The sequence below is a fragment of the Collinsella sp. Sow4_D11 genome, assembly GCF_052116465.1.
In the GTDB taxonomy this organism is placed as follows: Bacteria; Actinomycetota; Coriobacteriia; order Coriobacteriales; family Coriobacteriaceae; genus Collinsella.
Genome location: NZ_JBQKLA010000001.1, coordinates 57,672 through 288,357, shown reverse-complemented (window position 1 = coordinate 288,357; position 230,686 = coordinate 57,672). Strand labels below are relative to the sequence as shown.

Sequence of the window (230,686 nt, the reverse complement as noted above, 5' to 3'; positions counted from 1 at the left end):
CAACCAAGCTTGTTAAATCGTTTCAATTGAAAGTTCCGCGCTTCTCGTTACGAAAACTGCGCCGTTCGCCGAATATTCCGTGCATTTCGCGGTATTATAGGGGCTGCATGTCATGTCCCTTTCGAAGGGTCGCCCGGCAATCACCAGCCACGACCTCCAGATGGGACGCCAATACGATAGAGAGGAGAGGCATGCAGTACTCACAGGAAGTGGAGAACATGTGCCCCGTTGCCAAGGGTGCATACCACGGCCCCGCACCCATCCCCGAGGAGGGCAAGTGGGTCCAGGCTAAGGAGATTTCCGACATCTCCGGTCTTACGCACGGTGTGGGTTGGTGCGCACCTCAGCAGGGCGCCTGCAAGCTCACGCTGAACGTCAAGGACGGCATCATCGAGGAGGCCCTCGTTGAGACCATCGGCTGCTCGGGCATGACCCACTCTGCTGCCATGGCTTCCGAGATCCTTCCCGGCAAGACCATCCTCGAGGCCCTCAACACCGACCTCGTCTGCGACGCCATCAACGTTGCTATGCGCGAGATCTTCCTGCAGATCGTTTACGGCCGCAGCCAGACCGCGTTCTCCGAGGGCGGCCTGCCCGTGGGCGCCTCCCTCGACGACCTCGGCAAGGGCCTTCGCTCTCAGGTCGGCACCATGTTCGGCACCAAGGCCAAGGGCGCTCGTTACCTCGAGCTCGCTCAGGGCTACGTCACCCGCATGGCTCTCAACGACAAGAACGAGATTATCGCGTTCGAGTTCCTGAACCTCGGTAAGTTCACCGACGCCGTCAAGGCCGGCAAGACCCCCGAGGAGGCCATCGCTGGCGCCATGGGCCACTATGGTCAGTGGGAGAACGCTGCCAAGTACATCGACCCGCGCACCGACGAGGAGACTCATTCCGTCGCCAGCGTGTTCCCGGTTCACGAGTAGAAAGGGAGGGAAATAACTATGACTGTTACGTTCGAAGGTTACGAGCGCCGCGCTGACAAGATCAACAAGTGCCTCGCCGACAACGGCATCGCCTCCCTCGAGGAAGCTCTGCAGATCTGCACCGACAAGGGCTTCAACCCGCGTGAGATCGTCAACAACACCCAGTCCATCGCCTTCCAGAACGCCGAGTGGGCCTACACCCTCGGCTGCGCTCTCGCTGTCAAGCGTGGCGCCAAGAACGCTTCTGAGGCTGCCGCCATCATCGGCGAGGGCATCCAGGCCTTCACCGTTCCCGGCTCCGTCGCCGAGGACCGCAAGGTCGGTCTGGGCCACGGCAACCTGGGCGCTATGCTGCTCTCCGACGACACCGAGTGCTTCGCCTTCCTGGCCGGCCACGAGTCCTTCGCTGCCGCTGAGGGCGCTATCGGCCTGGCTCTGAACGCCAACAAGGCTCGTAAGAAGCCGCTGCGCGTTATCCTCAACGGTCTGGGCAAGGACGCCGCCCAGATCATCGCCCGCATCAACGGCTTCACCTACGTGAAGACCCAGTTCGACTACTACACGGGCGAGCTCAAGGTCGTCGAGACCATCCCCTACTCCGATGGTCCCCGCGCTGCCGTTAACTGCTACGGCTCCGACGACGTCCGCGAGGGCGTTGCCATCATGTGGCACGAGAACGTCGACATCTCGATCACCGGCAACTCCACCAACCCCACGCGCTTCCAGCACCCCGTCGCTGGCACCTACAAGAAGGAGCGCATCGAGGCTGGCAAGAAGTACTTCTCCGTCGCCTCTGGTGGCGGCACTGGCCGTACCCTGCACCCGGACAACATGGGCGCCGGCCCTGCCTCCTACGGCATGACCGACACCATGGGCCGTATGCACTCCGACGCCCAGTTCGCCGGTTCTTCCTCCGTGCCTGCGCACGTCGACATGATGGGTCTCATCGGCATGGGCAACAACCCCATGGTCGGTGCCACCGTCGCCTGCGCTGTCGCCGTCGAGGAGGCCCTCAAGGCCTAATCGCGCCCGCGCGATGCTCATATAGTTGAGCTTCGGAGCCGCTATCCACCCGGGTAGCGGCTCTTTTTTATTCCAAAACAGCCAATCGCTTTGGATTGCTCCACGAAAACGGCCCATCTACTACGTTTAACCCGCGCAGGTCGACCATAGCTGGGTTTCTTGAAAATCAATAAGCAGTCTACCTGCGGTTTTAATTTTGTGATTCTCGGTATGGTTGGGGGGTGACCGCTCAAACGTAGTAGATAGGCCCATTTCGTGGCGAGCGGATCGACCCGAGGCGCAGGACAGCTCGTAAAGCCCCGTCTCAAATTGACTAATCCAAAATAGATGTCCGATATATCAGTTGCAGCGAAATACGAGATGCCCGGAGACGAAGCCAGCGAATGCGTATGACGTCCACCTGCCATATTCGCCCTTTACCGAATAGCGCGGCCTTTGCATCGCATTAGTCGATCACCCATGCGAAAATGCGCCGGACGAGAAAGGAATCCCATGGAATCGACTGATGTACTGGTAATAGGATCTGGCATTGCGGGCCTTTGTGCCGCCATAGAAGCGGCACGCGCGGGCGCGACCGTTGCCGTCGCAAGCGCCGGCAAGACCATGAGCGGATCGAGCTTCTTCCCGGGCACCTGGGGCCTAGGTCTCATCGGTCCCGTTAACGAAGACGACGAACAGGATCTCATCGACACCATCCAAGCCGTCGGCGGCGGTGTCGCCGACCCTACGCTCGTCCAGACGTTCGTCCACGGCATTCCCCAGGCCATCCAATGGCTCGAGCAGGATCTAGGTGTTGAGCTCCAGCGTCCGCAAAGCGCCGAGAGCGCCCAGCAAAAGCAATTTATCCCCTGCTTTGACCATAAGACACGCAATTGGCGCGGCCTCACCCGCAAGCCCCTTGAGGACGCGTGTACGGCCCAGATCAAGTCTCTCGGCATTCGCCTACTCCCCCGCCACGAGCTTATCGACCTTGTTGAGGACACAACCGGAAAGATTATCGGCGCCGTACTCTACGACCGCACAAACGAGCATCTCGTGCCTATGGCAGCCAAGGCCACCATCATCGCTGCGGGCGGCACGGGTGGCCTGTTCGAGCGAAGCCTCACTTCCGCCGACGTGCTCAGCTCCTCGCAGGCCATCGCGCTGGCACACGGCGCAACGCTCACTAATATAGAGTTCATGCAGATGATACCGGGCTTCATCGAGCCCAAGCGCAACCTTGTCTTTAACGAGAAGACCTGGCGCTACGTACATGTAGACCAGCCGGTCGATATCGCCGACGACAAGCTGGACGATCTACTTGAGCAACGCTCCGGATATGGTCCCTTCACCTCGCGCTTGGCCTCCCGCGCCATCGATCTTGCCATCGATCAAGCGGGTGCTGAAGGTCTGGCGCTCCACTACGACTTCCCCCACGAGGACGTCCCCGAGTTTGTGCAGACCTTTGCCACCTGGCTACAAGACGAGCACGGCATCGCGCCGACCGACGAGATGCGTGTGGCGATGTATGCCCACGCCGCCAATGGCGGCATCAAAATCGACAAGACCGCATACACGGGCGTTGAGGGCCTCTATGCCTGCGGCGAGGCGACAGGCGGCATGCACGGGGCCGATCGCATTGGTGGCCTGTCAAGCGCCAACGGCATCGTGTTTGGGCGCATCGCGGGCGCCTCGGCAGCCCAAGCAGCACAGAATGCACCTGAGGTGGCCCCAAAGGCGGATGTCGCCCTCCCCCAGCATGGCATTGCCACAACAGACGCCGAGCGCCTGACCCGCGGCCTTAAGCACACGATGAGCACCTACTGCATGATCAACCGCACCGAAGGGGGCCTATCCAAGGCACTACACGAGCTTGAGGGCTTGAAGACGGAGGCAACGACCTTGAGCACACAGAAAGCTCAGGACAGCGAAATCGCAGCCCTCGCCCGCCTGCAATCGCAGATTCAACTAGCACAGGAAATGGTCAAAGCCATGCGCAAGCGAACCGAAAGCCTCGGATCGCACTATCGAGCGGACTAACTGGACACCCGTCTAAAGCAGAACACCACTAATCGATATCTATGGGCCCCGTGAGCTCGAGGTGGCACGGGGTCCATTCGTGTCCGCACGGCAGCGTATCCTTACTCTGAATACAGAGCAGGCAAAGCCCGCACAGACAATAGACCAGCGGGGAGGAGATGTGGACAGTCGTGATATCGAGAAGTGGCGTGTCAAACTTGATAGCTCCGCCAATGTGGAAGACGGCGTTGAGTATTGGCTCGCACGCGATTTAATGGAACCCATGGGGTACACTCGATGGGAGAACTTCGCCGAAGTTGTTAAGAGGGCAAAAGTCTCGTGCGAAACAAACAAAACTCCAGTTGATTCCCATTTTCGTGATACCACGAAAATGGTAACAGCCGGTGTCGCCGCTCGCGCGGTTAAAGACTACAAACTTACTCGCTATGCATGCTATTTAATCGCACAGAACGGAGATTCAAACAAGCCAGAGATCGCGCTCGCCCAGGCATACTTTGCCGTGCAGACGCGCCGCCAAGAGCTCATAGAACAGCGCTTCGCAGAGATTCAGCGCTTGCAGGCGCGCCACTCGCTATCCGATTCAGAGAAACAGCTCTCGGGTATTGCGTTCAAACGCGGCGTGGACTCCAAAGGATTCGCGAATATCAAGTCGAAGGGCGATGAAGCGTTATTCGGCGGTAGAAGCACGGCGGAAATGAAGCAGCAGCTCGGCGTACCCAAGAGGGCAGGCTCGACTTGTAAAGCGTCTGTGCCCTTTCGGGTTCGACCCCATGCGAGGTCAACAAAAAAGCGACCAGCCTAAGCCAGTCGCTTTAACATGCTTTGGTGGGCCGTCAGGGGGTCGAACCCTGGACCTTGGGATTAAGAGTCCCCTGCTCTACCAACTGAGCTAACGACCCAAAGCTAAAGTCCGTAGTAGCGGACTTTAGAGGAGATATCGTGTGGTGGGCCGTCAGGGGGTCGAACCCTGGACCTTGGGATTAAGAGTCCCCTGCTCTACCAACTGAGCTAACGACCCGATATCAACACGAAGCAAGAACTGGGGTGGGTAAAGGGACTCGAACCCTCGACCTACGGGACCACAACCCGTCGCTCTAGCCAACTGAGCTACACCCACCGTGTCCTGTGCGCTTCGCGCTCGACTATTATTGCAAGGAACGCCACGCGACGCAAGCCCCAATTTTCAAGAATTTTGAAAAGAGTTTTTCGGATCCATTTCGAGCAAATCCCACCGGTTCCATAGGAGTAAACTTGCCCCACCCCGATGTTCGAAAGGACAAGCATGAAAGAACTCTCCAATCGCACGGCAACCTTTACCGATTCGGTCATCCGCCGCATGACGCGCATCTCCGATATGTACGGCGCCGTCAACCTCTCGCAGGGCTTCCCCGACTTTGATCCCCCAGCGCAGCTGCTCAAGAGCCTGGGCACCATCGCCACCGATCCCAAACCGCTCTACCACCAGTACTCCATCACCTGGGGCTCCCAGGCCACGCGCGAGGCGCTTGCCGCCAAACAGGAGCACTTTATGGGCATACCGATCGACCCCAACCAGAACATCGTGGTCACTTGCGGCTCCACCGAGGCCATGATGGCTGCCATGATGACGGTCACCAACCCCGGCGACAAGGTCGTCATCTTCTCGCCCTTCTACGAGAACTACGGCGCCGACACAATCCTTTCGGGTGCCGAGCCCATCTACGTGCCGCTCAACCCGCCCACATTCGACTTTGACCGCGAGACACTCGAGGCGGCCTTCCGCGACAACGACCCCAAGGCCATCGTCCTGTGCAACCCTTCCAATCCCTGCGGCAAGGTCTTTACGCGCGAAGAGCTCACCTTTATCGCCGATCTCTGCAAAAAGTACGACGCCTACTGCATCACCGACGAGGTATACGAGCACATCGTCTACGCGCCCCACGAGCACGTCTATATGGCCACGCTGCCCGGCATGTTCGAGCGCACCATCAGCTGCAGTTCGCTATCCAAGACGTACTCCATCACCGGCTGGCGTCTGGGCTACACCATCGCCCCGGCCCAGATTACCGAGCGCATCAAGAAGGTCCACGACTTCCTCACCGTGGGTGCCGCCGCTCCCCTGCAGGAAGCCGTCGTCACCGCCCTCAACTTCGACGACAGCTATTACCAGGAGGTCCTCGATCTCTACACAGCCAAGCGCGATCTGTTCTGTCAGGGGCTCGATAGCATTGGTCTTGAGCATAACGTGCCGCAGGGCGCCTACTACGTCATGATGGACATCTCTGAGTTTGGCTATGACAGCGACCTCGACTTCTGCGAGGACCTCGCGTCTAAGGTGGGCGTGGGCGCCGTGCCCGGATCGAGCTTCTTCCGGGAGCCCGTCAACCATCTGATTCGCCTCCACTTTGCCAAACGAGACGAGACGATTAACGCGGCGCTGGAGAACCTCAAGTCGCTACGCGATAAAATCAAGCCGCGCGGGTAAGGACGGCCCGGCAACTAAAGCACCCAAAGAAGCCCCGCACTGCACGCGCGTTGTGGGGCTTCTTTTTATAGCGCTTTCTTAATTTGTTTAAAGCGCTATACTTTAGTCACGGAGCAACTCGTCCCAGGGGGAGGAATACTATGGCAGAGCAGCAGCTTATCGGAGCGCTCGAGGCCGGCGGCACCAAGATGGTCTGCGCCACGGGCTATGCAGACGGTACGGTTCTGGAGCGTGAGCAGATCGCAACCACGACCCCGCAGGAGACCGTTGAGGCCGTCAACGCATGGTTTGCAAACAAGGGCATCGCCGCGCTGGGCATCGGCGCCTTTGGCCCCACCGCAGTCAACCCTGCCTCGCCCCAATACGGCAAGATCTTGGAGACGCCCAAGACGGCATGGCGCTACTTTGACCTGCTGGGCACCATCCAAAACGAGCTCAATATTCCCTGTGGCTACGACACCGACGTCAACGTCGCCTGTCTGGGCGAGGTCACCTTTGGCTGCGCCCAGGGCCTCACCGACGTGGTGTATCTGACCATCGGCACCGGTGTGGGCGCCGGCGTGCTCTCGGGCGGCCAGCTCGTTCATGGCATGATGCATCCCGAGGCCGGGCACATCCTGGTCACACGCGATCCGCGCGACACCATCGGCGAGCACAGCGGCTGCCCTTTCCACGACAACTGCCTCGAGGGCCTCATCGCAGGCCCCGGCATTAAAAAGCGCTGGGATGGCAAAAGCGCCGGAGACATGGCCGATGACCCGGAGGCCATGGACCTGCTCGCTGGCTACCTGGCACAGGCACTCATGACCTACACGCTGTGCTATGCGCCGCAAAAGATCATCATCGGCGGCGGCGTGGCCGACCACACCCCCATCGTGCCGCTCGCCCGCAAAAAGTGCGCCGAGATGCTCAACGGCTATATCGTCACGCCCGAGGTCAACGACATCGATACCTACATTGTCAACAACAGCCTCGAGGGTAAGCAGGGCATCATGGGCTGTCTGGCCCTTGGCGCACAGGCGCTCCAGTAAAGGGTGCACCAACGACACACGGTATTGCCGGACTCGTATAACGCGCAGACAACGCTATCGCGTCCTGCAGGGCCCCCAAACGCACAAGGCCGTCTAGGACCAAGCCAAACGTCCTAGGCGGCCTTTTTGGTGCATACAAGCGATCGGAGGAGATATCGGAGCACGACGCCGGTAGCCGCTCCGCAGCAGTCAATCATCACGTCGGTGATCATGCCGGCGCGCCCCGGCACAAATAACTGAATCGTCTCGTCGATTGAGGGGACCAGCAACAGAAAAACCACCGTGGGAAGCAGTCTGTCAAAAGTGCGTCGACCCTCGATATCAAAGGCATGTGTCACCAAAACACCGAGCACCATATACTCGGTAAAGTGTGCGCACTTGCGGACGACAAAGTTGGTTACCCATTCATACGGCAGGCTCAAGCTATGCAAAAACCCGCGGACGTCCTCCATGATCGCCAGGCTCAGTGAGCCGGACCCCGTGCCGGGAACCAGTGAATTGCCCCAGATCAGCAACACCATGGCGCAGGCCGCAACCGCCCACTTACGATCGATCTTAATCATGCAGAACTAGGCCTCGGCACGAAGCGGCGTAAAACTGGCGGTACCGCCCTCGATAACACTCAAATAGGCACGGCCCGTACGCTTGGCGGTAGAGGACTGCAGGCGCTCGATCTCTTCCTCAAGGATCTGATTGACGCGCTCATGGCGACGATTTTCCATAACGCCGGCGGCGATAGCCTCGGCGCGCTCGATACTCTCGCGCGAGATACGCGCGGTATCCTCGGGAAACACGGAGCTGTGGCGGCCGACATAGACGGGAGCAACCGAGACAGGTGAGGCCGCAGGTGTGGGCACCGCCACGGGGGCGGGCTCGGCGACCTCGGCCATGATCGCCATGGCGGCGGCCCACATGTCCTCGTGGCCCGAATAATCGGCCATGGGGATATCTTCCTCGAGGGAGGCATCGGGGAGACTGTCGGTATCCACGCGATTCTGGGCATCGATAGAGGCAGTGATGGCGGCGGGCTCGTCCAAATCGGCGAGATCAACACCCTTGGCATCGGAAATGATGGGCATGCTGGCGAGCTTGGCGTTGTACGGCACCGCCTCCGCGGCCTGCATTTGGGCCGAAGCGCCCCAAAGCGAGCTTTCGGCAGCACGACGAGCGGCGATGGTCTCCTCGTCGACAACCAGGGGCTCATCGGCAAAGGGGTCGGCGACAGGAGCCGGCTGAGCTGCGCCCTGCTGGCCGGTCGAAGCGGCCGTCGCGGCAGAGGCGTACGCAGCCGAAGAAGCACCGTTATAGGCGGCATTGTTGGCAGCGTTGGCCACAAGCGCCACGAAAGCTGCAGTGCTGCCCGCAGGGGCGGCATGAGAGCCCGAGACGGCACGTGCGGCAGCAGCGATGTCGTCGCGGTTATAGGAGCCAGTCTTTTCACCGTTTGTGAGCTCGTCAATTGCGACCTGGTAGACATCGCGCGAGCGAGCGGGATCGCAGCTAACCGGCGAATCGTCGTCGAGCATGCTATCGATCATAGCCCAGGCATCGGCCTCGTCCATGGCGTTGGCGGCACGGGCGATAGTCGGAACGCCATCATCGGCATGACGGCGCTGAAACGCGCCGGTCAGACCGGAGAGAAGCGAAGAGGATTGACCCTGCTCGTCCAAAGTGACAGGAGCAGCAGCCCGGGGAGCGGCCTCCTCCTGCTGAACGGGAATAGAGGCGGTCTTGAACTCGTTGTAGGTCCGACTAAACTGAGCGGCGCCGCCCACGGCATCGGGCTCAAACAGGCGGCCATCGTGCTCCGCACGATACTCAGAGATACCCAGCGAGGCGGCATAGATACCCACGCCGGCCACTGCGCCCACGGCAAAGGGAACAGCACCCGCGACAACCGTCTCGTTGATTGACGAAAACGGCAGTGTAGCGGCATACACGACCACGGGTGCGGCAAGGCCGATCCCGCAGGAAAGTCCGGCAAGGACTGCTCGTTGTGTTGCATCAGAAGAAGCCATGAGCTCTCCCCATCTTCCAGCACCCAAATCGCATCATTCAGTTGGCTGCGCGAGAGAAGATGAAGCGGGGCTATGCCCCAAAGCAACGGTATATGGTTCGTTTCATCTGCGTTTTCCGTCGCGAAGCTTAACTGCTATTATGCGAAACCCCCTTGGGGATTGCAAGCGACGAAGCGGAATTGAAACGGGAAAATCGCTGCTTGCCGGTCGTGAGGTCAATAATCGTTGGCGAGCGGCTATACGAAAAGGGCCAGGATCTAAACCCCGGCCCTTCTGGCATGTCTATGGTTGCTGTCGCGTGCAGCGGACAAACTAGAACGTCTGCTCGTAGTCGCTGTGCTTTTTAGCCGAACGCACCAGGAACTCCTGGTTGGTATTGGTGCCCTTGAGGCCCTTGATAAACGACGCGGCCGCGCGCTCGGTATTGTTCATGCCGGCGAGGATGCGGCGCAGGCCAAAGACAAACGGGCGCATCTGCTCGTCGACCAACAGGTCCTCGTTGCGCGTGCCCGAGGCAACGGGGTCGATGGCCGGGAAGATGCGGCGGTCGGCCAGATCGCGATCGAGCTTGAGCTCCATGTTGCCGGTGCCCTTGAACTCCTCAAAGATGACCTCGTCCATCTTGGAGCCGGTATCGATAAGGGCGGAAGCAAGGATGGTGAGTGAGCCGCCGTTTTCGATATTGCGGGCAGCACCCAGGAAGCGTTTAGGCGGATACAGGGCCGCCGAATCGACGCCGCCCGAAAGGATGCGGCCCGAGGCGGGCGCCGCCAGGTTGTACGCACGGGCAAGACGCGTAATGGAGTCGAGAACCACCACGACGTCGCCGCCCAACTCCACGATGCGCTTGGCGCGCTCGATGACGAGCTCGGCCACGCGGGTATGGTTGTCGGCGGGCATATCGAAGGTGGAGGCCACGACCTCGCCCTCAATGGAGCGCTGCATATCGGTGACCTCTTCGGGGCGCTCGTCGACGAGCAGGCAGATGAGGTGCACTTCGGGGTTGTTGATCGAGATAGACTGGCAGATCTTCTTGAGAATCGTAGTCTTACCGGCCTTGGGCGGTGACACGATCAGGCCACGCTGGCCCTTGCCGATCGGCGACACGATATCGATGGCGCGACCGGTAATGGAATCCTTGCCATGCTCCATGCGCAGCGGCTCATTGGGGTAGACCGGCGTGAGATCGCCGAACTTGGGGCGGTTACGGGCCTGCTCAGGATCAAGACCGTTGACGGTCGTAATTTTGGCGAGACCGGCACGCTTGTCGCCGCCGCGCGAGGGACGAAGCGAACCCTCGATCACGTCGCCCGTGCGCAGACGCGCGGAGCGGATGAGGTAGGCGGGCACGAAGGCGTCGTCATTGGACTTCATGTAGCCGTGGGCATGGATGATGCCGGAGCTGTCCGGGCGAATCTGCAGGATGCCCTTAATATCGCGGAAGCCCTCGGCCTTCGCGGCTGTGGTGTAGATCTCTTCGACGAGCTCGGCCTTCTTCTTGCCGGTCGTCTCGATCTCGAACTCCTTGGCCTTCTCGCGCAGCTCGGCGACCTTCATGGCCGCGAGCTCCTCGCGCGAAAGCGTTGGCTCGGTCGGAGCTGCGTTGCGCTCCTTGTTGCGCTGTTTGCGGTCGCGCTGACGGCTGCGGCGGTCGTTGTTACGATCATCCTTGCGCTCGCTGCGCTCATCGTTACGCTTGTGCTGACGGCGGTTGGGGCGGGAACCCTCTTCGGCCTCAGCGCTCTCGACGGCAGGCGTCGTGGGCGCATCGGCGGTCGCCGGGGTCTCGCCGTCCGACTTAGCGTCGGACTCGGGCTGTTGCTCAGCATCCCCCTGCTGTTCGGCAGACTTGGTCTTGGAAGATTTCTTGCGCGTGCGCTTGGGCTTCTCGCCTGCCGACCGATCGGCGCCCTCCGTCTCGGGAGTCGTGTCGACACTCGCCTCGGTAGACTCAGCTACCGCAGATTCGGCGCCGGACTTCGCCTCTGCCTTAGCTGGGCGTTTGGCTGCGGTGTGACGGCTGCGCCCGGGACGAACGTCGGCAGGCTCGGCAGCGGCAGAAACAGCGACCTCAGGAACATCAGCGCCCTCGGCCGAAACCACGACAGCCGCTGTAGGCTCGACGAACGCCGGGGCATCTTGGACAGAAGCCGCGGCAGCGGCCGCCTTCTCCGCCTCGACAAATGCCTTGGGCTTGCGGCCGCGGCGATGCGGGCGCAAAGCAGGATCGACGACAAATGCACCGCCGACCTCGGCAGGCACGACAGACTCAGCAGAGGAAGCGTCCTCCTCCGCCGCAGAGCGAACCGGGGTCTCGGCGGCATCGGACGAAGCCTGCTCGGCAGCCTGCTGGACCTTGGCCGCCGTGCGACGGCGCGTGCGCGGAGCCGGCTTTTCTGCTACCTGCTCGGGAGCCGGAGCCGAAGGCGCCTCGGGGGCGGACGGAGCCGCGAGTTCGGTCAGAGCCGCGGCATCGCGCTCTGCGGCACGACGGCGAGCACGAACAACCTGGGCTTCGCTGATCTGCGCAAGCGCGCGAGCCTGCGCAACCTCATCTGAAAGCGGCGCCGAAACCTCGGCGGAAACCGGACGCTTGGCACGCGTCGTGCGCGTGGTGCGGCGTTTGGGCTTTGCAGCCTCATCGCCATCCGCAGCGGGCTTGGCCACACGACGCGTGCGCTTGGGCTTCACGGGCGCAGCCTCCTCCCCGGTAACAGGTGCGACGGGAACAGGGTTCTCACTCGAAGCCGAGGCAGCGTTCTGGTGTGTCTCGGGGACCGACGCCTGCGACGGTGCGGGTTTCGCGATTTGGTCCAACGCAACCGGTGCAGCGGGAGTGGTTTGTGCCGTGCTTATTTCATTTTCTTGCTGTTGATCAGACACAGTGTTTGCTCAACTTTCTTTTAAAGCCCTGTGATCACATGCTCCCTGCATAAACCTTCAGGGCGGCTAAACAGTCTAGCTCCGTTCAAAACACAACGGGCATCATTGATCTGTATCGAGATGATTGCGTCAAATACGCAGCGTTAGTGTAACACAACCGCCACCACCTGCAACTTAGTCATTGGACGTTCTTATACAACTGGTCAAAAGGGACACTCCCCCTCAAAAGCGCTTCCTCTGTCGCACCAGAGGAGTGAAGCCGTGTCATCCGGAATAGCCGCGCCACGAGACGCGCCTATCTACTACGTTTGACCCGCGATCCCTGACCATCCCCTCGATCTTCCTAAAATCGCAAGCCCGCTACCTGCGGTTTTAATATCGTACTTTTCGGCATGGTTCGGAGTATGCGACTAAACGTAGTAGATAAGCCCGATTCGTGGCGGACGGTTTCGCACCGCTCTCCCACCGGACAAAAATGATCCGTTTTCCTCCGTCCCCAAGGGGTCGTTTTCAAAACGATCGCGGATTACGGTGCAAGAACGGCGTAAGCCAACCATACCCTGCATTTTTAATATTCGGCAAGCCGTCTACCTGCGATTTTATTTTCGCTGCTGTTGCTATGGTCGCCAGTCAGCAATTCAGCCCCGTAAACCGGTATAGTTGCGTTTTTGTAGCATTTTTCAACACGCCAAAAAGCCCCGCCAAACGCAAAAAGCCCGACCTCCGCATGGAGATCGGGCTTATAGGGCTCAGCAAAGCCAAACCTACACGGTCAAACGACCCGTAGATTACATCTGCTCGGGTGCAGAAACGCCAACCAGAGTGAGCACCAGGGCGAGCGTCACGCGGACGGCGTCGCAAGCGGCCAGACGGGCGCGTGAAAGCTCGGGATCGACGGGACGGCCCTCGCTCGGAAGCACCTGGCAGGCAGCGTAGAAGCTGTGGAAGTCGCCGGCGAGCTCCTCGGCAAAGTGCGTCAGGCGGAACGGGGCGCGGTCGCGAGCGCAGCTGGCGATGAGGTCGGCGAGCTCGTTGAGCTTACGCGACAGGGCGAGCTCGGTGGGGTCGGTCAGCAGCGAGTAGTCGACGTTCTCGCCGATGGCCTTGGCGGCGACGGCCTTCATGCCCATCTCGTCAGCCTGCTCGGGCGTAACGTCGGCGGCACGGCGCAGAATGGAGCACACACGAGCGTGAGCGTACTGCACGTAGTAGACCGGGTTGGAGTTATCACGCTTCTTAACGGCCTCGATATCGAAGTCGACCATCTGGTTGGAGCTCTTGGAGATGAGCGTGTAACGGGCGGCGTCGGAACCGACCTCGTCAACAAGCTCCTGCAGGGTCACCATGGTGCCCTTGCGCTTGGACATACGGACGGGCTTGCCGTTGCGCAGCAGGTTGACGAGCTGGCCCAGCAGAACCTCGAACTTGCCGGGATAGCCAAGAGCGTCGCAGACACAGCGGACGCGGTCGATGTAGCCATGGTGGTCGGCGCCCCAGATGTCGATGACGTGGTCGACGCGCTGGAACTTGTCCCAGTGATAGGCGACGTCGGAGGCGAAGTAGGTGTACTCGCCGTCGGACTTGATCAGGACGCGGTCCTTGTCGTCGCCCAGGTCGGTGGAGCGGAACCACAGGGCTCCGTCCTTGGTGTAGAGGTAGCCCATCTTGTCGAGCTTCTCGAAAGCGCGGTCGACGGCGGAGGTGCCGGCGGTCTCGCCCTCGGTGTCCTTCACGTACAGCGAGCGCTCGGAGAACCAACGATCGAAGTCGCAGTTGACGGCGTGGCAGAGATTACGCATGTTGTCGACCATCTTTACGTAGCCGCGCTCGCGGAAGCTCTCCATACGCTCCTGCGGATCGGCGTCGACCCACTTGTCACCGTCGGTGCGCCAGAACTCGGCGGCCTCGTCGATGATGTAGTCGCCGCCGTAGGAGTCCTTGCCCAGAGTCTCGGCAAAGTTGTCCTGATACGGATGGGTCTCGGGATGCTCGTCGTTCTCGTCGGCAACAAAGGCATCGCGGTCGGCAATCAGCAGCTTGTGAGCCTCGTCGATATCCACGCCCTGCTTGGCGATGATGTCGGCAAGCTGCATATAGCGCGTGCTGATGGAGTTGCCGAAGGTGTTCATCTGAGAGCCGTGGTCGTTGATATAGAACTCACGCTGGATATCGTAACCGGCATGGTCCATAACACGGCAGAGGGAGTCGCCCAGAGCGGCCCAACGGCCATGGCCAATATGCATGGGGCCGACGGGGTTGGCGGAGACAAACTCGACCTGGGTCTTCAGGCCGCCGCCGACGTTGGACTTAGCGAAGTCCATACCCTTCTCGCGAGCCTCGCCGAAGATGGCGTTCTTGACGGCGACGGAGAGGTAGAAGTTGATGAAGCCAGGGCCGGCGATCTCGACCTTCTCGATCGCGGGATCCTCGGGCATATGGGCAACGACGGCCTCGGCGATCTTGCGCGGGGCGCAGTGAGCCAGCTTGGCGGACTTCAGGGCCATGGTGGAGGTCCACTCGCCATGAGAAGTGTCAGCCGGTCGCTCGATAGCGCAATCGTCAAGTTCAAATGCGGAAAGGTCGCCGGCCTCCTGGGCCGCAGCAAGCGCAGCGCGTACCAGCTCTTCAATCTTCTCGGGCATATATCCTCCTTGTGTTAAAGCCCCCGAGCTCTTGGTCACTCGTAGGGCAAAAGCCAGAGTTTGCAGCACTCTATCACAAGCGGTAACTACTGTCGCAGGGTAAAGTCAATCGATATTGCATATGCACAAAATTGACTACAGCTGTCGCAAGGCCATTCAAAGATGGCGGTCTGCCTGCTGGTTGTGCACCCGCCGAAAATGCATAAACATCTGCATGGGCAGCTCAGAATATCGAATACTCTTACCTATCGGATTTGTGTGCTTTTCCTGCATAAAGTAAGGGTTTGCGCACGTCAGCGTGGTATTCTAGACATACGTAAATTCGTATAAGTTGGAGGTAGCATGTTCTCAATCGGTCAACACGTCATTCATCCGGGTCAGGGAGTCTGCACCGTCGTCGGTTTTAGGGAAGACACACCGCAGCCCATGCTGTTGCTCGAGACCAAGCAGGGACATGCGCAGACGATCCTCATGTACCCCGTGGCGCAGGCCGACCGTCTGCATGCCGCCATCTCCCAGCAAGATGCCGAGCACCTACTGAGCCATTACGACGAGCTGGAGTGCGACACCTTTACCGAGCGCAACAGCTCGCTCGAGGAGACGCACTTTAAGCAGCAGCTCAAGCTGGGTGCGCCCGAGACGGTCCGCGTGGCAAAAACCATGATGCACCGTATTCGCCAGGCCGAGGAAGCAGATAAAAAGCCCAGCTCCTACTACATGCGCGTACTCAAGGAAGCCAAGCGCCGCTCCATCGAGGAGATTGCCGTGGCCCTGGGCGTCACCGAGGAGGACGCCGAAGCCCGCCTATCCCAAGCCGCCCTCAACTAACCTGCCAAAAAGGGACAGGTTTATTTTGGCAGGTTTTATCTGGGGAAACGTCAACAAACAATTGGTAAATGGTCGGGTGCTCCGTTTTGTTTGTAAGCCCCGGCCATTTTTCTATGGCCGCGAAAATGCGTGAAGCCCATTTGTGATGACATCACGCGAGGGCCGTCCAGATCGACGCAACCAACGCCCGTATCCGCAACAAGCGCACCCGTCTTGCTCAATTACCATTAAAAAGCATCAATTTGAAAACGCAATAACATTTCGGCAGGTAGCAGCTATAGTCGGTAAACTGAATCTCAACAACCGAAGCCTCCGAATGAGGTATCTTCAGCCCATCCAAGCTAAAGGAGGGGCCATGCCGAGAAAACCTCGTTCAAAGTCACCAACCGGTTATTTCCACGTCACGTTGCGTGGAAACGGAGGGCAATTGCTGTTTGACGATGCCGAGGACCGAATCGCCATGCTTCAGATCCTCGATGCAATCCTCCCCAAACACAATATCGAGCTTATCGCTTGGTGCCTTATGGGAAACCATATTCATTTGGCACGACAATCGTGCAGAGTGTCGCAGGATGCGCTCCGACGGAACTCAAATCTGTCTCCAAGCCACTTCGCAATGAGGCGATTCTCGCGCTTCGAAAACAAGGGCTAACCGTTAAGCAGGTTCAGCTGTTGACCGGACTCGGAACATGGATTATTAAGAACGCGTCCTAACGTCGCGTTTGCCGAGTTACGGGTACGGCGAAGCGCAGCCACCTGCCGCGAGGCGCCGCCATTCGCCAACGTCACCAGGTCAAACAGAAAACGCTTCCGCTGAATAACGTTCAACGGGAGCGTTTTCCCAGATAAAACCTACCAAAATAAACCTGTCCCTTTTTGGCAGGTTAAGCCTGGAAGGTGTCGCGGTCGGGCGCGAAGGACTGCATGGCCGCGATGGTGCGGTCGAAAAGCTCGGGGAGCTCCCAGCCCAGCATCTCGGCGCCCTGCGTAATCACGTCGCGCGAGCAGCCGGCGGCAAAGCGCTTGTCCTTGAACTTCTTCTTGAGCGACTTGGTCGTAAAGTCCATGACGCTCTTGCTCGGACGCATGATGACGGCAGCCCCGATCAGGCCGGTAAGTTCGTCGCAGGCAAACAGGATCTTTTCCATCTGCAGCTCGGGCTTGGGCAGCGAGGTATTGAAGTCCGAGGTATGCGTCTGGATGGCGCGGATGAGTTCGGGCGATGCGCCCTCGCTCTCGAGGATTTCGGCCGCATAGATGGTGTGGTTCACGGGGTCGTCCTCATGCTCCTCCCAATCCAAGTCGTGCAGCAGTCCGACGATGCCCCAAAACTCCTCGTTCTCGGGGTCGAACTCGCGCGCAAAGTAGCGCATGGTGCCCTCGACCGTCTCACCGTGGGTGATGTGGAACGGGTCCTTGTTGTGCTCGTTGAGCAATTCGAACGCACGGTCGCGGGTGATTCCGGCGGAAAGCGTCTGGGACATGGCAATACCTCCAGGTGAGTCGGTGCTAGGACACGGTGTCACTATCGTATATCGCCGCGGCTCAAGCCGAAAGGCAGAAAAGGCATACGGAGAAAAAAGCCGGGCGAACGCGTCGCCCGGCAAAACCGCAGATAAAACCTGCCAAAATAAACCTGTCCCTTTTTGGTAGGTTTAGGGGCGGACCTGGCCGGTGCCGCGGAGCTTGTATTTGTAGGTGGTGAGGGCCTCGGCGGCAAAGGGGCCGCGGGCGTGGAGCTTTTGGGTCGAGATGCCGATCTCGGCGCCCAGACCAAACTCGCCGCCGTCGGTAAAGCGCGTGCTGGCGTTGGCATACACGGCCGAGGCATCGATCTCATCCAAAAAGCGCTCGCAGGCGTCCGCGTCCTCGGCGATGATGGCCTCGGAATGCATGGTGCCATAGCGGTTGATGTGCGCGATGGCCTCGTCCTCGTTCGCCACGACCTTCACGCTCATCTCGAGCGCCAGGTACTCGCGGCCCCAGTCCTCCTCGGTCGCGGCCACGTAGTCGTCGCCCTCGGCAAGACCGGCGTCGGCGCATGCGGCACACGCGGCCTCGTCGCCGTGAATCAGCACGCCGTGGTCGTGCAGCACGGCCACGACCGCCGGCAAAAACGAATCTGCCACGGCGCGGTCCACAAGCAGCGACTCGGCGGCGTTGCACACGCCCACGCGCTGGGTCTTAGCATTGACGATAATGTTGAGCGCTTTATCAAAGTCGGCGGATTCATGCACGTAGATGTGGCAGTTTCCCGTGCCCGTCTCGATAACCGGCACAAGCGACTCGCGCACGCAGCGCTGGATCAGGCCCGCACCGCCACGCGGAATAAGCACGTCGACGATGCCGCGAAGCTTCATGAGCTCGCCGGTGGCCTCGCGGTCGGTGGACTCGATCATCGAGATAGCCTCGCGCGGGAAACCCTTGGCCTCGAGCGCATCGGCCAGCAGTTCGGCAATCATGGCGCACGAGTGATAGGCCAGCGAACCGCCGCGCAGAATGCAGGCGTTGCCGGTGCGGATGCAGATGCCCGCGGCATCGGCCGTCACGTTGGGACGCGCCTCATACACCATGGCGACCAGGCCCAGCGGCACGCTCACGCGGGTGAGGTCCACACCACTTGCAAGTACGCGGTGGTCGAGCACGCGGCCGACGGGATCGGGCAGCTCAGCCAGCTTCTCCAGGCCGGCGGCCATGCCCTCGACGCGCTCGGGCGTCAGCAGCAGACGGTCGAGGAGCCCCGCCGAGGTGCCCGCATCGCGCGCAGCGGACATATCGAGCTCGTTGGCGGCGACGATGGAATCGACGCCATCGCGCAGCGCCGCGGCCATGGCGCGCACGGCCTCCTGGCGCTGCTCGTCGCTCGCCGTGGCAAGCGAGGCCGACGCCGCCTTGGCGGCAACGGCAAGATCGTGGACATACGTGGCTATATCGACCGACATGGACGGCCCTTTCTCTTAGTAGTTTGCCAACCATGGTAGCCGATTTGTGCGCATCCTCGCTGGCGGCGGTAGAATTGGTCAACCCGAAACACCGCAACGAACGGAAGTACCGCATGGCCCTCATCACTTCGTACCACGTCCCCGGCCTCTATGTCGAGGACCACAGCATCGACGTCCCCTTGGATTGGCGCGGCCTGGAGCCAATGCTTTTGGCCTTCGGCAGCACCATGCGCCGCGGCGCCATGCCGGCGCCCATCGCCGGCGCACCCGAGAGCATCAAGCTTTTCTACCGCGTGGTTTGCGCTCCCGACCGTATCAACGAAGACCTGCCACTCCTCCTCTTTTTGCAGGGCGGCCCCGGCGGCGAGAGCCCGCGTCCGCTGTCGCCCACAAGCGACGGCTGGATCGAGGAGGCCGTCAAGCACTTCCGCGTCGTCCTGCCCGACCAGCGCGGTACCGGGCGCAGCAGCTGTGTAGACGGGCGCACGATTGCCGCACTGGGCGAGCGCGCCGAGGCGGCAGGCTCCGATGCGGCCCGCTCGCAGGCGGACTTCCTCAAGCGCCACCTCGCCAGCTCCATCGTGCGCGACTTTGAGTACCTGCGCCTGGTGGGCTTTGGCGGCGAGCCCTGGGTCACACTCGGCCAGAGCTACGGCGGCTTTTTGACGTTGAACTATCTGTCGCTCTTCCCCGAGGGCGTGGCGGCGAGCTTTACCTGCGGCGGCATTCCGCACGTACCGGCGAGTGCCAGCGAGGTCTACGCGCACACCTTCCCGCGTATGGCGGCCAAGACTCAGCAGTATTACGACCGCTACCCCGCCGACGTCGAGCGCGTGGCGGCCCTGGCAGATGCCCTCGAGGAGCAAAAGCCCGCGCTGCCCGACGGCTCGCCGATGACGGTCGAGCGCCTGCAGCTCATGGGCAGCGACTTTGGCATGAAGCCGAGCTTTGAGCGCATGCACTGGATTATCGACCACGCGTTTGTTAATGGCGACGGTACGCTGAACTGCGGCTCCTCGGTATCAGACAGCTTTTTGATGCGCGCCTTCGAGCGCACCAACACGCGCACGAATCCGCTGTACTGGACGCTGCAAGAGTTCATCTACGCCGATGGCGACACGATGCCTATTGGCTGGGCAGCCGCCGAGGAAAAGGCCCATCGTGCCGAGTTCGACACCCTCGCGCGCCCACTCATGTTTACCGGCGAGGCCATGTTCCCGTGGATGTTTGAGCAGATGCCCGAGCTCAAGCCCTTCAAGCCCGCCATGGACCTGCTGATGGAAGACACCAGCTGGGACAAGATCTACGACCCGCAGCGCCTGGCCTGCAACGAGGTGCCGCTCCAAGCCGCGGTGTATTTCGACGACATGTACGTGGATTCGGGCCTGCAGCTCGACACGCTCAGCCGCGTGGGCAACTCACATGCCTGGGTGACGAACGAGTTCGAGCACGACGGCCTGCACGGCAGCATGGTGTTCAAGCACCTCTTCGACGAGGCCCTCAACCGCGGAGACCTGCGTCGAATCTTCTAGCATAGGAGTGTCCCCCATCAGCCGGCACAAAAGGAACGTCCCCAAGTGCCGGCACGAGAAAGACAGCGCTGCGGGAAACGATCCGCAGCGCTGTCTTTCTTTATGCAAAGACGATCAAGTTGTCTCGGTGGATCGCGGGCTTCTCGGCCAAGTCTGCCAGCAAGCGGTTGCCGGCAATCTGGTCCTGGCGGCGTCCGGCTGCAAGCTCCAGCACGTCCGAATCGGCCTCGGCGATACCGCGGGCGACAACCATACCGCTCGGGTCGCACACGTCGAGCACATCGCCCTCGGCAAACGTGCCATCGACCTCGCGAATACCCACCGCAAGCAGGGAAGAACCGCGGCTGACCAGCGCCTTCGCGGCGCCGTCATCGACCGTCACCGAGCCATGCGCCTTGTCGCCCAGTGCAATCCACAGCTTGCGGGGCGCAATGTCCAGGCGCTCCGCCGGCGGATCGAACAGCGTACCCACGCTCTCGCCGCGGGCAAGGCGCACGAGCGCATCGGGCTCCTCGCCCGAGCAAATCACGCTCTGAATGCCTGCCGTCATCAGGATGCGGCTCGCGCGGATCTTGGTAATCATGCCGCCTGTGCCAACCGATGTGGAAGAATCGCCCGCCGAGGCAATGATCTTGGCATCGATCCTATGCACGACCGGAACGAACTCGGCCGTGGGGTCCTCGTGCGGATTGGCGGTATAGAGGCCATCGATGTCCGAGAGCGTCACGCACAGGTCGGCAGAAACCAGGCAGCCCACAAGCGCCGCCAGCGTGTCGTTGTCGCCAAACTTGATCTCGTCGACGGTAACGGTGTCGTTCTCGTTGACGACCGGCACCACGCCCAGTTCCACCAGACGCAGCAGCGCGTCGCGCGCGTGCAGATAGGACGTGCGACGGGCCGTGTCGTGACGCGTGAGCAGCACGAGCGAGGTGAGCAGGTCGCGCGCATGGAACTCCTCGTCGTAGGCCGACGAGATGATGCACTGACCGGCCGAGGCGCAGGCCTGCAGGCTCGGCAGGTCACCGACCGGTTTGCGGTCAAAGCCCAGCACGGGATAGCCACAGGCAATGGCGCCCGAACTCACCACGACCAGACGCCAGCCGAGTTTGCGCAGGGCAGCAGCCTGATCGGCAAGCCCGCCGATAAAGGCGCGGTTGACCTTGCCATCGGCGCCCACCACCGTGGACGAACCGATCTTTACCACCATCGTTTTATAAGAAGTCGTCATACGTCAAACCAATCAACTGTTGAGGGTTCGGGCGAGCTGACGGCCGAGGGAACGTAATTCCACCCTACACCCAACAAAATTAGCGAGCCCAGGGGAAGGCAGAAGCCGCGGCCATATTCTTGCGCACGAGCTCGTCGCGCACCTGCGCCAGGCCCTGCTCCATGCCCACCACATAGGTCTGCGGGTACAGGAAGCGCTTGTAGACCGGATCCAGATGGTCCAGCGCCCAAGCGCAACGCTCGCGTGCGGCCTCGATGCTCTCGCGCGGGGCAACAGCGCTGCCGTCGCGCACGATCGGCGCCAGCAGCTCGCGATACTCAAGCTCGGACACGTCGGTCACCAGGGCGGCATCGTTCACGGCCACGAGGGTATTGCCGCGCGCGGCGCCCTCCCCCGCCAGATGGTCCTCGTCATATATCATGTCGCAGACCGGGCCGCCAAAGCCGTCGTAATAGCGGCGCACGCGCTGCACGCCTGGAATCGTGCGCTTGTAGGGCTGCTCGGAGAGCTTGACCACCGGAGTCCACGGGTCCGCCTCGCTCGCACGGCGGGCGGAAAGCTTGTACACGCCGCCCAGTGCCGGTTGGTCGTAGCAGGTCGCGAGCTTGGTGCCCACGCCAAAGCTATCGATGGGCGCGCCCTGGTCGAGCAGCGACTGAATCGTGTATTCATCCAGATCGTTGGAAACCGAGATCCCCACATAGGGCAGGCCCTCGGCATCAAAACGGCCGCGGACATACTTGGACAGCTTGGCGAGGTCGCCGGAATCGATGCGAATGGCCGACAGACGCTCGCCCACCGCCTCCATCTCCTTGGCAACCGTAATGGCATGCTCGCACCCCTCGCGCACATCATAAGTGTCGATGAGCAGCGTGCAGTTCTTAGGGCTCGACTTGGCAAAGGCACGGAAAGCCTCGAGCTCGGAATCGAAGCTCATCACCCAGCTGTGCGCATGCGTGCCAAAGACGGGAATACCGTAGCGGCGACCGGCGAGCACATTGGACGTAGAGGAACAGCCGGCAACGTAGCTCGCGCGCGCGACGGCCAGACCGCCATCGGGACCCTGGGCGCGGCGAAGGCCAAACTCGGCCACGGGACGGCCGTCCGCCGCCAGCACCACGCGCGCCGTCTTGGTGGCGACAAGCGTCTGGAAGCCGACGATGTTGAGCAGCGCCGTCTCGAGCAGCTGGCACTCCAGCGCGGGGCCGGTGACGCGCACCATGGGCTCGCGCGGAAAGACGAGCTCGCCCTCGGGGACGGCGTCGATGTTTACATGCGCACGAAAATCGCGCAGGTAGTCGAGGAATTCGGGCTTGAACATCGCGCCGCCGGCCGGGGCCTGGAGCGATGCGAGGTAGTCGATATCCTCGGGCGTAAAGCGAAGGTTTTCGACCAGCTCGGGCAGCTCGGCGGTGCCGCACATGACGGCGTAGGCGCTGCCAAACGGATGGTCACGGTAAAACGCGGTAAAACAGCCCTGCTCATTGGCCTTGCCGCTCTCCCACAGGCCCTGGGCCATAGTGAGCTCGTACAGATCGGTGAGCATTGCGATGTCGGTGGGATGCGAGATGTCGGTCAAAGCCATGGGGCGACCTTTCGAATGCGTTGTGCAGAGGTTGAGGGTTGGACGAGAGCAGAGCATGCGGACATGACGCCCGATGCAAATCGGTTAGAGCAGGCCCATGCTGGTCATGATCGTGTAGCCCATAAAGACGACAAACGCGACCAAGGCGAGCGCGATGATGATCTTTTGAGCCGGGGCCATACCGGGGATCTCGCCCTCGGCCGTGGGCTCCTTGGAAGTGACCATGCGCTGGGCAAACGTCATCTCGTCACGGCTCGGCTTGGAATCGACGGGCTTGGGACGAGTGGCTTTCTTAGGCTGAGGCTTGGGTGCAGCAGGCGCAGGCTTCGCAGCAGCGGGCCTGGGCGCGGGCTTGCGCTCGGATGCGGCGCTCGCGGCAGCCTCCTCGGCCTTCGCATGCTCGGCACGCAGGGCGGCCAGCTCCTCACGCTCGCGACGGGCCTCTTCCTGGGCCTCGCGGCGGGCCTTCTCGGCGCGGAGCTCTTCCAACTCGGCGCGCTCCTCGTCGGACAATGGTTGGGAATCAAGCTCGGCCATGGTGCAGCCCTTTCTTTCAAAAAAAGCCGCCGACACAATGTCGACGGCTTATCAAATCCAAGGGTGGAGACGAAGGGAGTCGAACCCTCGGCCTCTGCCATGCGACGGCAGCGCTCTCCCAACTGAGCTACGTCCCCAGGACAAGTTGATATTTTACCTACGGCTCGCCAGCTGTCAACGCCCAATACCCAGTCTTTTTGGGACGGGGCTTTTTTGACTACTTTTCGGATGGTAGCTCGACCCCCACCGGGAGCAGTCTTTTTGGGACGGGGCTATTTTAGCTACCCAGGCAGATAGCGAAAACGATTTGGACGATTAACGGCAGGGGCAGCTAAAATAGCCCCGTCCCAAAAAGACTGCTCAAAAGAGCTACTTTGCGCTGGTGAGGACGCCAGTGGTGTCGAACGCTGGGGTAAAGCTCTCGTCTACCGCACCGCCCTCTTGCCAGAACATCGTCGTAAAGCCCAGGTCGTCGGCATGGTCGAGCACCCGCTCGTACTCCTCGCGCGTCACGGCTCGCGCCAAGTCGCCGCCCTGCTCGCGCATGAGCGCGTTGGGCGTGTACTGGTTCATGACCGAGATCGGCACATCACCCACCGTCTGCCACACCAGGTCCAGCACGCGACACGAATCGTCCGCATGCCCCGGCAACACCAGGTGACGCACGATCATGCCGCGCTTCATGAGCCCGTCCTCGTCCACCAGCTCTCCCCCACGGCGCTCAATCTCGCGCGCCATTTGCGCCAAACCCGACACGGCCACACGCGGGTAGTCCTTAATGTGGGAGAGCGACTGCGCAAGCCCCGCATCGGCATATTTAAAGTCGGTAAGCCACACATCGACCAGATCGCCGAGCGCCGCCACGGCACTCGCGCGCTCATAACCGCTTGTGTTGTAGACGATTGGGATGACCAGCCCGCGCGCCCGTGCCGCGGCAATCGCCGCCGGCAGCAGGTGCGCGTAGTGCGTCGCCGTCACCAGGTTAATATTGTTTGCACCCTGGTCCTGCAGCTCCAACATAATCTCGACCAGGCGCTCGGGCGAAATTTCAATCCCAAAATTGCCCGTCGAGATCTCGTGGTTCTGGCAATAGACGCATTTGAGCGAGCAGCCGCTAAAGAAAATCGTGCCCGAACCGGCCTCGCCCGAGATAGGCGGCTCCTCCCACATATGAAGCGCCGCACGGGCCACCTTGAGCGTGTCGTTAGCACCGCATACGCCGCGCGCACCCTCATCGCGCGCCGCACCGCAACGGCGCGGACACAAATGGCAAGCGGGAGAAAAAAGTTCGGTCAACGACGTCGGCATAAAAACTTGCTCCAAAACAACGATTCAGCAGGTCAAACGCAAAAGGACCAACCGCACAGAAAGCTCGAGCCCAAGGCGCCGTAATCGTCCGACACGATTTTTGTAATGTCAAGACTGGAATCGATAAAGTCCCGCTTTATGATGTAGGTATTCCGCCCCCCGCGGAGCAACTGGGTGAACCGTCGCGTTTATTTAGGGAGCCCACACAGTCGTACGTAGTACAGGTATCCTTCGTTGTTAAGGACGCTGGAACGGTCGATGAGGGCACCCACCTGTTTTAGGTGGGTTCATTTTCGTAACGTGGGGGGTGGTTTTCTTTTGCCGTTTTTGCCAAAAATAGCCATCGCAGATCCCGTATGACACCCAACGGCACTCGGCAGAACCCCCGCCACCATCCCAATATCTGGTAAGCGCGTGATTATCGATTGGCGCGATTCCCCGCACCCCCTTTGGTCGAGTATCATGGGTCAGCTATACCCTTTGCGGCATGGCATCCTTTGACCTTTTCCTTCGACGCTTGGCGGTTTTTGATACATGGCTTCATCCACAAGCTACATACCGTTCCTTTGCGTGGCAGCCGCGGCATATATCACGACCTTCCTCACGGTGCCCCTGGTTAAACGTCTGGCAATCAAGCTCGACGCCGTTGACTATCCTTCAAAACGCCGTATCAACACCGAGCCCATCCCGCGCTTGGGAGGTACGGCGGTCTTTTTGGGCCTGGTCGTCGCCTGCATCGTTCAGATTATGGGCACCTGGCATCTGGGTTGGCCGCCCGTCTTGGTCCCGCATCCGCGCCTGCATATTAGCTACCCCATGCTGGCGCTTTCTTTTACCGTCATTTTTGCGACCGGCGCGATCGACGACGTCTTCCAGCTTAGGCCCAAGCAAAAGCTCGCCGGCCAGGTCCTCGCCGCGCTCATCGCCTGCGTGGGTGGCCTAAAAATCGGCGTCATCGTCAACCCGGTTGCCCCCGGCGAAATCATGCTCGGCTGGCTTGCCTACCCCATCACCGTGGTCTACCTGGTGGCGTTCACCAATATCATCAACCTCATCGACGGCCTCGACGGCCTGGCCACAGGCATCTGCGGCATCGCATCGTTCACCATGTTTTCGGTCGCCGTGCTCTCGGGCCGCATCGACGCGGCAGCGCTTTCCATCGCGCTCTTTGGCTCGTGCCTCGCCTTCTTGCGCTATAACTTCAACCCCGCGAGCATCTTTCTGGGCGACTCGGGGTCGCTGCTGCTGGGCTTTGCGCTGGGCTCCATTTCGCTGCTTAATGTGAGTCGCACCGCCGCGCTCACCTCGCTTATCATTCCGCTCATCGTTGCCGGTGTGCCCATCATCGACACGTTTAGCGCCATCGTGCGCCGCAAGCGCGCCCACATTAGCATTGGGCAGGCCGACAAAGGCCACATCCACCATCGCCTCATTCAAGAGGGCTATAACCAAAAGCAGGCTGTGCTGCTTATCTATGCCTGGTGTGTCCTGCTTTCGGCCGGTGCGGCCGCCATCAACCAGGTCGAAGTCCCCATGCGCGTGCTCATCTTTACCGTCCTTGGCATTGGCTCGGCAGCCTTCGCCAAGCACCTGCACCTGTTTGAGCCCGTGCTACGCCACCATTACAACAAGCGCACGCACGAAGACGAGCTGATAACCCCCGACGACCCCGCCTTTAAGCAGGAGGAGCAAGCGGCCGAGGAGCGTAAGGAAGAGCGCCACCACAGGCATTAAGGTTTGCTGCAGAAGGTCGCTCTGCTTGCTGTCGGCCACTCGTGCCCGCGCCTCGACCACCACGCATGTCTCGCCTTACCACCCCCTTGCCCACTTTCGCCCGCCCCTCTCAATAAACGCGTTATTATCTTGACCCATGAACATACGTTAGGAGCAATCATGCCAAACGAGAACAGCTACGAAGTCGCGCTGCAAAAGAGCAACGCCATTCGCGAGGGCCTGGCCAAGACGCCCGAGAAGTTCACCATGCTTTCCGGCGACCGCCCCACCGGCCGTCTGCACCTAGGCCACTACTTTGGCACCCTCAAGGGCCGCGTGGAGTTGCAGAATATGGGCGCCAAGACCAACGTGCTCATTGCCGACTACCAGGTCATCACCGACCGCGACACCACCGAGCACATCCAGGACAACGTGTATAACATGGTCATGGACTACCTTGCCTGCGGTATCGACCCCGACAAGACCATGATCTACGCGCACTCCGCCGTGCCCGCCGCCAACCAGCTCATGCTGCCGTTCCTGTCGCTGGTCTCCGAGGCCGAGCTGGCGCGCAACCCCACCGTCAAGGCCGAGATGGAGGCCTCGGGCCACGAGCTCACCGGCCTTCTGCTCACCTATCCGGTACACCAGGCCTGCGACATCCTGTTCTGCAAGGGTAACGTTGTGCCCGTCGGTCGCGACCAGCTGCCGCACATCGAGCTCACCCGTACCATCGCCCGCCGCTTTAACAACCGCTACGGCAAGGTGTTCCCCGAGGTCGACGCGCTGCTGTCCGAGACCCCACTGCTGCCCGGCCTGGACGGCCGCAAGATGAGCAAGAGCTACGGCAACGCCATCAATATCTCGATGACCGCCGAGGAGACGGCCAAGCGCATCAAGAAGAGCCAGACCGACTCCGAGCGCATGATTACGTTCGATCCCGAGAACCGCCCCGGCGTGTCCGGCCTGCTTTCGACCGCCGCCATCTGCACCGGCCGTTCCGAGGTCGAGATTGCCGAGGAGATTGGCATGGGCGGCTCTGGCCAACTCAAGAAGTACGTGACCGAGGCCGTCAACGGGTACTTCGCACCGATCCGCGAGCGTCGCCAGCGCTACGAGAACGACCTGGACTATGTGAAGGACGTCCTGCACGAGGGCAACCGTCGTGCCAACGAGATCGCCGAGCAGACCCTGGCCGAGGTTCAGGACGCCATGGGCATGGTGTACTAGTCGAGAGCAATAAACAACACTCAAACTAAACCGCCGCGATTGGCACAATCCTCGTTGCGGCGGTTTTGTTTTCTTCAGAGGTCGGTCGCCGAGATATTCAGCCGCTTGGCAGAACCCCTAAGTCGCAAGCACCTTGAGGCTATATCCTGTTAAGCAATGACACCCTATTGTTTAACATGCGGCAGCTTTTACGGCAGACCCGACCGACCGGAAGGAGTCCCATGAGCTCAGTTGCGTTTTGTACCTGCAACGACCGGAAATGCCCATTTAACCCTGTCAACCACGAGAAGGGCTGCACACCGTGTATCGCTAAGAATCTGCACGAGCACGAGATTCCAACGTGCCTGTTCAACGCGATTTCTCCCGATCGGCTTGAGGCCGATAAAGACGAGTGGTCGTGGCAAGCGTTCGCGCGGCATGTAGAAGCATATCTGGGAAGCGACAGCCCAAGAATCCCCGCAGGCGAAGAAGCGCCGCAGGGATTTACCAAGATCGGTTGCTGTAAGCGGGACTAACAATCAAAGTTAGTGCCCCCCTAAAACCAAACGTCAGTACCTCATTATGGGATAACAGACCTGATGGGTTTGCCCCATGCCTACAGGAAAGCGCCCGCCGACCATGGCAGCCGACGGGCGCTTTCCTGAAGTACACCGTTGAATCGCACAGAGGGGAGGAATGCGAATCAAACTCAACAGGGCAGGCTTTTTCATCGCCTATTGCCTGCTCCGTTGTTGAATACAATATAGTTCGCCTTTGTTTACTTTACAGCGTCAAATCGTGCCGCCATACCTTCTGCATAAGTTAACCCCTTTAAACCTGCCAATTAGGGACAGGTTTATTTTGGCAGGTTTTATCTGGGGAAACATCAATGGAGCCAGCGTTCCACCACAAAGAGGACAGGCACCTTTGTGGTGGTCTTGGCCACGGCAGAGCCGCTAGAGCCCTGCTGGCCAACGACAGGCGGCCAAGTCGACGTGCATGGGGTCGACAAACGTCACGCCCTCCCCCAGCAGAAGTTCGCGCTGAGCATCGGGGCCGCCAAACGCAAAGCCCTCGCAAATGCTGCCATCGGCAAACACCACACGATGGCAGGGAATCTCGCCGGGGCGCGGATTGCTGTGCAGCGCATAGCCCACGTACCGCGCACTTCGTGGACGGCCGGCGAGCAGCGCCACCTGGCCGTACGTGGCAACCATTCCCTCAGGGATCTGCTCGACTACCTCGTACACCCGCTCAAAAAAGCCCTCAGACGCCATCGATGCTCCTTTCCGCCCGCAACAGCATAAATCAAATGATCCCTCGGGGACGGCAGGGTTGCTGATCATTTGCGGCCTCCGTGAGGCCGATGGTCCGCAACCCCGTCATCGCCGAGGGATCACATGGCATGGCAGGTAGCGTTTGCCCAGATAAAACCTGCCAAAATAAACCTGTCCCTTTTTGGCAGGTCGGTTAGTTGGCAGGCTGGAAGAAGGCTACGGCTACGGCACCGGGGCCTACATGGGTGCCGATGGTGGCGCCGATGGTGTGAACGGGCAGCTCGCCCTCGGTGTGGCCAGCCCACAGCGCGGCGCTGTCCTCGATATACTTCTTGAGCACCGCATCCGAAAGGCCCGTATAGCCCAGCGCCAGCGGCATGGAAAAGTCGACGCCGCCCGCCTTTTCGACCTTTTGGTTCAGCAGGTTGCGACCGTTCTTGGAACCGCGCGCCTTGCCCAGCTGCACGATCAGACCGTCCTCGGCAGCCACCACGGGCTTTACGTTGAGCAGCGTGCCCACGGCGCCGGCCGCAGCAGACAGGCGACCGCCGCGCACCAGGTACTCCAGCGTCTCGAGCAGGCCGATAACCACCACGCGGTCGCGCACGGCCTCAACCGCCGCCGCGATCTGGGCAGCGCCACGGCCCTCGTCCACCAAGCGCAGGGCATACTCGACCAGTACGCGCTCGCCCAGGGTGACGTTGTTGCTGTCTACCACGAACACATCGCCGCCCGGTGCCTCGGCAAGAGCGGTGCGCGCACTCTGATTGGTGCCGGAAAGCTTAGCGCCCACGGTAATAATCACGGCCTCATCGCCGGCTTCACGAACCTCGGCGATAGCCTGCGAAAACGCGTACGGGTTGACCTGACCGGTCTTGGGCAGCTCATCGCGCTCCACGAGCATCTCGTAAAAGCGCTGGTGATCGATGTCGACGCCATCCATGTACACATCGGTGCCAAAGGTAACGGACAGTGGCAAAACAGCCAGTGCCGGGTGCTCCGCCGGCGACATATCGCTTGCGGAATCGGTAATAATGCGGACGGACATAGCGAATCCTTTCTTGCGCAGGTCCCGCGCAGGGAATTTTGACAGCAATGCCCCGGCACGGTATACGCGCTCAAACGGGACGATGCAGTTGTTAATGGGAAGCAAATGCCTAGGCGGCCCTACAGCTCGCGCAGGGTGTCGAGAATCGTACGCAGCGACGCGTACATCTGCTCGCGCTGCTCCACGCCCATGGCCTTGCCGGTGGCGTCGAGCACCTCGCGAATAATGCGATCGGCCTCATTCATGCTCTCGCCGCCCAACGTGGTCAGGCGAACCGGGGCGCGATACTTAACGGCGGCATCGCCCGAATCGTCGACCTCGACGTAGCCACCCTCTTCCAGATGCGCCAGCGTGCGCGAGACGGCAGCGCGGGTCACGCCTGCCATGCGGGCGAGGTCGGCACCAGTCAGGCCGTCCTTGCTGCGCTCAAGATAGTACAGGCACATGATATCGGAACCCTTAAGGCCCAGCCTTGCGCCCTCAGATGCCTTAATGCGCTGGATCTCCTTGTAGAGCCCGCTAATCAGTCCGACAAAATCCTCAAAACGTGTCTCGTCGCTCTGCTGCATGGGAGACGACCGCCTTTCGCTTGCATAATGCTAACGGGTAAACATCTTAGCCGCATGCCCGAACCCCCGTACCCAAATATCCCAATTGTTAACTCATCAACATAAAAACCACCACAAAGGGGATAGCACCTTTGTGGTGGTTTGTGTGGTGGTTTGGCCCGAGCTAGAGTTCCACGCGCGGGTTATCGCGGGTCACAAGCGTCTTGACGACAACCGTCGCTCCCAGATAGCGCTCAAGCAGCTCGGCTAAGCGATCGATGGCGGCCTGGCAGTCCCCCATCCGCTCGGGTTCAACACACTCAATCGCCAGGAACGCATCGGCCGAATCGTCGGACAGGGCCGTTCGAACGCCGTCGCGCCAGTTCCAGCAGCGGCACACGGCACCCGCATCATCGATGTAGGCGAGCTCGCCGGGCAGCGTCGGATCATCCGCCTCCTCGCCAAGCGGCAAGAACGCATCGCCACCGTCAGTCACCTTCAAGCGAAGGTCTCCCTCAATCGCGTGCAAATCCTCGCCTCCCACGGGCAGCGCGTAGGTCAGCGACACCGTGTTGTAAATATCCACCGCCGGTGTGATATGACCGACCGGCTTGCCCTTGAGCACGCGCTTGAGCAAGTTCTCGATCGAGCAGCGGGCGCCCTTTTTAGTCTTGAACAGGCGATAGGCCTCGCGCCAAGCCTTGACCGGCGCGTTCTCGCTGATGGTATCGCTTGTCAGGTGGCGCTCCGCATCGATATTGGCGCGATCGAGCAGCGCCGCAATCGCGTCCACGTCCTCTTGAGGAATCTGAGCCGCGGGCTTCATGCCCTCCACGACCACAACACCGACCGCCGCCTGTGGAAATAGCTCCCAAAATGAATCCTCGGCAATAAAGCTCTTCATACGTGCTCCCTTCGCAATTCGCGCCAACGCGAGCGCCTAAACAAAAAGCGCCCCTACAACGGCCACCTTCAAAGTCCTACGGTGCCGTCACAAGAGCGCTTACGCTGTCCCCATCCGGAGAAGGGGACGATATGTCAGGCGCATTGTAACCCGAGTCATCCACACGAGCAAAACCACCACAAAGGCGCCTGCCTCTTTGTGGTGGATATGGACTCGAGGCGACGCTAGTGGCGGAGTCCCAGCAGGCCGCGGCCGCGATGACGGGCCTCGGCGGACACCTGAGCGTGCGGGCCGGCGGCCTTGACGGACTCGGGCAGGTGCGAGTACTTCTTCTCGAAGTTCTCCTCGAACATCACCGCCAGGTTGTGCGCGGCCTCGTCATAGCGCGCTGTGCTCCGCCAGTACTGGCGCGGCACCAGGATACCGTCCGGCACACCGTGGCACGTGGTGGGAATGTCGACATTAAAGATATCGTCGTGCAAGAACTCGCTGTCCTCGATGGTACCGTCGAGGGCGCGTGCGACCAGGGCGCGCGTGTAGGCAAGCTCGATGCGATGGCCCACGCCATAACCGCCGCCAATCCAGCCGGTGTTGAGCAGATAGACGCGGGTGCGACCGTCGGCGATACGCTCGCCGAGCATCTTGGCATAGACCATGGGGTCGAGCGGCATAAACGGCTCTCCGAACAGCGAGGAGAACGTAGGCGTGGGCTCGGTGACGCCGACCTCGGTACCGGGGATCTTGGCGGTGAAGCCCGTCACAAAGTGATACATGGCGGCATCGGCCGTCAGGCGCGAGATAGGCGGCAGCACGCCAAAGGCATCGCAGGTCAAAAACAGCACGACGCTCGGGGTGGTGCCCATGCCCTTGGTCCACGCGTTGGGGATATGCTCGACGGGATAGGCAACGCGCGTGTTGTGCGTGATCGAGACGTCATCGTAGTTGGGCTTGCGGTTCTCGTCGAGCACCACGTTTTCGCAGATCGCGCCAAAGCGAACGGCATTGAAGATCTCGGGCTCGTGAAACTCGTCCAGGCCCTCGCACTTGGCGTAGCAGCCGCCCTCGATGTTGAAGATGCCCATGTCGGACCAACCGTGCTCGTCGTCGCCGATCAGCAGGCGCGTGGGATTGGCCGAAAGCGTGGTCTTGCCGGTGCCGGACAAGCCAAAGAACACGGCGGTCTCGTGCGTGACGGGATCCATGCTGGCCGAGCAATGCATGGGCAGCACATCGTCCTCGACGGGCAGCAGGTAATTCATGACGCTAAAGATGGACTTTTTAATCTCACCGGAGTAGCCGGTGCCGGCAACCAGAATCACGCGCTCCTGGAAGTTGATGACCACGGCGGCGCTGGAGTTGAGGCCCTTGATGGCGGGGTCGCACTGGTACCCGGGTGCCGCGAGCACGCAAAAGTCCGGCTCGCCGGTGCGCGCAATTTCGCGAGCGAGTGGACGGGCGAGCATCTGCTTAATGAAGAGCGCCTGGCTCGCGCGCTCGCAGGCAACGAGCAGGCGACGCGTGTGGTTGCGGTCGGCACCCGCCATGCCGCGCGTGACGAACACGTCGCGCTCGTTGAGGTAGTCGACGATGCCGGCCTTGATGGCCTCGTAGCTCTCAATCGAAAGCGGGCGGTTGACGGCGCCCCAGGCGATCTTGTCGTGAACATCGGGGGTGTCAACGATAAAGCGGTCGTTGGGAGAACGGCCGGTGCGCTCCCCCGTCTCGATTACCAGCGCGCCGTTGGATGCCATGCGGCCCTCTTCACGGCGGATAGCGTGCTCGACGAGCTCCGCAGCAGGTAGATCGACCAGCAGACGCGGCTGATTCTCGGCGGGATCTTCGACCAGCGTAATACCAAAGTTGGACAGAACTTCTGCAGGGGTAACACCAGGCATGGGGCCTCCTTTAAAAGCGCGTCACGCGGGCGCGGCGCGCACTTTACTCACGTAAAGCCCGTTGTACCCGATATGCAAAAACGTTTTTGTGGCAAGGGGGGGCAAGCCCGCCCAACGGTCAAAAATCGCAGGCAAGCGGCCTAGTCATTGGGTAGTCATTGGGGACGTTCTTAAACGACGAGTCGTTGGGGACACTCTTGAACAGGCAACATTCAAGGAGTGTCCCCGGATGCCGGCACAAAAGGAGCATCCCTAAGTGCCAACTATAGCGGCAAGCCTTGGCCGAGCATGGCGATGGCGCTCATAAGGACCAGCATGCCGGCGGCGTAGGGCAGGACCGCGCCCAGGAGCTCGGCATCCTTGCCGCGCACGTGCACGGCGGCCAGGCCGATGGCAAGCGTCTGCGGCGAGATCATCTTGCCGGCGGCGACGCCAAGCGCGTTCAGCGCGACCATCCAGTAGTCGCTCACGCCCAGCGCGGTGGCAGCCTGGCTCTGGATGGGACCAAACAGCATGCCAGAAGACGTACCCGAACCGGTCACGAACGCACCGACCGCGCCGATCCACGGAGCCAGAATCGGGTACAGGCCACCGGCGACCGCAATGCAAAATGCGCTGATCGAAGAGATCATGCCCGCATAGCCCATAACCTTGGCACAGCCCAGAACCGAAAGCATGGTAATGACCGTCGGCATCATCTGCTTGACGGTCGCGGCCAGTACCTTGCCCATCATGCGCGGCGAAGCACCCTGAATGGCGCCGCCGACAAACGCCGCCAGGAAAATCCAGACGCCCGGCGTGTTGATCCACGAAAACGTGAGCGTGCCGGGGTTCTCGCCGCAATACACCTGCACCTGGCTCGCAAACGGTGCGAGCGCAGCATGCACGGCAGGCACCAGGTTAGACGTTCCCAACAGCAGCACAAAGATCAGGATGAAGCACGACCAAGCCGAAAGCGCCGACTTAGCGGTGAGCTGCTCGCCGGCCTCGATATTCATGTGGAAGCGTGCGTCCAGATGCCCCGACTTCTCGGCACGCATGGCAAGCGCAGCTGTCAGCGCGAGCGAAACGATGGAACCGACGACGACGGCAAGCTCGGGACCCACAAACATAGCAACGACAAGAGCCGCGCCGGCAAAGGACACGCCGGAGAGTACGGCGATGCCCGCCACGCCGTTCAGGCGCTCGACAACGCCCGCAGCATTACCCTGGTCATCGGCGACACGACCCGCAACCAGCACGATAAACAGCGGCATCATCACAAAGAAAGGCGTCAGCTGCACCATCTGAACGGTCGCCAAATGCAGCGGGTCCAGGCCCACCAGACCGGCAACGGACACCGTGGGAATGCCAATGGAGCCGTAGGGCGTGGGCACGCCGTTGGCCAGCAGACAGATGAGCACGGCGGGCACGGCCTCAAAGCCCAGGCCCGCGAGCATGCCGGCGGGAATAGCGACGGCGGTGCCAAAACCGGCCATGCCCTCCATAAAGCCACCAAAGCACCAGGCCACAAGCAGCGCCAGCAGACGGCGATCGCTGCTGATGGAGGTGATCATGCTGCCGATTACGTCCATGGCGCCCGTGCGAACGCACAGGTTATACGTGAACACCGCGGCGATGATTACCAAAACGATGGGCCACAGGGCCATCAAAAAGCCTTCGAGCGAGGCGGTCGCGATCTGCGCTGCCGGCAGGTGCCACCATGCGAAGGCAAGCACGCACGAAAGGACAAACGATCCGATGGCGGCTTTCCATGCTGGCCATTTAAAGCACAGCAGCATCACGACAAGCCAAATGATCGGCACAAGAGCCAGCAAGAATGCGGCGACGTCCATAGGTAGAAGCTCCTTGGTGCCGCGCGGGCGGCATCGTGGTATCACATAACTTCAACAGGATACCGCACGCTCACCGACAATTTACTGCCGCCCCCCGAAAATATTGAACAATCCGTTCAAAAACATGTGTGACACCGTCGCGTCTATACTAGAACGCAGCAATAGAAAGGACCCGCCTTGAGCATCTCGCCCCTCGATAGCATCCGCCGCGCCATCGCCCGCCGCAACGGCATCGCCAACCCCGCTGTATCGGGCGGGGCGCACGGACAGGGCGGACGCATCGAGAACGGCCTCTTCCCCGCCTCGCACACCGCCGAGGAGCTCGCGCGTATCCAGGAGCTGAGTCAGCGCAACGCCGGCGGTCCAAATAGCGGCCAAGCCACGCGTCGTCGGCACGAGCGCGATCGCGAGCCCGGTCCTGTCCGCCGTATGGTCAACGCCTGGTGGAACCGCCTGCTCGGCGCCGTCTACGGCGGCGGTTTCTCCACGCAAGAAGCCGAATACGAGGAGCACGCCACCAGCCGCGACTACCTTTGGAATACCCTGGGCACCGCCGTGTGGGGCATGGCGTTTCCACTGCTCACTATCGTGTCTACGCAGCTTGTAGGCGCCGAGGAAGCCGGTAAGTTCTCCATCGCCTTTGTCACCGGCACGCTCATCATGATCGCGTGCAACTACGGCGTACGCAATTTTCAGGTCTCGGACATCGACGAGAAGACGTCATTTGCCTCCTACCAGCTCAACCGCTGGCTTTGCGGAACGATCGCGCTGGCCTGCGGCCTCATGTACAGCAGCGCCCGCGGCTACGACGCGCACATGGCGACGATCGGCCTGGGCGTCTACCTCTATAAGGTGATCGACGGCATCGCCGACGTGTACGAGGGCCGCCTGCAGCAGGCCGACAAGCTCTACCTAGCCGGCATGAGCCAAACGCTGCGCTCCGCCGGCGTCATCGCGGTCTTTAGCGCGGCACTGTTCCTCACGCGCAGCATGCCCATCGCGGCCATGGCCATGGGTGTTACAGCGATCGCCTCGCTCGTGCTGGTCACCGCCCCGCTCGCCCTGCTCGAAACCGAAAAATCGCGTCGCGTGAGCATACGCGAAGTCGGCCGCCTTTTTGCGCAGTGTGCCCCGCTCTTTGGCGCGCTCTTTTTGTTCAACCTTATCGAGAGCATGCCCAAGTTTGTGATGGAAGGCACGCTGGCCTACAAATATCAGCTGTATTTTAATGCCCTGTTCTTTCCGGCGCAGGCCATTTTGCTGAGCGTTGGTTTTATCTATAAACCGCAGCTCTTGCGTTTGTCGAGCATTTGGGCTAACCCGCGCAAGCGTCGCCGCTTTGACTTAATTATTGTCGCCGTCATGGCGCTGATCTTGGGTTTCACTGGCGCATGCGCCGCGTTTATGGCAGGCCCCGGCATTCCCCTTATGAGCTTTATGTACGGCCTCAACTTTGAGCGCTACCGCACATTGGCGCTGCTGATGGTCGTCGCCGGCGGCATCACCGCAGCCATCGATTTTATCTACGCCATTATCACAGTGCTGCGCCACGCCGGCGATGTCACCAAGATCTACCTCATTTGCTTTGCCGTGAGCGTGGTGCTCCCGATGATCCTCATCAACCTACTGGGGCTGATGGGTGCCGTCGTGAGCTACCTGGCTATCATGGCCCTACTGCTGGTGCTGTTGATTGTCGAGTACGCCCACATTCGCCAGCGCATAGAACGAGCCCGCAACCCGTACGGTGTCTAATTAGCTGCCTCGGCCACCGGAATTTGCGATGGAATTACCCGGGCTGGGGTCTTGTTGCGGACAATATGCATCACGCAAAACTAAGTGAGTAGACTTTTACCGAACCCCCGACCACACCGACAAAGCACAAGTCTGTGACCTGCGGTTTTATTGAGGCAAACATGTTGGGTGCTCGGCATTTCCAAAAAAGTCTACTCACTTAGCCAGCGGGCAGCCAAATGATTATGTAATCCCCGTCCCAGAAAAATCATTTGATGGGCAGAAGGGCAAAAGTAGTCAAAAAAGCCCCGTCCCAAATTAGCTACCCTTTGCACCGATTATTCGCCGGGCAGAATGTTTGCATAGAACTCCGCCCCATCGTCCAGGCGCAGAATGCCGACGCGGCCGAACTCGGAGCCGGTGGCGGCGGCACAGTCGATGTCGATGCGGTCGGGAACACCGGCGGTATCCTCGCCGCCCAAGCGCACAATCTGTCCGCGGCCCGACTCCTCATCGAGCCCCGCCAGGCCGCCTACCTCGCAATAACGCCCCAGCGATACCGTTGGCGTGTGGCCGCTCACCACGACCGGACCCTTGCCCTCGGCAGATAGCAGCCCCGTCGGGGCATCCCAATAGCCATGGCGAATCCACAGCAAGTCATCGGACGACTGAACGGCGAGCATTTGCTGCAGCAGCTCGCTATCGGCATCGACGGCTCCCCTGCCGTCACCGCAATCGACACCATGCTCAAGCAAAAACGCACGCGCTGCCTCGGTCTGAATACCGGCGTGCACCAGCAGATACGGACGCTCGGCAGTCTCTGCCACCGCATAGAGTGGCAGGGCGGCAGCCCAGCGCACCAGCTCCTCGTATGCCTCAAACTCCATATCGTTGAGCTGCTGGCGCGTGGTCCATCCGCCGTTGATATCCCAGGTCTCGGCATCGAGCGGGTCCTGGCCAATGATCGCGTCGAGCATAATCTGCTCGTGGTTGCCCTTAAGCACGCGAGCGTTGGGCAGCGAGCGCACCAAGTTGATGACGCCGACCGGATCGGGACCGCGATCGATCATGTCACCCAACACGTACAGCGTGTCGTCGGACGTCAGCGAGATCTTGGAAAGGGCCTCGTCCAGCGCGCGCACGTGCCCGTGAGCATCGGATGTCACATAGATCGCCATGGAACGCCTTTCCCTGCATTACGGCCGAAGCCCGGAGCCACAACTAAAACTTCAAGTTGAACTTAAACGTTACCCATTGTACTCCGTTGCAATAAAGCTGGGAAGAGCCCCGCGTCGCCAACGGTCGTTAGCGGCCGCACGCCCGCGCGCGCAGTTCACGGTGCACCGCCGGCAGCTGCTCCCCGACCAACGTCGCACACGCCGCAGCCTCGTGTCGAAAATGCGCACTCCCGCAATCCACCTCCATAACCCACCATCTTTGGGTACAAATAACCGCAGATAACTGACCGTGCCACGCCAACCACCCAGGAGCGGACACTATCCATGAACCGGATACTTCTTTTTATTGGCCTCGTCATCATTTTGTGCCTGACCATCAAACCCGTCGGCAAAAAGCTCCCCTTCCCCACCCTGCTCATCTTTATCGCGCTGGGCATGCTGCTGGGCGTCAACGGTCCGGCGCACATTGACTTTAGCGACTATGCGCTCACCGAAACCGTCTGCAGCACGGCGCTGCTGTTCATCATGTTCTACGGCGGCTTTAACACCAACATCGACCGCGCCAAGCCTGTCGCCGCGCCCGCGGTACTGCTGAGCACGCTCGGCGTCGTCGTCACCGCCGGCATCACCGGCGCCTTTGCGCACTTCGCACTGGGCTTCGACTGGATCGGCGGTCTGCTGCTGGGCTCGGTCGTGGCGTCGACCGACGCGGCGAGCGTCTTTAGCGTGCTGCGCGAGCACAGCCTGTCGCTGAGGGGCGGCACCGACTCGCTGCTCGAGGTCGAATCGGGCTCCAACGACCCTGTCGCCTACATGCTCACCGCCGTGCTCGCCACGCTCGCGGCCGGCGGCGACATTAACATCCCCATGCTGCTGGCCAAGCAGATCATTCTGGGCGTGGGGCTGGGCCTTGTCATCGGCTGGGCATCGGGCCGCTTGATCGAGCGCGCACACGCAACGGCCGAGGGCGCGCAGACCATCTTTTTGTTCGCCGTGGCCATCGTCGCCTACGCGCTGCCGAGCTACCTAGGCGGCAACGGCTTTTTAGCCGTGTACCTTGCCGGCATTGTGCTAGGCGCCAGCGACATCACCGGTAAGGTCGAGCTGGCGCACTTCTTTGACACCCTTACCGAGATGGCCGAAATGACCATCTTCTTTTTGCTCGGCCTACTCGTGACGCCCGCACGCCTGCCGCAAATGCTGCTACCGGGCCTGGCACTCATGGCGTTTATGCTCTTTGTGAGTCGCCCCATCGCCGTCGGTCTGCTGTTGGCGCCCTATAAGACAAACCCCCGCCAGGTGGCGCTCGTAAGCTGGGCGGGCCTGCGTGGCGCGGCTTCGGTCGTGTTTAGCCTCTTTACCGTGGTGGCCGGCGTTCCCGGCGGGCATGACCTGTTTGACCTGGTATTTGTGATTGCCGTTTCGAGCATTGTGGTGCAGGGATCGCTGCTGCCTGCGGTGGCAAAGAAGCTCGACATGATCGATGCAGAAGGTGACGTACGCCGCACCTTTAACGATTACCGCGACGAAGAAGGTATGTCGTTCGTTAAGCTCAAGGTAGGCGCGGGCCATCCGTTTGCCGGTCGCTCGCTCGCGGACATCGGCAGTGCCACGGACATGCTCGTAGCCCTGGTGCTGCGCGACGGCGCGCACCCGGTGCTGCCCAACGGGGATACTGTGATCAAGGAAGGTGACCTGTTGGTGATGGCTGCCCCGACGTTTGAAGATCGTGCCGAGGTTACACTGCGCGAGGTCACCGTAACGCCCCACGGTCGCTTGGCAGGACAGCGTCTACGCGACGTGCCGCAAGGCAAGCACCCCTTTATCGTCGTGATGATCAAACGCGACGGCCAAACGATCATCTCCGACGGCAACACCCTCATATACGCCGGCGACGAAGCCGTCATCGCCACGCTGGCGTCGTAGCGGCAAGGGACAGCCATCCCGAATTGGCTACATTTGAGCATCAATCGCCCCGGCTGGGGTCTCGTTGCGGACAATTAGCGCCTCTCAAAACTAAGTGAGTAGACTTTTGTCGAATCGCCGACCACGTCACCAAAGCACAAGTCTGTGACCTGCGGGTTTGTTGAAGCAAATTAGTCGTGTGCTCAGGATTTCCAATAAAGCCTACTCACTTAGCCGGCGTGCGGTCAAAATAGAAGGGTCGCGACCTCATTAGGCTCCATTGGGACGGCTTATCATGCATTTTCGCGCAGCGGCGGGCGCAGACGACCATCCCAAATTAGCTATCCTTGTCACATTCCTAGTCATCGTCGACGGCAAAATCGCGGAGGTCGAGGCCTTCGCGTTCGGCTCGGTCTAGAAGCTCTTGAGGAGACTCATCCTCGATATCCATCACGTCGAGCATGGCGGCCGGAAAGCCCACGCCGGCTGCACTCCCCGCGCGATCGAGCAGACTCTCGCGCAGTTGGTCCACATCAACTTCGATCTTCATGGTGAAACCTCCTACCGGACAATCGCGACCGAACAAACCGTACGCTCCAAATGATGTGCAATAAATCCCAGATACGGCCATAATAAAACAATGAACATCAGGGAGGTTGCAGACGATGGATAAACTCGATGCCATGACGAAACAAGTCAGGGACTTTTGTGATGCACGCGACTGGCGCAAATATCACACGCCAAAAGAGCTTGCCATCGGCATGGCGACTGAGTCCTCCGAGCTCCTTCAGCTCTTTCGTTTTATGAGCGACGAGCGCATTGCAGAAATGTTCGAAGACACCGAGCAGCGCCAAGTCATCGAAGACGAAGTCGCCGACACGCTCCTTTTCCTTCTGCGTTTCGCAGATTTAAATGAAATCGACCTGCCAGCGGCGCTTTCGTCCAAGCTCAAGCGCAATGGCGAGCGCTATCCCGTCGACGCATCATCTAACGAATACAGAAAGGCGGACCATCATGAGTAATGAGTTCGCCCTTCGGCAATACACGCTTCCCCTGCCCCAGCCCTTTGAGACAAGCGAATCGCTTCAGGACTTTGGAACGCCAAAGCCTGGAGCCCATCATGACGAGAGTTGGCCCGTCCTTTACATTCTTACCAACAGCAGAAACAAGACGGCATACATCGGCCAAACAACCAACTACCAGCGCCGTATGAAACAACACGCTGCAAACGTGGACAAGGACTTCGACCGGACCCTTCTGATCGACAATCCCACCTTCAACCAATCCGCAACGTTCGAGTTCGAGAATCGACTTATTGAGCTGTTCTGTGCTGACGAAAAATACCAGGTAACCAATGCCAACAACGGCTATGCCCAATTCAATTATTTTGAGCGGCCTCAGTATCGCCAGAAGTTCCGAGACCTCTGGACAAAGCTTCGCGAAGAAAACTACGCGATTCATCCGATTGAAGAGCTCGAGAACTCCGATCTGTTCAAGTTCTCGCCTTTTAAGACGCTTACGCCCGACCAATATGAAACGATCGAGACGATTTATAAACGTCTCGAACAGGAGCATGAAGACGCAAAGCATGGCGGCTCAAAAAGAGAACGTATAACCGTCGTGAATGGCGCGCCGGGAACAGGTAAAACAATCCTCGCCATCAGTCTCATGTTCAAAATCAAAAATGAGCCCAACCTTTCCGGCCTGCGAGTCGGTTTTGTCACCCCGATGGATTCTCTGAAGAAGACCCTCAGGAAACTCACGCACTTCCTTCCAGGGCTAAAGCCTGGCGATATATTGAGCCCCAGTGACGTAACCAAAAATGATCGTTATGACATCCTACTTGTCGACGAAGCACATCGACTGGGTAATTATCTAAGCATGGGCGCCGGCATCGGAGCTTTTTACAGCACCTGCGATCGCCTCGGCCTTCCGCATACGAGCAACCAGGTGGACTGGATATTCAAATGCTGTGACAAGGCGTACCTGTTCTACGACCCCAAACAGCAGGTTCGCGCATCCGGCCTCAATCGAGACGGCCTTGAGCAGCGACTCAATCAGCTCGAGGAAGCAGGCATTGAAACTGAAGAGTTCAGCCTAAGCACACAAATGCGCGTACGCGGTGGTGACGAATACCTCGATTTTGTCTATGACTTACTCAACAACAAGGCGTTTATGCATACCGGCATGAAGTTCAACGAACTCTTTTCATCGGAGCCTTACGATTCGCGAGCCGGGGATCCGGACAGCGATATCCCCAGATACCAGTTTGGAATCGTCGACCGATTTGAGGATTTCTGTTCCCTGCAGCAAGCCAAGGAAGAAGAAGTTGGTCTATCCCGCATGACGGCAGGTTTTGCGTGGAAGTGGGAAACGAAGAAACACAAAGACGCTTTCGACATCGTCATCGAGGGCATTCCCAAACGTTGGAACTCAACCCAAAAGGATTGGGTTAATTCTGCCAACGCCGTCAACGAGGTTGGATGCATCCACACGGTGCAGGGCTACGACCTCAATTACGGATTCGTCATTCTGGGGCCAGACATTTACTACGACACCGATAAAGGAGCCGTCTGCGTTAACAAAGCGAACTTCAAAGATGCTGTCGCAAAGAAAAAGGCGAGCGAAGATGAGCTACGGAAGATTATCGTCAACGCCTACTATGTCCTCATGACGCGTGGCATGCTGGGAACGTATCTCTATGTGTGCGACCCCGCACTCAAGGAGTATTTGTCGCGGTATATCCCGGTGATATAGGCTGGCGCCCACACATGACATGAATAGCAACGAAAGCAGCAGCGAAGCTCCTAGGAAACAATCTCGGATTCACAAAGGGCGGTGGGGCGCGCCGGCGCCCTATCCAACCAATACTGCTCCCAGAACATTTGCGAGCTTCTTGGCGGGGCGCCTATTCGCTTTTTCACCCATCGCCACGAGCGCATGGTTGCAGTCATCCCCATTCATGTCGCAAACAATTCTAAGCTCATGCCGTGCCCTCGAAGCAGCCGTATAAAACAGAGTTCCAGGCTCAGGCATGTAGCTCATGGACGGCTGTTCCCATAAGGCTTGATCAACATCAATCATAATTACCGCAGCAGCCTCCATCCCCTTGAACTTCCTCACCGTATGGACGGGAACCTTCTGACCTTTCCATCTCTTTAAGCTCAGATCGCCAGTGAAACAACTCGACAGCTTAGAGTTTTCCAGTGTCTTGCATGTGATAACCACAATGTCATTAATACCAGCGTTCTTGAGTAGATCAATGTGCTTATCCACAAATGCCTCTTGCGCGGCGGCGTCACAATCAATCATAAGCAATGGAGGTTTTCCGAGCCTAGCCATAACCTGCATTCTAAAACCATGCGCCTCACCAAGAGCACTCAAGGAAGACCTCTCGATAGCCTCCGTATTCCGGCAGTTTACATAAAGCGTTAGCTTGCAATCGGCATCCATAAGGAAGCTGGGCATAGTTGAGCCTTGGACAAACTGCCTTTTGTCGTAGAAGAGGTACATCGTGCTTTCCGGCCTCGAGTCCACGATAGAACGCAAGGTTTCGAGCACCATCGCATCTTCAATGGGTTTGAGGCCAAAGTCTTGGCCTTCATCTATTACGATGTGCTGATAGGGAAACGAGTCAGGGTGCTCCATGAGTTCTTCGGTCAGGCTGGCGTAGTTTGGCTCGAGAGAATTGCAGACCTTGCAGGCGTAGCCCGGAATTGTATAGACGTCAATTTCCGGGACATCGTCGCACCTTCTAGTAATCTCTTCCTTCAAAAGCGAGTTAAAGCACAAAAAGAGAACCCTGCCCGTACAGGCGGCCTGCCTAGCTCTCTCAATTGCAATGAGAGTTTTGCCAGTTCCTGCCGCCCCGTTAATTACCGCTGTCTTCTGATCCTTTATGAAATTCAACACGCGAGCTTGCGAGTCCAGCAGCCTTGCGAACACGAAGTCGTTATATCGATAGTCCACCGAATTCGTCGGGACGATATCGAACTCCGGCAAGAGCACTTTATGCAAGACCTCTTGAGCCTCGGTCTTGGAGAGTCTCGTCTCCCTTCCCCCGACTTCCATACTCATGATGCGAACTATTTGAGCAGTTGGATCTCCAAGGTCTGTCTTGCACAGAGTAATATCGCGAGAAGCCTCGGGGGAGTAATCAATAAAGCCAAGTTCATGTGCCCCCAGGGACGGAAGCCAAACCGCATGAGCAACCTTGCACCTACCGCAAAGCTCTCCTAACCCTACATCCTCAAAGCGATTAATGAGCTTCCATTTGATGCTATCCGCCTGCCGATAAGGCCCTCCATGCCTCCTCATCGATATGCCGCTACCGTATAGCCACTCGCCGTTTTCGCAGCGAATCTTTCCCGCCTTCGCCTCGATGACAAGGATACCGAGCCTGCGATTAAACACGACGAAATCGGCTTCCCTCTGCTCAATAGCGTTTCCATCCACAACATCCAACATCTTGTATGAATGGATAACCGTAAAATCATCGGGAAGCTTGCTCAGCGCGTAATAAATCTCCCCCTCACGGCTCCGATCGTCGTATTCAGCCGGGCCAAGGCTCGGTATCATTCTTGCAGCCACAGCTACGCCTCTTTATAAATCTCGTCCATCACATCTTTGGCGGAGCACTCGCCAACGACAAACAGGCTCCAACCCGAAATGTTGCGCCAAGCAGGCCCAAATACATCTTTGAAATCGCTCGCCGCTTCTTCATCAAGAAGAATGACCTTGGACTTACGCCAAACAAACGTGGCGTAAGCGCTGTCGCCGCTAGCATTAGATAGATCCACGTCTTTGTCCGGAGTCTCCCAACGCAAATGCGGATCGTAGCTCGCCATCTCACAAACCAGCTCGGCCCATTCATCCGTAGAACCAGATTGGATTGACAGTTTCATCGCTTCGGCCAACGATAGCGCCTTGTTGTTTGCGCCATCATCAGAGGCATATAGCTCAAACCCAGCAACCGAGTCCGAGGCATCCGGCTCGCAATCGAGTTCTTTATCCTCATCGGCATTGCCGGCAGAACAAACGGAAGGCGATACAGCAAGAAGAGTCCCCAAAATTCGCTTTGCAGCGCCTCGAGAAAGATTCGCCTGCACAGCTTGGTTGTAATAATTTGCAATACAACCGTAGCAGCAAGTTTCTTCACCGCATCCGCAATGACCGTCTACGACCTTATATGCCTCTTCAATTAGTTCCGCCACCTCTTTGCTGAGCTGGCGCACATGACCGGCTCCTCCAGGCACGTCATCATAGATGAGTATTGAGAAGCTGCCTGCATCATTTTTGTATGTAGTCCCTCCGAGTTCGGTCTCGGGAACCTCAAGGATTTTAGCCGCAGCGGTAACCAGCGCCCACATCACAGCTTCCCAGTCGCCATCGCAGCAAACCGTCGCCGCATCAAAATCAAATACGAGCTCGAGAACGTCGCTCACAAATGCCGTACCCAGTGCGCTGAACCTATTAATCTTTGGAGCAGCGCCGCTCTTCTCGCACCAGTAGGCATGTTGAATCTTCTCTCCACCAACAGCAGCGCGATTGCAGTAAGAGCAGACTTGGAAGCCCTTAGCAGGGCTATTGAGCACACAAAGTTGCCCGTTCTCGGCATATTTTACTTTCACCGCACCGCCAGGAAAACAAAACTCTCCGGTCGCAGTCTCGTTAGGCCAGTGCTGGCTAAAGTGCACCGATGCATACCCCTTTGGCCTCGGCCTTCTAAGCCCGATGCCTTTTTTGTTTTCTGTGCCGACAAAACCATAGGAAGGTATGAGCATATTCTTTTCGAGAGCAAACTCGGTATGGCAAACGGGGCACTCGCCTTTATCACTGTAGTTTTCAATGGGCCATACAAATGTTTCGCAATTTGGGCACTTTCCATACCTGCGCTTTCGCAACTCTTGCCCTTTCGGCTTTCTGAGTCCGACGGACTTCCAAAGCGTCTTGCCGGCAACGATTTCCGCCCCCGGTGCATATTCCCTAATGGCTTGACGCATACCCCTAGAAAGCTCGAGCCTGTTCTCACCTACAGAATTCTCAATATCAAGAAGATGGAGCTCTACGAGATCAGTCGGAAACCCGTACTTAGGCAATACTCCGTTCTCGGCAAGAATTGCGATAGTTCTCTCCTTCTTGAGTGCATCCCTAGACTTTAAAAGCTTGGATGCGAGAATGTCGTTGACGCCCATATTCAGCTCAATACCATCCTGAACACGCTCAAAATCAGCATGCTTAAGGCTATGTGCAAGGAGAAGCCTGCCACCGCCTCCATTCTCAGCCGAATCGATTGGCCCAACGAGCTTTGCTATCCACCCCCACTCGTTTACGCCAACTTCTTCCGCCACAGGCATGCCTTGCGGAACAACGCGAACGAGCTGTTCATAGACACTCTTTGGCCGCGATGCAAGGAAGCGGCGAAGATCTTCGAGGCCTTCCGGCTCCGATTTAGAAAGATCCATAAAGTCGTTGTATCCATGAGAGTAGTCTTTGCCCAAGCTCCGGCTCGCGTAGCGAAAGAACTCAGACATAGCGACAGCGAAAACATGCCGTATCGCAATGGCATCGTTATTCAGATAACACATTGGCACTCTCGTGTTGCCGCCAATTATCTTGGCTGGGTCCTCAAAGTACGCGACATCATGGGGCCGCAAGCGAGCAAATGTGATGGCATATCCAGGCTTGCCAGCGCGGCGTCCAACGCGTCCAGCACGCTGTGTGTAGTTTGCAGTGCTGGGCGGAACATTTCTCATAAAGATTGCCCTCAAATCACCGACGTCTACACCCAGCTCAAATGTCGTTGTGCAACTCAAAACATTAACGTCGCCCTTAATAAAATCGCTCTGTATTTCCCTGGCCTTTTTAGAAGACAGCTGCGCCGTATGCTCTTCGATTTTGAGAGGAAGCGCCTCATCTTGATATACCGTTTTATAGTAGCGGTCTTTGCCTCTTGCCTCTGCGAAGCTCATTTTCACCATCGTGCCGTTGCATTTCGTTGTCATGCAAACACCATGCGTATCCAGGTGAGTCTCACATCCGCACGCATCACAACGATAGACAATATCATCGTTGGAATGCGGATACATAGTCCAAATATCTCTGCCAAGCCTAAAGTGTTCACGCGAATCGATCAGATATCCTTCGCCCCTAAATAGCTTGCAACTTAGATACTCCCCCATAAACTGGAATAGACTTTGCAGAATCGGGCGAACGTCCTCACGGGTCAGCTCGATACCGTGGACCCTTTTGACGTACTTGCGAATAAAGGCGCTGCGCTTATTTTCTGTACCACGTACCGCATCTCCCGCAAACTGAACAATATCCTTTGACGCAGAGCTGTCGCTCTCAAGCACGACAAGGTTGCCGCGCTTCTCATGATTGTTTCTTAGTTCAGGGACCCCTTCAGGAACCTCGATAACGTTTTTCTCTCGGAGCAGTTCAAGACAGGTCCTTGCAAACAAAATGTAGTCTTCGCATGAAAGCCAGGTGGCCCCATCGGCATTAAGTATATCCACTTGCCTTGCGACAAGCTTTTTCGCCCCAGGATGGGAAAACCCCTTGTTAAATTCAGTAGGCTCGATCCTTACAACGCCAAGGCCTTCAAGGCTGTTCCGCGAATCCTCGGCCGCAAGCTCATCGAGAACCCAGGCCGTCGCCTGGCCCCTCTTGTTGGAACCCAAGACCCCCGGATATCGCCTCTTTGCAACACTTGTTATCCAATCAATAACTGAGCTCGGCTTACAGCCTTCACCGTCGCGAGACAGAGCCTCCACCGCTTCTCTTATCAGCTGACGACGTGTGATGTTTCCATAAGTTCTGTCCAATGCGGGCGCGAAGAAAGCCGCGTCCTGGCGCTTGTCCGAGAAGCAAATAACACTTCCGGCCCTGCGTTCTTCATCGAGGTCTGCAAACAAATCATCCTCGTCAGCCTCCTCATCAAAAGGAGGAATATCCCTGACTAAGTCGTAGCAAACGACACTGCCCGCAGCTTCAGGCGAAACGCGCATAGGCTGAATTGCCACAACGGACTGATATCCACAATGGCGACAACGCGCTTCTGCCTCATCTGCTTGTTTTTTCTCGTTTTGGTTGAGCGCAATTGGGATGCGGGCGACAATCTCATGCTCGAAACGATGAGCACCACCCTCGGCTTCATGATACAAAGACCCGCATATCGGGCACAGCCATTGGATCTTCTCATCGGGATCTCTCTCCGATTCGTCAGAGAGAAGACGGTAATAGACCCTCGGAAGAAATTCGTCGTCGGAATCCGTTCCTTCATGTCGAGGACTAAGCCACGCAGTCTTCACCTCGGGATCGGAGCTCTCCTCACCAAGGATGTATGCCTGCCCACAGTGGCGACAGACCGACACCTCATATACAGGAGTATCGTTTACATCGTCATAATGCTCCGCAATCGTTTTGTGAGGAGTCAGCTTACGTGTATGCAGATTTAAATAGATGCCCTCAGGAGCACGCAAGAAGGAATGGTAGCGACTCGTAAGAATGGGGACATCCTTGGAGCGCTGCGCAGAGGAAAGCACCTCAACCATGGCAGTGAGGATTTCCACACCTCTCTTATCTCCCGTGAGCCCTTCGATCTCAAGCTCCTCAATGGTGTCAAGATCAGTGAGGTCGAAAAGACGCTCGCAGCGTCTCACCAGTTTTGCCGCAGACGATTCACCCAGAAGGATCTTTCCTAGTCCCATTAGGGGGGACTCGCCGTCTAGTCTCGCTACAACCTCTTCAGGAGCTCCACCAGATGCGAGTGTGCTGCGAATGTCTTCTACGTTTACGTTTTCAGGATCGGAAAGTTCCCTGCGAAGTTCCGCCCAAGTGTCTAGAGAAAGCGTGCCCCAAGGCTTTTCATCAAGAGCATCTTGGGGCTGATCTTTCTCGCTCGTGATGACATCGAGATCTGCGGGATCACCCGAGAAAGGCTCGCCAAAAAGATCCCGAGCAAATTTAGCCACCTTCGGCATATCTTCTTCCGAGCCGATTGTTGCGGAAGTTGCGTAACAATGAAGCTTGGGCAGCTCCCCCGTTTCCGATTCGATACGAGCCTTTACTCGACGCAGCAAATATGCGATTTCGGTGCCAAGCGCGCCCGAATAAACGTGCGCCTCATCGATGGCGATATGCCGCCAGTTTGCACCAAATGCCCCTTCGAACAGCGGCGCATCCTCCGGACGTAGAAGGAGATACTCAAGCATAGAGTAGTTTGTAAGCAAAATGTTGGGTGGGTTCTCACGTATTTTCTCGCGAGAGATGATTTCATTTGGCAGTCTAGTTTGATCCGGGTTTTCGTCTTTCCACTTACGGAGAGCCACGGACTCTTTCTCCTCAGTGTCGCCGGTATAACGCCCGAAGGTAATATCGGTCCCCTTCAGCAACTGGCGCAATCGTTTAAGCTGATCGTTTGCAAGGGCGTTCATCGGGTAAAGAATCATGGCACGGACGCCAGCGGAGCGCCCACTCTTTTCAAATTCTGAGAGGATGTCATTCAGAATCGGAAGCAAGAAGCACTCAGTCTTACCCGAACCCGTGCCCGTAACGACGGCGTAATTACACCCGGCAACGCTCTTTTCAATAGCCTTAACTTGATGCACATATAAGGGGCGATAGGGGTCAAAATTACGTGCCTCTCCGCCGCCTAAACTCATCATGCCCTTGCAGAGAAGCCCCTCGTCCACCAGGTCGGCCACAGTTTTATCCTTGCGGTACGGAGGCGCCGCCTCAAGAAACGGTCCCTTTGCAAGATATCCCGGCTCGCAGAGAATCGTCTCAAGCTGCTTCTGCAAATCCGCGTCATCAAAGTGAATAGTAGTGGCAATGTATTCACGATAAGAGTCCTCCACTTTGCGCGCAGTCTCAATGGGGTTGAATTCTTTTACATCCGTCATTATTTGCTCCCGCTATTTAAGAATGATACTGGTCGCGTATTCTCGCCGAGGGTCTCCAAAGAAGTCGCTCGGTGACATTTCAACTGCGACCTCTCTCTTGTTGCCCAGCTGCCTCACCACGCTTGATGGAAGGGCGACCTCCGCAGAGCCCTTTTCCGCAAAGGCCGTAGCAATCGGCTTTTCGCCTCTTTCCTTATACTTGGAAAGTCCAAAAAACCTGAAATGAATGTCGCATAAGGGCTTGCCTTCGAACCGAAGGACATACCCAAGAGAATCGGCCGGCAATAACTTCCAGCCGTTAATGCCGAGCCCTTCAGCGCAGTCAAGCATTTGAACATCAGTCCAGGCCGGCTTCAGTTCTCCCGTTGATACGTCATCGCCATACCACAGGGACAGCTTCAAGGGAAGGCGGATGGGCGCCTTATTATCAGCTTGTTGTAAGAGACTTGCATGCCTAAAAAGATTGAATCCGTATTCGCCAGGCTGCTTGAGTGCCTTGAAGAAAAGGGGTCTTGAACCGAGTAACGCCAGCACGGCCCTGTTATACCTCCAACCATAGGAGACAATCTTAAAGTTTGCCGCGCTAGGACCGAGCTCTAGCGCATCCGCCAAACAGATTGGACGCTCTTCGGATAGATTCGCTAGTCTATCTGGTATGTCAACATCTATTGCAGCAAGGGCCAGCTTGGCATCAGTTTCTTTGCCACTCCCTTTCGATCGGATGCGAACGCGCAAGAACTCATCCTTCAGGAGAGCCTTCGCTTCATACCGCTCCCACGCATTGAGAGAATCGGGACTGTCGCATTCGCCTGCCATATCAGCCTCTTCACGAATACGCACAACATCAATGGGAAGGCACGCCTGGAAACCATATTCAGCTACAGCACGCCCGTGATCAATGCTGATGGACAGAGGCCTAAATTCTTGTATGGGTACCACTGCGAATCGGTAGCGGAAAACAACCTTACCACCGGCAGATTTCTGCCTCGCCTCTAGGACGCATTCTTCAATATGCCAACTGAATAGACTCGTTTTTGAGAGATTGAGTTCTATTCTTGCAATACCTGAATTTTCAGTATCGTCCTCATATATGGCGCAACGAGGCATCGACACCAGCTCGCCATCGCAGCAGCACATGATGTCCAAGTCTTTTAGGGCGCTCGCGCCATCAAGCGCTTCAATGCTCACAGAGGGCAGGCCGTCGCTGGTATTGAGTTCGTTCGGAACGCACCCATACAAGTCAACGCCGTCGCTCGTTTCTCCGATAATGCGATGCTTATCAACCTTTGCGACATAACGTTCTTGCCAAACGGCAACTTCCTCGCCCGTAAGCTCGTCAACAACCGAACCTGCCGAACCGGGCTCAACGTCGTAGATATAAATCTGGTTATCGTTCCAATCGCCAGAAGCCTCATACTCCGAAACGGCTTTCATGCCTTGCCCGGGAACGATCTTGTATCCGTCTTTAACAATGTATGCGATACGACGCTTTTTCGTTAACCGCTCGTTCTTGCCACGCAAGCGATAGAAGCCCTTAGCGTCCTTTATAAATTCAAAACAACCGGGCTTGTTCCTACTGAACGACTGGCTCAAAGAGCTAAGCTCGATGTAGTCACCCGCTCGCTCATCTTTCTGCATGAGCTTCAATTCCACGTCGTAACGAGCCCGAGGGTTAACGGCAATACTGACGGCATTCAAAATGCATTTTCCGACACTCATATCGAATTCAGAGCTTGCCTTTAGCTCGCCGTCAACATAATAGTCAATCTTGTCACCAGCAAAATGCAGCGGGAACTGTTGGCGCGGCCAGCGCATGGTCACAACACCCTCAGATAAATCCAGCTGCAAACTGGCAATCGGAAGATAGATCAATCGGTGGGTGCCACTTCTCCGCTCTTGCGTCTCAGCAGCAGCCCTTCCTCCGGTCGCCAAGGGCTGCACACGCTCTTGATTGTCACGAAGGGCCTGCATTGCAGCTTCAGGCAGACCGAAACTAGATAGCATCGTGTAGCGGCTTCCAGCCCTATTCGTGTCAACAATTTGCGCCGCCACGCGCATGGACGCCTCAAATAATGGAGCAATGGTTGAATCGGGCGCTTTCTCAAGAATGTTAAGGACTGCCTTTTCGGGAGCATACCGACTCTCAGGGTTCTTTAGCTCCCTAAGAACGGAGCGCCCGTCCATCTCTCCGCCAAAACCTAAACTGCCTTTAGAAACTTCTTTCGCAAGCGGAAGTAATTTCTCCCACAGGTTTGACCAAGAATCTTCCGATAAGCCTCCGTGGAGGAGTGTGGTGTAGTAGTAGTAATTAACTTCCTCATCACGGCCGTACAAAGGCATTCCACGCTCTTCAACATGTTTCATAAAAATATGCTTTACAAGCCCCTGTACGTTACTGTCGAAAATGCCAAGACTCGCGAAGAAATTGCCCCATAAGTTATGATCGTTGAAAACCCTGCGCGCCTTGTCAGCAACATAAACCATAAAAGCGTTCGGCAAACACCTATCAATCAGCATCAGAACAATGCGAGGTTTTGTCGGGTAACGTTTTATGAGTTCTTCAAAAGCAGTGCTGAGCTCATCAAGGTCTGCCGAGAATTCCTCAAACGTCTGATAAACCATGACGTTTTCAGACCTTGAGTCAAGGTCGTCAAAGGCACCCCGAGCTCTTTCTTCAAATTCCTCCAACTTTGCCGAAAACAACCCATGCGAGCGTGTGAGCGGAAAATGGCTCAAGTCGTATTCATATTGCTCTATCGAGGACGCTGTCTCGGTATTTGACTCGCGAGGAGATTGGGTTTTCGGCAGGACTTTCACGTTCGTCGTATTCTCGACCATCTTGGGCTGAAGCATGGAGGCCGCGAAGTCGTCGGGGGCCGCACGGTATTTCTTTCGCATCCTTATGATTGAATCGGCATATCTGCTATCAAAACGAGCGTCTATTTCTTTATCGGCAAGAGACAAAAGATCGGGCAAGTAGCAGAAGCCAGCTTTCTGAATTGAACGCTTCAGCCGTACATCATCAAAACTAAGCTCCGAGATGGACGTTTTCTCCAACCTCTCCAAGTAGTTCGATTCGCTCATCAGCATCCCCTATGCCGCGATTGCATTTGATGCCGTCATTTCTGGCCTTTTATTAACACCGGTCTGGCATGACGTGCTTTTAATCATACCGTGAGACACATACGCAACCCAACGAACAAAGCTGTCCAATGGGCCGTTTCTGCAGACGGTCGTTATCATCCGGTGAACAGCGCTTGGAAGTACCTGCTATGGCTCAAGTGTCTTTTATTGCACAACAAAACCGCCGCCAAAATGATTCGATTGTGAACATAGATGCACGGATCTGCCGACCGGGAGTCTAGGTTTTCCCTACGGTCTGTCGCCTTGCCCCAATCCCGCAAGGTGCCCACACGCTATTATCGATATAAATTGAATGGGCAAGCATTACAGGAGGGGCTCTGCGTGCCAATTGAAAAGCAAGTTCCATACTTGCAAAACACTTCTGGCTCGGTAATTGACAACCACTACGAAGCTCATAGGGCTGTCCAGCAATCCATCGCCCGCGGCTACGATGACCTCGTCAACGGCCGCGTGCGTCCTTGGAAGCAGGCAAAAGCAGAGGCAGATCGGATGCGAGCCATCAGGTAAGGTCACCCCTCCCCCATGTAACCATCCTGTAAATCATAGCGGCGTGGTCGAGTTTTACCGTGATGCGGTCGCGCCTGGCGCTCCACTGTGCTAAAGTATCCCGAACGTTCAAACGACTACGAGGGGAACTAGAAGATGGCACGTGTGCACAACTTCTCAGCTGGCCCGGCCGCACTGCCCACAAGCGTGCTCGCCGAGATCGCCGACGAGATGATGGACTACCGCGGTTGCGGCATGTCCGTGCTCGAGATGAGCCATCGATCTAGCATGTACCAGCAGATTATCGACGACGCCGAGGCAACCCTGCGCCGCCTGCTGAGCATCCCCGACAACTACCGTGTCCTGTTTTTGCAGGGCGGCGCCACGCTGCAGTTTGCGGGTATCCCCATGAACCTCATGCGCCGCGGCCGCGCCGGCTACGTCGTCACCGGCAACTTCGCCAACAAGGCGTACAAGGAGGCCGCCAAGTACGGCGAGGCCGTGCTGCTCGCAAGCTCCGAGGACACCAATTTCGACCGCATTCCCACCATGGCCAATATCAACGCGCGCATTGCCGCCGAGGCCGCGGGCGACGGGCTCGACTACGTCTACATCTGCCAGAACAACACCATCTTTGGCACCATGTACCACGAGCTGCCCGCTTGCGGCGATGTGCCGCTGGTCGCCGATGTCTCGAGCTGCTTTTTGTCGCAGCCGCTCGACGTTGAGCGCTACGGGCTCATTTACGCCGGCGCACAGAAAAACGCCGGCGCCGCGGGCGTGACCGTGGTTATCGTGCGCGACGACCTCATCGCAGATGGCCCCGCCTTTGCGCAGACGCCGCAGTACATGGACCTTAAGACCCAAGCCGCCAAGGGCTCCATGCTCAACACGCCCAACACCTTTGGCATCTACGTGTGCGGCAAGGTATTCCGCTGGGTGGAGCAAACCGGCGGACTAGCTGCCATGGCCGAGCGCAACTGGGCCAAGGCCAACCTGCTCTACGACCTGCTCGAGCACAGCGAGCTGTTCCATGGCACCACGCAGGCCGGCAGCCGCTCCATCGCCAACGTCACTTTCCGCACCGGCGACGCCGATCTCGACGCGGCCTTTGTCGCAGGTGCGGCCGAGCACCAGATTCAAAACGTCAAGGGCCATCGCCTGGTGGGCGGCATGCGCGCCAGCGTCTACAACGCCGTAACCATGGAAGACGTGCAGGCACTGGCCTCGTACATGAAGGACTTCGAAGCGCAGCATAGTTTGAGTCCGCGATCTAACTAGCCCGCAACCCGCGGGCCGACCAGCCACTTCAAACCACTTGTTATAAACAAACCCGCTAAGGAGTTTTTCATGCGCAAGATCAAAACCATCGACGACATAACCAAAGACGGCAAGGTCGAGTTTGGCGAGGGCTACGAGTTTGTGGGCACCGCCGAGGAGGCCGACGCCATCCTGATGCGCTCCACCGACCTGCACGGCTACGAGCTGCCCGAGGGCATCCGCGCCATCGCCCGCTGCGGCGCCGGTGTCAACAACATCCCCATCGAGGAGTACGCCAAGAAGGGCGTCGTCGTCTTTAACTCCCCCGGTGCCAACAGCAACGCCGTCAAGGAGCTCGTCCTGGGCATGCTGGTGCTCTCGAGCCGCGGCGTGGTGCAGTCGATGAACTGGGTGCGCGACAACGCCGACGACCCCGAGATTCAGGTCGATGCCGAGAAGGCCAAGAAGGCCTTTGTGGGCCGTGAGCTCAAGGGCAAGCGCATCGGCGTCATCGGTCTGGGCAACGTGGGCTCCAAGGTCGCCAACGCCTGCGTCGACCTGGGCATGGACGTCTACGGCTACGATCCGTTCATTTCCGTCGAGCACGCGTGGGTGCTGAGCCGCGAGGTGCAGCGCGTGGGCACACTCGAGGACCTCTGCCGCGGCTGCGACTACCTCACCGTGCACGTGCCCAGCAAGGCCGACACCATCGGCATGATCAGCACCGAGCAGATCGACCTGCTGGCCCCGGGCGCCGTGCTCATCAACTATGCGCGCGAGACCATCATTGACGAGGACGCCGTCGACGCCGCCCTGCGCGCGGGCAAGCTGAGCTGGTTTAGCTGCGACTTTGCCACGCCCAAGACCGTCAAGATGCCCAATACGTTTATCACCACGCACTCGGGCGCCGGCACCGGCGAGGCCGAGGCCAACTGCGCCGATATGGCCATCAGCGAGCTCAAGGATTACCTGGAGAACGGCAACATCGCGCACAGCGTCAACTACCCCGCCTGCAGCATGGGCAAGGCGCGCGCCGCGAGCCGCATCGCCTGTCTGCACGCCAACGTGCCCAACATGATCGGCCAGATCACGGCCATCCTGGCCAAGGACAACGCCAACGTACAGCGCATGACCAACGAGTCTGCCGGCGAGAACGCCTACACCATGTTCGACACCGACGAGCACCTGGACAGCAGCACCATCGAGGCGCTCAAGCAGATTCCGTCGATGTATCGCGTACGCGTGATCAAGTAGCGTCGGCGCCAAGCCTGCCAGACAGGCAATGAAGCTCATTCGGCCCCCGTTTTCGCGAAACGGGGGCCGATTTCGTTGCTCCGGCTGGTTTTAAAAATGCTACCCAGAATAAGTTTTTTCGGATAATCGACAGTCATGCCTAAATCACTGAGCGCACCTGCTCTGATAAACAGCTTTATCAGGGACTTTAGTAGGTAAAAATCGATCTCTCTGTGCCGAATGTAAGTTGACTGTCTATTTTCCGAAACAACTTATTCTAGATAGCATTTTTAGGGCCCTCCAAAGGCGAAATTGAAGCCTTTTTGCGACCAAAACTCTAGTCCGCGCGACCGTTTTCCACCCGCACGGCTACATTCCCGCCCAATCGATAAAAATCTCCTCACGAAGCCGCCGTTCGAGCTCCTGCTGCCGCGGCGTCTTGTCTTTCAACGGCACATCGAGATAGGACATGATGAGTTCCATCACCACGCGGAAGGCATCGGAGTCGACCAGCTGACCATAGGTCATCAGAACGACAGGATATCCCATCGCTTGAAGGGCCGTCGTTCGATCGGAGTCCGAGATCTTGGATTCTATGGATCCGTGAATGGCTTTACCTTGACATTCAACCAGGCACTCTCTGCTGCCGTCCTTATTTGACAGCAGGATATCGGCGTAGCGCCTATCAAGCCCCGAAATCAGGCGGGCGCTGCGCGTCATGCGAATCTCAACGTTATTGGTAAGGCGCAGCCCTTCGCCGCCGCGCAACCTCGTAAGGCCAAACAGCATCGAAGCCTGGACCTCGAGCGGCGATGCCACAACCCCCGTAATGCACTTCGCGGCACGCGTAAACGATTTAGCACCGCGGAGCCCCTGGATCTTATTGGCGAATTCTGTAAGTTCAGAGAGCTCAATCAAGGGAGGTCGTTTCCACAGGTCCGTTGGATTCCCCGAGGTATCCTTTACGTTTTCCCAGCCCAACCGTGCGTCACCCCACCGGCTCCCATACGCCTGCTCAAGTGCCGACTTTACCTGAGGCGCAATCTTGCACACGGCAAAGGTGCCGCACATCTCATACATGCACATGATCAGACGCTCATTTGAGACCGAGGAAGCCAGGGTCAGCAGGGTAAAGAGCGGGGACGCAACATCAAGGCCAAACTCTGTCTGCCGCACGGAGCCAAACGGCCTCTCCCCGTTCCAGACATGCCTGACAATTCGACCGCCCTTGCGCCCGCAGACGCCCTGCGCCAACACGTGTAGCGGAGTGCCCAGGAAATGCTTGACGAGCGGGTGCTCACAAAGATGCTCCCTGCGCGGATCGTCCGCAGAATCAGGCAGGTCCGGCATTATTGCCAAGACCTGCGGAGGTATCCGGTGATACCGAAAGGCAGATATGTCGCACAGCATGTCGTCCATAAAGGCTACGTACCCACTGCGCCGTTTGTGAGCCTGCCCGGCCGCCAAACGCGATGGCTCGGCCTGTGAACGGTTAATACTGCTACGCACACGTCGCGAATCTTCCAGGTGGCTTACAATCGGTTTTTGAAGCAAACTGATTGTTAGGTTGCATATGGTTGATGAGAACTTTGCCTGGCGGCTTACGCAGGAGCTCGTGAAGATTGATAGCTCGGACCCGGGCGCCTACGAAGGCGAGATCGAACACTTCATTAAGAGGCTCATTGAACAGCAGCTGGCGCAGCTTGATAGTCCTGCGCTCGATGCCGTGCAGGTTGCAGAGCTCGAAGTACTCCCCGGGCGCCGCAACCTTATGGTCACCGTGCCGGGTGTGAGCGACGAGGCGCGACTCGTCTACATCTGCCATATGGATACCGTCACCCTAGGAGATGGCTGGAACGCGGACACACCGCCACTCGGGGCGACCGTGCGCAACGACAAACTCTATGGCCGCGGTGCCTGCGACATGAAGGGCGGCCTGGCCTGCGCCATTGCCGCACTGGTCCATACGCTCGAGCGCGTGGCGGCGAAGGGCGAGCTGCCCCACCGCGGCTTCTCGCTTATTTGCTCGGTCGACGAAGAGGACTTTATGCGCGGCTCCGAGGCCGCCATCGATGCCGGCTGGGTCGGCTCGCGCGAATGGGTGCTGGACACCGAGCCCACCGACGGACAGATTCAGGTGGCGCACAAGGGTCGCACGTGGTTCGAGATCGAGATGACCGGCGTCACGGCGCATGCGAGCCAGCCCTGGAAGGGCGCGGATGCCGTCGCCGCCATGGCCGAAGTCGTATGCTCGCTTCGTCGCGCGTTTGCGGCGCTGCCCGTGCATGAGGAGCTGGGGCCTTCGACCATCACGTTTGGACAGATCGAGGGCGGCTATCGCCCCTATGTCGTGCCCGACCGCGCCAAGGTCTGGGTCGATATGCGCCTGACGCCGCCGACCGATACGGCCGCCGCGACGCGCATGGTAGAGCAGGCCATCGCCGACGCCGAAGCCGCAGTCCCCGGTTGCCATGGAAGCTATACCGTGACAGGCGACCGCCCCGCCATCGAGCGCGATCCGGTCTCTCCCCTTCTAGCCGCGCTCAAGCGTGCCGCCGATGACGTGACAGGCGCGGACACGACCGTCGGCTTCTTTACCGGCTACACCGACACTGCCGTCATTGCCGGCAAGACGGGTAACCGCAACTGCATGAGCTATGGCCCAGGCTCGCTCGCGCTCGCCCATAAGCCCAACGAATATGTGCCCCACGCCGATATCGTTCGCTGCCAGAACGTGCTCATCGCGCTTACCGACAACACGCTCTGGGGCGCGAATAGCCAAGTTGGGGCATAATAAGCCGCGAACAAACCGACTCGCGCGTTAGGACTGTCCATGAAAGCTCTTCCGTTTCCCTGCATCCGCCCGGCTCAGGACCGTGCGCTCGAGGCGCTGCCTGCGATGGACAGCATTCTGAGTAACAACGAAGCCCTGCGCGGTGCGATTGCCGATGGGCTCATGCTCAAGGATCCGGGTGCGGCGTATTACGTGTACGAATGCTCCGGAGAGCCAGGGCGCGTGACGGGCGCTGTGGCGATCTGCCCGGTTAACGTGCTGACGGGTAACGACGAGGCTGCCGTCGAGAGCGCCGACGCACTCGCCGCCGCGCGCGCGATCACCGAGCTCAAGGTGCAGCCGCGCCCCGTGTCGCTCGCCTACGAGGCGTCGCCCGTCATGGATATCATCCTGGGCGCCGCCAAAGAGGGCGCGTCGCTCTACGCCGTCACCGACCCCGCCGGTATTACGCATCGCGTATGGGAAGTCAAGCGCGAGGACGCTGTTGCCGCCATCCGAGCCATGCTCGATCAGGCACCGGAGCCGGCGCCGGCAGACGACCCCGCCTACGCTGCCGCGCTGGCAGGGGCGGCGCAGCTCCTGGCAGACGAGGCCCGCGCAGCCGGCACCTACACGGGCAAAGAGCCGTTCAACTTTACCGTGGCCGTGCTGTTCCCCGCCGCGCAGGTCAGCGGCGGCGCGCCGCAGGTTCCGACGGGTCTGCTCACTCACCAGATCTCACGGTTCTAGCAAACTCAAACGCGAAGCAGGAAAACCCAGCATCCAAACAAACAAGGGGCGGAGATGCAATGCCCGTGCATGCATCCCCGCCCCTTTCGCATCAAACAATTACGCCGGCAAACCGCGCCGCAACGCCAGCGTCATCCACGCCGCGGGCCCGCTGCCGCCACGAGCGGCTCTAGCCCCAGCTCACGCGCGTAATCCTCCTGCGTAAAGACTTCGACCAGTTCAAACGTATCGGTTGCATCGTCAAACGCAAAATGCAGAACCGAGCAGTTGCCCGGCACGCGCTCGCGCTCGTCGGCCGCCGCTCCCCTAGAGTGATCCAAAAACTCCTTGATGGCCGAGGCATGGCTCACCGCGAGCACGCACGAATGGTCCGGGCGTCGCATAAGATCGGTCAACGTCGTCACCATGCGCTCACGTACCTGCATCTGGCCCTCACCGCCAAACTGACGATAAAAGTCACGCCACGGACGCTCGGGCATCAGCATCACGCGCTCGGCCTCAAAGTCGCCAAAGAACCACTCGCGCAGGCCATCCAGACGCTCGTAGGCAAGGCCCGGCCACAGGCTGGCGATAGTCTGCTCGGTGCGGTGCAGCGTCGAGGTGTAGGCGTGATCGGGCTCAACGCCACGCGCACGCAAGAACATGCCGGCACGCGCCGCCTGCTCGCAGCCCAACTGCGTGAGCGGCGAATCGCTCCATCCCTGAATAATGCGTTTAAGGTTGAATATTGTCTGTCCATGACGGACCAGATACAGATCTTTGTTCATAGGGGTCCCTTCGTTCGTTACCAATCAAGGAGCGAAAACGCCCCGTCGCAATAGCCAAAATGAAGCACGGCACCGTTGTCGGGCTGCTCTCCCCCGCCGGTCACGCATCTAAGAAACTCCTGGCAGGCAGAGCCATGAGAGATCGCAAGCACACGATCGTGCTGCGGTCGGGCCATAATACGGGACAGCGCCGCGACCATGCGCGCCCGAAGCTCGCCTTCCGACTCGCCACCAAAGGCCACCGGATAATCGCCCCAGGGCTGCGGCGGCATATCGCGATTTGATGTGCCCTCCAGCGTGCCCAGGCGCCACTCGCGCAAATCATCGACCGGCTCTATGGGAAGATCCTCGCCAACGATCAGCTCGGCCGTGTGGCGCGCCCGACCCAACGGAGACGAATACGCGTGGTCAAAGGAGATACCGCGCGCCTCAAACGCCGCGCGCGTCGCCAGTGCCTGCTCGCGCCCGCGCTCCGTGAGCGGCGAGTCTTGCCAGCCCTGCAAAATGTTCTGCACGTTAAGCTCGGTCTGCCCATGCCGAACCAAATACAGATCGGACACACGCCCTCCCCTCGCACCACCACAAAGGGGACAGGCACCTTTGTGGTGGTTTGCCGCCGGATCGCGCCGCAACGACGCAACTACACCAGCACGTCGGCAAGCGGACGCTTGGGCACGTGATGCACCTGCGCCTCGTCGCGCCAGTAATTAATAGAACCGTCGGGGTTGGAATCGATCGCGTCGATAACCTGGGTCTCGGCCGACACGCCAAAGGCCATGATCAGCTTGAGCTCGTACTTGTCGCCGTCGAGCCCCATCGCATCGATCGCGCGGGGCGTAAAGGCCTTGAACATGCAAGCCGCCACCTCGGGCGTTGCGCTGCGCGCGGCGAGCATCATCGTCTGAGCCGCGATGCCCGTGTCGACCTCGGTGATAGGCGCGGCGGGCTTGCCGGGAACGGTGCGCTCGGCAAGAATTGCAATGTAGCCGGTCGGACGCTCGCCCTCGGCAGGACCCGGCCAGTCCTTGAGCGCCCCGGCCCATGCGAGCTCGTCAAACACGCGAGCGCAGTCCTCGGCACCGCTCACCACATGAAAACGCAAGCGCTGAGCATTGGCGCCACAGGGGACCAGGTGCGCCAGCTCTGCCAGCTCGAGCAAAAACTCGCGCGGCACGCGCATGGACTCGTCAAAACGGCGGCATGTGCGGGCGCGACGGACCAGCGCATCAAACGCATCCAGGCCAAGCTTTTCGCAACCCTGCTTTGCCATCGACTCGGCGCTCGACGGCGCCGCGGGAACTGCTTCGTTCATAGGGACCCCCAAAAAGCCAATTGTTCTTAGGAAAATCTAACCTAAAACGCAGGCAATAACGAACAGAGCTGCAATGTTCTACACCTGTTGAATAGAAAATTGCAACGTGGGGAACAACGGAAACAAATCGGGGCCTTTGGGTTACGTTTCGCCCTGCCCAACCCATATACCAGTACCTTTAGGCGATACTGGTTGTAACGACCGCGGCTTACGCCGCACGGAAAGGAGGCCTCATGGGCATCTTTAAGAATGACGACCAGCAATCGAGTCTGTTTGGATTTGACGAGAAAAGCATGGCAGGCAAGGCGATTAAAGCCGTGCGCTGGATCTACGCCGCCACGGGTGTCATCGCACTCATCGCCGGCATCGCGCTGCTGTTTGCACCCGCTAAGACCCTCGTCTTTTTGACGACCGTACTGGGCTTCTACTTTGTGATCACGGCTGGCGTCAGGCTGTTCACCGCCATTTTTGAGCCGCTGCTGCCCGCCGGCTGGCGCGTCACGAGCATCCTCGCCAACCTGCTCATCATCTTGGGCGGCGTGGTGATCCTGCGCAACCAGGCGCTTTCGACCGCGACGCTCAGCACGCTTGTGGTGGTCGTGGCCGGCTTTGGCTGGATTGTCGAGGGCATCATGTCGATTCTGGAGTCCGAGCTTTCTTCCAACCGCGCCCTCGCCATCCTGAGCGGCGCGCTCTCCATCATCGCCGGCGTGTTCGTGTTCATCTATCCGTTGTGGTCGGCAAAGATGCTCGTCATCTTTACCGGCGCTGCACTCCTGGTGTTTGGCGTGACGCTGGTTATTCGCGCTATCCGCTTTGGCAAGCTGGTGCACTAGATGCCGCGAACGCTGTTTATTGATGCCGACGCCTGCCCGGTCACGCGTGAGTCGATCGACTGCGCGCGACGGGCGGGTGTTGCCGTGGTTGTTGCCGGCAACAGCACGCAAAACCTGGAGCGGCACATTCGCCGTGACGACCCGCGCGATGCCGAGCACGCGCGACGTGGCTTTTGGGTCACAACGCTCGACGTGAGCGTGGGCGCCGATAGCGCCGACTTTGCCATTATCGAGCGTCTGCAGGCAGGCGATGTGGTCGTGACACAGGACATTGGCCTGGCCAGCATGGTGCTCGGTCGCGATGCCGCCGCCATCGGCGTGCGCGGGCGCGTGTACGACAAAGCCACCATCGATATGCAGCTGTTTATTCGTCACGAAGAAAAGAAGGTGCGCCGCGCCGGCGGTCGCACCCGTGGACCGGCAGCCTTCACCAGCGAAGACCGCGCCCGCTTTAAGCGCAACCTCACCGACCTGCTGCGCTAACCAAGGTAGATTTTTGGGACATACCTAAAAATCTACCTTTTTGTTTTGGCGATTGGCGCGCATCCAACGCCGGTCATGGCGGTAGATGTTTGAGGCATGCCCCAGTTTTTACGGGATACCTCAAACATCCACTTAGAGGCCAAAGGCGGAAAGGATAAGGCCCCAGCCGGCGCCGATGACGTACATCATGACCAGGAACACCGCGTTTTCGCGAGCGCTGCGGTTGGTGCGGAACAGTACCAGGTAACCCACGCCGGCAGAAATGAGCGTGCCGGCGAGCATCGGTGCCAGCTGCAGCGCGCCTTCCAGATACAGCTGCGTAATGACCACGCTCGCCGAGCAGTTGGGAATGAGGCCGACAAGCGCCGAACCCAGGACGGCGAGCGTCTCGTTGCCGCGCAGGAACTGCTCGATCGCGGACTCGCCGAAGGTCTCGAGCACGGCGACCAGAATCAGCGTCACCAGGAAAATGAATACCGAAACCTGTACGGTGTGCGAGATCGCGCTGCGGATAATCGACAGGACGGGCGCGCCTTTGTGTGAGTGGGAGTGACCGTGGTGGTGTTCGTGCTCGCCCTCGTGTCCGTGGTCGTGGCCATGTCCGTGGTCACGCTCGTCCTCGTCTTCATCACAACCGCAATGGTCGCGCTCGCACAGCTCATGGATGTGGTCGGCGCTCACGCCCGCCTCGGCCACCTCGTCGATGATGTCACCGCCGCTGTGATCGTCATGTGCGCAGTTAACGTGCGCCGGATTGGCAGCGGTTCCCAACACGGTACGGCGGATCGCCGCATGAGCACGGGCGTTGCGACGCAGACCGCGAATGGCGGCATCTACGATAAAGCCCGTGACCAGCGCGATCAGCGCCTTCGAAGCCAAAAGCATCGCCATAGTCTGCACGGGAACCTGCTCGGCAAGCAGCAGTGGCAGCATCTCGTCGGAGGTCGAGAGAAACACCGCCACCAGCGTGCCCAACGTCACGACGCGACCGGCGTACAGCGTTGCCGCCATCGCCGAAAAGCCACACTGCGGCACCATGCCCAGCAACGAGCCAACCACGGGGCCAGCGGCGCCGGCACGCTTGATGGCGCCGTTGACGCGATCGCCCGCCACATGCTCCAGCGTCTCGAGGGCCAGATATGTCACCAACAAGAACGGCACCAGCGAGAGCGTGTCCTTGCCGGCGTCGAGCAAAATATCAATCAGCAAATCCATGACGGATGGAACCTTTCGTGTCTTTCGGCAGCATTGTAAAAGTCCTAGCGGTCAACTAGGGTATTGTAGTTGTCCTAGGCGTGATGCCAATAGTTGCCTGTGGTAAACTATCATCTCGCCACATCTCAATGACCCCGAGCCGCACGACGCGGCCCGTCCAAGGAGCAGTATATGAACGTTTCGCAAGCACTCGAATACGAGCGCCAGCCGTTTATCCCCATGTTCATCTATGGCGATCACGCCGCCATGGAATCCGAGCGTCAAAAAGGCGAAGAGGCCCTCAAGGTGCTCGAGACCGAGTACTTTACCGCCGAGGGCGACCCTGGCTTCGACTTTGCCACCGTGCGCGACCTGGCCGACCGCAACCGCGACCTATGCGACCAGATTGGCGAGGCACGCCTGCGCAACGTGACGCCCGTGACGCTTTCGCGCGGCCTGTCCGACGCCGATACCTGCGCCGCCATCGGCAAGATGCAAAAGCGCACCGCCGCGTCCGTCATGCGCGAGATCCGCGGCGACCGCGATGCGCTCGGCGTGGCGTACGCCCGCAAGCCCATCCAGGGCACGGTGCTCGGCATCGACATCGAGACCACCGGCCGTGCACCCGAGCGCGGCTACATCATCAACGTGGGCTGGGAGATCATGGAGCTCACCAGCGACGCCGTCCCGCACGACGCCGAGGCACACTATTGCGGCCTGCCCGATATCTACCGCGGCGAAGATGTGCCGCTGTCGAATATCCATCACATCACCTGGGACGACATCGACGGCAAAACGCCCTTCCGCGAGAACAAGGAGCTGCAAAAGCAGCTGCTCAAGCTCATGAAGAAATACCCGTACATGGCGCACAACGCCGCCTTTGAGGACAGCTGGTTCAAGATCCATCTGGACGGCTATGCCGAGGCGCGCCGAGCCGGCAAGATTATCGTCATCGACTCGCGCCAGATCTGCCGCAGTCTGGACGCCGACGTGCGCTCGCTCCCCCGCGAGTCCGCACCCGCCGCACTCGAGAACTGGGCACGCCGTCGCGGCACCCTCGCGCCCGACGCCAACGAGCAGCACCTGGGCCTCGACGACACCGACCTCATGCTCCGCACGGTGCAGGCCGAGTTCAACCTCAAGAACCTGTTTGCCAAGTAGATTGCCAAGCAGAGGCGCCATTCGCGAGCAATACTTGCCGGACCATAGCGCCCGGCGCAAAAGCGACACGCCGAGGCGCCCCCCTCAAGCGACGCAAAAACGGGCCGATGTCCAAGCGGATATCGGCCTGTTTTTCGCGCCGTACAACATGGCCCTCCAGCCCCCGATGTCTAGCCGCCGCATAACCAAGTACTTCATCTGCGTATGTTCAAGCCAAATTGCACATTTTTGTTGACGCCGCCTTTGCATCAAAACGATGCTGACCAGCATCAGTTGTGGAGGTCTGCGTAGCCAGCGAGCTGCGACAATGCTCCAAATAGCATCTTTCTCCATCATTGGCGTCAAGCGCTTGGACAGCTTTTGTTATGCCGCGACATTTTACCTTGGCATTCATTGCGAGCCCCGCTGCCTGGTCTGCCATGCTATCTGTATGAGTATCGTGCTTTCACATAACACGGCAAAAGCGGTCTACCAAGCCGCATACTCGGTATCCGCAATTGGCACCGAGCCCTGCAGCCCTGCCAAGATCTACGGGGCGCGCCCCAGCAAGGAGCTGCTCGACTCTGCCGCCGACTGGCTCGCCAGGCACAACGTCGCTCTGGATAACGATGCCCCGCTCGATACAACGGTGTTCGAGCGCGCAAACGTGCGCAGCATGACGGGCTGCAAGTGCCACGTATCATCCAAGCGATTCGCGGGCTCGCGCTTTATCAAGCTTGCCGACGACATCTATATTGTCGGCGTCGAACTCTGTGCGCTTCAGGCCGCAACCTATCTTCCCTTTCGAGAACTTGTGGAGTACTACTTCGAACTGTGTGGCGCCTATTCCCTTGGGCACGATGCCTCGACATCCTATACTGAGCGCTTCGCGCTCACCTCGACTTCGAGCCTTAAACATTTCTTTAACTCCCTCATCGACTGCAAGGGCCTCGAACTTGCCCGAAAAGCCATCCAATGCGTGCGGGACGGATGCCGATCGCCGATGGAAACGGCGTTTGTCATGATGCTCACGCTACCCAGGCGCGAGGGCGGTCTTGGCATTAGCGAGATCGAGACCGACTACGAAGTAAAGGTCACAGCTGCCGCAAAGAATCTCACGCGGCGCGAAAAGTTCTATATGGATGCATATCTCAAGCGGTCCCGAACCGACATCGAATACAACGGATTTCAGCACGATGCCGAAGAAGACCGCGCCATTGACGAAGAGCGCAAGAACGCGCTGGCGTCCATGGGCTGCGGAATCATTACCGTCAGTCGCTATTCCTTTATGCACGCCAGCGCCTTCGCCAGGGTTATGGAGGCAATCCAGCGAAAGGAGGGCATTCGCCCATCGCGCCTGCCCAAAGATTTCGCAATCAAGCAAGAAGAGCTACGACAATTTGTGCTCAGGAGATTTATCGAGGAAAAGAAGCGTATTGAGGAGCTCCTCCGTCAAGACGCAGCGCAGGGTAATGCACTTGAGCTCGAGCGCGCAGTGCTCGAGGGCATCTCGCTGGACGACCCGACGATCAACAATGTCCCGGCCATCGACGACATGCAAGTCATCGAGCTGGATTGTCCGGAGTTCGCCCAAACAAGCACCTCCACACCCGAAGGCAGGGTGTACGGGGCCAGAACAGAGGCGGACTGACAGGGTGGGTACCCCGGCGACGTGCAAAAACGGGAGTTTTCAGCAGAGCCGAGTATCCGAGGGCGGCCGAATTGCCCCATTTTGCACCGAAGCCGCTGTTTTCGATCTAATTTAGGCAACAGCTGGGGAATATCTATTGCCATTTGCACTCCAGTAAAGCCCTGTGGCGGCAAACGACGCCGTATCATGCAATAAATAACCCCGCGTCGATGCTGAAAACTCCCGTTTTTGCACGTCGCCGGGATACCCACGTTGGCATCGGCGGCCTTAACCGCGTCCACAATGCCCTTAGCCGCCTCTGGGGCCAATCGACAACAAAAAAAATCGCAAATTATATTGACATATGAACATGCGCTCATATACTCGGAAGTAAGTTATATGAGCACATGTTCATATGAAAGGATATTGCAATGAGCGAACACGCCGATGAAATAAGGACCGACATCGACACCACCATCGTGCCCGACATCCCCACCACTTGCTCGCCCGAGGACCTTCCCGACGAGGAGCTGCTGTACGACCTTGCCGACTTGTTCAAGGTTTTCAGCGACACCACGCGTATCAAGATCCTCTACGCTCTCATGGGCCGCGAACTCTGCGTGGCAGACATCGCCGAGGCGACTGCGACCTCGCAGTCCGCGGTGTCGCACCAGCTGCGCACGCTCAAACAGTCGCACCTGGTTAAATTCCGGCGCGACGGGCGCAACATCCTCTACTCGCTCGCCGACGATCATGTCTACACCATGCTCAACCAAGGCATGAGCCACATCTGCGAATAGCGACCAACCACGGTACCAGCGCGGTCTGCACCCAAGCCGCAAATACAGGGAAAGGAACCCATCATGAAAAAGCAGTTCAAGCTCGACGAGATCGACTGCGCCAACTGCGCGCGTAAGCTTCAGGACGAACTCGCCAAGCTCGAGGGCGTCAAATCCGTTTCGGTCAACTTTATGACTCAGAAGCTGACGCTCGAAGCCGACGACGCTGAGTTCGACGAGGTCCTTGATCGCGTCGTGGAGTTCACCGCCGACGCTGAGCCGGACTGCGAGATCATTCTCTAGCCTGCGCATACGCTGATACGCAAGGCCGCGCTTGTCGCGTCCTTTGTCGCGATGTTATATGAGCGGGTGTTCATACATTCAAATGGGAGGATACGAGTCATGGCCACCGCCGACCCCAAGAAGAAAAAGAAGAAGCGCAAGAAAAAAGAGTCACTCGAGCATAAACGCAACCGCATCCTGGTAGCGCTGGGTATTTTTGTCGTGGTGTACGCCCTCGATGAGCTCGGCACCCTCACCGCCGCATTCGGCACCCCAGGCAACATCTACGCCAGCTTTGTGCTGTTCCTCGTGCCGTTTTTGATTGCCGGCTACGACGTGCTCCAAAAGGCATTCAGCAACATCCGCCGCGGCAAGGCCTTCGACGAGAGTTTCCTCATGGCCGTCGCGACCATCGGCGCGTTTGCCACGGTGCTCTTCCCCGATACCGACCCGCACATGGCCGAAGGCGCCGCCGTTATGCTGTTCTACCAGGTCGGCGAGCTGTTCCAGGCATACGCCGTGGGCAAGAGCCGCAAATCGATCAGCGCCATGATGGACATCGCGCCCGATTACGCCAACGTTGAGCAGGCTGACGGCACGCTCGAGCAGGTCTTTCCCGATGACATCGCCGTCGGCACCGTCATTGTCATCAAGCCCGGCGAGCGCGTGCCCATCGACGGCGTTATCGTCGAGGGCGTAACCCAGCTCGACACCGCCGCCCTCACCGGCGAGTCAGTCCCCCGTACCGCCAAGACCGGCGACGATATCATCAGCGGCTGCATCAACATGACGGGTCTTATCCGCGTGCGCACCACCAAACCCTTTGGCGAGTCCACCGTCGCGCGCGTCCTGGAGCTCGTGGAAAACGCCAGCGAGAAGAAAGCACGCACCGAAAACTTCATCACACGGTTCGCCCGCGTCTACACGCCCGCCGTCACCGGCGCGGCAGCGGTGCTCGCGCTCGGCGGCGGCCTGGTGACCGGTGCTTGGTCCGATTGGATCCTGCGCGGCCTGACCTTCCTCGTCGTCAGCTGCCCGTGCGCACTCGTAATTAGCGTGCCACTGAGCTTCTTTGGCGGCATCGGCGGCGCGTCCAAGCTGGGAGTTCTCATCAAAGGCTCCAACTACCTCGAGGCGCTCGCCGATGTGGATACCGTCGTCTTCGACAAAACCGGCACACTCACCAACGGCACGTTCTCAGTCGTCGCGGTGCACCCCGAGGGCGGCTATACCGAGCAATCGCTGCTTGAAGTCGCAGCCCTCGCCGAGTCGTTCTCCGACCACCCCATCGCGCAGTCGGTGCGCGCCGCCTTCCAGGGCCAACTCGACCCCAAGCGTGTATGCGACTCCACCAACGACGCGGGCCACGGCGTGACGGCGAACATCGACGGCAAGCACGTCGTCGTCGGCAACGCCAAGATGCTCGCCGCGTCCGGTGTTGAAACACCGGACTGTGAGGTCGTCGGCACTATCCTCCATGTGCTGGTCGATGACGTCTATGCCGGTCACATCGTAATTGCCGACACCGTCAAGGCCGATGCCGAGCAAACGATTCGTGAGCTGCACGCCGCCGGCGTCAAGCGCACCGTCATGCTCACGGGAGACCGCGAGGAAGTGGCCGCCGCCGTGGCCAATCAGCTGGGAGTCGATGAGTTTCACGCGCAGCTTCTGCCAGGTGACAAGGTCGAGCGCGTCGAGGCATTGCTGGCGACCGAATCGGGCAAGGGCAAGCTCGCCTTTGTGGGCGACGGTATCAACGATGCGCCCGTGCTCACCCGTGCCGATGTGGGCATTGCCATGGGCGCCATGGGCTCCGACGCCGCGATCGAGGCAGCGGACGTTGTGCTGATGGACGACAAGCCGTCCAACATTTCCCGCGCGATCCGCGTGGCTCGCAAGACCATGACGATTGTTTGGCAGAACATCATCTTTGCACTGGGCATTAAGATGCTGATTCTGGTACTTGCGGCACTGGGCATTGCCAACATGTGGCTCGCCGTCTTTGGCGACGTGGGCGTGGCGATCATTGCCATCCTGAACGCCATGCGCGCGATGGGTGTCAAGAACCTGTAGCATGCGTGGCTGTCCGGCCGGGCGACGCGGCACACCACGCGCAAGGGGCGTCCCCAACTGCCGGCAGAAAAGGAACGTCCCCAAGTGCCGAGCCGCAGCTATAGCAGCCCAAAGTGCTTTGCGGCGTTGTAAATTCCGTCGTCGTCCACGGCGGTCGTCACGTAGCTCGCCGCAGCCTTTACCGTGTCTTGCGCGTTGCCCATGGCCACGCTCGTGCCCACGGCGGCAAACATCGACAGGTCGTTCTCGCCATCGCCAAAGGCGATCGCCTCGCTCGCGTCGATGCCCAGGCGCTCCAGCGTCGCCGCCACACCCAGGTCCTTGCCGCCGTTGGCCGGAATAATGTCGCAGAACAGGTCGCACCAGCGCGTGGTGAGCGAATGCGACACGGCATCGGTCACGATATGCTCGTCGGCCGGATCCACAAAGGCGCAGAACTGGTAAACCGGCGCATCGAAGGCGTGCTCAAACGGCTCCTCGTGGTAGACGATTCCCGCGTTGTTACCGGCCGTCACCACGCGCTCGGACAGGCGGTTCACAAACGAGTTCTCGCCCTGCATGCACAGTGAGTCATAGCGCCCCTGCGCCACCTGGTCCACAATCACCGCAACGTCGTCCGGATCAATCGGGCAGCTGCGGTAAACGCCCTCGGCATCAAAGCAGTGCTGGCCCGAAAGCGTAATGTACGCATCCCAACCAAGATCGAACAGCCAATCGGGCATCTGGTAGGTCGGACGGCCCGTGGCGATCACGCACGCAATCCCCTGCTCGTGAAAGCTGTCGAGCACTTGCTGCGCCGACGCCGGAATCCGGTGCGTCTTAAAGCTCAGTAGCGTGCCGTCGATATCGAAAAACGCGGCTTTGATCATCCTCGTCTACTCCTCGCCCTCGAGCTTCTCGCTCGCCTCGAGCCACGCCATCTCCAGCTCGTCCATAGCGGCGTGAGCCTCGTCGATCTTTGCCTGCTGCTCGCCCAGCGCCGTGTAGTTGGTGGGGTCGACCTGAGCCATCGCGGCCTCGGCCTCCTCCACGCGAGCGCGCTGCGTCTCCATCTTGCGCTCGAGCGAGCTCACCTCGCGGCGGAGCTTCTGGCGCTCGGCATTGGAAAGGCCATTGGGCTGACCGCTCGCCTTGGGCTTTTCGGCCGCAGCTGCCGCGGCACCGGTGTCAAACGTGCCGGTCTTGGCGCTCGGCGCACCCACGGGCTCGCCCTCGGCGGTGGCATTGCACAGGCGCAGGTACTGGTCGACGCCGCCGGGCATATGCGTCAGGTGACCATCGAGCAGCGCCCACTGCTGGTCGGTCACGCGCTCCATCAAAAAGCGATCATGCGTTACCAGAATCAACGTGCCGGGCCAACCATCGAGCAGGTCCTCGACAATCGCCAGCATGTCGGTATCCAGGTCGTTGCCGGGCTCGTCCAAGATGAGCACATTGGGCTCATCCAGAATCGTCAGCAGCAGCGACAGGCGACGGCGCTGTCCGCCCGAAAGATCGCCGATACGACTCCAGAGCTGCTGCGTCGTAAAGCCCAGACGCTCGCAGAGCTTCTCGGGCGAGGTCTCCTTGCCATCGATAACGTAGTACTTCTTGTAGTTGCTGAGCACCTCGCGGATTGTGTCGCCCATGTAGGGCTCGAGCTCCTCGAGCTGCTGCGACAGCACGCCAAAGCGCACCGTCTGGCCAATCTTCACGCGGCCGCGCAGGGGCGCGATCTTGCCCTGAATCACATCGAGCAGTGTGGACTTGCCGGCGCCGTTCTCGCCCAAAAGACCATAGCGGTCGCCCGCACCAATGAGCCAGGTCACGTCGGAGAGCACTTGCTTGGGCGAGCCGTCGGTATCGGCATAGCCGGCGTCCACATTGACCACGTCGATAACCTGCTTGCCCAGGCGACTCACCGCCAGGCGCTTGAGCTCCAGCTCGTCGCGCACGGGCGGCACGTCGGCAATGAGCTCGCGGGCGGCATCCACACGAAACTTGGGCTTGGTGGAGCGCGCCTGTGCGCCGCGGCTCAGCCACGCGAGCTCCTTGCGCGCCATGTTGCGACGGCGCTCCTCGGTAACGGCGGCCATGCGGTCGCGCTCTACGCGCTGAAGGATATACGCGGAGTAGCCGCCCTCGAAGGGATCGACCTGGCCGTCGTGGACCTCCCACATGCTGGTGCAGACCTCGTCCAAGAACCAACGGTCGTGCGTGACCACGAGCATGGCGCCCTGGCCGCGCTGCCAGCGGGCCTTTAAGTGGCGCGCGAGCCAGTTGATGGTGCGCATATCCAGATGGTTGGTGGGCTCGTCGAGCATGAGCACATCGTAGTCGCCGATCAGCAGGCGCGCGAGGTCCACGCGGCGGCGCTGACCGCCCGAAAGCTCGCCCACCGTGCCCTCCCAGGGCACATCGCTAATAAGGCCGGCCAGGATCTGGCGCGTACGCGGGCTCGAGGCCCATTCGTACTCGGGCGTGTCGCCGACGACGGCATGATGCACGGTGTCGGTATCGACCAGATCGTCCTTTTGGCCGAGCAAACCAATCGTCGTGTCGCGGCGATGCGTCACGCGGCCGTCGTCGGGCTCCAGTGTGCCGGCGAGCACGCTCAGCAGCGTCGACTTGCCGTCGCCGTTTTTACCGACGATGCCAATGCGGTCGCCCTCGTCCACGCCGAGCGTCACGCTATCGAAAATATGCTTGGTGGGAAACTCTAGGCTGACGGAATCGCATCCCAAAAGAATCGCCATATGCCCTGCTCCTTCGTAGAAATTCAACGTTGTCCATGATAGCAGCGAGCCCCACCCCAAACCACCACGAAGGTGCCTGTCCCCTTTGTGGTGGTCGTTTCGGTCGCAGAGCAAAAAGGCGGGCCATCTCCCGCAAGAGATGACCCGCCTCTCCAATCAGTCCCGCGGCAACCATGGCCGCCGCGGGCCTCAAGCATGTCCCGGACTAGGAGAACATGCCGGTGAGGTAATCATTCAGCCGCTTATCCTTGGGCCGTTGGAAAATCTCGTCGGTCTCGTCGTACTCGACCATATCGCCCATGTAGAAAAACGCCGTGCGGTTGGACACGCGCGACGCCTGCTCCATGTTGTGCGTCACGATGACGATGGCGCGATCGGCAACAATCGATGACATCAGGTCCTCGATTGCCAGCGTCGAGATGGGGTCGAGCGCCGAGCAGGGCTCGTCAAACAGAATCACATCGGGATTGAGCGCCAGCGTGCGCGCAATGCACAGGCGTTGCTGCTGGCCGCCCGAAAGCGCGTAGGCGCTCTTGTCGAGCTTGTCCTTGACCTCGTCCCACAGCGCCGCGCCGCGCAGGCTTTCCTCGACCATGCGATCGAGCTCGTCGCGGTCAGTAATGCCGTGGCGTTTGGGCGCAAACGTGATGTTGTCGCGAATGGACTTGCGAAAGGGGTTGGGCTGCTGAAACACCATGCCAATGGAGCGACGCAGCTCGTAGGTGTTCTCGGTCTTGGTGTTCACGTTGCGCCCGCGGTAGTTGATCTCGCCCTCCACGCGGCAGCCGCGAATCTCGCGATTCATAAGGTTGAGGCTGCGCAAAAAGGTCGACTTACCGCAGCCCGAAGGCCCGATGAGCGCCGTGATCTCGCCCTTGTGAAAGTCGAGCGACGTATCGTGCAGCGCATGGTGGTCGCCATAGTAAACGTTGACGTCCTTGGTGGAAAGCACGACCTCGTCGCTCACGGCTTTGCCGCTTACGCGCACGCGCTTCTCGCTCTCCCCCACGCTCGACAAAAAGTCCTGGGTCTCGGACGCGGCCGCTTCGGTTGCGGGCGATGCATTTATCTCGCTCATTCGGCCGTCATCCTCCTTGCCAGTTGCTTGCCCACGATACGGGCGACTACGTTAAACAGCAGCACGCAGATCATCAGCAGTGCCGCGGTGCCCCAAACAATCTGCTGTGCCTCGGGGCTGCCCTCGCCGTAGATCTTATAGATGTGCACGGCGAGCGACTCACCGGGGCGGAACACGTTCCAGGCGCAAGTGGGACTCGACAGGTTAAAGCTCAAGAAGTTCAGACGCACCGGCGAGCTCATGCCCGAGGTAAAGAGCAGCGCCGCGGCCTCGCCAAACACGCGGCCGGCCGAAAGCACGATACCGGTCACGATGGCGGGCATGGCCTCGGGGATCAGGATGTGCAGCGTGGCTTCCCAACGGGTGAGGCCCATGGCCAGGCACGCATCGCGCTGGGCCTGCGGCACGTCCTCGAGCGCCTGCTGGATCACGCGCACCAGGATGGGAATGTTGAACATGGTGAGCGCGACGGCGCCGGAGATGATGGAGTACTTCCAGCCCAGCTGCACCGAGAAGACCAGAAAGCCGAACATGCCGACGACGATGGAAGGCAGCGAGGACAGCGTCTCGATGGCGGTGGAGGCGATGTCGCGGATGGGGCCGTCCGGCGCGTACTCAACCAGGAAGACCGCGCCGCCCAAGCTGATGGGCACCGAGATACCTAGGGTGATCAACAGCAGATAGAACGAGTCGAACAGCTGGTAGAGCACGCCGCCCTGGGTTCCGTTGGCGCGCGCGGGCTGCGTGAGAAATCCCGGCTGGAACAGCGTCGAGATGCCCTCGAACAGAATATAGGCCACCATGGAGACGACGATGAGCATGACGATGGCGACAATTGCCGTCAGCACGCCCGTGGCGATGCGGTCCTGCTTTTGGGCGCGCCTGAGTCTCGCCTCGTCGATATGAATGCGCGTGCTAGCCACGAGCCTTCGCCCCCTTGCGGCCGATAAGGTGGATGATCAGGATAAAGATGAGGCTCATGCCCATCAGCAGCAGACCGAGCGCCCACAGGACGTCGTCTTGGGCCGAGCCCTCGGCATAGACCGCCATGGACGTGGTGAGCGTGGTGGTGATGGTGGACGCCGGCGACAGCAGCGACGTCGGCATGGCCTCGATACCGCCGATAACCATGCGCACGGCGAGCGTCTCGCCAAAGGCGCGGGTCATGCCAAGGATGACCGCGGTCATGAGCGACGGCATGGCGGATTTGAGTACCACGTGCCAGATGGTCTGCCAGCGGGTGTAGCCCAGCGCGAGCGAACCCTGACGGTAGCTATCGGGCACGGCACGCAGGCCATCGACCGAAAGGGTGGTCATCGTCGGCAAGATCATGACGGCCAGCACGATGGCGCCGGGCAAGATGCCCAGGCCCGTGCTCACGTGGAAAACGCTCTTCAGAAGACCGACGACCACGTGAAAGCCGACCAGGCCAAAGACGACCGAGGGAATGCCGGTCAAAAGCTCAATAAGCGGCTGAAACACCTTGGAGCCAAACTTAGGGCTAATCTCGACCGCAAAGATAGCAGAGCCGATGGCGATGGGCAGCGCGATAAGCGTGGAGAGCACCATGACCGCAAACGAGGTGACGATCAGGGGCAGGGCGCCGGTATAGGGCAGTCCGTTTTCGGCCGTGTTGGCCAGGTCCCACTTGGTGCCGGTAAAGAACTCGACGACCGAAACGCCGTCCTTGAGAAAAGCCGAGAGGCCCTTTTGGGCGACCATAAAGATGAGCGCGGCAACGACAAGCGTCACGAGCGCTACGCACGCGCCCGTGACGCCCAGGCCCACGTTCTCAAGGTCGCGCTTTGGCAGCTGTTTTGCCATTGCAAACCTTTCCGGGGCGATTACTTATTTAGCGGAGACCTTGCCGCTGGCGTCCTTGACGACCTTCATGGCAGAGACAGGGATAAAGCCCTGTTCCTCGACGAGTTTGCCCTGGACGTCGTCGGAAAGCATGAACTCCAGGAAGGCCTTGGTGGCCTCGTCGGCGTCCTTTGCGCAGTACATGTGCTCGGTCGCCCAGATCTTAAAGGAGTCGTCAGTGACGTTTGCGCTCTTGGGCTCCACGCCCTCGACCTTGATGGCGTTGAACTTGGAGTCGTCGAAGTGCGAGAAGTCGAGGTAGGAGATGGCGTTGTCGGTGCTGGCCATCTGAGTCTGGACGTCGCCGGACTTGTCGAGCTCGGCGTCGCCCTTAAAGTCGACGGCCTCGTCACCAAAGATGGCGGCCTCGAAGGTGGCGCGGGTGCCGGAGCCGGCCTTGCGGTTGAGGACGACGATGGTGGCGTCGTCGCCGCCGACCTCCTTCCAGTTGGTGATCTGGCCGGAGAAGATGCCCTTGAGCTGCTCGAGGGACAAGTCGTCGACCTTCACGTTCTTGGAGACGACGGGACCCATGCCCACGACGGCGACCTCGTGGTCGACGAGGTTCTTGACCTGGTCGGCCTCGAGCTTGGTCTCGGCGAAGACGTCGGAGTTACCGATGGTGACGGTACCGGCGGCAACGGCGGTCAGGCCCTTGCCCGAACCGTTGCCCGAGCCAGAGACGGAGACGTCCGGGTTGGCGTCCATGAACTTCTCGGCAGCGGCCTCGACGAGAGCCTGGAACGAGGAGGCGCCGTCGTAGGTCACCTCGCCGGAGACGGACTCGGCAGCGGCGCTGCCCTTGTCGGCGGCGTTGGAAGCGCCTGCGCCGCCGCAACCAACGAGGCCGAGGCCCACGAAGCTGGCAAGACCACCAGCGAGGCCGAGGAACTGACGACGAGAATAAGCCTGATCGAGCATAATCTTCCTTTCATACATGCGACTCGCGGGCACCCTGCCCGCTTTGCTGTTTGGAAAGATACGGCCTCGATCGGGCGGTGCCCGCTCCAACTGCGGTTTCTTACGGGCATTTGATAGACCATTACCTCAAGCGCGACTCGGCTTTACAAACGAATAACAAACCCGCCCCCAAGCATGGCCCGCCTTTTACACCAATAAAAACAAAGTTGCGGTGAAATAGTTCCTGCTTGGCCATCAAATGGCCCATTCTAGGAACTATTCCATCGCAACTTAGATTAGGAAACCGCGAAACCCTAAAGCTCTAATTCATTCAAACGGAGGATCGCCACGATGTAGATCTTGAGCGCCTGCTTGAGCTGTTCCTCGTTGGCGCACTCGTTGGGGCCGTGCATCTGGCCACCCCATGCGGGCAGCTCCAGGCCGGTTTCCTCGGGGCCAAACGACACGGCGCGGGCAAAGTTGCGCGCGTACGTGCCGCCGCCCATGGCAAAGGGCTCGGCATGCTTGCCCGTAAACTCGTTATAGGTATCAATAAGCGCCTTCACGGCCGGATCGTCGGCGGACACCGAGAACGGCACCTTTGCACGACCCACGCGGCACGTCACGCCAAAGCGGCCCACGAGCGGCTCGAGCTGCTCGCAGATGGTATCGGCGCTCGTGCTGTCGGGGAAACGTACGTCGATGACCTGCTCAATATGTCCATCCATCACACGGATAACACCGGGGTTGCACGTGAGCGGGCCAAACGCCGGGCTCGTCGCGTCGATACCCAGGCCGTGGCCATAGGCATCCGCATGTGCAAAGGTCAGAAACTTGACAAACTCGTGCTCGGCGGGCGTCAGCAGGCGCTCGTCGCGTGCACCAAACGCGTCCTCGGCCTCGCGCAGATACGCCACGATGAGGCCGACGGCATTGATCGTTCCCTCGGGCATCGAAGCGTGACCGCCAATACCGTGGGCGAAAATCTGCGCATGCCCGTTATCGAGCGCCGTGATCTCCAGGCGGTCGGCGTTCTCAACGGGCGCCGGCAGCGCATCGGCGGCAATCGCGAGCTCGCAGATAGACTGCGACGGAATGGCGTTGCTCGCCTCGGCACCGCTCCACGATACGATGCGCCCGTCGTCGATCTTGGAGCTCACAAACGTCGCCCCAAACTGGCCCTTCTCGGCATTGCAGACCGGGAACTCGGCATCGGGCGTAAACAAAAAGTCGGGGTCTGCGTAGTTCTCCAGATAATGGTGAACGTCGGACATGCCCACTTCCTCATCGCAGCCCAGTAGCGCGCGGAAGGTATAGCGCGGCACAATGCCGTGCTTGATCAGGTAGGCACCGGCGTAGAGCGACAACACGGCCGGGCCCTTGTCGTCGATCACGCCACGACCGAGCAGCCAGCCCTCGCGGCGCTCCATCGCAAACGGGTCGGTGTTCCAACCGGGACCGGCGGGCACCACATCCACATGGCAGATGGTCGCAAGCTGCTTATCGCCGCGGCCGGGAATGTCGGCGATGCCCACATAGCCCTCGTCGTCGCTCGTCTGGTAGCCGAGCTTTTGCGCAATGCCGAGCGCACAATCGAGCGCATCACGGACCGGGCGGCCAAACGGCGCACCGGGCTCCGCATGGGCAGCAACGGCCACGGACGGATAGCTCACCAGCTGCTCGATATCGGCAACGACATCTTCCCAGATCTCGTCGACATACTCGGTAACGCTCTGCTCCACCTGATTCATGGACGACCTCCTTACCAATGAGCGACGGCCACACCCGCCCCTCGCATAACGTCATTAGATGGCGAAAAGTTTAGCAAGCTCGGCCACCGAGTGCACCACTGCATCGGCGCCCGCCGCCTCGTGCTCGCCCGGCACCGCCGCGCCCGAATAGATGCCAATGCACGGCACGCCCCTTGCGTGCGCGCCCTCCACATCGTTAAAGCGATCGCCGATCATCACGGCATCGTCCGCCGTCGCGCCGAGCGCCGCCAGGGCATCGCGAACAGAATCGGCCTTGGTCTCGCGCCCCTGCGGCGGATTCATACCGACCACCGCCTCAAACTGCGAAAGCCCCAGCTCGCCCACCATGTCGATGCACTTTGCCTCCATGCGCGACGTCGCCACGGCCAAGTGATGCCCCTGGGCGGCCAAGCCATCGAGCAGTTCGGGAATTCCATCGAACACGGGGTACTCTTCCGGTCCCAGCTCATCAAAAAAGGCACGGTACTCGTCGGCCACCACAAGCGACTCCTCGCGCGAGAAGCCGTAAAAGTCGTGGAAGCTCTTCCACAACGGAGGCCCGATCATGCGGCGCAGGTCACCCATCTGCGCCTCAGAAAACCCGCGCGCAGCCAGCGTTTTACGCGTCGAGGTCATCACCGCCCGGCCCGTATCGGCCACCGTGCCGTCAAAATCAAACAGCACGACCGACCGCTTGCATATCTCCAGAGCCTCCATCGACATCCCTCTTCCCCAGTTGACGATTTCCACACCGACACTTCAAACTGTTGACTATTCAACAATTGAACCTAGCAATGTGGAGCGACTCTACTATACTTGTCGCACTTTGCTCTCAGAAGGCGGCGCGCAAGCGCCCCAACGAAAGGTGCAATTATGTCTTTTGCCATCATAACCGACTCCACGTCGGACATCTCCCCCGCCCGCGCCCAAGAGCTCGGCATTTACGTGATTCCACTTCATGTGATTATCGAAGGCGAAGACCTGCTCGACCAGGTGCAGATTACCGCCGAGGAATACGTCGCCCGCATGGCCGGATCCGAGCGGCTGCCGCACACCTCGCAGCCAAGCGCCGGCGAGTTCAAGGCACTCTTTGACCGCGTGCGCGCCGACGGCCACGATAGCGCCATCTTTATCTCACTGTGCAGTGAGTGGTCCGCCTGCTATGCCAACGCCAGCCTGACGGCCGAAGCGCACGAGCTCGACGTGCGCTGCATCGATTCGCGCACCGGCTCGGGTGCCGAGGGCCTGCTGGTGGAGTACGCGCTGGCCATGCGTGAGGACGGCCGCAGCCTGGACGAGACCGAAGCGCAGATCCGCGCGACGCTGCCCGACGCCCATCTGCTGCTGATTCCCCGCACGCTCGAGAACCTCGTTAAGAACGGCCGCGCGCCCAAGCTCGCCGGCCAGCTCACGCAGATGCTCAATATTCGCCTGGCCGTTTCGCCGGAGTGGAAATCGGGCGAGATCAAGGCGATCAAAAAGGGTCGTGGCGCCAAGCGCATCGTCACCAACACCATGGCAGATTGCCTCGCATTTTTGGCCGAGCACCCGGGCTCCAGCGTACGTGTGCTCACGACCGGCGCCGCCGAGGAGCAGGAGCTCGTCAACCAAGCGCTCGCAGGCCAGAACTACGTAGACGCCGGCACCGGCCCCATCGGCTGCACCATCGCCACCCACGTAGGCGTCGACGCCATCGCCATCAGCTACTGTCCCCGCTACCAACCTGCCAAATAGGGACAGGTTTATTTTGTCATGTTTTATCTGGGCAAACGTCCAGCGCCAACAAATACCAGCCTGACAAGATCGGGCAGGCAGGAGCTATCGAACAACCAAGGTACAACCAGCCGTAGCAAAGCCATCATGCCGGTGCACCCCAACTCAAGGCGCGCCGGCATCCCTTTAGGAATTGCGGCGGGAAAGGGGCCGAATAGTCGAAAGACAGCGAACCGCCGAATGCCGCTCACGGAGCGGCACCCCACTATCACCGAACCAAAATCAAAGTCGAGTATCTCATATAGCCGAAATGACGTACCCTCATCCCAATGAACGCTGACAAGAATGGCATTCAAATGAGCAACGCCGTGCATCAATACGCCCTTTTCGGGAACGCCTTATTCAAACTCAATAAAACGGTCGTCCACGCTTCGGATCCGCGTAAGCAAATCGTAATCTGTAGCAACGGTCCAGACATCCGTTACGCAACACTCGAAGAATGGGACAAAGCCGGCAAATCTTTCGACGAACGTGCACAGACCGAGGGCATCGTTACCAGCGCGAGCCCAGCGCGCGACAAACTCGAGCTCTTTCGCAATCTTTTTACCGGCCGCAAAGATGTGCACGCTCACGGGTATCGCAGAAAAGACGGGGGCATCGGCTATACACCTGCCTGTGCAAATGAGTGGAAGCCAGGCATTTGTCCCAAAGCAAGTCATCAGAGAATTAAATGCGCAGAATGTCGCAGCCGCACATTCCTTGAGCTGAACGATACCACCATTATCGCCCATTTCAAAGGCAGTGACGACAGGCTCCGGGACGTCATAGGTCAATATGTTCTCGACAAAGACTGCAACACAAATGTCCTTGTCATTGATTTTGACAAAGCCGATTGGAAAGAAGCGACAAATGCTATCAGGCTTGTCGTAAGAAGCCATGGAATTAACGCTGCGGTCGAGCGATCAAGGTCAGGCAACGGCGCGCATATCTGGTTTTTCTTCCTAGAACCTATGAACGCAAAGACAGCACGAGATTTCGGCAGCTGCCTTATCGCCGAAGCAGCGGCACTCAACAAGACAATCACCTTCGAAGCCTTTGACCGAATGATACCCGCGCAGTCCACCATTCCTGAGGGCGGCTTTGGAAATCTCATTGCGCTGCCCTTTCAGGGAAAAGCGCAGCGGGAAGGAAACAGCGTATTTGTTGACGAACGATTCGAGCCCTTTCCCGACCAATGGCTTTACCTTTCGCAAATCCAACTAATCTCGCGTGCGACGGTGGATCGTCTGATCGAGGACACCGAAAACAAACCGCTTGGAATAGCAACAGCTGCAGCGACAAACAAAACCAGGCGCAATGTCCAAAAGCCACGAAAGCGGCTCCCGCTCACGCCACGAGACTTCCCCTCGAACCTGCCCGTCACACAAGCCGATATGCTCTACATCCCCGAAAAGTCTCTGAGCCCGGCAGCTCAAATGGAAGTCCGCAGGCTTGCGACATTTGCCAACCCCGAGTTCTTCCGTGCGCAATCTATGCATCAATCTGTATTCGGCAAACCGCGACTCATAGACCTCAGCGAACTTAGAGATAGCCGCGTCGCGATTCCCAGAGGCTGCAAAGCCCAACTTGAGCAGCTGATTCAAGAAGCCCACGTTACTGTCCATTATTCAGACGAACGCAGCACGGGCAATCCAATTGAGATGGCATTCAAAGGGACCCTTCATCCCGAACAGCAAATTGCCGCCGACCAGATGCTTGAATACGAAGACGGAATCATGTCTGCACCAACGGGCTTCGGTAAAACCGTCATCGGAGCTTATCTTATTGCCGCCGTTGGTCTTCCGGCGCTCGTCATTGTTCCAAAGACCGCGCTCATAGCCCAATGGAAATCGCAGCTCGAACGATTTCTTGACATTACGGACACCAGAGAGCCGGTCCGAACGCCAAAAGGACGAATCAGCAAAAAGCAACCTCCCCTTATTGGGCAAATCGGAGGGGGCAAAACCGCCGTCAGCGGCCTTATCGACGTCGCTTCCTTTCAGTCGCTATCTGGCAAAGACTCCCAAACCGGGGAGCCGATAGTTAAGGACCTTGTTCGTAATTACGGCCTCATTATCTGCGACGAATGCCACCATGCTGCCGCGCCACAGCTCGAGCTCGTCCTCAAGTCCGCTCCAGCCAAATATATATATGGCCTTTCCGCGACACCTGAGCGCTCCGACGGACTCACTCGGGCGCTCTCGATGCTCTGCGGCCCGCTTCGCTATGCCATCGATCCAAAAACACAGGCAATTCAGCAGGGTATCCAGCGCATCGTGCGACCGAGATTTACCGGCATTCGGCTATCCGCCTACGAGCCGGGTGCAAGCTTCAATCAGATTCTTGATCTGCTGTGTGCACATGCGGCAAGAAACGAATTGATTGTCGATGACGCCCTCGAAGCAGCGTCAAACGGTCGGCATCCGCTCATACTATCCAAAAGGAAAAAGCATGCTGAGGAACTGTTCAGGCTGCTTAATGATCGCAGACACGAACCCATACTCTTAACCGGAGAAATCGGTGCCAAAGAAAGAAAAACGATACTGAACAGTCTTCCCGGCTTTGAGCATGAACATCGAATCATCGTCGCCACCGAAAGCCTTCTGAGCGAGGGCTTCGATCTGTCCTACCTTGACACCCTATTCATTGCCACGCCGATATCTTGGGACGGCAGTGTAACGCAGCAGGTGGGTCGGCTGCACAGAAGCCACGAGGGCAAGCAACAGATTGAGATATTCGACTACATTGACCTGTCGATACCCATGCTCGCTCGCATGTACCAGAAAAGACTCAAGACGTACGCCAAGCTGGGCTACGAAATTTATTCAGCAGAGGACAGTGAGCAACCCGATTACAACATTCTCATAGAGCCGGCAAACGCTATTGAGGCATTAATTAAAGACATCACCGGTGCCACAAAGAGCGCCTTCATAGCCGCATCCTACGCATCCGCCGCATGCCTCACGAAACTCACCGCCACACTCGTAGGCGCAGCCGCCCGTGGGATCACCCTTGAGGTTTATGTTGCCTCAACTCCGCGCGATGACGCGAAAGCAATTTTTGCCGAGATGAACGTCGGCTATTCCGTCAAGGCCAAAGGGCGGCTGTGCGCGGCCGTGATTGACGAGGAAACTGTCTGGTACGGAACTATCCCGCTGCTGGCATTCCCCAAGAAAGAAGACCGCAGCATCCGTTTCAAAAGCAACGAAGTCGCCGCTGAATTTTTGAGCGAAATCCAGCAACGAGGAGAACCGGGGACCGCAGCAACGAACGGGGCACCCCTATCAGTAGCGGTGAAATAAGGACTGTTTTTGGCTTATCAGCCGCCAATCAGTCCCTATTTCACCGCAACTTAGAAATCGGCGATCAGCCCAGCGGACCCTGAAAAAGCTCCTGATGAGTGCCCATTCGCACCAGCCTGATCACTGGGTTAGTCTTATGGGGAAGATAAAGAACGACCACATCGACCAAGCCATCGGATAGGTGGAAATCGATGTGGCCGTTGTAGTTTCCGCCCGGGTTTGAGAGCTCGTGGGCGCCATACTCCGCCGGAAGTGACCCATGAGCCACAAGCTCTGCAACCGCCGCTTTAAACTCACTTTTTAGCTGCGGATGCATGCGCATCGTTCGTTTGTAGTCCGCCTTAAATTGAGCCTCGACTTTAATCTCGAACATCGCTATTCCTCATCGAGGAATGACATAAGCTCATCAGCGTTATTAAATGACGGGCTATCGTCCGGCAAAATCCCCAACTCATGAGCCTCGGCGATCACCATGGCACGCCTCGTCGCCTCGTTGGGCGCCTCCGCCCTTCCTACAATCTCAAAAGGAATCTTTCGCTGATTTACCAGCTGCCGAACGGCAAGATTGAGATAGGAATTGAGGCTGAGGCCGACCGAATCCAAGAACTCAGTCGCCTGCTCCTTGAGCCCCTCTTCGATTCGAACCGTCGTAGGCTTAACTGTTGCTGTAGACATTTGCGACCTCCTCGCCCTCGTCTTTTACACCAGTATACCCAATATAAATGGCAATCTGATGTTAGATAACATCAGATTGCCATGCGTATTCATGTCGCGTGGGCACGATTGATCTACATCAGCCCGCTCAGGACAATATCGACGGCCTCGTTGAGGTCATCGGTGATGTGGACGAGGTCTGGATCGAGTGGGCTGATCATGCCGGCATCCATCACCGGGCCGTTGAGCCAGTCGAACAGGCCCTGCCAGTATTCGCTGCCCACCAAAACAAGCGGCATGCGCTTGACCTTGTGCGTCTGCACCAGCGTGAGCACCTCAAACATCTCGTCGAGCGTACCAAAACCACCGGGAAACACGATGGCGCCCGAGCTGTATTTGACAAACATGGTCTTGCGCACAAAGAAGTAACGGAAGTCCATGCCGAGGTTCACGTATTTGTTGAGCCCATGCTCGTGCGGAAGCTCAATACCCAAGCCGACCGACTTGCCGTTGGCGCTCGCCGCTCCCCTGTTGGCCGCCTCCATAATGCCAGGACCACCGCCGGTGATAACCGCCACGCCGCGCTGCGCGATCTTGCGGCCGACCGTGCGCGCCGCCTTGTAGAGCGGATCGGTCTTGGGCGTACGGGCACTGCCGAAGATGGTCACCGCGGGCCCGAGCTCGGCAAGCGCGCCGAAGCCATCGACAAACTCGGCCTGAATGCGCAGCACACGCCACGGGTCGGCGTGCAACCAGTCAGTCGAGTCCTCGGGCGCCAGCAGGTTGGCGTAGGTGTTGTCCTTAGGAATCATAGGGCCGCGCATAACCACGGGGCCGCGTCGGTACGTCTCGTCGTAGGCCGGCTCGCCCTCGACGTTCTCATTCTTAATCATGGGATACTCCTATCGAAAATAGAAACGGGCGGGGTCGACGCCATGCGTCAAACACCCGCCCGAACATCAACCATTCGGTATGGTACCCACGATGCATCAAGCGCTTGCAAGGCATCGGTCAGAGGTCGTGCAAGCGATGCCGACGCATGCGATGCCCGGCGCCGGCTACGCACGGTCGATTGGCACGTAGCCTCGACACCGCGCGAGCGCCCCCGTAAGCGCACCCGCAGCTCTTAGTAATCCACTGCCGCGGGGCTGTTCATCCAGTCGCTCACGAACGCACCGTAACGGCCCTCGATAATGGCCTGGCGGGCACGCTGCATAAGGTTGAGTAGGTAGTAGATGTTGTGCATCGAAAGCAAAATGCCGCCGAGCATCTCCTTCTGCGTGACCATGTGGCGAATGAGCGCACGGCTGTAGCCGCCCGTGCACACCGGGCAGGTGCAGGTGGGATCGATGGGGCCGTCGTCGTGCGCAAAGCGGGCATTGCGGAAGTTAAGGCGACCCTCGCTCGAAAACGCCGTCCCCATGCGGCCGGTGCGCGTCGGCAGCACGCAGTCGAACATGTCGATGCCCACGCCTACACCACGCACGAGCGTCGTCGGGTTGCCGACGCCCATCAGGTAGCGCGGCTTATGTTTGGGCATGTACTCGCTCGCGAGCGGTGCCAGCGTCTCAAACATGGTCTCGTGGTCCTCGCCCACCGAGTAGCCGCCAATGCCGTAACCGGGGAAGTCACCGCACTCCTCCAGATGGCGCAGCGAACGCAGGCGCAGGTCCAGATGCATGCCACCCTGAACGATGCCAAAGAGCGCCTGGTCGTCGCGGGTATGAGCTTTATAGCAGCGCTCGGCCCACATGCTCGACAGCTCAACGGCGCGCTCAACGTAGGCGCGCGTGGCGGGATAGCCCGGGCACTGATCGAGCTGCATGCAGATGTCGGAGCCGAGCTTCATGGCGATTTCCATGTTGTCCTCGGGCGTCCAGAACACGTGGCGGCCGTCGTAGTCGTTGACGATAAAGCGCACGCCCTCGTCGGTGAGCTTGACGGCGTCGTTGTGGCTGAACACCTGGAAACCGCCGGAATCAGTGAGGATGGGGCCATGCCAGTTCATAAACTTGTGCAGGCCACCCAACTCGGCGATGGTATCCTCGCCGGGACGCATGGACAGGTGATAGGTATTGGCAAGCACGATCTGGGCGCCGAGCTGCTTGACAGTCTCGGCAGGAATGCCCTTGACGTTTGCCTTGGTGCCCACGGGCATAAAGATCGGCGTCTCGATGTCGCCGTGCGGGGTGTGCAGCACGCCGGCACGCGCATGCGTCGTCGGATCCTCGGCGATCAGGTCGAATTTAAATAGGCTCTGGTCCATAAACTGGAACTCCTTGGTTGCGGTTCATACGCAAACCATTATAAAGACCGCGGCAGGTGAACGGCATAACGTCTTTCGGAGAAGGGAATGTCAAGCGCAAACTGAATAGAGCGGCCGATTATTTGCTATCCAAGCGAGCCATCGAACACGTTTTGAAACTTTGCTGCGACGCGCGGGATGCCGGCGCGAGACTATATCATAGGGTGACAATCAACGATGAGGAGCACATGCCTATGACAGACGAGCTGGACCCCCAGACTCAGCAGCATATTGATGATTCCGCAGACGTCGCCGACGACTGCAGCACTCCTACCTGCGTCGCCGCTTCCGTCGATGCATCCGCCGAAGATGCGCACGCCGGTGCGGATAAGGCAACAGACACAGGCGATACTGTCGAGCATGACGAAGGCGAGCAACCGGAGTCGAACGACGCCGAGCCCGACGCGGACCCCGCGTCACAGGCGGCAGGACCCATCGAGGTATCTTCGGAAGAAGAGCTCGATGCCGTCATGGACTCCATGATGGATGCCGTCAAAGCGATGAAAGACGCCGTGGCCGACGCCGATGTGGACGCCGAAGAAGAGAAGGCCGCCGAGGCCGCATCGACCTTCGTGCCTGGCGAGACCCCCGTTGCCGACCAAGGCAGCACCGTACCTTCGTTCTTACAGCTCGAGCACCCTACAATTGGCGCAGATGCAGTCGAACCGCACACTGCCGGATTTTCCGTGATCGAGGGCGGCACCGGCAATATCGCCACGTCGCAGGCGTCCGATGCGGGTACGGCCGACGCCGGTCACCCGACCGCTCCACACGCCCCTGCAGCCAGCCGCGATCTGGGAACCGCCGTCTCAAATACAGCAAACGCCGTAGGCACTTTTATCGCCCAGGGCGCCTCTGCCATGCGCGAGATGAACGCCGCAAAAAAGGCGCTCGCGGACGCTCGTGCCCACCTGGCCGAACTTGATCAGCGCATCGCCGATCAAGGCGAGGAGCTCGAGACGCGCCAGGATATCGCAGGGCGTTACGACCAGATTGTCGCCGACCAGCGCCAGGCAATCGCCACGGCTCAAAAGACCGCTGCGGCGGCAGAAATCGGCCGCGATACCCATGCCGCCAAGACAACAGAGCTCAAAGCGCAGCTCGAACAAATAAAAGAAGAGGACGACGCCACCGAGCGGCGTCTCAAAGCCGCACTCGATGCCGTCGAAGCGCGCGAAGCCAGCTCGCGCGAGACCGGTAACCGCCTCGTACGACGTCTCGAGGATTCCAAGCGCATCCGCGACAAGGTGAAGGCCGAGCGAGACGCCGGCATTGCGGCCGCACAACAAACCGTCAACGCCACGCGCGCCCAGCTCGAGACGCTGCGTCATGAGTATGCCGAGCTGCAACGCAATCCCTCGGCAAATCCCGCCAACTATACGGTGCGCACCAGCGAGCTTTCGATGCAGATCTCCGACACGGCTGATGCCCTGCGTAAAGCCGAGGAAGATGTCCCGCGCATCACCGCCGATCTTGAGCACTCGCTCGCAGCTGCCGAGCACGCCGTCGAGCAGGCGCAAGCCCCCATCGCCGACGCCAAGCGCGCCCATCAGGCCGTGACGGCCGAGGCCGATGCCGCGCGCGACGAGCTGCAGACCGCAAAGGCGGCCGCTGCAACGCGCCAGCGCGAATTACGCGAGAAGATCGTCACCGAGGACAAAGCGCGTCAAGAGCAAGAGCAGGCTATCGCCAATGCCCAGGCGGACATCGCGCATGCGCAGTCGATCATCGAGCAGGCGACCGAGGTGCACAACCATCCCGAGATCACCGAATCGCTCGCGGGCTCCCTGGCTCGCGATAAGGCCGAGCGCGCCGAAACCGAGCGCGAAGTGGCTCAGCTCGAAGCCGCCGAGAACGACGTGCGCGAGCGCACCCGCGACTCACGCGTCAAATTCACCGGCGCAATCGTCTGCATTGTCGCCGTAATCCTCGTGATCGTCCTAATCTGGCTGTTCGCGAGCAAGTAAACCAGCTGCCAAAAAACACTCACCGCAACGTTTTGATTGGTGCAAAGGGGCCAGGCTACTTTGCACCAACTTGGTGCATATAAAGCAGTCCCCATTGCACCAACAACGTTTGCCCAGATAAAACCTGCCAAAATAAACCTGTCCCTTTTTGGCAGGTTGAACCACGGCAACGCCAATGTTTTGGCGAAGTCAGCGAAAACGCCCCTAAGCGAGCAAGGTGACGTGAAAGAGGAGGGCATTGACCTTCTGGTCATGCCCGACGATTGAACGTCAGATTGCCGCTTAGGGGCGTTTGCAGCGTCGGCCGGTCCGCCGTTCGGCAGAACGGCGGAACCTACAAAATGAGCATGGCGTCGCCAAAGCTGAAGAAGCGGTAGCGCTGCTCGATAGCGGCGGCATAGGCATCCATGATCTGATCGCGGGTGGCAAGTGCGCTCACGAGCATCATGAGTGTGGAGCGCGGAACATGGAAGTTAGTGATCAGCGCGTCGACCACGTGATAGGTCGAGCCGGGCATGAGGTAGAGCTGCGTCGTCGCGTTCTCGCGCGCCACGATGTCACCACGGCCGAGCGTGTCGGCCCCGTCCTTACGGCCCTCAAAATAGCGCGCTGTCACAGCCGGATCGGACACCGGCGCGTCCGCGTCAAACGCACTCTCGAGCGAGCGGACTGCGGTGGTACCGACAGCAATCACGCGATGCCCCTCGGCCTTAGCCTTATGCACGGCGTCGACAACCTCCTGCGACACGTGATAGCGCTCGGTGTGCATCACGTGCTGCGTGGGGTCGTCCTCCTCCACCAGACGGAAGGTATCGATGCCCACCTCGAGCTCGACGGCGGCAAACTTCGCACCCTTGGCCTCGATAGCCGCCATGAGCTCGGGCGTGAAGTGCAGGCCCGCCGTGGGAGCGGCAGCTGAGTGCTCCTCCTTCATGGCGTAGACGGTCTGGTACTTCTCGGGATCGCCCTCGTAATCGGTAATGTAGGGCGGCAGCGGCACGTGGCCTGCAGCATGGATGGCCTCATCGAGCGTGCGCGGGTCGCCGGCGGCATTGCAACCGGCTGGCTCAAAACGCACCAGGCGGCCGCCGCGGCTATCGGTGACAAAGTCGACGACCTCGGCCGTCAGCACCACGGGCGCGCCCTCGGGCGCATGGGCGCCACCGGCGCGATACTCAATTTGAGCGCCGGGCTTTAGGCGCTTGCCCGGCTTGACCAGGCACTCCCAAACGTGACCCAGAGGATCCACGTCCTCGCGGCGCTTGAGCAGCAGCGTTTCGACCACGCCGCCCGAGCCGGCCTTGCGACCGATAAGACGGGCCGGCATCACGCGCGTCTGGTTGATGACGAGCACGTCACCCGGCTCGATATAGTCGATGATGTCGCGGAAGATGCGGTGCTCGACGGTGCCGCCATGCTCCAGCGGCGTTCCCGCCTGGGAGCCCTTGCGATCCACCACCAGCAGGCGGCAGGAGTCACGCGGCTCAGCAGGAGCCTGGGCAATCAGTTCCTCAGGAAGGTTGTAGTCAAAATCATCGGTACGCATAGACACGTCGAATACTCCTTATATAGCTAAAATCCGCTCTACATCCTAGCAGGCTACCAGCCCAAAAGAACTACTTTTTGGCGGCTTTGCGCTCGTCGCGGATGCGGGCGCGGTCCATGGCCGCCTCGACGGCCGAGAATCGGCAGCCGCAATAATTCTGCCGATACATACTCAGCTCGCGCGAACGACGCGTCGCCTCGGGATAATACGGGCGAAAATCGCGAATGACCGGGGTGAGACCATGTGCCGCCGCCAAGCGCTCAAGCACATCGTTGCAGGTTTCGAACAACTGATACGGCGAGACGGCGAGCGTCGTGCCCACAAACTCAAACCCGCGCTCCTGGGCCACACGGCATGCCTCGGCAAGACGCAGGGCATAGCACGCGCGACAGCGACGGGGTCGATCGGCGCCCAGCGGGGCCACGCCGGCCTCCCAGCGCTCGCGGTCCTCCCCCGCCTCGATGAGCTCGATGTCGCCATCGGCACACCACCGGCGAAGCTCGTCCAAGCGGCGCTGCCATTCATCGCGCGGCTGAATATTGGGGTTGGTCCAGCAAATCGTGGGCTCAAACCCCTCCTCACGCAGCAGACGAACCGGCTCCAGCGAGCACGGCGCACAGCACGCATGCAGCAGCAGCGGCTTCATGGACATCTCCTCCCAATCTTTGCCCAGGGTAGTCTTTTTGGGACGGGGCTATTTTGACTACTTTTAACGTCAAGCAGTCAAAAATACCCATCTCCAAAAAGTAGTCAAAATAGCCCCGTCCCAAAAAGACTAAAAATAGCCCCGTCCCAAAAAGACTACTGTCCAAAAAAGCGCACGCCAAAGGACGTGTCCTCGCAGGCGACAATGCGGCGGTCGCGCAAAATGGTCCGCACGTAATACCAGTCGCCCACACAGCCCGACAAATGCAAGCCGGCCGCCAGGTAGCACAGCAGCGGATAGCCCGAAAACGCAAACCCCAGGGTAAACGCTGTCGTCACGACAACCGTCGGCGCCAGACAAACTGCCACGTACCGCCGGCGCGAATACACCACGCCCTCGGCGCAGGCATAGATCATGCACGTCTCGAGGTTCGCCCCAAAGGTCACGTGCGCACCGGCGGGCGCAAACAGCTTAAAGAACACGCCGTGCACCAACTCGTGCACGGCAAATGACGCCGCCGAAACCGCAGCCAAGCCGACTATCCAGCCCAAGACGGCCGTCCAGCCACCCGCGTCAGCCGCATCCAAGTCCGCGGGCCCGCCCAGCAGCATAAACACCGGCACCAGGCACACGGCAAATGCGCCAAGCACGGCCATCCCCCACACAAAGCAAGCGTGCAGGAAATCCTCGTCTTCAAACGCATGTATGTTGGAAATCTCATTCATAGCATCTTAGGATAGCGCCCCTGCCACGTACCCGTCCGCATGTGCGATAATGTCGAACGATATGCACGAATTGACCACCGCGTCGCCGAGCCCCGCGTCCGGCCACGCTCTCACCATATGCGAAGGAGTCCCATGGCATCCAAATACTCCATGAACGACCGTCCCAGCTGGCCTCGCCGCGCCATCGTTACCGCCGGCGAGCCCTATGGCAACAAGGGTCTTCACTTTGGCCACGTTGGCGGCGTCTTTGTCCCGGCCGACTTCTTCGCCCGCTTCCTGCGCGACCGCCTGGGCCGCGAGAACGTCATCTTCACCTCGGGCACCGACTGCTACGGCTCGCCCATCATGGAGAGCTACCGCAAGCTCAAGGAGAACGAGGGCTACGATAAGTCCATTAGCGAGTATGTCGAGTCCAATCACTCCCGTCAGGCCGCGACCCTCAACAACTACAACATCAGCTGCGACATCTACGGCGGCTCGGGCCTTGAGCCGGCTGCGCAGATTCACAACAAGGTGACCGCCGAGATTATCGAGCGCCTACACGAGCAGGGCACCATCTCCAAGCGCTCTACCCTTCAGTTCTACGACGCCAAGGCCGGCACGTTCCTCAACGGTCGCCAGGTCATCGGCCGCTGCCCCATCCAAGGCTGCAAATCCGAGAAGGCTTATGCCGACGAGTGCGACCTGGGCCACCAGTTTGAGCCCGAGGAGCTCATCGCGCCCAAGAGCCAGCTCACCGGCGAGGTGCCCGAGCTGCGCCCGGTCGACAACCTCTACTTCGACCTGCCGGCCTACCTCGAATTTATGAAGACCTATACTGCCAAGCTCGCCCAGAACCCGCAGGTTCGCTCCGTGGTCTCCAAGACCATGGAGGAGTGGCTGCTGCCGGCACAGCTCTACATCCAGAACAAGTTCCGCGAAGCATTCGATGCCGTCGAGGATCAGCTTCCCGAGCACACCGTGCTGGAGCCCGAGGGCAACAAGAGCAGCTTTACCGTCACCTTCCCCAGCTGGAAGGAGCGCGACGATGCCCACGCGGTGCTCGCCAACGGCGGCGTGCGCTTCCGTAGCGGCAAGGCGCTCGTGCCCTTCCGCATCACCGGCAACATCGACTGGGGCGTTCCGGTGCCCCAGGTCGACGGCGTGACCGATGTCACCTGCTGGTGCTGGCCCGAGAGCCTGTGGGCGCCCATCAGCTACACCCGCACCGTGCTCGCCCGCGACGCCCGCGCCGCCGGCGTGACCGAAGGTGTCGCCGCCCAGGACGCCGCCCTCATGGGCGAGCCCGCCGCCGATTCCACCCAGGTCCCCGCACCCACCTACCAGCACAGCTCGCTCGACTGGCGCGACTGGTGGTGCTCGGACGACGCACAGATCTACCAGTTTATCGGTCAGGACAACATCTACTTCTACTGCATCGCGCAGACCGCCATGTGGGAGGCCCTGGGTTGGAACCTCACGCAGAGCACCGTCAGCGCCTGCTATCACCTGCTCTACATGGGCAAAAAGGCCAGCTCGTCCTCGCAGACGCCTCCCCCGCCGGCAGACGACCTGCTCAACCACTACACCTGCGAGCAGATGCGTGCGCATTGGCTGTCGCTCGGCCTGTCCGAGAAGCCGGTGAGCTTTAGCCCCAAGGCATATGACACACGCGTGACCGGCAAGGACAAGGACGGCAACGAGGTGCGCGCCTGCGACGACAAGCGCGTTATCGACCCGGCCCTTAAGGAGAGCGCGCTTTTGACCGGCGTGTTCAACCGCCTGGCCCGCAGCTGCTTCTACGGCGTCGCCGTCAAGGAGGGCGACGAGAGCCCGTACCGCAACGGCTGCATCCCCGCCGGTGCCGCCTCCGCCACCGTGGTCGAAGCCGCCGAGCAGGCAGCTCTCGCCTTTGAGCAGGCCATGTACAAGTTCGAGACGCACCGCGCGCTCGCCGTGTGCGACGACTACCTGCGTGCCGCCAACAAGCGCTGGAGCGACGCCTCCAAGGCCGCCAACAAGCTCGAGGGTAGCGAGGCAAACGCCGCAATGACGCAGGCCCTCGTCGACGCCTTTACCGAGCTGCGCATGGCGACCGTGCTCATGCACGGCATCGTCCCGGCCGGCTGCGAGCTCATCTGCGAGTACTTCGACGTTGACCCGGTCGCCTTCTTTAGCTGGGACAACATCTTTGCCTCCACGGACGAGTTTGTGGAGAGCCTGGGCGAGAAGCCCGGCGAGCACCGCGTAAAGCCGCTGCCCCCGCGCTTCGACTTCTTTAGCAAGCACGAGAGCCAGTACTAGACAAACGCCAAGGCAGACTAGTCAATTTGGGACGGGGCTATTTTAGCTACCCCGTCCCAAATTTAACTGCAACGCCTGCCGAAGCGGACGGGCAGCTAAAATAGCCCCGTCCCAAATTGACTACTTTTAATGGAATGGGAAGGAAAGACGGATGTCCAAGCCGCGTCGTCGTAAGCAGAAAAAGCAGGTTAAGCCCGAGCTCAAGCTTAGGCAGTTTGCCGCTACCGAGCTTTCCGACCAGCTTGCCGCCCAACACTCCGCCGCCGACCTGCCGCGCTTTCTGGTCGATACGGTCGCCGGCGCCTATGCGCCTGCCGATGCCGAGCTCATGATCGAGGGCTTTGGCGCCGCGGCGACACGCCCGGTCACGCTGCGCGCCAACACGCTCAAGGCAACCGCCGAGGACATCGCCGCCGCGCTCGACGCAGCCGGCATCGCCCACCAAACCGTTGCCTGGTACCCGGACGCTTTTATCCTGCCCGAGGCCCAGGTATCCGATCTGTGGGATCTCGACATCTACCGCAACGGCAAAATCTATCTGCAGAGCCTGTCGTCCATGATGCCTCCTTTGGTGCTGGGCGCTCAGGCCGGCGAGGATATCCTGGACATGTGCGCGGCCCCCGGCGGCAAGACGACGCAGATCGCCGCCCTTACCCGGGGACAGGCACACCTCACCGCCTGCGAGATGAGCATTCCCCGCGCCGAAAAGCTCGAGGCCAACTTGGACCGCCAGGGCGCCAAAAACGTGCCCGTCATGCGCATCGACGCACGCGAGCTCGACGAATTCTTCCGCTTTGACCGCATCCTGCTCGACGCCCCCTGTACCGGCACGGGCACCGTCATCAGCGGCAACGAGAACAGCCTGCGCGGCCTGACCGAGCAGCTGCTCTGCAAGTGCGCCCGCTCGCAGCGCGCGCTTCTGGACCGCGCCATGGGCGCCCTCAAGCCGGGTGGCACGCTCGTCTATTCCACTTGTTCGATCTTGCCGCAGGAAAACGAGGACGCCCTGCAAGAGGCCCTCGACAAACACATGGACTGCGAGCTCATCCCCCTCGACGGCACGCCGAGCGAAAGTGAAACGCGTCGCGCCCAGGAAGCTGGCGAAGAGCCACGCGTCGAGTTCAACGCCCTCACCGAGGCCATCGCCACCGGCCACGTCTCGACCGTCGCCAACGGCATGCCCGGCACGCTGACCATCCCGCCCAGCCGCGTCTTTGAGGGCTTCTACATCGCTCTGATCCGAAAACGCAGCTAGCGCACGGACCAACTCAACAAGCTATCTCCGTGCGCGCCTGTCCTGCTGGTCACGGTGCTGCTTAAGTGCCTCGCGTTCCTTGCGCTCGGCTCTTTTGCCCTTAATGGCCGTAACCACAAAGTAGATGACCGCGGCGGCTACGATTGCGCCCACGCATAGGCCAATCGAGCCCAATAATGTCGAGATTTCCATACCGCGTCACCTCTCTTTTGTATACGGGACATCCAAGATAGCACCTCAAAACCTGCCACCACAGCTCCTTCACGTTCGCCGGCCCTTCAGTCTAACGGATGGCGCGGCGGGGAATAATCAACTCGTCAAACGTTTTAGCAACGTAGCGCCGGTCGCACGCTGCCGACCGCACATTATAGAAACGGACCACAATGGATTCTCTCAACGATTTGAACGAGCGTGTTGACGCTTTTGTCGCCACCAGCTCCTTCGACACGCCCGCCGCGACGAACGACCAAGCCCCCATCGATGTTCCCGCCGAGGTTCACGAGGACATCGTCGCCTCGGTCGATTTCTCAGAGGTTGAGCTTGCGGACGAATTTACCGAGCCCCAGGTGGCTGTAACCCCCAGCGGCCTTTTGCCCATGGAGCCGCTGCCCATCGACGGGCGCCTGCGCAAGGCGGCCCTCCGCATGCCCGATGAGATCGAGGAGGCCAGCGGCTTTACGCTCTTTGGACGCCGCATCAAATCGCTCATCTACACCACCGACGTGGCGGTCATCCGCAACTCCAATGCCGACGCCGTGTTTGCCGTCTACCCCTTCACGCCGCAGCCTGCCATTACGCAGGCGCTGCTGACTGTTGCCGAGTGCCCGGTCTTTGTGGGCGTTGGCGGCGGTACCACCACCGGTAAGCGCTCCGTGCAGATGGCGGCCGTCTCCGAGATGCAAGGCGCGGCGGGCTGCGTGGTCAACTCCCCCGCTACCGCCGAGATGGTCGAGCACATCACCAACATCGCCGACATCCCCGTCATCGCCACGGTCGTTCGCTGCGATGACGATGCCCACGCCAAGGTGCGCGCCGGGGCCAAGATCCTCAACATCGCCGCCGGCAAAAACACACCCCAGGTCCTACGCGAGCTGCGAGAGCACTATCCCAGCCTGCCGCTCATCGCACCGGGTGGCAAGACGCCCGAGAGCATCCGCGAAACCATCGCCGCCGGCGCCAACGCTATCATCTGGACGCCGCCTTCGGCCCAGCAGCTGCAAACCGACATGATGGAGCGCTACCGCAAGATGAAGGAAGACGCCACGCCTGTCATCTCGCGCGACGATGTGCCCATTATCGACCAGGTCGCCGCCGCCGAGGTCAGCCAGGTCGAGAACATGAATCCCGACGTGCCGATTCCCGACGAGGTCATCGAACGCGTCGCCTCGATCCACGATCATATCGAGGAGCGTCGTGCCAACCGCGGACTCAAGCCCTCGCTACACGGTTTCTTCTTCCGCGGAAAGAAACGCTAGCAAAACATCTTGGCCCGCCCCGCAAACAACGGGACGGGCCTTTTTCTGTTATCAAATGTCAGGAGGACAGGCGTAGCCGTTAAAACCGTCAGCCAGCCCACAAACGTTAGTCCACGCGCTTGTCGCCCATAAAGAAGAGCGCCACCGTACCAGGTCCGGTATGCGAGCCAATCAGAGTACCGATGTCATTAATCTCAATCTTGCCTTTAAGCTGCGGAACCTGTTCCTCGATCAGCGCCGCAACTGCCTCGGCATCCCCGCGACACGCCGAGTGCGACATGATGCACTTACCCGAATAATCCGCACCGCCCTGCACGTGTGCCATCATGGTCTTAGCCATCTCGGAAATAGCACGCTTCTTGGTGCGAATCTTCTCACGCGGCGCCAGCTCACCTTCGCAATCGACCGTCATAAGCGGGCAAATCTTGAGCGCCGTGCCGATGATCGCGCTCGCGGCCGAAATGCGACCGCCGCGCAGGTAGCTCGACAGATCGGTCGAGAAGAACCAGTGGTGAAGGTTGAGTTTATGCTCCTCAATCCAAGCGGCCGTCTCGTCGAGCGAAGCGCCGCCATCGCGAACGTCGGCGGCACATTCCGCCAGCAGGCCAAGGCCCGAAGACGCCGCCAGCGAATCGATGACGCGCACCTTGCCGCCCTGGGGATAGCGATCCGCGAGCATCTGCGCCGCAACGCAGGCCGATCCATACGTGCCCGAAATACCCGACGACAACGTCAGGTGCAGCACGTCTTTACCCTCGGCAACAAACGGCTCCCAAAACTCCTCGTACTCACCCACGCTCACCTGAGACGTCTTGGGCATGGCGCCCGCGGCAATCTGAGCAAAAAACTTGTCCGGCGTAATCGACTGATACAGATCGTCCGTATAGACAACATCGTCGATCTCGTAATGAAAACACACGACAGGAATATTGCGCGACGCAAAGAACTCACGGGTTCGATCGGCGGCGGATTCACAGGTCAGGACAAAATCACTCATATGAGGCTCCTTACTCATTGCTGCGCAAATTATCGCACAGCATGCGTGAATACGGTACAAATGTCCGTTATTTACCAAATTGAACCAAAGGTAGTGAACATCTTTACCGTCATCATCTCTAGCGATCCCGGAGGTATGCGCCTGCAAAAATGACCCCATGTCTCCACTCAACCGCCATATCTACCTTGACTAAATCGATTTGGCAAACCGTTCGGCCAACAATTCAATCTCCACACCCCAATCGAAACAAAAGCAGCGCATACTGATAAACGTTTGACGCTGTTTATCAGTTTTACCAACCACATCGGAAGGTGTTTCATGGTCGCATTCGATCGCAATCCGCAAGACTTCAAGTATCTGCGCCTGCTGTCGAGACAGTTCCCCACCGAGCAATCCGCATTCACCGAGATCATCAACCTCTCGGCCATCCTCAACCTACCCAAGGGCACCGAGCATTTTATGAGCGATGTGCATGGCGAGTACGAAGCCTTTATGCACATCCTCAACAACTGCTCGGGCGTCGTGCGCGAGCATGTCGACGAAATCTTTGGCGACACGCTCTCCTTTAACGAAAAGGGCGAGCTGTGCACGCTCATCTACTACCCACGCGAGAAGATCGATCTGGTCCGCAGCCGGCACGAGGACTCGCCCACCTGGTACAAGACCATGCTCAACCAGCTCATTGTGGTTGCCCGCTCGCTTTCGAGCCGCTACACCCGCTCCAAGGTACGTAAGGCCATCCCGCGCGATTACGCCTACATCATCGACGAGCTGCTGCACACGCATCCGGACGAGAACAACTACCGCGTGCGTTATCACGAGCGCATTATCGAATCCATCTTGGAGACCGCCAGCGCCGACGACTTTATCGAGTCGCTCGCCTCACTCATCAAGCGCCTCGCCGTCGACCACCTGCACTTGGTGGGCGACATCTTCGACCGCGGCGGCGGCGCGGCCAAGATTATGGACCGCCTGCTCACCTATCATTCGCTCGATATTCAGTGGGGCAATCACGACCTGTTGTGGATGGGCGCCGCTGCCGGCGAGCCTGCCTGCATCGCCACGGTGCTACGCAACAACCTGCGCTACGACAACTACGAGATTCTCGAGAACGACTACGGCATCTCGCTGCGCGAGCTTGTCGCCTTTGCCAACGCTACCTATACCGCCGGCGAGCCCATCAGCCCGCTCATCAAAGCCATCAACGTTCTGCTCTTTAAGCTCGAGGGCCAGATTATCCAGCGCCACCCCGAGTTCGACATGGCCGACCGTCTACTGCTCGACAAGGTCGATCACGATGCCGGCACGGTCACCCTCGCCGACGGCAGCGTGTGGCCGCTCACGACCAACGACTTCCCCACCGTCGATCCGGCAGACCCCTACACGCTCACGCCCGAGGAGCAGCACATCATCGACAAGCTCGTGTCCGAGTTTGTCACCGCCGATCATCTGCATCGCCACATCGATTTCCTCTATACCCACGGCTCCATGTATAAGGTCGCCAACGGCAATCTGCTGTTCCACGGCTGCGTACCGCTCAACGAAGACGGCACCTTTAGCAGCATGAACTGCCTGGGTACCTGGCACGCCGGCCGCGATTATTTTGATTTTTGCGACTATATCGCCCGCCGCGCCTGGCGCGTCGGCGACCGCGATGCTCTCGACTGGATGTGGTACCTGTGGATCGGCTTTAACTCACCCGCCAGCGGACGCGTGGTGCGCACCTTCGAGCGCGCCTACATTGCCGACAAGAGCACGTGGGTCGAGCCGATGGACCCGTACTACACGCTCACCACGTCCTCGTCCGTTTGCGACGACATCATGCGGGAGTTTGGCGTCGCCCCCATGGCTTGCTCGCCGACGGGCCATATCATCAACGGCCATACGCCCGTCAAGACCACCAAGGGCGAGCAGCCCATCCGCGCCAACGGAAAGTTGCTGGTCATCGACGGCGGTTTCTGTCGCGCCTACCACCCCAAAACGGGCATCGCCGGTTACACGCTCATCTCGAGCTCGCGCGGATGCCGCCTCAAGTCGCACCAGGCCTTTACCAGCGTTGCCGAGGCGCTCACCCGCAACATCGATATCGAGAGCGAGACCAACCGCTTTGACGAGGCCGACCGGCGCCGCATGGTGAGCGACACCGATACCGGCGTCAAGATTCGCAGTCAGATCCAAGACCTGCGCCAGCTCCTCGATGCATATAGAAACGGTGCTATCGAGGAGCGCGCCTAGCCCCGCCTGCGGGGATTGGTTAAACTTGCTGGGTTTGTCATCCCCGCGGCGCCCCGGCGCCACCCTAAGGCAGGTACCATGCAAAAGCTCCTTGCGCAGATCATAAAGTTTGGCGTCGTCGGCGTCGTTGCCACCGTCATCGACTTTGGCATCATGAATCTGCTCCACTACGGCCTGGGCCTCAACATCTTGATCGCCAACACCAGCGGTTTTATCGTCTCGCTCATCTTTAACTACGTCGCGAGCATGAAGTACGTGTTTGCACACAAGGAAGGCATGAGCCGCCGCCGCGAGTTCATCATCTTTGTCGTGCTATCCGTTATTGGCCTGGCGCTCAACGACGGCATCGTGCTGACCCTCAACGCCGGCCTGGGACTCGAGGCCAATATCGCCAAGATTTGCGCTACCGCACTCGTCATGGTCTACAACTTTGTAACGCGAAAGATCTTCCTAGAGGGCGAGCAGGCCAAATAGCTCGGCCTCCTCGTTGCACCACGGGGACCTGCGGATGACGCGCGTCGAGCGCAGCGTTGCCTGAGCCTTGCTCGTTTACGGGCAAATTTGCAGCGTTTGCAGATTACCTCTTGAATATTTGGCGAGTTCGTATAGTTCTTGCCAAAGACCTTACGTTTGCCATGCAAAAGCTCTAAAGTATCTCGTTGCTCGATTCATCAACGCATTGGATGTGATTACGTGCGCAACGCGCTGGCACAACCTCATACCAAGCAGTTCCTCAAGTTCGCTGTCGTGGGCCTTATCTCCTTTGGAGTCGACTGGGGCATGCTTATTGCGCTCGTCGAGCTGTTCCACCTCGACTTTTTGATGAGCACGACGGTCTCGTTTACCACGTCCGTCGTGGTTAACTACTGGCTCAGCATGAAGTACGTGTTCGACCATCGCGAGGGCATGAGCCGTAAGCGCGAGTTCACGATCTTTACCATCCTGTCGGTGATCGGTCTGGGCCTCAACGACCTGTACATGTTTGTGGGCGTCACGTTTTTGAGCATCGGCTACCAGGCCATGAAGGCCATCGCCACGTTCCTGGTCACCTGGTACAACTACTTTAGCCGTCGCTTTTTCCTCGAGGGCGCACGGTCGTAGACGGCCCAACATACCCTTGCATTCGCAACCGGTTGGAATTCCCATTCCAGCCGGTTTTTGTTTGCAGAGTCTGCCGAGGAAGGCGGGCTACGGTGCATGAATGGGACGCAATTTCCCCATGAACGCCGTTCCGGAAAGTGTATCCCAGATTGCAGCCTCAGAATGGGATGCAGCTTCCGCAACGCCGTCCTAGCGGAAACTGTGTCCCGGAATTCACCTTCAGGGTGGGATGCAATTTCCGGTTGAGCCTCGATTGGGAAACGACGCCCCATTCGCATAAAAACGGACGGCTCGGATGTTTGTCCGAACCGCCCGTTTGGCGTGTTATGTCGAGGCATTTAGCCCGTTACGTAATACCAGACCACGCTGTCGCCATTGGAGAGAACGTAGTTGCTGCAAGCCGTGTTGGGCGTTACGCCGTTGACAGAGTACATCCAGCCGCTTGTACCACCGTGCTCCTTCTCGGCCAAACCGCCGATAGCGGCGACATACGTGCCGTACGATGAGCCGTGCGCATTGACGGAAAGGCCCAGGGCGCACAGGGCATCGTAGGGGGTAGCGCCCTCGTTGAAGGTGAACGTACCGCCAGAAGACACCGGGTTACCCACGGCACTCGACGTCACTGAGACCGTCACAGTAATGTAGCCAGGCTGCTGCGAGCCGCCCTGATTGCCAGCAGAGGCGCTGTCGCCGTTGGATACAGACCCACCGCCGGTCGCCGAGCCGCCGCCCGAAGAGGAGCCGTCAGAAGAACTCGATCCACCAGCGGATTCGGAGCCCTGTCCGGCAGACGCGTTGTTGGACTTCTTGCCGCCCTTGTCTTCGGACTTCTTCTCTTTCGAATCCTTGTCTGACTTCTCGTCCGAAGACTCGGAAGCGTCCTTGGAATCCGATTCATTCGAGTCCTTGGACTCGGAGTCCACAGCGTCGGAAGACGAGGAGCCCGCTGTCTCCGTCTTGCGAGAGGCGATAGAGCCAGAGTCGGCAACGCTCCTCCCCGCCACGGCCCGAGCGATCCAATCGATGGACCAGGCACCGCTGGCGGAAGGGTGAACAAAGCCCAGCGAGACGACAATCAGCGCGATGCAGACAGCCGTCAGAGAGCCAAGCAGCGCCTTGCGCCGAGAGGCGGACGCCGCCGAGGCGGCTCCCTTTTGCTTTCCATCGTCGAGCTGGATGAACGACGAGTCGGGTTGCTTGGAGTCGGCATCCTGAGGTTTATTGGACACAGCTCTCACCTACCGGTGCTTGGTAAACACGAACACGCCAATGACCGCAAGTCCGATCACGCCGGCCGCTACGCCGACAATGGCGAGCGGGTTGAAGCCAGACTGCTGTGCCGGAGCCTCAGCGGATTTCTTAGCGGTAGTCGCGGCAGCCGAGCCCGTATCGGACTTGGAGCTGGACTTGCCGGACTTCTTGTCAGACTTCTTGCTGTCCTTCTTGTCGCCCTTGCCGGAATCCTTCTTGGAATCCTTGCCGTCCTTGGTCTCGGTCGTGGTCGACGACACCGGCTTCTGCCCAGGCGAAACAGCGCCGCCGCTCTGCTGGCCGTTTGTGCCGTTACCGGAACCAGAACCAGCACCGGCATTACCCGAGCCGCCATTGGAGCCAGAGCCACCGTTACCGCCAGGGTTAACGGCATTCTTGGTCCACTTGGCGTAGAGCGTCATATCGGCCGTCACGACGTCTTTGGAGAAATTCCAAGCCTGATTACAATCGGCATCCTTATACCAGCCTGCAAAGGTGTAACCGGAGCGCTCGGGGTTCGCAGGGGCAATCATGGTCTTGTTTTGTGCGGTCATAGCGCTGGGAACCGTGCTGCCACCGCGCGTATCGAAGGCCACCGTATAACCCGGAGCAGCCTTGAGAGCAAATAGCGTACCGGAATCGTTGGTGTAGTAAAGGTTGCCCTGGACATCGGCGATCACGCTTGCAGTGCAATAGTTCGCATTGGAGCCAGACGGCGTATAGATCTCCACAGCCTCGCCAGTTGACTGGTTAAAGCAGTAGACAGCGCCCGGAGTCTTGTTGCAGGTAAAGTACACGTAGACATCGCTGCCCTGCACAGATGTAATCGGAGAGGCTTTGACCTCGGCCATTTTGCCCATATCGAGAGTTTTCTCGACCTTCATGGACGCAAGGTCGACAACCGTGAACTGGCCGTTATTCGAGGAGTCGCTTCCGCCAACATAGACCTTGCCGTTTGCCACGGCAGGCGTCGAAGTCGAGGTGTTCGCAAATGCGCAAGAGCCGACAATACGAAGCATGTCGCCCTCACGAACAATCTTATAGAGCGTTGCCGGCTGACGTCCAACAGCCAAAAAGGCCGGATTTCCGTCCTCGGTGCCAGCAGAAACGATCGTTGCACGAACGGGATTTCCAGACAGGCTCACAGAAGATTTGACCTTGCCGGATTTGCCGTCAATGAGCTTCACGCAACCGCTCTCGTCACCGATAACAAGATCGGAGCCGGAAACGGCGGCACCCGCCCAGTAGTAACCCTCGCCGGTCGAGGAACCGGTCTTTGTGGTGACATCCGACCAGACGATCTTGCCCGTCGCAATATCGATGCAAACCATGGCCCCGCCCGTTGCGGTACCGGAAGCGCCGGCACCCGTGACAAACTCGGCGTATACACAACCGTTCGCTACCGTCATGGTCGAATTCGCCTGATAGCGCCCGCCCGCGGCAGGAGCCTCGAGCGCAGAGGTCTTCCACACGCACTCAAGTGTCTCGGCAGAAAAGGCGTACACGGAACCATCGTCGTTTGCCGAGATAATCAGACCATCCGCGTACACAGGACGCGAGAAATAGTAAGTGGTCCCGCCCTTGGAAACGCGCGCAACAACCTTGCCCGCGTTGTCGATCTTGACGAGCTCGGAGTTCGTGGTAACGAAAACGTAGCCGCCCGCAATGATGGGGTCGCCCAGCGAAACCCACTTATTGGCAGCCGTGGCCAGATTGACCTTCCACAGCTCCGCGGCAGACTCGGTGGGCGTCGGCGTGTTCACGAGCGTCGTGCCGCCCGCATTGCCAAAGCCGTTCCAGCTTGCGGTCCAGTCCGGACGCGAAGCGAAGGGATTGACGATGAGGCCCTCGAGGGGCTTCTCTTTATCTGCAGCGTAAACCCACTGAACCTTGTCTCCCGGCTTGAGGGTAACCTGGCCCGCCATCTTTTGAGAATACTCGCCGTTGACATAGAGCTGCCAGTACCTGCCGGTCGACTGCTCCCAGCCGTAAGTCTTGCCATTGCGCGTGATGCTGGCAAGGTAGAACGAGGCACCGGACGTACCCTGGCTGTCATAGGTGAGACCTGCGGCCTTGAGCTCCTGCTCGGTAAGATCGGCAGCGGTGGATCCATCAGACATCTTGACGTCGCTGGCAAACGCCCATACGGAGTTGCCGCCATTCTCATCCGGTCCGATGAAGCTCACCGAGGCTTTGACGGTAGCCTTACTCGCATCGTCAAGGCTTGCGCCAAAGGCGGAGTAATACAGCACGACGCTATCGCCGGGGGCGAGGTGAACCTGGCCGGCGCCGACCTCAGACGCCTTCCCGTTAACAAAAAGCTGCCAGTACTTGCCCGTCGACGCATCCCAGCCCAGCTTGCGACCATCCGCCGAAGTGATATCACTCAGATAGTACCCTGCCGTGCCCACACCGGTCGCGGTATGGGTCATGCCCTTTAAGGCGTCTTCAATCACATCGCCGGCAGTCGAGCCGTAAACGACGCTCTTGGCGGAATCGGCCCAAACCTCGTCGTTGCCGTCGGCGTCGACGCCAACGAGCTTAAAGGCAACGGAAATCTTGGGGTCGGAATGATCGACCGTACCAACAACGCGATACGTCGCTTTAACGCTCTGGTTAATGAGGCTCTGCAGCTTAGCGTTCTCGGGATGCGCCTTCGCCAGAGATTCGTACTTGGCGTACGTCAGGTTGCTCTCGACCGTAACAAGGGTATCGGCCTTGGGGCGCGTCACCTTTAGATTTTCGTTCGAGATGACCGAGGTGTCGCTCGTACGATACGTGCGCCAGTCGTTCCCCGACATCGCGTCGTATCCAGGAAGGTCTGCTGCCACAACGCCGGACAGCTTGCTGTCCTTACCCTTGCGGTACTCGATGCCGCCGTCTGCCGTAGGCACCGCCTCGGCAAAGGTCGACAGATTCTCGGTAACCGCGTCAACCGAAGCGTTATCGCCGAGCAGAGACTTTGCGTAGGCATCCTTGACCTGCTGCATAAATGCCACAGCTTGGTCAATCTCGGAATCGTCGATGGGCTTAACCTTGATGACGATGTCGCGCGTTACGGTTATGCCGTCCTTGGCAAGCGTAGCCGTAATAACTACTTCATTCGAGACGCCTTTGATATCACGGGTAACAACCACGCGGTAGCCGTTGACCTTCGCAACAGCCTCATCGTTCGATGCATAGGAGAGCTTGGCGCCGGATGGAGCGTCGATACCAGAACGACGGAGCAGCTGGATGTCGCCCTCAACGGCATTGGCATCGATTACCTTGTTGGTAGCGAAATCCTTGAGCACAATGCGGTCAAGCGCAGCTGACAGCTCGGCCTTTTCGGCATCGATCTGCTCCTGAGTTTTCGCCTTGACGGTATAGGTGACAAGATAAGCCGTCCCGTTTGACGGGGCATTATTGTAGCCAGGAACCGCCAGCGAGAGCGTAGCCGTGAGCCAAGCAATCTGGTCGGTCATACCGTGGGTATACGTAACCGTCGGATCGCCGTAGCTGGAATTCACCTTGGCAACAGAGTCATCAAGACTCATCCAGTCAATAGAAGCAACCTTTATACCGTTGATGCTGATTGAGCTGGGAAGCGTTCCCTGCGTGACGCCCGCCTCAATCTCGTCGGGCGGACCCTCAGCATGAGCCCATGCCGCCTTAAGATAGGCGATGACCTTGCCGCCGTCCCATGCGAGCGTCGATGCGCGACCGGGCGTATACGACACACTCTCGGAGCCAAGCGTCAGCGTATACGTCGGCGTAAACTGGCGAAGCAGCGAGTAATCAAGCGCGGAGGTCTTATCTGCAGGAGACAGGAAGAAATAGGAGATCTTTCCATCATCCGCGATGCCGCCATCCTGCTTGGGATCGCGACCGCCATAGGTTACGCCCGCAAGCGAAACCTTGATATCCGAGTAGCCCAAGTTGGCAAGCTTCGCCGAAAGCATGGAGCAGATGTTGGTATCGGTTCCCTGGGATGGATTGGGATACCAGCCTGAATAGCCATCGGCTTTGAGCTTCGCAACCGCCTCGTCCAGCTTCTTCGCATCGTCAGACTTGGGGGCCTCGGGCTCGGCAGAAGCCTCTACGGGGTTCTTGAGGCTTGCCGTGAACTCGTAGTCACCGGCGCCGGCGCCATACGTAACACGGCATGCGACATACTTGCCGGCAAGATTGGAGGTCAGCTTGAGCTCACGAGCAGTTGCGCCTTCGATAGCGGAGTAGCCCGACGCCGTCGGAGCGTTAGACTGGCTATTGCCGACATACCACTGGTAACCCAGTTTCGCGTACTCGGTCTGGGAAATCTCGACGTTGTCCCATTCGTCGTCGTCCCAATAATAGGCTGCGACCTTAACGGTATCGCCAACCTTGGCGATACCGCTGCCATAGGCAAGCCCGTTGCCGTCAGCATCAACAATTTCAGCCGAGTCAACGGTTACGTATGCCGAACGCGCGGAAACGGCGACGGAGTCCGACGAATCACCCTGCTCGGAAGCGACAGATGCCGGGGCGGCCAAACCCTCTGTATCGGTAGCATCACCGGCCGTCGCGTTATCGCTGCCAGCGGCATTTTCGGCAGCATCATCGTCGGCGCCATCGGCAGCAGCGCTCGCCGCCGCGCTGTTCGCGCCCTCGTCGGCCGCCGCGCCCTCGCCGCCCGTCGCAGCCTGAGCCACAGACTCGGCAATGCCCTCGGCGCCCTCGGCCCAAAGTTGCGCCGGCGTGGTGCCAAAAGCCATGGCAAAAGCCAGGAACGCCACCAGACCGCGCTTGGCTATGCCGCGGGCAATCGCTCCATGACGACGCCACGAGGCGCGCTGGCACTCGTCCTCAAACATATCCATTTGTCTCCTACTGTCTGCACTTGGAGCATTGCCCAGCGGCTGCCCCACGTCATCGCGCACATTGCGCTCGAGTACCCCCATCGGGGTCCCCCTTCCCTCCAGAGCCCAACGCGTACCGGCGGCATGCGCCGCGGCCGCGTGCAAGATGGGAGGCGATCCGACTTAGCCTTACCGACCCGGGCGCGCCGTCCGATCTGCGGCGCGGCCATCCCGGGCCAAGAGGAATTACGGTTACTGGTACAGCCGGGGACTTGCACCCCGATTCTCCCAAACACGCAGGAAAACCGCGCATTCGTGCGTCTCCGCACCACCATCTAGGCCATCGATTATTACTGTCAGTATGGTAGCACGCAAAAGGGCCCCGCACGCAGGCGAAGCCCAAGGTAAAAGCTATTGTTTGCGATAGGAGAATGCGGTGACGGTCGCAGTCTCTACCGCTTGCCGCCGTGACTGTTACGCCAGATCTCGCGGCCCAGCATCAGCGCCAGCACCAGCGCACTCACGTAGCCCATAAAGCCAATGACCGGAATACCGAACACAACCGGCTCGATGCGCGCGTAGTACACAACCGACGAGCCGATAAACAGGCCGGCGATCACAATTGCCATCGACATGCGGTCGATAATTCCACCCAGCTGTCGCAGCGCCTTATCGCTGCTCATGATCTGCGTGTTCACCTTAAGCTGGCCGCGCGTGAGCATGCGCGACGCCAAGCCCAGATACTCGGCCGCCTCGAGCGAGCCTTTTGCCGCGCGATAGCTGCTCGCGGCAAGATCGCGCCCCATTTCGCGGACGCGCGCATAGGTGCTCTTCTCGTTTTTGATGTGCGTCTGGATAATCTGGATCATGTTGACGTCGGGCATGTACTCGGTCAGCAGACCCTCGAGCGTCACCATGCCGCGCGCGAACATCGTCACCACGCTCGGCAGCTCAACGTCGTTTTTGCGCGCCAGATTTAACAGCGAGGTCAAAAACTCACCGATATCCAGGTCCTTAAGGTCGAGCCCTGCAAAGTCGGCGACGATAAAGTCCAAGTCGGACAAAAAGGCCGAATGGTCGAGCTCGGCAGAGTCGCCGCGCGTCACGGCAAAGCGCATAAGCGAATCCTTGAGTTTGGGAACGTCACCTTCGGCCACGGCGAAAATCATGTCCTTGACGATACCGCGGTCGTGACTCGACATGCGCCCGACCATGCCCAGGTCGATAAAGTAGACGATGCCGTCCTTGAGGATGATGTTTCCCGCATGCGGGTCGGCATGGAAAAAGCCGTCGTCGAGCACCTGCGTCGAGTAGTCCTCGACGATCGCGGCGCCAATCTTTTCCAAGTCATAACCCTCGGCCTCAAGGAGCTTGGGATCGGCAATGGAGATGCCGTCGATGTAGTCCATGACCACGACGTGTTCGGTACAAAGGTCCAAGTAGGATTTGGGACACGAGACGCCATGCACGCTTTTGTGGAAGTCATAGAAATCGTTGAGGTTTTTGGCCTCGGCCAAAAAGTTGGTCTCCTCGCGAAACGAGGTCCACAGCTCTTCGACCACGCCATGCAGGTCCACAAACTGGTCGGTGTTGACGAACTTGGAAACGATGCGTACCACCGAGCGAATGATGTCGATGTCCTGAGCCATCACCTGCTGCGCGCCGGGGCGCTGCACCTTAACGGCCACGTCCTCGCCAGTCACCAGACGGGCGCGGTGCACCTGCGCGAGCGACGCGCTACCGAGCGGGTTGGGGTCAATCGCGTCGAATATCTGCCCCAGGCGCTGGCCGTATTCCTCTTCCAAACAGCGGAGCACTACCTCATACGGCACCGGCTCTACGTCGGAGCGCAGACGGCGCAGCTCGTCGCAAAACCGCTGCGGCAAAATCTCGGAGCGGTTGGCCAGAATCTGCCCCATCTTGACGAACATGGGACCGAGCTCTTCGAGCAGACGACGCAGGCGCACCGGCGTGAGGTTGTCCCATACGCGGTACTTTTTGATCAGGCGAACAATCTGCCCAATGCGCTCACGACGACCTGCCGGCGTGAGCTGGTATTCCTCGTCCGGCGCCATCGCGTCGGGCTCCTCAGGGACCATATCGACAGCGCGCGGCTTCTTGCGAGCGCCCGAGACGGCGGCCTCGACCTCGTCGACAACCGCCGCCTCGTCACCCAAGGGATCTTGATTGTTGTAATCGGTGGTGGAATCTGCCATCTGCGCTGCTACTCGGCCTCTTCGGCGTCCTCTGCATCGTCGGGCTCAACGGACTCGACGGGCACCGAGGTCACGTTGTCCTCGACCGAATCGACAATGTCGCGCACATGGGCCAAAAAGGCCGTGCGCTCGGGGGCGGTCATGACGCGCACGCGGGCGAGGATGAGCTCGTCGAGCACGCGCTGGGCCGCAGTCTCGCCCTGCATGCCCAAGCGCTCGGTAAGGTCGGAGATGGTACCGCCGGCCTGCTCGAACATGTCGGACACGCTGCGGGCGATATCGGGGGTGCCGGCGTCCTTGCGCACCTGCTCGCCCTTGGCATTGAGGTCGTCGAGGACCTTCTTGCCGCCCTCGACGGCAACGGCGGCGGCGCCGAAGCCCACGTTGATGGCACCGTTAACAAGCTGATCGAATTTCATAACCATGGTTGGCTCCAATCGTGAACAACTTCATTGGCCTACTTGTACCCAAGATTGGGCAAACGACACAAAATCGTTTGTCACCGGGATAGAAATCGAGCGAGGCAAAGCCTTTGACGGCGTTTGCCCCGCTCGTTCGCTGCAATGTGGCTTTTACCTAATGTTATCGTTCATCGCGAAGGAATTCTTCATGGCACAGCTCGTGGTGTAGAGCACCTTGCCCAACAGGGCATCGGTCTCCACGCGCACAAGCTCGGCAAAGGCCTCGTTGGCGCGGGCGAGCTCGGCAGACACCTCGACCTCGGGCAGTACGGCTACAACGGCGTCAACGTCGTGAATCTGCTTGTGGCCCATGCCGCCGACCTTCTCCTGGTAGTCCTCGACCGCGCGACCGCACTCATGGAAGCGGACATCGGCCAAGGCCCCGATCAGGCGATTCGCCCAATAGAAATTCTCGGACGTCACGCGAGCCTGCGTGTCGGCATAGTACTCGGGCATGGTCTCGACATTGGCGTACAGCGGCACAAGCGCGTTAAACGAGTTAGAGCCAAACGCCATCCACTGCACGGCGCGATACGCCGGCTGCGCATAGGGGCGCAGCTGCAGCACGGCGAGCTGGCTGTTGCGGTTGATGCCGATGGGACGATAGGCGCCGCGCGTGGCGGGCGTACCCTTGCTGCCGTAGCAGTCGTACTCCGTGCCCTGGTAGTGGCTCGAAAGCACGTACTTGATGTCCTCGAGGGTCACCTTGCGCTCGGGCACGCGACTCCAGGGAATGTCGTCGCTCTCGGGCGTGTAGTCAGCATCGGGACCGTCCCACACATCGCTGGGGTTGAGGCAGCGCTGCATGTACCAGGCGCGCGGTGTGTTGTAGACGTGGTCGCTGTCACTGTGCGAACCAAAGGCCTCGCGCGGGTTAAAGACCGCGGCGGGACCGTCGCCCTTAACGCCCAGCGTCAGGTCCAGATGCCACTCGGCCATCCAGGTGCGTAGGTCGGCCGAGCACATGTGGTCGACCTGCGCGCCCTCGGCGTCGTCCAAGTCAAAGCTGTCGATACCCAGCTGGTTGGGCATGGTCACATAGGCGTCGTCGGGTACGCGCTTGGCGATCCAGTGGTGGCCGCCGATGGTCTCGAGCCACCAGATCTCGTCAACGTCGCTAAAGGCGATGCCGTTGTTCTCGTAGGTGCCGTAGCGCTCGAGCAGGTCGCCCAGAATGCGCACACCGTCGCGGGCGGACTTGGCGTATGGCAGCACCAGGGTCACCATGTCCTCCTCGCCCAAACCGCCGGGCTGCGCCGGCACATAGCCTTCCTCGCCCTCGTTACCCTTGGCGGGCACGAAATCCACGAGTGGATCGGCGCCGCGGACGCGCTCGTTGGTGGTGAGCGTCTCGGTTGCGGACATACCAACATTGAGCTCGTTGAAACCGGCCTCGGCCCAAATGCCATGACCCGGGACAACGTCGGGGACGCTTGTGTAACGCATGGAATTGTCGGGCAGCTCAACGGTCAGGTGGCTCAGGACACTCGTGTAGACACGCGGCTGCTCGTCGGGATGCACTACGCGCATGCGCTTGGGCTCAAACACCCCATTGGGCGAGTCCTCGTTGCGGGCAACCAGCGTCGATCCGTCGTAGCTCGCGTTCTTACCGACCAAAATCGTTGTGCACGGCATGCGCATCCTCCTTGAGCGAAAAAATCAAACGGCAACAGTGTATCGCTTCGGTGCAAAAAGGGCGAAACCACAGCCTCGGCAGCCCCCGTGGTCAAAAGCCTATTTCGATGCGCGCTCGGCCGCTTCGATCACGTGTTTGGCGAGAATCGCGGTGGTCACAGCCCCCACGCCGCCCGGCACAGGCGTGATGGCGTCAACGATCGGCTCCGCAGCATCAAAATCGACGTCGCCGACCAGCTTGCCGGCGGCCTCGTCCCAGTTAATGCCCACATCGATGATCGTCTGGCCCACGCGAACCGCATCCGCGCCAATCGCGCGCGCGCGTCCAACGGCCGCAACCACAACATCAGCCGCACGACACTCGGCAGCAAGGTCGCGCGTATGCGTATGGCACGTCGTCACCGTGGCATTGCGATCCGTAAGCATGGCGGCAACGGGACGGCCAATCACCAGAGACCGACCGACGACCGCGACCTTGGCCCCATCCAGCTCAACACCGTAATGGTCCAGCAACGCCAACACGGCCTCAGCCGTGCAAGGAGCAAAGCCCTCGCCTCGCCCCGAAAGCGTGGTAAGCAGCGAGGCCGGCGTCATGGAGTCGACATCCTTGGCGGGATCGAGTGCCGCGGCAACCGCATCCTCGTCAAGCCCAGCGGGTAGCGGGCGAAACACTAGGCAGCCATGAACGGCGGGGTCGGCATTGATGTCCTTAATAGCCGCCAGCAGCTCATCCTGCGAAGCATCGGCGGGAAGCAAAACGCGGCGAGCCTCGATGCCAACCTTCTCGCAGCGCTTGAGGGCGCCGCGCTCGTATGATAGATCGTCCTCGCGCTCGCCCACACGAACGATGGCCAGCGTCGGCACAACGCCGCGTTCGCGCAGGACGGCGCAGCGAGCAGCGAGCTTCTCGGTCAAAGTACGGGCAACGGGAGCGCCTTTGAGCAGCTCTGCCATGGCTATCCCCTCTTCCTGGCTGCGTCGGCGGCACGGCGCGCCAGCGCATCGGCGCGCGGCAGCCACGTATCGAGCAGCTCATCGCACGCCGCCTCGAGCTCCTCGGCGCGTGCCCGGTCTTTCATAGATGTGGTGTTGGCAAAGAGTGTCAGACTCGCGCCCTGCATGGCGGCGCGGCAGAACACGGCGCCACAAGCCACGTCGGACAGCAGCTGGCGCGAACCCTTATCGGCCATGTCCTCGAGCAGCGCCAGCGCGCGCCCGCAGGCATCCATAATGCGATACGGTGGCATAGCCGCCACGTGCAGCGCATCCTGAATCGCAGCCGGTCGAGCCGGATCCTCGCGCGAAATACCGCACGCCGCGGACACCTGCCCGTAGGCACGAACGTCCTCGGCAACCAACTCGACAAGCTCATGGGCCAGCTCATCAGCCTGAGCAAACGCGCGCGTCAGGTCATCTGCACGATCAGCAAGCGCGGGATTCGTCGCTCCGTAGCGCGCGACCATCCCGCAAAGCGAGGCGCCCAGCGCGCCCACAAAGGCGCTCGCGCTGCCACCGCCGGGAACCGGCTCGCGCGCGGCAAGCGCCTCGGCAAACCCTCGGCAGGTCTTATCCATCATCTCTTGGCTCATGTGCATGCACCCTCAATGCTTGCCAAGCTAATCGGACAGTCGGCGCCGCCCGAACGCATCGTGTATTTCGTGGTGCCTAGTCTAGCCCATAAGAGCATTCGCGTCAGTGCGCCCAGTTATCGCACTTTCCTATGGCGGGCGATAGGCGCAACATCGCTGCGCTTATCGCCAAGCAATCAATCGCGACCCCCTGTCAAGGTCAGTCTTGCGCCCAGTCCATTGAGCCATAGACACGCCAAGTGCCATCGCGCAAACCACACCGGCAAAACGAATGCATCTTTGTTGCACAATCCGATGCAACAAAGACGCAGGTATGCGGAATAAATATGCAAGAAGCGCGAGAAAGATTGGCGTACCGATAAAGGCGCGAAATAGAGGTTTAGTAAAATGTCAGAAGTTCTATAATATTAACGCTGATTTAATACTTTTAGAGTCGAAGGAGTCTCAGCATGAAGTCGTTTTTGAAAACGGCCTCTCGTGCGGTCGCAGCGCTGTTTGCCGTTGCGCTCGTCACGATGGGCGTTGCATCGCCTGCTTTTGCAGACGACGGTACCGGCACGGTTACTACCGGATCGATTACCATTGAACACGACGGTCAACCCACCGGTGTAACCTACAATGATATTAAGACCGCTACCACCGCGGCGAAGAGCGGCGACACCATCAAGCTCGGCAAGGGCAACTACACGCTTTACGGTGTGGACTCTGCAGGCACCACGAAGGGCAAGGACCTTACCTTTGAGGGTCTGGGCACGGACAAGACCGCATGGAACATCGGTGCGGAGGTTCCCAACCCCGATAATTTTGGCACCGAGTACAACGGCGACTATTCCTTCGACGGTGCCAGCAGCGTCACCTTCGAGAACATGACGATGCGTTCCGGCAGTGCCGACTACCTCGGCTTCATTCGCGCCAACAAGACCGTGCTTAACGACTGCGTCGTCAACGGCAAGACGTTCTACTGGGGCTACGAGTCCGCCGAGTTCAACAACACCACGTTCAATGCGCCTGGTGAAGATTATTCCCTGTGGACTTACAGCTCCCCGACCATGACGTTTAACAAATGCACGTTCAATTGCGCCGGCAAGGCAATTAACGTCTATACCGATTACAGCGCTGGCACGCACGACATCATCGTTAACGTGAACAGCTGCACGTTCAATTCGACTGCACCCGCCATGACTGCCCTTAAGATCAATGACAAGAATATGGGCGGTTTCAAGTACGAGGTCAACATCGACAAGGTCATAATCGACAATGTCAAGACGACTGCAACGGGTCTTGAAACCGACCCTTACACCTGCTCCAAGGTGTTTGGCTTCGGCGGATACGTCGGGCTCTGGAAGGGCTATAACTCCGGTCGTACCGATGTCACCATCGAAGGCGCGAAGGTGTGGTCCGGCGGCAAGATGCTCACCCACGACTACACTGACGGCGAGCACGAGAAGGATGGCTTCAAGGTCACCTACACCGAGTGGGCCACTGACAATGCCGGTACTTGGACTCGCACGGGAACCCCTAAGTGCAAGTACTGCGGCTTCACCAAGCCTGAGTTCGAGGAGAAGGCCTACGATCTCTCCTACGACCTGAACGGTTCCGAGGACAAGCAGACCGGCGATTTCGCTAAAGTCGAGCACATTGCCAAGACTAAGGTCACGGCCGATAAGCCGGCACGCAAGGGCTATTCCTTCGCAGGCTGGAACACGGCCGCGGACGGCTCCGGCACGAGCTACGAAGCTGGCGCCGATATTGTGCTCGAAGCCCCGGTAACGCTCTACGCCCAGTGGAAGAAGGACGAGCCCGCGCCCAAGCCTTCCGACAACAAGCCTGCCGGCAAGCCTGCAAATAAGACCAAGGCAAACAAGCAGGATCTGCCCAACACGGGTGACGCCTCCGCCAACATCGTCGCTGCTATGGGCATCATGGCAATCGCCTGCTTTGTCGCCAGCGCTGTCGTGTCTAAGATCCGCAAGTAATCTCATCTTCGAAACACGCCGCAGCAACTTGTTGCAACGCAAAGGGGTCCGCACCGCAAAAGGTGCGGACCCCTTTTTGCACAAAAAGCTGCGGCAAGGCACCCACGATGACCAACCGGATGCGTCCGTCGTCAAGATCCGTACCCCCCGGCTACGCTCCGCCCCACCGCACCAAACATGGAACCAGTGGAAGGACGGAAAGGCCGGCCCTCCCCTCTTTTGCGCCCGGACATATTGCCACTTAACGGCGCAAATCCGGCCCTCAGAATGGGACACATGGCCCACCCTAGCGAGCCGCTCGCGCGTACAGTAAAGGCAGGTAATCCATGGGCGGTTACAGATGAGGAGACACGACCATGAAAAAGAAGGCCTTTGCGATTCTCACCCTCTGCATCAGTCTCTTTGCTGCAGTTGCCCTGGTGGGTTGCGGCGGAAGCGGTGGCGCTACCGGCAGTGGCGGTGGCGGCGGCGCGAAAAAGCCGGCCGTGGATATGAGGACCGACTTCATCTGGTTTAAGGTCGAGGTCCCCGAGGGCGTCGAGATCACCGACGTCGCAGGCGACACCGCCGATAGGGCCCAGTTTAAGTTCACCGAGAGCGAGCACGCCAGCGATCGCTTCATCCCCGTCTTCGACTCTGACAAGAACGCCGACGAGCTGTTCGACTACGAGGCAAAGTGGAAGGCCAACTCTGGATGGACCGAGAGCGATCCCGTTAAGTACAACGGCAAGACCTGGCGCAGCGCCTACTTCACGCACTCGGGCGGCGTGACGACCGAGTACTTCACCGACGTTGACGGTGGCAGCGTGTATGTGCGCATCGACAACGTAGAAGAGCACAAGGACGCTGTCGAGACCATGATGAAGTCCCTGGAGTTTGCCGATGACATCGCCAAGGCCAAGACCGAGGCCATGGACGTCAAGCTCGACGATATCGAGATCAAGCGCTAAAGCTCCAACGGCATGCAGCAGCGCCGTTTTAGCTCAGCCGGGATGCAAGGTGTGACTCCTTGCATCCCGGTTTTTTGTGTTCGAAAGCGCCCGGTCACATCACCATATTGAGCACGTTGACGAATTCCTGCGCCTGGGAGCGGCTGCTCAGGCCAAGGTGCAGGCGGTCAACAGCCGGTTACGTAGAAAAACGTCGCGGTCCTTGATCCTGTTGACCCTTTTCGCGGTCGCGCGCAGAACACCAAATCGTGTCCGCACGAGCAAATAAACTAATACCACAAGGAATATAAGCCGCCATCCAAGGATGGCGAAGTGAGACAAAGGGTTAGCAATAGCGAAGATTTAAGTCTAAAACCCTTAGGAAGTGCTAATATATAGTTATTGAAAGAGGCTAAGATGCAGAGACGCGAATTGATCCGCATCCTCGAAGAAGCCGGCTTCATCTCGAAAGGAGGCACTAATCACGAGAAGTTCGTCAAAGGAGATAAACTCGTGCTCGTGAAACGCCACCGAGAGATTGAGGATCAAATTACCAAAAGAATCTTAAGGCAGGCAGGACTTCGATAGCTCATCCTCATCACATTTCGCATCGAGTTTTAGAGGAGGTCTTACATGGTTTACATATGGGAATTCGAGTTCTTTGATTCGGACGGCGTTGTCGACGCTGTGCCATGTGGCTCGCTGGGCGGAGGTGGAACGTTCGGATCCGACCTAAACGACGCTGTCGAAAGCGCCGCTGATTTTCTCGTATGCATGGTCGATGACCACCTAATGGGCGGCGTCGATCTTCCCGCGCCGGACTTTGGACACCAGCCACAACACGGCGGCAGGATTATCGCCGTCGCCGTCAGCCGCGAACTCGGCGACATCCCCGCCGTCACCGCAGCGGATGCCGCGCGTATGCTCGGTGTTAGCTCAGCACGGGTATCGCAACTGATAAATGCAGGACTGTTGGATTCATGGAAGGATGGCACCAAGCGCATGGTGTCCAAAGCTTCCATCGAGGCACGACTCGCCGACGCACCAAAGGCAGGGCGCCCAAAAGAGGTCCCTATTGCTGTATAAAGCAATAGCGTTGCGGGTTTTTTCATTTGTCAGATTAGCTGACAAGCTCTCTCAATTCGGGACTCGCTGCGTCCCGAATTGAGCTGGACACACTGCCGCAGGTAGCCGCGCATCCTCAATCCAAAGTACGAGAGGTGTTCCCATGACAGACAGACCGAAAACAACGCTACGCGACTGTATTTACGGGCTTGCCGTCGGTGACGCGCTGGGCGTTCCCTACGAGTTCAGGCCCCGCAACACGTTCGAATGCACGGACATGATCGGCTACGGCACGCATGGGCAGCCCGCCGGCACCTGGAGCGACGACACATCTATGACGCTTGCTACCTGCGACTCGATTAGGGAGCTCGGGCATATCGACACCGCGGACATGCGCGACAAGTTCGTAGGCTGGATTGCCCGTGGCGAGTATACGATTGACGGCGTTTTCGATTGCGGCGGCACGACCGCTCGAGCCCTGCGCACCGGCAAAGGAGGCTCTGGCGAGCGCGACAACGGCAACGGATCGCTCATGCGCATCGCGCCCCTGGCGTTTGTCGACGCGACGGACGAAGAGATCCGTGAGGTCTCTGCAATCACCCACGCTCACAGAACATCGACCGAGTCATGCGTCACGTTCATCGAGCTGTTGAGGTCCGCGATGGACGGCGCGCTCCCCGAATGGGCACTCTGTCTGAAAGATGTACCCGAGCACGAAATCAGATCCGGCGGCTTCGTGCGCGACACGCTTAAGGCAGCCACCTGGTGCTTCGTCAACACCAGCAGCTACGAAGACTGCGTGCTTGCCGCCGTCAACCTGGGCGACGACACCGACACCACCGCAGCCGTCGCAGGCGCCCTCGCCGGCACGGCCTACGGTATCGACGCAATTCCGCAGGAATGGATCGATACCCTACGAGGGAAGGATCTGATTGAGAACTGCCTGTTTTAGGGCGCATCGGTAGCAGAAACAAGCCAGAAGGCATCGCGGAGAGGTCGATGTTGCGTGAGGCTGCGAGAGTCTTTGCGCGACTCCTTCAGCGCGTTCTCGTAGAGCGCCTTGTAGTCGGGCTCTTGACCGGCCTCTCCGCCCTGTGCAGGGTCGATCGGATCGGTCTCGGCGGGCGTGGTCTCCTGGGCCATGCTCCCTCCATTTCCGCCCCGCACGGGGCATCGTCTTGCCCCGTGCGGGGCGCTTTTCGACATGAAAAGGACCACCCGTGCGGATGGCCTGGTTCAACGTTTTGGTCGGGGCGGCGGGACTCGAACCCGCACGGGCGATGCCCACGTGCTCCTGAGGCACGCGCGTCTGCCGTTCCGCCACGCCCCGATGTGGGGTATAATCAAGTCGACCGGAGAAAGCTTGGGCTACGGGGCCCGGGCAGACCTCCGGTCATTTTTTTTAGCTCGTATATTCGGCCGTTTTTTACCACGAAGATCTTCGTTATATCCGGATCATCGAGAAGCTGTGCCATGCGGACAAGTGCCTCATCTTCCGTGATTCGGCTTTCCGTAATATACAGAAGAAACTCGGGGCCTTGCCTATCGAGCTTCGCGGTGATCTCCCCTACCGCCTTCTTGACCTTTGGGGAGCTGATTGTCTTGAAGTCGCAGGTGACGCCGTCGAGGAGGACGTCCGATGTGTTACCGTCCGTGCCTTTATGGTCGTTCGGGTTCCTGAATTTAATCTTATGGCCAGTTTTTGCCAGCCACATCGCCTCCTGAAGCTCCTTTCCGTCGAGTTTCGAGAAGTCCTCGATCTCGATTGGGTTTTCAGGAACCACGGAGCGGACAGCCTTTGCGTAGCATTCGCGATACGTAGTTTTTGTCGAACCGTTTTTTAGGTGAGCCGCCCACGCGTCGTCGAGGGCTCCTTGGAGCGCTTCGGCTTCCGCGCCCGCATCATCAGGATAATCTGGAATCTCCTTTTTCGATTTCTTGGCATCCTCGACGCGGTCGCTCCATCTCTGTGCGTCCTTCGGATCGTGCCCCTCGACGAGCACTTCGTACTTGTCACCCGAGAAGCTCGGCACGATCTTGCACGTGCAGTGCCTGTGCCAGTGGTCGAACTGTCCTGCCGTCTTCCGGCTATGGTAGACCGCCCCGCGCCCGGCGAGCATGAGGCAGAAGGGGCACGTGTTACGCCCACTCGTCACGCGGGCGAACTTCGCCCTTTCCCCCCTGTCGCGCTTCACGTTTCGCAGGATCGTCTTGGGATCATCCCCGCGCGTGCGGGGAGCAGTCGGCAATCATCGTCTGGTGGTGGTGCTGCACGGGATCATCCCCGCGCGTGCGGGGGGCAGCAAAGCCGTCCGTGCCGTCGGTTTCCTCGAAGGGGATCATCCCCGCGCGTGCGGGGAGCAGCGGCTAATATCCGTGGCTGTCTTGTCGCTGTCGGGATCATCCCCGCGCGTGCGGGGAGCAGTCGGTGTCGTTGACATGCTGAGTGATGTAACCGGGATCATCCCCGCGCGTGCGGGGAGCAGCTTCTTCTTCTGCTCCGGTAGCGTGCCCTCGCGGGATCATCCCCGCGCGTGCGGGGAGCAGAACAATGGGACGAAGAGCTATCTAGGCTTCTCGGGATCATCCCCGCGCGTGCGGGGAGCAGTCCAAGACGCTCAACCTCTGGCAGCGCAACATGGGATCATCCCCGCGCGTGCGGGGAGCAGTCTGCGGTCGCTGTCACACTGCCCCAGTTGACGGGATCATCCCCGCGCGTGCGGGGAGCAGGTTTCGAGCCTCCTATGATGACCGGCACCACCGGGATCATCCCCGCGCGTGCGGGGAGCAGGCTATCGCAAAGAAGTTCGACGAGACCGTCATGGGATCATCCCCGCGCGTGCGGGGAGCAGTCATACGCCGCACCCCTTCTTTAAGGTGTTGTGGGATCATCCCCGCGCGTGCGGGGAGCAGGACCGCATCGTGCTCGTGCCGTTCAAGGCGACGGGATCATCCCCGCGCGTGCGGGGAGCAGGGCGTGTCTTCGAAATAACCGAGGACGGGGTTGGGATCATCCCCGCGCGTGCGGGGAGCAGGTTATAAGTGACGAACGTTTTTATTGGTAGGGGGGATCATCCCCGCGCGTGCGGGGAGCAGATCACGTACGCCAACGGCATGAAGGTCTCGACGGGATCATCCCCGCGCGTGCGGGGAGCAGCGACCGGGCTCTCCGACAAACAGCTCGATGCGGGATCATCCCCGCGCGTGCGGGGAGCAGGTCGAAGCAGTTTTCGACATTGCCGAGGGCGAGGGATCATCCCCGCGCGTGCGGGGAGCAGGGGTTCGCCGCTATGACGAGCCCTATGTAGTAGGGATCATCCCCGCGCGTGCGGGGAGCAGCAGCCTGTGGCCTTCGGCTTCGAATAGACGGCGGGATCATCCCCGCGCGTGCGGGGAGCAGGGAAAGCCTTTGCCGTTCCGTGGTGGTGCTAAGGGATCATCCCCGCGCGTGCGGGGAGCAGGCTTTGTCCTGCTTCTTTGCATCGTCGGCTAGGGGATCATCCCCGCGCGTGCGGGGAGCAGTCCACGCCATGGGCTACCATCCATTTTTCTATGGGATCATCCCCGCGCGTGCGGGGAGCAGCAGCAATCATCGACTCGGCCATGTCGTGGTTCGGGATCATCCCCGCGCGTGCGGGGAGCAGGCCTAGTTGAACGGGATGGGGCCAGCGTAGACGGGATCATCCCCGCGCGTGCGGGGAGCAGGACCGCATCGTGCTCGTGCCGTTCAAGGCGACGGGATCATCCCCGCGCGTGCGGGGAGCAGCGTGAGATTGAAGATTTCACGCTCGACGTCGCGGGATCATCCCCGCGCGTGCGGGGAGCAGAGCCTATTTGCTACAACAAGAAGAGGTTCACAGGGATCATCCCCGCGCGTGCGGGGAGCAGAGTCGTATCTGCTCTTGCGAAAATAGGCGCATGGGATCATCCCCGCGCGTGCGGGGAGCAGCCACACACCGTGCCTACGATAGCGACAGTCTCGGGATCATCCCCGCGCGTGCGGGGAGCAGCCGTCCATTCTCCTCATCGCCAGCTTTCGACCGGGATCATCCCCGCGCGTGCGGGGAGCAGGAAGCAGCGGCAGCAGCGGTGAAAGACATTACGGGATCATCCCCGCGCGTGCGGGGAGCAGACTTAAAAATCCCAGCTCAAAACACCCTATCCCTTTGATGTGGACCCCATTTTAATCAGTTTGCTAAACAAGCTCAAGGTCGCCTCACAATCAGACTCGGCACGATGGGGTATTTGATTGTCAAGATTCAAAAGGCCGAGCAGGGTCTTCAAGCGATAGTTCGGCGCATCGGGCATCTTCTTCTTTGCCAGTGTAATGGTGTCGATGCACTCATTGTCAAAATCGTCTAGGTCGCATTCTTCGCACGCTGCCTGCACGAAGCCGGTATCGAACGAAGCATTATGCGCAACCACTATGCGGCTCCCGACAAAGGAAAGCAGGTCGCTCACCGCTCGCTCAAGCTCGATCCCCTTTTCGGCAAGCATTTCATCGGTAATGCCTGTTAGCTCGACTATCTTCTTTGGGATGCCTTTCTCGTATCGAATAAGCTCATGGAGCCTGCCCGCCTCAACACCCTGCTCAACTTTGATGGCGGCAATCTCGATAATCGCATCTTTGTCTGGGTCCAGCCCCGTGGTCTCAACATCAAGTACAACGTATTCGCGCGGCTCGTCCGTTTCGGCTGCCACGCTCCCGCGACGCGCCTTCAATCGCATCGCCGCGTAACTCCAACCCACTCTCTTCGTGCCAAGGGCCTTCATGCGCGAAGGCGAAGGCCGCATCATCAGCTTGATGCCATCAAAATCGATAGGTTCCCACGCGGTGTTGTGCACTCGATAGTTGAGGTGTTGCTCGTTGCGTGCAGAAAAAACCATCGTGGCACGACCTGTTTTGCATTCTTTGCAAATACGGCTCCAAAGCTCGTCCCTTACACGCGCGCTCACCCTGCCGACATACACGCCTAGGCTAATCTCCTGCAACCATTTCGTTAGGTCGCCGCGAAGTGCAAGAGGGCATTTTTCCAAAACAACAACAATCACCCGTTATCCTTCCACAAGCACTCCGTTATTCTCTTCGGTGGCATACACCTGAACGTCGTTTTCCTTGCCATAGGAAACTCCAAAAGCAACGGCAGGGCGCCTCTCATCCCAGAGGAACATCGTATCGATATCAGGCTCGTCCTCTGTCTCGAAGTCGCCCAGCAGCAGACCCCTGATATCGCGAGCACAGCGCTCCATTATCTTCCCGTCAAGAAACGCATCACGAGTGCACCGACGCGTTTCCGCCCCGATATCCTCTGGAGGATCGGAAGCCACTTCGAAAGCGATGGGAATCGTCACCTCTGCTTTATACAAATCGGCAATGTCATACACAAACGAGCGCTCATGGCCAACGTGGACAAATCCCAATGCCGGAGAGCACCCCAGCGCTACAATCACGCTGTGAACGACTCCGTAAAGGCATGCATGGGCAGCCGACAGCGCCTGATTGATTGGGCTTGCATCAAGAAAATCATCGGGGTTGTATTCCCTCCCCTCCCATGGGACGTCGTATTGCTTCGACAGCCGCCGATAGAGTGTTCGAATCCGAGCTCCCTCGCGGCCACGGAGCTGCTGCATCGTGTAATTCGATACGTCCTCGCCGGGAAAGCGCATGCCGTACATCGCTCGTGCCACGGCAAGACGCCTTCGAGTGTTCGACACGAGTTCAGCCTGCGCGACAACCAACCGAGAAGAATGGGTGAGCGGGCGGCCGTGCGCATAGTAGCGAACGCCGTGCTCGCCCACCCAAATCACGCTTGTCCCCGAATCGCCGAGCAACTCAACCGCGCGATGAGAGATATTGGTCCCAGGCCCCAGCATAAGCACCCCAAGAGAAGCCGCGGGGACATACGCCGTTCCGCGCGCATCGGTTATGCTCACTGCGCCATCTTGCCTGCTCACAAGACATCGCTCGACATAAAGAAACGTCATTCGCTCCTTTATCGTGGGCAGTGCGCGCAAATCAGGCTTGATCATGCCAGGATTATCGCCCATGCCGCTCACCTATCAAGTGGAACCAGCGTGAGAAGGCCGCATCCGAATCCTTTGGCATGCCCGATGCCACACACAAGCGCATGGCGCAAGGCATCAGCATCGGTCACGCGCAACACGCCATCGTACTGGGCGCGCGTAAAGGTGACTTTGTTTCCTTGGACACCCTTGGTAAACGAGATTCTGTTGGAATTACTAACAATCAAGCTTGGACAGCCCTCATCGTCGCTCAAAACCTCAAAACCATTCCTTTGGGCACGTGATCCCCGCTCGGGCGCAAAAATGCCTGGCACTTCCTTGTCGGCGCCCTTATATGCTTGAGCTCCAACGAGCCAGGCAGTTTGCTCCAGAATGGTCAGGTGGCCAATTCTATTTCTCTTAGGTTCGCCCTCGCTGTTTAGCAGGTCGCTTTTGCCGCCACGCGTGCTTCTGTTGAGCGACGGATTCGCTACCAAGCGAAACGAATAGGTCTGTCCGTTCGAGATGCGCCCCAAAAACGGATCGTATCCGCGCGTGCCCCACTGCGGTTCGCAGTCGGGCCACCCGATTTGTTCATCAAGCCCTACCAAGCTCGGCTTGCCGGGGCTCACGATATAAAGGCGAGAACCCCCATCAGGCATTCTATCCACGCGCCAAAGCACGCGGCCGTCCCCGCTCGTCTGAGAAAAGGGGAAGCTGCCTGCAATCGCCGCATGCATGCGATAGGGCGAGGCGAGCATCGCACGCGACTCCCTCCGCGTCATATTGATGGGAAACTGGGTAAAGAACATCGGCTATACCTCCTTTCCTAGAGCAGACCAAGGGTCATGGTCGGCCTGCGCGCCAACATATTTCGGGTTCCTAACCGTTGCTGTTGTATGGGCAACAGTACGAAAGCTGTATTGGCGATGCTCCTGCGAAAAGCTGATGGGCACGTCGCGCAGCGGAACATCGTAGCCCTCGCCTTCGTCAGAACCCTGCTTATCGTAGAGAATCTCCAGGTCAACGCTTTCTTTACCGCGGAACTTCCAGTTGCCCTGATATCTCTCGCTTGCTTCCCAGGGATGACTGCGCAAAGCTTGGAGCAACGTTACATTCTCAAACAGTCCAATAAGCACTCTGCACGCGGGCGGACAGGAACGGCGACCTAAAAACAGGGGAAACGCCGGAGCGTCAAGCGTCTCGGCGCACCTTTGCAAGAGTCCCAAATCGCCCTCAAGGGCCGCAACAAACACAGCATCGGCCAGATAATGCCGACGAGTTAAAGGCAGGGCATCGCCCGACACCCATCGAGCGCTCTGCGAGTCCCACTTTCGTTTGTGCTCGGTTTGAAAGTCACTTAGAAACGTTCCTGGCTGATCGATACGCACGCCAAAGCGTAGTGCCGCAAGGTCATCAACGGGATCTGTTCGGTAACGACCCAAGGCTGCGGCAAGCAGACCTACAACGCCGCTCTTCGTCGGCTCGTGCTCTGTTCCGCGCTCGGTGAACCTACTCGAAGACCCCCACGATTGTAGCGGACCCGCCAATTTGAGCAGCAGGACCGCCATAGCTAGTCCACCTCTTCGGTTTGGTGGCCATTTTCGGCCAGATAAGCAGCACACGCTTGCGAGATTTGCGCAATTGCGGCGTCAAGATCACATGCCCCTTCGACACCCATGGCACTGGGAAGAGACTGCGCATCCGGAGATGCAGTTATAACGAACGTCTTTTGCGGGGTCGTTCCAAACGCCTTGTCAACCGCCTCTTCCTGCTTGGCCAAACGCTCACAGCCAATTTCAATCTGGTTTTTCCCATGCGATGCCTCAACAGGTTTTTCAAAGGCATTCACCAAGCTCACTGGTTGCGTATCCCTCAGTTGAAGGACAACCGCTCCGGGGAGCGTGCGGTTTGCAAACGAATTCTGCTTTCCCGTGGGCATGGAAGTAATGAATGCCTTCAAAAACGCCTCGATGCCGCGGCAAGCAACCGCAGCCGAACCGAGATTTTTACACAGATGCAACACATCAATAGTTGCATAGCGATACATCGTCGATGACGTGAACTCTGTTGTCTCAATCATTGCTGCGCCCGCATTGTCTTCGGGCGAGCAATCGTCAAGAGCGGTGAAATAATCGAACTCTGGGTTCATCTTCCCAATGCCAATGGCATGGGCGACTTGAACAGAGGCATCGACGTTCAAATCAGGTGCATCCGCCACCATACGACCGAACATTGCCACATCGATGCTGTTAAGCGTCGGTTTCTTCTTGATATCAAGAATTTCCTTAGCAAGCCTCTTGTCGACATCCGCGCCCGCTTCAAAAGCCTGCGCCGCCAACGATGCAAGGGCTTTGATCTGCCCTGAAGAAAGAAACAGCAAGTAGCCCGTTTCGCCATCTTTGACTTTGACGCCCGTTGCCGCCAAAGCCTTCTCGGCAGCAACTTCGGCCTGATCGTCTTCAATGTCCGGCAAAATAGCGGTCACGGCTTCCGCGATCAAGTTTGCTGCGTGCTTCGTACGCCAACCAAGACCGAACTCATCCAACAAATAGGAAAAACTATCGCGCGTGGCCTTCTTCCAAGCCTGGCTTGAGACCCTCGAGCGCTTGACTCCGCCGAAATATGCCGTTTTTGGACTACCCGTGTCATCTCGATTGATGTTGCTCGGGGGGACGGTCTGAAGGATGTGGATATCGATGAACTGAGGCTTTTTCATAGCAGGTCCTTTCTTGGTCATTTCCCCATCAACTACTCTTCCGAAGAGCTGGCATCGATGTCGGACTCGGCCTTTGGTATTCGACTATATTCACGCCCCCACGCAAGACGCACCTTATCTGCTGTATAGGGGCTTTGCAGTGTGTATAGTTGTGCTGCAAAACGCGCGTAATTAACGGGAATCTCGGCCGCTCGCAACTGCTGTATAAGCTGCCTTGCATAGTGAAGTGTCTCTTCCATGGAATCGGCCGTTATAAAAGCCCTGAACCTTCGAGGCATTTCGCCCTCTTCGAGATTCGAGTAACGCCCTTTATCACTCCGTACGAGCTGCCGCAGGGCTGCGCCAAACGAATGTTCATCACCAGGCACATACATTGGCTTGGTTTTGCCCTGTTGATGAACTGCATAGAGTGTAAGCGCGGCATGAACCGCTGTCTCGGCCCACGACGGTTCGGCGCCTCTCCCCACAAGCTCAGCAGGCAGGCCCTCGAACTCAAGCGACCATGCATCTGCATTTGAGCCTATGGGCAAAAGAAGCGCATGGCGCAATGTTGCCAGCTTTCGTGCTCCTCGTGGTTTTCCGCTGGCAGACAGATAGTCGTTTTGGATAGAGCATATGCGCCCGTGCACGAATGCGAGCATAAGCTGCTCTAGCTTTTGCGCGCCGTTTTCCGTCATATCTAAACCTCCTTATCTCTAGGTTCGTCTTCTTCAAGCGGCAGATACTTTTTTAGGGCAGTGTCGAGCATTGCCTTGGCTCGCGATGCCGTCATCCACCCGTTTATCTTGCCTGTTTTCATAGGAGCTCCAACGATTGCCTCTGGGCCAGCCTCGCGAAGAAGGGCGCTGGCATTTGCTTCGATAATCGCGCGGGCAGTGCGGCGCCACCGCTTCCGTTCAACTTCCGCGTTGCTGCTCTCGTTAAGGCCGGCAAGCCATTGACGAAACGGCATATCAATCTCGAAGAAAGTACGCGTCTCCGCTCTCTCTTTCGCGCCCTTAAGCTCATCTGCCCCATTTCCTCCAGACGCTACACAGAGGTTTGCGGCAAAGGTACCCAAAGTAAAAACCGAGTCCGACGTTGAAGAAGCAAGGCTTTTGGCAAGAGCAGCCAAGTCTTTCCCTTCGCTTGACAGGAGAAATGCGCTCAACTTAACCGTGTCATTGATGACATTGGAGACGACTGAGTTTTGTGTACCATATTCCATTCCAATCGCGTGGACTTGAATAAGCGCATCATCGAGCTGACATCCCGCATCTCTGCTCGCAAGATAAGAGACCCAACCTTTCAGCCCGGACCCAAGAACGGTTGAGTCCGCTTCTGGCGAACTGACGCCAAACACGGAATCGAGACCTCGCCAGAGGGCTCTTCTGGGCTGATGCGTCTTGGGCAGGTAAACGAGAGGCAGTTTCAACTGTCTTTCCTGGTTCGGACTACGCCTCCATGCCGTCATGGGTTCATAGTCCTGACGGTTAATCTGCGCCAGCTTGTCGCCGTTCGTCAAAACCACGGCAACCACGTAGCCGCTCTCAGGAATCAAACGAACTCTTCGAGCTTGCCACGTGTATAGATCAAGCCTACCAGTCGGAGCAAGGTCATCGACTCCGGCGGGCGCCGTCGACTTCTCCCAACAGGGCAAATCATCGTCCGAAAACAGCTCGTTTATCTCATCGCCACACAGAATAGAATTAAGCAAGAGGGTTTCTTTAAGCGAAGGGCCCTCAAAACACAACCCTCCTAAACAGCCCGACCATCCGGTACCAATTGGATAGCTCTTCCCTTTCTTAACGCGCGCATCGCCAACCGTTCCGCTTTTAATGCCAGCAGTATCAAAAGCGTGAACGTGAATAAGCCAGCGCGCGGATTCCGAGAAAGTCAGACGATCCGCCCCCTCACCGGATCGAAGCGAAAAGAGCGTATCCCCATCCGGTATGTCAGCGATCACCTTTCTTATTTCAGAGAACTCGTTCTTTGCCGTATGCAGACCAGCGACCTGCATAAAAGGCTGTTCCTCGTCAAACAAATCGAAACGATGGTGCCACTCGTCGAGGTATTCGTGAATCTGGTCGATGGGCAGTTCGTGCGCACGCCATAGGCGCCCCCAAACCTCCGCTGGAACGTCGTCATCGTCGAGCGTCGGAGAAATTGCCCTTTGCAGCACTGCCAGCAAAACGCGCAGAATCGCAAAATCCTGTGTGGGTAGATCGTTAGCCAAGCACTTGATGCTTGACGCTTGCTCAAATAGCTCGAGCAGTGATACCTCGCGCGTCGCCCCGCCCAAATCGCGAACGCAGATCCATGGTTCGTCCACGAGGTTAAAACTCACATTCTGGCTCATTGCGCATCTCCTTTCTTCCTCACTGTTTCAACAAGTTCAAGCCCGGCCTTACGCGAATAGTGCATGCGATAGATAGCATCTTTCGTTTCTATTACCGTATCTAGGTTTGAATCAAACGCCAAGACCAGTTGACCTTGAAGCCATCTTGACTCTTGCCATCTGAGCGCCTGAGATTTTGTCTCCAGGGCATCAATTACCTGCTCAGACGATAGCCAGAATGGCAGGCTCACGGTACAACTCGCCGCAAGGCGGGCAACCTCATCGTCAGGCGCTTCACTTCCATCCCCTAAATAGCCCTGACACGGACGGCTCCCCTTTATGTCGGTGACCCAGGGAAGCAGCGTGAAACCGTCGGTGCCTACTTGGACCGCAATAACCTCAACCGTGTCACCAGAATCGCGAACGGCAGCGCGTGCTTTTGTCTCGTCTGAAAGCGAGAAGGTTTCATTCAGCCAGCCAATAAGACTTTGCGTCCCCTTCTGTGGCTTGCTCAGAAGCCAGGCATTTGCCTTGAACTGCTTGTTCTCTTTTGCCTTCTCCAGCTCTTCTTCTGCGCTTTGCAAAGCATGAACCCATTCCGGTGCTGCGCCCGCATCGCACAACTCTTCCGCCGCAATGCTTCGTGAATACGTCTGCTCGACAAGGCCAGCAATATCGTGAGGCAGATTGACCATAGCCGTCCCCCCATCGGTACTCTTTGCCCTCAGCGAAAGCAAGCTGCGCAAAAGCATCGCAGGGTGATAGACCTTCTCTATACCCCCATTCACCTTAGGCGGAGCAGTCGCCCAGTCCTCGATGCCCGTGATAAAGCAACGTGCTTGCCTGAGCTTCTCCGGACGCTGTCCCTGATTTTCCCCGCGTTCATGGCGGTGAAGGCGTCCCATTCGCTGCAGCAAAAGGTCGATAGGGGCTACATCGGTGATCATTACATCGAAATCAATGTCAAGGGATTGCTCGATCACCTGCGTGCCCACAACGATGAGCTTGCCGGGCCTATTGGCGGGATCGGGACCAAGCAGTCGCAGCAGTTCCGCATCGTTTTCCATGCGATCGACGGCAATGAAGCGCGAATGGACGAGCTTCACGCACGAATCGCCAAAGGCAGTCTTCAACTGCTCGTAGGCGCTTTGGGCACGGGAAACCGTGTCTCGCAACACGCATGCGCAACCGCCATCGGACAATAAGTCCTCCAGTTGCGCAACCAGCGTAGCATCGTCGTCTTCCAATCGTTCGATAATAACGTTTGTTCCGGTCGAAGGGTCATCGCATACTCGGTACATGCTATCGTCTAGCGCTCCATTTCGGGTTGCCGCTGTAACGAGCGGGTACGATGGCTCCCCCGGTGCTTTACGAGGAGCTTCCGGAATATCTTTCCGCTTCGATGCGCGACGAGTGGGTTTTCTATCCCTACCCCGATAGGCGTGGATAAGCTCGTTGCGGCGCTCAGCAGGAAGCGTTGCCGAAAGCAGTATGGTCGGCACGCCGTAAGCGCCAAGCCACGTGAGCACACGGTCAAGATAGACATTCATGTAGGCATCGTAGGCATGAACCTCATCGATTATGACAACCTTGCCGGCAAGGCCCAAGTGCCTAAGCTGCACGTGGCGCGCCTTAAGCGCCGCCATAAGCAGCTGGTCGACCGTGCCCACAACAAATGACGACAGGAGACCGCGCTTCCTTCCGCCAAACCACTGGTGCGCTGTCACATCTTCCTCAACGCTCTTTTTCGCGTCGTCCCCCATCCAAGTGTGTCCCCAGCTTCGCAGGCTGTCGTAGTCCGGGTTCAAAGCCGCCTTGCTATGCAAAAGTTGCATCGACTGCGTACTGCGGCCCCGCGAATCGGGAACGCACTCGAGCCAATCTTTAACGCGCTTGAACATCGCGTTGGAAGTTGCCATTGTCGGTAGAAGATAGGCGATTCCCCCAGCCCCGGTTTTCGGAGCCATAATCTCTGAGCACATCAGTGCGGCCTCTGTTTTGCCGTTGCCCATGGGCGCTTCGATAATGAGTAGCCCTGCGCCGTCCATGTCGGATGCCGCCTGCATCGCCTGCTCCTGCGCGGGTCGCAAGCTCGCATCCTCAGGAAGACCAATAAAGCGGTGATGAAACAGCTCTTGTCCCTCTTCCTTTACCGGCATCGCCTGCCACGCCGGGGGCAACGCCAGCGAAGCCCATGCGACATCGGTGCGCTTGATAAATTCGTCATAAGAGCCGATGCAAGAGTCAAGAGGGAACAGATCTGAATTTGAGGCAATCCAATCGGCAACGATAACCAGCGCAGAGACGAGTGCTTGTTCTGGTTGAGGAACAGGTGACGAGCTAAAGACACTCTCGAACTTCGCCATCCCCGACTCCTCAAACATCCAGTCAAGAAGCTCCTCTTGGACGGCACGCCAATCGTCATCACCCAAGTTCTCGTTAGGAAAATTACGCGATGCGCTCGTTATGCCGTCGAGCACGCTATCGGACGAAGGCGTGGTTCCATGATGCGCTCCCAGAATGCACCCGAATGTCCACGAGCAGTCCCAACCGCGTCCATCGAGCCAATCTTCGAGGATCACCTCACTCATGAAGGCGTGCGATGGAGGGTGGTTCATCATGCGGGGGCTCGGAACCTGAAGCCCCGCTTGTTCAACAAGTTCTGCCCGCTCCGAGACCTTGTACTGGAAGCCTGGCGTCGCCTTGCCAATGTCGTGGATACCAGCAAGCCAGGTAACGAGTGCCGCCGTTGCAGAGTCGTCACAGCCAAATGCGTTCACGATTTGGTACTTGACAGATTCCGGCAGCCATTCGTTCCAAAGCTTGCGCGCAACACCCGCAGAATCGACCATATGAACATAAAGAGGCGACCACAGGTTACGCTCTTCCGCGCCGCCGGTTTTTGCCCATAGTGCACGGGCACGTGAGCTTATGGGAATAGAGTCCATCATGGTCTTTTGCATTACTCTCCCATCCGCTTCTTCCTAGAACCCGAGAGGCTGGAAACGCTTTACGATTAGACTACTACCGCATACGGACATTTTTTAATAGCTATCGGCAGACGTAATGTTGCTCAACGTTCGTGCTATGAGCGTGAGCGTTTAATGGAGTGCCTGCGGGTCCTGCCGCCGCACAAAAACGGGGCGGCCCGCACCCCTGCGAGCCGCCCCGTAGCCCTAACCTTCAAGTTACAGCGCCAACCGGCACTACTCCCCTACTTCCCAAATAGCGCACCCAGCAGACCGCGGCGTTTGGACTTTTCCTCTCGGTAGGAACCATCGGCCGCCGCCACCTGCCGCGGCTGTTCACCGCCTCCATGGCGCACGATCTGGTACAGAAACGGCGATTTAACGTATTTGACCTCGATGGGCGTGGCGTGCACGGTGCTTTCGCTCGACAGCATCACGTTGGGATTGAGCGGTGCCACCACATGCGTCTCGCGCTTGTCGCTAAACACTACCGCGGCCGCGCGGCCCGTCTGGCCGTTTACGGCAATGCGCACCTGTTCGCCATCGCGGCTGTCCGTCGCCGGACGATCGACAAAGTAGACCGGCACCATCACCAAGCCGTCCTTATGCTTGCGGGCCTTGCGCGCCCACGTGCGGATACTCTTTTTATTGAGCCCCAGTACCGCCTCGGCATCGTTGCCGGCAATGTCGAGCGCCAGCTTATCAATGACCACCTGGTCCTTGGTAGACGCATCGACGGAGACAACGCGGAAGTCGCCTTCCTGCATGGCAGGATCGAACGGCCCCACCTTGCCAAAGTCCCACGGCTCCAAAATGCCCATAAGACGAACGTCCAGGTAGTTTGCCCGCGGATATGCCCAGTCGAGCACTTCGTAGTACACCAAGGTCTCCTTGCTCAGGCCCTTGCCCGGGAAGGACGCCATCATGCGCAAATCCGCGAGCGCCATGGGAAAGTAGAAGAGCATCATGTCGTTTTGGATCGCGTCTTCTACATCGTGACCGGCAAAGGCTTCCGCATACTGGCGCACCAGCTGAAGTGCGTTAGCACGTGCCTGCTGCGGCGAGATTTCGCAGGGAATACCCTGATCGGGTACATACTCCGCACCAACGCCCATGGTCAGGCGCTTGCTAAAGGCACCGGGCTTGAGTAGGTCTGCAACGCCGATCTTATTGCCGCAGGACGGGCACTCAAACACGCGCTGCGTTGACTCGCCTTCGAAGGATGCGCCACAGAAGGGGCACGGGATGCTCACGTGCGTGGCCTCCTGGAACTCCTGCGCCGTGCCGCGGTCCTCCCACAGTAGATGCTCCAGAACCGACTGGTTGCGCCAGTGCGCATGAAAGAAATACCAGTCGGGGTCCACCGGGCGCTCGAGCTGCGACACATGGGTGAGCTTAAGCAACCCATCGACAACCGTCAGCGACGCATGGCGAATGCCCAGGGCGCTCCTGGGCTCCCCCGCATCGGCCTGCCACGGAACGACCGTGCCGCAATAGGCGCACTCAAAGCTGCGTTGAGCCTGGTGTGAGTACATGGGACCGCCGCAGTTTTGGCATTTAATGGCAAACATCTCGTCCATGGATACGTCCTCCTTTACGCAGGGGCTGTCGACATTAAGTATGTCGGGCAGGCAGGCACAAGCCCATACCCATGTGGCCCAAAATGGAGCACCCGGTCGGACAAGAAGCCCCGCTCGTTAGCTCCAGCAGACCATTGCTGCATTTTCTGAGCATCGGCGCACGGCGCGCCCATGCGAGCTACACTATCCCCTTAAACGAGGATGCGAGGAGGTCCGCCATGCTATTTGTAAATCGGCTGGTACATACACTTGTTCCTGGCAGCGAGGGCGAGCCGGTCGATGCATCTTGTCGCACCAACGCGGGCTTTGCCGCAAGCCTCATCTGCATTGGCCTCAACATTACCCTGTGCCTGGCCAAGGGCATCGCGGGTCTGCTCGCCGGCTCTGTCTCGCTTGTCGCCGACGCCTTCAACAACCTCTCCGATGCCTCGAGCAACATTGTGAGCTTGCTCGGGTTCCGCCTTGCCAGCCGCCCGGCAGACGAAGGCCACCCCTATGGCCACGGCCGTTACGAATACCTCGCCGGCTTGTTTGTCGCCGTCCTCGTTTGTGCCGTCGGCATCAACCTGGTGCTCGAGTCCATTGCCAAGATCATCAAGCCCTCCCCCACCGCCTACACGCTGGTCTCCCTAGCAGCCCTCGTCTTGTCCATGCTCGTCAAATTATGGATGGCCGCATTCAACCGCGCGCTGGGCGACCGCATCGACTCGGAGACGCTCATCGCCACAGCGCAGGACTCCAAAAACGACGTCATCACCTCGGGCTCGGTCTTGGCGGCGGCGCTTATTTCGCAGACGACCGGCTTTGACCTCGATGGCTGGGCAGGCCTGGGTGTGGGTATCTTCATCTGCATCAGCGGCATGGGCCTGGTGCGCGACGCCATCAGCCCGCTGTTGGGACAAGCGCCCGACCCCAAGCTCGTCCAGGAAATCCGCGACAAGATCATGTCGTACCCCCAGGTCTTGGGCACACACGACCTCATGGTGCACGACTACGGCCCCGGCCGTCAGTTTGCCAGCGCACACGTGGAAATGCCCGGCGAGGGCGATGCCTTTGAGCACCACGAGATCCTGGACACCATCGAACACGATATTAAACGCCAGATGGGCATCGACATCACGCTGCACTGCGACCCCATCGCCACCACCGGCGACGACCTGCGCGGCTGGGTCAAGCGTGGCGTCATGCAGATCGATCCCGCGCTCTCCATCCATGACCTGCACGAGCACGACGGGTTCGTTTCGTTTGACCTGGTGCGTCCCGACGGCTTTCGCATCTCCGACGACGAGCTGTTGGAGCGCGTAACGCATATCGTGCACGAGCGCAGGCCCGATGCATCATGCGTTGTCACGTTTGACTCGGGCTTTAGCTCGCCCGACCGTCCGGCCGAGCAGTTGTAATCGACAGCAAAACGGGACGCAGGACCGCCGACCAACGCGCATATGCGCCCGGTCACGCGATCCTACGTCCCGTTTTTGTTTGCACCGCTAAGGCTCTAGCCGCTCGGCCGCTAGTTTCCCTGCGCGCCCGAAATGCCATTTTGCAGGGCATCCCAGGCGTTCGTTGCCATATCACCCAGATTCTGAGCAGTATCACCGAGGTTCTGGGCTGTGTCGCCCAGCTCTTGGGCCTTATCCCCAAGCTCCTGCGCCTTGTTGCTCAGGTCCTCCAGCGTGTTGGAGCTCGAGCTGTCCGTGGTGCCCTGGTCGCCGGACGCATTGCCCGACGAGCCGTCCTTGCGCGTAAGCTGGACCTCAAGGTTGCCGTCAGCGTTGTAGTAGGCAGATGTGACGACCCAGTTGGCATCGACGACGGGCGTCGAGCCGTCGTCGGTCAGAATCACGGCATTCGAAAGATCGGCCCCGCGCGACTTGAGAATCTTTTTGGCGTTAGACCAATATTGCCCCGGGATATCGCTCAGGTCGACGGTGCCGGACTGGGCAGTCTCGGTCTGCTCGGCCGTAGTATCAGTCGTGGCGCCCCGCTTGTTGAGCATGCCCGACACGATGGCAAACACAACCGACAAGGCAAAGAAGATCGCCAGCACGATGAGGATCTTCTTAATCACGCTCGACGAACGCGAAGGCTTCTTCTCCTCGTCCTCGCCATACTGGGGGATGGACTTGGGATACTCACGATACGGCTCGCGCGCGCATCGGTCGTGCGACTCGTAGCGCGGCTGTGCCGTGCGCGGCATATATGTCGTCTGCTGAGGTTGTGGAATGGGATTTTGCAGCAGGTCATCATAAGGGTCTACCGCCGCGTTGCCGTAGGGGTTCTGCGATGAGACACCATGCGGGTCCTGCGCCGCGTTTCCGTAATTCACAACGCGCGTGGGATCGGCCGGCACCTGCGTCGTATCGGGGGCAGCGTAGCCGGGATTCGGCACGATACGGGTCGTGTCGGCGCTACCGCCGGCCTGTGCGGAGCCATATCCGCCCATCACGGTCGTCTTGTCCTGGTCCATGCAACGTTTCCTTTCCGTCGCCTGTAAGCATCAAGTTATCCATGCATTCTACCCGCGTACAAGCCTATGACAGGCTAAGCCCGTCGGTATCTACAAGACGTGTGCGGGCCTAAGGATCAAAAAAGCCCCGCCGGGCTTTAGGAGCACGGCGGGGCGGGCTAGCGGCTATGAGCAGCAGGCTTAGAACAGGCCGGTGATGTTGCCGTCGTTGTCGACGTCGATGTTCTCGGCCGCGGGAACCTTGGGTAGGCCCGGCATGGTCAGAACGCTGCCGGTCAGCGCGACCACAAAGTGGGCACCGGCGGAAACCTTGAGCTCGCGCACGGTGATGCGGAAGTTCTCGGGCGCGCCCAGAGCCTTGGCGTTATCGCTGAAGCTGTACTGGGTCTTGGCGACGCACACCGGCAGGTTACCAAAGCCGTTCTCGCGCAGCTCGGCGAGCTGGCGCTTGGCAGCCGGCGTAAAGTCGACGCCATCGGCGCGGTAGACCTTGGTGGCAACGGCCTCCAGGGCGTCGGCCACATCGGCGCCGTCCTCGTAGGCAAACTTGAGCTCGCTCGGCTGCTCAATCAGGCGCATGACCTCATCGGCCAGGTCGAGCGCGCCCTCGCCGCCCTTGGCCCAAACCTCGGACAGCTTAACGTTGACGCCGAGCTTCTGGCACTCGGACTCGATGAGCGCAAGTTCGGCCTCGGTGTCCGTCGGGAAGCGGTTGATGGCGACCACGCAGGGAAGACCATAGACGTTCTGGATGTTGTCGACGTGGCGCAGCAGGTTGGGCATGCCGGCCTTAAGGGCCTCGAGGTTCTCCTCGTTGAGGTCGGCCTTGGCGACACCGCCGTTGTACTTAAGCGCGCGGGCAGTGGCGACGACCACAACAGCGCTGGGACGAACGCCCGTCATGCGGCACTTGATATCCAGGAATTTCTCGGCACCCAGGTCGGCACCAAAGCCGGCCTCGGTAATGGCGACATCGCCAAAACGCATAGCCATACGCGTGGCCATGATGGAGTTGCAGCCGTGGGCGATATTGGCGAAGGGACCGCCGTGGACAAACGCAGGCGTGCCCTCGAGTGTCTGAACCAGGTTGGGTTTGAGCGCATCCTTGAGCAGGGCCGCCATGGCACCCTGAGCCTTAAGGTCGCGGGCGCGGACGGGCTCGCCGGCAAAGCTGTAGCCGACAACAATCTCGCCCAGGCGCTCCTTAAGATCGTTGATGCTCGTGGACAGGCACAAGATTGCCATGACCTCGGAGGCAACAGTGATGTCGAAGCCATCCTCGCGCGGCACGCCCTGGGCCTTGCCGCCAATGCCGTCGATAACATGGCGCAGCTGACGGTCGTTCATGTCGACAACGCGCTTCCAGGTGATGCGCTTAACGTCGATGCCGAGCTGGTTGCCCTGCTGAATATGGTTGTCGAGCATGGCGGCCAGCAGGTTGTTGGCGGCACCGATAGCGTGGAAGTCTCCGGTAAAGTGCAGGTTGATGTCCTCCATGGGGATGACCTGGGCCCAGCCGCCGCCGGCGGCACCGCCCTTGACGCCAAAGACGGGGCCGAGCGAAGGCTCGCGCAGGGCCACGGCGCTCTTGACGCCGCGACGGCGCAGGCCATCGGCCAGACCGATGGTCGTGGTGGTCTTGCCCTCGCCCGCAGGCGTGGGATTGATAGCGGTCACAAGGACAAGCTTGGCCTGGTGATCGGTCGGCTCGTTGAGCAGGGAATAGTCGACCTTAGCCTTGTCGAAGCCGTACGGAATCAGGTGCTTAACGTCGACGCCGGCGTTCTTGGCCACCTCGGTAATAGGTAGCGGCGTAACAGAACGTGCGATTTCGATGTCAGTAGGCATGGGCGGTCCTTTCGTTACCGGATGAGAAAAAGACCAATTCAGCATAGCACGGGCGCGCGATAGTAAAACGCCCATAACCGATGAACGGCGATATGTTTATCCAATGCCCAGCGATAGCCTACAGATGCGCTAAAACAAGCCCATTCCTACAGGGTCGGCTCGATACCCAAATGCTCGAATGTGCGAAGGGTTGCCTGACGGCCCTGCGGCGTGCGAATCATCAAGCCGCACTGCAACAGGTAGGGTTCGTAGACATCTTCGAGCGTACCCGGATCCTCGCCCACCGCGCTGGCAAGGGTCGTCAGGCCCACGGCACGGCCGGAGAACGTCTTGGCGAGCGTCTCCAAGATGCGAATGTCCATCCAGTCCAGACCAAGCTCATCAATCTCAAAGAACTCGAGCGCCTGACGGCAGATATCAAGCTCAATAGGACCGTTGCCGCGCACCTGGGCGTAATCGCGCACGCGCTTGAGCAGACGGTTAGCCAAGCGCGGCGTGCCACGCGAGCGTGAGCCGATCTCGAGCGCGCTCGGATGGTCTATTGTCACGCCCAAAATGGTTGCCGAGCGCGTCACGATCTGGGCAAGCTCCTCGATCGTGTAGTAGTCCAAGCGATACGAAATACCAAAACGGTCGCGCAGCGGGCCGGTCAGCATACCCGAGCGGGTCGTTGCCGCCACCAGCGTAAACTTGGGGATATCCAGGCGAATCGAGCGCGCCGCCGGACCTTTGCCAATCACGATATCGAGCGCAAAGTCCTCCATCGCGGGATACAGGACTTCCTCGACCGAACGGTTGAGGCGGTGGATCTCGTCGATAAACAGCACGTCACCCGGCTGCAAGTTGGTAAGGATGGCCGCCAGGTCGCCGGTGCGCGCGATGGCCGGGCCACTCGTCGTCTTAATCTGAGCGCCCAGCTCGTTGGCTATAACGGTGGCCAGCGTGGTCTTGCCCAGACCCGGAGGGCCCGAGAAGATCACGTGGTCGAGCGTCTCGCCACGGCTCTGCGCCGCCTCGATCAGCACGCGAAGGCTCTGCTTGATATGCTCCTGACCGCAGTAGTCGTCCAGGCGCTGGGGACGCAGGGTACGGTCGACATCGAGGTCCTCGGGCGTTAGCTCCGAGCCCACCATGCGCTCGCCATGCGCCATGGATGCCGCCGGCGAGTTGCCGGGCGTCGCCCACAGGTCCTGAGAGTCATCGGCTTCCCACATCACGCATCCATTCCGAGTCGCTTAAGCGCCGCGCCGAGCAGATCCTCGACACGCATATCTTGCCCATCATACCCGCTCAGAGCGACATCGGCCTCCTGCGGGCTAAAGCCCATGGAAAGGAGTGCCGCGCGAGCATCATCGATGGCCGAGGGAGCGGCAGCGGGCACGGGCATCGCAACCTGTCCGGGAATCACGTCGACCGGCACAAAGCCCTTATCCTTGGCAAAGGTACTCTTGAGTTCCAAGATGAGGCGCTGAGCTGTCTTTTTACCCACACCGGGTACCTTGGCCATGCCCTTGTCGTCCTCGGCCATCACCAGCGAATACAGCTGCCCCACGGTATAGGTGGAAAGCACGGCGAGCGCCAAGCGCGGGCCAACGCCCGAGACGGACACGAGCCGGTCGAACATTGTGCGCTCATCCTTTGAGGAAAATCCGAAAAGTGTCATGGCGTCCTCGCGCACCTGCATACGCGTGTAGAGGCGGACCTCGCCGCCGGGCGTCGGCAACGTGGCCGCAGTGCTGCCCGAGATGCCGAGCTCAAAGCCCACGCCCGACACATCGACGACAGCAGAGCTCATCGTGGCCTCGACAAGCGTTCCGTGGAGCTGGGAGATCATCAGTATCCGGTTCCTCTCTGTTGATAGAACTCGCCGCCGGTAAGCGCGCGGGTGCGGCTGAGGTTAACGTGGCAGATGGCGCAGGCCAGGGCATCGGCGGCATGGTCGGGGTGCGGGTCGTGATCGAGCTGCGTGAGCGTGCGCACCATGTAGGCGACCTGTCGCTTATCTGCGGCGCCGGTGCCCACAACAGCCTGCTTAATCTGCATGGGCGTGTATTCGCCAATCTCGAGCGCGCACTCCGAAAGCGCCACAAGCGCAGCGCCGCGGGCATGCGCCGTGGGGATGGCCGAACGAACGTTGGCGCCAAAGTAGATGCTCTCGATAGCAGCGGTATCGGGACGATAGCGTTCGACAACGCCCTTGAGGTCGCGGGCGATATGCGACAGGCGCACCGCGAGCGGACTTCCAGCACTGGTCTCGATGCAGCCATAGGCACGGCAGCGAACCTCGCCACGTCGCTCCTCGATAATCCCCCACCCCGTATGGGCCAAACCAGGGTCGATACCCAAGATAACCAAGCCAACCTCCCCTCGTCACAAGCGCAGCGCGAGGCAAGGCCCCACGCACTATTCACGAACGTCTGTTCTAGAATAACACAACAGCGACCGTATCTGGCAAGCAAGGTCGAACCATAGGTTGAGCATAAGTCAGCGAGCGAGTCCCTGCCGTGGCAAGGTGTCGCGAAAGAGGAGCGCCGCGTACTTCTGTACGCAAGCGACGGTTTGAGCGGCAGATGGCCCGGCAGGGGCTCGCGTAGCGTCGACTCGTTACGCGGTTTGGCAAAACCGCGTAACCTTGGCCCCATCCCCAGTTTAGTTCTGCGAGAAAAAAGGAAACTGACGGGGATCCACCGGCGGATGTGGCATCGGCGTACCCTGGGGACCGCCCTGCGGTCCGCCCTGGCCGCCCATCATCCTTTCGATGGCGTCCTGGACCTCGCCCTCGAACTTTTTCATTCCCTCGTGCAAACGACGCTGACCGTCCTCAGAGCGCAGCTCCTCCATCTGCTCGGGCGAAATACCCAACAGCTCACCCAACAGACCCATCATCTCACCGCGCATGCGATCGCCCGTATCGCTATCGGCAAAGCGGCGCACTTCGGCGCGCGCCAGTGAATCAACCGTCATGCGCTCCTTGCCGTTGAGCCCCAAATCGGACCACGCAAGCATGTACGGCCAAGCGCGCTCGGCAAACGAACGGGCCGAAACGATCGGCGCCGTCGGCAACATGCGACGGGCAGCCTCACCCTGTCGAATGAGCATCAGCAGCAGCGAGCAGGCCTCAGGCTTGCCAGCGGCCATCGGGATGTCGTCGAAAGATCGATTGCGGTCCACGTGCGCCTCGAGCGCGCCATCGACCTCACCCGGCTCAAGCCCGCCGAGCAGCTGTGCCGCGCGGTCGAGCATATCGACCGGACCGTCGAGCGTCGAGAGCGCCTGCGCCAGCACTCGCTCCATACAATCTTCCACCGCGTTGAGCGTCACGAGCTCTTGGGGCACCACGGCAGACGTGCGGTTGCGTACGCGCGCCACAAACTCAAGCGTCGACAGGTACACATCGCCAAAGGGCGCAAAGTCGCCCTGGTAGCCGCCGGACAGTGCGGGCGCCGCTAGCGCGTACTCGGTCTTGGAGATCGGGCTCAACGCCATGGCGCCCAGCTCGAGCGCCGTGTCCTCCAACATCAGGCCCAGCGCACGCGAGCGCAGACGCTCGGCATCGCCCGCCGACACGTCGCGATCGAGCACACGCGCCGCATCCGGTGCATCGCGCTCGACGGTGCGAATGTGCAGGCGCTCGGCAATCGCGCGGACGGCGGCACAGCGGGCAGCCTCGGCCTCTTCCTGAGCCGGCGTAAAGATACGGTTGCGCCCCAGCACAAGGCCAATCACATTACGCGGGCCCAGAGCGTCAACGGCAAGTGCCGCCAGCAGGGACGACGGCAAGTCACCCTCGAGTGCCACCACAGCACGCGACGCGCCGCGAGCGCGGGCGTTGTCGTGCACGGCGAGCACCAGCGCCTGCCACAGCCACTCCTCGGAACGAAACTCGGGCAGTTCGTGATCTTCCAGGGCATCGAGCATCACGCCGCGCTGAATCTCCTGAACCAGCAGGCTCTCCTCAAAACACGGCGCCTGGGCCACCACGCGACCGCAGTCGTCGAGCACAAACGAACCGCCGGTATACACCGACTCGTCGTACGCACCGACCGGCGCCATGCAGGCAAACCACACGCTGCGCTTAGATGCGATCTTGCGGTAGGCACCGCTGCGAACGGCGGCGATGGCGGCAGTCTCGCGGTCGGTCATGTCAAACGCGTTGAATTGGAAATACGCAATGAGGTCAACACCGGTCGGCAACATCTCGAGTTCGCGGTCCAAGTCAAAAATCACGGCGATGCGCACGCCGTCCACGTCGAACACCGGCGGTGCCCAGCGCGTGTCGTTGTTCTCGCCACGCTGCAGGGCAATGCTCGATCGCGCCGGCACCACATGACCGTCCTTGAGCATCATGTAGTCGAGCAGCGGCTGGCCCTCAAACGAAACCGCCGCGGGCACGATGCAGATCATATCGAGCTCTTGGATACGCTCGGCAACACCGGTCAGGCCTGTCAGCATGTCGTGCTCAAAGTCGGCAGTACCCATCAGGCCGCCGGGCAGAGCACCCATAAAGAGCGGAGCCGGGACGCACAGCACGCGCGCCCCGCGCTCGTGGGCCAGACGAGCCTGGTCCTCGATGCGACCGCAAATGCCCTCAATATCACCCAGGCGCATATCGATCTGTGCAAGTGCGAGCTTCATGGCCCAGCCCTTTCCGTCGTAAACCATCGAAACCGTAGTAAAAGCGCCGGCCGCATAATGCAGCCGGCGCTTGCATGTGCATATGCTAGCTATGATACCCCGAGCGGGGGCGCGCTCCTAGAACGTCGCGGACCACAGCCCATGCAGGTTGCAGTAGGCATAGACGGTACCGGTCTTGGAGCCGCCAGCGAAAAACGTCGCGGGCTTCATGCCGGGCTCAAGGTAATGGACCTCCAGGCGGCCCTCGGCCTCAAGCGCGATCCACTCGATGTAGTGCTCGGGCAGCATGGGGTGCTCCGTCGAGCCCACGCGCGCACGAATGACGTGGCCGTCGCGCTCGGTCTCGACAACAGGCACGTGCTTCTCGTGCGCCGCATCCTCGGTGTTTGCCGTCAGCTCCGTGCAGCCGGCAGGGGTCGCAACGTCGTCGCCAAGAGCGGCAACGAGCTTGCCGTCGGAGTCTTTAAAGAATTTCGCCATGATGTTCTCCTTTGCTGATGTGCCAATGTACTCGATAGTTCTTATGCCCAAAGAGCGCCGAACCATCCATGGCATTTCAAATGAACACATAACGGGTGGGATAAACGGTCGGGCTAAGACGAACCGGCGACCTGGCCCAGCCCGGCAGCCCCATCCCGCGCGCAGCTAGCGACCGTCGCCACCGAGCAGCGCCAGAACATCCTCGCGGGTAAACAGCGCCGACGAAATGCCATCGCCGCCGAGCACACTGTTGACCAGGTCGCGCTTGGACTCCTGCATCTGCATGATGCGTTCCTCGATCGTGTCCTTGGCGATGAGCTTGTACACGGTCACGGTGTGCTGCTGGCCAATGCGGTGGGCGCGGTCGGTCGCCTGGTCTTGCGCCGCCACGTTCCACCACGGGTCGTAGTGGATGACCACGTCGGCAGCCGTCAAATTAAGGCCCACGCCGCCCGCCTTGAGCGAAATCAAGAACACCGGCACCTCGCCCGCTTGGAACTGCGCAACCATCTTGGCGCGGCTCTCTTTAGACGATGCGCCCGTAAGCTTAAGGAAGGTGATATCCTCCTTGGCCAGGCGCTTGCCGATGATATCGAGCATGCCCGTAAACTGGCTGAACAGCAAGATGCGATGACCGCCGTCGAGCGCGCCGTGGACGAGCTCCATACACGTATCGAGCTTGGCGCTTCCCGCCTTGTAGTCCGCGTAATGCAGATGAGGATCACAGCAGATCTGGCGCAGCTTGGTGAGCTCGGCAAGTACCTTGAGCTTATCTTTTTTGAACTCCCCGGCCTCGCGGTGCTGCACTTGCTGGGCAATGCGGTCCTGGTTGGCCAGGTAGAGCTTGCGCTGCTCGCCGGTGAGCTGCGCCATCACCGTATCCTCGATCTTCTCGGGCAGGTCGGCCACCACGTCTTCCTTGACGCGGCGCAGCACAAACGGCGACACGAGCGCCTGCAGGCGAGCGGCGCTGTCACCCTCGGCGTGCTCGACCGGGCTTTCGAAGCGCTTGGCAAACGACTCGCGCGTGCCGAGCAGGCCCGGCATCAAAAAATCGAAGATGCTCCAGAGCTCGGACAGGCGGTTTTCGATGGGCGTGCCCGTCAAGGCAAAGCGCACGCCGGCCGGCAGACGCTTGGCGGCGCGAGCCACCTGCGTGAGCGGGTTTTTAATGTACTGGGCTTCGTCCAGCACCACGCGGGCAAAGTCCTGCTCGACGTACTCGTCGATATCGCGACGCATGAGGTCATACGACGTCACGACCACGTTATGCTCGGCCACGCCGGCAATCTGCACGCGGCGTTGAGCCTTGGCACCCACAATGGCGCACACATCAATCGAGGGGGCAAAGCGCTCCAGCTCGGCAGTCCAGTTGTACACGAGCGATGCGGGGCATACCACGAGCGTGGGCTTAGCGTCCCCCTCCTCCACGCGCGCCAGGATATGCGCGATCATCTGGAGCGTTTTGCCCAGGCCCATGTCGTCGGCCAAGATGCCGCCAAGGCCCAGGTGTTCGAGCGAACCGAGCCACTGGTAGCCGTCGACCTGGTAGCCACGCAGCGTGGCCTTGAGCGAAGCGGGCACCGTAAAGTCCATCTTGCCGAGCGTGTCCAGGCGCTCGACGGTGCGACGGAATGCAGCGTCGCGATCGGCTTCGAGCGCGGGCGTGCGCGCAAGCATGCTGTCGACGAACAGGGTACTCGACGCGGGAAGCGACACGCCGTCGAGCAGGTCGACGGCATCGACCCCCAGATCCTCGGCAAGGCCAAACGCGGCACGCGCTCCCTCGTCCAGGCGAATGATGTCGCCCGACGTGAGACGAGCAAACGTCTGGTGACGCTTGTAGGAATCGAGGTAGATGGCAAGGTCTGCCGCCGAAAGGCCGCTCGCGCCCAGTTCGACGTCGAGCAGGTTACTCTTGACGGTGGCGCGCACCGAAAGCTTGGGCGCAGGGCGGACCGAGATCTGGCGCAGACGGTCGCTGAGCATGACCTCGCCCAGCTCGGACAGGGCAGACAGGCCCTCAGTCAGCAAGTGGAACAGGCTCTCGTCATCGCGTTCCTCAAACGCCAGGCCACCCTCGTAAAAGTCGAAATACAGAGCCGCCGTATCCATAACGCGAAACTCTGCCACCTCGTCGCGCGGCGGCACGCCCGGGCGCTGCTCTTCGAAGGGGCTGCCCGGAGCGCCCATGCTAAAGAGATCTGCCGACCAGTCGCCGTAGGTAACCGTAATTTTGCAGGTCACGAGCCCATCGTCGACGCCGATCGCCATGGCAAAGCTCGGCTCGGGCGCCACGGTATCGAGCACAGCGGGCGCGGCAAGGTCGGTGTAGTCGCGCAAGATAGGCAGCGCCATGCGGCAAAACTCACCCACTTGGTCGGCGGCGATATGGACCGGTGTGCGGCAGGGCAACAAGTGCGATAGGAACGGCGCGGCATGTTGGGCAAACGCCGTGTCGGTACGGCGCGCGCGGCGCGTATCGACCAGATAGGCGACGTCGCCCGAGGCAAAGCAGTACGTATCGGCCGGAAGGCGCAAGTCGTAGCTGCCCCCGGCTGCCGGCACAATCTTGGCAGCAATCAGCGGCGGGTGCTTAGCCGGGACTTCGCCCTCCCCTTCCGGCAACGACTCGACCGTCACCTCGTAGGCGCGGTGCGTCGTCGTCCCCCGCGACCAAGCAGGTTCAAAGGACATGGTCCTGCCACGCAGCAGGTCCAACACGGACACGATGGAATACTCGGATACCGGCAGCTGACGCTCGGCGACAAAACCGCTGCGGGCAAAGTCGTATGATGCCGAGCGCGAGCTCGTAATATCGCCTAGGTAGGCGACCGTCATTGCAACAAAGTCGAGCAGCTTTGCCGACACATCATCGAAAGCCTCGGGCACATGGGCAAACGTAAGCTTCTTGCCATAGGAGAACGTACCGCCGCGCGCATAGGCATCGGCCATGCCGTCGATATCCTTAACCACGTAGGACACCGAACCGCAGCGGATGCGAAACTCAAGCGCCCAGCTAAAGCGATCGGCAAACAGCGGATTGTAGTACGGCACCAGCGAGGGCTCCAGCACTGCTTTGGGCGCATCGGGGTCAATGGTGCCAGCGAGCTTGCGGCGCATGGCCACGAGTTTATCCATCCGCGCGTCCGAAAGATCGGAAAGTGCTGCCACAAGGCTCGGGCTCGTGGGCACGGGCGCCGGGAAGGGAAAGTTGGGGTTGACCGCAGATGCGCTGGGCGCGGAGCGTGTGGGCTGCTTGGACTGTGCGGGCGACACCGTAAACGTGCGGACCGGCGTGCGCAAACCCTCGACGGGCTCGGCGCCGCTGGCATCCAGATACGCCAACGCCGTGGCGATGGCGTGCTTGCACATGCCGGAATAGCGGAAGGCGGCGGGGCAATCGCAGTCGTAATCGACAACCTCGTGCTCGTCCATATCGAGCGCCACGTGCGTCTTATACAGGTCGCCGCGCGAACCACGCACCGTACCCTCGATATTCACGTTTTTGGAGAAGCGCGAGCCGGAGTCCTCAAACGACAGCACGGCGCCGTTGAGCATGAGCGAACGCCCCTTCATAAAGGTACTGCTGAGCGCCGCCTCCTTACGAAGCGCCTGCACAAACGTCCCCTGCGCCATCGCTTCCTCCAATCTCACCCGGGGTAGCTAATTTGGGACGGGGCTATTTTAGCTACCCCCATATGTCGGTTGAGATGTGTTCCGACCCCGACTCATTCGCCGTCAGCCAAAGGGTAGCTAAAAAAGCCCCGTCCCAAATTAGCTACCCCGCCAACGGCGTCCTTAGATCACCGTCACTCTGCCTTGGTTACCCACGATGGCCTTGGCCTCGGCCAACAGCGGAATCGAGCGTGCGTTGACCTTAGCAGGTACCTCGGCACGCAGCACGCGCCCGTCCGCCTGCTCGATAAAGATCTCTACGCGGTCGCCGCCCGGGTTGGCGGTGAGCACCGTGGCAAGACGCGCCATGTTGCCCTGGCTAAAGCGACTGTTGGGCACCATGACCTCAAACACCTTGGGCTTGTTGTTCTCCTCGTTGAGCTCAAGCGGCACAATCTCCTGCGCGATGATCTGGTCGCCGCGGTCCGAGCGCTCGAGCTTGCCCTTAATGCGCACAAACGCATCGGACAGCTGCGCGCCGGTCTCGGGGTCGACCTCGCCGTACAGATACCCCTCGGCCTCCTTGAAGGTCTTGGGGAACACCACGACGGTGGCCTCGCCTTCCATGTCCTCGAGCTGCACGATGCCCATGGGGTCGCCGTTTTTGGTCACGCGCTTGGACACGCTCGAGACCATACCGGCCCACCACAGCGCCTTGCCCTCGGGAATTTCCTGGTTGATGGTGCCGCCCGTGGGGTTTTGCACCTCGTAGCCGGTGTCGATCTGCGAGAACGAGAAGTCGCGCGCTTTGCTGAGCGCATACTCAAACGGGCGCAGCGGGTGGTCCGAGACATAGATGCCCAGAACCTCCTTCTCCTGGCTCAGCTTAAGGTGGCGGTCCCATTCCTGGCCATCCGGATCGGGTACGCTCACCTCAAAGCCCGAGCCCTCAACGTCGCCAAACATGTCGAAGAACGACGTCTGGCCGCTCGCGCGATCCTTCTGGCGCTTTGCCGCGGCATCGATGATGTTCTCGGGGTTGTTCTTGTCCACAAAGTGCATCATCTGACGACGCGGATACCCCGTGGAGTCGAAGGCACCTGCCTTGATGAGCGATTCGATCACGCGACGGTTGGCCTGGCTCGAGTCCACGCGCTCGACAAAATCATGCAGCGTCTTAAACGGACCGCCCGCCTCGCGCTCGGCGATAATCGCCTGCGCCACGCCGGTGCCCACGCCGCGGATGCCGGCCAGACCAAAGCGCACACCTTCCTTGGTAGCCGTGAACTCGGTACCGGACTCGTTGACATCTGGCGAAAGCACGGGGATGCCGTCGTGACGGCATGCCGAGACGTAGTGCACGATCTTGTCGGTCTTGCCCGTATAGGACGTCAGGACGGCCGCCATGTACTCGTGCGGATAGTGCGCCTTGAGCCACGCCGTCTGCATAACCAAGATGGCGTAGCCGGCGGAGTGCGACTTGTTAAAGGCGTAGGACGCGAACTCGAGAACATCGTCCCAAATCTTCTGGGCGACCTCGCGCGTGTAGTTGTTCTTGATGGCGCCGTTCATCCAGTGGTCGTAGGTGGTCTCGTCCGAGCCATCCTCCCAGTGGAGCACCGTCGACGTAAGCAGCTTGATCTTCTTCTTAGCCACGGGCTTACGGATACGCGAGTCCGATTCGCCCTTGGAGAAGCCGCACATCTCGACGGAGATGAGCATAACCTGCTCCTGGTAGACCATGGTACCGTAGGTTTCGCCCAAGATGTCGTCCAGACGGTCGTCGTAGGAGACGGCCGGCTCCTTGCCGTTCATACGGTTGATGTAGGACGAAACCATGCCGGCGCCCAGCGGGCCCGGGCGGTACAGGGCGATCAATGCCACGACGTGCTTGTACTCGGTGGGCTTCATGTTCTTGATCGTGGCCGTCATGCCGGCGGACTCGACCTGGAAGACGCCGGCGGTGTGGCCGGAGCCCATGAGCTTAAAGATCTCGGGATCGTCAAAGGGAATCTCTTCCTCTTTGATGTCGATGCCGAAGTTCTTTTTGATGTTTGCCTTGGCCTTGGAGATAACCGTCAGCGTACGCAGGCCCAAGAAGTCCATCTTGAGCAGGCCCATGTCGGCAACGGTATGGCCCTCGTACTGGGTAATCTCGACACCGCCCTTGGTGTCGAGCTTGGTGGGCACGTGCTCGTTGACGGGGTCGCGGCAGATCAGAACGGCGCACGCATGAACGCCCTCGCCACGGGTGAGGCCCTCGATCGAGAGCGCCGTGTCGATGATGCGGCGGGCGTCGTCGTCCTTTTTATAGGCCTCGGCAAAGTCGGGGTTAAACAGATCCTCTTTGCCGGGTTGTTTTTCGAGCACCTGCTTGAGCTTGACCTTGGGGTCGCTCGAGACCATCTTGGACAGGCGCTGGCCCATGTAGACCGGGTAGTCCAGGACGCGCGCGGCGTCGTTGATGGCCTGCTTGGCCTTAATGGTCGAGTAGGTGATGACGTGGGTGACCTTCTCGGGACCGTAGAGCTGGCGAACGTGCTCCACGACCTCGAGACGCCGCTCATCGTCGAAGTCCATATCGATATCGGGCATCTCGGTACGCTGCGGGGACAGGAACCTCTCGAACATCAGACCGTTCTCGAGCGGGTCGAACGCGGTGATGTTCATGGCGTAGGCGACGATAGCGCCGGCGGCCGAGCCACGGCCGGGGCCGACGCCGATGCCGTTGTCCTTGGCCCATTGCACGTACTCGGCGACGATCAAAAAGTAGGCGGCAAAGCCCTTGTCGCAAATGACCTTGTATTCGTACTCAAAGCGCTCTTTGATGTTGACGCCACCGATCTCGCGCGTGGCCCAGTCGTCACCGTAGTGCTGGCGCAGGCCTTTCTCGCACTCGCGGCGGAACTGGCTCTCGTGCGTCTCGCCGGGATCGAGCAGCGGGAAGCGCGGCAGGATGATGGAGTCCCAGTCCAGCTCAACGTAGCACTTGTCGGCGATCTCGAGCGTGTTGTCGCAGGCCTCGGGGCAATACGGGAACATCGCCCGCATCTCCTCCTCGGTCTTCATGTAAAACTCCGAGCCGGTCATGCGCATGCGGTTGGGGTCGTCGACCTTGGCGTTCATGCCGATGCACATGATGACGTCCTGCACGGGCGCGTCCTCGCGGCGCAGGTAGTGGAAGTCGTTGGTGGCGATGACCTTGACGCCCACCTGTTTGGCGATATCAATGAGCGTGCGGTCCATCTGCTCGTCGGTCAGGCCGTTATCGGTGGTGATGCCGTGTTCCTGGATCTCGATGTAGAAGTCACCAGGCTCGAAGGTATCACGGAAGGTCTCGGCCCACTTGATGGCGCCTTCCATGTCACCGCGGTCGATGTATTTGGGGATGATGCCCGCGATGCAGGCGCTGGTGCAGATCATGCCCTTGGCGTGGCGGCGCAGGTTGTCGAGCGTCACGCGCGGCTTGTAGTAAAAGCCCTGCACGGCGGCCTCGGAGACCGTTTGCATCAGGTTGACGTAACCCTCCTGGTCCTTGGCCAGAAGGATCATGTGGTAGAGCTCGGGTTTGTGGTCGCGGGCGAGCGTCTCGTCCGGCGTAAAGTAGACCTCGCAGCCAAAGATGGGCTTGATGACAAGGGGCGGCTTGAGCTCGTCGATATTGCCCTTCTCGTCCCACATGGCCATGTCCTTCACATACTGGGCATGCTCGCGCGGGTTTGCCTCGGGATCGGGCTCCACCAGCTCGTCGCGGCGGTCCTTTTCCAAGAAGGCCTTGTCGTGGCTCCACGTTTTGTACTCGGGCGTGTTGTGGTTGACGGCGTCGCAGGCCAGCGCCAGATCGGGCACGCCATACATGTAGCCGTGGTCGGTAATGGCCACGGCGGGCATGCCCAGCTCTACGGCACGGTTGACCATATCCTGGATACGGGTTGCGCCGTCGAGCATGGAGAAAACAGTGTGGTTGTGCAGATGGACGAATGCCATGTGATGAGCTCCGATGCGGGTTCGTGTTCTGACTGAACGATTTTACCCCACGGCACGGACAGCGCCCGAACCTAGCCAAACCCACACGGGTAGCTAATTTGGGACGGGGCTCTTTTAGCTACCCTTTGACTGACGGCGAACGAGTCGGGGTCGGAATACATCTCAACCGATGTATGGGGGTAGCTAAAAGAGCCCCGTCCCAAATTAGCTACCCCTGAGCTGCAGTGGAATCGAAAAGGATCCCACCGCACGTTATCTGAGGGCTAGAAGTTGTAGGTGACCACCTGGGGCTCGGCGAGCTCGACTAAGACAGCTGGGGCCGTCTGCTCCACGCGGACGAACTTGACGGTCACCGTCTTAAAGCCCGCCTTATGCAGAACATCCGAATAGACGCGCGCCTGCAGGGCGTGCTTCTCGAGCAGCTGGTCGGGTGTCTCATCCGGCGTGCCACCCGTCTTGTAATCGATAACCAGTGCGCGTGACGGATCGGCCGGGTCGGTCGCCAGCGCATCGATGGCGCCCTCGGCATATGCACCGTAGCGGGCAATGTCCTTGTCCTCGCAGCCCAGCGAGAAGAACGGCACTTCGGCACGGACGCACGGCCAGGCAAGAAGCTCGGCACGGACCGACGACCTGAGCCAGCGATTCAGGGCAACGTCAAAACGCTCGCGCTGCTCCGGCGTCAGGCACCACAGGCGCGTCAGCGCATCGGCACGCTCAGCGGGCAGCGCATCGGCACCCATCTCGATGAGCCACTGGCAGGCGGCATGGAACGCCGAGCCCAGCGCCATGGGGTTGCCGGCGGGCTCGACAGCAGCCACGTCTGCATCGGCCATCTCCGAGCCATCCGACTCGGCATCGTCGCCCGCCTCATCCATGGGAACACGCGCCTCGGCGGCACGGTCTTCCGTCTCGGCATGGAGCGCCGCGGCGATCGACGAATAGCTGTACGAATCACGCGCCGGGAACGGACACGTGCCCATGCGCACGCCCGCCGTCTGGGGATATACGAGTTCAAACGAATCGGGCTTGGGGTCGGCAGGACCGGGCACGGTTGAGTGCGCAGCATTATCGGCGACATCGGTATCGCCACGAACGAGCCTGCCCTCGGCATCCAGCGAAGCGTTGGCCTCAAACGCCTGCTCGCCAAAGGTAAAGTCCGAAAGCGAAATGAGCTCGTAGTCGCCCGGCTGGGAGTTGTCGAATACCAGGCGGTCGGCATCGAGCTGCGGCATGTCCAGAGCGTCGGTCGGCAGAATGCGGCGCAGCACGTCGTAGGTCAGATCGGTCTCGACATCGAAGGTCGGCGCCGTCACCTTGCCACGGCTCACGCCGGCATCCATCGCCAAGATCACCAGCTCGCGCGCACGGGTCATGGCAACATAGAGCAAACGGGCCCGCTCCTCGAGCGAAAGCTGCAGGTCGTCGTTGCGCAGGCGAGCAAATGCCTCGGCGGGAGAACCCGTCGCACAGACGTCCTCCATGAGCTCCGGCGGTAGCCACAGCGACGTGCCCTTGCCCTTAAACGCATGCTCAAACTGCTTTTTGACGTCATCGCCCTTTACGAACGTGCCGTCCGCGAGTTTAACGCCGTCGAAGCGTGCCGGCAGCGCCACGACCCGCGCTCCGCCCTCGACGCGACCCATCTGTGCCGCACCCGAGGACTTACGCACGCCAAAGCACTCGGCGACCGCCACGACCGGATATTCCAGACCCTTGGAGGCATGAACCGTCATGATGCGCACCGCGCCGTCGCCCTCCTCGTTGAGGGCGCCCGGGGCCTCCTTGCCCGCCAGGAAGCGATCGAAGGCAAGCGCAATGGAGCGCGGCGAGTTACCGAACTCGGCCTCCGCCTCGGCCACGGCATCGAGCGCCTTGAGCACGTTGGCGGCGATGGCCTTGCCCTCGGGGCCGCGCTGCGCCAGGCGCACGAACCAGCCGGAGGCATTGACCGCGTCGCGCGCGATGGCGGCAAACGAATCACGCCCCACGCGACGCAGTGCGTAGCGCAGCACCTCGCGGGCACGCGTCACGAGCGGCAAGCCCTGCAAGCCCGGCACATCGGAATCGCTCATGATGCCCGCGTCGATGTTGCGGCGCGACGTCTCGCCCGTCTGATCGTCGAGTTTGGTCGCCAGCGCCAGGAACTCCTGGGCGCCCAGCGCAAACATCGGCGAGGCGAGCAGCGGCATAAGGCCCTGCGCCGTATCGGCCGGATTGGCGAGGGCACAAACCAGGGCGCGCACCGTCTGCACCTCGGCAGCTTGGGCAAAGACCGAGCCGCCCGCGATGACGCAGTCGAGCCCCTGGTCACGGAAGGCCTGTGCGTAGACGTCTGCGTTGGTCATGCGGCCCAGCAGCAGCACCATGCCGCCCTGGGGCTGGCCGGCATCGGTAAGCGCGCGGAATCGCTCCGCGATCGCGCGGGCCTTGGCCTGTGTGCGCTCCTGCGTACTGCCGCCGGCAACAAAGAGGGCCTGGCGGCGCGAGGCATCCGCCACCAGCGTGTCCTTGCGGCCGTCGCTCGCCTCAAGATCCAAAAAGCCCTGCATCAGGCCGCCGTCATCGCCGTCGAAGACGCGGGCCACATAGCGCAGCACCTCGTCGTGGCTGCGGAAGTTGCGCACGAGCTTGACGAGCTCGCCGGCGGGGGCATCGGACGTGGCAACCGTCTCCGACGACGCCGCCGATCCCACCTTGCGCTCCTGGCGACGGAACACCTCGACCTCGGCGCCGCGGAAGCGATAGATCGACTGCTGCGCATCGCCCACGGTGCACAGCGCGCGCTCACCCGCACCCGTCAGGTAGCGGATCAGGTCGACCTGCATCTGATCGGTATCCTGAAACTCGTCGATCATGACCATCTTAAAGCGGCCCTCGTACGCAGCACGAATGGCAGGGTAATCGCGCAGGGCCTCGAAGGCCATGCGCAGCAGGTCGTTATTATCGAGGGCGGACTGGGCAGCCTTCAGTGCGCGATACTCGGCCTCTACAGAGCGGGCCAAGCCCACCAGTGCATCGAGCGCGGGGCCACCGCAGGCAAGCACGATATTGATAAATGCATCGGCGGCCTCGGCCTTGAGCAGCTCGACCTGCTCCTTGGGGAACGCCTTGCTCGCGCGCGGCATGGTGCACGACATCATGAGTCGCGCCGCATCGGCCATGGTCTTGCCGCTCGCCTCGAACGCGTCGATGGCGTCGAGCGCCGTCTGCGCCTTCTCGGTCGCCGCCTTGCTTGCGCCCAGCGCCGCGCGATAGGCATCGGCGAGCGCCGAGGTATCGGCCTGGCCGCGCGCCACGCACACGTCGTCCATACCGCCCGGCAGCTGGCTCGAGAGCTCCAGCATCTCGCGCACCAGACCCTTGATGGTCGTGCCGGCGCCAAAGGGACCGCCCTCGCCCGCCATGGGATACCAGGCGTAGAGGGCTTGGAGCGATGCCGCGAGCTCGGGGGCGGCATCGGGTGCCGTCGCGCGACCCAGCACATGCTCAACAGCCTGGTCCATGAGCTCGTCGGTATCGGTGAGCACCGTGAACTCGGGGTCGATGCCCAACTCCAGCGCGTGTGCGCGCAGGATACGCGAGCACATGCCGTGAATGGTCGAGATCCACGCGTCGTCGACGGTCAGCGCTTCCTCGTCCATGCCCTCGTCGATAAGCGCACGGCGCACGCGATCGCGAATCTCGGCCGCGGCATCCTTGGTAAAGGTAATGGCGAGCACCTGGTCCAGATGCTCGACGAACGGACCGGATTCGGGCGAGAGCGCGTAGACGATGCGGCGCGTGAGGGTAAAGGTCTTGCCCGAACCGGCGCCCGCCGAGACAAACAGCGGACGGTCGAGCGTCTTGACGATCTGCAGCTGTTGCGGCATCAAGGTCGAAAGATCCATGGTCTACACGTCCCTCCTTACAAACGTTCCTTCGTGGTTATACGAGCAGCGGGCATGCGCGGCCTGCGTCGACGCCGGGTCGACAGCAGTGACGTTGCCCGCCTCGAGTTCGCGCAAGCGCTCGGCGATGCCGGCCTCCACGCGATCGAGCAGGGCGTCGAAGTCCATGCTGCCACCCTCGCCGGGGAAACCTTTCTTAAGGCCCGGGATGCGACCGTCGCCACGCTCCTCCTCGAGCAGCTCGGCGCTCGCGGCACCGCGCAACGCCGGCTTGCCGCCCTTGGTCGAAAAATAGAGCGCCGCACGGGTATCCAAATCCAGCGCCCGGCGCATGGCCTGGGCGTAGATGAGCGTTTGGGTATGTGGCGGCAACCAGCGCGGATCGTCGATGGGCGCCGTGCCCGATTCCTCGTCGCGCACCGTAGGGTCGGCGAGCTTAAACTCCTCAACGCCCGTGCGATGTTTGTAGTCAATCACCACAGCGCGATTCTCGGCATCCACATCCACGCGGTCGATGCGCCCGCCGAGCGGCCAGCCGGCATACTCGACCTGGAGCTCGTTGAACGCAAACTCCAGGTAGCGCGGAGCGAAGGGGGCAAGCGCCTCGGACTCGTAGGCAAGCACGCCCTCCAGCTGCGGCAAGATCTCGGCCACCTGGCGCTCCTCCACCGCAGAGAGCGGTACCAGCGGGCCCTCGTTGCCACGCTTGCCGGCGTGCTCGGCCAAGGTCTCGGCAAAGACCTCGTGCAGCAGCTCCTGCGCGCGCGGCAGGTTTTCGGGCGTCACACGCTCCATGCCCTCTTGGGGCAAGCGGGCATGCAGATGTTCCAGCACGTCGTGGACAAAGTTGCCCTTCTCCATGTTGCCAAAACCCGCGTCGATAGACTGGGGCTTAACGCGATACGAGACGAACCAGCACAGCGGGCAGGTGGAATAGGCCTCGATCTGCGAGGCAGACGTCAGACGCGGTACAAGCGGCGCGTCCTCGCCCTCGCCGTCCCGACGGCGCAAGACCAGATATGGCACGGCCGCCTCGCTCAAATGCTGAGGAGCCTCGCATGCCACGCGCTCGCGCTTGAGGCCCTTGCCGGCTGCAGGGTCAAAATCACCTACGATATCGCCCTCGCCCACGCATGTCACCTGAGCGGCACCGGTGGCCTCGGCATGCGCCCGCAACTCGGTCCACACGGCAGCCGGATAGCACTCGCGCGCCTGGCGATCGTGCGTCACGCGCGCAAGCGCAACCGGGCCACGTGCCGCCCGCATCGCGTGGCCAAAGCGCACGCGCAACAAGGCCGCAGGCTCAAGCGTCACGCCCTCGCGACCAAGGCTCGCAGCCAACGTGGCCAGCGGTCCTTCCTCGTGTGAGAGCGGATAGCTGTCCAGATCGACATCGGCAAACAGCACGGCATCGTAGCTGCCGGGGCGCAGAGCCGCCACATCGGCAAGCGAGGCAAAGCGAACCTGGGCACGTGGCGCACCGTCAACCTCGTAGGTCTCGTAATCGTAGGCGGTGCTACGCTTGTCCACCTTGGTGCGAATGCCATCGAGCACGGGCACGGTCGCGGCCTGCGACACGTCGAGCGCGCGGGCGTCATTCATAAGGATGTCGATGGCGTGGCGCAGCAGGGCCGCCTCCGCTTGGCGACGAGCTTGGCCATCCAGGCTGCCCAGCGAGCGATCGGGCAACGCCTCGGCAACGGCAAGCATGGCCTTGAGCGCCGTCACGGGCTTGTCGCGCCACAGTGCCTGGAACACGTCCGAGACCACACACGGTACGTTCTTAAACCAGTTTTCGTCGCTCGCCGCCTTGCGTGCGCCCCTCACCTGGCCTTGCACGCTCTGCAGCAGGCTCTTAACGCCCGCGGTAGTCTTGCTACGCGAGAGACGCATATTCTTATCGAAGATACGGGCATTGGCGGCATCAGCGCCCGAAAGCGGGCTGTAGATCCAGTCGGCAAGCTCCGCCGCGGGCCACCACTCGGTCTTTGACGCCACACCCTCATCGGCCGCCTTCATGCGCTCGATCAAGCTGGCAAGCGCCGCAAACTGCCTGCCCGCAATGGATTGGGAAAACGCCGTGAATTCAGTTGTCTCGGCAGCGATATGACGAGCCGCCAGACGAGAGGCGAGCTCACCGAACAGCTGGGGTGCCCGGGCAGAAACAACGAGCACGCGTACGGGGTCGGCGGAGAGGCCGGCGGTATCGTCGGCCCCGAAACCCTGGCACGCTTTTACCAGATCATCAATTGCGTCCGCATAAGCATGAGCACGGGCGTGGGGGCCAGCGACCTCAATAAAGGCAGGCTGAGCGGTAGCTCCACAAGCGGCATCAGACGCGACGGCGTCCTCCCCCAGCGGCGCGACCTCAAACAGCACACCGCTGGCATCAAATGCCGCGGCAAGTTCCTCGCGCATCGCCGCCTGCTCGCGAGCAAGCAGCACGACGACCTCTCCCCCACTGTTCGCCACAGCAGACAGCAGCTCGAGCAGACCGTGCGTAAACGACGTGACGCCGCGTACACAGACGGCACGGGCGCACGCCGGCAGATTATCGGCCAGGGCGCTGGCCATAATGTCAGCCGCCTCGCAGGGCTCGACCATATCTCGACGGTCCAAACCGCCCGCGTAGGCACGCAAAAGCTCGAACACACGAGCCTCGGCATCGCTTTTTGGCTCAGGCCGGCAATTGTTGCCACGGCATCGCTCGGCAGCTGTCCCCGCCACACCTGGCAGCACATCGCGGGCCATGCGCGCAAGCATGCGCACCGTGCCCTGGCTGCGCGAAAGCGGCTGCAGGTCGACATCATCGAGACGCGTGACCATGTCCGAAAACAGCATCTGGCGCTGCAGGTTGTCGACGAAACCGCGCCCGTCGCCCAAAAGCTCCCAAAGCGAGCGAAGCCACGACGCGGGCGTCTTGTAATCGATGCCCAGCGAAACGCCGGCTTCCGCCGCATCATGACGGCACAGGTCGAGCTCGGCAAACGTTGGCGCCAGCAGCACGGCACGCCCGTGGCGGGCAATAAGGTCGGCAAGCAGCGCCGACTCGGCATCGCTCAAATCCGTGCCGGCATTAGTGGTATAGATTCGAACAGGCATGGCCCTCCACTCAAACTGTTCGCAATAATCAATGCATCCATCCTACCCGCCCAAGCGGACACATTGCCACCGCAGCTTCATGTTTTGGTGCAAAGCAACCTGATCCCGACGCACCAGCCGATTGCGGGCATATAAAAACCGCCCCCGGAGGAGCGGTTTTTCACAATTCGTTTTGCCGCGGCCTATTCGCCATCCTCCAGCTTAATGAGGATCTTGCGGTAGCCACCGTACTCGCCGTTGAGCGCCTTGGATACACGGCTCACCGTGGTGGACGAAGCGCCGGTACGGACCTGAACCTCGACATAGGGCTCGCCCTCGTCCAGGTAGCGCGCGACCTGCAGACGCTGCGATAGATCGCAAATCTCGCGCGGCGTGCAGATATCGGTCAAAAACGCTTGAATATCTTTCTCGTCGTCCAAAAGACTAAATGCGTGGACTAGCTGCTTGACATCAGGCTTGTCAAACATGTTCTCGATATTCATCGATCACCGCCAAACCCGCCAAAAGGCATCGAAGTTGATACTGGCACCGGGCATCGTTCGCCCATTCTATGCAATAGGGCAACGCATGTAGCTTTTGCCCGTAGTAGTTTAGCACACCACCAAACTAAAGTGACAAGACTCTCTGTCAGCGGCGCGTTTTTTAGGACGAACGCCGTTTTGAAACCGAATGCGCATGCAAGCTCCACGAATATCTGAGACAATGGGCGCCCAACGCAGAGGCGCACGCCAAGGCAACCATCCGATTCGCCGCGGCAAACGAGCTTACGCGCCACCAACACGTCACGCGCACCGGAAAGGAACCCACCATGCGCTTCTTGCTCAACTGGCTTTTGACCTCAATCGCTATCGCGATCGCCACGTTCCTCGTCCCCGGCATTCAGCCCTTCGGCATGGCCGACGCCTGGGTCTGCTTTGCCTTTGTGGGACTGTTCCTCAACGTCGTCGACTCGCTCGTCAAGCCGCTCCTGACGGTCATCTCGCTGCCGCTCACCATTATCACGCTGGGTATTTTTCAGCTTGTAGTCAACAGCTTTATGCTCGAGCTTGCCAGCTACCTATCGGTAAATCTGCTGGGCGCGGGCATCTCCATTGCCAGCTTTGGGTCGGCCTTTATGGGTAGCATTTTGGTGTCCATCACTCGAAGCATCTTCGACAGCATCGCCAGGAACTAAAGCAACCGGATACGGACCGCCACAACACGCCAAAACGAAGGCCGTCCATCGCAACGATGGACGGCCTTCGCCTTTGTCAAGCCTCAGAGGACAAAAGAATCTACCATTTCTACCCCGTCCCCAAATGGCTGGTGGGGCTAGATGACGTAGTCGTAGCCCCCGTTGGGGGCGACGAGCGCATCGAGCGTCACACCGTCGAGGTAGTCGTTGATGAGCTTGTCCAGGTTCTTCCACACGTCGAGCGTGGGGCACTCGTCAGATCGCGAGCAGCCCTTGCAGTCGCCATCCAGGCAGGCGACCGGCGCCAGGCTGCCCTCGGTCAGGCGCAAGATCTCTCCCACCGTGTACTGCTCGGGCGGGCGCGTGAGCACGTAGCCGCCGCCCTTGCCGCGCATGCCCGAAAGCATGTTGGCGCGCACGAGCGTAGCCAAGATGTTCTCGAGATATTTCTCGGAAATCCCCTGTCGCGCCGCGATCTCTTTGAGCGGGATGCGACCGGCCGCCTGGTGCTCGGCCAGGTCGACCATAACGCGCAGGGCGTACCTGCCCTTAGTAGAAACCAACATATATAGTGCTGCCTTTCGGTCTTTTAATCCGTTGAAATTCTAGCCGAAAAATTGGCTTTGAAAATACCCATTCCAGTCAAGGTGGTTAATCAGCTCGTAATAATCTCCTATTTCCTATTGCATTACTAGGCTTTAGTGTCTACTATGCTTGCCAACAGCTAAACAAACAACCTATAAGGTTTATGGGTTTAGCTACTAGGCCACCGTAAAACTACACGGTATCCAGTCATTTGAACACTTGGAGGTTCACCATGAGCAAGGTTTATACGTCCATCGATCAGCTTATCGGCCACACCCCGCTTTTGGAGCTCACTCACTTTGAGGCCGATGAGGACCTTAAGGCCCGCGTGCTCGTCAAATTGGAATACTTCAACCCCGCCGGGTCCGTCAAAGACCGCGTCGCCAAGAACATGATTGACGAGGCCGAGAAGGCCGGCAAGCTCGTGCGCGGCGGCGACTATACCATCATCGAGCCCACGAGCGGCAACACCGGCGTCGGCATCGCCTCGGTGGCGGCGGCTCGCGGCTACAAGGTGATCATCACCATGCCCGAAACCATGTCCGTCGAGCGCCGCAAGCTTATGCAGGCATACGGCGCACAGCTCGTGCTCACCGACGGCTCCAAGGGCATGAAGGGCGCCATCGCCAGGGCCGAGGAGCTGCAGAAGGAGACCCCCAACAGCATCATCGCCGGCCAGTTTGTGAACCCCGCCAACCCCGCCATCCATAAGGCCACGACCGGCCCAGAGATCTGGGACGACACCGACGGCAAGGTCGACATCTTCGTCGCCGGCGTTGGCACCGGCGGCACCGTGACCGGTGTGGGCGAGTTCCTCAAGGAGCAGAACCCCGAGATTCAGGTTGTCGCCGTCGAGCCCGCCACCTCCCCGGTACTCTCCAAGGGCCAGGCCGGTCCGCACAAGATCCAGGGCATCGGTGCCGGCTTTGTGCCCGACGTCCTCGACACCCAGGTCTATGACGAGATCATCCCCGTCGAGAACGACGACGCCTTTGCCACCGGCCGCGCCGTGGGCCACAAGGAGGGCGTGCTCGTGGGCATTTCGTCCGGTGCCGCCGTGTGGGCCGCGCTGCAGCTAGCCAAGCGCCCCGAGAACGAGGGCAAGACCATCGTCGCACTGCTCGCCGATACCGGTGAGCGCTACCTGTCCACGGCACTGTTCCAGGACTAGAGCCTTTTTTCCCATAGGTTGAGCTCAGGGACGAACCTGCCTCCTCTCTCCCGGCGGTCTGAGCCCATCCCGTCAGGGTGTCCCACGAGACGCCCGAACTTGCTACAATGTCTGCGGCGCGGAACCAGCCTCCCGCGCCGCTTTTCTTTTTTGGCCACATGCCACCAAGGAGAACCTCCCCATGCACAACAAGCGCGTGCTCGTCGCCATGAGCGGCGGCGTCGATTCCAGCGTGACTGCCTATCTGCTCAAGTGCCAAGGCTACGAATGCGTCGGAGCCACTATGCGCCTCACCTGCCCTGCGCCCGATCCCGTCACGGGCATGAGCAAGGTCGACCGTGACATCGCCGATGCAAAGGCCGTCGCCGATCGCCTGGGGATACCTCACCATGTGCTCGACCTGCAGCAGGCCTTCGACCGCAACGTTATCGAGCGCTTTGTGACCGCCTATCAGGAGGGGCTGACGCCCAACCCGTGCATCATCTGCAACCGCCATATTAAGTTTGGCGCGCTGCTCGACGCGGCACTCGATATGGGCTGCGACTACATTGCCACGGGTCACTACGCCAAAACGAGCCAAGCGCCCGATGGCACCTGGCAGCTGCACCGCGGCGAAGACTCCAAGAAGGACCAGAGTTACTTTTTGTATTCGCTCACGCAAGAGCGCCTGGCACGCACAATCTTTCCGCTGGCAGGGTTGGACAAAGAGCGCGACGTGCGCCGCATTGCCGCCGAGCAGGGCTTCATCAACGCCAAGAAGGCCGAGAGCGAGGATATCTGTTTTATCGCGGACGGCGACTACGCGGGCTATATCGAGCGCCGCTGCGGGCATGCCGCCGAGCCGGGCGATATTGTATGGCGCGACGGCAGCGTGGTCGGACGCCACAACGGCGCACTGCGCTATACCGTCGGCCAGCGCAAGGGCTTGGGCGTCGCGATGGCGCGCCCCGTGTATGTAACGGGCGTCGATGCCGCCAACAACATTGTGCATCTGGGCGAGGCTGAGGACCTGACGGCGACAGCACTCACGGCCAACGACTGGATCTGGAGCGCCCCTGCCGACCGCATGGAGGCAGAGCTCACGTCCGGCGACATTCGCGTGGGCACCAAGTACCGCTACCGTCAAAAGGACCAGGCAGCGACCCTTACACGTGGCGCCGACGGACAGATGCTTCTGACCTTTGACGAGCCGCAGCGCGCCGTCGCCCCCGGACAGGCCGTTGTAGTCTACCGCGGCGACGTCGTCCTGGGCGGCGGCACCGTGACCGGCGCACTTAAGTAGCCACGGGTTTATCGCTGCACGTGTCGAAGTACCTCAACAGCGGCATTCACCTCGATTACGCGACGCTCGAGGCCGCGGCAAATGGACTCGAGCCGGCCCTCCGCTGTGGCCCATTCGCTCTGCGAAAGAATCTCGATCGCCTCATCAACAAATCCGTTGAGCCGCGATGAATCGAACCAATCGAGTGAGTCCGCAAGCGCCAGCTGGACGGAAGGGTCGGGCCCAAACGGCTTAGCAGAAAACCCAAACTCCCCAGCTGCGAGCACGGCAGTTGGTACGTTGTACCACAGGCAGTTGCCGCTATCGAACAGCGGAGCAGGCCTTATCTCCAGGGTGTCGACATTGCGGATGATGCCGAAGTTTCGCCAATGGCGATCGCTGTTGGCCAAAAGGGCATCGCAGACAATCATCTGCGACATAGACCTTCTTACGGCAGCCTCGTCTGCTCCATGCTTACCAAGGAAGTGGCAGTACCGGTCGTATGTCGAGTTTCCCCGCTGGCTACCAAGTGCGCCCTTAACGTAAACAGCCGGAACGTATTCCTCGCGGCCGTCAAGAAAGTCGTCGCACAGACACACAGGGCCATCGAACATCCGCTCAACCGTATAAGGAACAAACTCGCCCTCCGACAACAAGCGACGATGTAGAGCCGTTGCAACCGCCTCGTTAAAGGGACGCTGATCGTCCATGCCGCAACCTTTAGCCAAAACGCGAATGCCGTTTCGGATCATCCACGATTTAGGGAGCTCGCCCTCGGACGTGTTATCCGGATTATTAAGACCGATGCCCTCCAGCCAACCCGAACGTCCCTCGGGCGCCGATCGCTCAAAATCATTCTCGAAGTAATTGAGGTTTCGCCATTTGAGCCCGTCGCATTCTGCCGGCCGCAGCCAATAGCAATCCGAAAGCGAGAGGCCCAGGCACTGAACCGGGACCTCGATGCCACTGGCAATTCCCAGTTCACGATAGCGCGAGACGAGTCCGGGGCGAACATCGGGCACCGACCGATGGCTCCACCACACGTTGAGCTCCCGTTTATTCACCGTAGGAGAAGAGCTCGAGCACGTGCCAAACGGCATTCGTTGTGCATCGAGGACCTCCGCGATTTCGAAGGGATATTCGCGCGACGGATCAAATGAGACATGCGCGACCTCATGGTCGGCCGACATCAGCGTAAACTTGCGCCCCACATCGGCCGCAGGACGGCGCCCACGTTTGCGGACCTTTTGATAAGCGACCGCGGAATTGTACTCGACCATCTTCCGTCCGCCCACAATATCGCACGCGAGCGTTCCCGATGCGGCAAGTTGAGATATGCGGGCTTTCGTAACGCCCAGCAGGCGGGCAGCATCACCCATAGACAAGTACTCAGACGTATCCATACACCGCATCACCTCGTTAAGTAATTTACACGTTTAGTTAATAGATTACATATATCATAATACTAAACAAGCCAAAGCGAAAAAAAGCCCGAGAAATCGGGCTTTAGCGATTGGTCAGCCGAGTCGCAAGCTGCTCCCCTAGCGCTGAACGTAGGCGCGAACGAGCTCGTAGGTGTTGCGAACGCCGTCCATGTGGCTGCGCTCGTAGTTGTGGCTCGCGTACACGCCAGGGCCGATCAGGCCGTGACGGATGTCGTAGCCGGCAGAAAGCGTGGCCTCAACGTCTGAGCCGTAATGCGGGTACACGTCGATGGCGTAATCGAGCTCCAGCTCGCGCGCGATATTGGACAGCGTGGTCACCAGATCGTAGTTGTAGGGGCCGCCCGAATCCTTGGCGCAAATCGACACCATGCGCTCGGTGCAGCCCAGATCGTCACCCACGCAACCCATGTCAACGCTGATCATCTCGCGCGTGTCGGCCGGCACAAAGGCACCACCGTGGCCGACCTCCTCGTACACCGTAAAGAGCAGCGACACCTTGCGCGAAAGCGACACCTCGCCAGCGGCGACGGCACGCGCCAAGCCCAGCAAAATGGAGGCCGACAGCTTGTCGTCCAGGAAGCGGCTCTTAATGTAGCCGCTCTCCGTCACCGTGGTACGCGGGTCCATAGCGATGATGTCGCCCGTCTGAATGCCCAGCTCAAGCACGTCATCCTTGCTGTCGACATTCTCATCGAGCAGGATTTCCATGTTCTTCTCGATGGTCTTGACCGGCTCGTCGGCCACGTGCGCCGAAGGCTCGGTATTGAGGACCACACCCGTGTACACATTGCCATCGCGCGTGTAGACGGTGCAGTTCTCGCCATCGGCCGTAGACCACTGATGCCCGCCGAGCGTCGTGGGACGCAGGCGACCATTGTCCTTAATGGAGCGGACCATGGCGCCCAGGGTATCGACATGGCTCGCCAACACAAGCGGCTCGCCCTCGCCGCCAAGCTCAACCAGCACGTTGCCCTTATTGGAACGCTCGGGGCCAAAGCCCATATCGCGCAACGTTTCCATTAGATAATCAGTCGCCGCACGGGTATAGCCCGTAGGCGAAGCAATAGAAGTCAGCGTCTTAAGCTGTCCCGCGATATAGGAGAGCGTCTCCTCTAGAGAAGCATCAATATTAGAAGCCATATGCGTCCTTCCAAGTAAAACTAAGACCGAGTCCCGATTTTAACCGTTCTGCACGGTCAATGCCCTAGGAGCCGAGCCGCCTCCCGACGTCCCCGCACCGGTTTTGTGCACGCGCACGTCTTACAATCCCAATCTTGCATAAATCCTATCGGTATCTGCATAGAAATGAGGAATCTTTTTGCTTCGTCTCAGGGTACCCCACCTTGGGCCGTGCAAAAAACGGAGTATTCAGCACCGTGGGCCCCAACGACCCCATCGCGAACGACAAAACGACGCGGTTACAGCAGTGTTGCAGGTCGTCGCAAAGCAGAAACTCAGTAGCAACCCCCTCCACTCATCGATAGCCCGCCCACAATGGCTGTCGATGGGCGCCTGTGGGCCACTACGGGTCCTTCAAAACGTTATGCATTTTTAAGAGCTTGCTGAATACTCCCAAAAATGCACGCTGGGAAGTGCACCACCTATCCGCAGCGGGCAGCATGCCTTGGTTTTACCCATCTCGGGGCATCGACGAGGCACAAAAAGCCCCGCCGTGCGTAGCGCGGCGGGGCCAGCGGCAAGTCAAAAGACCATACGCCTACAGGCGAAAGAACACCAAACTGGGCTAGGCGGCCGGGCAGATCTTCTTGAAGAGCTCGATGACGTCGTCGAGCGTCGCCTCGCGCGGGTTGCCCGGGAAGCAGGCATCGGCCATGGCGTCCTTGGCCAGGACCTCGATCTCGTCAGCCTTCATGGCCTCGCAGACGTGCGGGATGTTCACGTCAGCGGAGAGCTGCTTAACGGCGGCGATAGCGGCGTCGGCAGCCTCATCGGTGCTCATGCCCGTGGTGTCAACGCCCATGGCGACGGCGACCTTGGCCAGGCGCTCGGCGCAAACCGGCTTGTTGAACTCCATGGCAATCGGCAGCAGCATGGCGCAAGCGACGCCGTGCGGAGTGTCGTAGTGAGCGGACAGGGTGTGAGCCATGGCGTGATCGATGCCCAAGCCAACGTTAGAGAAGCCCATGCCGGCGACATACTGACCAAGAGCCATGCCCTCGCGGCCGGAGCCGGGCTGGCCGGACTTGGCCTCGGCAACGGAGTCGCGCAGGTTCTCGCTGATCAGCTTGATGGCCTCAAAGTGGAACATGTCGGAGAGCTCCCAAGCGCCCTTGGTGGTGTAGCCCTCGATGGCGTGGGTCAGAGCGTCCATGCCGGTGGAAGCGGTCAGGCCGGCGGGCATGGAAGCCATCATGTCGGGGTCGACGACGGCGACCTCGGGGGCATCGTTGGTGTCGACGCACACGAACTTGCGGACCTTCTCGGGGTCGGTGATGACGTAGTTGATGGTCACCTCAGCAGCGGTACCGGCGGTCGTCGGCACGGCGATGGTGAACACGGCGTGGTTCTTAGTGGGAGCAACGCCCTCGAGGCTGCGAACATCGGCGAACTCGGGGTTGTTGATGATGATGCCGATGGCCTTGGCAGTGTCCATAGAGGAGCCGCCACCGACGGTCACGATAGCATCAGCCTCGGCGGCCTTGAAAGCCTCGACGCCGTCCTTGACGTTCTGGATAGTGGGGTTGGGCTTGATCTCGGAGTAGAGGCTCCAAGCGATGCCGGCGGCATCGAGCTCGTCGGTCACCTTAGCGGTAACGCCAAACTTGACCAGATCGGGGTCGGAGCAGACGAAAATCTTCTTGTAGCCGCGACGCTGGAGCTCGCCGGGGATCTCCTTGATGGCGCCGGAACCATGATAAGAAATGGTGTTGAGAACGAAACGATTAGCCATTGATAGCCTCCCATCGTGTGCGGGGCACCCATTGCGCCCCACGCTATGGCTCCCATCCTAACGCTTTTGAAGCGAAAAACGCGTGAGAACGTCAGATTATTTAAAGCGTTTCAACAACTGGTATCGTCACCGCCTGACCACTAAACAAAAAAGGGGCGGCCGAGATGACCGTCCCCTCCCCATTATTGATCAGTGTGGCAAGGGGTCAGCCCCTTGCCACACCCTGCCGCTATTTTTGGCAGGCCTCTTTCCAATCTTCGCAGGCGCGCTTCCAGCGAAAACGCAGGTCGCGCTCGCGGTCGATAAACATGATGGCAAACGCCACGAACAGCAGCACGCTCGCCACCGCAATAGCGTGCAGCCCCATGCGCTCAATACACCAGTTTCCCAGCACAGCGCCAAACACAAAGGTAAAGATCACGCCAAAGTACAGCAGGCCGTTTTCCAAAAAGCCGCGCTTGTGGGTGATGATGTAATCGTCCACGTTTTGCAGCGCATTGCGCAGGTTACCGATGCACATGGTCGTGGCAATGCCGTGACCGTGGATCTTGCGGAAGCTCTCGACCTGCATACCGCAGGCAAACGAGATGAGGCAGTTGGCGAGCAAGTTGTAGCCGCCACCGGGGATAAAGCTCACGCCCAGCAAGATGACGGCTTCAAAGAACACCGTCACCTGGCGCCAGTGAATCACGCTGCCAAACCGCTCGTGTACCAGGTCGGCAAGCATAATGCCCACGGCAAACGACACCACAGGGAAGAAATAGCGCCCCGCGAGCGCCCAATTGCCCTCCGAGATGCTCACGCCCACCAGCAAGATGTTGCCCGTCTGCGCGTTGGCGAAAACATGGTCGCGCCCAATGTACGAATAAACGTCCATAAAGCCACCGGCGAGTGCCAAGATGATGCCCAGCTCAATAGACTCCGATATCTGTTTGGCACGCTGCATCGTCGTGCGCCCTCCTTGTTGACGACTCTCTCGTGCGTTGGCGGAAACATAGCCGCCGTTCATACTGTAACCCATTGACAACATGGCGCGCCCGCGAGACGGACTCCCCAACGCGCAGATACACCGTCTGGAAACAAACGGCGGGCGCGGCATCGACACACGACACCTCGTGTACTCCACCAGTCTTTTTAGCCCCGTCCCAAAAAGACTGGTTACAATTACGTGCAGCATACAAACACCGGGAGGAATCGTGGCAAAAAAGCCCCAGGACGCTCAGCACAACCAGCACGGCAAGCATGCCCAACGCGGCCAGCAGCAAAAGCGTGGAAGCAAAGCCCAGGGCTCGCGCCCCGCGCATGCCCCGGCAGCGCCTGTCCGCCCCTGGCGCCCGGGCCGCGATAAGTTCCTCCCCGTCAGCCGCGCCGACATGGATGCGCGCGGCTGGGACCAGTGCGACTTTGTCTACATCTGCGGCGACGCCTACGTGGACCATCCCAGCTTTGGCATGGCCATCATCAGCCGCGTCCTCGACGCGCACGGCTACAAGGTGGGCATCATCTGCCAACCCGACTGGACCGACCCCGCCAGCATCACCGTGCTCGGCGAGCCGCGCCTGGGCTTTCTCGTCAGCGCCGGCAACATGGACTCCATGGTCAACCACTATTCGGTGACCAAGCACCGCCGCCACACCGACGCCTATACCCCCGGTGGCGAGGAGGGGCACCGCCCCAACCGTGCCGTCACGGTCTACGGCAACCTCATCCGCCAGACATTCAAGGACGCCCCCATCATCATCGGCGGCATCGAGGCAAGCCTGCGTCGCTTGGCCCACTACGACTACTGGCAGGACAAGCTCAAGCGCTCGGTACTGCTCGACTCGGGCGCCGACATCCTCATCTACGGCATGGGCGAGCACGCGATTGTCGAGATCGCCGACGCGCTCGACGCGGGACTGCCCGTCGATCAGATCACCTATATCAACGGCACCGTCTACCGCACGGGTTCGCTCGACGAGGTCTACGACTACGACCTGCTGCCCAGTTGGGACGACCTTACCGCCGACAAGCTCAACTACGCGCGCAGCTTTAACGTGCAGCAGCAGAATATGGACCCCATCACCGGACATCGCCTGGTAGAGCCCTACCCCAACAGCGTCTATGTGGTGCAGAACCCGCCGTCGGCGACGCTCACCACCGACGAGATGGACGAGGTGGCCGAACTCCCCTACGCACGCGATTGGCATCCCGATTACGACGCGGCGGGCGGCGTGCCGGCCTTTGCCGAGATCAAGTTTTCCATTAGCTCCAACCGCGGCTGTTTTGGCGAGTGCTCGTTTTGCGCGCTCACCTTCCACCAGGGTCGCGTGCTGCAGATGCGCAGCCACGACTCGATCATGCGCGAGGCCGAGCTGCTCACGCGCGATCCCGAGTTTAAGGGCTATATCAACGACGTGGGCGGGCCGACGGCCAACTTTAGCCGTCCCGCCTGCGACAAGCAGCTCAAGCACGGCGTATGCAAGAACAAGCGATGCCTGTGGCCGAGCGTGTGCAAGAACATGGTGGTCGACGAGAGCGGCTACACCCAGCTGCTGCGCGACCTGCGCCAGCTGCCGGGCGTCAAGAAGGTCTTTGTCCGCAGCGGCATCCGCTTCGACTACACCATGGCCGATGCCTCGGACGAGTTTTTGCGCGAGCTGCTAGAGCACCACGTCTCGGGCCAGCTGCGCGTAGCACCCGAGCACGTGAGCGACGCGGTGCTGTCCGTGATGGGCAAACCGAGCCGAGCCGTCTACGACGCATTCTGCCGTAAATTTGAACGCTTGAACCGCGAGTACGGACTCAAGCAGTACGTGGTGCCGTATCTGATCTCGAGCCACCCCGGATCGACGATGAAGGAAGCCGTGGACCTTGCCGAGGCCGTGCGAGACATGGGCTACATGCCCGAGCAGGTGCAGGACTTCTACCCCACGCCGTCCACCATGTCGACGTGCATGTACTACACCGGCGTGGACCCGCGCACCATGGAGCCGATCTATGTGGCGCGCGACCCGCACGAGAAGGCCATGCAACGCGCGCTCATCCAGTATCGCAAGCCCGAGAACTACAAGCTCGTGCGCGAGGCGCTAGAGAAAGCCGGGCGTCGCGATTTGATCGGCTACACCAAGCATTGCCTGATCCGCCCCGTGCCGCCACGCCCGGGCGAGACATCTGCCGGCGGAGGACATGGCACCGGCAAGAAGGGCGGCAAGGGCCACGGTGGCGCTGGCGGCGCTGGAGCCAAGGGACCCAAGGGCAGCAAAGGGCACAGCGGCATGTCGCGCGCACAGAACACCGCCGGGCGCAACCGTGCGGCTCAGGGGCGTCAGGGCGCCAACGGAGGCGGTCGCCGCAACTAAGGCAGCAGTGCGCTCGCTGCATCCATCCCACACGCGTGGCACAGCGAGCGCATTGCCTCAACGAGGATGACGCCGGCGATAGCGACCGTAATTACCACGTCGAGCGGCGTGTTCACAAACCAGAGCAGGCCCATGAGATACGACCCGGCATTAAAGGCAAAGTGCAGCAGGATCGTGTAGCGGAGCTTTCCGGTCGTCACGAGCAACCAACCAAAGATGAGGGCGGCGGCACCCGCGTAGCAACCCTGCACCCAATTCATGTGCATAAAACCGAAGATTGCCGCCTGCAGCACAATCGCCGCGGCGACACCCCACGTGCTTGGGGCCGCCCAGGGCACTATGGCGCCGTCTTGCGCACTCGCACGACGCCGGCGCTTCCAGAGCGGACGGCACTGGGGATTAAACGCACGCAGCGAAAACTCAAAGATAACACCGCGCACCAGGAGCTCTTCGCAAAACGGCGCGCCGAGCACCGTGGTCAGGACGGCAAGAGGACTGGTATCGCCCATGCCCGTTTCCTCGACAAGCTCGCTGTAGTCGGCCGCGGCATCGGGCAACAGCGACAGCACGGCGTCGGTCACGTAGCTAACGACCACCTGCAGGGCAAGACCGATCACGATAACGCAGGCGATGCGTTTCCACGCCCCACGCGCTCCCCCGCCGAGCGGATGCTCGCTTTGCGAACGCGCCATAAACGAGCGCGGCCACAGATAACGCCACCACAGCAGCGCCATCAAAAACGACGCCGTCTGAGCGGCGGCCTGAAGCAATTGAATGTCGAGGTCATCGATCGAAAAACCCATGAACACCGATGCGACGCCAAGGGCGGAGAACAAAACGACGCTCAGGGCAATATCGACAGCGACGACGCCAAAACAGGCGAGCGCCCACGCTATCGCATTGAGCATGCCAGCCTCCTCAAAACCCGGTACTTGGGGACGTTCCTTAACTGCCGGCAGAAAATGAACGTCCCCAAGTACCGGCAGTTTGGGACAGTCATTGTTGATGAGAATCGGGTGCAGTGCCAAAGGCCCCGCTGGGCGAAATGTCGAACGGGAAGGTGCCGCAGCGATTGAACGCGGCGATAAACATGCGGATGGCGTTGGACGGCGTGGTGCCCACGAGCTGGGTTGCCGCCGCGAAGGCCGCCTTTTCCTCGGGCAAGACCTTCGCGACAACCGGGGTCATGTGTTCTGCCATGGCGCTTCCTTTTTGAAACAACGGTAGTGCGGATAGATGCGGGCCACGCGGCTGGGCGACGGGCTGTGAAGGCAACCCGATTGGCCCGCATCTGGAGTTTGTTTCTGCGGCGTTGGTATTACTTGGTATTCCTAAGTTATACCCGCCAGATAGAATACCACAACCGGCCCCATGGGGACGGAGAAAAGACGGATTATTATGTTGCTGAGTTAGTATTTAGAGCGTGATGATGTCCGAGATATCGAGGGCCTAAGCGTCGGCGTATGGCGCGCCCAGGCTGGGTATCCGGCGCATGGCGCCCTATTGTCTTGCATAATTTCGCTTATGCTATGCATAAAAAGACGGGGGCACCCCTTCTCGTCCCAACGTACCCCCGCTTGTACCGTGCAAAAACCGGAGTTTTCAGCATCGCGGCCCCCGCAGGCGGTGCCGCGAATCGTGGACGCCGCGCGATTGGCGTCGTTTTGGGGCACGGCGCGACGCGAAACGCGCGTTATCGCCGCGCCGGACGCCGTCAGCCAACCCAAATCGCCTGCCGAAGGATCCCGCTGGCTCAGAAAGACGATTCCGGCGCGTATGCAGTCACCCCGGCTTGCTGAAAACTCCCGAAAATGCACGGCGCGCCCCGGGGGACCCGTGCGCGCCACGAAAAACACGCCCGCATCCAAAAGAATGCGAGCGCGAAAGCCGGATGGCGGCAAGGGCGCCAGGCAGCGGGCGAAATCCCCGGCGTGTCCGCCCGGGCACCGCAGCCGCGGCGCGTCAGCAGAAAACCTCATGCCCTGCGTTGATGTCGGCCCCCTCATACGCGAATCTCCAACTAGGTCGATAGTCCGTATCTCTTGCCACGACCGTCTCCGCGCGTTTCCACGAAGAAGACTCGCCCCACCTAATACTGAGCCCACTAAAAGGGCCCCGAGCATAGTCTGCTCGAGGCCCAAACTCGTGTCGCCTTACCGCGCGACGCGTATGTTACTTGCGCTTGCCGCCGCCGTCGCCGGGACGACGGGAGCTGCCGCTGCGCTTGCCGCCACGGCTGTTGCCATAGCTGCCACGGTTATCGCGACCGCCGGCACGGCCACCACGGGAGCCGGCCTGGTTGCCGCCGCGACCGCCACGGTGGCCGCCGCGACGCTCTTCGCGGGTATCGTCGTAGTTGCGCCAATCATCGCGACGATCTCGACTGGCACGCGGATCGCGACGATCGCGCGACTCGCCAGAACGGCCGGCACCACTGCGGCCGCCATTGCCGCGAGCATCCTCGCGACGCTCACCGCCGCGGCCGCCGCGCTCTTCAAAGCGCTTGCCGCCACGGGACTCGCCGCCGCGGCCACCGCGCTCGTCATCACGACCGGAACGACGGCGGTCGCCCGCGCCGCGCTTGCCGCCGCGCGAACCGCGGCCCTCGTCCTCGCGCTCAACACGGCGACGACCGCCGCGGTCCTCGTCCTCGCGGCGACGGCGATGTGCCTCGCCCTGGAACTGCTTGGCACGACGCTCGGCACGGTTGCCGCGCGGGGCCGGCTCGACGGCACCAGCACCGGCACGCTCCTCGGCAGCCACCTCGCGGGCCACGCTCTCCACGGCCTCGTCCACGCGAGCCTGAACGCCCTCGCGCACGCGGGTCTTGCCGCCGCGCTTGGGACGGCTCGGGCGCTCGCTGTCGCCGCGACGCTCATCGCGACCGCGGTTGGAACGACCGGCCACATCGCCGTAATCGTCGCCGTTGCGCTTGCCGTCGCGACGCGCCTGCTCAAGCTTCTTCTTGCTCTTGGACTTACCGCGCTTGGTCTTCTTCTTCACCTTAAAGGCCGCAGGGTCGCGCTCGGGATCAACCGCGGGCGGATTGGGGCCCACGTGCAAGTCGCCGGCCTCGTAGATGTCGGCAGTCTTGTCCATGAGCTTCTCGATCTCGTAGAACTCATCCACGTCCTGCTCGGTCACAAACGTGATGGCCCAGCCCAGCTCGCCGGCGCGGCCCGTACGGCCAATACGGTGGATGTAGTCGGTCGGCTCGGCCGGCACGTCAAAGTTCACGACGTAGCGCACGTCGCTGATGTCGATGCCGCGGGCGAGCACGTCGGTTGCCACCAGCACGTCGACGGTACCGTCGCGGAAGGCCGAAAGTGCGCGCTCGCGCTGGGCCTGGCTGCGGTTGCCATGAATCGCGGCAGCCTTGATGCCCTTGCGCTCCAGACGACGGCAGCAGCTGTCGGCACGGTGCTTGGTGCGCATAAAGACGATGGTGCGCTCCGGGCCTTCCTTTTTGAGGAACTCGGGCAGCAGGTTGTTCTTGGCCTCGATGGACACCGGGAACACAAACTGGTCGACGGTGTCGGCGGTCGACGTGGCGGGCGCGATCTCCACGCGGGCCGGGTCGCTCACTAGGTCGGTGATCTCGCCCACGGCCTCCTCGTCGAGGGTCGCCGAGAACAGCAGCGTCTGGCGCTCGGCCGGCGTCTCGCGCACAATACGGCGAACGGCGGGCAAAAAGCCCATGTCGAGCATGCGATCGGCTTCGTCGAGCACCAGCACCTTGACCTCGTTCAGGTGGCAGGCACCCTGCTCGATCAGATCGACCAGACGGCCCGGCGTTGCGACCAGGATGTCGCAGCCGTACTTGAGGGCAGCGGTCTGCGGCTTGTAGCTCACGCCGCCCACAACGGTCACGGCAACATGGCCGGTGACGTCGGCGATCTTGCTCGCGACCTCGTCGATTTGCTGGGCGAGCTCGCGCGTAGGGGTGATGACGAGCATCACGGGGCCGCGGCCGTTGCCCTCGGGCTTTTTAGCACCGCGACGACGGTTACGGCCACCGCGCTCGCGCACAGGTTTGGGAGGAGCGATGTGCTCCAGATTGTTCATGGTCGGCAGCAAAAAGGCGGCCGTCTTGCCGGTGCCGGTCTGAGCGGCGGCAAGCAGGTCGCGGCCCTCGAGCACCACGGGGATCGAGCCGGCCTGCACGGGCGTCGGTGCCGTGTAACCCAGGTTCTCGATGGCACGAAGTATCTCGTCCGAAAGACCCAGCTCGTCAAAGGCGGGCAGGTTCTCGGTAGCGGACTCGACGGTCTCGGCGGCGCTGGCCTCGTCGGCCGCATCGAAGGCAGCCTGGGCCATGGCCTCGCGGGTCTCGTCCAGGATCTCGGCGTCGGTGACGTCGGATACAGAATTACGCATATGTTGTTGTTCCTTATCTGCACGCGCAAGGGGCACGGCATGCGGCCGCGCGGGCGTGCTTGGTAGTGCGCTAGTACATACAAAAACGGGTGCGCACAGAGAGGACGTTGCTCAGCACGCTGGCGATCGCTTTGGCAGCCATATCACGCGCCGTCCAGACGCAGCAGCTCTAAGCGATGGAGCAGATTCGCCGCGGGTTAGTATACCCGTACTCCGTATGTCCCCACGTAAACCACAGATGACGGGGCGGACGGGGTGGGTCTGGGCCAATTGTCTCAATCTGTAACAGTTACGAGGCAAAACCAGGTCTACACGTTACGAATCGAGACAAACCAAAACCTCGCAAAACAACATCTCGATCTGTAACAGATAGAGGTCATTTTCCCTGCCAGATGTTACAGATCGAGATGTTAAGCAACCGCCGAATTGTTTGTCTCAATCTGTAACAGTAACTCGGCAAAATCAGGCCTAGATGTTACAGATTGAGACGAAGGGCGAGGATGGTGCGCTAACTTGGCAGTCGACCCCCGTATCGGAATGTCATACATTTCAACTTTTGCCATACACCCCCAGGGGGTATGGGTGTATAGTATCGAGAGGTTAACAATTCCAACACCGAACCACAGAAAGGAGAAGCCATGGCTCAAGATAAGTTCGACGTAGGCGGCATGACATGCGCCGCCTGCCAGGCGCACGTGGACCGTGCCGTGAGCAAGCTCGACGGCGTCCAAAGCGTCGCGGTCAACCTACTCGCCGGTTCCATGATGGTCGACTACGACCCCGCGCAGGTCTCCCCCGACGATATCTGCACCGCCGTCGACCGCGCGGGCTACTCGGCCTCACCCGTCAGCACGGGCACCGGTGCCGCCGGCTCAAACGGCAGCGCGCAAGCCAGGTCCGGCGCCGCCCATATGGAGTCGCCCACCAAAAAGTTGGAGGCCGCCGCCTCTGCCATGCGCACCCGCCTCATCGTCTCGATCGTCTTCCTCATCCCACTGTTCTACATAGGCATGGGACACATGCTCGGCTGGCCGCTGCCCGGCATTTTCACCGACCATATCCACAGCATGACGCTCGCCCTCACCGAGCTTGTCCTGCTCATCCCCATCGTCTACGTCAACGACACGTACTTTATCAACGGGTTTAAATCGCTCGCGCACGGCGCACCCACCATGGATGCCCTTATTGCCGTGGGCGCCACCGCTTCCATTGCCTGGTCGCTCTATGCCATGTTCATCATGGCCGACCAGCTGGCCACGGGGCAGGTGCACGAGGCCATGATGACAGGCATGGACAATCTGTATTTTGAGAGCGCGGGCACGATTCTGTCGCTCGTCACCGTGGGCAAATACCTCGAGACGCGCAGTAAGTCCAAAACCGGCGGCGCCATCGAGGCGCTCATCGATCTGGCGCCTAAAACCGCGACCGTCGTTGCCGACGACGGCAGCGAAACCACCGTCGACGTCGATAACATCCTTCCCGGCCAGGTCCTGCGCGTGCGCCCCGGCGAGTCAATCCCCGTCGATGGCGTGGTGCTCGAGGGTAGCTCGGCCGTGGACGAGAGCGCGCTCACCGGCGAGTCCATCCCCGTGGAAAAGACCGCCGGCGACACCGTCAACGCCGCCACGGTCAACCGCACCGGATCGTTTACCTTCCGCGCCACGCGGGTTGGTGCCGAGACATCACTCGCCAAGATCATCCAGCTCGTCGAGGACGCCAACGCCACCAAGGCGCCCATCGCCCGCATGGCCGACAAGGTCGCCGGCGTGTTCGTGCCCGTGGTGTTCGTGATCTCGGCCGTGACCTTGGCGGTGTGGATGGCACTGACCGGCAGCATAAACGAGGCACTCACCTCCGCCGTGGCCGTGCTGGTGATCAGCTGTCCGTGCGCGCTCGGCCTAGCCACGCCCGTCGCCATTATGGTAGGCACCGGCAAGGGTGCCGAGATGGGCATTCTGTTTAAGAGCGCCGAGGCGCTGGAGAACCTGCGCAGCGTGGGTACCGTGGTGCTCGATAAGACGGGCACGGTCACCCGCGGCAAACCTGCCGTGACCGATATCGTGGTAGCCACGCGCACCGACGGCTCGCCCGCCATGAGTGAAAAGGCGTTACTGAAGCTCGCTGCCGCGCTGGAGCGCTCGAGCGAGCATCCGCTGGCCGAGGCGATTATGACCGAGTGCGAGGCGCGCGGAATCGTGGCGCGCATGGTCGAGGACTTTGCCGCCGTGCCTGGACGAGGCGTTACGGCGCGCGAGGGACAAAACGCCATCGCTGCCGGTAACGTTCGCTTAATGGGCGAGTTGGGTATCACCGTGCCCTCAGGACTTGCGGAGCGATTTGCCGCCGAGGGCAAGACACCGTTGTTCTTTGCCAAGAACGGCGAGCTTGTCGGCACCATTGCCGTAGCTGACGAGGTCAAGGAGACGAGCGCCGAGGCCATCGCTGTAATGCGTTCGCTCGGCGTCGACGTGCACATGCTCACCGGCGACAACCGCGTCACTGCCGAAGCAATCGCCCGCCGCGTGGGACTGAGCAGCAAGCAGGTCATTGCCGATGTGCTTCCCGCCGACAAGGAACGCCACGTGCGCGAACTGCAGGATGCGGGCGGCAAGGTCGCCATGGTGGGCGACGGCATCAACGACTCCCCCGCCCTGGCGCGCGCCGACGTGGGCCTTGCTATCGGCACCGGCGCCGACATCGCCAAGGAAGGGGCAGATGTGGTGCTCATGCGCAGCGACCTCATGGACGTCGCCCGCGCCATCGAGCTTTCGCGCGCCACGATTCGCAACATCAAGCAAGACCTGTTCTGGGCGCTGTTCTACAACGGCATCGGCATTCCGCTCGCGGCGGGTGTGTTCTTCCCGCTCACCGGATGGCAGCTCTCGCCGATGTTTGGCGCCGCGGCGATGAGCCTGTCGAGCGTGTGCGTCGTGTCCAATGCTCTGCGCCTGAAATCCTTTAAGCCTAAAGTGGCAAAATAGGCTCACCATTACGTCCACTTAGAACGGGTTTTCCAGGTGCCCGAGATTGACCTGAAAGAGGAGCGACGCGTACTTTGGTACGCGAGCGACGGCTTGAAGGTCAAGGTCGGGTGCCTGGGAAAGCCAACATAACAGAGAGGAATACCCATGCGTTACACAATTAAGACTTCCGGCCTTATGTGTGGCCACTGCGACGCTACTGTCGAGACGGCACTGCTCAACGTTACCGGCGTGACCGACGCCGATGCCGATCACGAGACTCAGACGGTACAGGTGGAGTGCGCCGACACCGTGGCCGCTGAGCAGCTCGCTGCCGCCGTCGAGAGCGCCGGCGAGAAGTTCCACGCCCTGTCCGTGACCGCAGCCTAGCTGCTACCAGAAGCATTCGACCCCATCGACCAGAAACGAGGACCCGCCATGATGGCAGACCACAAATCGGTGAACCGTATGCTCAAGACGGCGCGCGGCCAGATCGACGGCATCCTGCGGATGGTCGAGGAGGACCGCTACTGCGTCGATATTTCCACGCAGCTCATGGCCACACAGGCACTCCTCGCGCGCATTAACGCCGACGTGCTCAAGGCGCATATCGAGGGCTGCGTGACTTCGGCAATCGAATCGGGCGACGAAGACCTCAAAGCCGCGAAGCTCGCCGAGATCGAACGCGTCGTCGACAAGCTCTCTAAGTAATCGGCGCATTGAGGACAGACCACTTTGCACCGTCTTGATGTTCCGAGGACGGGTATGTTTGCACCACATTGGTGCAGATTAACCTGTCCCCCTTGCTCTAAATCGGGTATAAAGGCGTGCGGCATATCGAACGAAAGGCAATTTGCATGAATGACTTTATGAAGGGCCGCAATGGCGCCGACGAGCTCACCATCGTGATGGGTTTTACCGGCATCGTCATCGCGATGATCGGATCGATGGCCCGCGTCCAGTGGCTCAGTTGGATCGCCATCGCCGTCATCGTGATCGGCGTGCTGCGCGGCCTGTCCAAAAACATCGACGCACGTCGCAAGGAGAACGAGGCCTTTGTCGCCGGCTCGGCTAAGGTCCCCGGCTTGGGCAAGTTTGTCGCCAGCTTGGGTGGCGGCGCTGCAGCGGCCAGCACCTCACGCGCGGCCGGCACCAGTAAGGAAGACTTTGAGCGTGCCAAGCGCACGGCCAAGAAGATGTGGAAGGGTCGCAAGACCACGGCATACCTCAAGTGCCCCAACTGCGGCCAGATGCTCTCCGTCCCCAAGGGCAAAGGCAAGATCCGCGTCACCTGCCCCAAGTGCCACGCCAAGATGGAGACGCGCTCGTAGCCGCCATGCCGCAGGACAAAATAAAAGCCGAGGCCTCGCACTGGGACCTCGGCTTTTTTGAATGCGACAAAGGGCCCGCCCCCGTCACACCTACGCCACGCCGTCGCGGGCAAGCTCCTCGGCAAGCGCCTCGGCTGGCATGGCCATAATCGTGTCGAGCTCGGCGTCCACCTCGGGAATACGCCTCACCTTGAGCTTGCGCACCAGATCGCCACGACACATCACGTGCATCGGCTCGCGCAGAGCGCACAGGTCATCGAGCGGGTTCTCGCGCGTCACCAGGATATCGGCAGCCTTGCCGCACTCGATCGCACCGGTCTCGCCGCCCAGCCCCAGCAGCTCAGCATTGACCTGCGTAGCCGTATGCAGCGCAAACGCATTGCTCACGCCCACGTACTTGGCAAAATAGGCCACCTCGCGCCACATGTCGTACTGGGTCACGAACGGGCAGCTCGAATCCGTACCCAAACCTACCTTGATACCGGCTTCCAGCGCCGCACGAGCGCTCTCGATAATGCCCGAGCACACGATATCGCCGTTCTTCTTTTGCGTGTCAGTCGAATGAGTCTTCTCCGGATCGAGCAGCACAAACGGCAGCGCGGGGCTGATCGTGCAGGTCACACTCGGCGCACGCCCCTCGAGCTGAGTTCCCGCGGCGCCGCGGTACAGCTCCAGGATCTCGGGCGTCAACGGAGCGCCGTGCTCGATCGTATCGACGCCGGCCTCGAGCGCGGCCTTCACGCCCTCGGTGCTCTCGACATGAGCCATAACCGGAAGGCCCATATCGTGTGCTGCCTTGCACGCCGCTGCGGCAACCTCCACCGGCATACGCAGCACGCCCGGATCGCCCACCTCGGTCGCATCGAACACACCGCCCGTTACGAACAGTTTAATGACGTCGGCACCGCGCGCATACAGGTCGCGCACCTGTTCGGCCGCCTCGGAGGGACTGTTGGCCACCTGGGCGAACAAGCCCGCGCCGTGGCCACCCGGCACCGTGACGCCCGTTCCCGGCGCCACCAAACGCGGACCCTGATACTTGCCGGCGGCGATAGCATCGCGCACGGCCAGATCGGCAAACAGCGGGTCGCCCGCGCCGCGCACCGTGGTCACGCCACTTGCCAGTTGTTGTTGGGCGCTGCCCTTAAGAATATGGCGCACGATGGCGCGCCCCACGGGATTATCGAGCTTCTTCATCAGCGCGCCCGCATCGCCCGCCGAAACCGGCTTGCCCGAGCCGCACAGATGCACATGCATATTGATGAGGCCCGGCATGAGATACGCCCCGGCCAGGTCGAGGACCTCGGCACCTGCAGGCGCCTGCGCAACAGCGCTCGGCCCCATCCACGTGATGACACCGCGCTCAACGGCCACGGCCATGTCGGGCTGCGGCTCCATATGCTCCGAACCATCCAGGACGGTCGCATTGATAAACAACGTGGAACGATCGGCAGACGCCATATCGAGCTCCTCCCTCACGATTAACTTGAACATTTGTCCATTATCACCTATTGCAGCAAACTAAAGTCGAACATATCGGTTAGCGGAGGGACGAGAGAGATGTGAGGGCAAACGGAGACAGCACGGCAATGCTCCGGCCGTTCCAGCAAAACGTCTTGATTTGTAACAGGTAGACCAGGTTTTAGCAGCCAGATGTTACAGATCGAGATCTTTCGGCACCGCGTCCAGCCTTTGTCTCAATCTGTAACAGTTGGGTCGAATTTTGGCCGTTAGATGTTACAGATCGAGATCTTTCGGCACCGCGGCCAACCTTTGTCTCAATCTGTAACAGTTGGGTCGATTTTTGGCCGTTAGATGTTACAGATCGAGATATTCTCCAGCCCTGTCGTCAAACATCTAAATCTGTAACATGTAGACAGGTTTTCGGCCTATAGATGTTACAGATTTAGATCTTTTAGCGGCAGCCAACCTTCTGTCTCGATCTGTAACAGTTACGAGGCCAAACGGCCCCTTGTTGTTACAGATCGAGACAAACTCGACAGGAACAACCACATCCGCATTAGTCGTATCCCTCAGCGCCCATACCACTGACGCTTCCATCCCTCAGCCAAATCGGCCCGCTGCGAAATACCCGCCAGCCTCATCTTTTCAGCCAGCTTCCCCGGGTTCTTGAGCTCATCAAACGTGAACCTCAGCACCTTGTGCCCGAGCATTGTCAGATGAGATTCCCGCTGACGCTCTGCTACGAACGGATCGACCGACTCCCGATCCCCACCATCCTGCAGGGTATACTTTTCTCTTCCGTCGAGCTCGCCAATCATGCACGTCCCGTCCTCGAGCCTCCAGAAATAATCGACTCGAAACACCTGGCTCGAATCGAGCGGATCGCGAAACTCCACCTGCAACTCTGGCACCGGAAAACCGTATGCAATAAAGAACGCCCGGAACCGAGACTCGCCACCGTTTTCGGACAGCCCGTCCGCATGCGACGCAATCACCTGAGCTCTGCGATACCCGCGTCTGCCCTCGCAATCGGCCTGGAGCCGTTCGCAGAGGTCGACGCGCGATATGCCCTTCGCCCGCAGCGCAGAATCGGCAATCGCCAGACCATATGAAAACGGCGCACGCAGCAGACAATCCTCCACCGTGCGCCAAAACGGCGTCACTCGCACGCCGTCGACGCGCTCAAGCGCACCCGCCGCCTGCGGACGCAGCAGCCTATATCCCGTACTCAACGCCACCGAACAACCCGTCTTGACCAAGTAACGCGGCCCGAGCAGATCATTCGGCACCTCCAGACCCCATATCAGCGCGGCGTCATACCCCCAAAACGCCCAATCGGGATGAAACTCCGCAAGCCCCTTGATGGTCCGCCGAGCCCGCTCCGGCGGCGTCAACGCATCCCATTCATGCTGAAAACAGAATAGGTGCGATTCGGGCTCCGCAATATCGTCTGTGCCCACATGGCGCCGCAGCCACATGAGCTCGGCATTGTCGTGCGTCGCAAGCAGCACGCCTTGTTCAGCCGCCTCCGTGAGCCTGGCGAGCATCCTATTCCGCGCCAAGGTGCTACGTGCTGCATGTTTGTGTTTGAAAACGGTATTAGACACTTTCATCACCACCACGTCAGACAAATGGACCATCGTCACCGTTGCCTCCGCTGACAAATGTCTTGATCTGTAACAGGAAGACAGTCTTTGAGCCTCTAGTTGTTACAGATTTAGATTGTTCGGCACCGCGGCCAACCTTTGTCTCGATCTGTAACAGTTAGGTCGAATTTTGGCCTGTAGATGTTACAGATTGAGACATTTCCCCAGCTAGGTGCCAAACGTCTCAATCTGTAACAGTTGGATCGAGTTTTGACCTGCAGATGTTACAGATCGAGACATCCCCCCTGCCGGGTGCCAAACGTCTCAATCTGTAACAGTTAGACGTTCTCCAGACCCCTAAACGTTACAGATTTAGACAAACCAGCAACGCCCAAGCAGTCGTCTCGATCTGTAACGGGTAGACCGGTTTTTTGTCCCTAAACGTTACAGATCGAGATATAAAGGCAGAAGGCAAGGCAGGCGGCAGATGCCCATCCCCTACTCCCATTCCTGTTTGTAGATGTTGAGTGACTTTACGTATCGCCCCTGGGCACCCATGATGTCGCGAACCAGCCGTAAGAAGAAGCTGATACACGAGGTATCGAAGCCATCTTCTAGGTCCTCAGGATGCACCGCGCCAGGCCCGTCGACCGCCGTATCGCTCAGGCGCGCAATGTCGTAGAGGTAGAGCTGCCCCGCCGTCAGCCAGACGTCGTCGACGCACGCGAGGCGCACCGCAATCGCGCCATCGCGCCAGTGTTCCTTTTGCACGATATGCGGATCGTAGACGTCAAAGCGACGGTCGGTACGCGTGTCACGCAGCGCGACCATACCGGTCGCGGGATCCTTATCCAAAATGCCAAAGCGCGAGAAATAGTGCGTGTCGCGCACCTGCTCGAGCCGTCTGAGCGAGACGGGCGAAAGCGACGCCGGCGGCTCGTCAACATACAGCTCAAGCAGCGTCTTGCCATGGTAATAGGGACGCTCGAACAGCAGCCAATCGGTAAATGCCATGTTATAGGCCATGATTTCATTTTGCGAGGGCTCCTCGCAATAGCTGAGCCATGGATCGACTATCACTTCGAACTGTGTACGCGCCGCCTCCAAAAACTGAAACTTGCGCAGCATCCAAAACTGGGCCATGCCGGCAATATCGTCACCGACGGCCTCGGCCAGACGTCCCCGGTCCAAAACATGATCAGCCATGGCATCCTCCTCAAACTGATAAACCTCAATTTGAGCTTACGAGGAGGGCGGGTGGTCGCCGCCATCACGGGCGAAATGGGCATCGGGCTGCAAACCAGATGCTGACCAAGCACTTGACGGGATACTTGCAGATTATACAAATTGCCACAAAATCGCGGGTAGAACTAGACGAATCACCCGCGCCGCTGTCCGCAAACAACTAAAGCCGCCACATAAACAGCAGAGCACAACGAGCGCAAACGCCAACGGGTAGGCAGCCAAACGTCGGCAAACGAGCAAAACGCTCGCAGGCCCGCAAGGAGTGTCCCCGGATGCCGGCACGTAAGGAACGTCCCCAGCTGCCGGCACTTGGGGACGTTCCTTATATGCCGGCCGTTGGGGACAGCCCTTGCCGATTCGATTGTTGAGTAACTCCGTGATTGTCTTACAGCCCCAGCGCCTCGGCGACCTCGGCTGCGCAGGCGAGGGCATCGGCCATGGCACTCACCACGAGCGAGCTGCCGTTGCGGGCATCGCCGGCCACATACACCGCCGCGGCATCCGCAGCAACGCCATCCACGCGAGCCGCAAGATGCGAGTCCTCGGAGGCCATCACGGGCAACGGACGGCCCGCCGTGGCAATAGGCACGCCAACAGCGTCGAACACGCCGTGCTCCGGACCCGTAAAGCCACAGGCGATCAGCACCAGCTGGGCCGGCACCTCGTGCTCGGAGCCCGCAATGCGTTCGGGCTTGCCGGCCGACCAGTCCAGATCGACCACGCGCAGGCCCGCGGCAGCGCCCTTCTTGTCCAGCAATACCTCGAGCGTATCCACGCCCCAAGCACGCATCTCGCCGCCCATGGCAGCGATAGCCTCCTGCTGACCGTAGTCGGTCTTCTTAACGTTGGGCCACTGCGGCCAGGAATTGCTCGCCGCACGCTTATCGGGTGCGGCCGGCAAGAACTCAAACTGACGCACACTGCGTGCACCCTGGCGCACCGCGGTACCCACGCAGTCGTTGCCGGTATCGCCGCCGCCAATGACCACAACGTCCAGGCCGCGCGCGTTCACCGCGGGCTCACCGCCATCGAGCACCGAGACGGTCGAAGCCGTCAGGTAGTCCACGGCATACACCACGCCCGGGGCATCCACATTCGTAGCCAAAAGACCGCGGGGCGTACGAGCACCGGCAGCCACCACAACGGCGTCAAAACCATTGAGCTTGGCCGCCACCGCAGGGTTCGTAACGTCAGTACCCAGCTCAAAGACAATGCCCAGCTCGCGCATGAGCGCCACGCGGCGCTCGACCACGGACTTCTCGAGCTTCATGTTGGGAATGCCGTACATGAGCAGACCGCCTGGGCGGTCGTCGCGCTCAAACACCGTCACGCGGGCACCGCGACGCGCAAGTTCCCATGCAGCCACCAGGCCAGCCGGGCCGGAACCAACCACGGCGACCGAGGGCGCGTCCTCCCCTGCCGGCTCAAAGCGACGCGGGCCGCCGTTTGCCCATTCGTGGTCGCTGATCGCGCGCTCGTTATCGTGAATCGTTGTGGGCTGGCCGTCGACCGAACCCAGGTTGCACGCAGCCTCGCACAGTGCCGGGCACACGCGGCTCGTAAACTCGGGCATGGGCGAGGTGAGCGACAGGCGCTCGGCCGCCTCGTCCCAGCGACCGCGATACACCAGCTCGTTCCACTCGGGAATCAGGTTGTGCAGCGGACAGCCACTCGGACGCGCCTTGCCAAAGCTCGCACCCATCTGGCAAAACGCCACACCGCACATCATGCAGCGGCTCGCCTGGGCGCGGCGCGCATCGTCGTCGAGCTCCACGTACAGCGGATCGAAATCGCGGCTGCGCTCCTCCACGGGGCGCAGCTCGTGGGCCACGCGATCGATATCAAGAAAAGCACCGGGCTTACCCATGGCACTTACGCCTCCTTCTTGGTCGAAGCAACAGAGCTGACAGCCACGGGCGCAGCACCGCCCGCGACATCAAAGCGAGCGACATCCGCGTTGCTCGCGCGGCCGGTCACGATGTCAAACGCCAACTCCTCGGCCTGCGCATGCGTCTTGCCCACGGCCTCGGCCGCAGCGACAATCGCCAGCACGCGCTCGTACTCGGTCGGAATGACCTTCACAAAGTGCTTGCTCATCGTCTCGAAGCTGTAGAGCAGCTTAATGCCGCGCGGGCTCTGCGTCGCGTCCACGTGTTCCTGGATGAGCGCGCGAATCTGCGCCAGCTCGCCAGCCGTCGGGGCCTTGAGTTCCACGCTCTCGTGGTTCACACGGGCCTCGAGCGTGCCGTACTGGTCAAAGACATAGGCCACGCCACCCGTCATACCGGCGGCGAAGTTCTGCCCGACCTCGCCCAAGATGAGCGCCAGGCCGCCCGTCATGTACTCGCAGCCATGGTTGCCGCAGCCCTCGACCACCACGGTGGCACCGGAGTTACGCACGCCAAAGCGCTGGCCTGCCAGGCCGTTAATAAAGCCGCGGCCGCTCGTGGCGCCAAAGAACGCCACGTTGCCCACGATGATGTTCTCGTCGAACTTGTAGGTCGCATGCGGGTTGGGGCGCACCGACACCTCGCCGCCCGAAAGGCCCTTGCCAAAGTAGTCGTTGGCGTCGCCGCACACGTTGAGCGTAATGCCGCGCGGCAGAAAGGCGCCAAAGCTCTGACCGGCCGAACCATCGCAATCGATGGTGATGGAGCCGGCGGGCAGGCCCTCGGGATGCGCCTTGGTCACCGCATTGCCCAGGATGGTGCCCACGCAACGGTTGACGTTGGCGATATCGGCGCGGAACCGAATCGGGCGCAGGTGCGCACGGGCATCGGCCGTATAGGGCACGAACAACGTGGAGTCGAGCGTCTTGTCGAGCTCGCTGTCCGCAGCCATCTGCGGCAGGAAGTGGCGACCGTCGGCGCCCGGGATATGGGCACCGAACTCGCAGGTCGCGCTCGCCAGCACGGGCGACAGATCAAGCAGGTTGGCCTTGCGGTTGCCCGGTACCTCGATCTGGCGCAGGCACTCGGGATGGCCGACCATCTCGTCGACGGTGCGGAAGCCCAGGCTCGCCATGACCTCACGCAGCTGCTCGGCAACAAAGAGCATAAAGTGCTCAACGTGCTCGGGCTTGCCGCGGAAGCCGCGACGCAGGCGACAGTTTTGCGTGGCGATGCCGGCCGGGCAGGTGTCCTGCTGGCAGTCGCGCTGCATGAGGCAGCCCATGGAGATGAGCGGCATGGTCGCAAAGCCAAACTCCTCGGCGCCCAGCAGGCAGGCGACGGCAACATCGGTGCCGTCCATGAGCTTGCCGTCGGCCTCGAGCACCACGCGGGAGCGCAGGCCGTTTTGCAGCAACGTCTGCTGAGCCTCGGCAAGGCCGAGCTCCAGCGGCAGGCCGGCGTGCCAAATGGAATCGCGCGCCGCGGCACCCGAGCCGCCATTGTGGCCGCTGATCAAGATCTTGTCGGCGGCACCCTTGGCCACACCGGTGGCGATGGTGCCGACGCCGGCCTCGCTGACCAGCTTGACCGACACGCGCGCACCGGGGTTGGCGTTCTTAAGATCAAAGATCAGCTCTGCCAGGTCCTCGATGGAGTAGATGTCGTGGTGCGGCGGAGGCGAGATCAGGCCGATGCCGGGCGTGGACTGACGGACCTCGGCGATCCAGGGGTAGACCTTCTTGCCGGGCAGGTGGCCACCCTCGCCGGGCTTGGCGCCCTGGGCCATCTTGATCTGAATCTCGAAGGCGCTGCACAGGTAGCGGCTCGTTACGCCAAAGCGCGCACTTGCCACCTGCTTGATGGCGGAGTTCTTGGAGTCACCGTTAGCCAGCGGGGTCTCGCGACGCGGATCCTCGCCGCCCTCGCCCGAGTTAGAGCGTCCATGCAGGCGGTTCATGGCGATGGCCATGCACTCGTGCGCCTCTTTGCTGATAGAACCGTACGACATGGCACCGGTGTTAAAGCGGCGGACGATGTTGCGCGCGGGCTCCACCTCGTCGAGCGAAACCGGCGTGCGGCCGTTGGCATTAAAGTCGAGCAAGTCACGCAGGCGCACGGCACGGCCGGTGCGGTGCAGGCGGGCGCTGTACTCCTTAAAGGTGTCGTAGCTGTCCTCACGACAGGCGGTCTGCAGTAAGTAGACAGTCTGCGGATCGATAAGGTGATCCTCGCCGCTGAGCGGGCGCCACTTGGTCAGACCCAGCGTGGGCAGCTGATCGGGAGCCGGGCTCTTAAGGATAGCGAGCGCGGCGTCGTAGCGCTCGTTTTGCTCGCGCTCAACATCCTCGACACCCATACCGCCCACACGGCTCACCGTGCCGGCGAAGTACGCGTTGACGAACTCCGGCGTAAAGCCCACGGCCTCGAAGATCTGCGCCGAATGGTAGCTCTGCACCGTGGAGATGCCCATCTTGGACATGATGGAAACGATGCCGGCGGTCGCAGCCTTATTGTAGTTGGCGATGCCCTGCTCGGCTGTCACGTCCAGATCGCCGTGCGCCGCCAAGTCGCGAATGCACGCATGCGCGTTGTACGGATAGATGCCGCTCGCGGAGTAGCCCACCAGCGCCGCAAAGTCGTGCGGAGACACGGCGTCGCCACACTCCACCACGATGTCGGCAAAGGTACGCACGCCGGCGCGGATCAGGTGGTTGTGCACGCAGCCCACGGCGAGCAGCGACGGCACGGGTACCTCGTCCGCTCCGGCGCGATCGCTCAACACCACGATGTTCACGCCGTCGCGGACCGCAGCCTCAACGTCCTCTGCAAGCTGCTTGAGCGCAGCCTGCAGCGCGCCCTCGCCGGCATCGCGGCGGTAAACGGCACGGAAACGGCGGGTCTTAAAGCCAACACGGTCAATCGCGCAAATGCGGTCGAACTCCTCCTCGCTCAGCAGCGGGCGCTCCAGACGCACCAGCTGGCAGGCCGTACGAGAGTCCTCGAGCAGGTTGCCGTGGTTGCCCAGGTAGAGCGTGGTCGAGGTGACCATATGCTCGCGCAGGGCGTCGATCGGCGGGTTCGTGACCTGGGCGAACAGTTGATAGAAGTAGTCAAAGAACGAGCGTGTCTTCTTGGACAGGCAGGCCAGCGGCGCATCGATACCCATCGAGGCGAGCGGGGCCTTGCCCTGCTGGGCCATGGGGCGCACGACCTCGTCAACATCATCCCAGTGATACCCGAGCTTGGCCATACGCACGGCGGCGGGCACCTCGGCATCCTCGGCGGGCGTTGCCGCGGCGGGCTTGTCGAGCGCGTCAACGGTCAGCGTCTCCTCGGCAATCCAATCGCGGTAGGGCTTTTCCTTGGCATAGCGGGCGCGCAGCTCGTCATTGTAGATCACACGGCCGCGGGCAAAATCGACCTCGAGCATCTGGCCCGGTCCCAAACAACCGCTTGTCAGGATATTCTCGGGGCGCACCTCGATGGTGCCCACCTCGCTTGCCAGCATAAAGCGGCCGTCGCGCGTCACGTAGTAGCGAGCCGGGCGCAGGCCGTTGCGGTCAAGGGCGGCACCCAGCGTACGGCCGTCGGTAAAGGCGATGGCCGCCGGGCCGTCCCAGGGCTCCATGAGCATGGACTGGTAGGCATCGTAGGCGCGACGCTCCTCGCTCAGATTGTCGTTGTGGTCCCAAGGCTCGGGCAGCAACATGGACGCGGCACGCGTGAGCGGACGGCCGTTCATGACCAAAAACTCGAGCACATTATCCAGAATCGCGGAGTCGGAACCCTCGCGGTTGATGATGGGCATCACACGCTCAAGATCATGCTGCAGCACGGGGCTGTACAGGTTAGGTTCACGGGCGCGAATCCAGTTGACGTTGCCCTTGAGGGTGTTGATCTCGCCGTTGTGGATAATAAAGCGGTTGGGATGTGCGCGCTCCCAGCTAGGCGTGGTATTGGTGGAGTAGCGCGAGTGGACGAGCGCCACGGCCGTCTTGACGGCGGCGTCGTTGAGATCGATAAAGAAGCGGCGCATCTGCGTGGCGACCAGCATGCCCTTGTACACGATGGTGCGCGAGCTCATGGAGCACACATAGAAGATCTTGTCGCGCAGGGCAAACTCGGCGTCGGCCTTCTTTTCGATGGTACGGCGGCACACGTACAGGCGACGCTCAAAGGCATCGCCGGCGGGCGTGTCGTCCGGACGGCCCAGGAAGGCCTGCAGGATGGTGGGCATGCAGGCGCGGGCCGTCTCGCCCAGATCGTGAGGGTCGACCGGCACCTCGCGCCAAAAGAGCAGCGGCACGCCGGCCTCGGCACAGCCTTCCTCAAACACGCGGCGGGCATCCTCTACGCCCTTGTCGTCTTGCGGGAAGAACAGCATGGCCACGCCATAGTCGCCCTCTGCCGGCAGAATCTGGCCGCACTTTTGAGCCTCTTTGCGGAAAAAGTGATGCGGAACCTGGAACAGGATGCCGGCGCCGTCGCCGGTATTCTTCTCGAGTCCCGTGCCACCGCGGTGCTCCAGGTTGACCAGAATGGACAGCGCATCGTCCAGAATCTGGTGGTGGCGCTCACCGTTGATATCGGCAAGCGCGCCGATGCCACATGCATCGTGGTCGAATTCGGGGCGATAAAGGCCCTGCTGCTGAGCGGAATCTGCCTGCATCGCGATCCTCCCCTAGATATTTAGACAGTCAGTTGAATAGGCATACTAGAAGCATCGCCGGCCCATTGTGTTTCCCGCCCGTTTCGAAACAATTGCGTAACGCACGCCCTACGAGTGGACACCGCCGACCTCAAGGGCAACAACAAGGGCCCCAGGTTCGGCCTGTAAGCTCACCGCTTCAAACATCTCAATCTGTAACAGGAAGACCCAATTTCGACGACTAACGGTTACAGATTGAGATGTTCTCGAGAGACGGTTCCGAATGTCTCAATCTGTAACATGAAGGGCCGGTTTTGGCGGTCAGCTGTTACGGATCGAGATTTTCCATAGGACCATTTCTTCCTGTCTCGATCTGTAACACCTAGGCCCAATTTCCATCCCTAGTTGTTACAGATCAAGACATTTCGGCAACCCCCTTTTACCATCACAACAATTTTGTTAGTCATGGTCAAATTTTGAGCCTAAAACGGGTATCCTTTGCGGCGTCAAACAAACGGCACGCAGGAGTGCACCATGATCGACCATCTCAAACATCACTTTGGCTCCCCGCGCACCGGCGGCCACGGCGGACTCGACATCGCACGGCATATCGGCCCCGGGCTGCTCGTGACCGTCGGCTTTATCGACCCGGGCAATTGGGCCTCCAATATGGCCGCCGGCTCGCAGTTTGGCTACGCGCTGCTGTGGATCGTCACGCTGTCCACGATCATGCTCATCGTGCTGCAACACAACGCGGCTCACTTGGGCATCGCCACGGGCATGTGTCTTGCCGAGGCCACGACGCGCCACCTGCCCCGCCTCGTCGGGCGTGCGATACTCGGCAGCGCGTATCTAGCCACGGTCGCCACCGCCATGGCCGAAGTCCTGGGCGGTGCGATCGCACTTCAAATGCTCTTTGGCCTGCCCGTACGTGCCGGCTGCATCATCGTGGCGGCGGCATCGATTGTCATGCTCATGACAAGCTCCTACAAACGCGCCGAACGCTGGATCATCGCCTTCGTGGGCGTGGTGGGACTTTCGTTTTTAGCCGAGCTTCTGCTGGTCAAGGTCGACTGGCCGCAAGCCGCCACAAGCTGGATCACACCCAGTATGCCCACCGGCTCAGTCGCGATTATCGTAAGTGTCCTAGGCGCGGTCGTTATGCCCCACAACCTCTTCCTGCACTCCGAGGTCATCCAATCCATGCACTTCGAAGGCCAAGGCGAGCAGGTTATCGAAGAACGCCTGCACTACGAGCTCTTCGACACGCTCTTTTCGATGGGTGTGGGCTGGGCAATCAACTCGGCCATGGTCATCCTGGCCGCAACGACCTTCTTTGCGCACGGCATTGTCGTAGACGACCTCGCCGTCGCAGCGGCCACGCTCTCCCCCATTCTGGGCCCGGCAAGCTCGACCATCTTTGCGGTGGCACTGCTGTTTGCGGGCATATCGAGTAGCGTGACGGCGGGCATGGCGGCGGGCACCATCACCGCGGGCATATTCGACGAGGAATACGACATCCACGACCGACATTCCTCGATCGGAGTGGCGGCCTGTTTCGTCGGCGCCGTGGCGGCGTGCCTGATCGTCCCGAATCCTTTTGAGGGTCTCATTTGGAGTCAGGCACTGTTGTCGCTTCAGCTGCCGATTACGGTCTTTGTGCTCATACGACTCACCAGCTCGCCCCGCGTCATGGGCAAATACGCCAACTCGCGCCCGCTCAACGCGTTGCTCGTAGGGATCGGTGTCATCGTGACGATTCTCGACATCGTGCTGCTAACGGGGATGTAATGGGATGGCGTGACTGTCCAGATATAACGTCTCAATCTGTAACACGTGAACCCTTTTTGAGCCCTTAGATGTTACAGATTGAGATTTTCTGAGAGATAGTTTCAGTTTGTCTCGATCTGTAACAAGTGGACCCAATTTCCGCGCCCAGATGTTACAGATCGAGATATTTCTTCAGCCCCAACCTTTTGTCTCGATCTGTAACAAGTAGAGGGGGTTTACGTGCCTAAATGTTATAGATTGAGATTTTGAGAATGATGGTTTTGGTTTGTCTCGTTCTGTAACAGGAAGACCCGTTTTGAGCCGTTAGATGTTGCAGGTTAAGACAAAAGGTCGGCCGGACTCACAACAGACAGGATCGGCTAATAGCAGCCGTGATCCCTTGGGGACGGAGGAAAAGGGCCCCGGCCGGGATATCCGACCGGGGCCCTTGGACAGAGCTATATGTTGCTGCAAGTCGTGTGTCTACGAGCTACTCCTCGACGAGCTCAAACTGATCGGGACCGACGCCACACACCGGGCACACGTAATCCTCGGGCAGTTCGGGCGTGTCGACCTCTACCTCGTAACCGCAAACGGTGCACACGAACTTGTACGTCTTCTTTTCCTCGGCCATGATGTTCTCCTCTCGAACGTGGCTGCTGGTGTACTTTGCTTATTAGTATACATTCTTAATAATATAATGCAAGCGGTTTTACCGCATTTCTACCCTTGGTACGAAGACGCCTTGGGCGGCGTCTTGCCCTTCAGGACCTTATGGTAGTAATCGTAGGTGAGCGGCGTCTCGTCGCTCAGGCGCTCGGCATCCTCGACCTCGCCGATAAACAGTAGATGCGTGCCCACATCCACTGTGTCGATCAAACGGCAGCTAAACAAGGCCGCCGCATGCTCGGGAACATAGGGCATGCCCAGTGCGGTCTCGCGCGTCTCGTACTTGGCAAATTTGTCATAGTTGCTGCTGGTACGGAATCCAAAGTTACCAATGTAGGGCATATCGGCCGTCTGATCGATCACGGTCAGCGCAAAGGCCTTGGCAGACGAGATAACGCTAGACGTGACATTTTCCTTGTTCACGGCAACCGAAATGCGCGGCGGCGTGGACGTCACCTGCACCGCGGTGTTGATAATGCAGCCGGCGCGCGACCCATCTGCCGCGGCACTCACCACATACAGCCCGCACGGCATCGTAAAGAACGCAGTTTTATCCAAAACGATCACTCCCCTAACTCGGAATTGAGCCTTGCAGACGTATATACCCACAATGAGACATATGTGTCAGAACGGTAAGAAAAATGAGCCACACGCAGTTGCGGTGAAAAAGCCCCTGTTTAAGCCTGGATACCCAACAAACAGGAACTATTCCACCGCAACTTGCGAGGAGCAGACCGGGAGTACGACAACAGTGATGGATGAACATCCCCGCCCGCCCGGATATCAACCCTTAGCGATTACGCTCCTTAAGCGCGCGATCGATTTCGCGCTGAACGTCACGTTTGGCCATGTCCTCGCGTTTGTCGTAGAGCTTTTTGCCACGGCCCAGGCCCAACAGCAGCTTAACGCGACCATCGGTATTAAAGTAGAGCTCGAGCGGCACCAGTGCATAGCCGCGGTTGCGTAGTTTGCCGTCAAGAAAATCAATCTCCTTGCGATGCAGCAGCAGACGGCGCCGGCGATCGGGATCACGGTTCCACACGCCACCGTGACTATAGGGATGGATGTGCAAACCCACCAGCCAGCACTCGCCGCCGCGAATCAGCGCAAAAGTATCGGTAATCTGACAGGCGCGCTCGCGAATCGACTTGACCTCGGTACCGCTCAACTCAATGCCGCATTCGAATGTCTCGTCGATAAAGTATTCGTGATGCGCCGAACGATTCTTGGAGATGAGCTTGCGCTCGCGCTTACTGGGCATCGCCGGCCTCCTCGGCGTCATCGGCTTTCCCGCTCGCAGCCTCGCGTTTGGCCTTGCGCTCGGCGTTGAGCTCGGCATCGCTTTCGCGCACCAGCTTAATGATCGCCGCGCATGCCTCCTCGCCCACCAGGTCGCGGGCACGGACCGTCAGGCGTGTAGCCTCCTGCTTGTCACCGTCGCCCGCAGCGTCGGTCGCACACATAATCAGACAAATGGCAATCTCGGCCGAAGGCGAGGTCGGTACGCCCTGCAACGCCAGCTCGCCCATCACATGCTCATCACTCTCGTCGGCGGCATCCGGATAGGTGGCATGGATCTTGCTGAGCAAGCGCGTCGTATGTGAATCGCCAGGGGCCAAGCGCAGCGCCAGACGTGCGCAACCCACGGCCGCCGAGACGTTCTCGGTCTCGGGCTCCAAAAAGTACTGGCCCAAGTTGGCGTAGGCGCGGGCGGCGCACCTGCCGTCACTCGCACGCTCCAGCACCGAAAACGAAAGCGAAGCCCACTCCTGCTTGTCCTCGAGCGCACGGAACAGCTCGGCCAGATCCAGTCGGTAGTTGCAGTTCATGGGGTCCCAGCGCACGGCCTGCATCAAGGCATTGCGGGCGCTCACATAATCCTGCTGACGGATGTAGGCAAACGCCATGTCGGAGTACAGGCGGTCAAAGGGCACCTCGACCTGCACCAGCTCGCGTGGATCCTTTTCCACGCGGCGGTAGGCCAGGCGCTCAAACTTGCTATCGAAGCTAAAGTACTGGCGGTTCTCCTCCGTTTTGCACTCGGCATCGATATACTCCTCGGCGAGCTCCACCAAACGCTCCAGCAGCGGCGTCGCCGTGGCCAGGTCTCCCTGCGCCAGGTAATTCTCGGCATACGTAATGTCTTGTAGGCTGATGGGCAGGTCCATGGCAACTCCTCGGTCCAGGTGAAACGCGGCTCATTCCACACATGCGGTGTATACACAAAACCCGGGTCTCTTGCGAGGCCCGGGCATTCAATTTGTGGTAGCCCGTACCAGATTCGAACTGGTGATCTCCGCCTTGAGAGGGCGGCGTCCTAAACCGCTAGACGAACGGGCCATATGTAGCAAATGCAATGGCTGGGATGGAGGGAGTCGAACCCCCATTGACGGAACCAGAATCCGCTGTCCTGCCATTAGACGACATCCCAATGACTGCATCGCTGCGCTCGGCTGTGCCTTTGCGCAAGAAAGAAATATACGGGAAGCATCGCGATGACGCAAGTCTTAATTTTGACTTTTTTAAAATTCGGTCAAATTGGCCTAATTTCGTCCAACCCGTGAAGGACCTGTGATGCCGACCGCTGTACACGAAGGGCAAAACGCCGCGAGCGGTAGCCGTCAACCGTTGGCAGATACTAACGCGAAAACGATAGCACCAGTCAACACAATCGAAGTATCTTTTGATCATGCGGACGTCATGGCATGCGGCGCTCCCCGACCTCAAGCGCATCCAGGCAAGTCTCGTCGAGCTGTCCGGCATGCCGACCGTCATATCCGAGACGAACCTGGAGCGGCGGCAGCGCGAGCGGCGGCAGCGGCAACGAATTCCGTTTATCTGCCCCGGCATTCAGGCATACCTGCCCTTTATGGACGAAGAGTACTGGAGCGACACGCCCGACAAGCACGTAAAGACCTACGACCCACACGAATGGGCGCAGCTGAAGGACTGACTGGGGCAGGCCCGCCCTGGAGTAGGCCCGCCGGCAGAAAGCGCATCCCAGATTTCAAGCTCAAACTGGTCCCCACTTTCCCGTCGAGCCCTCAACCGGAAACCGTGTCCCAGAATCAGCGCTCGAAACGGGACGCACTTTCCGAAGCCGCTACAGCAACGCCTCGGTCCAAGCCGCTTCCCTAAAGCCGGGGATCGCAAAGTCGTCGCCCACCAGCAGCGGGCGCTTAACCAGCATGCCGTCAGTCGCGAGTAGCTCAAAGCACTCCTGGTCCGTCATACCCGCATCCAGGCGCGCTTTCAGACCAAGCTCTCGATATTTGATGCCCGACGAGTTAAAGAAGCGTCGCACCGGCAGCCCCGAACGAGCAATCCAGGTCGCAAGTTCCTCAGCCGAAGGATTGTCTGTAACAATATCGCGATCGACGTACTCAACCCCATGCTCGTCCAACCAGGCCTTGGCCTTTTTACACGTCGAGCATTTGGGGTATTCAACAAACAGCACTGCCATGGGGATTCCCTTCTTAGAAAAGACAAGTGTCTGGCAAACAGCGCATCGATGGCCATCTGCGACCGATGCCGATATTGTAACCAGCGCCGACGTACAGGCGGTCGCGATTTTCCATCTTGAGGTTAGCGCCTCGCATGGGCGCCAATGAGACAGGTCGCGCGCTGAACCAGCGCGGCGGCCAACAGCACCAACAGCATGGCGACAACGTAACCCGCGGCATCGAAGCCCAGGTCGATCATGTCGAAATGACGACCAGGAACAAAGATCTTGTGCACTTGGTCACCGACAGAGCAGACGGCGCAAAAGAGCAGAGCGAGTACGTACCGGAATCGCGCGCATGGCAGGCACTCGCCCAGGCATGCCACTGTCGCCGAAGCAAACAGTCCTACAAAGAAGAACTCAACGGTATGTGCGACGCGACGAATGTTGGCACCCATCCACAGACGAACGGGCGCAAGCGGGTCGGGATGAACAGTGGCAGTCGTTGAATCCGTGCCCTCGACGGCATCCCCCGCCTGGAACTCCTGCGTGGCGTCGGGCCGCACGTCCGCGGCCCGTCCTTCCACCGCGCGCGGTGGACTCGCTGAGCGACGACGTCTGCTCCACGTTTTGCTCCGTCAGCATCCAAATACTTGCCAGCGTCACGACCAGCAGGACAATCGAAATCCATCCGACCATGTGCTTCACACGCGCTAAGGGCTAACCTCCGTCATTTTTTGAGCAGCAGCGAGTGTACCCCCAAATGCAGTTGTCGCCGTAGCGAAATCCAAAATGTTCGAATCGGGGCGCCAGAGGACCGTGGCGCCCCTACTCCATCTCGCGCATCCAGCGATCGAACGTCCCCACGCACACGCCTAGCCGCTTTGCCGCCTGACTCCGCGTGATATCACCCGCCTCGTAGGCATCGCGTACCAGCTCGAATTGCGGGGGACAGGGCTTGCGGGGCCGGCCAAAGCGCACGCCGCGCGCTCGCGCCGCCGCAATGCCCTCGGCTTGGCGCCGGTGGATGTTCTCGCGCTCCACCTGCGCCACATAGCTCAGCAGCTGCAAAACAATATCGGCAATCAACGTACTCGTCACGTCCGACCCACCACAGTCTCTGGCGCGCGTGTCGAGCAATGGCATGTCCAGCACCACGATGGCGGCGCCGAGCTCTTTGGTTATGCACCGCCATTCCTCGAGGATCTCGCTGTAGTTACGGCCCAGCCGATCAATGGAAAGTACCACCAGCACATCGCCGGAATCCAACGCGCACAGCAGCTCGCGATACCGCGGTCGATCGAAGTCCTTGCCACTCGCATGGTCGGCAAAGATATTCGCCGGTTCCACGCCATAGGCGCCCAGCGCATCCAGCTGCCGATTCAGATTTTGATCACGCGAGCTCACCCGCGCATACCCGTACACCGTTGTCATCTCATCCCCGCTCTCTCGTAAACCTCCCAAAAAGGGACAGGTTTATTTTGGTAGGTTTTATCTCCCCTATAGCAGGCGGAAGACGCAAGCGCGCGAGCGGCAAGACGATTGAACCGCCACGAAAAAGGCAGCCCCAAAAGACCGCCCCGTTCTCTATCAATCACCAAATTCCGGCTAATGAATAAGCCTGAAATCCAAGTGCCCGCGGGTCGTGTTGACACGCGAGACCTCGATGATCACGCGTTGCCCCAACTCAAAACGGCGCCCCGTGTCGGCACCCGTCAACGTGAGCGCGTCCTCGTCAAACTCGAACCACTCGCTTCCCAAACTCTTAATCGAGACCAAGCCCTCGACCTGTGTCAGGTCGAGGCGCACAAAGAGGCCCATGCTGCTGACCCACGAAATGGTTCCGGCATAGCGCTCGCCCAGACGATCCTCGTAATACTGGGCGATCTTGATCTTTTGCGTCGCATGGCTGGCGGCGTCGGCCGCACGCTCGGCATCGCTGCATGCACGGCAAATCTGCGGCAAGATGCGCGGCAGCGACTCGCGACCCCTGCCGATCAGCCGCGGCGTGCGCGCCAAGGCATCCTTGCCGCCCAGCTGCTCATACGCCAGCTGCAATTTGAGCACACGATGGACAACAAGGTCCGGATAGCGTCGGATAGGGCTCGTAAAGTGGCAGTAGCACGGCGCGGCGAGCGCAAAGTGGCCCTCGTTGCGCGGCTTGTACAGCGCGCGCTGCATGCTGCGCAATAGCAACGTGTTGACAAGCGGGGCATTTGCCGTGCCAGCGGCAGCGTCAACCGCCGCCTGCAGCTCATCGGGACTTCCCAGGGCAATGCCGGCCGCGCGGCGATCGTCGATGATACCCAGCTGCGCCAGCGCCACAGCGGCCCCGTGCAAGCTGTCGGGGCTGGGATCCTCATGCACGCGATAGCATGCCTCAATATCGCGGTCTGCCAGCCACTCGGCAACGCACTCGTTGGCAAGCAGCATAGCTTCCTCGATGAGCGACGTGGCACACGAGCGCTCGCGGGCCACGATCTGCACGGGAATGCCGTCCTCGTCCAGCAAAGCGCGAATCTCCGCCGTGTCAAAGTCGACCGAGCCGCGCGCACGGCGAATGCGACGGCGTCGCTCGGCAAGCTCGTTGGCAGCGACTAGGAAATCGCTCAGATCCACGTCGTAGTCGCGGGCAGTCTCTTCGCAAGTCAAACCGCGCTCAAGCGCCTCCTCGCGCGACGCCTCGGCTGCAGCAACATCCTCGGCGGCACCTTTCAACACGGAGTACTCCACCGCACCGGCACGCACCAGCAGTGCCTCGGCACCGTCATAGTCCATGCGCACGCGCGAGCGAATCACGCTGGGATACGGATCGTAGTGACGGACGCGCCCCTGCGCATCGAGCTCGATGTCGACGGTAAACGCCAGGCGATCCTCGTCGGGGCGCAAGGAACACAGATCATTCGACAGGCGCTCGGGCAACATGGGGAGCACGCGATCGGCAAGGTACACCGACGTCGTGCGATGGCGAGCCTCTAGGTCGATGTGTCCATCCCAGGCCACATAATGCGATACATCGGCGATATGGACACCCAGCTTGTAGCCGCCCTGCGTCGTGCGCTCCAAAGAGATGGCGTCGTCAAAGTCGCGCGCGTCGACCGGATCAATCGTGATGATAAAACGGTCGCGCAGATCACGGCGAAGTGGGTCCTTAAGAGCTGTCGCCACGTCGAGCGATAGCTCCTCGGCCTCGGCAAGGGCGGTCTCGGGATAACTATCGGTATAGCCGTAACGAGCCATGACATATTGAACGCCCAAGTCGGGCGCATCGTCGCCGCCAATGCGGCGCTCAAGAGTCACGGTGCCCGATTCCAAGCGTGTCGGATAGGTCAAGATGCGTGCGACGACTGCATCGCCCGGATGCACGCCCAAACGCTCCGCCGAAGTATCCTCGGGCAAAATAAAGAAATCGGCCTTGAGACGCGAATCAAGCGGCTCGATCACACCGAGCGGGCCTGCCGTCTGATACGTGCCCACCACGCTTATGGCCGCGCGCTCGACAACGCCCTCGATCACGGCACGGCGATCGCCGCGCGGTCCGGTCTTAATGCTCACGGCCACGATGTCGCCGTCCATAATCTCGCGCTTGCCGCGACCCATAACCTTATAGTCGCCATTATCGGTGACAACATAGGCGCTGTGCTCATGGAGCTGCACGCGGCCCGTCAGGCTGGGACGCCGCTCGCTACGCACCGGCGCGCGCTTGTTGCGAGCGCTACGCTTATGTTTGTTATTGCGCCCCATGGCGCCTCCTTACTATCTGTTGCGGGGCCCGCAGGCGCAACCGCATCATGTCAAAACACCGTGCTGGCCTAAACCGCACGCATCAATGAGTCTACCCAATCAACAACAGGGCACGCACCTCGCGTCATGATCCCTATGTGACGGAGAAAATCGAATTATCGAGACAAGCCGAACTGCCAGTGAGCCCTTTTCCTCCGTCGCACGGGAATCAAAAAACGGGCCGCCCCAGAGCGGGACGGCCCGTTAGCAAAACTAATTCCAGCTGTGTCTACACGCGCAGGTAGCGACGCATGGCAATGGCGGAACCAAAGAGACCGATGATCACGCCGACCAGGATCAGTGCGGCATACGTCACCAGGTAGTATTGCATCGGCAGCGCAAACGACATCCAGCCAATGCTCTCCTGAAGACGCGGAACCAACAGGTTGCGAAGCAGCTCCAAAACACCGATGGAAAGCAGCGAGCCCAAAACGGCCTGCAGCACGCCCTCGGTGATAAACGGACCGCGAATAAAGCCATTGCTGGCGCCCACCAGGCGCATGATAGCAATCTCGCGGCGGCGAGCCGTAATCGACAGGCGAATCGTGTTGTTGATAAAGATGAACGCAATAAACGTCAGCAAACCAACAAGCACAACGGCAGCGATGCGGATGTAGTTCGTCACCTGGAACAGGCGGCTCACTTCCTCCTGACCGTACAGAACGCTCGCGTCAACGTCACCGTCATCCGCGATCTTCTGGAAATCGGAGTTCTTCTTGAGCTTCTTGGCCGTGCTCTCGACCTGGGACGGATCGTCCATCTCGATCGCGAACGAAGCAGGCAGCGGATTCTGGCCGTCAAGCGCGCTCAGAGTGGCGTCGGCGTTACCCGACATCTTGCTCGTGTACTCGGCCAGCGCGTCGTCCTTGTCCTTATAGGTCACGGACTTAACATTGTTCCACGTCTTGAGCTCACTCTCGAAAGCCTGGACGTCGGCCTGGTCGGCGTCATCGCTAATAAACGCGTTGATAACAACCTGGTCCTCAACGGTGCCGATCACGGAGTTCAGCATCGCGGAACCCATGATGAACAGGCCGATGATAAACAGCGAAAGGAAAATCGTGATGACGGCGCCGAGCGAGGTGGTCCAGTTACGGAAGAAGTGGCTCATTGCCTCTTTGAGCGAATAGCCCACGTTAGTTGGTGCCATAGTTGCCGTAACCTCCCCTCTCCTGGTCGCGGATTACGTGGCCGCCCTCGAGGGCGATCACCCGACGATGCATGCTATCGACCATCTCGCGATCGTGGGTAGCCACGATCACGGTCGTACCGGTGCGGTTAATGCGCTCGAGCAGCTTCATGATGCCGAGCGAAATTGCCGGGTCGAGGTTGCCCGTTGGCTCGTCGCAAATCAGCAGTGGCGGACGGTTGACCATGGCGCGGGCGACGGCCACGCGCTGTTGCTCGCCGCCGGAAAGCTGATCGGGCAGCGAGTCCATCTGATCGGCCAAACCGACCAGACGCAGTACCTCGGGCACCTGGCTGCGAATGACGCCCTTGGGCTTGCCTATGCACTGCAGGGCAAACGCCACGTTTTCATAGGCGGTCTTTTGCGGCAGAAGCTTAAAGTCCTGGAACACGGCGCCAATCTGGCGGCGCAGGAAGGGAACCTTGCGGTTCTTGATTTTCATGAGATCCTGACCGGCGACCAAAATGCGACCGCTCGTAGGCCTGACATCACGGTTGAGCGTGGAAAGCAGCGTGGTCTTACCCGATCCGGAATGACCGACCAAGAAGACGAACTCACCCGGATAGATCTCGATGTTGATGTCGTCGAGTGCGGGCTTGTTGGGCTGTGCCGGGTAGATCTTGGTGACATGCTCCATCAGAATGACGGGCTCGACACCGGCCTGCTTGGCCATCTTCTTGCGACTTGCCTGCGGATCGATAGGCGCGAACACCGACGTAAAATCGGGGTTGTTGAGCGCATTGTCAAGACTTGCGACCTCGGCAGCCTGATCATTCTCGACCATGGGCGCAGCGGGCTGCGTAGGATCGGGAATGCCGGCAAAGAGGCCGGACTGCGCCGGTTGCGGCGCGGGCGTAGCAGGAACCATGGGATCGGGAATGCCCGCCATGGTCGGCTGAGGCTCGGCTGACGTCTGAGGCTGGTTCACGCGAGCAGTCACCTTTTGGACGGGCTCAAAGCCCGCAGCGGCGGAAAGCTCGACATCGCTGGTGGGATTGTAGGCAAAGGGATCGGATGCCGGCCGTGCCTGATCTGCCGGCTGTGCGGGGGCCTGGGCAATATGCTGGCCCTCTGAATCCGGAGTGGCGAAACGTGTGCCCGGGACACCTTGCCGTGTCTTGGGGGCCTCATCGCCCGCACCGGAGGTACGGAAGTGGTTACCCACTGGTGCTCCTTATCATCGTGCGTTTAAACTACATGAGCGCTTTGTATTTTAGCAGCATTAGCTTCACTGCACATAAGAAGCATGGCAGGGTTTTGGTCTCACCGGCCGCGCACAGGGCTACCTCCCAAATCGTCCTCGGACATGTCGGAGTCCCCGCTGCGCGCTTCGCGCTGCGGGGACTCCTCCGTCCTGCGGAATGATTTGGGAGGTAGCCCTGTGCGCGGCCTGCGGCTACTAAGGAGTCGCCGCGTTTTTCTTGGGGTGCTGCATATACAAAGTTGGGAGGGCTGAGCTGCACTTTGCTGGCCTGGGCCCGCTTCCCGGAGGAAGCCCTTGCTTGGTGCGGGCCTAATTTGTTTGTTACCGACAAAAACAGGGGCGCCCTCTTTGGGGGCGCCCCTGTTCTGGCTTGCTTACGGTTGCTGAAGCGATACTTCGCCTCGTCTTGCCCTAGGCCAAGAACTCCTTGGTGGTTGCCACGATGTTGGCGGCATCCAGGCCGTACTTGTGCAGGAGCTCGGCGCCCGGGCCGGACTCGCCAAAGGTGTCGTTGACGCCAATCTTCTTGAGCGGCGTCGGGCACTGCTCGCAGAGCACGTCGGCAACGGCGCTGCCCAGGCCACCGATCACGGAGTGCTCCTCGACGGTCACGACGTGGCCGGTCTTGGCGGCGCTCTTGACGATCAGATCGGCGTCGATGGGCTTAATGGTGTGCATGTTGATGACCTCGGCGTCGATGCCCTCGGCAGCGAGCTGCTCGGCAGCCTCGAGAGCCTCGCCAACCATCAGGCCGCAGGCGATGATGGTCACATCGGCGCCCTCACGCATGACGATGCCGCGGCCCGGCTCGAACTTGTAGGTCTCGGGGTCGTTGATGACCGGCGAGGCCAAACGGGCAAAGCGCATGTACACGGGGCCGTCGCACTCGTAGGCGGCGCGGACCACGGCGCGGGCCTCCACGTCGTCGGCCGGGACAATCACGGTCATGCCAGGGATAACACGCATAAGGGCGATATCCTCGCAGCACTGGTGCGTGGCACCGTCCTCGCCCACCGAAATACCGGCGTGCGTGGCGCCGATCTTGACGTTGAGGTGCGGATAGCCGATGGAGTTACGGACCTGCTCAAAAGCGCGGCCGGCGGCAAACATGGCAAAGGTGCTCGCAAAGGCGGTACGACCGGTGGTCGCGATACCGGCGGCGACACCCATCAGGTTGCTCTCGGCAATGCCCACATCGAAGAAGCGGTCGGGGCAGGCGGCCTTAAACTTACCGGTCTGCGTGGCGGCAGCCAGGTCGGCGTCGAGGACCACAAAGTCGTCGTGCTCGGCAGCGAGCTCAACGAGGGCCTCGCCGTAGCTTACACGCGTGGCGATTTTCTTGACGTCTGCCATCCTAGAGCTCCTCTCCGGCGGCCGTGAGCTCTGCCATGGCCTGCTCAAACTGTTCATCGTTGGGGGCCTTGCCGTGCCAACCAACCTGGTTCTCCATAAAGGAAACGCCCTTGCCCTTCATGGTCTCGGCGATAATGGCGGTAGGCTGACCCTTGGTGGCGCGAGCCTCGGCAAAGGCGGCGCGAATCTGACCGAAGTCGTTGCCGTCGGCGAGCTCCACCACGTGGAACTTAAAGGCGCGGAACTTGTCGGCGAGCGGCATGGGATCGTTAACCTCCTCGACGGGACCGTCAATCTGCAGACCGTTGTGGTCAACGATCACGCAGAGGTTGTCGAGCTGCTGATTGCCGGCAAACATGGCGGCCTCCCAGACCTGGCCCTCCTCGCTCTCGCCGTCGCCCAGCAGGGCGTACGTGCGGTAAGTATCGCCCCAGTGCTTGGCGGCGACGGCCATGCCCACGGCGGCGGAGATGCCCTGGCCCAGCGAGCCAGTGGACATGTCGACGCCCGGGGTATCGTTCATGTTGGGGTGGCCCTGCAGGTGGCTGCCGATATGGCGCAGCGTCTCGAGGTCCTCCTTGGGGAAGAATCCGCGCTCGGCGAGCACGGCGTACAGACCCGGAGCGCAATGGCCCTTGGAGAGCACAAAGCGGTCGCGGTCGGCCTTGCGAGGATCGGCCGGGTCGACATTCATCTCCTCAAAGTACAGATAAGTCATGATGTCGGCAGAGCCGAGCGAACCGCCCGGATGGCCGGACTTGGCAGCGTGCACGCCGGTGACGATGCCCTTCCTTACCTCGTTGGCAACCTTTTTGAGCTCTTCGTCGCTCATTGTGCCTTCCTTTCATCCTCTTTAGACAAGATGCGCACGGCGCAGAAGGTAATCCCAACCCAGCCGCAATGCACGTGCGCCATTCATTATGCTGGAAACTGAAGGCTTTACCAGAGTTTTTATCATTATTTGAATAATTTAGCTGGCAGACCCGCTGATGAATCGGTTTATCAATGTGAACGTCTTTTGGATGGAGCGCAGTCTGCCCTACGCGTTAATGTCCTTGAACCCCTCGCCGAAGGCTTCCGTAACGTCGGCGACCGTCACGATAGCTTGAGGATCGCGCTCGCGCACGATGGTCTTGAGTGTATTGAGCTCGCGGCGGCTAACGATCACCATAATCACCGGCTTCTCAGCGCCCGAATACATGCCGGTCGCCTTAAACTTAGTGCAGCCGCGACCCAGGCCATACATGATATCGGCCGCGATATCGGGGAAATTCTCCGAGATGATGAGCACCATACGGCGCTTGTTGCCGCCATCGACCACAGCGTCGATCACATAGCCGCTCATTACCATCGAAAGCCCTGCATACAGCGCGTTCTCTAGAGAGAAAACGGGGGCCGATGCCGCGCATACGGCGACATCGATCGCCATGACGGTCGAACCCACCGGCAGCGAGGTATTACGCGAGATAATCTGGCCGATGGTGTCGGAGCCGCCGGTGTTGGCGCCGGCGCGTAACACCATGCCGTAACCAATGCCCGTGATAATGCCGCCCCACATAGCGGGAAGCATCAGGTCTGCATCTGCCAGAGGCGCTACAAACGGGGCAAACAGGTCGGTAAAGAAGCCCAGTAGCACAAAGCCTGTCGCCGTCTGTACCACATAGAACATGCCGCCCTCGCGCATGACGACCAGCAACAGCAAGGCGTTCACCACGATGGTTTGGATACCGACGGGCAGCGACACGCCCCGCGCGGCACCGACCGCCTGGATAATAGTCGCAAGGCCCGTAACGCCACCGGCGGCAAGACCGTTGGGAATCAAAAACAGGTCGGTCGCGATGGCCGCCAAAGCGCACCCAAGCATGATCTGGGGCAGATCGCGGAAGAAGTTCATTGAAAGAATGCGCTTGATATCCAGACGATATGCCATGCTACCTCCCTCAAAAAAGCGCACCCCATTGGGTGCGCTTTGAACTTCTTACCGTATTTGATTCTACCGATTCGCCGAGCAAAAGCCACCCCGCGGCGGGTTTGCTCTGGATATAAAACCGCCCTGGTCAGAGTTTAGTGTCGGTCCGTGACTCACCCGGGGCTTAAGCGGACGGAGACTCCGCATCGGCATTGCCGGTAGCCCAGCGATGGTAGCCGATCACAAACGGATCCAAGTCGCCATCGTCGAGAACGGCGTCGACGTTGCTGGTCTCCACGCCCGAGCGCAGGTCCTTGACCATCTGATACGGATAGAGCACGTAGCTGCGGATCTGGTTACCAAAGCCAATCGTGGTCTTGGGACCGCGGATCTCGTCGAGCGCCTCGGCGCGCTTCTCGAGCTCAATCTCGTACAGGCGGGCCTTGAGAATCTGCATACACGCGGCCTTGTTCTGAATCTGGCTTCGCTCATTTTGGCAGGTCACTACAATGCCGCTGGGAAAATGCGTCACGCGCACGGCGGAGTCGGTGGTGTTGACGCCCTGGCCGCCCGGGCCGCTTGCGTGGTACACGTCGACGCGGATATCGTCGGGGTTGATCTCGATATCGATATCGTCGGGCAGCACCGGAATGACCTCGACGCCGGCAAACGTAGTCTGTCGACGCTTCTTGTCATCGGTGGGGCTAATGCGCACCAAACGGTGAACGCCGGCCTCGGCACGAAGCATACCGAAGGCATCCTTGCCCTCAACGGTAAAGGTCGCGCGATCAATGCCAATGACCTCGGCAGCGGGGCAATCGTTGATGGTGACCTTCCAGCCGCGGCGCTGGCAGTACTTCATGTACATCTTAAAGAGCATGAAGGTCCAGTCCTGCGCCTCCAAGCCGCCCTGTCCGGGCTTGATGGTCACAATCGCGTCACCGTGATCGAACTCGCCGGTAAACCAGCTCGAAAGTTCGAGCTCATCGATGGCGCGTGCCAGACGATCAGCCGTGGCGGCAGCCTCCTCACGCAGTGCAGCGGCATCGGGGTCATCGCCCATTTCCTCGGCAAGTTCCAGCGCCGCGCGGGCATCGGAGAGCTCGCCGCGCGCGGTATCCACGGCGGCGATATCCTCCTTGGCGCGCGCAATCTCTTCCATCGTGGCGCGAGCGGCATCGGCGTCGTCCCAAAAGCCGGGAGCGACGCTCTTGGCCTCAAGCTCGGTCACGTGGGTGCGCTTCTCGTCCAAATGAAGATACGACTCAACCTCGCCGAGCCGGTCCGCAAACTTGTCCAGCTCGGCGGGCGTTACCTCTAAAGCATCCGCCATTAACGATTCCTGCCGTGGCAGTACTTGAACTTCTTGCCGCTGCCGCAAGGGCACGGTTCGTTGCGACCCACGTTGACATACGGGTCGTCGCTCTCGGACTTGCGGTAGGTGGTCACCTTAGCGCCGTTGTTGACAGCTGCCGGTCCGCCCTGGACGGCCGTGCGAGCCTGTGCCCGTGCCTCCTTGCGCAGGACCGAGTTGCCGTTGTCGCCATCGACGTCGGCGGGGCCGGAGAAGCGCGCACCCTCGAGCGCGGGGTCCTCCTTGCGCTCCACAGCCTGCGGGGCGGCCTTGATCTCGATGCGCAGGACGGTGCGCAGGTAATCCTCGTACATGGTGTCAACGAGCATCTGGAAGGCGCCATAGGCCTCAGTCTTGTACTCGACCAGCGGGTCGCGCTGACCAAAGCCGCGCAGTCCGATACCGGTCTTGAGATAGTCCATCTCCTGCAGGTAGTTCATCCAGCGGGTATCGATGACGCGCAGCATGACCTGAGTATTGAGCTCGCGCATGAGGTCCTCGCCCAAGCGCTCGGCCTTCATGTTGTAGCACTTCTCAACGTAGGCCAGGACATCGGCGGCCAGGGCCTCGTAATCCTCGTCGGGGAACTTGGGCGTATCGATATGGCCGGTCAGCTCCACAACCCACTTGCGCAGGCCATCGAGGTCACGCTCGCCGTCGTGGCTGTCCTTAGCGCAAAACTCCTGCACGCAGCGGTACACGGTGTCGTGCATGACCTCGGTGATGTGGTCGGTCAGGTCCTTACCGTCCAGAATCTTGTTGCGCTCGGCGTAGATAACCTGGCGCTGCTTGTTCATCACGTCGTCGTACTCAAGAACGCTCTTGCGCATGGAGAAGTTGATGCTCTCGACCTTGTGCTGGGCGCTCTCGACGGCCTTGGAGATGATCTTGTGCTGGATGGGCATGTCGTCGCCCATTTCTGCCGTGACCATCATCTTGGAGACGCGGTCCATCTTGTCTCCACCGAACAGGCGCATCAGATCGTCCTCGAGCGACAGGTAGAACTGGGTCTCGCCCGGATCGCCCTGACGGCCAGAACGGCCACGCAGCTGATTGTCGATACGGCGGGACTCATGGCGCTCGGTGCCGATGACGGTCAGACCGCCGGCCGCAAGCACGCGCTCGCGCTCGGCCTTGCAGGTCTCCTTGGCCTCGGCGTTAAACTGCTCGAGCTGCTCGGGCGTCACGTCCTCCATGGTCAGGCCCTCGTACTCCAGGCGCTCGCGCACCAGCTCGTCGGGGTTGCCGCCCAGCAAGATGTCCGTACCACGACCGGCCATGTTGGTGGCGATGGTCACGGCGCCGTAACGACCGGCCTGGGCAACGATATGAGCCTCGCGCTCGTGATGCTTAGCGTTGAGGACCTCGTGCGCGATGCCGCGCTTGGTAAGGGCGGCCGACAGCTTCTCGGAGCTTTCGATGGAGACGGTGCCCACCAGGACCGGCTGGCCCTTGGCGTGACGTCGCTCGACGTCGTCGGCAACGGCGTTGTACTTGGCCTGGATGGTGCGGTACACCAGGTCCTCGTGATCGACACGCTGCACGGGCTTGTTGGAGGGGATGACCTCGACGGGCAGCTTGTAGATCTCGCGGAACTCGGCGTCCTCGGTAAGCGCCGTACCGGTCATGCCGGAAAGCTTGTCATACAGACGGAAGTAATTCTGCAGGGTGATGGTGGCCAGCGTCTGGTTTTCCTCGCGCACGAGCACGCCCTCTTTGGCCTCGATAGCCTGGTGCAAGCCCTCGGAGTAGCGACGGCCCTCCATGATGCGGCCGGTGAACTCATCGACAATCTTGACCTCGCCGTTGGTAACGACGTACTGCTTGTCGCGGTGGAACATGTATTGGGCCTTCAACGCCTGCTGCAGGTGGTTGACCAGCTGGCCCGAAAGGTCGGCGTAGATGTCCTCGATACCCAGGCGGCGCTCGATCTTCTTGAGGCCGCGCTCGGTGGCGGCAATGGTGTGCTTGGCCTCGTCCATGACGTAGTCGCCCGTGGGCTCCACATCCTCGGTGGCGGTGAGCATATCGTGCGACACGTCCTCGCCGCGCTCCAGACCGCGCACGGCGCGCGCGAAGTCCTTGTAGGTGCTGGCCGACTTGGTGCCGGCGCCCGAGATGATCAGCGGGGTCCTGGCCTCGTCGATCAGGATGGAGTCGACCTCGTCGACGATGGCGTAGCTGTGGCCGCGCTGGACGCGCTGCTCGGGGCGGGTGACCATGTTGTCGCGCAGGTAGTCAAAGCCAAACTCGGAGTTGGTGCCGTAGGTGACATCGGCCTGGTAGGCCGGGCGCTTAAGCTCGAGCGGCATGTTGTTCTGCAGCAGGCCGACGGTCATGCCCAAGTACTTGTAGATGCGGCCCATCCACTCGGAGTCGCGCTTTGCCAGGTAGTCGTTGACGGTAACGACATGCACGCCCTTGCCGGCGATGGCGTTAAGATAGCCGGCCAGGGTGGAGACGAGTGTCTTGCCTTCGCCGGTCTTCATCTCGGCGATATGACCTTCGTGCAGCGCCATGGCGCCGATGAGCTGTACGTCAAAGTGACGCATGCCCGTGATGCGCTTTGAAGCCTCGCGCACGGTGGCAAAGGCCTCGGGGAGCATGTCGTCAAGCGACTCGCCGTTAGCATAACGCTCGCGGAACTTATCGGTCTGGCCGCGAAGCTCCTCCTCGGTCATCTTCTCAAACTGAGGCTCAAGCCCGTTGATCTGGTCAACGATCTTGTAGTAGCGCTTAAGGTCCTTATCGGATCCAAAGGACAGCAGCTTTGACATGAATCCCATGTGGTTTTCCTTTTTTGGCCATCGCCCGTAGCGCACTGCACTGGGCGAGTTAAACACAGATAGTTGTACTTTAGCCAAACGGGGCGCACGCTATACGCTCGACCTCATCCCCCACGTAATAACTACGACCGACCTGCCAAAAAGGGACGTTTTATTTTAGTGGCTACGGCCCAGATAGGCGCCGATAACTTTGCGCTGCTCGGCGCTCGCCCGATAGTAGACGCGAAGCTCGCCTTCGGCATCCAAATCAAAGCGCGTCTCGTCAATCAGGCCATTCTTGTGCGCGGTCATGAGCGCCTCCTGCATGCGCGGCCTTGCAAAGGCGGCAAACGATGCATACTCGGCCGCGAGATCGGCCATCACATCGTCGACGCAAGCCTCGTCATGGCAAACAAAATAATCGAGCATGGCATAGTTAAGCGGAAGCATCCCGATCACCGTCCTTTTTAACCATGTCGAGGGGATTCACGGCAATCAGGCAAATGCCGACGAGGTTGACGACGGCCGCCACCCATGCAACGGACGGAAGCGCGTAGCCGTCAAAGCCCAAGACCAGGCCGACGATAATCCACGTAAACAGCGGCGCTGTAAAGGTATAGGTGCCGTTGATGGCCATGCCCAGCGCCGTGCCGCACATGGAGTTGGCGCGATACCAGCTCATAAACGAAAAGTAGGCGGCAAAACCGGAGCAGGCGAAAAACACGACGGAGGATTTGTCGGTGAGCGCTTGGGCGACAAGGACGTAACTCTGACCAAGGGGCTCTCCGCATGCCAAGGTTAGGGCCGGCAGTACCAAGCACAGGTTGCCGACGCCCGAGACAAGCTGACGGATGTTGATGGCGATCTGAGGATCGATCATGCAGGTGGCGCGGCCGCCCACGCATCCCTCGACGCCCCAGCACAGGGCGGCTAACAGCGCCAGGCCCAGGCCAAGCGCCATGCCGGAAGATGCCTGCCCGCTCAGGCCGGCGCTACCGATCATGGCACCGGCGACCACGCAGACAACGATGCCGGTGACGACACGGGGGCTAAGCGGCTGTCGGTAGAGCACGCGGGCGAGCACCGCACCGATCGCGGGGTTGAGCGCGGCGATGGGCACGGCAAGCGTGCCTGCCTGCGAAAGCGCGATAACGTAGGCGGCAGAAGCGATGGGCCCGCCAATGAAGGCGGCGGCGATAACGATGACGCCGGGCTTTGAGGCGATGCAGCGGCCTAGGTCGGCGAGTTTGCCCTGACCGGCAGTGAAAAACGTGGCCCAGACGGCACTCAGCACGTCATTGACGCCCGAGGCGATCGTGGGCAAGATGAATACCGCCAAAAGGCCGGAGGGAGCAAATGCATCGAACCAACCGGCCCAAACGCCAAAGAGCTGACCGGCGGTAACAAAGGCCGTGTACAGCGCATACATGCAGCTCGAAAGCGCCGCGACAGCGATACCCTTCCTAAAATAGGCAGCATCGAGCGCACGCTTCTTTGCCACCGCGAGCTCGCGATTGCCCAAGGACGTCGATGTGTCCACGTAGCCTCCTATCGGTTACCTGCCAAAAAGGGACAGGTTTATTTTGGCAGGTTTTATCTGGGCAAACGAAAAATCCCCACCGTTCGGTGCAAAGAGGACGTGCTACTTTGCGTCGATAAGAAAAGGGCCGTGCACCCAATTGGATGCACGGCCCTTTTGCCATGAATGCGAGCGATTCCTCGGCGAGCTATTTACTCAGCAGCCTCGGTGGTCTCGGCCTCGGCAGCGGCCTCCTCGACGGGAGCCTCTGCGGGAGCCTCGGCGGCCTGCTTGGCAGCCTCCTCGGCAAACTTAGCGGCACGCTTGGCCTTCTCGGCAGCCTTAGCCTCAGCGGCGGCCTTGCGAGCGGCCTCGGCCTCAGCAGCCTTGGCGGCCTTGGCAGCCTTGGCCTCCTCGGCCTTCTTGAGCTGGGCGGCAGCGGCGCCACCAAACTTGTCGGCGAAGCGCTGGACGCGTCCACCGGTGTCGACGAACTTCTGCTGGCCGGTGTAGAACGGGTGGCACTCGTTGCAAAGCTCGACCTTCATCTCGGACACGGTAGCGTGCGTCTTGAAGGTGTTGCCGCAGGAGCACGTCACCGTGCACTCGACATACTGGGGATGGATACCCTGCTTCATGGTAGGACTCCTTATTGGTCAGGCGCTGGTTACCGATCAGCGCATAAGGCGTCTTGGTTTCCGACCAAGACAACAAACTCGGCTATGTTACCACGGCGTCGAGCGTCCCACAAAAGGTTCACGGTCTTTACGCCGGAGTGCACAGGCGAATCTGCCCGATCGCGGCGCCAACAGAGCCGCCCGAGCTGTCCAGGGTGCCAAAAATACACCCTACGAGACAAGCGCTCCATGTTGCAGACGTGTAACGCCGCAGCAAAGGTGCCCCTTTTTGCACGGGACAGGTACAATGATGAACACTGTACCGTAGCGGAGCGCCGCCGCGCGCCGCTAACACGCGAAAGGGTTTCCCATGGCCGAGATCTCGTCCTCCCGTATCGTCATCACCGTCCTTGGCAAGAACCGCCCCGGCATTGTCGCCGGCGTCACCCGCGTCCTGGGCGAAGCCAATGTCGACATCCGCGACATTACGCAGTCCATTATCGAGGACATCTTCACCATGACCATGCTGGCCGACACCGCCGAGTCCAAGCTCGACTTCGCCGAGCTGCAGAAGGCCCTGGCCGAGGCCGGCGAGCTTTCGGGCGTCAACGTGTCCATCCAGCGCGAGGACGTCTTTAACTTTATGTACCGCCTGTAGCGAACAGGCTGCGTGACGACGGCCCAACGTGCGCCCAGGCGCAACGTCGCCACATAGCCCGGAGAGGAGCGCGCATGGCCTACGACGCCAAGAAAATCTATTACCGCTTCGACGACCACCTGAGCCGCCTGGTCTTGGACTACGAAGCAAGCCGCCAGATTTCGCCCGAAAGCGAAAATCTATACTACGGCATGCCCACCGAGCCTTATGACGAGGGCCTGTTTGTCGAGCACAATGTTAAGCGCGGTCTTCGCAATGCCGACGGATCGGGCGTGGTCGCGGGCCTCACCCGTATCTCGGACGTGCACGGCTACAACAAGGTCGACGGCCAGGTCGTGCCCGACAAGGGTCGACTCACGCTGCGTGGTTACAACATCGAGGACCTCGTCAACAATGCCCAGGCCGAGGACCGCTATGGCTACGAAGAGGTCGCCTACCTGCTCATTACGGGCTCGCTGCCCAACAAGGATGAGCTCGACGGCTTTTGCGGGCGTCTGGGCGCGTTTAGGCACCTGAGCGACGAGTACGTTAAGGAATTCCCGATGACCACGGTGTCGTCGAGCATCATGAACGTGCTTCAGCGCGCCGTGCTGCTGCTCTATGCCTTCGACGCCGAGCCCGACGTGATCACCCCCGAGCACGAGATCGATGTTGCCATCTCCATGCTCGCCCGTCTGCCCCGTATTGCCGCCTTCGCGCACATGGCTTCGGTCGCCAAGCGTCGCGGCTCCGAGGTGCATGTGCCGCACCCCACGCCCGGCCTGTCCACGGCCGAGACCATTTTGCAGGTGCTGCGCGGCGGCATGGCGTTTACCCGCGACGAGGCGATGCTGCTCGACGTGATGCTTATGCTCCATGCCGAGCACGGCGGCGGCAACAATTCCACGTTCGCCTGCCGCGTGCTGTCGTCTTCGGCCACCGACCCGTATTCCGCCTACGCCGCGGCTATCGGCTCGCTCAAGGGCCCGCGTCACGGCGGTGCCAACGCCAAGGTCGTATCCATGCACGAGGACATTCGCGCGCATGTTTCCAACTGGGAAGACGATGACGAGGTCGCTGCATATCTGAGCAAGATTCTCGACAAGCAGGCCTTTGACGGCACGGGGCTCATCTACGGCATGGGGCACGCCGTCTACACGCTCAGCGACCCGCGTGCCGAGGTCTGCCGCCACTACGCACGTTCGCTCGCCGCCAAGAAAGATCTGGGCGAGGAATTCGCGCTGATCGAGCGCATCGAGCGCCTGGCGCCCCAGGTCATGCGCGACCACGGCATGACCAAGCCTATCTGCGCCAATATTGACCTGTACACGGGCTTTATCTACAAGATGCTCGGCGTACCCGAGACGCTCTTTACGCCGATGTTCGCCGTGGCCCGCATGGCAGGCTGGTCGGCACACCGCATGGAAGAGCTCTTCTGCGCACACCGTATTATTCGCCCGGCATACCGTCCGGTGATCGAGCCACTGGAGTACAAGCCACTCGCCGACCGTTAGGACGCGCACCGTTATAGAACACGAGCGTGGCCAGGGCATCACCGCCCTCGGCCACGCTTTTTATGCCAGCAGAAAGGGCTGTATCGAATGATTGTTTTTTCCGATATGGATGGAACACTGTTGACGAGTGACAAGCAGATGAGCGACGCCACCTGGGCGATGCTCGACGAGCTCGCACGTCGCGGCATTGAGTTTGTACCGTGCACGGGGCGTCCGCTGTCGGGCGTCTTTGAGGCCATCCTCGCCCATCCTGCCGTGCACTACGCGGTCTGCGCCAATGGCGCTAGCGTCTGGCAGCTCGACGAGGATGTGCCCACCGATGCCTCACGCGCCACGCGCATATTGAGCCGACCGCTCGACCGCGCCATCGCCCACCGCGTCCATAGCATTGCCGCCGGCCACGATGTGACCTTCGATATCTTCGCGGACGGGCAGTGCTTCCTCCCCCGCTCGCTCTACACGCGCCTGGACGAATTCTGCGGCGGAGATCCTCACATCGCGGCTTCGCTCAAGCGCACGCGAACGCCGATCGACATGGATATCGACAGCAAAATCGACGAGGTCGAGGTGCTCGAACGCATCGCCATGTACTGGCACGACTCAGCCGACCGCGATGCTATCGTGGCGGCGCTCGACACACTCGAAGGCATTGAGGTCACGCGTTCGTACGCCATGAATATCGAGGTCATGGGCGGGGGCGCCACCAAGGGAACGGCATTGGCTTGGCTATGTGGGCATCTGGGCGAGCCTCTCGCCGACGCCTGGGCGTTCGGCGACAACATCAACGACATCCCCATGCTGCAGGCAGCGGGCCACGGTACGGCGATGATCAATGCCGAGCCCGAGGACCGCGAAGCCGCCGGCGCCATCACCGAATACGACAACGACCACGACGGCGTCGCCCGCGCCATCATGGCCGCCCTCGCCTAGCAGCAGCAACCCGGCAGGGTAGCTAATTTGGGACGGGGCTTTTTTAGCTACCCTGGTCACAGTAGTCGTTGGGGGCACTCTTCGCGGGGCGCTGCAAGGACTGTCCCCATCTGCCGAATTAGGCGAGACTCTCCAGCACGCGACGGAGCTCCTGCTGAACGGCGTGGTCGCTGTTGCAGCCTACGACGCGATCAGCAACCGCCTTGAGCGCGGGGCGCGCGTTTTCCATCGCGCAGCCCGTGCCGACAAAGCGAATGATCTCGTAGTCGTTCATCGAGTCGCCAAATGCCATGATCTCATCGCGCCCAATGCCGTAATGCTCCGCGAGCTGCGCGATGCCAGAGGCCTTCGACACGCCGGGCTGCATGGCATCGATCCACGCGTTGCCCGAAGGCGCAAAGGTAAAGAACTGGCCGAGCTCGCGCTGCAGTACGTAAGCGCTGTCCATAACGGCACCATCATCGCAAAAGATACTCGCCTTGATGATATTTACGCTGGGATCGGGCAGCTCCCAAATGCGCTCGGCATTGGGAAGGTCCTTATCCACCTCGCGCACGAACTTACTCTCGTCATCGAGCAAGAAGGACTTGGTTCGGTCAAAGAGTGCAAGATGCAGATTGGGAAACGTCGCGACGGCCTGGGCTAGCTTTCGAATCGCCAGGTGCGAATACACCTCACGGCCTACCATTTTGCCGTCGGCGTAGACCTGGGCACCGTTAGCTGCGACAAAGTCCATTTTGTCGCGAACGGGCGCAAAGAACTCGCACAGGCGATCGTAGCGGCGGCCTGACGACGCGGCAAAATGCACGCCATGCTCGCGCAGTGCCAGGATCAGTTCGTAGGTCTCGGGAGGCACCTGGCCATTTTCGTCAAGCAGTGTGCCGTCCATATCGGATGCAATCAGCTTAAACATAGAAAAGCTCCCTTCGGGCTTGCTGGAATCGAACGTGTATCCGATTCCAACGTACCCAAAGGGAGCTCAAATAAGACCCCGCAGTCATAAACGTTACATAGACCTGGCAAATAGCTCACGCGCACCAGAGAGCCCACGGTCGCGGCGTCAGGCGACACGCCAAAGAGTGTCCCCAGCGACTAGTCGTTTAAGAACGTCCCCGATGATTAGTCGGCGTAGGTGAAGGTCGTGACGTCGAACATGCCCTCGGGGCGGATGCGGAGCGTCGGGATGACCGGCAGGGGCAGGAAGATGATGCCCATGATGGGGTCGAGCGGCGGCTCAATACCCATGGCGCGCGCCTTGACCATAAAGTCGTCGTGCTGCGCTGCGACATCCTCGGCCGTGCCCTCGCTCATCAGGCCACCGAGCGCCAGCGGAATGCGCGCCACGACCTCGCCGTTGCGCACCAGCACGTGACCGCCCTGGCCCACGGCCTCAACAGCAGCCATCATATCGGCGGCGTTGTCGCCCACCACGCACACGTTGTGCGAGTCGTGGCCGATCGTGGAGGCAATGGCACCACCGGTGATGGTGAAACCGCGCACCCAGCCGCGACCGATATGCTTGCCGACCAGGCCCAGGCCAGCGGGGCCGTCGCCGTCGACGCCCTCGGCTTGCAGCGACACGCCGCGGCCATGGCGCTCAATCAGCATAATGCGGCGCAGGCCCTCGGCGCTCTCGGGGCGAGCCATACCCGTGATTGCCTTACCCGGCACCACGTCAATCACAGCCTCGCCCGGCTTAAAGGCATAGTCGAAAACGTCGAGCGAAAGCTTCGGCAGCTTAACAGAGGCGCGCAGCTCGTCGGCAAGGGCCGCAACCTCAGCCATCTCGGGTGCGATCTCGCCCACAAAGGTGCCATCCTGCGCCACCAGAGCACCGGCGGCATATACGCGATGCGGCGCCGTGGCAAACGTCAGATCGTTGAGTACCAGCAGGTCGGCACGCTTGCCCGGAGCGATGGCGCCGCGGAGCTCATGCGGATCGCGGCAACCGTGGTCCAGGCCAAAGGCCTCGGCCGTGGAAAGGGACGCCATGGAGATGGCGACCACCGGGTCGATGCCGGCCTCGATGGCCACGCGGCAGGCGTTGTCGATCATGCCGGTCGAAAGCGCGTCGGAGGGAGCGCGGTCGTCGGTCGCAAAGCAGCAGCGGCGAGCACGGGCGGGGTTTTCCAGCAGCATAGGCGACAGGTTGGCAAGATCATGGCTGCAGGTGCCCTCGCGCAGCATGACATACATGCCGCGGGATAGCTTGTCGAGCGCTTCCTCGGGAATCGTCGACTCGTGGTCGGCGATAATACCCGCCGCGGCATAGGCGTTGAGATCCTTGCCGGCAACAAGCGGAGCATGACCGTCGACCTGCTTGGACGGCGTCTGGTTGGCAGCATCGATGCGAGCGCAGGTCTCGGGGTCGGCCATAAAGACACCCGGCAGGTTCATCATTTCGCCCAGACCAAAGACGTCGCCCGGATGCTCGGCAAAAAACGCCTGCATATCGGCAGCGGTGATGACGGCACCGGCCTGCTCGTCGGGCAGTGCGGGCACGCACGAAGGCATCATGTACTTGATGGAGATGGGTGCGCGACAACCGTCCTCGATCATAAAGCGCAGGCCGTCTAGGCCGGAAACGTTAGCGATCTCGTGGCTGTCGGCAATAGCGGTGGTGGTGCCACGCGTCGCCGCCATGCGCGCATACTCGGCGGGACGGATGTTCGAAGACTCGATATGCAAGTGTCCGTCAATAAAACCGGGTGCGAGATAGCGACCCTGACAGTCGATAACCTCAGCTGCCTCGTACGTGCCAGCAGCGTCATCTCGACCATCGTAGAGAACACCGACGATCACGCCGTCCTTGACGGCGACGCTACCGGGCGCCACGCGCTGACCGTACACATCAACGATCTGTGCGTTGGCAAACAACGTGTCGACGGGCACGCGGCCCTCGGCGGCATCGATCACAGACCTCATGACCTCAACGGACATACATACTCCTTTAACCGTAGAAAAAAAGCTGCGGAGCGGACAGACCTTCACCGCAGCAAGCCAATAGCCATTGTATGCCCAAACGATGGGCCAGCAATACGCCCCTCTGCTTAACGGCACACACCACTTGGCGCAATGGGGACAGGCTGCTTTGCACCACTGACAAGGAGTGTCCCAAAGTGCCGGCACAAAAGGATCATCCCTAAGTGCCAAAAAGGCCGCAGTCGGAAATCCCGGCTGCGGCCTTGTTGCACTTGTGAGGTCAACTTGCTCGTTAGACCAACTTAAAGCCCTTGCGCTTGCCCACGGAGAGGGTGTCGCCCAGCTTGAGGGCACTGGGGTCGATGTTGTAGCTCTTGGGAGCCACGGCCTTGCCGTTGATCTTGACACCGCCGCCATCGATGTCGCGGCGGGCCTGGCCGGCGCTGGCCGAAAGACCCAGGTCCTTGAGCAGGCCGGCAAGGTAAATCTGGCCCTCGTCGTTTACGGTCAGCTCAATATGCTTCTCGGGGAAGTCGGCGAGCTGGCCCTCCTTGAACACGCGGTCGAACTCGGCCTGGGCCTCGTCGCCGGCACCGGCGCCGTGGTAGGTGTCACACAGGTCGCGGCCCAGAGCGCGCTTGAGCTCATAGGGATCGGCAGAGCCATCGGCCAGGGCAGCGTCGATCTTGTCGACCTCGGCCGGGGTGAGCGAGCTCGCCAGGCGGTAGTACTTGCCGATCATCTCGTCGGGGATGGACATGGTCTTGCCGAACATATCCTTGGGCGCGTCGGTCAGACCGATGTAGTTGCCATAGGACTTGGACATCTTACGGACGCCATCGGTGCCCTCGAGCAGCGGCATGGTGAGCGCGATCTGCGGCTCCATGCCCATCTTCTCCATGAGCTCACGGCCGGCGAGCAGGTTGAAAAGCTGGTCGGTGCCGCCCATCTCCACGTCAGCCTTGATCATGACCGAATCGTATGCCTGCATCACGGGATACAGGAACTCGTGCAGGGCGATCGGCGTCTGGGACTGATAGCGCTTGGTAAAGTCATCGCGCTCAAGAATGCGGGCGACGGTGAACTTGGAGCACACCTGCAGCAGACCGGCAAGGTCCATCGACAAGATCCAGTCGCCGTTGTGCACGATGGTGGTCTTCTCGGGGTCCAAGATCTTCATGGCCTGGCTCACGTAGGTCTCGGCGTTAGCCTCGATCTGCTCCTGAGAAAGCTGCGGGCGGGTGGAGTTCTTGCCCGAAGGATCGCCGATCAGCGCGGTACCGTTGCCGATGATCAGGGTGACGTTATGGCCCAGGTCCTGGAACTGGCGCATCTTGCGCAGGGGCACGGCGTGGCCCAGGTGCAGGTCGGGGCTGGTGGGATCGACGCCGAGCTTGATGTTGAGGGGCTCACCCTTCTCAAGCTTCTTACGAAGGTCGGCCTCGGGGACGATCTTCGCGGCGCCCGAGGTGATGATACGCATTTGCTCGTCAACAGACAGCATTGGGTATTCTCCTTTTGCTATAGCACCCTCGCCGAAAACGGCGGTGCTGGAAGTCCATAAACTCTCATATGATAACAAACTGACGCGACGCAGCACCTACGACAGGAAAATCCTCGTCCTGCCGCATGCGTCGATGGCAACTGGCAGACGTGTACCGTCACGATCGACCAGATAGCGCGTCTGCCGGCGACGCAAGCAGTCGCGGCAACAGGCCTGTCCCGTCGCATCGGTGGCACAGACGCCCTCGGCGGTCAGCAGGCAGTGCTCGCACACCATGAGCTCGGGACAATCGGTATCGACGGGGCCCAGGACGCCAGGACAGGCGGCAAGCTCGGCAATGCGTTTCGCATCGTGAGCGACAAGTTCGGCAGGCAAAAACACGCGCTGCGCCCCAAGCCCTCGCAACCAGGCGAGCGTTGCCCGGTTCGCACAGAACACCGGCGCTGCCACGTCAAAGACGACGCGCAGTTCGCGAGCTATCGCCACTTGTCCCAGATTACGACAGACGATGCGGCCGGCGCGCTGCATGAGCGACCGAGTCCGCTCGATATCGCCCACACGGCAGACCTCGTCGAGCACAACAGTCGCACCGGACAGGTCGAGCTCTTCGTTCGGGTCCTGGTCCATCAGCTGCCAGGCAAAGACCAAGCGAGCGGCGACAGACTCTGCAGGTTCTTCCGGCTGCGTTCCGCTATCCATCAGAACGCCCGCAAACGGCAGCGTCTCGACAGCGCGTTTCGCAAGCACGACCGCATCGGCCTCGGCCCGCATGCGATCCAGCGCCGCCGCCGTTTGCTCAAGCACGCCAGCGCTGCGAATCAGATACACTTCGCAGCCCGCGTCGACCTTGCGCTTGCAATGGACAACGATGCGCTCCCCCACCTCGGCATCCACCGGGCAGGGAAGTTGCGGCCAGCGTTTAGGTACATCGGGCCGAGCGTCGGCGCCCGGGTAAAACCTGATCTCGAGCGTATCGCCCGCCGCCACGGCGGCATCGAGCTCGACGGTCACCTCCTCGTGTCCCACGGCAACCAAACGGCCCACACGCACGCCCTGGTTGATCGCGCGTTCAAAACTCATAAGCTCCGCGCCCGAGCGGCCTCGCAGATACGCGTCGGTAAACCCGCGGTTAAACGACCTTCCCAGCTCACGTTCGAGCGCCTGCACGGCATCGGGATCCCACGCGCCATCACGCAGCATATCGAGCGCCCGGCGCCACGCCCGCACCACGTTGTAGACGTAGTCGGGGTTCTTCATACGCCCCTCGATCTTGAGCGACGCCACCCCGGCAGCAACAAGCTCGGGTAAATGAGCAATGCCCAGATAGTCACGCGGGCAGAGCAGACGATCGCCTTCGACGGCAACGACGCTCTCCCCAGCCTCATCCACCAAATCGTATGCCAGGCGGCACGGCTGCGTGCAGTCGCCACGCATCGCCGACCGTCCGCGCCGCAGGGCCGAAAACTCGCACGCGCCCGAATAGCCAATGCATATGGCGCCATGGCAGAACACCTCGATGGGCACACCGGTAGCGCAGAGCGTCGCAATCTCTGCCACGGTCAGCTCGCGCGCCGTCGTCACGCGCTCGACCCCCAGCTCGTCAGCCGCCAAACGCACGGCCCCCTTGCTATGGACGCCCGCTTGGGTGGACAGATGAATCTCGACCCCCGGAATTGCCGCATGCAGCGCGCGGGCTAGGCCCGCATCTGCCACGATCAGTGCATCGGCGCCCAGCGCATGCGCATGTGCCCCCAGTGCCACGGCTTCGGACAGCTCGTCGTCGAACACGAATACGTTGAGCGTCACGTACACGCGCACACCATGGGCGTGCGCCACGGCACACCCGCGCGCAAATTCGTCGTCACTAAACCCGTGCGCACTCACGCGGGCGTTAAATCCGCTCAACCCGGCATAAATGGCATCGGCACCTGCCGCGATCGCGGCGAGCATCTGATTGAGCCCGCCAGCAGGAGCCAACAGCTCGGGCAGTGCCAGCCCCGATGTTGGCGTCCCATTCCCGCATTGTCTGCTAGGCTCCGTCGCCCAAATCGCCATCGGCAAACTCCTTACCAAGGTATGCAATCGCTCTGTTAATTGCCGTCAACCAGCATACACGAGGCTTCGCGCGGCTCGATTGGTTTATCGTGTAATAACTTATGTCCATCCTGCCCGACGCATACCCGCCGCCTGGCACGACATACTTGGAGGTCAACATATGGGTCCTCGCCAACGACAGGGACACGGTCGCTCTAAGACGCACGTCCTGCCCGTCATCCTGCTTTCGCTTTTGGGCTTTTTGCTCATCGCGGGCGTAGCATTTGGCATCGGCATGATCGGCAACGTCAACCGCTGGCTGTCCGACCTGCCCGACTACACCGACGCCAACGCCTATCTGGTCAGCGAGCCCACCGAGATTGTTGACTGCAACGGCAACAAGATCGCCAGCTTCTATACCCAAAACCGCAAGTCCATCACCAAGGACCAGGTCTCCCCGTACGTCCTGCAGGGCACGATCGACGTCGAGGACGAGCGTTTCTACGAGCACGGCGGCATCGACCTCTTGGGCATCGCGCGCGCCTCGGTGGCAACCCTTGCCGGCGGCCACGAAGGAGCCTCGACCATCACCCAGCAGCTGGTGCGCAACACCATCCTGCAGGAGGAGCAGTTCGACTCGACCATCGAGCGTAAGGTACGCGAGGCCTATATCGCCATCAAGATGGAGGACATGTACTCCAAAGACGAGATCCTCATGATGTACCTCAACACCATTTACTATGGCCACGGCGCCTATGGCATCGAGGCCGCCGCCGAGACCTACCTCTCCAAGAGTGCTTCCGACCTCACCCTGAGCGAGGCCGCGCTGCTCATCGGTCTGCCCAACTCGCCCTCACAGTACGACCCCACGGTCAATCCCGACCTGGCGCTTTCCCGCCGCAATAAGGTACTCGACAACATGCTTCGCCTGGGCCACATCACGCAGGAAGAGCACGATGCCGCGCAGGCCGAGCCCATCACCCTCAACGTGACCGAGATCTCGGGCAGCGGCGTCGACGTATACTCACAGCCCTACTTTGTCTCCTATGTCAAACAGCTGCTCGAGCAGGAGTTCTCCACCGACGTGCTCTTTAAGGGTGGTCTGACTGTTAAGACCACCATCGACCCCACCATGCAGCAGGTGGCCGAGGAGGCTGTGCGCTCACAGCTCGACACGCTTTCGCTCGATGGCCTGGACATGGGCATGGTTGTCGTTGACCCCAAGACCGGCTACATCAAGTGCATGGTGGGCGGCTACGACTACAACGCCGACGAGAATCACGTGAACCACGCTACGGCAAAGCGCCCCGTGGGCTCCACGTTTAAGGCCTTTACGCTGGCAACTGCCATCCAAAACGGCATGAACCCCAACGTCATTCTCAACTGCAACTCGCCACTCAAGGCCAAGGGCACCACGACCGAGGTGCAAAACTATGGCAACCAGAGCTATGGCAACATCACGCTTAAGCAGGCAACGGCATACTCATCCAACACCGGCTATATTCAGGTGGCCGAAGCCATCGGCAATGAAAAGATCATGTCGCTCGTCAAAAAGCTCGGCATCGATCCCGCCAAGGACAATATCGAGGACGTTCCCGTCATGACGCTCGGCACCGGGTCCATCTCACCGCTCGAGATGGCATCGGCCTACGCCGCTTTTGCCAACGGCGGCTATTATCGCCAGCCGATCGCCATCACCGAGATCGACTCGCGTACCGGCTCGGTTCTGTACCAGCACACCGACAATCCCACGCGGGTGCTCACCGAAGGTGAGGCTGCCGCGGTTACCGGCGTTCTATCCGGCGTCATGCAGGGCAGCGGCACGGGTGCCGCCGGCGCGCTGAGCGTCAACCAGCCCTATGCCGGCAAGACGGGCACCACTGACAACACCACCAACCTGTGGTTCTGCGGCTACACGCCGCAACTGGCATGCGCCCTGTGGACCGGTTATTCCGCAGGCGAGATTCCCATCCAAAAGTACGGTTCGGACCTGCTGGGCGACAGCACCAACCTGCCCGTCTTTAAGAAGTTCATGAACACCGTTCTTGCGGGCGCCGAGCGCGAGGAGTTCCCGACCGGAACGGCTCCCACGTACAAGAACAATAACGTCTGGAAGTTCTACGGCACCAACAACAAGAAGAAGGAAGAGGACGAGGATAAGGACGAAGACGAGGAAGAAGAGGAGGAGACCACCGGCGGGAGCGGCAACGAGGGCGGTAACACCGGCGGCGAAGGCGATGGCGGCAGTACCACCCCTACTCCCGACCCCAGCCCCAGCCCCGATCCCAGCCCCAGCCCCAGCCCCGACCCTGGCCCGACCCCCGATCCCAGCCCTAGCCCGACCCCCGATCCTTCCACAGGTCAGTAGATAGCAAAGCGCCCGAGCTGCTCAAATGCTCGGGCGCTTTTTGCTGGGACATACATGGCATATCGCGCGCAATCGAGATGCCACGACAGGAGCGTCACAAAAAGGGCGTCGGCTCAAAACCGACGCCCCTGTATTTCCACCGTCTTAGCTGGCGTTGTTTACGCGCGTAAAGCTATTTACGCGCGGCACTGAGCTTGTTAATCAGCGCTTCGAGGCGTTCGCCATCCTCGGCAGTCTGAGCGATAACCAAAATCGTGTCATTGCCGGCAAGCGATCCGAGCACATCGGGCAGCTCGGCCGCATCGACAGCCGCGGCAATGCCCGAGGCGGTGCCGGGCTGAGCCTTAATCATAACCAGGTTGTCGGTGCGCAACACACCGGTAACCAGCTCGGAGACCATGCGCTGCAGGTGCAGGTCCTCAGCCAGAACATAGATGCCCTCGGGCAGTTTGCGCAGCCCCATATCGGCGATGTCACGCGAAACCGTCGCCTGCGTGCAATCAAAGCCCATGGCGCGGAGTTCGTCCACCAGCACGCGCTGCGTACGCACGTCTTTATTGCGCACGATATCTCTGATGGCATCCTGGCGCCCGTTGCGTTTTTTAGCCATATAAAACCTCACTCCATAGATGGCGAAGACAATCTATCAGTGATTGAATAGTTTAGCGCTATTTGAGGCTATTTGTGAATAAGAACGCATTTCGAAACAATTCTATGCAAATTATTTTCGAATATGAAACAGCTAGGCTATCCTTGCGCCCGTTCTGTTCAAAAAAGCAGCCAGATGCGCATACATAACGCAGCGCATAGGCTTAACGTTGGCAATCGGCCCAAACAAAAGCCCAAGGCCTCGGCGCTCTCCCTTAAGGGCCACCGCCATCTGGCGGGTCCGCACGTCGTTGAGCATATCACGCAATCGTGCCGTACGCTCAATTGAAGACACCCCATGGGGGCTCAGGCACAAATTCTCGATACAAGCAACCAAGCGGCCATAGTAAAACCGTTGGCAGGCCAGCTTTAGATGGTTATCGTCATCTATTGCGTCAAATGGCACGCAAAGCTCTTCAAGCGCCTTGGCGTCATCGGAAAGTCGCGAGAACATGGTGGGGTCGAATGAATCCGCAACCGATGGCGCGGCCGTATGGAAACAAGCTTCGGCGCACCCAAATACGCGTTCCGCATGCGAAAGGGCAGGCGCCAAAAAGGCGATCGCACGATACGACTCGGCATGCTGCAGACACAACTCAAACAGGGAGCGTTCATACATCACACCGGAATGTTGACAAACCAGACCGCTCTCGACCAGCTTGGCCAGGCCTGAAGCCCGGTCTCCATCGTCGGCAAGGGCAATGGATTGCGCATCCAACATACGAGAATGGCGTTCCCGATGCGTATCGTAGCGATCGAGCGACACCGAGGGAAACACGATATCTGCCGAGGTCTCACAAGCGACATCGAGCATTGCCAAAAACGCGCGCGGCGCAAACCACTCATCGGCGCTCATTGCGATAATGTGGGCCCCGCGCGAAGCGGCAAAACCCTCGCGAAGGCAAGCTCCGCTCGACGGATCGTCAACGTCTATCAGATCGATGTGAATATCTCTGCCCGCGGCAACATCGAGCGAATGACGAACGCCCGGCGCAGCGTTGCGACATGCAACGACAATCTGCATATCGTAGAGGTCTTGGTTTTGGACGCTTTCGAGTGCACGCATCGCGTAGCTGGGCGAACCCTCCACAACAAGGATCACCGAAAGTCGCGGAAGCGAGCCACGTCGAAGCAAGTTATCCATCCTCTCGACAGCAATAATCAACTGCCGTTCATGGTACACCCCGGCAATAAACGCAATGAGTCGCCTGATGCGCTGCACGCCAAGAACAGATGTTGCACACGGCTCGCCCACACGAGCAGCATACTTAGATGGCTCTCGTTTCTCCCCTATTCGAGCGCGACGATCTCGGTGGGGTCATAATCTACGCCCATAAAGGTAAGGCCGCACGCCGGCGCCGTGGGACCCGCAGCAGTACGATCGCAAGCGTCAATCACCTCGCGCATCCACTCGGGATCGCGGCGATGCATGCCGATCTCGACGAGCGTTCCCACGATGGTGCGCACCATCGAATGCAAAAACGCATTGCCCTCGATGGTAAACGTGAGGATATCCTCGCCAAAGGCGACCTCGTGGCCAAACTCGGCACGCATCACGCAACGATGCGTTGGCTTGCCCACGGCAGAAGCGACCTTACAAAAGCTCTTAAAGTCCTGTTCGCCCAAAAGCGCTGGGCAGGCGGCTGCCATCGCATCCACGTCCAAAGGATAACGATGCCACCATACCGCACCACGCGATAGCACCGGACGCGCATCGCGATCGGCAATGCGGTAGGTATAGGTCCGAGAACGTGCGTCAAAACGCGCAGAAAAGCCCTTACGGGCCTTGTAGACCTCATTAACGGCGATATCTTTGGGCAGCAGCGCATCCATAGCTCGCAGCCACCTGCGGCGCGTTAAAGCGAGCTCAGCGTCCGTAACGGGCACGCTGATGTATTGGGCCACCGCATGCACCCCTGCATCGGTGCGCCCGGCACACGTCAAATCGACTGAGCGGCGCAAGAGCGTCTCTATGGCAAGACGCAGCTCTCCGGCAACCGTCGTCTGCCCCGGCTGCTCGGCAAATCCGCTATAGGACGAGCCGTCATAGGCAACACGAAACACCAACGTGGCATCGAGCTCTGGAGTCAAATTGAAATCAGACGGCGCGGTCATGGGCGCTCCCAACAAACAAACAACGATATCGCGACAAAAAAAGAGGGGTACGCGAACGTACCCCTCGAATATAGCCTATGCAGACGAATTGTCTACTCAGCGGTCTCCTCAGCAGGAGCCTCCTCGGCAGCGGTCTCCTCGACAGCCTCGACCTTCTTGGGAGCAGCGGCCTTCTTGGGGGCCGGAGCAGCTTTCTTGGCCTTGGGCGTGCAAGGCTCGGTGACGAGCTCCATGATAACGATGGGAGCGTTGTCGCCCTTACGGTTACCGAGCTTCATGATGCGGGTGTAACCACCGTTGCGATCCTGCCACATGCCCTGAGCAGCCTTGTCGAAGATCTCGGCAACGAGCTGCTTATCGCCGAGCTTGGCGATAGCCAGACGACGAGAGTGCAGGTCGCCCTTCTTGGCCCAGGTGATGATCGGCTCGACAACCGAACGCAGCGCCTTAGCGCGGGTCTCGGTGGTCTTGATGCGGTCGTTCTCGAAGAGGGCCTTGGCCAGGCTCTTCTTCATGGCCTTGGTGTGGCTCGCATCGGTGCCGAGCTTCAGGCCCTTCTTAACGTTGTGACGCATGGTCTAGTTTCTCCTCAAATATGCGAAGCATTAAGCCTTCAGGCTCAGGCCCATGGACTCAAGCTTGTCCTTCACTTCCTCGATCGACTTAACACCGAAGTTACGGATGTTCAGAAGATCGTTCTCCGAGAACTCAACGAGCTGACGGACCGAGTGAATGCTGGCACGCTTAAGGCAGTTGTAGGAACGGACAGAAAGGTCCAGATCCTCGATCTGCTTGTCCAGCTCGGCGTTGTCGTTGGTGACCTCGGGAGCGAAGATCGAAACCTCCTCCTCGACCTCGGGGGTCTCGGCAAGGTTCATAAAGGCAGCCATATGCTGGTTGATGATATTGGCAGCCTGGACCACGGCGTCGCGCGGGGCGATGGAGCCGTTGGTCTCGATCTCGAGGACAAGGCGGTCGTAGTCGGTGTGCTGACCGACACGGCAAGCCTCAACGAGCTTGGCGCAACGGGATACCGGCGAGTACAGCGAGTCGACGTGGATCACACCGATGGGATCGTTGTCGCGCTTGTTGGCCTCGCCAGAGACATAGCCGCGGCCATAGCCGATGCGCATGCTCATGGTGAGATGGCCACCCTCGGTGAGCGTAGCGATGTGCTGCTCGGGGTTGACCAACTCAAACTCGGACGGAATAAAGAAGTCCGCACCGGTGACCTCGCAGGGGCCGTCAACCGAGATGGTGGCGGTCGCCTCGTCGGTCGTGCCGAGAGCCCTGAAGACAAGACCCTTGACATTCAGGACGATGTCAGTGACATCCTCGACCATGTTAGGGATGGTCATGAACTCGTGCTGCGCACCATCGATCTGAATAGCCTCGACGGCGGCACCCTCGAGCGAGGACAGAAGAACGCGACGCAGGGAGTTGCCCAGCGTATCACCGTAACCGCGCTCGAGCGGCTCGACGGAGACACGAGCAGACGTCTCGTTGATCTCTTCGACCTGAACCTGAGGCCTAATGAATTCTGACATGTATTACCTCCAGCCTCAGCAGCCCGGATGGACTACTTAGAGTAGAGCTCGACGATGAGCTGCTCGTTGATATCACCGCTGATCTGCTCACGCGTCGGCAGAGCGAGCACGTTACCAGACAGCTTCTCGATATCGACCTCAAGCCAGCCAGGGACCTCAAAGCGCTCGGAGGAAATCAGAGCCTCCTTGATGGGGAGGAGGTCACGGAACTTCTCGCCGACAGCGACGACGTCGCCGGCCTTGACGCGGTAGGACGGGATGTCCACGCGCTTGCCGTTCACGGTGAAGTGACCGTGGCGGACGGACTGACGAGCCTCTTTACGGGTGCGAGCGAAGCCAAGACGGAAAACAACGTTGTCGAGGCGAGACTCAAGGATGATCATGAGGTTCTCACCGGTGACGCCGTTCATCTTACGGGCCTTGTTGAAGTAGCCGTGGAACTGCTTCTCCAGAACGCCATAGATGAACTTGACCTTCTGCTTCTCGCGCAGCTGCATGCCGTACTCAGATTCCTTGCGACGGCGCTTGGGCTGACGGATAGATTCCTTCTTGCTGCTGTAACCGAGCTCAGCGGGATCGATCCCGAGCTGACGGCAGCGCTTAAGAACAGGAGTCCTGTCGATTGCCATATTGATACGATCCTTTCAGTTACACGCGGCGACGCTTCTTGGGGCGGCAGCCGTTGTGCGGGATGGGGGTCTTGTCCTGAATGCTCGAGACCTCGAGGCCAGCAGCCTGGAGGGAGCGGATGGCGGTCTCACGACCGGAGCCGGGGCCCTTGACGAAGACGGAAACCTTCTTCATACCGTGCTCCATGGCCTGCTTGGCAGCAGCCTCGGCAGCCATCTGGGCAGCGAACGGCGTGGACTTACGGGAGCCCTTGAAGCCCACCTGGCCAGCCGACTTCCAGGAAATGACGTTGCCCTGGGGATCGGTGATCGAAACGATCGTGTTATTGAACGTAGAACGGATGTGAGCCTGGCCCACGGAAATGTTCTTACGGTCCGCGCGCTTCAGACGGGCAGCGCGAACGTTCTTCTTAGCAGTAGCCATCTATCTAGCGCTCCTTATTTCTTCTTCTTAGCACCGATCTGACGCTTCGGGCCCTTGCGGGTACGAGCGTTAGTGTGGGTGCGCTGGCCGCGGACCGGGAGGCCCTTGCGGTGACGAAGGCCGCGGTTGCAGCCGATGTCCATAAGGCGCTTGACGTTCTGGTTGCGCTCACGGCGGAGGTCGCCCTCAACCATGATCTGGTTCTTGTCGATATACTCGCGGATGGCGTTAACCTCATCCTCGGTGAGGTCCTTGACGCGCGTATCCACGTTAACGTTGCACTCGACGCAAATCTTCGTCGCAGTGGTGCGGCCGATGCCGTAAATGTAGGTCAGACCGATCTCAACGCGCTTCTCACGCGGGAGGTCGACACCATTAATACGGGCCAACGTAGTCTCCTCTCTTAACCCTGACGCTGCTTATGACGGGGGTTCTCGCAAATGACGAGGACCTTGCCATGGCGCCTAATGATTTTGCACTTATCGCACATCTTCTTGACCGAAGGACGTACCTTCATCGTTCTTCCTTTCGGTAGCGCTCAAACTACTTCCCTACTATCTACTCGCCCAGCCGCAGGCGTTTAAAACTATGGCTGGTCTTCACACACAATCCGACCGTAGGTTGAGCTAAGCCTGCAGTCGGAAATAGAGTGCGTGTATGCGTGCCGCTATTTGTAGCGATAGGTGATGCGGCCGCGGGTCAGGTCGTACGGGGAAAGCTCCACGACAACCCTGTCACCGGGGAGAATACGGATGTAATTCATTCGAATCTTGCCAGAAATGTTGCACAGAACCGAATGACCGTTCTCGAGCTCGACCTTAAACATGGCATTAGGCAACGGTTCCTTTACCGTACCCTCGAGCTCAATTGCGTCTTCCTTCTTCACAAGCAATCATCTTTCTCTAGAAAACGACAGCGATTGAGTATTCTACAACACGTATACACGCATCGTAATAACTTCGTAATGGCTCCACAACTACGTGGAACTTGTTACATTTGAAATGTAAAACAAAGCCGTTCCCTGATGCCCAAGATCGCCTTGAAATGAGAAGGCATAGACCTTGGGGTCATGCCTTCGAAATTGAAAGGCGAGGTTGGGCATCAGGGGGCGGCGACTTTTACATTTCTCCGCCTTGGAGCGAACACCAGGATCCTTGCGCATCGGTGGTGAGAATCACCGGACCGTCATTGGTGATGGCGACGGTGTTCTCGTAGTGCGCGGCGGGCAGGTGGTCGTTGGTGGTGACGATCCAACCGTCGGAGCCCGTGCTCACATGGTTGGAACCCATCGTTACCATCGGCTCGATGGCAATGACCATACCGGCCTGGAGGCGAACGCCCCTCCCCTTCTTTCCATAGTTAGGAACGTTGGGGTCCTCGTGCATCACGCGGCCAATGCCATGACCCACATAGTCACGAAGCACGCCATAACCGTGAGACTCGGCGAGGGACTGGACGGCATAACCAACATCCCCGATATGGTTACCGGGAACAGCCTGCTCAATGGCAGCCTTAAGACAATCGCGCGTAACCTCGCACAGGGCCTTGGCCTCGGGCGTAGGGGTGCCGACGAAAAACGTCCATGCGTTATCGCCAACCCAACCGTCGACAACGGCTCCCGTATCGATAGAGATGATATCGCCATCGCGCAGGATCATATCGGGGTTGGGAATACCGTGGACCACGGCATCGTTGATCGATGCGCAAATGGTCCCCGGGAACCCGCCGTAACCCTTAAAGGCCGGGGTGCCGCCATGCATGCGGATAATCTGCTCCGCGAGCTGATCGAGCTCAAAAGTCGAAACGCCGGGGCGCACCATGGCTCCAACGTGGCGGAGCGCCATCTTAGATAGCGCTCCTGCCTTCTTCATCTGCTCGATTTGCGTTGCAGACTTAATCTTAATCATAGACCGAGGGCCTCTTTGACATCCCCGTATACGGTCTCGCGAGCCTGGTCACCGTTGACCGACTTGAGCAGACCCTGGCCACGATAGTAATCGACAAGCGGGCTCGTGGACTTCTCGTAGACGTCGAGACGGTTCTTGATGGTCTCGGGCTTATCGTCGTCGCGCTGATACATCTCGCCGCCGCATTTTGGGCAGGTAACATCGGCAGCAGTGCCGGTGTAACCGCAGGCGCGGCAGGTGCGACGCGAAGACAGACGATCGATGATGACCTCGGGGGCAACGTCGACCAGAAGGGCGCAGTCGATCTCGCGACCCATGGCGGAGAGCTCGGAATCGAGCGTCACAGCCTGGGCGGTGTTGCGCGGGAAGCCGTCGAGGATGAAGCCCTGCTGGGCGTCATCGGCGGCAAGGCGCTCCTTGACAAGGTCGATCACGAGCTGGTCGGGAACGAGCTCGCCAGCGTCCATGTACTTCTTAGCCTGAATACCAAGCTCGGTGCCGCCCTTGACGGCAGCACGCAGCAGGTCGCCCGTGGAGATGTGGGCGACGCCAAACTCGGCGACGAGCTCCTGTGCAACGGTGCCCTTACCGGCACCCGGAGCTCCGAGCAATACGAGGTTCATGAGCAATCCTCCTCTAGCCTATTTAAAGAATCCATCGTAATCATACATCTTGATCTGGCCTTCGAGCTTGTCGACCGTGTCGAGCACGACGCCTACCATGATGAGGATGGACGTGCCGCCAAATGCCTGGATCAGCTGATTGCCCGTGAAGGAGAAGATGATCGAAGGCACGATGGCGATGAGCGCCAAAAAGACAGCGCTGGGAAGCGTAATCTTGTTGAGCGCGTTCTTGATGTAGGCCGCGGTAGCCCTACCCGGACGAACGCCCGGAATAAAGCCGCCCTGCTTCTTAAGGTTGTCGGCCGTGTCATCGGGATTGAACACCATGGAGGTGTAGAAGTACGCGAAGAACACGATAAGGACAACGTTAAGCACCCAGTTGAGCCAACCGGTCGAAAGCGCAGAGGCAACTGCCTGAATCCAGCCGATGCCGGGGAAGAACACGGCAACCTGAGCCGGGAAGTACAGCAGCGCCGAAGCGAAGATGATCGGCACGACGCCCGCGGTGTTGACCTTGATGGGCAGGTAGGTGGTCTGGCCACCCATCATGCGACGGCCCACGACGCGCTTAGCGTAGGAGACCGGAATGCGGCGCTGGCCGCGCTCAAGGAAAACAATCAGCGGGATAACCAGCAGGATGATGGCGCAGATGATCACCATAGTGATGATGCCACCGCCATTGCCCTCGGTGCTGGAGAAGATCGCCTGCGGCAGACCGGCCATGATGTTCGCAAAGATGATCAGCGACATGCCATTGCCGATACCGCGCTGGGTAATGAGCTCACCAATCCACATGATCAGCATGGCGCCCGCGGTGAGCGTGCCGACGATCATGAGGTCGAAGATGATCTCGGGAGCGGCGGCGCCATTAAAGCTGATGCCGAAGCTCTTAAAGAGGAAGAGGTAACCCACGGAGTTGAGGATTGCCAGAGCCAGGGTGAGGTAACGCGAATACTGCGTAATCTTGGTCTGACCGACCTCGCCCTCGCGGGCAAGCTCATGCAGGGAAGGCACAACGGCCTGGAGCATCTGGAGGATGATCGAGCTGGTGATGTAAGGCATGATGCCCAGCGAAAACACCGACACATAGCTCAACGCGCCGCCAGAGAAAAGATTCAGGAGGGCCATAGCACCTGCGGCGACCGAATTGTTATCGGTCGAGAAAAGGCCCAGCATCCCCTGGAAGGGAATGCCGGGCACAGGAACGTGCGCACCAATGCGGTACACGACGAGCATAGCTATGGTAAAAAGAATCTTTTCGCGCAGTTCTTTGATGCGGAAAGCATTCTTAAGACCATTTAGCACGGCAGCTCGACCTTTCCGCCGGCGGCCTCGATCTTGGCCTGCGCAGAAGCGCTGACCTTGTCGACCTTGACCGTGAACTTCTTGGTAAGCTCACCATTGCCGAGCACCTTGACGGGCTCGAACTCGCTCTTGGTGATGCGAGCGGCCTTAAGAGCGGCACCGTCGATCACAGCGCCATCCTCGAACTTACGCTCGAGACGCTCAACGTTAACAGCGGTGTACTCGATACGACGG

At 60.1% G+C, this 230,686-nt stretch carries 177 protein-coding genes, 7 tRNA genes and 1 CRISPR repeat array (1 of these 185 running past the window's edge); of the genes, 55 read left to right on the top strand and 129 right to left on the bottom strand.

Features of this window, described 5'->3' with window-relative positions:
• The first annotated feature begins 191 nt into the window (after positions 1-191).
• The 4 genes from ACTQ40_RS01190 (at position 192) to ACTQ40_RS01175 (ending at position 4,770) form a co-directional block, all read left to right on the top strand.
• Positions 192-926 carry an iron-sulfur cluster assembly scaffold protein gene (locus ACTQ40_RS01190; RefSeq protein WP_006235554.1) on the top strand — a complete coding sequence of 245 codons (735 nt, stop codon included), beginning with the start codon at positions 192-194 and terminating at the stop codon, positions 924-926.
• A gap of 18 nt (positions 927-944) precedes the next feature.
• Positions 945-1,949, top strand: coding sequence for a GGGtGRT protein (locus ACTQ40_RS01185; RefSeq protein ID WP_154518278.1), 1,005 nt, complete (start codon positions 945-947; stop codon positions 1,947-1,949).
• 492 nt (positions 1,950-2,441) lie between these two features.
• Complete coding sequence (locus tag ACTQ40_RS01180; protein WP_441563149.1) at positions 2,442-3,968, top strand: FAD-dependent oxidoreductase; 1,527 nt, start codon at positions 2,442-2,444, stop codon at positions 3,966-3,968.
• Positions 3,969-4,128: 160 nt separating this feature from the next.
• Positions 4,129-4,770: a BRO family protein gene (locus ACTQ40_RS01175; protein ID WP_441563148.1), complete on the top strand. Its 642-nt coding sequence runs from the start codon at positions 4,129-4,131 to the stop codon at positions 4,768-4,770.
• Positions 4,771-4,791: 21 nt separating this feature from the next.
• On the opposite strand, the gene ACTQ40_RS01170 is transcribed toward ACTQ40_RS01175, so the two are convergent.
• The 3 genes from ACTQ40_RS01170 to ACTQ40_RS01160 all read right to left on the bottom strand — a co-directional run bounded on the left by ACTQ40_RS01170 (position 4,792) and on the right by ACTQ40_RS01160 (position 5,085).
• Positions 4,792-4,867: transfer RNA gene (locus ACTQ40_RS01170), tRNA-Lys, on the bottom strand.
• Between the two features lie 43 nt (positions 4,868-4,910).
• Positions 4,911-4,986, bottom strand: a tRNA-Lys gene (locus tag ACTQ40_RS01165).
• Between the two features lie 22 nt (positions 4,987-5,008).
• Positions 5,009-5,085: transfer RNA gene (locus ACTQ40_RS01160), tRNA-His, on the bottom strand.
• A gap of 165 nt (positions 5,086-5,250) precedes the next feature.
• On the opposite strand from ACTQ40_RS01160, the gene ACTQ40_RS01155 reads away from it, so the two are divergent.
• Positions 5,251-6,432: a pyridoxal phosphate-dependent aminotransferase gene (locus ACTQ40_RS01155; RefSeq protein ID WP_441546847.1), complete on the top strand. Its 1,182-nt coding sequence runs from the start codon at positions 5,251-5,253 to the stop codon at positions 6,430-6,432.
• A gap of 140 nt (positions 6,433-6,572) precedes the next feature.
• A complete protein-coding gene (locus ACTQ40_RS01150) occupies positions 6,573-7,463 on the top strand; it encodes an ROK family protein (protein ID WP_427727921.1) in 891 nt (296 codons plus the stop codon).
• A 113-nt stretch (positions 7,464-7,576) separates the two neighbouring features.
• On the opposite strand, the gene ACTQ40_RS01145 is transcribed toward ACTQ40_RS01150, so the two are convergent.
• The 4 genes from ACTQ40_RS01145 to argS all read right to left on the bottom strand — a co-directional run bounded on the left by ACTQ40_RS01145 (position 7,577) and on the right by argS (position 15,006).
• Positions 7,577-8,026, bottom strand: coding sequence for a VanZ family protein (locus ACTQ40_RS01145; RefSeq protein ID WP_427794116.1), 450 nt, complete (start codon positions 8,024-8,026; stop codon positions 7,577-7,579).
• A gap of 6 nt (positions 8,027-8,032) precedes the next feature.
• Positions 8,033-9,481, bottom strand: coding sequence for a hypothetical protein (locus tag ACTQ40_RS01140; RefSeq protein ID WP_441563147.1), 1,449 nt, complete (start codon positions 9,479-9,481; stop codon positions 8,033-8,035).
• Between the two features lie 312 nt (positions 9,482-9,793).
• Positions 9,794-12,172 carry a transcription termination factor Rho gene (gene rho, locus ACTQ40_RS01135; protein WP_441563146.1) on the bottom strand — a complete coding sequence of 793 codons (2,379 nt, stop codon included), beginning with the start codon at positions 12,170-12,172 and terminating at the stop codon, positions 9,794-9,796.
• Positions 12,173-13,152: 980 nt separating this feature from the next.
• The gene (gene argS, locus ACTQ40_RS01130) at positions 13,153-15,006 is read right to left on the bottom strand and encodes an arginine--tRNA ligase (protein ID WP_441014784.1); all 1,854 of its coding nucleotides are present in this window, start codon (positions 15,004-15,006) and stop codon (positions 13,153-13,155) included.
• Positions 15,007-15,348: 342 nt separating this feature from the next.
• On the opposite strand from argS, the gene ACTQ40_RS01125 reads away from it, so the two are divergent.
• Positions 15,349-15,834, top strand: coding sequence for a CarD family transcriptional regulator (locus ACTQ40_RS01125; protein ID WP_427727935.1), 486 nt, complete (start codon positions 15,349-15,351; stop codon positions 15,832-15,834).
• Between the two features lie 884 nt (positions 15,835-16,718).
• On the opposite strand, the gene ACTQ40_RS01120 is transcribed toward ACTQ40_RS01125, so the two are convergent.
• Positions 16,719-17,318 (bottom strand): HD domain-containing protein, encoded by a 600-nt coding sequence (locus tag ACTQ40_RS01120; RefSeq protein ID WP_154518251.1) that lies wholly within the window; start codon positions 17,316-17,318, stop codon positions 16,719-16,721.
• 171 nt (positions 17,319-17,489) lie between these two features.
• Entirely contained in the window at positions 17,490-18,776 is a 1,287-nt protein-coding gene (locus tag ACTQ40_RS01115) for a glutamate-5-semialdehyde dehydrogenase (RefSeq protein ID WP_154518248.1), read from the bottom strand.
• A 32-nt stretch (positions 18,777-18,808) separates the two neighbouring features.
• Between ACTQ40_RS01115 and ACTQ40_RS01110 the strand changes: the two genes are divergently transcribed.
• Positions 18,809-20,308 carry an alpha/beta fold hydrolase gene (locus tag ACTQ40_RS01110; RefSeq protein ID WP_441044695.1) on the top strand — a complete coding sequence of 500 codons (1,500 nt, stop codon included), beginning with the start codon at positions 18,809-18,811 and terminating at the stop codon, positions 20,306-20,308.
• A 100-nt stretch (positions 20,309-20,408) separates the two neighbouring features.
• On the opposite strand, the gene proB is transcribed toward ACTQ40_RS01110, so the two are convergent.
• The 5 genes from proB to ACTQ40_RS01085 all read right to left on the bottom strand — a co-directional run bounded on the left by proB (position 20,409) and on the right by ACTQ40_RS01085 (position 24,966).
• A complete protein-coding gene (proB, locus tag ACTQ40_RS01105) occupies positions 20,409-21,536 on the bottom strand; it encodes a glutamate 5-kinase (RefSeq protein WP_441014792.1) in 1,128 nt (375 codons plus the stop codon).
• A gap of 79 nt (positions 21,537-21,615) precedes the next feature.
• Positions 21,616-23,121: a nicotinate phosphoribosyltransferase gene (locus tag ACTQ40_RS01100; protein ID WP_427794587.1), complete on the bottom strand. Its 1,506-nt coding sequence runs from the start codon at positions 23,119-23,121 to the stop codon at positions 21,616-21,618.
• 84 nt (positions 23,122-23,205) lie between these two features.
• A complete protein-coding gene (locus ACTQ40_RS01095) occupies positions 23,206-23,658 on the bottom strand; it encodes a hypothetical protein (protein WP_441044694.1) in 453 nt (150 codons plus the stop codon).
• Between the two features lie 64 nt (positions 23,659-23,722).
• Positions 23,723-23,795 (bottom strand) — tRNA-Ala (locus ACTQ40_RS01090).
• Positions 23,796-24,027: 232 nt separating this feature from the next.
• Positions 24,028-24,966, bottom strand: coding sequence for a radical SAM protein (locus ACTQ40_RS01085; protein ID WP_441563145.1), 939 nt, complete (start codon positions 24,964-24,966; stop codon positions 24,028-24,030).
• A 534-nt stretch (positions 24,967-25,500) separates the two neighbouring features.
• On the opposite strand from ACTQ40_RS01085, the gene ACTQ40_RS01080 reads away from it, so the two are divergent.
• From ACTQ40_RS01080 to ACTQ40_RS01070, 3 genes are all read left to right on the top strand, one after another.
• Complete coding sequence (locus ACTQ40_RS01080; protein ID WP_441563144.1) at positions 25,501-26,700, top strand: MraY family glycosyltransferase; 1,200 nt, start codon at positions 25,501-25,503, stop codon at positions 26,698-26,700.
• A 159-nt stretch (positions 26,701-26,859) separates the two neighbouring features.
• The gene (gene trpS / locus ACTQ40_RS01075) at positions 26,860-27,909 is read left to right on the top strand and encodes a tryptophan--tRNA ligase (protein WP_441563143.1); all 1,050 of its coding nucleotides are present in this window, start codon (positions 26,860-26,862) and stop codon (positions 27,907-27,909) included.
• A 221-nt stretch (positions 27,910-28,130) separates the two neighbouring features.
• Positions 28,131-28,424 (top strand): DUF6485 family protein, encoded by a 294-nt coding sequence (locus ACTQ40_RS01070; protein ID WP_195838532.1) that lies wholly within the window; start codon positions 28,131-28,133, stop codon positions 28,422-28,424.
• A 420-nt stretch (positions 28,425-28,844) separates the two neighbouring features.
• Here the strand turns inward: ACTQ40_RS01070 and ACTQ40_RS01065 are convergent, their stop codons facing one another.
• The 6 genes from ACTQ40_RS01065 to ACTQ40_RS01040 form a co-directional block, all read right to left on the bottom strand.
• Positions 28,845-29,165: an MGMT family protein gene (locus ACTQ40_RS01065; RefSeq protein WP_441014804.1), complete on the bottom strand. Its 321-nt coding sequence runs from the start codon at positions 29,163-29,165 to the stop codon at positions 28,845-28,847.
• A gap of 193 nt (positions 29,166-29,358) precedes the next feature.
• Positions 29,359-30,213 (bottom strand): DegV family protein, encoded by an 855-nt coding sequence (locus ACTQ40_RS01060; protein ID WP_427727967.1) that lies wholly within the window; start codon positions 30,211-30,213, stop codon positions 29,359-29,361.
• A gap of 119 nt (positions 30,214-30,332) precedes the next feature.
• On the bottom strand, positions 30,333-30,782 hold the full coding sequence (locus tag ACTQ40_RS01055) for a MarR family winged helix-turn-helix transcriptional regulator (RefSeq protein ID WP_427796051.1): 450 nt from the start codon (positions 30,780-30,782) through the stop codon (positions 30,333-30,335).
• 163 nt (positions 30,783-30,945) lie between these two features.
• Positions 30,946-31,665, bottom strand: coding sequence for a B3/B4 domain-containing protein (locus ACTQ40_RS01050; RefSeq protein WP_441563142.1), 720 nt, complete (start codon positions 31,663-31,665; stop codon positions 30,946-30,948).
• A 224-nt stretch (positions 31,666-31,889) separates the two neighbouring features.
• Positions 31,890-33,560: a phosphoenolpyruvate carboxykinase (ATP) gene (gene pckA, locus ACTQ40_RS01045; RefSeq protein ID WP_441563141.1), complete on the bottom strand. Its 1,671-nt coding sequence runs from the start codon at positions 33,558-33,560 to the stop codon at positions 31,890-31,892.
• Between the two features lie 263 nt (positions 33,561-33,823).
• Positions 33,824-35,395 carry an L-lactate permease gene (locus tag ACTQ40_RS01040; protein WP_441563140.1) on the bottom strand — a complete coding sequence of 524 codons (1,572 nt, stop codon included), beginning with the start codon at positions 35,393-35,395 and terminating at the stop codon, positions 33,824-33,826.
• Positions 35,396-35,572: 177 nt separating this feature from the next.
• Here ACTQ40_RS01040 and ACTQ40_RS01035 point away from each other — a divergent pair, with 177 nt between their 5' ends.
• Entirely contained in the window at positions 35,573-37,147 is a 1,575-nt protein-coding gene (locus tag ACTQ40_RS01035) for a lipopolysaccharide biosynthesis protein (protein ID WP_441563139.1), read from the top strand.
• A gap of 317 nt (positions 37,148-37,464) precedes the next feature.
• On the opposite strand, the gene ACTQ40_RS01030 is transcribed toward ACTQ40_RS01035, so the two are convergent.
• Positions 37,465-38,304 (bottom strand): metallophosphoesterase, encoded by an 840-nt coding sequence (locus tag ACTQ40_RS01030; RefSeq protein ID WP_441048224.1) that lies wholly within the window; start codon positions 38,302-38,304, stop codon positions 37,465-37,467.
• 324 nt (positions 38,305-38,628) lie between these two features.
• Between ACTQ40_RS01030 and ACTQ40_RS01025 the strand changes: the two genes are divergently transcribed.
• Positions 38,629-40,230: a potassium/proton antiporter gene (locus tag ACTQ40_RS01025; protein ID WP_441563138.1), complete on the top strand. Its 1,602-nt coding sequence runs from the start codon at positions 38,629-38,631 to the stop codon at positions 40,228-40,230.
• 337 nt (positions 40,231-40,567) lie between these two features.
• Here the strand turns inward: ACTQ40_RS01025 and ACTQ40_RS01020 are convergent, their stop codons facing one another.
• The gene (locus ACTQ40_RS01020) at positions 40,568-40,759 is read right to left on the bottom strand and encodes a hypothetical protein (RefSeq protein ID WP_441563137.1); all 192 of its coding nucleotides are present in this window, start codon (positions 40,757-40,759) and stop codon (positions 40,568-40,570) included.
• Between the two features lie 115 nt (positions 40,760-40,874).
• On the opposite strand from ACTQ40_RS01020, the gene ACTQ40_RS01015 reads away from it, so the two are divergent.
• A complete protein-coding gene (locus ACTQ40_RS01015) occupies positions 40,875-41,231 on the top strand; it encodes a nucleotide pyrophosphohydrolase (RefSeq protein ID WP_441563136.1) in 357 nt (118 codons plus the stop codon).
• Complete coding sequence (locus ACTQ40_RS01010; RefSeq protein WP_441563135.1) at positions 41,224-42,966, top strand: DNA/RNA helicase domain-containing protein; 1,743 nt, start codon at positions 41,224-41,226, stop codon at positions 42,964-42,966. The genes ACTQ40_RS01015 and ACTQ40_RS01010 overlap by 8 nt, the downstream gene beginning before the upstream one ends.
• 99 nt (positions 42,967-43,065) lie before the next feature.
• Here ACTQ40_RS01010 and ACTQ40_RS01005 read toward each other — a convergent pair whose 3' ends face one another.
• Genes ACTQ40_RS01005 through ACTQ40_RS00995 form a run of 3 tightly spaced genes read right to left on the bottom strand, consistent with a single transcriptional unit; the run spans position 43,066 to position 53,198 of the window.
• Positions 43,066-44,799 (bottom strand): ATP-binding domain-containing protein, encoded by a 1,734-nt coding sequence (locus tag ACTQ40_RS01005; RefSeq protein ID WP_427727988.1) that lies wholly within the window; start codon positions 44,797-44,799, stop codon positions 43,066-43,068.
• A gap of 2 nt (positions 44,800-44,801) precedes the next feature.
• Complete coding sequence (locus tag ACTQ40_RS01000; RefSeq protein WP_441563134.1) at positions 44,802-50,114, bottom strand: DEAD/DEAH box helicase; 5,313 nt, start codon at positions 50,112-50,114, stop codon at positions 44,802-44,804.
• Positions 50,115-50,126: 12 nt separating this feature from the next.
• Positions 50,127-53,198, bottom strand: a complete 3,072-nt coding sequence (locus tag ACTQ40_RS00995; RefSeq protein ID WP_441563133.1) for a hypothetical protein — start codon at positions 53,196-53,198, stop codon at positions 50,127-50,129.
• A gap of 702 nt (positions 53,199-53,900) precedes the next feature.
• Between ACTQ40_RS00995 and serC the strand changes: the two genes are divergently transcribed.
• Positions 53,901-55,025 (top strand): 3-phosphoserine/phosphohydroxythreonine transaminase, encoded by a 1,125-nt coding sequence (gene serC, locus ACTQ40_RS00990; RefSeq protein ID WP_441563132.1) that lies wholly within the window; start codon positions 53,901-53,903, stop codon positions 55,023-55,025.
• 69 nt (positions 55,026-55,094) lie between these two features.
• Positions 55,095-56,258: a phosphoglycerate dehydrogenase gene (locus tag ACTQ40_RS00985; protein WP_154515718.1), complete on the top strand. Its 1,164-nt coding sequence runs from the start codon at positions 55,095-55,097 to the stop codon at positions 56,256-56,258.
• A 348-nt stretch (positions 56,259-56,606) separates the two neighbouring features.
• Here the strand turns inward: ACTQ40_RS00985 and ACTQ40_RS00980 are convergent, their stop codons facing one another.
• A complete protein-coding gene (locus tag ACTQ40_RS00980; RefSeq protein ID WP_441563131.1) occupies positions 56,607-57,656 on the bottom strand; it encodes a hypothetical protein in 1,050 nt (349 codons plus the stop codon).
• Between the two features lie 154 nt (positions 57,657-57,810).
• Between ACTQ40_RS00980 and ACTQ40_RS00975 the strand changes: the two genes are divergently transcribed.
• The gene (locus tag ACTQ40_RS00975; protein WP_441563130.1) at positions 57,811-59,031 is read left to right on the top strand and encodes a M20 family metallopeptidase; all 1,221 of its coding nucleotides are present in this window, start codon (positions 57,811-57,813) and stop codon (positions 59,029-59,031) included.
• Between the two features lie 39 nt (positions 59,032-59,070).
• Positions 59,071-59,760: a DUF1015 family protein gene (locus ACTQ40_RS00970; RefSeq protein ID WP_441563129.1), complete on the top strand. Its 690-nt coding sequence runs from the start codon at positions 59,071-59,073 to the stop codon at positions 59,758-59,760.
• Between the two features lie 131 nt (positions 59,761-59,891).
• On the opposite strand, the gene ACTQ40_RS00965 is transcribed toward ACTQ40_RS00970, so the two are convergent.
• The 3 genes from ACTQ40_RS00965 to ACTQ40_RS00955 form a co-directional block, all read right to left on the bottom strand.
• Positions 59,892-60,527 (bottom strand): histidine phosphatase family protein, encoded by a 636-nt coding sequence (locus ACTQ40_RS00965; RefSeq protein ID WP_441048236.1) that lies wholly within the window; start codon positions 60,525-60,527, stop codon positions 59,892-59,894.
• A 17-nt stretch (positions 60,528-60,544) separates the two neighbouring features.
• Positions 60,545-61,087, bottom strand: a complete 543-nt coding sequence (locus tag ACTQ40_RS00960; RefSeq protein WP_441563128.1) for a histidine phosphatase family protein — start codon at positions 61,085-61,087, stop codon at positions 60,545-60,547.
• An 80-nt stretch (positions 61,088-61,167) separates the two neighbouring features.
• Positions 61,168-61,839, bottom strand: coding sequence for a nitroreductase family protein (locus ACTQ40_RS00955; RefSeq protein ID WP_441563127.1), 672 nt, complete (start codon positions 61,837-61,839; stop codon positions 61,168-61,170).
• A gap of 233 nt (positions 61,840-62,072) precedes the next feature.
• On the opposite strand from ACTQ40_RS00955, the gene ACTQ40_RS00950 reads away from it, so the two are divergent.
• Both ACTQ40_RS00950 and ACTQ40_RS00945 read left to right on the top strand, forming a co-directional pair.
• Positions 62,073-62,675: an HdeD family acid-resistance protein gene (locus tag ACTQ40_RS00950; RefSeq protein ID WP_118099399.1), complete on the top strand. Its 603-nt coding sequence runs from the start codon at positions 62,073-62,075 to the stop codon at positions 62,673-62,675.
• Positions 62,676-63,158: a YaiI/YqxD family protein gene (locus tag ACTQ40_RS00945; protein ID WP_154515742.1), complete on the top strand. Its 483-nt coding sequence runs from the start codon at positions 62,676-62,678 to the stop codon at positions 63,156-63,158.
• A gap of 132 nt (positions 63,159-63,290) precedes the next feature.
• Here the strand turns inward: ACTQ40_RS00945 and ACTQ40_RS00940 are convergent, their stop codons facing one another.
• Positions 63,291-64,373, bottom strand: coding sequence for a putative manganese transporter (locus ACTQ40_RS00940; protein WP_427719556.1), 1,083 nt, complete (start codon positions 64,371-64,373; stop codon positions 63,291-63,293).
• Positions 64,374-64,544: 171 nt separating this feature from the next.
• Here ACTQ40_RS00940 and ACTQ40_RS00935 point away from each other — a divergent pair, with 171 nt between their 5' ends.
• The 5 genes from ACTQ40_RS00935 to ACTQ40_RS00915 all read left to right on the top strand — a co-directional run bounded on the left by ACTQ40_RS00935 (position 64,545) and on the right by ACTQ40_RS00915 (position 70,256).
• Positions 64,545-65,513: a 3'-5' exonuclease gene (locus ACTQ40_RS00935; protein ID WP_427719557.1), complete on the top strand. Its 969-nt coding sequence runs from the start codon at positions 64,545-64,547 to the stop codon at positions 65,511-65,513.
• Positions 65,514-65,952: 439 nt separating this feature from the next.
• Positions 65,953-67,143: a hypothetical protein gene (locus ACTQ40_RS00930; protein ID WP_441563126.1), complete on the top strand. Its 1,191-nt coding sequence runs from the start codon at positions 65,953-65,955 to the stop codon at positions 67,141-67,143.
• A 410-nt stretch (positions 67,144-67,553) separates the two neighbouring features.
• Complete coding sequence (locus ACTQ40_RS00925) at positions 67,554-67,922, top strand: ArsR/SmtB family transcription factor (RefSeq protein WP_117794534.1); 369 nt, start codon at positions 67,554-67,556, stop codon at positions 67,920-67,922.
• 63 nt (positions 67,923-67,985) lie between these two features.
• On the top strand, positions 67,986-68,204 hold the full coding sequence (locus tag ACTQ40_RS00920; protein ID WP_195363207.1) for a cation transporter: 219 nt from the start codon (positions 67,986-67,988) through the stop codon (positions 68,202-68,204).
• A 99-nt stretch (positions 68,205-68,303) separates the two neighbouring features.
• Positions 68,304-70,256 (top strand): heavy metal translocating P-type ATPase, encoded by a 1,953-nt coding sequence (locus ACTQ40_RS00915; RefSeq protein ID WP_441563125.1) that lies wholly within the window; start codon positions 68,304-68,306, stop codon positions 70,254-70,256.
• Positions 70,257-70,354: 98 nt separating this feature from the next.
• Here ACTQ40_RS00915 and ACTQ40_RS00910 read toward each other — a convergent pair whose 3' ends face one another.
• The 8 genes from ACTQ40_RS00910 to ACTQ40_RS00875 all read right to left on the bottom strand — a co-directional run bounded on the left by ACTQ40_RS00910 (position 70,355) and on the right by ACTQ40_RS00875 (position 79,300).
• Positions 70,355-71,125: a Cof-type HAD-IIB family hydrolase gene (locus ACTQ40_RS00910; RefSeq protein ID WP_441563124.1), complete on the bottom strand. Its 771-nt coding sequence runs from the start codon at positions 71,123-71,125 to the stop codon at positions 70,355-70,357.
• Positions 71,126-71,131: 6 nt separating this feature from the next.
• Positions 71,132-72,991, bottom strand: a complete 1,860-nt coding sequence (locus tag ACTQ40_RS00905) for an ABC-F family ATP-binding cassette domain-containing protein (protein WP_441563123.1) — start codon at positions 72,989-72,991, stop codon at positions 71,132-71,134.
• 205 nt (positions 72,992-73,196) lie between these two features.
• The gene (gene pstB / locus ACTQ40_RS00900; RefSeq protein WP_441563122.1) at positions 73,197-74,069 is read right to left on the bottom strand and encodes a phosphate ABC transporter ATP-binding protein PstB; all 873 of its coding nucleotides are present in this window, start codon (positions 74,067-74,069) and stop codon (positions 73,197-73,199) included.
• The gene (gene pstA, locus ACTQ40_RS00895; protein ID WP_441563121.1) at positions 74,066-74,992 is read right to left on the bottom strand and encodes a phosphate ABC transporter permease PstA; all 927 of its coding nucleotides are present in this window, start codon (positions 74,990-74,992) and stop codon (positions 74,066-74,068) included. The genes pstB and pstA overlap by 4 nt, the downstream gene beginning before the upstream one ends.
• A complete protein-coding gene (gene pstC, locus ACTQ40_RS00890; RefSeq protein ID WP_441563120.1) occupies positions 74,985-75,893 on the bottom strand; it encodes a phosphate ABC transporter permease subunit PstC in 909 nt (302 codons plus the stop codon). The genes pstA and pstC overlap by 8 nt, the downstream gene beginning before the upstream one ends.
• Positions 75,894-75,917: 24 nt before the next feature.
• Positions 75,918-76,853, bottom strand: coding sequence for a phosphate ABC transporter substrate-binding protein (locus ACTQ40_RS00885; protein WP_441563119.1), 936 nt, complete (start codon positions 76,851-76,853; stop codon positions 75,918-75,920).
• A gap of 293 nt (positions 76,854-77,146) precedes the next feature.
• On the bottom strand, positions 77,147-78,583 hold the full coding sequence (locus tag ACTQ40_RS00880; RefSeq protein ID WP_441563118.1) for a M20 family metallopeptidase: 1,437 nt from the start codon (positions 78,581-78,583) through the stop codon (positions 77,147-77,149).
• A gap of 54 nt (positions 78,584-78,637) precedes the next feature.
• Positions 78,638-79,300, bottom strand: coding sequence for an HAD hydrolase-like protein (locus tag ACTQ40_RS00875; protein ID WP_229770639.1), 663 nt, complete (start codon positions 79,298-79,300; stop codon positions 78,638-78,640).
• 156 nt (positions 79,301-79,456) lie between these two features.
• Here ACTQ40_RS00875 and ACTQ40_RS00870 point away from each other — a divergent pair, with 156 nt between their 5' ends.
• Together ACTQ40_RS00870 and ACTQ40_RS00865 are read left to right on the top strand one after the other, a co-directional pair.
• Complete coding sequence (locus ACTQ40_RS00870) at positions 79,457-80,317, top strand: DegV family protein (RefSeq protein WP_441563117.1); 861 nt, start codon at positions 79,457-79,459, stop codon at positions 80,315-80,317.
• A gap of 308 nt (positions 80,318-80,625) precedes the next feature.
• Entirely contained in the window at positions 80,626-83,637 is a 3,012-nt protein-coding gene (locus tag ACTQ40_RS00865) for a TOTE conflict system archaeo-eukaryotic primase domain-containing protein (RefSeq protein WP_441563116.1), read from the top strand.
• A gap of 64 nt (positions 83,638-83,701) precedes the next feature.
• Here ACTQ40_RS00865 and ACTQ40_RS00860 read toward each other — a convergent pair whose 3' ends face one another.
• The 4 genes from ACTQ40_RS00860 to tgt all read right to left on the bottom strand — a co-directional run bounded on the left by ACTQ40_RS00860 (position 83,702) and on the right by tgt (position 86,557).
• The gene (locus tag ACTQ40_RS00860) at positions 83,702-84,010 is read right to left on the bottom strand and encodes a type II toxin-antitoxin system RelE/ParE family toxin (protein WP_316367041.1); all 309 of its coding nucleotides are present in this window, start codon (positions 84,008-84,010) and stop codon (positions 83,702-83,704) included.
• Positions 84,011-84,012: 2 nt separating this feature from the next.
• A complete protein-coding gene (locus ACTQ40_RS00855; protein WP_441563115.1) occupies positions 84,013-84,312 on the bottom strand; it encodes a type II toxin-antitoxin system RelB/DinJ family antitoxin in 300 nt (99 codons plus the stop codon).
• 113 nt (positions 84,313-84,425) lie between these two features.
• Positions 84,426-85,184 carry a TIGR00730 family Rossman fold protein gene (locus ACTQ40_RS00850; protein ID WP_154515782.1) on the bottom strand — a complete coding sequence of 253 codons (759 nt, stop codon included), beginning with the start codon at positions 85,182-85,184 and terminating at the stop codon, positions 84,426-84,428.
• Between the two features lie 233 nt (positions 85,185-85,417).
• Positions 85,418-86,557 (bottom strand): tRNA guanosine(34) transglycosylase Tgt, encoded by a 1,140-nt coding sequence (gene tgt / locus ACTQ40_RS00845; RefSeq protein ID WP_441014862.1) that lies wholly within the window; start codon positions 86,555-86,557, stop codon positions 85,418-85,420.
• Positions 86,558-86,790: 233 nt separating this feature from the next.
• Here tgt and ACTQ40_RS00840 point away from each other — a divergent pair, with 233 nt between their 5' ends.
• A complete protein-coding gene (locus ACTQ40_RS00840) occupies positions 86,791-88,563 on the top strand; it encodes a hypothetical protein (RefSeq protein ID WP_441563114.1) in 1,773 nt (590 codons plus the stop codon).
• A gap of 334 nt (positions 88,564-88,897) precedes the next feature.
• Here ACTQ40_RS00840 and queA read toward each other — a convergent pair whose 3' ends face one another.
• The 3 genes from queA to ACTQ40_RS00825 form a co-directional block, all read right to left on the bottom strand.
• On the bottom strand, positions 88,898-90,109 hold the full coding sequence (gene queA / locus ACTQ40_RS00835; protein ID WP_441563161.1) for a tRNA preQ1(34) S-adenosylmethionine ribosyltransferase-isomerase QueA: 1,212 nt from the start codon (positions 90,107-90,109) through the stop codon (positions 88,898-88,900).
• Between the two features lie 70 nt (positions 90,110-90,179).
• A complete protein-coding gene (locus ACTQ40_RS00830; RefSeq protein WP_441563113.1) occupies positions 90,180-90,755 on the bottom strand; it encodes an epoxyqueuosine reductase QueH in 576 nt (191 codons plus the stop codon).
• A 155-nt stretch (positions 90,756-90,910) separates the two neighbouring features.
• A complete protein-coding gene (locus tag ACTQ40_RS00825) occupies positions 90,911-91,480 on the bottom strand; it encodes a DUF3267 domain-containing protein (protein WP_441031447.1) in 570 nt (189 codons plus the stop codon).
• Between the two features lie 132 nt (positions 91,481-91,612).
• On the opposite strand from ACTQ40_RS00825, the gene ACTQ40_RS00820 reads away from it, so the two are divergent.
• Together ACTQ40_RS00820 and ACTQ40_RS00815 are read left to right on the top strand one after the other, a co-directional pair.
• Entirely contained in the window at positions 91,613-93,763 is a 2,151-nt protein-coding gene (locus ACTQ40_RS00820; RefSeq protein ID WP_441563112.1) for a methionine--tRNA ligase, read from the top strand.
• Between the two features lie 151 nt (positions 93,764-93,914).
• Positions 93,915-95,018 carry an RsmB/NOP family class I SAM-dependent RNA methyltransferase gene (locus ACTQ40_RS00815; RefSeq protein ID WP_441563111.1) on the top strand — a complete coding sequence of 368 codons (1,104 nt, stop codon included), beginning with the start codon at positions 93,915-93,917 and terminating at the stop codon, positions 95,016-95,018.
• A gap of 21 nt (positions 95,019-95,039) precedes the next feature.
• Here the strand turns inward: ACTQ40_RS00815 and ACTQ40_RS00810 are convergent, their stop codons facing one another.
• Positions 95,040-95,210, bottom strand: a complete 171-nt coding sequence (locus ACTQ40_RS00810; protein ID WP_154515803.1) for a hypothetical protein — start codon at positions 95,208-95,210, stop codon at positions 95,040-95,042.
• A 209-nt stretch (positions 95,211-95,419) separates the two neighbouring features.
• Here ACTQ40_RS00810 and ACTQ40_RS00805 point away from each other — a divergent pair, with 209 nt between their 5' ends.
• Positions 95,420-96,493, top strand: coding sequence for a hypothetical protein (locus tag ACTQ40_RS00805; protein WP_441563110.1), 1,074 nt, complete (start codon positions 95,420-95,422; stop codon positions 96,491-96,493).
• 106 nt (positions 96,494-96,599) lie between these two features.
• Here the strand turns inward: ACTQ40_RS00805 and ACTQ40_RS00800 are convergent, their stop codons facing one another.
• Positions 96,600-97,490, bottom strand: coding sequence for a DegV family protein (locus tag ACTQ40_RS00800; RefSeq protein WP_427719822.1), 891 nt, complete (start codon positions 97,488-97,490; stop codon positions 96,600-96,602).
• 318 nt (positions 97,491-97,808) lie between these two features.
• Here ACTQ40_RS00800 and ACTQ40_RS00795 point away from each other — a divergent pair, with 318 nt between their 5' ends.
• The 3 genes from ACTQ40_RS00795 (at position 97,809) to ACTQ40_RS00785 (ending at position 100,826) form a co-directional block, all read left to right on the top strand.
• Positions 97,809-99,725 (top strand): fructose-1,6-bisphosphatase, encoded by a 1,917-nt coding sequence (locus ACTQ40_RS00795; RefSeq protein WP_427719821.1) that lies wholly within the window; start codon positions 97,809-97,811, stop codon positions 99,723-99,725.
• 78 nt (positions 99,726-99,803) lie between these two features.
• Positions 99,804-100,199: a GtrA family protein gene (locus ACTQ40_RS00790; protein ID WP_441563109.1), complete on the top strand. Its 396-nt coding sequence runs from the start codon at positions 99,804-99,806 to the stop codon at positions 100,197-100,199.
• Positions 100,200-100,418: 219 nt separating this feature from the next.
• Positions 100,419-100,826 (top strand): GtrA family protein, encoded by a 408-nt coding sequence (locus ACTQ40_RS00785; protein ID WP_370450581.1) that lies wholly within the window; start codon positions 100,419-100,421, stop codon positions 100,824-100,826.
• Positions 100,827-101,164: 338 nt separating this feature from the next.
• Here the strand turns inward: ACTQ40_RS00785 and ACTQ40_RS00780 are convergent, their stop codons facing one another.
• The 7 genes from ACTQ40_RS00780 to ACTQ40_RS00750 all read right to left on the bottom strand — a co-directional run bounded on the left by ACTQ40_RS00780 (position 101,165) and on the right by ACTQ40_RS00750 (position 112,795).
• On the bottom strand, positions 101,165-102,055 hold the full coding sequence (locus ACTQ40_RS00780; protein ID WP_441563108.1) for a DUF4430 domain-containing protein: 891 nt from the start codon (positions 102,053-102,055) through the stop codon (positions 101,165-101,167).
• Positions 102,056-102,064: 9 nt separating this feature from the next.
• Positions 102,065-106,996: a DUF4430 domain-containing protein gene (locus ACTQ40_RS00775; protein ID WP_441563107.1), complete on the bottom strand. Its 4,932-nt coding sequence runs from the start codon at positions 106,994-106,996 to the stop codon at positions 102,065-102,067.
• 350 nt (positions 106,997-107,346) lie between these two features.
• The gene (locus tag ACTQ40_RS00770; protein ID WP_441563106.1) at positions 107,347-109,110 is read right to left on the bottom strand and encodes an ABC1 kinase family protein; all 1,764 of its coding nucleotides are present in this window, start codon (positions 109,108-109,110) and stop codon (positions 107,347-107,349) included.
• Positions 109,111-109,118: 8 nt separating this feature from the next.
• Complete coding sequence (locus ACTQ40_RS00765; protein WP_154515830.1) at positions 109,119-109,535, bottom strand: hypothetical protein; 417 nt, start codon at positions 109,533-109,535, stop codon at positions 109,119-109,121.
• A gap of 147 nt (positions 109,536-109,682) precedes the next feature.
• The gene (locus tag ACTQ40_RS00760) at positions 109,683-111,206 is read right to left on the bottom strand and encodes a C69 family dipeptidase (RefSeq protein ID WP_441563105.1); all 1,524 of its coding nucleotides are present in this window, start codon (positions 111,204-111,206) and stop codon (positions 109,683-109,685) included.
• A 99-nt stretch (positions 111,207-111,305) separates the two neighbouring features.
• Complete coding sequence (locus ACTQ40_RS00755; RefSeq protein ID WP_441563104.1) at positions 111,306-112,160, bottom strand: bifunctional 5,10-methylenetetrahydrofolate dehydrogenase/5,10-methenyltetrahydrofolate cyclohydrolase; 855 nt, start codon at positions 112,158-112,160, stop codon at positions 111,306-111,308.
• Positions 112,161-112,162: 2 nt separating this feature from the next.
• Positions 112,163-112,795, bottom strand: a complete 633-nt coding sequence (locus ACTQ40_RS00750; RefSeq protein ID WP_441563103.1) for a cyclodeaminase/cyclohydrolase family protein — start codon at positions 112,793-112,795, stop codon at positions 112,163-112,165.
• Positions 112,796-113,244: 449 nt separating this feature from the next.
• Here ACTQ40_RS00750 and ACTQ40_RS00745 point away from each other — a divergent pair, with 449 nt between their 5' ends.
• The 5 genes from ACTQ40_RS00745 to ACTQ40_RS00725 all read left to right on the top strand — a co-directional run bounded on the left by ACTQ40_RS00745 (position 113,245) and on the right by ACTQ40_RS00725 (position 117,717).
• Complete coding sequence (locus ACTQ40_RS00745; RefSeq protein ID WP_441563102.1) at positions 113,245-114,771, top strand: InlB B-repeat-containing protein; 1,527 nt, start codon at positions 113,245-113,247, stop codon at positions 114,769-114,771.
• A 356-nt stretch (positions 114,772-115,127) separates the two neighbouring features.
• Positions 115,128-115,721, top strand: coding sequence for a hypothetical protein (locus ACTQ40_RS00740; RefSeq protein ID WP_441563101.1), 594 nt, complete (start codon positions 115,128-115,130; stop codon positions 115,719-115,721).
• A 396-nt stretch (positions 115,722-116,117) separates the two neighbouring features.
• Entirely contained in the window at positions 116,118-116,288 is a 171-nt protein-coding gene (locus ACTQ40_RS00735) for a type II toxin-antitoxin system HicA family toxin (RefSeq protein WP_427795745.1), read from the top strand.
• A 45-nt stretch (positions 116,289-116,333) separates the two neighbouring features.
• Positions 116,334-116,786 carry a helix-turn-helix domain-containing protein gene (locus ACTQ40_RS00730; protein ID WP_441563100.1) on the top strand — a complete coding sequence of 151 codons (453 nt, stop codon included), beginning with the start codon at positions 116,334-116,336 and terminating at the stop codon, positions 116,784-116,786.
• A gap of 142 nt (positions 116,787-116,928) precedes the next feature.
• A complete protein-coding gene (locus tag ACTQ40_RS00725) occupies positions 116,929-117,717 on the top strand; it encodes an ADP-ribosylglycohydrolase family protein (RefSeq protein WP_441563099.1) in 789 nt (262 codons plus the stop codon).
• Here the strand turns inward: ACTQ40_RS00725 and ACTQ40_RS00720 are convergent.
• From ACTQ40_RS00720 to ACTQ40_RS00665, 12 genes are all read right to left on the bottom strand, one after another.
• The gene (locus ACTQ40_RS00720; protein ID WP_441563098.1) at positions 117,714-117,908 is read right to left on the bottom strand and encodes a hypothetical protein; all 195 of its coding nucleotides are present in this window, start codon (positions 117,906-117,908) and stop codon (positions 117,714-117,716) included. The genes ACTQ40_RS00725 and ACTQ40_RS00720 overlap by 4 nt on opposite strands.
• Positions 117,909-118,010: 102 nt before the next feature.
• Positions 118,011-118,095 (bottom strand) — tRNA-Leu (locus ACTQ40_RS00715).
• Between the two features lie 13 nt (positions 118,096-118,108).
• On the bottom strand, positions 118,109-118,960 hold the full coding sequence (locus ACTQ40_RS00710; protein ID WP_441563097.1) for a VG15 protein: 852 nt from the start codon (positions 118,958-118,960) through the stop codon (positions 118,109-118,111).
• Positions 118,961-118,978: 18 nt separating this feature from the next.
• A CRISPR array of direct repeats spans positions 118,979-120,897; the repeat unit is 29 nt; unit sequence GGGATCATCCCCGCGCGTGCGGGGAGCAG.
• A 26-nt stretch (positions 120,898-120,923) separates the two neighbouring features.
• Entirely contained in the window at positions 120,924-121,817 is an 894-nt protein-coding gene (cas2e, locus tag ACTQ40_RS00705) for a type I-E CRISPR-associated endoribonuclease Cas2e (RefSeq protein ID WP_441563096.1), read from the bottom strand.
• 3 nt (positions 121,818-121,820) lie between these two features.
• Positions 121,821-122,813 carry a type I-E CRISPR-associated endonuclease Cas1e gene (gene cas1e, locus ACTQ40_RS00700; protein WP_441563095.1) on the bottom strand — a complete coding sequence of 331 codons (993 nt, stop codon included), beginning with the start codon at positions 122,811-122,813 and terminating at the stop codon, positions 121,821-121,823.
• A gap of 5 nt (positions 122,814-122,818) precedes the next feature.
• A complete protein-coding gene (gene cas6e / locus ACTQ40_RS00695) occupies positions 122,819-123,580 on the bottom strand; it encodes a type I-E CRISPR-associated protein Cas6/Cse3/CasE (protein ID WP_441563094.1) in 762 nt (253 codons plus the stop codon).
• A gap of 3 nt (positions 123,581-123,583) precedes the next feature.
• Complete coding sequence (cas5e, locus tag ACTQ40_RS00690) at positions 123,584-124,339, bottom strand: type I-E CRISPR-associated protein Cas5/CasD (RefSeq protein ID WP_441563093.1); 756 nt, start codon at positions 124,337-124,339, stop codon at positions 123,584-123,586.
• A gap of 2 nt (positions 124,340-124,341) precedes the next feature.
• Entirely contained in the window at positions 124,342-125,487 is a 1,146-nt protein-coding gene (cas7e, locus tag ACTQ40_RS00685) for a type I-E CRISPR-associated protein Cas7/Cse4/CasC (RefSeq protein WP_441563092.1), read from the bottom strand.
• Positions 125,488-125,519: 32 nt separating this feature from the next.
• Positions 125,520-126,164, bottom strand: coding sequence for a type I-E CRISPR-associated protein Cse2/CasB (gene casB / locus ACTQ40_RS00680; protein ID WP_441563091.1), 645 nt, complete (start codon positions 126,162-126,164; stop codon positions 125,520-125,522).
• A gap of 2 nt (positions 126,165-126,166) precedes the next feature.
• Positions 126,167-127,825: a type I-E CRISPR-associated protein Cse1/CasA gene (casA, locus tag ACTQ40_RS00675; RefSeq protein ID WP_441563090.1), complete on the bottom strand. Its 1,659-nt coding sequence runs from the start codon at positions 127,823-127,825 to the stop codon at positions 126,167-126,169.
• On the bottom strand, positions 127,822-130,767 hold the full coding sequence (gene cas3, locus ACTQ40_RS00670) for a CRISPR-associated helicase Cas3' (protein WP_441563089.1): 2,946 nt from the start codon (positions 130,765-130,767) through the stop codon (positions 127,822-127,824). The genes casA and cas3 overlap by 4 nt, the downstream gene beginning before the upstream one ends.
• A 251-nt stretch (positions 130,768-131,018) precedes the next feature.
• A complete protein-coding gene (locus tag ACTQ40_RS00665) occupies positions 131,019-132,353 on the bottom strand; it encodes a hypothetical protein (RefSeq protein WP_441563088.1) in 1,335 nt (444 codons plus the stop codon).
• A gap of 218 nt (positions 132,354-132,571) precedes the next feature.
• Between ACTQ40_RS00665 and ACTQ40_RS00660 the strand changes: the two genes are divergently transcribed.
• The gene (locus ACTQ40_RS00660; RefSeq protein ID WP_441563087.1) at positions 132,572-133,753 is read left to right on the top strand and encodes a cation diffusion facilitator family transporter; all 1,182 of its coding nucleotides are present in this window, start codon (positions 132,572-132,574) and stop codon (positions 133,751-133,753) included.
• 110 nt (positions 133,754-133,863) lie between these two features.
• Here the strand turns inward: ACTQ40_RS00660 and ACTQ40_RS00655 are convergent, their stop codons facing one another.
• From ACTQ40_RS00655 to ACTQ40_RS00600, 12 genes are all read right to left on the bottom strand, one after another.
• Positions 133,864-134,820, bottom strand: coding sequence for a hypothetical protein (locus tag ACTQ40_RS00655; protein ID WP_441563086.1), 957 nt, complete (start codon positions 134,818-134,820; stop codon positions 133,864-133,866).
• Positions 134,821-135,000: 180 nt separating this feature from the next.
• Complete coding sequence (locus ACTQ40_RS00650) at positions 135,001-136,668, bottom strand: formate--tetrahydrofolate ligase (protein ID WP_195361069.1); 1,668 nt, start codon at positions 136,666-136,668, stop codon at positions 135,001-135,003.
• 146 nt (positions 136,669-136,814) lie between these two features.
• Positions 136,815-137,882: a Holliday junction branch migration DNA helicase RuvB gene (gene ruvB, locus ACTQ40_RS00645; RefSeq protein WP_427717818.1), complete on the bottom strand. Its 1,068-nt coding sequence runs from the start codon at positions 137,880-137,882 to the stop codon at positions 136,815-136,817.
• A complete protein-coding gene (gene ruvA / locus ACTQ40_RS00640) occupies positions 137,882-138,502 on the bottom strand; it encodes a Holliday junction branch migration protein RuvA (protein WP_154515896.1) in 621 nt (206 codons plus the stop codon). Before ruvA ends, ruvB begins: the two co-directional genes overlap by 1 nt.
• A complete protein-coding gene (gene ruvC / locus ACTQ40_RS00635; protein WP_035137351.1) occupies positions 138,502-139,023 on the bottom strand; it encodes a crossover junction endodeoxyribonuclease RuvC in 522 nt (173 codons plus the stop codon). The genes ruvA and ruvC overlap by 1 nt, the downstream gene beginning before the upstream one ends.
• 294 nt (positions 139,024-139,317) lie before the next feature.
• On the bottom strand, positions 139,318-141,330 hold the full coding sequence (locus tag ACTQ40_RS00630; RefSeq protein WP_441563085.1) for a hypothetical protein: 2,013 nt from the start codon (positions 141,328-141,330) through the stop codon (positions 139,318-139,320).
• A 90-nt stretch (positions 141,331-141,420) separates the two neighbouring features.
• Positions 141,421-141,783 carry a desulfoferrodoxin family protein gene (locus tag ACTQ40_RS00625; RefSeq protein WP_427747728.1) on the bottom strand — a complete coding sequence of 121 codons (363 nt, stop codon included), beginning with the start codon at positions 141,781-141,783 and terminating at the stop codon, positions 141,421-141,423.
• Between the two features lie 165 nt (positions 141,784-141,948).
• Positions 141,949-145,422: a DEAD/DEAH box helicase gene (locus ACTQ40_RS00620; protein ID WP_441563084.1), complete on the bottom strand. Its 3,474-nt coding sequence runs from the start codon at positions 145,420-145,422 to the stop codon at positions 141,949-141,951.
• Between the two features lie 162 nt (positions 145,423-145,584).
• On the bottom strand, positions 145,585-149,388 hold the full coding sequence (gene dnaE, locus ACTQ40_RS00615) for a DNA polymerase III subunit alpha (RefSeq protein ID WP_427727452.1): 3,804 nt from the start codon (positions 149,386-149,388) through the stop codon (positions 145,585-145,587).
• 263 nt (positions 149,389-149,651) lie between these two features.
• Positions 149,652-153,278, bottom strand: a complete 3,627-nt coding sequence (locus ACTQ40_RS00610) for a UvrD-helicase domain-containing protein (protein WP_441563083.1) — start codon at positions 153,276-153,278, stop codon at positions 149,652-149,654.
• Between the two features lie 3 nt (positions 153,279-153,281).
• A complete protein-coding gene (locus ACTQ40_RS00605) occupies positions 153,282-156,380 on the bottom strand; it encodes a PD-(D/E)XK nuclease family protein (RefSeq protein ID WP_441563082.1) in 3,099 nt (1,032 codons plus the stop codon).
• 182 nt (positions 156,381-156,562) lie between these two features.
• Complete coding sequence (locus ACTQ40_RS00600) at positions 156,563-156,862, bottom strand: YerC/YecD family TrpR-related protein (protein ID WP_154515917.1); 300 nt, start codon at positions 156,860-156,862, stop codon at positions 156,563-156,565.
• Between the two features lie 326 nt (positions 156,863-157,188).
• Here ACTQ40_RS00600 and ACTQ40_RS00595 point away from each other — a divergent pair, with 326 nt between their 5' ends.
• Positions 157,189-157,554, top strand: coding sequence for a phage holin family protein (locus ACTQ40_RS00595; protein ID WP_427717799.1), 366 nt, complete (start codon positions 157,189-157,191; stop codon positions 157,552-157,554).
• Between the two features lie 137 nt (positions 157,555-157,691).
• On the opposite strand, the gene ACTQ40_RS00590 is transcribed toward ACTQ40_RS00595, so the two are convergent.
• On the bottom strand, positions 157,692-158,120 hold the full coding sequence (locus tag ACTQ40_RS00590; RefSeq protein WP_154515923.1) for an RrF2 family transcriptional regulator: 429 nt from the start codon (positions 158,118-158,120) through the stop codon (positions 157,692-157,694).
• A gap of 251 nt (positions 158,121-158,371) precedes the next feature.
• On the opposite strand from ACTQ40_RS00590, the gene cysK reads away from it, so the two are divergent.
• Both cysK and mnmA read left to right on the top strand, forming a co-directional pair.
• Entirely contained in the window at positions 158,372-159,310 is a 939-nt protein-coding gene (cysK, locus tag ACTQ40_RS00585) for a cysteine synthase A (protein WP_154515926.1), read from the top strand.
• A gap of 58 nt (positions 159,311-159,368) precedes the next feature.
• Complete coding sequence (mnmA, locus tag ACTQ40_RS00580) at positions 159,369-160,592, top strand: tRNA 2-thiouridine(34) synthase MnmA (protein ID WP_441563160.1); 1,224 nt, start codon at positions 159,369-159,371, stop codon at positions 160,590-160,592.
• An 8-nt stretch (positions 160,593-160,600) separates the two neighbouring features.
• On the opposite strand, the gene ACTQ40_RS00575 is transcribed toward mnmA, so the two are convergent.
• The 4 genes from ACTQ40_RS00575 to ACTQ40_RS00560 all read right to left on the bottom strand — a co-directional run bounded on the left by ACTQ40_RS00575 (position 160,601) and on the right by ACTQ40_RS00560 (position 165,873).
• Positions 160,601-161,974 carry a hypothetical protein gene (locus ACTQ40_RS00575; RefSeq protein WP_441563081.1) on the bottom strand — a complete coding sequence of 458 codons (1,374 nt, stop codon included), beginning with the start codon at positions 161,972-161,974 and terminating at the stop codon, positions 160,601-160,603.
• Between the two features lie 138 nt (positions 161,975-162,112).
• Positions 162,113-163,156 (bottom strand): M42 family metallopeptidase, encoded by a 1,044-nt coding sequence (locus tag ACTQ40_RS00570; protein WP_441563080.1) that lies wholly within the window; start codon positions 163,154-163,156, stop codon positions 162,113-162,115.
• 604 nt (positions 163,157-163,760) lie between these two features.
• Entirely contained in the window at positions 163,761-164,927 is a 1,167-nt protein-coding gene (gene fucO / locus ACTQ40_RS00565; RefSeq protein WP_154515935.1) for a lactaldehyde reductase, read from the bottom strand.
• A 229-nt stretch (positions 164,928-165,156) separates the two neighbouring features.
• Positions 165,157-165,873: a YoaK family protein gene (locus ACTQ40_RS00560; protein ID WP_154515938.1), complete on the bottom strand. Its 717-nt coding sequence runs from the start codon at positions 165,871-165,873 to the stop codon at positions 165,157-165,159.
• A gap of 250 nt (positions 165,874-166,123) precedes the next feature.
• Here ACTQ40_RS00560 and ACTQ40_RS00555 point away from each other — a divergent pair, with 250 nt between their 5' ends.
• On the top strand, positions 166,124-168,268 hold the full coding sequence (locus ACTQ40_RS00555) for a YgiQ family radical SAM protein (RefSeq protein ID WP_441042080.1): 2,145 nt from the start codon (positions 166,124-166,126) through the stop codon (positions 168,266-168,268).
• Here ACTQ40_RS00555 and ACTQ40_RS00550 read toward each other — a convergent pair.
• From ACTQ40_RS00550 to ACTQ40_RS00540, 3 genes are all read right to left on the bottom strand, one after another.
• Positions 168,265-169,176, bottom strand: a complete 912-nt coding sequence (locus ACTQ40_RS00550) for a CPBP family glutamic-type intramembrane protease (RefSeq protein ID WP_441563079.1) — start codon at positions 169,174-169,176, stop codon at positions 168,265-168,267. The genes ACTQ40_RS00555 and ACTQ40_RS00550 overlap by 4 nt on opposite strands.
• 88 nt (positions 169,177-169,264) lie before the next feature.
• On the bottom strand, positions 169,265-169,468 hold the full coding sequence (locus ACTQ40_RS00545; protein WP_117647680.1) for a type II toxin-antitoxin system RelB/DinJ family antitoxin: 204 nt from the start codon (positions 169,466-169,468) through the stop codon (positions 169,265-169,267).
• Positions 169,469-170,440: 972 nt separating this feature from the next.
• Entirely contained in the window at positions 170,441-172,645 is a 2,205-nt protein-coding gene (locus tag ACTQ40_RS00540; RefSeq protein WP_441563078.1) for a DEAD/DEAH box helicase, read from the bottom strand.
• 638 nt (positions 172,646-173,283) lie between these two features.
• On the opposite strand from ACTQ40_RS00540, the gene ACTQ40_RS00535 reads away from it, so the two are divergent.
• The 4 genes from ACTQ40_RS00535 to ACTQ40_RS00520 all read left to right on the top strand — a co-directional run bounded on the left by ACTQ40_RS00535 (position 173,284) and on the right by ACTQ40_RS00520 (position 176,936).
• Positions 173,284-175,626, top strand: a complete 2,343-nt coding sequence (locus ACTQ40_RS00535; protein ID WP_441563077.1) for a heavy metal translocating P-type ATPase — start codon at positions 173,284-173,286, stop codon at positions 175,624-175,626.
• Between the two features lie 147 nt (positions 175,627-175,773).
• Positions 175,774-175,995: a heavy-metal-associated domain-containing protein gene (locus tag ACTQ40_RS00530; protein ID WP_441563076.1), complete on the top strand. Its 222-nt coding sequence runs from the start codon at positions 175,774-175,776 to the stop codon at positions 175,993-175,995.
• 51 nt (positions 175,996-176,046) lie between these two features.
• Entirely contained in the window at positions 176,047-176,316 is a 270-nt protein-coding gene (locus ACTQ40_RS00525; RefSeq protein ID WP_229778266.1) for a metal-sensing transcriptional repressor, read from the top strand.
• 146 nt (positions 176,317-176,462) lie between these two features.
• Positions 176,463-176,936 (top strand): hypothetical protein, encoded by a 474-nt coding sequence (locus tag ACTQ40_RS00520; protein WP_154515959.1) that lies wholly within the window; start codon positions 176,463-176,465, stop codon positions 176,934-176,936.
• A gap of 90 nt (positions 176,937-177,026) precedes the next feature.
• Here ACTQ40_RS00520 and ACTQ40_RS00515 read toward each other — a convergent pair whose 3' ends face one another.
• The 5 genes from ACTQ40_RS00515 to gltB form a co-directional block, all read right to left on the bottom strand.
• Complete coding sequence (locus ACTQ40_RS00515; protein ID WP_441563075.1) at positions 177,027-178,430, bottom strand: amidohydrolase family protein; 1,404 nt, start codon at positions 178,428-178,430, stop codon at positions 177,027-177,029.
• 539 nt (positions 178,431-178,969) lie between these two features.
• The gene (locus tag ACTQ40_RS00510; RefSeq protein ID WP_441563074.1) at positions 178,970-180,031 is read right to left on the bottom strand and encodes a hypothetical protein; all 1,062 of its coding nucleotides are present in this window, start codon (positions 180,029-180,031) and stop codon (positions 178,970-178,972) included.
• Positions 180,032-180,484: 453 nt separating this feature from the next.
• On the bottom strand, positions 180,485-181,192 hold the full coding sequence (locus ACTQ40_RS00505; protein ID WP_441563073.1) for a hypothetical protein: 708 nt from the start codon (positions 181,190-181,192) through the stop codon (positions 180,485-180,487).
• Between the two features lie 424 nt (positions 181,193-181,616).
• Positions 181,617-183,098, bottom strand: coding sequence for a glutamate synthase subunit beta (locus ACTQ40_RS00500; protein WP_441563072.1), 1,482 nt, complete (start codon positions 183,096-183,098; stop codon positions 181,617-181,619).
• A gap of 5 nt (positions 183,099-183,103) precedes the next feature.
• The gene (gene gltB, locus ACTQ40_RS00495) at positions 183,104-187,792 is read right to left on the bottom strand and encodes a glutamate synthase large subunit (protein ID WP_441563071.1); all 4,689 of its coding nucleotides are present in this window, start codon (positions 187,790-187,792) and stop codon (positions 183,104-183,106) included.
• A 513-nt stretch (positions 187,793-188,305) separates the two neighbouring features.
• On the opposite strand from gltB, the gene ACTQ40_RS00490 reads away from it, so the two are divergent.
• A complete protein-coding gene (locus ACTQ40_RS00490) occupies positions 188,306-189,562 on the top strand; it encodes an Nramp family divalent metal transporter (RefSeq protein WP_427717762.1) in 1,257 nt (418 codons plus the stop codon).
• A 469-nt stretch (positions 189,563-190,031) separates the two neighbouring features.
• Here ACTQ40_RS00490 and ACTQ40_RS00485 read toward each other — a convergent pair whose 3' ends face one another.
• The 6 genes from ACTQ40_RS00485 to ACTQ40_RS00460 form a co-directional block, all read right to left on the bottom strand.
• Complete coding sequence (locus tag ACTQ40_RS00485; protein ID WP_035137395.1) at positions 190,032-190,175, bottom strand: rubredoxin-like domain-containing protein; 144 nt, start codon at positions 190,173-190,175, stop codon at positions 190,032-190,034.
• An 89-nt stretch (positions 190,176-190,264) separates the two neighbouring features.
• Positions 190,265-190,768, bottom strand: coding sequence for a flavin reductase family protein (locus ACTQ40_RS00480; RefSeq protein WP_117743517.1), 504 nt, complete (start codon positions 190,766-190,768; stop codon positions 190,265-190,267).
• 232 nt (positions 190,769-191,000) lie between these two features.
• Positions 191,001-191,471: an SsrA-binding protein SmpB gene (gene smpB, locus ACTQ40_RS00475; protein ID WP_006235325.1), complete on the bottom strand. Its 471-nt coding sequence runs from the start codon at positions 191,469-191,471 to the stop codon at positions 191,001-191,003.
• Entirely contained in the window at positions 191,461-192,378 is a 918-nt protein-coding gene (locus ACTQ40_RS00470) for a hypothetical protein (RefSeq protein ID WP_427727424.1), read from the bottom strand. The genes smpB and ACTQ40_RS00470 overlap by 11 nt, the downstream gene beginning before the upstream one ends.
• A gap of 95 nt (positions 192,379-192,473) precedes the next feature.
• Positions 192,474-192,550 (bottom strand) — tRNA-Glu (locus ACTQ40_RS00465).
• A gap of 17 nt (positions 192,551-192,567) precedes the next feature.
• A tRNA-Gln gene (locus tag ACTQ40_RS00460) sits at positions 192,568-192,641 on the bottom strand.
• Positions 192,642-192,899: 258 nt separating this feature from the next.
• On the opposite strand from ACTQ40_RS00460, the gene ACTQ40_RS00455 reads away from it, so the two are divergent.
• Positions 192,900-193,163: a hypothetical protein gene (locus tag ACTQ40_RS00455; protein WP_441563070.1), complete on the top strand. Its 264-nt coding sequence runs from the start codon at positions 192,900-192,902 to the stop codon at positions 193,161-193,163.
• Between the two features lie 150 nt (positions 193,164-193,313).
• Here ACTQ40_RS00455 and ACTQ40_RS00450 read toward each other — a convergent pair whose 3' ends face one another.
• The 14 genes from ACTQ40_RS00450 to rpmE all read right to left on the bottom strand — a co-directional run bounded on the left by ACTQ40_RS00450 (position 193,314) and on the right by rpmE (position 209,366).
• Positions 193,314-193,679, bottom strand: a complete 366-nt coding sequence (locus ACTQ40_RS00450) for an arsenate reductase family protein (protein ID WP_441563159.1) — start codon at positions 193,677-193,679, stop codon at positions 193,314-193,316.
• A 116-nt stretch (positions 193,680-193,795) separates the two neighbouring features.
• Complete coding sequence (locus ACTQ40_RS00445; protein ID WP_441563069.1) at positions 193,796-194,218, bottom strand: VanZ family protein; 423 nt, start codon at positions 194,216-194,218, stop codon at positions 193,796-193,798.
• Positions 194,219-194,480: 262 nt separating this feature from the next.
• Positions 194,481-195,086, bottom strand: coding sequence for a recombinase family protein (locus tag ACTQ40_RS00440; RefSeq protein WP_427717749.1), 606 nt, complete (start codon positions 195,084-195,086; stop codon positions 194,481-194,483).
• A gap of 174 nt (positions 195,087-195,260) precedes the next feature.
• Positions 195,261-197,396, bottom strand: a complete 2,136-nt coding sequence (locus ACTQ40_RS00435; protein ID WP_441563068.1) for a ribonuclease R family protein — start codon at positions 197,394-197,396, stop codon at positions 195,261-195,263.
• Between the two features lie 268 nt (positions 197,397-197,664).
• Positions 197,665-198,585 (bottom strand): permease-like cell division protein FtsX, encoded by a 921-nt coding sequence (ftsX, locus tag ACTQ40_RS00430; protein ID WP_154515997.1) that lies wholly within the window; start codon positions 198,583-198,585, stop codon positions 197,665-197,667.
• Positions 198,572-199,789, bottom strand: coding sequence for a cell division ATP-binding protein FtsE (gene ftsE, locus ACTQ40_RS00425; protein ID WP_370450584.1), 1,218 nt, complete (start codon positions 199,787-199,789; stop codon positions 198,572-198,574). The genes ftsX and ftsE overlap by 14 nt, the downstream gene beginning before the upstream one ends.
• A gap of 450 nt (positions 199,790-200,239) precedes the next feature.
• Positions 200,240-201,181 carry a transketolase family protein gene (locus tag ACTQ40_RS00420; RefSeq protein WP_441014998.1) on the bottom strand — a complete coding sequence of 314 codons (942 nt, stop codon included), beginning with the start codon at positions 201,179-201,181 and terminating at the stop codon, positions 200,240-200,242.
• Between the two features lies 1 nt (position 201,182).
• Positions 201,183-202,013: a transketolase gene (locus tag ACTQ40_RS00415; protein ID WP_154516003.1), complete on the bottom strand. Its 831-nt coding sequence runs from the start codon at positions 202,011-202,013 to the stop codon at positions 201,183-201,185.
• A 207-nt stretch (positions 202,014-202,220) separates the two neighbouring features.
• Positions 202,221-203,111, bottom strand: a complete 891-nt coding sequence (locus ACTQ40_RS00410) for a YitT family protein (protein ID WP_441563067.1) — start codon at positions 203,109-203,111, stop codon at positions 202,221-202,223.
• Positions 203,112-203,274: 163 nt separating this feature from the next.
• Positions 203,275-204,423 (bottom strand): peptide chain release factor 2, encoded by a 1,149-nt coding sequence (gene prfB / locus ACTQ40_RS00405; protein WP_441540492.1) that lies wholly within the window; start codon positions 204,421-204,423, stop codon positions 203,275-203,277.
• Positions 204,423-207,230, bottom strand: a complete 2,808-nt coding sequence (gene secA / locus ACTQ40_RS00400; RefSeq protein WP_441032949.1) for a preprotein translocase subunit SecA — start codon at positions 207,228-207,230, stop codon at positions 204,423-204,425. The genes prfB and secA overlap by 1 nt, the downstream gene beginning before the upstream one ends.
• Before the next feature lie 156 nt (positions 207,231-207,386).
• The gene (locus tag ACTQ40_RS00395) at positions 207,387-207,659 is read right to left on the bottom strand and encodes a hypothetical protein (protein WP_441032946.1); all 273 of its coding nucleotides are present in this window, start codon (positions 207,657-207,659) and stop codon (positions 207,387-207,389) included.
• On the bottom strand, positions 207,646-208,749 hold the full coding sequence (locus ACTQ40_RS00390) for a hypothetical protein (RefSeq protein ID WP_441067550.1): 1,104 nt from the start codon (positions 208,747-208,749) through the stop codon (positions 207,646-207,648). The genes ACTQ40_RS00395 and ACTQ40_RS00390 overlap by 14 nt, the downstream gene beginning before the upstream one ends.
• Before the next feature lie 191 nt (positions 208,750-208,940).
• Complete coding sequence (gene rpmE, locus ACTQ40_RS00385; RefSeq protein ID WP_006235303.1) at positions 208,941-209,366, bottom strand: 50S ribosomal protein L31; 426 nt, start codon at positions 209,364-209,366, stop codon at positions 208,941-208,943.
• A 349-nt stretch (positions 209,367-209,715) separates the two neighbouring features.
• On the opposite strand from rpmE, the gene ACTQ40_RS00380 reads away from it, so the two are divergent.
• The 3 genes from ACTQ40_RS00380 (at position 209,716) to ACTQ40_RS00370 (ending at position 212,426) form a co-directional block, all read left to right on the top strand.
• A complete protein-coding gene (locus ACTQ40_RS00380) occupies positions 209,716-210,003 on the top strand; it encodes an ACT domain-containing protein (RefSeq protein ID WP_006235289.1) in 288 nt (95 codons plus the stop codon).
• 74 nt (positions 210,004-210,077) lie between these two features.
• Positions 210,078-211,496, top strand: coding sequence for a citrate synthase (locus ACTQ40_RS00375; protein WP_441563066.1), 1,419 nt, complete (start codon positions 210,078-210,080; stop codon positions 211,494-211,496).
• Between the two features lie 87 nt (positions 211,497-211,583).
• Positions 211,584-212,426 (top strand): Cof-type HAD-IIB family hydrolase, encoded by an 843-nt coding sequence (locus ACTQ40_RS00370; protein ID WP_154516024.1) that lies wholly within the window; start codon positions 211,584-211,586, stop codon positions 212,424-212,426.
• Positions 212,427-212,544: 118 nt separating this feature from the next.
• Here ACTQ40_RS00370 and ACTQ40_RS00365 read toward each other — a convergent pair whose 3' ends face one another.
• The 4 genes from ACTQ40_RS00365 to ACTQ40_RS00350 form a co-directional block, all read right to left on the bottom strand.
• Positions 212,545-213,339 carry a Cof-type HAD-IIB family hydrolase gene (locus tag ACTQ40_RS00365; protein WP_441563065.1) on the bottom strand — a complete coding sequence of 265 codons (795 nt, stop codon included), beginning with the start codon at positions 213,337-213,339 and terminating at the stop codon, positions 212,545-212,547.
• A 206-nt stretch (positions 213,340-213,545) separates the two neighbouring features.
• Complete coding sequence (locus ACTQ40_RS00360; protein ID WP_441044634.1) at positions 213,546-215,366, bottom strand: adenine deaminase; 1,821 nt, start codon at positions 215,364-215,366, stop codon at positions 213,546-213,548.
• A gap of 274 nt (positions 215,367-215,640) precedes the next feature.
• Positions 215,641-216,852, bottom strand: a complete 1,212-nt coding sequence (tyrS, locus tag ACTQ40_RS00355; protein WP_154516034.1) for a tyrosine--tRNA ligase — start codon at positions 216,850-216,852, stop codon at positions 215,641-215,643.
• A gap of 96 nt (positions 216,853-216,948) precedes the next feature.
• A complete protein-coding gene (locus ACTQ40_RS00350) occupies positions 216,949-218,907 on the bottom strand; it encodes a U32 family peptidase (RefSeq protein ID WP_441563064.1) in 1,959 nt (652 codons plus the stop codon).
• Between the two features lie 160 nt (positions 218,908-219,067).
• On the opposite strand from ACTQ40_RS00350, the gene ACTQ40_RS00345 reads away from it, so the two are divergent.
• Positions 219,068-221,254 (top strand): transglycosylase domain-containing protein, encoded by a 2,187-nt coding sequence (locus ACTQ40_RS00345; RefSeq protein WP_441563063.1) that lies wholly within the window; start codon positions 219,068-219,070, stop codon positions 221,252-221,254.
• A gap of 172 nt (positions 221,255-221,426) precedes the next feature.
• Here the strand turns inward: ACTQ40_RS00345 and ACTQ40_RS00340 are convergent, their stop codons facing one another.
• The 14 genes from ACTQ40_RS00340 to rplO form a co-directional block, all read right to left on the bottom strand.
• Complete coding sequence (locus ACTQ40_RS00340; RefSeq protein WP_154516043.1) at positions 221,427-221,864, bottom strand: arginine repressor; 438 nt, start codon at positions 221,862-221,864, stop codon at positions 221,427-221,429.
• Positions 221,865-221,996: 132 nt separating this feature from the next.
• A complete protein-coding gene (locus ACTQ40_RS00335; protein ID WP_441563062.1) occupies positions 221,997-223,124 on the bottom strand; it encodes a glycosyltransferase in 1,128 nt (375 codons plus the stop codon).
• A gap of 68 nt (positions 223,125-223,192) precedes the next feature.
• Positions 223,193-224,017, bottom strand: a complete 825-nt coding sequence (truA, locus tag ACTQ40_RS00330; protein WP_441546519.1) for a tRNA pseudouridine(38-40) synthase TruA — start codon at positions 224,015-224,017, stop codon at positions 223,193-223,195.
• 92 nt (positions 224,018-224,109) lie between these two features.
• Positions 224,110-224,592, bottom strand: a complete 483-nt coding sequence (gene rplQ, locus ACTQ40_RS00325; protein ID WP_271742473.1) for a 50S ribosomal protein L17 — start codon at positions 224,590-224,592, stop codon at positions 224,110-224,112.
• Between the two features lie 30 nt (positions 224,593-224,622).
• On the bottom strand, positions 224,623-225,564 hold the full coding sequence (locus ACTQ40_RS00320) for a DNA-directed RNA polymerase subunit alpha (RefSeq protein WP_154516055.1): 942 nt from the start codon (positions 225,562-225,564) through the stop codon (positions 224,623-224,625).
• A 32-nt stretch (positions 225,565-225,596) separates the two neighbouring features.
• Positions 225,597-226,193, bottom strand: coding sequence for a 30S ribosomal protein S4 (rpsD, locus tag ACTQ40_RS00315; RefSeq protein WP_006235275.1), 597 nt, complete (start codon positions 226,191-226,193; stop codon positions 225,597-225,599).
• A gap of 19 nt (positions 226,194-226,212) precedes the next feature.
• Positions 226,213-226,617, bottom strand: coding sequence for a 30S ribosomal protein S11 (gene rpsK, locus ACTQ40_RS00310; RefSeq protein WP_006235274.1), 405 nt, complete (start codon positions 226,615-226,617; stop codon positions 226,213-226,215).
• 14 nt (positions 226,618-226,631) lie between these two features.
• On the bottom strand, positions 226,632-227,006 hold the full coding sequence (gene rpsM / locus ACTQ40_RS00305) for a 30S ribosomal protein S13 (protein WP_154516058.1): 375 nt from the start codon (positions 227,004-227,006) through the stop codon (positions 226,632-226,634).
• A gap of 14 nt (positions 227,007-227,020) precedes the next feature.
• A complete protein-coding gene (rpmJ, locus tag ACTQ40_RS00300; protein WP_006363204.1) occupies positions 227,021-227,134 on the bottom strand; it encodes a 50S ribosomal protein L36 in 114 nt (37 codons plus the stop codon).
• A 150-nt stretch (positions 227,135-227,284) separates the two neighbouring features.
• On the bottom strand, positions 227,285-227,503 hold the full coding sequence (gene infA / locus ACTQ40_RS00295; RefSeq protein WP_035137443.1) for a translation initiation factor IF-1: 219 nt from the start codon (positions 227,501-227,503) through the stop codon (positions 227,285-227,287).
• 232 nt (positions 227,504-227,735) lie between these two features.
• Complete coding sequence (gene map, locus ACTQ40_RS00290) at positions 227,736-228,524, bottom strand: type I methionyl aminopeptidase (protein ID WP_329738298.1); 789 nt, start codon at positions 228,522-228,524, stop codon at positions 227,736-227,738.
• Entirely contained in the window at positions 228,521-229,147 is a 627-nt protein-coding gene (locus ACTQ40_RS00285; RefSeq protein WP_347486596.1) for an adenylate kinase, read from the bottom strand. The genes map and ACTQ40_RS00285 overlap by 4 nt, the downstream gene beginning before the upstream one ends.
• Positions 229,148-229,165: 18 nt before the next feature.
• Entirely contained in the window at positions 229,166-230,452 is a 1,287-nt protein-coding gene (secY, locus tag ACTQ40_RS00280; RefSeq protein ID WP_370450586.1) for a preprotein translocase subunit SecY, read from the bottom strand.
• On the bottom strand, positions 230,446-230,686 hold the 3' portion of the coding sequence (rplO, locus tag ACTQ40_RS00275; RefSeq protein WP_006235267.1) for a 50S ribosomal protein L15. 209 nt of this gene lie beyond the right edge of the window; the window shows 241 of its 450 coding nt (coding positions 210-450); its start codon lies off the right edge, out of view; it ends in the stop codon at positions 230,446-230,448. The genes secY and rplO overlap by 7 nt, the downstream gene beginning before the upstream one ends.

Excerpts from the sequence above, each read along its gene's own strand:
- ACTQ40_RS01190 (WP_006235554.1), top strand. The coding sequence starts at position 192 with ATGCAGTACTCACAGGAAGTGGAGAACATGTGCCCCGTTGCCAAGGGT.
- ACTQ40_RS00655 (WP_441563086.1), bottom strand. The coding sequence starts at position 134,820 with ATGGACCAGGACAAGACGACCGTGATGGGCGGATATGGCTCCGCACAG.
- ACTQ40_RS00945 (WP_154515742.1), top strand. The coding sequence starts at position 62,676 with ATGCCGCGAACGCTGTTTATTGATGCCGACGCCTGCCCGGTCACGCGT.
- ACTQ40_RS00825 (WP_441031447.1), bottom strand. The coding sequence starts at position 91,480 with ATGAATGAGATTTCCAACATACATGCGTTTGAAGACGAGGATTTCCTG.
- cas5e (WP_441563093.1), bottom strand. The coding sequence starts at position 124,339 with ATGGCGGTCCTGCTGCTCAAATTGGCGGGTCCGCTACAATCGTGGGGG.
- ACTQ40_RS00600 (WP_154515917.1), bottom strand. The coding sequence starts at position 156,862 with ATGAATATCGAGAACATGTTTGACAAGCCTGATGTCAAGCAGCTAGTC.
- ACTQ40_RS01120 (WP_154518251.1), bottom strand. The coding sequence starts at position 17,318 with ATGTCCCAGACGCTTTCCGCCGGAATCACCCGCGACCGTGCGTTCGAA.
- ACTQ40_RS00880 (WP_441563118.1), bottom strand. The coding sequence starts at position 78,583 with ATGAATCAGGTGGAGCAGAGCGTTACCGAGTATGTCGACGAGATCTGG.
- ACTQ40_RS00455 (WP_441563070.1), top strand. The coding sequence starts at position 192,900 with ATGCGGACGTCATGGCATGCGGCGCTCCCCGACCTCAAGCGCATCCAG.
- ACTQ40_RS00410 (WP_441563067.1), bottom strand. The coding sequence starts at position 203,111 with ATGGCATATCGTCTGGATATCAAGCGCATTCTTTCAATGAACTTCTTC.
- ACTQ40_RS00915 (WP_441563125.1), top strand. The coding sequence starts at position 68,304 with ATGGCCACCGCCGACCCCAAGAAGAAAAAGAAGAAGCGCAAGAAAAAA.
- ACTQ40_RS00920 (WP_195363207.1), top strand. The coding sequence starts at position 67,986 with ATGAAAAAGCAGTTCAAGCTCGACGAGATCGACTGCGCCAACTGCGCG.
- ACTQ40_RS01065 (WP_441014804.1), bottom strand. The coding sequence starts at position 29,165 with ATGGCGTCTGAGGGCTTTTTTGAGCGGGTGTACGAGGTAGTCGAGCAG.
- ACTQ40_RS00795 (WP_427719821.1), top strand. The coding sequence starts at position 97,809 with ATGGTCGCATTCGATCGCAATCCGCAAGACTTCAAGTATCTGCGCCTG.
- rpmE (WP_006235303.1), bottom strand. The coding sequence starts at position 209,366 with ATGAAGCAGGGTATCCATCCCCAGTATGTCGAGTGCACGGTGACGTGC.
- ACTQ40_RS00590 (WP_154515923.1), bottom strand. The coding sequence starts at position 158,120 with ATGTTGGTTTCTACTAAGGGCAGGTACGCCCTGCGCGTTATGGTCGAC.
- ACTQ40_RS01000 (WP_441563134.1), bottom strand. The coding sequence starts at position 50,114 with ATGACGGATGTAAAAGAATTCAACCCCATTGAGACTGCGCGCAAAGTG.
- ACTQ40_RS00905 (WP_441563123.1), bottom strand. The coding sequence starts at position 72,991 with ATGGCGATTCTTTTGGGATGCGATTCCGTCAGCCTAGAGTTTCCCACC.
- cysK (WP_154515926.1), top strand. The coding sequence starts at position 158,372 with ATGAGCAAGGTTTATACGTCCATCGATCAGCTTATCGGCCACACCCCG.
- ACTQ40_RS00955 (WP_441563127.1), bottom strand. The coding sequence starts at position 61,839 with ATGAACGAAGCAGTTCCCGCGGCGCCGTCGAGCGCCGAGTCGATGGCA.
- ACTQ40_RS01015 (WP_441563136.1), top strand. The coding sequence starts at position 40,875 with ATGGATAAACTCGATGCCATGACGAAACAAGTCAGGGACTTTTGTGAT.
- proB (WP_441014792.1), bottom strand. The coding sequence starts at position 21,536 with ATGACGACTTCTTATAAAACGATGGTGGTAAAGATCGGTTCGTCCACG.
- ACTQ40_RS00535 (WP_441563077.1), top strand. The coding sequence starts at position 173,284 with ATGGCTCAAGATAAGTTCGACGTAGGCGGCATGACATGCGCCGCCTGC.
- ACTQ40_RS00625 (WP_427747728.1), bottom strand. The coding sequence starts at position 141,783 with ATGGCGAAATTCTTTAAAGACTCCGACGGCAAGCTCGTTGCCGCTCTT.
- ACTQ40_RS01110 (WP_441044695.1), top strand. The coding sequence starts at position 18,809 with ATGGTAGCCGATTTGTGCGCATCCTCGCTGGCGGCGGTAGAATTGGTC.
- fucO (WP_154515935.1), bottom strand. The coding sequence starts at position 164,927 with ATGGCTAATCGTTTCGTTCTCAACACCATTTCTTATCATGGTTCCGGC.
- ACTQ40_RS00520 (WP_154515959.1), top strand. The coding sequence starts at position 176,463 with ATGAATGACTTTATGAAGGGCCGCAATGGCGCCGACGAGCTCACCATC.
- ACTQ40_RS00420 (WP_441014998.1), bottom strand. The coding sequence starts at position 201,181 with ATGGCAGACGTCAAGAAAATCGCCACGCGTGTAAGCTACGGCGAGGCC.
- ACTQ40_RS01040 (WP_441563140.1), bottom strand. The coding sequence starts at position 35,395 with ATGGACGTCGCCGCATTCTTGCTGGCTCTTGTGCCGATCATTTGGCTT.
- ACTQ40_RS00790 (WP_441563109.1), top strand. The coding sequence starts at position 99,804 with ATGCAAAAGCTCCTTGCGCAGATCATAAAGTTTGGCGTCGTCGGCGTC.
- ACTQ40_RS01140 (WP_441563147.1), bottom strand. The coding sequence starts at position 9,481 with ATGGCTTCTTCTGATGCAACACAACGAGCAGTCCTTGCCGGACTTTCC.
- ACTQ40_RS00340 (WP_154516043.1), bottom strand. The coding sequence starts at position 221,864 with ATGGCTAAAAAACGCAACGGGCGCCAGGATGCCATCAGAGATATCGTG.
- ACTQ40_RS00320 (WP_154516055.1), bottom strand. The coding sequence starts at position 225,564 with ATGTCAGAATTCATTAGGCCTCAGGTTCAGGTCGAAGAGATCAACGAG.
- ACTQ40_RS00610 (WP_441563083.1), bottom strand. The coding sequence starts at position 153,278 with ATGGATCTTTCGACCTTGATGCCGCAACAGCTGCAGATCGTCAAGACG.
- ACTQ40_RS01085 (WP_441563145.1), bottom strand. The coding sequence starts at position 24,966 with ATGCCGACGTCGTTGACCGAACTTTTTTCTCCCGCTTGCCATTTGTGT.
- ACTQ40_RS00620 (WP_441563084.1), bottom strand. The coding sequence starts at position 145,422 with ATGGCGCAGGGGACGTTTGTGCAGGCGCTTCGTAAGGAGGCGGCGCTC.
- pstB (WP_441563122.1), bottom strand. The coding sequence starts at position 74,069 with ATGAGCGAGATAAATGCATCGCCCGCAACCGAAGCGGCCGCGTCCGAG.
- ACTQ40_RS00985 (WP_154515718.1), top strand. The coding sequence starts at position 55,095 with ATGCGCAAGATCAAAACCATCGACGACATAACCAAAGACGGCAAGGTC.
- ACTQ40_RS00760 (WP_441563105.1), bottom strand. The coding sequence starts at position 111,206 with ATGCCGTGCACAACGATTTTGGTCGGTAAGAACGCGAGCTACGACGGA.
- ACTQ40_RS00935 (WP_427719557.1), top strand. The coding sequence starts at position 64,545 with ATGAACGTTTCGCAAGCACTCGAATACGAGCGCCAGCCGTTTATCCCC.
- cas1e (WP_441563095.1), bottom strand. The coding sequence starts at position 122,813 with ATGGGCGATAATCCTGGCATGATCAAGCCTGATTTGCGCGCACTGCCC.
- ACTQ40_RS00650 (WP_195361069.1), bottom strand. The coding sequence starts at position 136,668 with ATGCCTACTGACATCGAAATCGCACGTTCTGTTACGCCGCTACCTATT.
- ACTQ40_RS00545 (WP_117647680.1), bottom strand. The coding sequence starts at position 169,468 with ATGGCAGAACACATGACCCCGGTTGTCGCGAAGGTCTTGCCCGAGGAA.
- pstC (WP_441563120.1), bottom strand. The coding sequence starts at position 75,893 with ATGGCAAAACAGCTGCCAAAGCGCGACCTTGAGAACGTGGGCCTGGGC.
- ACTQ40_RS00365 (WP_441563065.1), bottom strand. The coding sequence starts at position 213,339 with ATGTTTAAGCTGATTGCATCCGATATGGACGGCACACTGCTTGACGAA.
- ACTQ40_RS00740 (WP_441563101.1), top strand. The coding sequence starts at position 115,128 with ATGAAAAAGAAGGCCTTTGCGATTCTCACCCTCTGCATCAGTCTCTTT.
- ACTQ40_RS00285 (WP_347486596.1), bottom strand. The coding sequence starts at position 229,147 with ATGAACCTCGTATTGCTCGGAGCTCCGGGTGCCGGTAAGGGCACCGTT.
- ACTQ40_RS01050 (WP_441563142.1), bottom strand. The coding sequence starts at position 31,665 with ATGAAGAGCTTTATTGCCGAGGATTCATTTTGGGAGCTATTTCCACAG.
- casB (WP_441563091.1), bottom strand. The coding sequence starts at position 126,164 with ATGACGGAAAACGGCGCGCAAAAGCTAGAGCAGCTTATGCTCGCATTC.
- ACTQ40_RS00485 (WP_035137395.1), bottom strand. The coding sequence starts at position 190,175 with ATGGCCGAGGAAAAGAAGACGTACAAGTTCGTGTGCACCGTTTGCGGT.
- ACTQ40_RS00500 (WP_441563072.1), bottom strand. The coding sequence starts at position 183,098 with ATGGGTAAGCCCGGTGCTTTTCTTGATATCGATCGCGTGGCCCACGAG.
- ACTQ40_RS00375 (WP_441563066.1), top strand. The coding sequence starts at position 210,078 with ATGGCCTACGACGCCAAGAAAATCTATTACCGCTTCGACGACCACCTG.
- ACTQ40_RS00435 (WP_441563068.1), bottom strand. The coding sequence starts at position 197,396 with ATGGGGCGCAATAACAAACATAAGCGTAGCGCTCGCAACAAGCGCGCG.
- tyrS (WP_154516034.1), bottom strand. The coding sequence starts at position 216,852 with ATGCTGTCTGTTGACGAGCAAATGCGTATCATCACCTCGGGCGCCGCG.
- ACTQ40_RS00370 (WP_154516024.1), top strand. The coding sequence starts at position 211,584 with ATGATTGTTTTTTCCGATATGGATGGAACACTGTTGACGAGTGACAAG.
- ACTQ40_RS00720 (WP_441563098.1), bottom strand. The coding sequence starts at position 117,908 with ATGGCCCAGGAGACCACGCCCGCCGAGACCGATCCGATCGACCCTGCA.
- ACTQ40_RS00950 (WP_118099399.1), top strand. The coding sequence starts at position 62,073 with ATGGGCATCTTTAAGAATGACGACCAGCAATCGAGTCTGTTTGGATTT.
- ACTQ40_RS00360 (WP_441044634.1), bottom strand. The coding sequence starts at position 215,366 with ATGTCCGTTGAGGTCATGAGGTCTGTGATCGATGCCGCCGAGGGCCGC.
- ACTQ40_RS00470 (WP_427727424.1), bottom strand. The coding sequence starts at position 192,378 with ATGGACCTGCCCATCAGCCTACAAGACATTACGTATGCCGAGAATTAC.
- cas7e (WP_441563092.1), bottom strand. The coding sequence starts at position 125,487 with ATGAAAAAGCCTCAGTTCATCGATATCCACATCCTTCAGACCGTCCCC.
- trpS (WP_441563143.1), top strand. The coding sequence starts at position 26,860 with ATGCCAAACGAGAACAGCTACGAAGTCGCGCTGCAAAAGAGCAACGCC.
- map (WP_329738298.1), bottom strand. The coding sequence starts at position 228,524 with ATGATTAAGATTAAGTCTGCAACGCAAATCGAGCAGATGAAGAAGGCA.
- ACTQ40_RS00765 (WP_154515830.1), bottom strand. The coding sequence starts at position 109,535 with ATGGTTATGAAATTCGATCAGCTTGTTAACGGTGCCATCAACGTGGGC.
- ACTQ40_RS00605 (WP_441563082.1), bottom strand. The coding sequence starts at position 156,380 with ATGCCTGTTCGAATCTATACCACTAATGCCGGCACGGATTTGAGCGAT.
- ACTQ40_RS01020 (WP_441563137.1), bottom strand. The coding sequence starts at position 40,759 with ATGAAGATCGAAGTTGATGTGGACCAACTGCGCGAGAGTCTGCTCGAT.
- ACTQ40_RS00870 (WP_441563117.1), top strand. The coding sequence starts at position 79,457 with ATGTCTTTTGCCATCATAACCGACTCCACGTCGGACATCTCCCCCGCC.
- ACTQ40_RS01100 (WP_427794587.1), bottom strand. The coding sequence starts at position 23,121 with ATGGCTTTGACCGACATCTCGCATCCCACCGACATCGCAATGCTCACC.
- ACTQ40_RS00910 (WP_441563124.1), bottom strand. The coding sequence starts at position 71,125 with ATGATCAAAGCCGCGTTTTTCGATATCGACGGCACGCTACTGAGCTTT.
- ruvB (WP_427717818.1), bottom strand. The coding sequence starts at position 137,882 with ATGTGGGAAGCCGATGACTCTCAGGACCTGTGGGCGACGCCCGGCAAC.
- rpmJ (WP_006363204.1), bottom strand. The coding sequence starts at position 227,134 with ATGAAGGTACGTCCTTCGGTCAAGAAGATGTGCGATAAGTGCAAAATC.
- secA (WP_441032949.1), bottom strand. The coding sequence starts at position 207,230 with ATGGGATTCATGTCAAAGCTGCTGTCCTTTGGATCCGATAAGGACCTT.
- ACTQ40_RS00840 (WP_441563114.1), top strand. The coding sequence starts at position 86,791 with ATGACAGACGAGCTGGACCCCCAGACTCAGCAGCATATTGATGATTCC.
- ACTQ40_RS01095 (WP_441044694.1), bottom strand. The coding sequence starts at position 23,658 with ATGGCCGAGCTTGATTCCCAACCATTGTCCGACGAGGAGCGCGCCGAG.
- ACTQ40_RS00770 (WP_441563106.1), bottom strand. The coding sequence starts at position 109,110 with ATGGCAGATTCCACCACCGATTACAACAATCAAGATCCCTTGGGTGAC.
- argS (WP_441014784.1), bottom strand. The coding sequence starts at position 15,006 with ATGCCCGAGAAGATTGAAGAGCTGGTACGCGCTGCGCTTGCTGCGGCC.
- ACTQ40_RS01030 (WP_441048224.1), bottom strand. The coding sequence starts at position 38,304 with ATGGCGATCTATGTGACATCCGATGCTCACGGGCACGTGCGCGCGCTG.
- ACTQ40_RS00515 (WP_441563075.1), bottom strand. The coding sequence starts at position 178,430 with ATGTTCAAGTTAATCGTGAGGGAGGAGCTCGATATGGCGTCTGCCGAT.
- ACTQ40_RS00925 (WP_117794534.1), top strand. The coding sequence starts at position 67,554 with ATGAGCGAACACGCCGATGAAATAAGGACCGACATCGACACCACCATC.
- ACTQ40_RS00800 (WP_427719822.1), bottom strand. The coding sequence starts at position 97,490 with ATGAGTGATTTTGTCCTGACCTGTGAATCCGCCGCCGATCGAACCCGT.
- ACTQ40_RS00550 (WP_441563079.1), bottom strand. The coding sequence starts at position 169,176 with ATGCTCAATGCGATAGCGTGGGCGCTCGCCTGTTTTGGCGTCGTCGCT.
- smpB (WP_006235325.1), bottom strand. The coding sequence starts at position 191,471 with ATGCCCAGTAAGCGCGAGCGCAAGCTCATCTCCAAGAATCGTTCGGCG.
- ACTQ40_RS00755 (WP_441563104.1), bottom strand. The coding sequence starts at position 112,160 with ATGGCAGAGCTGCTCAAAGGCGCTCCCGTTGCCCGTACTTTGACCGAG.
- ACTQ40_RS00730 (WP_441563100.1), top strand. The coding sequence starts at position 116,334 with ATGGTTTACATATGGGAATTCGAGTTCTTTGATTCGGACGGCGTTGTC.
- ftsX (WP_154515997.1), bottom strand. The coding sequence starts at position 198,585 with ATGGCACCAACTAACGTGGGCTATTCGCTCAAAGAGGCAATGAGCCAC.
- ACTQ40_RS00850 (WP_154515782.1), bottom strand. The coding sequence starts at position 85,184 with ATGATTAAGAATGAGAACGTCGAGGGCGAGCCGGCCTACGACGAGACG.
- ACTQ40_RS01010 (WP_441563135.1), top strand. The coding sequence starts at position 41,224 with ATGAGTAATGAGTTCGCCCTTCGGCAATACACGCTTCCCCTGCCCCAG.
- ACTQ40_RS00875 (WP_229770639.1), bottom strand. The coding sequence starts at position 79,300 with ATGGAGGCTCTGGAGATATGCAAGCGGTCGGTCGTGCTGTTTGATTTT.
- ACTQ40_RS01060 (WP_427727967.1), bottom strand. The coding sequence starts at position 30,213 with ATGTCCGTCCGCATTATTACCGATTCCGCAAGCGATATGTCGCCGGCG.
- ACTQ40_RS01080 (WP_441563144.1), top strand. The coding sequence starts at position 25,501 with ATGGCTTCATCCACAAGCTACATACCGTTCCTTTGCGTGGCAGCCGCG.
- ACTQ40_RS00725 (WP_441563099.1), top strand. The coding sequence starts at position 116,929 with ATGACAGACAGACCGAAAACAACGCTACGCGACTGTATTTACGGGCTT.
- ACTQ40_RS00940 (WP_427719556.1), bottom strand. The coding sequence starts at position 64,373 with ATGGATTTGCTGATTGATATTTTGCTCGACGCCGGCAAGGACACGCTC.
- ACTQ40_RS00660 (WP_441563087.1), top strand. The coding sequence starts at position 132,572 with ATGCTATTTGTAAATCGGCTGGTACATACACTTGTTCCTGGCAGCGAG.
- ACTQ40_RS00965 (WP_441048236.1), bottom strand. The coding sequence starts at position 60,527 with ATGAACAAAGATCTGTATCTGGTCCGTCATGGACAGACAATATTCAAC.
- ACTQ40_RS01150 (WP_427727921.1), top strand. The coding sequence starts at position 6,573 with ATGGCAGAGCAGCAGCTTATCGGAGCGCTCGAGGCCGGCGGCACCAAG.
- rplQ (WP_271742473.1), bottom strand. The coding sequence starts at position 224,592 with ATGCGTCACAACGTTAAGAAGGGCCTGAAGCTCGGCACCGATGCGAGC.
- ACTQ40_RS00865 (WP_441563116.1), top strand. The coding sequence starts at position 80,626 with ATGAACGCTGACAAGAATGGCATTCAAATGAGCAACGCCGTGCATCAA.
- casA (WP_441563090.1), bottom strand. The coding sequence starts at position 127,825 with ATGAGCCAGAATGTGAGTTTTAACCTCGTGGACGAACCATGGATCTGC.
- ACTQ40_RS00860 (WP_316367041.1), bottom strand. The coding sequence starts at position 84,010 with ATGTTCGAGATTAAAGTCGAGGCTCAATTTAAGGCGGACTACAAACGA.
- ACTQ40_RS01180 (WP_441563149.1), top strand. The coding sequence starts at position 2,442 with ATGGAATCGACTGATGTACTGGTAATAGGATCTGGCATTGCGGGCCTT.
- ACTQ40_RS00525 (WP_229778266.1), top strand. The coding sequence starts at position 176,047 with ATGGCAGACCACAAATCGGTGAACCGTATGCTCAAGACGGCGCGCGGC.
- ACTQ40_RS00775 (WP_441563107.1), bottom strand. The coding sequence starts at position 106,996 with ATGGGGGTACTCGAGCGCAATGTGCGCGATGACGTGGGGCAGCCGCTG.
- ACTQ40_RS01145 (WP_427794116.1), bottom strand. The coding sequence starts at position 8,026 with ATGATTAAGATCGATCGTAAGTGGGCGGTTGCGGCCTGCGCCATGGTG.
- pckA (WP_441563141.1), bottom strand. The coding sequence starts at position 33,560 with ATGCCTGGTGTTACCCCTGCAGAAGTTCTGTCCAACTTTGGTATTACG.
- dnaE (WP_427727452.1), bottom strand. The coding sequence starts at position 149,388 with ATGGCATTCGTCCATCTGCACAACCACACTGTTTTCTCCATGCTCGAC.
- rpsD (WP_006235275.1), bottom strand. The coding sequence starts at position 226,193 with ATGGCAATCGACAGGACTCCTGTTCTTAAGCGCTGCCGTCAGCTCGGG.
- ACTQ40_RS00815 (WP_441563111.1), top strand. The coding sequence starts at position 93,915 with ATGTCCAAGCCGCGTCGTCGTAAGCAGAAAAAGCAGGTTAAGCCCGAG.
- ACTQ40_RS01185 (WP_154518278.1), top strand. The coding sequence starts at position 945 with ATGACTGTTACGTTCGAAGGTTACGAGCGCCGCGCTGACAAGATCAAC.
- ACTQ40_RS00490 (WP_427717762.1), top strand. The coding sequence starts at position 188,306 with ATGATCGACCATCTCAAACATCACTTTGGCTCCCCGCGCACCGGCGGC.
- ACTQ40_RS00750 (WP_441563103.1), bottom strand. The coding sequence starts at position 112,795 with ATGAGCCAAGAGATGATGGATAAGACCTGCCGAGGGTTTGCCGAGGCG.
- ACTQ40_RS00980 (WP_441563131.1), bottom strand. The coding sequence starts at position 57,656 with ATGGACGACATGCTGTGCGACATATCTGCCTTTCGGTATCACCGGATA.
- ACTQ40_RS01155 (WP_441546847.1), top strand. The coding sequence starts at position 5,251 with ATGAAAGAACTCTCCAATCGCACGGCAACCTTTACCGATTCGGTCATC.
- ACTQ40_RS00970 (WP_441563129.1), top strand. The coding sequence starts at position 59,071 with ATGAAAGCTCTTCCGTTTCCCTGCATCCGCCCGGCTCAGGACCGTGCG.
- ACTQ40_RS00415 (WP_154516003.1), bottom strand. The coding sequence starts at position 202,013 with ATGAGCGACGAAGAGCTCAAAAAGGTTGCCAACGAGGTAAGGAAGGGC.
- serC (WP_441563132.1), top strand. The coding sequence starts at position 53,901 with ATGGCACGTGTGCACAACTTCTCAGCTGGCCCGGCCGCACTGCCCACA.
- ACTQ40_RS00505 (WP_441563073.1), bottom strand. The coding sequence starts at position 181,192 with ATGGCTGATCATGTTTTGGACCGGGGACGTCTGGCCGAGGCCGTCGGT.
- ACTQ40_RS00350 (WP_441563064.1), bottom strand. The coding sequence starts at position 218,907 with ATGGCGATTTGGGCGACGGAGCCTAGCAGACAATGCGGGAATGGGACG.
- ACTQ40_RS00735 (WP_427795745.1), top strand. The coding sequence starts at position 116,118 with ATGCAGAGACGCGAATTGATCCGCATCCTCGAAGAAGCCGGCTTCATC.
- rpsK (WP_006235274.1), bottom strand. The coding sequence starts at position 226,617 with ATGGCTACTGCTAAGAAGAACGTTCGCGCTGCCCGTCTGAAGCGCGCG.
- tgt (WP_441014862.1), bottom strand. The coding sequence starts at position 86,557 with ATGGACCAGAGCCTATTTAAATTCGACCTGATCGCCGAGGATCCGACG.
- prfB (WP_441540492.1), bottom strand. The coding sequence starts at position 204,423 with ATGGCGGATGCTTTAGAGGTAACGCCCGCCGAGCTGGACAAGTTTGCG.
- ACTQ40_RS00380 (WP_006235289.1), top strand. The coding sequence starts at position 209,716 with ATGGCCGAGATCTCGTCCTCCCGTATCGTCATCACCGTCCTTGGCAAG.
- ACTQ40_RS01115 (WP_154518248.1), bottom strand. The coding sequence starts at position 18,776 with ATGTCGGTCGATATAGCCACGTATGTCCACGATCTTGCCGTTGCCGCC.
- ACTQ40_RS00560 (WP_154515938.1), bottom strand. The coding sequence starts at position 165,873 with ATGCAGCGTGCCAAACAGATATCGGAGTCTATTGAGCTGGGCATCATC.
- ACTQ40_RS00630 (WP_441563085.1), bottom strand. The coding sequence starts at position 141,330 with ATGGTTTACGACGGAAAGGGCTGGGCCATGAAGCTCGCACTTGCACAG.
- cas6e (WP_441563094.1), bottom strand. The coding sequence starts at position 123,580 with ATGTTCTTTACCCAGTTTCCCATCAATATGACGCGGAGGGAGTCGCGT.
- ACTQ40_RS00345 (WP_441563063.1), top strand. The coding sequence starts at position 219,068 with ATGGGTCCTCGCCAACGACAGGGACACGGTCGCTCTAAGACGCACGTC.
- ACTQ40_RS00975 (WP_441563130.1), top strand. The coding sequence starts at position 57,811 with ATGGTTGATGAGAACTTTGCCTGGCGGCTTACGCAGGAGCTCGTGAAG.
- ACTQ40_RS00995 (WP_441563133.1), bottom strand. The coding sequence starts at position 53,198 with ATGAGCGAATCGAACTACTTGGAGAGGTTGGAGAAAACGTCCATCTCG.
- ACTQ40_RS01070 (WP_195838532.1), top strand. The coding sequence starts at position 28,131 with ATGAGCTCAGTTGCGTTTTGTACCTGCAACGACCGGAAATGCCCATTT.
- ACTQ40_RS00855 (WP_441563115.1), bottom strand. The coding sequence starts at position 84,312 with ATGTCTACAGCAACAGTTAAGCCTACGACGGTTCGAATCGAAGAGGGG.
- ACTQ40_RS00595 (WP_427717799.1), top strand. The coding sequence starts at position 157,189 with ATGCGCTTCTTGCTCAACTGGCTTTTGACCTCAATCGCTATCGCGATC.
- ACTQ40_RS00665 (WP_441563088.1), bottom strand. The coding sequence starts at position 132,353 with ATGGACGAGATGTTTGCCATTAAATGCCAAAACTGCGGCGGTCCCATG.
- ACTQ40_RS00830 (WP_441563113.1), bottom strand. The coding sequence starts at position 90,755 with ATGAAGCCGCTGCTGCTGCATGCGTGCTGTGCGCCGTGCTCGCTGGAG.
- ACTQ40_RS01055 (WP_427796051.1), bottom strand. The coding sequence starts at position 30,782 with ATGCAGCAGAGCGACGAGACACGTTTTGAGGATTTTGTCGGACTGATT.
- gltB (WP_441563071.1), bottom strand. The coding sequence starts at position 187,792 with ATGCAGGCAGATTCCGCTCAGCAGCAGGGCCTTTATCGCCCCGAATTC.
- ACTQ40_RS00570 (WP_441563080.1), bottom strand. The coding sequence starts at position 163,156 with ATGGCTTCTAATATTGATGCTTCTCTAGAGGAGACGCTCTCCTATATC.
- truA (WP_441546519.1), bottom strand. The coding sequence starts at position 224,017 with ATGACCGCGCCGTCTGATTTCAATTTGACTCCAGAGCTCGATGCCACG.
- ruvA (WP_154515896.1), bottom strand. The coding sequence starts at position 138,502 with ATGATCTCCCAGCTCCACGGAACGCTTGTCGAGGCCACGATGAGCTCT.
- cas3 (WP_441563089.1), bottom strand. The coding sequence starts at position 130,767 with ATGCAAAAGACCATGATGGACTCTATTCCCATAAGCTCACGTGCCCGT.
- ACTQ40_RS00810 (WP_154515803.1), bottom strand. The coding sequence starts at position 95,210 with ATGGAAATCTCGACATTATTGGGCTCGATTGGCCTATGCGTGGGCGCA.
- queA (WP_441563161.1), bottom strand. The coding sequence starts at position 90,109 with ATGCGTACCGATGATTTTGACTACAACCTTCCTGAGGAACTGATTGCC.
- ACTQ40_RS00540 (WP_441563078.1), bottom strand. The coding sequence starts at position 172,645 with ATGCGTAATTCTGTATCCGACGTCACCGACGCCGAGATCCTGGACGAG.
- ACTQ40_RS00440 (WP_427717749.1), bottom strand. The coding sequence starts at position 195,086 with ATGACAACGGTGTACGGGTATGCGCGGGTGAGCTCGCGTGATCAAAAT.
- ACTQ40_RS01025 (WP_441563138.1), top strand. The coding sequence starts at position 38,629 with ATGAACCGGATACTTCTTTTTATTGGCCTCGTCATCATTTTGTGCCTG.
- ACTQ40_RS00745 (WP_441563102.1), top strand. The coding sequence starts at position 113,245 with ATGAAGTCGTTTTTGAAAACGGCCTCTCGTGCGGTCGCAGCGCTGTTT.
- ACTQ40_RS00575 (WP_441563081.1), bottom strand. The coding sequence starts at position 161,974 with ATGGATACGTCTGAGTACTTGTCTATGGGTGATGCTGCCCGCCTGCTG.
- ACTQ40_RS00820 (WP_441563112.1), top strand. The coding sequence starts at position 91,613 with ATGGCATCCAAATACTCCATGAACGACCGTCCCAGCTGGCCTCGCCGC.
- ACTQ40_RS00395 (WP_441032946.1), bottom strand. The coding sequence starts at position 207,659 with ATGCTTCCGCTTAACTATGCCATGCTCGATTATTTTGTTTGCCATGAC.
- ACTQ40_RS00530 (WP_441563076.1), top strand. The coding sequence starts at position 175,774 with ATGCGTTACACAATTAAGACTTCCGGCCTTATGTGTGGCCACTGCGAC.
- ACTQ40_RS01125 (WP_427727935.1), top strand. The coding sequence starts at position 15,349 with ATGTTCTCAATCGGTCAACACGTCATTCATCCGGGTCAGGGAGTCTGC.
- ACTQ40_RS00885 (WP_441563119.1), bottom strand. The coding sequence starts at position 76,853 with ATGCTCGATCAGGCTTATTCTCGTCGTCAGTTCCTCGGCCTCGCTGGT.